211 protein-coding genes, 3 tRNA genes, 3 rRNA genes, 1 other RNA gene, 1 pseudogene and 1 riboswitch (2 of these 220 only partly in view) are annotated in these 228,413 nt (G+C 60.1%); of the genes and pseudogenes, 107 read left to right on the top strand and 112 right to left on the bottom strand.

Features of this window, described 5'->3' with window-relative positions; genetic code table 11:
- On the bottom strand, positions 1–737 hold the 5' portion of the coding sequence (locus DXT88_RS02905) for an FAD-binding oxidoreductase (RefSeq protein WP_016832773.1). The gene continues 673 nt to the left of window position 1, outside the view; the window shows 737 of its 1,410 coding nt (coding positions 1–737); it begins with the start codon at positions 735–737; the stop codon falls past the left edge of the window.
- Positions 738–963: 226 nt separating this feature from the next.
- Here DXT88_RS02905 and DXT88_RS02900 point away from each other — a divergent pair, with 226 nt between their 5' ends.
- Complete coding sequence (locus tag DXT88_RS02900; protein WP_265211490.1) at positions 964–1,527, top strand: cob(I)yrinic acid a,c-diamide adenosyltransferase; 564 nt, start codon at positions 964–966, stop codon at positions 1,525–1,527.
- Between the two features lie 52 nt (positions 1,528–1,579).
- On the opposite strand, the gene dxs is transcribed toward DXT88_RS02900, so the two are convergent.
- From dxs to DXT88_RS02885, 3 genes are read right to left on the bottom strand one after another with little or no spacing between them, the layout of a single operon-like run.
- Complete coding sequence (gene dxs, locus DXT88_RS02895) at positions 1,580–3,442, bottom strand: 1-deoxy-D-xylulose-5-phosphate synthase (protein ID WP_265211489.1); 1,863 nt, start codon at positions 3,440–3,442, stop codon at positions 1,580–1,582.
- A gap of 60 nt (positions 3,443–3,502) precedes the next feature.
- Complete coding sequence (locus tag DXT88_RS02890) at positions 3,503–4,414, bottom strand: polyprenyl synthetase family protein (RefSeq protein ID WP_265211488.1); 912 nt, start codon at positions 4,412–4,414, stop codon at positions 3,503–3,505.
- Positions 4,411–4,674 carry an exodeoxyribonuclease VII small subunit gene (locus tag DXT88_RS02885; protein WP_016832779.1) on the bottom strand — a complete coding sequence of 88 codons (264 nt, stop codon included), beginning with the start codon at positions 4,672–4,674 and terminating at the stop codon, positions 4,411–4,413. Before DXT88_RS02885 ends, DXT88_RS02890 begins: the two co-directional genes overlap by 4 nt.
- Before the next feature lie 224 nt (positions 4,675–4,898).
- On the opposite strand from DXT88_RS02885, the gene DXT88_RS02880 reads away from it, so the two are divergent.
- The 3 genes from DXT88_RS02880 (at position 4,899) to DXT88_RS02870 (ending at position 8,019) form a co-directional block, all read left to right on the top strand.
- Positions 4,899–6,017 (top strand): aromatic ring-hydroxylating oxygenase subunit alpha, encoded by a 1,119-nt coding sequence (locus DXT88_RS02880; RefSeq protein ID WP_016832780.1) that lies wholly within the window; start codon positions 4,899–4,901, stop codon positions 6,015–6,017.
- A 203-nt stretch (positions 6,018–6,220) separates the two neighbouring features.
- Positions 6,221–7,144: a DMT family transporter gene (locus tag DXT88_RS02875; RefSeq protein ID WP_029363115.1), complete on the top strand. Its 924-nt coding sequence runs from the start codon at positions 6,221–6,223 to the stop codon at positions 7,142–7,144.
- Between the two features lie 14 nt (positions 7,145–7,158).
- A complete protein-coding gene (locus tag DXT88_RS02870) occupies positions 7,159–8,019 on the top strand; it encodes a sulfurtransferase (RefSeq protein WP_265211487.1) in 861 nt (286 codons plus the stop codon).
- Between the two features lie 28 nt (positions 8,020–8,047).
- On the opposite strand, the gene DXT88_RS02865 is transcribed toward DXT88_RS02870, so the two are convergent.
- Positions 8,048–8,950, bottom strand: a complete 903-nt coding sequence (locus tag DXT88_RS02865; protein ID WP_265211486.1) for a LysR family transcriptional regulator — start codon at positions 8,948–8,950, stop codon at positions 8,048–8,050.
- A 9-nt stretch (positions 8,951–8,959) separates the two neighbouring features.
- Between DXT88_RS02865 and DXT88_RS02860 the strand changes: the two genes are divergently transcribed.
- Positions 8,960–9,193 carry a hypothetical protein gene (locus DXT88_RS02860; protein WP_016832784.1) on the top strand — a complete coding sequence of 78 codons (234 nt, stop codon included), beginning with the start codon at positions 8,960–8,962 and terminating at the stop codon, positions 9,191–9,193.
- 10 nt (positions 9,194–9,203) lie between these two features.
- Here DXT88_RS02860 and DXT88_RS02855 read toward each other — a convergent pair whose 3' ends face one another.
- The 7 genes from DXT88_RS02855 to DXT88_RS02825 all read right to left on the bottom strand — a co-directional run bounded on the left by DXT88_RS02855 (position 9,204) and on the right by DXT88_RS02825 (position 18,339).
- Positions 9,204–9,998 (bottom strand): ZIP family metal transporter, encoded by a 795-nt coding sequence (locus DXT88_RS02855; RefSeq protein WP_016832785.1) that lies wholly within the window; start codon positions 9,996–9,998, stop codon positions 9,204–9,206.
- 66 nt (positions 9,999–10,064) lie between these two features.
- The gene (locus DXT88_RS02850; protein WP_265211485.1) at positions 10,065–14,195 is read right to left on the bottom strand and encodes a hybrid sensor histidine kinase/response regulator; all 4,131 of its coding nucleotides are present in this window, start codon (positions 14,193–14,195) and stop codon (positions 10,065–10,067) included.
- A 69-nt stretch (positions 14,196–14,264) separates the two neighbouring features.
- Positions 14,265–16,478: a methyl-accepting chemotaxis protein gene (locus DXT88_RS02845; RefSeq protein WP_265211484.1), complete on the bottom strand. Its 2,214-nt coding sequence runs from the start codon at positions 16,476–16,478 to the stop codon at positions 14,265–14,267.
- Between the two features lie 80 nt (positions 16,479–16,558).
- Positions 16,559–17,080 carry a chemotaxis protein CheW gene (locus tag DXT88_RS02840; RefSeq protein ID WP_265211483.1) on the bottom strand — a complete coding sequence of 174 codons (522 nt, stop codon included), beginning with the start codon at positions 17,078–17,080 and terminating at the stop codon, positions 16,559–16,561.
- A 53-nt stretch (positions 17,081–17,133) separates the two neighbouring features.
- Positions 17,134–17,499, bottom strand: coding sequence for a response regulator (locus tag DXT88_RS02835; protein ID WP_321161096.1), 366 nt, complete (start codon positions 17,497–17,499; stop codon positions 17,134–17,136).
- A gap of 35 nt (positions 17,500–17,534) precedes the next feature.
- Positions 17,535–17,945, bottom strand: a complete 411-nt coding sequence (locus tag DXT88_RS02830) for a response regulator (RefSeq protein ID WP_016832792.1) — start codon at positions 17,943–17,945, stop codon at positions 17,535–17,537.
- Between the two features lie 241 nt (positions 17,946–18,186).
- Positions 18,187–18,339: a rubredoxin gene (locus DXT88_RS02825; protein WP_040503154.1), complete on the bottom strand. Its 153-nt coding sequence runs from the start codon at positions 18,337–18,339 to the stop codon at positions 18,187–18,189.
- Between the two features lie 96 nt (positions 18,340–18,435).
- Here DXT88_RS02825 and thiD point away from each other — a divergent pair, with 96 nt between their 5' ends.
- Complete coding sequence (thiD, locus tag DXT88_RS02820; RefSeq protein ID WP_265211482.1) at positions 18,436–19,263, top strand: bifunctional hydroxymethylpyrimidine kinase/phosphomethylpyrimidine kinase; 828 nt, start codon at positions 18,436–18,438, stop codon at positions 19,261–19,263.
- A gap of 16 nt (positions 19,264–19,279) precedes the next feature.
- Positions 19,280–20,581 (top strand): glutamate-1-semialdehyde 2,1-aminomutase, encoded by a 1,302-nt coding sequence (hemL, locus tag DXT88_RS02815; protein ID WP_265211481.1) that lies wholly within the window; start codon positions 19,280–19,282, stop codon positions 20,579–20,581.
- Positions 20,582–20,726: 145 nt separating this feature from the next.
- On the opposite strand, the gene erpA is transcribed toward hemL, so the two are convergent.
- The 6 genes from erpA to rplM form a co-directional block, all read right to left on the bottom strand.
- Positions 20,727–21,092, bottom strand: coding sequence for an iron-sulfur cluster insertion protein ErpA (gene erpA / locus DXT88_RS02810; RefSeq protein ID WP_016832796.1), 366 nt, complete (start codon positions 21,090–21,092; stop codon positions 20,727–20,729).
- A 53-nt stretch (positions 21,093–21,145) separates the two neighbouring features.
- Entirely contained in the window at positions 21,146–21,547 is a 402-nt protein-coding gene (locus DXT88_RS02805; RefSeq protein ID WP_016832797.1) for a bactofilin family protein, read from the bottom strand.
- Positions 21,548–21,555: 8 nt separating this feature from the next.
- Positions 21,556–22,260, bottom strand: a complete 705-nt coding sequence (locus DXT88_RS02800; protein WP_016832798.1) for a DUF6776 family protein — start codon at positions 22,258–22,260, stop codon at positions 21,556–21,558.
- A 23-nt stretch (positions 22,261–22,283) separates the two neighbouring features.
- Complete coding sequence (argC, locus tag DXT88_RS02795; protein ID WP_265211480.1) at positions 22,284–23,321, bottom strand: N-acetyl-gamma-glutamyl-phosphate reductase; 1,038 nt, start codon at positions 23,319–23,321, stop codon at positions 22,284–22,286.
- A gap of 186 nt (positions 23,322–23,507) precedes the next feature.
- The gene (rpsI, locus tag DXT88_RS02790; RefSeq protein ID WP_016832800.1) at positions 23,508–23,900 is read right to left on the bottom strand and encodes a 30S ribosomal protein S9; all 393 of its coding nucleotides are present in this window, start codon (positions 23,898–23,900) and stop codon (positions 23,508–23,510) included.
- Between the two features lie 9 nt (positions 23,901–23,909).
- Entirely contained in the window at positions 23,910–24,338 is a 429-nt protein-coding gene (rplM, locus tag DXT88_RS02785) for a 50S ribosomal protein L13 (protein ID WP_016832801.1), read from the bottom strand.
- 549 nt (positions 24,339–24,887) lie between these two features.
- Between rplM and DXT88_RS02780 the strand changes: the two genes are divergently transcribed.
- Entirely contained in the window at positions 24,888–25,346 is a 459-nt protein-coding gene (locus DXT88_RS02780; protein WP_029363117.1) for an OsmC family protein, read from the top strand.
- Positions 25,347–25,413: 67 nt separating this feature from the next.
- On the opposite strand, the gene coq7 is transcribed toward DXT88_RS02780, so the two are convergent.
- From coq7 to DXT88_RS02745, 7 genes are all read right to left on the bottom strand, one after another.
- Positions 25,414–26,040, bottom strand: coding sequence for a 2-polyprenyl-3-methyl-6-methoxy-1,4-benzoquinone monooxygenase (gene coq7, locus DXT88_RS02775; protein WP_016832803.1), 627 nt, complete (start codon positions 26,038–26,040; stop codon positions 25,414–25,416).
- A gap of 51 nt (positions 26,041–26,091) precedes the next feature.
- Positions 26,092–27,126, bottom strand: a complete 1,035-nt coding sequence (pyrC, locus tag DXT88_RS02770) for a dihydroorotase (protein ID WP_265211479.1) — start codon at positions 27,124–27,126, stop codon at positions 26,092–26,094.
- A 244-nt stretch (positions 27,127–27,370) separates the two neighbouring features.
- Positions 27,371–28,099: an amino acid ABC transporter ATP-binding protein gene (locus tag DXT88_RS02765; RefSeq protein ID WP_116434709.1), complete on the bottom strand. Its 729-nt coding sequence runs from the start codon at positions 28,097–28,099 to the stop codon at positions 27,371–27,373.
- A 79-nt stretch (positions 28,100–28,178) separates the two neighbouring features.
- Entirely contained in the window at positions 28,179–28,874 is a 696-nt protein-coding gene (locus tag DXT88_RS02760) for an amino acid ABC transporter permease (RefSeq protein ID WP_016832807.1), read from the bottom strand.
- 3 nt (positions 28,875–28,877) lie between these two features.
- Positions 28,878–29,627 carry an amino acid ABC transporter permease gene (locus DXT88_RS02755; protein ID WP_016832808.1) on the bottom strand — a complete coding sequence of 250 codons (750 nt, stop codon included), beginning with the start codon at positions 29,625–29,627 and terminating at the stop codon, positions 28,878–28,880.
- A 226-nt stretch (positions 29,628–29,853) separates the two neighbouring features.
- Entirely contained in the window at positions 29,854–30,801 is a 948-nt protein-coding gene (locus tag DXT88_RS02750; RefSeq protein ID WP_029363119.1) for an amino acid ABC transporter substrate-binding protein, read from the bottom strand.
- Positions 30,802–30,970: 169 nt separating this feature from the next.
- Positions 30,971–31,891, bottom strand: a complete 921-nt coding sequence (locus DXT88_RS02745; RefSeq protein WP_265211478.1) for an amino acid ABC transporter substrate-binding protein — start codon at positions 31,889–31,891, stop codon at positions 30,971–30,973.
- Between the two features lie 53 nt (positions 31,892–31,944).
- Here DXT88_RS02745 and DXT88_RS02740 point away from each other — a divergent pair, with 53 nt between their 5' ends.
- Positions 31,945–32,166 (top strand): hypothetical protein, encoded by a 222-nt coding sequence (locus tag DXT88_RS02740; RefSeq protein WP_265211477.1) that lies wholly within the window; start codon positions 31,945–31,947, stop codon positions 32,164–32,166.
- Between the two features lie 270 nt (positions 32,167–32,436).
- Here DXT88_RS02740 and DXT88_RS02735 read toward each other — a convergent pair whose 3' ends face one another.
- From DXT88_RS02735 to DXT88_RS02725, 3 genes are all read right to left on the bottom strand, one after another.
- Entirely contained in the window at positions 32,437–33,735 is a 1,299-nt protein-coding gene (locus DXT88_RS02735; RefSeq protein WP_016832811.1) for a Glu/Leu/Phe/Val family dehydrogenase, read from the bottom strand.
- A 336-nt stretch (positions 33,736–34,071) separates the two neighbouring features.
- Positions 34,072–35,061: a LysR family transcriptional regulator gene (locus DXT88_RS02730; RefSeq protein ID WP_016832812.1), complete on the bottom strand. Its 990-nt coding sequence runs from the start codon at positions 35,059–35,061 to the stop codon at positions 34,072–34,074.
- Positions 35,062–35,148: 87 nt separating this feature from the next.
- Positions 35,149–37,017, bottom strand: a complete 1,869-nt coding sequence (locus DXT88_RS02725) for an ABCB family ABC transporter ATP-binding protein/permease (protein ID WP_265211476.1) — start codon at positions 37,015–37,017, stop codon at positions 35,149–35,151.
- Between the two features lie 142 nt (positions 37,018–37,159).
- Between DXT88_RS02725 and DXT88_RS02720 the strand changes: the two genes are divergently transcribed.
- The 4 genes from DXT88_RS02720 to DXT88_RS02705 all read left to right on the top strand — a co-directional run bounded on the left by DXT88_RS02720 (position 37,160) and on the right by DXT88_RS02705 (position 40,310).
- A complete protein-coding gene (locus tag DXT88_RS02720; protein WP_016832814.1) occupies positions 37,160–37,627 on the top strand; it encodes an acyl-CoA thioesterase in 468 nt (155 codons plus the stop codon).
- Positions 37,628–37,734: 107 nt separating this feature from the next.
- Entirely contained in the window at positions 37,735–38,685 is a 951-nt protein-coding gene (locus DXT88_RS02715) for a 2-hydroxyacid dehydrogenase (RefSeq protein ID WP_265211475.1), read from the top strand.
- A gap of 12 nt (positions 38,686–38,697) precedes the next feature.
- The gene (locus DXT88_RS02710; RefSeq protein WP_265211474.1) at positions 38,698–39,666 is read left to right on the top strand and encodes a 2-dehydro-3-deoxygalactonokinase; all 969 of its coding nucleotides are present in this window, start codon (positions 38,698–38,700) and stop codon (positions 39,664–39,666) included.
- Between the two features lie 26 nt (positions 39,667–39,692).
- Positions 39,693–40,310: a 2-dehydro-3-deoxy-6-phosphogalactonate aldolase gene (locus DXT88_RS02705; RefSeq protein ID WP_016832930.1), complete on the top strand. Its 618-nt coding sequence runs from the start codon at positions 39,693–39,695 to the stop codon at positions 40,308–40,310.
- A gap of 81 nt (positions 40,311–40,391) precedes the next feature.
- Here DXT88_RS02705 and DXT88_RS02700 read toward each other — a convergent pair whose 3' ends face one another.
- From DXT88_RS02700 to DXT88_RS02690, 3 genes are all read right to left on the bottom strand, one after another.
- On the bottom strand, positions 40,392–42,098 hold the full coding sequence (locus DXT88_RS02700; protein WP_265211473.1) for a long-chain fatty acid--CoA ligase: 1,707 nt from the start codon (positions 42,096–42,098) through the stop codon (positions 40,392–40,394).
- A 260-nt stretch (positions 42,099–42,358) separates the two neighbouring features.
- Positions 42,359–43,459, bottom strand: a complete 1,101-nt coding sequence (locus tag DXT88_RS02695; protein ID WP_265211472.1) for an aminopeptidase — start codon at positions 43,457–43,459, stop codon at positions 42,359–42,361.
- Positions 43,441–45,552, bottom strand: a complete 2,112-nt coding sequence (locus DXT88_RS02690) for a molybdopterin-containing oxidoreductase family protein (RefSeq protein ID WP_265211471.1) — start codon at positions 45,550–45,552, stop codon at positions 43,441–43,443. The genes DXT88_RS02695 and DXT88_RS02690 overlap by 19 nt, the downstream gene beginning before the upstream one ends.
- Positions 45,553–45,639: 87 nt before the next feature.
- On the opposite strand from DXT88_RS02690, the gene DXT88_RS02685 reads away from it, so the two are divergent.
- Entirely contained in the window at positions 45,640–46,470 is an 831-nt protein-coding gene (locus DXT88_RS02685; protein ID WP_265211470.1) for an AraC family transcriptional regulator, read from the top strand.
- Here the strand turns inward: DXT88_RS02685 and DXT88_RS02680 are convergent.
- The 5 genes from DXT88_RS02680 to DXT88_RS02660 form a co-directional block, all read right to left on the bottom strand.
- Complete coding sequence (locus tag DXT88_RS02680; RefSeq protein ID WP_265211469.1) at positions 46,467–47,108, bottom strand: LysE family translocator; 642 nt, start codon at positions 47,106–47,108, stop codon at positions 46,467–46,469. The two genes, DXT88_RS02685 and DXT88_RS02680, sit on opposite strands and share 4 nt — an antisense overlap.
- Before the next feature lie 226 nt (positions 47,109–47,334).
- Positions 47,335–48,363: an ABC transporter ATP-binding protein gene (locus DXT88_RS02675; RefSeq protein WP_265211468.1), complete on the bottom strand. Its 1,029-nt coding sequence runs from the start codon at positions 48,361–48,363 to the stop codon at positions 47,335–47,337.
- Positions 48,360–49,343: an ABC transporter ATP-binding protein gene (locus DXT88_RS02670; RefSeq protein ID WP_265211467.1), complete on the bottom strand. Its 984-nt coding sequence runs from the start codon at positions 49,341–49,343 to the stop codon at positions 48,360–48,362. The genes DXT88_RS02675 and DXT88_RS02670 overlap by 4 nt, the downstream gene beginning before the upstream one ends.
- A 12-nt stretch (positions 49,344–49,355) precedes the next feature.
- Positions 49,356–50,267, bottom strand: coding sequence for an ABC transporter permease (locus DXT88_RS02665; RefSeq protein ID WP_265211466.1), 912 nt, complete (start codon positions 50,265–50,267; stop codon positions 49,356–49,358).
- A 1-nt stretch (position 50,268) separates the two neighbouring features.
- Positions 50,269–51,255 (bottom strand): ABC transporter permease, encoded by a 987-nt coding sequence (locus DXT88_RS02660; protein WP_265211465.1) that lies wholly within the window; start codon positions 51,253–51,255, stop codon positions 50,269–50,271.
- Positions 51,256–51,444: 189 nt separating this feature from the next.
- Here DXT88_RS02660 and DXT88_RS02655 point away from each other — a divergent pair, with 189 nt between their 5' ends.
- Positions 51,445–52,638, top strand: coding sequence for a M20 aminoacylase family protein (locus tag DXT88_RS02655; protein ID WP_265211464.1), 1,194 nt, complete (start codon positions 51,445–51,447; stop codon positions 52,636–52,638).
- Between the two features lie 73 nt (positions 52,639–52,711).
- Here the strand turns inward: DXT88_RS02655 and DXT88_RS02650 are convergent, their stop codons facing one another.
- Positions 52,712–53,176 carry a hypothetical protein gene (locus tag DXT88_RS02650; RefSeq protein WP_265211463.1) on the bottom strand — a complete coding sequence of 155 codons (465 nt, stop codon included), beginning with the start codon at positions 53,174–53,176 and terminating at the stop codon, positions 52,712–52,714.
- Positions 53,177–53,423: 247 nt separating this feature from the next.
- On the opposite strand from DXT88_RS02650, the gene DXT88_RS02645 reads away from it, so the two are divergent.
- The gene (locus tag DXT88_RS02645) at positions 53,424–53,777 is read left to right on the top strand and encodes a DUF1304 domain-containing protein (RefSeq protein ID WP_016832909.1); all 354 of its coding nucleotides are present in this window, start codon (positions 53,424–53,426) and stop codon (positions 53,775–53,777) included.
- Positions 53,778–53,785: 8 nt separating this feature from the next.
- Here the strand turns inward: DXT88_RS02645 and DXT88_RS02640 are convergent, their stop codons facing one another.
- Together DXT88_RS02640 and DXT88_RS02635 are read right to left on the bottom strand one after the other, a co-directional pair.
- Complete coding sequence (locus tag DXT88_RS02640) at positions 53,786–54,610, bottom strand: DUF3047 domain-containing protein (RefSeq protein ID WP_265211462.1); 825 nt, start codon at positions 54,608–54,610, stop codon at positions 53,786–53,788.
- A gap of 61 nt (positions 54,611–54,671) precedes the next feature.
- On the bottom strand, positions 54,672–55,655 hold the full coding sequence (locus tag DXT88_RS02635; protein WP_265211461.1) for a LysR family transcriptional regulator: 984 nt from the start codon (positions 55,653–55,655) through the stop codon (positions 54,672–54,674).
- A 227-nt stretch (positions 55,656–55,882) separates the two neighbouring features.
- On the opposite strand from DXT88_RS02635, the gene araD1 reads away from it, so the two are divergent.
- Positions 55,883–56,878 carry an AraD1 family protein gene (araD1, locus tag DXT88_RS02630; RefSeq protein WP_265211460.1) on the top strand — a complete coding sequence of 332 codons (996 nt, stop codon included), beginning with the start codon at positions 55,883–55,885 and terminating at the stop codon, positions 56,876–56,878.
- Here the strand turns inward: araD1 and DXT88_RS02625 are convergent.
- Both DXT88_RS02625 and DXT88_RS02620 read right to left on the bottom strand, forming a co-directional pair.
- Positions 56,865–57,059, bottom strand: a complete 195-nt coding sequence (locus DXT88_RS02625) for a hypothetical protein (protein ID WP_016832906.1) — start codon at positions 57,057–57,059, stop codon at positions 56,865–56,867. The genes araD1 and DXT88_RS02625 overlap by 14 nt on opposite strands.
- Positions 57,060–57,092: 33 nt before the next feature.
- On the bottom strand, positions 57,093–57,233 hold the full coding sequence (locus DXT88_RS02620; RefSeq protein ID WP_016832905.1) for a hypothetical protein: 141 nt from the start codon (positions 57,231–57,233) through the stop codon (positions 57,093–57,095).
- Between DXT88_RS02620 and DXT88_RS02615 the strand changes: the two genes are divergently transcribed.
- From DXT88_RS02615 to DXT88_RS02575, 9 genes are all read left to right on the top strand, one after another.
- Positions 57,232–57,915, top strand: a complete 684-nt coding sequence (locus DXT88_RS02615) for an amino acid ABC transporter permease (RefSeq protein ID WP_016832904.1) — start codon at positions 57,232–57,234, stop codon at positions 57,913–57,915. The two genes, DXT88_RS02620 and DXT88_RS02615, sit on opposite strands and share 2 nt — an antisense overlap.
- Positions 57,916–57,924: 9 nt before the next feature.
- Positions 57,925–58,575 carry an amino acid ABC transporter permease gene (locus DXT88_RS02610; RefSeq protein WP_016832903.1) on the top strand — a complete coding sequence of 217 codons (651 nt, stop codon included), beginning with the start codon at positions 57,925–57,927 and terminating at the stop codon, positions 58,573–58,575.
- A complete protein-coding gene (locus tag DXT88_RS02605) occupies positions 58,559–59,293 on the top strand; it encodes an amino acid ABC transporter ATP-binding protein (RefSeq protein WP_016832902.1) in 735 nt (244 codons plus the stop codon). The genes DXT88_RS02610 and DXT88_RS02605 overlap by 17 nt, the downstream gene beginning before the upstream one ends.
- Positions 59,294–59,357: 64 nt before the next feature.
- Positions 59,358–60,164, top strand: a complete 807-nt coding sequence (locus DXT88_RS02600; RefSeq protein WP_016832901.1) for a transporter substrate-binding domain-containing protein — start codon at positions 59,358–59,360, stop codon at positions 60,162–60,164.
- Positions 60,165–60,299: 135 nt separating this feature from the next.
- Positions 60,300–61,835, top strand: coding sequence for a UxaA family hydrolase (locus DXT88_RS02595; protein WP_265211459.1), 1,536 nt, complete (start codon positions 60,300–60,302; stop codon positions 61,833–61,835).
- Between the two features lie 181 nt (positions 61,836–62,016).
- A complete protein-coding gene (locus tag DXT88_RS02590; protein ID WP_265211458.1) occupies positions 62,017–63,189 on the top strand; it encodes a fumarylacetoacetate hydrolase family protein in 1,173 nt (390 codons plus the stop codon).
- Between the two features lie 10 nt (positions 63,190–63,199).
- Positions 63,200–63,964, top strand: coding sequence for an SDR family oxidoreductase (locus DXT88_RS02585; RefSeq protein ID WP_016832898.1), 765 nt, complete (start codon positions 63,200–63,202; stop codon positions 63,962–63,964).
- A 238-nt stretch (positions 63,965–64,202) separates the two neighbouring features.
- Positions 64,203–65,096, top strand: a complete 894-nt coding sequence (locus tag DXT88_RS02580) for an SMP-30/gluconolactonase/LRE family protein (protein WP_456152236.1) — start codon at positions 64,203–64,205, stop codon at positions 65,094–65,096.
- A 233-nt stretch (positions 65,097–65,329) separates the two neighbouring features.
- Positions 65,330–65,878, top strand: a complete 549-nt coding sequence (locus tag DXT88_RS02575) for an acyloxyacyl hydrolase (RefSeq protein ID WP_016832896.1) — start codon at positions 65,330–65,332, stop codon at positions 65,876–65,878.
- 509 nt (positions 65,879–66,387) lie between these two features.
- On the opposite strand, the gene rrf is transcribed toward DXT88_RS02575, so the two are convergent.
- The 6 genes from rrf to DXT88_RS02545 all read right to left on the bottom strand — a co-directional run bounded on the left by rrf (position 66,388) and on the right by DXT88_RS02545 (position 73,000).
- Positions 66,388–66,500, bottom strand: a 5S ribosomal RNA gene (rrf, locus tag DXT88_RS02570).
- Between the two features lie 144 nt (positions 66,501–66,644).
- Positions 66,645–69,519, bottom strand: a 23S ribosomal RNA gene (locus tag DXT88_RS02565).
- 284 nt (positions 69,520–69,803) lie between these two features.
- Positions 69,804–69,879 (bottom strand) — tRNA-Ala (locus DXT88_RS02560).
- A 9-nt stretch (positions 69,880–69,888) separates the two neighbouring features.
- A tRNA-Ile gene (locus DXT88_RS02555) sits at positions 69,889–69,965 on the bottom strand.
- Between the two features lie 116 nt (positions 69,966–70,081).
- Positions 70,082–71,614: ribosomal RNA gene (locus tag DXT88_RS02550) — 16S ribosomal RNA — on the bottom strand.
- The 16S, 23S and 5S rRNA genes sit together here with 2 tRNA genes alongside, the layout of an rRNA operon.
- 609 nt (positions 71,615–72,223) lie before the next feature.
- The gene (locus tag DXT88_RS02545; protein ID WP_265211457.1) at positions 72,224–73,000 is read right to left on the bottom strand and encodes an enoyl-CoA hydratase; all 777 of its coding nucleotides are present in this window, start codon (positions 72,998–73,000) and stop codon (positions 72,224–72,226) included.
- Positions 73,001–73,165: 165 nt separating this feature from the next.
- Here DXT88_RS02545 and DXT88_RS02540 point away from each other — a divergent pair, with 165 nt between their 5' ends.
- Complete coding sequence (locus tag DXT88_RS02540) at positions 73,166–73,603, top strand: universal stress protein (RefSeq protein WP_265211456.1); 438 nt, start codon at positions 73,166–73,168, stop codon at positions 73,601–73,603.
- Between the two features lie 84 nt (positions 73,604–73,687).
- On the opposite strand, the gene mltA is transcribed toward DXT88_RS02540, so the two are convergent.
- Positions 73,688–74,878, bottom strand: a complete 1,191-nt coding sequence (gene mltA / locus DXT88_RS02535; protein WP_265211455.1) for a murein transglycosylase A — start codon at positions 74,876–74,878, stop codon at positions 73,688–73,690.
- 14 nt (positions 74,879–74,892) lie between these two features.
- On the opposite strand from mltA, the gene DXT88_RS02530 reads away from it, so the two are divergent.
- Positions 74,893–75,036, top strand: a complete 144-nt coding sequence (locus DXT88_RS02530; protein WP_016832888.1) for a hypothetical protein — start codon at positions 74,893–74,895, stop codon at positions 75,034–75,036.
- Positions 75,037–75,053: 17 nt separating this feature from the next.
- On the opposite strand, the gene apaG is transcribed toward DXT88_RS02530, so the two are convergent.
- Positions 75,054–75,428 (bottom strand): Co2+/Mg2+ efflux protein ApaG, encoded by a 375-nt coding sequence (apaG, locus tag DXT88_RS02525; protein ID WP_029363138.1) that lies wholly within the window; start codon positions 75,426–75,428, stop codon positions 75,054–75,056.
- Between the two features lie 146 nt (positions 75,429–75,574).
- Here apaG and rpe point away from each other — a divergent pair, with 146 nt between their 5' ends.
- From rpe to trpC, 7 genes are all read left to right on the top strand, one after another.
- Positions 75,575–76,237 carry a ribulose-phosphate 3-epimerase gene (gene rpe, locus DXT88_RS02520; RefSeq protein WP_265211454.1) on the top strand — a complete coding sequence of 221 codons (663 nt, stop codon included), beginning with the start codon at positions 75,575–75,577 and terminating at the stop codon, positions 76,235–76,237.
- 18 nt (positions 76,238–76,255) lie between these two features.
- Positions 76,256–76,945, top strand: a complete 690-nt coding sequence (locus DXT88_RS02515; protein WP_265211453.1) for a phosphoglycolate phosphatase — start codon at positions 76,256–76,258, stop codon at positions 76,943–76,945.
- A 272-nt stretch (positions 76,946–77,217) separates the two neighbouring features.
- Positions 77,218–78,729 carry an anthranilate synthase component I gene (trpE, locus tag DXT88_RS02510; protein WP_265211452.1) on the top strand — a complete coding sequence of 504 codons (1,512 nt, stop codon included), beginning with the start codon at positions 77,218–77,220 and terminating at the stop codon, positions 78,727–78,729.
- Entirely contained in the window at positions 78,730–79,305 is a 576-nt protein-coding gene (locus tag DXT88_RS02505) for an anthranilate synthase component II (protein WP_016832884.1), read from the top strand.
- A gap of 35 nt (positions 79,306–79,340) precedes the next feature.
- On the top strand, positions 79,341–80,378 hold the full coding sequence (trpD, locus tag DXT88_RS02500) for an anthranilate phosphoribosyltransferase (protein WP_265211568.1): 1,038 nt from the start codon (positions 79,341–79,343) through the stop codon (positions 80,376–80,378).
- A 59-nt stretch (positions 80,379–80,437) separates the two neighbouring features.
- The gene (locus tag DXT88_RS02495; RefSeq protein ID WP_016832882.1) at positions 80,438–81,070 is read left to right on the top strand and encodes a LysE family translocator; all 633 of its coding nucleotides are present in this window, start codon (positions 80,438–80,440) and stop codon (positions 81,068–81,070) included.
- Positions 81,071–81,095: 25 nt separating this feature from the next.
- On the top strand, positions 81,096–81,896 hold the full coding sequence (gene trpC / locus DXT88_RS02490) for an indole-3-glycerol phosphate synthase TrpC (RefSeq protein ID WP_265211451.1): 801 nt from the start codon (positions 81,096–81,098) through the stop codon (positions 81,894–81,896).
- A 78-nt stretch (positions 81,897–81,974) separates the two neighbouring features.
- Here the strand turns inward: trpC and DXT88_RS02485 are convergent, their stop codons facing one another.
- Positions 81,975–82,736, bottom strand: a complete 762-nt coding sequence (locus DXT88_RS02485; protein WP_265211450.1) for a 3-oxoacyl-ACP reductase family protein — start codon at positions 82,734–82,736, stop codon at positions 81,975–81,977.
- 173 nt (positions 82,737–82,909) lie between these two features.
- On the opposite strand from DXT88_RS02485, the gene DXT88_RS02480 reads away from it, so the two are divergent.
- Positions 82,910–83,851 (top strand): LysR family transcriptional regulator, encoded by a 942-nt coding sequence (locus DXT88_RS02480; protein WP_265211449.1) that lies wholly within the window; start codon positions 82,910–82,912, stop codon positions 83,849–83,851.
- A gap of 4 nt (positions 83,852–83,855) precedes the next feature.
- On the opposite strand, the gene DXT88_RS02475 is transcribed toward DXT88_RS02480, so the two are convergent.
- The 8 genes from DXT88_RS02475 to DXT88_RS02440 form a co-directional block, all read right to left on the bottom strand.
- Positions 83,856–85,313, bottom strand: coding sequence for a DHA2 family efflux MFS transporter permease subunit (locus tag DXT88_RS02475; protein WP_265211448.1), 1,458 nt, complete (start codon positions 85,311–85,313; stop codon positions 83,856–83,858).
- Between the two features lie 34 nt (positions 85,314–85,347).
- Positions 85,348–86,919 carry a ubiquinone biosynthesis regulatory protein kinase UbiB gene (gene ubiB, locus DXT88_RS02470; protein WP_265211447.1) on the bottom strand — a complete coding sequence of 524 codons (1,572 nt, stop codon included), beginning with the start codon at positions 86,917–86,919 and terminating at the stop codon, positions 85,348–85,350.
- Positions 86,919–87,500, bottom strand: coding sequence for a ubiquinone biosynthesis accessory factor UbiJ (locus DXT88_RS02465; RefSeq protein ID WP_238533918.1), 582 nt, complete (start codon positions 87,498–87,500; stop codon positions 86,919–86,921). Before DXT88_RS02465 ends, ubiB begins: the two co-directional genes overlap by 1 nt.
- A 108-nt stretch (positions 87,501–87,608) precedes the next feature.
- Complete coding sequence (locus DXT88_RS02460; RefSeq protein ID WP_265211446.1) at positions 87,609–88,577, bottom strand: Tim44 domain-containing protein; 969 nt, start codon at positions 88,575–88,577, stop codon at positions 87,609–87,611.
- Positions 88,578–88,612: 35 nt separating this feature from the next.
- On the bottom strand, positions 88,613–89,347 hold the full coding sequence (gene ubiE, locus DXT88_RS02455) for a bifunctional demethylmenaquinone methyltransferase/2-methoxy-6-polyprenyl-1,4-benzoquinol methylase UbiE (RefSeq protein WP_016832863.1): 735 nt from the start codon (positions 89,345–89,347) through the stop codon (positions 88,613–88,615).
- Between the two features lie 60 nt (positions 89,348–89,407).
- On the bottom strand, positions 89,408–89,824 hold the full coding sequence (locus DXT88_RS02450) for a DUF971 domain-containing protein (protein ID WP_265211445.1): 417 nt from the start codon (positions 89,822–89,824) through the stop codon (positions 89,408–89,410).
- Between the two features lie 62 nt (positions 89,825–89,886).
- Positions 89,887–90,324, bottom strand: coding sequence for an HIT family protein (locus DXT88_RS02445; protein WP_265211444.1), 438 nt, complete (start codon positions 90,322–90,324; stop codon positions 89,887–89,889).
- Between the two features lie 2 nt (positions 90,325–90,326).
- On the bottom strand, positions 90,327–94,337 hold the full coding sequence (locus DXT88_RS02440) for an FAD/FMN-binding oxidoreductase (RefSeq protein WP_265211443.1): 4,011 nt from the start codon (positions 94,335–94,337) through the stop codon (positions 90,327–90,329).
- A 381-nt stretch (positions 94,338–94,718) separates the two neighbouring features.
- Between DXT88_RS02440 and DXT88_RS02435 the strand changes: the two genes are divergently transcribed.
- A complete protein-coding gene (locus DXT88_RS02435; protein ID WP_265211442.1) occupies positions 94,719–95,672 on the top strand; it encodes a ZIP family metal transporter in 954 nt (317 codons plus the stop codon).
- Here the strand turns inward: DXT88_RS02435 and DXT88_RS02430 are convergent.
- Complete coding sequence (locus tag DXT88_RS02430) at positions 95,664–96,155, bottom strand: YqaA family protein (RefSeq protein WP_016832856.1); 492 nt, start codon at positions 96,153–96,155, stop codon at positions 95,664–95,666. The genes DXT88_RS02435 and DXT88_RS02430 overlap by 9 nt on opposite strands.
- 258 nt (positions 96,156–96,413) lie before the next feature.
- Here DXT88_RS02430 and ilvA point away from each other — a divergent pair, with 258 nt between their 5' ends.
- The 6 genes from ilvA to rapZ all read left to right on the top strand — a co-directional run bounded on the left by ilvA (position 96,414) and on the right by rapZ (position 102,461).
- Positions 96,414–97,940 (top strand): threonine ammonia-lyase, biosynthetic, encoded by a 1,527-nt coding sequence (ilvA, locus tag DXT88_RS02425; RefSeq protein ID WP_265211441.1) that lies wholly within the window; start codon positions 96,414–96,416, stop codon positions 97,938–97,940.
- 49 nt (positions 97,941–97,989) lie between these two features.
- Positions 97,990–98,838: an NADPH-dependent 7-cyano-7-deazaguanine reductase QueF gene (gene queF / locus DXT88_RS02420; protein WP_265211440.1), complete on the top strand. Its 849-nt coding sequence runs from the start codon at positions 97,990–97,992 to the stop codon at positions 98,836–98,838.
- 439 nt (positions 98,839–99,277) lie between these two features.
- The gene (locus DXT88_RS02415; RefSeq protein ID WP_085943989.1) at positions 99,278–99,784 is read left to right on the top strand and encodes a hypothetical protein; all 507 of its coding nucleotides are present in this window, start codon (positions 99,278–99,280) and stop codon (positions 99,782–99,784) included.
- 176 nt (positions 99,785–99,960) lie between these two features.
- A complete protein-coding gene (locus DXT88_RS02410) occupies positions 99,961–100,434 on the top strand; it encodes a PTS sugar transporter subunit IIA (protein ID WP_016832849.1) in 474 nt (157 codons plus the stop codon).
- A gap of 91 nt (positions 100,435–100,525) precedes the next feature.
- Positions 100,526–101,464 carry an HPr(Ser) kinase/phosphatase gene (gene hprK / locus DXT88_RS02405; protein WP_053195082.1) on the top strand — a complete coding sequence of 313 codons (939 nt, stop codon included), beginning with the start codon at positions 100,526–100,528 and terminating at the stop codon, positions 101,462–101,464.
- Positions 101,465–101,597: 133 nt separating this feature from the next.
- Complete coding sequence (gene rapZ / locus DXT88_RS02400; protein WP_016832848.1) at positions 101,598–102,461, top strand: RNase adapter RapZ; 864 nt, start codon at positions 101,598–101,600, stop codon at positions 102,459–102,461.
- A gap of 34 nt (positions 102,462–102,495) precedes the next feature.
- Here the strand turns inward: rapZ and mutY are convergent, their stop codons facing one another.
- The gene (mutY, locus tag DXT88_RS02395) at positions 102,496–103,611 is read right to left on the bottom strand and encodes an A/G-specific adenine glycosylase (RefSeq protein WP_265211438.1); all 1,116 of its coding nucleotides are present in this window, start codon (positions 103,609–103,611) and stop codon (positions 102,496–102,498) included.
- The gene (gene mutM, locus DXT88_RS02390; RefSeq protein WP_265211437.1) at positions 103,608–104,438 is read right to left on the bottom strand and encodes a bifunctional DNA-formamidopyrimidine glycosylase/DNA-(apurinic or apyrimidinic site) lyase; all 831 of its coding nucleotides are present in this window, start codon (positions 104,436–104,438) and stop codon (positions 103,608–103,610) included. Before mutM ends, mutY begins: the two co-directional genes overlap by 4 nt.
- Before the next feature lie 306 nt (positions 104,439–104,744).
- Here mutM and DXT88_RS02385 point away from each other — a divergent pair, with 306 nt between their 5' ends.
- The 6 genes from DXT88_RS02385 to DXT88_RS02360 all read left to right on the top strand — a co-directional run bounded on the left by DXT88_RS02385 (position 104,745) and on the right by DXT88_RS02360 (position 110,115).
- On the top strand, positions 104,745–106,511 hold the full coding sequence (locus tag DXT88_RS02385) for a tetratricopeptide repeat protein (protein WP_265211436.1): 1,767 nt from the start codon (positions 104,745–104,747) through the stop codon (positions 106,509–106,511).
- Positions 106,512–106,556: 45 nt separating this feature from the next.
- Entirely contained in the window at positions 106,557–107,192 is a 636-nt protein-coding gene (locus tag DXT88_RS02380; protein ID WP_265211435.1) for an outer membrane lipoprotein LolB, read from the top strand.
- Between the two features lie 66 nt (positions 107,193–107,258).
- Positions 107,259–108,128 (top strand): 4-(cytidine 5'-diphospho)-2-C-methyl-D-erythritol kinase, encoded by an 870-nt coding sequence (gene ispE / locus DXT88_RS02375; RefSeq protein WP_265211567.1) that lies wholly within the window; start codon positions 107,259–107,261, stop codon positions 108,126–108,128.
- A gap of 82 nt (positions 108,129–108,210) precedes the next feature.
- Positions 108,211–108,287: transfer RNA gene (locus DXT88_RS02370), tRNA-Gln, on the top strand.
- Positions 108,288–108,419: 132 nt separating this feature from the next.
- Positions 108,420–109,370 (top strand): ribose-phosphate pyrophosphokinase, encoded by a 951-nt coding sequence (locus DXT88_RS02365; RefSeq protein WP_016832843.1) that lies wholly within the window; start codon positions 108,420–108,422, stop codon positions 109,368–109,370.
- Positions 109,371–109,506: 136 nt separating this feature from the next.
- Positions 109,507–110,115: a 50S ribosomal protein L25/general stress protein Ctc gene (locus tag DXT88_RS02360; protein WP_016832842.1), complete on the top strand. Its 609-nt coding sequence runs from the start codon at positions 109,507–109,509 to the stop codon at positions 110,113–110,115.
- 99 nt (positions 110,116–110,214) lie between these two features.
- On the opposite strand, the gene DXT88_RS02355 is transcribed toward DXT88_RS02360, so the two are convergent.
- The 6 genes from DXT88_RS02355 to DXT88_RS02330 all read right to left on the bottom strand — a co-directional run bounded on the left by DXT88_RS02355 (position 110,215) and on the right by DXT88_RS02330 (position 120,849).
- Positions 110,215–112,002 carry a M61 family metallopeptidase gene (locus DXT88_RS02355; protein WP_265211434.1) on the bottom strand — a complete coding sequence of 596 codons (1,788 nt, stop codon included), beginning with the start codon at positions 112,000–112,002 and terminating at the stop codon, positions 110,215–110,217.
- Positions 112,003–112,234: 232 nt separating this feature from the next.
- On the bottom strand, positions 112,235–113,698 hold the full coding sequence (locus DXT88_RS02350; protein ID WP_265211433.1) for a glutamate synthase subunit beta: 1,464 nt from the start codon (positions 113,696–113,698) through the stop codon (positions 112,235–112,237).
- Positions 113,699–113,811: 113 nt separating this feature from the next.
- The gene (locus DXT88_RS02345; RefSeq protein WP_265211432.1) at positions 113,812–118,488 is read right to left on the bottom strand and encodes a glutamate synthase-related protein; all 4,677 of its coding nucleotides are present in this window, start codon (positions 118,486–118,488) and stop codon (positions 113,812–113,814) included.
- A gap of 158 nt (positions 118,489–118,646) precedes the next feature.
- A complete protein-coding gene (locus tag DXT88_RS02340) occupies positions 118,647–119,408 on the bottom strand; it encodes a transposase (RefSeq protein WP_265211431.1) in 762 nt (253 codons plus the stop codon).
- A 110-nt stretch (positions 119,409–119,518) separates the two neighbouring features.
- Entirely contained in the window at positions 119,519–120,484 is a 966-nt protein-coding gene (locus DXT88_RS02335; RefSeq protein ID WP_029363127.1) for a TerC family protein, read from the bottom strand.
- A 44-nt stretch (positions 120,485–120,528) separates the two neighbouring features.
- Positions 120,529–120,849: a TFIIB-type zinc ribbon-containing protein gene (locus tag DXT88_RS02330; protein ID WP_265211430.1), complete on the bottom strand. Its 321-nt coding sequence runs from the start codon at positions 120,847–120,849 to the stop codon at positions 120,529–120,531.
- A 115-nt stretch (positions 120,850–120,964) separates the two neighbouring features.
- Between DXT88_RS02330 and nhaR the strand changes: the two genes are divergently transcribed.
- On the top strand, positions 120,965–121,936 hold the full coding sequence (nhaR, locus tag DXT88_RS02325; protein WP_265211429.1) for a transcriptional activator NhaR: 972 nt from the start codon (positions 120,965–120,967) through the stop codon (positions 121,934–121,936).
- A gap of 125 nt (positions 121,937–122,061) precedes the next feature.
- Here the strand turns inward: nhaR and DXT88_RS02320 are convergent, their stop codons facing one another.
- Positions 122,062–122,925, bottom strand: coding sequence for a LysR family transcriptional regulator (locus tag DXT88_RS02320; RefSeq protein ID WP_016832834.1), 864 nt, complete (start codon positions 122,923–122,925; stop codon positions 122,062–122,064).
- A 229-nt stretch (positions 122,926–123,154) separates the two neighbouring features.
- Here DXT88_RS02320 and DXT88_RS02315 point away from each other — a divergent pair, with 229 nt between their 5' ends.
- Positions 123,155–124,381 (top strand): YbfB/YjiJ family MFS transporter, encoded by a 1,227-nt coding sequence (locus DXT88_RS02315; protein WP_265211428.1) that lies wholly within the window; start codon positions 123,155–123,157, stop codon positions 124,379–124,381.
- Between the two features lie 75 nt (positions 124,382–124,456).
- Here the strand turns inward: DXT88_RS02315 and DXT88_RS02310 are convergent, their stop codons facing one another.
- Positions 124,457–125,956: an AMP nucleosidase gene (locus DXT88_RS02310; protein ID WP_265211427.1), complete on the bottom strand. Its 1,500-nt coding sequence runs from the start codon at positions 125,954–125,956 to the stop codon at positions 124,457–124,459.
- Positions 125,957–126,564: 608 nt separating this feature from the next.
- Between DXT88_RS02310 and DXT88_RS02305 the strand changes: the two genes are divergently transcribed.
- Positions 126,565–127,632, top strand: a complete 1,068-nt coding sequence (locus tag DXT88_RS02305) for a type II asparaginase (protein WP_265211426.1) — start codon at positions 126,565–126,567, stop codon at positions 127,630–127,632.
- A gap of 77 nt (positions 127,633–127,709) precedes the next feature.
- Here DXT88_RS02305 and DXT88_RS02300 read toward each other — a convergent pair whose 3' ends face one another.
- Positions 127,710–128,285 (bottom strand): TMEM165/GDT1 family protein, encoded by a 576-nt coding sequence (locus DXT88_RS02300; RefSeq protein WP_016832830.1) that lies wholly within the window; start codon positions 128,283–128,285, stop codon positions 127,710–127,712.
- A 4-nt stretch (positions 128,286–128,289) separates the two neighbouring features.
- Positions 128,290–128,469: riboswitch (yybP-ykoY riboswitch) on the bottom strand.
- 278 nt (positions 128,470–128,747) lie between these two features.
- Between DXT88_RS02300 and DXT88_RS02295 the strand changes: the two genes are divergently transcribed.
- The gene (locus DXT88_RS02295; protein ID WP_265211425.1) at positions 128,748–130,373 is read left to right on the top strand and encodes a glucan biosynthesis protein; all 1,626 of its coding nucleotides are present in this window, start codon (positions 128,748–128,750) and stop codon (positions 130,371–130,373) included.
- A gap of 70 nt (positions 130,374–130,443) precedes the next feature.
- Here the strand turns inward: DXT88_RS02295 and DXT88_RS02290 are convergent, their stop codons facing one another.
- From DXT88_RS02290 to DXT88_RS02255, 8 genes are read right to left on the bottom strand one after another with little or no spacing between them, the layout of a single operon-like run.
- A complete protein-coding gene (locus DXT88_RS02290) occupies positions 130,444–130,902 on the bottom strand; it encodes a nuclear transport factor 2 family protein (RefSeq protein ID WP_016832828.1) in 459 nt (152 codons plus the stop codon).
- A complete protein-coding gene (locus DXT88_RS02285; RefSeq protein ID WP_265211424.1) occupies positions 130,899–131,681 on the bottom strand; it encodes an SDR family NAD(P)-dependent oxidoreductase in 783 nt (260 codons plus the stop codon). Before DXT88_RS02285 ends, DXT88_RS02290 begins: the two co-directional genes overlap by 4 nt.
- Before the next feature lie 11 nt (positions 131,682–131,692).
- Positions 131,693–132,238 (bottom strand): DUF3833 domain-containing protein, encoded by a 546-nt coding sequence (locus DXT88_RS02280; RefSeq protein ID WP_265211423.1) that lies wholly within the window; start codon positions 132,236–132,238, stop codon positions 131,693–131,695.
- Positions 132,235–133,515: an MFS transporter gene (locus DXT88_RS02275; protein ID WP_265211422.1), complete on the bottom strand. Its 1,281-nt coding sequence runs from the start codon at positions 133,513–133,515 to the stop codon at positions 132,235–132,237. The genes DXT88_RS02280 and DXT88_RS02275 overlap by 4 nt, the downstream gene beginning before the upstream one ends.
- Positions 133,512–134,072: a chalcone isomerase family protein gene (locus DXT88_RS02270; protein ID WP_265211421.1), complete on the bottom strand. Its 561-nt coding sequence runs from the start codon at positions 134,070–134,072 to the stop codon at positions 133,512–133,514. The genes DXT88_RS02275 and DXT88_RS02270 overlap by 4 nt, the downstream gene beginning before the upstream one ends.
- Positions 134,073–134,097: 25 nt before the next feature.
- On the bottom strand, positions 134,098–135,360 hold the full coding sequence (locus DXT88_RS02265; RefSeq protein WP_265211420.1) for an SAM-dependent methyltransferase: 1,263 nt from the start codon (positions 135,358–135,360) through the stop codon (positions 134,098–134,100).
- Positions 135,357–136,175 carry a DUF1365 domain-containing protein gene (locus DXT88_RS02260; RefSeq protein WP_265211419.1) on the bottom strand — a complete coding sequence of 273 codons (819 nt, stop codon included), beginning with the start codon at positions 136,173–136,175 and terminating at the stop codon, positions 135,357–135,359. Before DXT88_RS02260 ends, DXT88_RS02265 begins: the two co-directional genes overlap by 4 nt.
- A 2-nt stretch (positions 136,176–136,177) precedes the next feature.
- Positions 136,178–137,461: an NAD(P)/FAD-dependent oxidoreductase gene (locus tag DXT88_RS02255; RefSeq protein WP_265211418.1), complete on the bottom strand. Its 1,284-nt coding sequence runs from the start codon at positions 137,459–137,461 to the stop codon at positions 136,178–136,180.
- A 144-nt stretch (positions 137,462–137,605) separates the two neighbouring features.
- On the opposite strand from DXT88_RS02255, the gene DXT88_RS02250 reads away from it, so the two are divergent.
- A complete protein-coding gene (locus DXT88_RS02250) occupies positions 137,606–138,220 on the top strand; it encodes a TetR/AcrR family transcriptional regulator (protein WP_016832820.1) in 615 nt (204 codons plus the stop codon).
- A 71-nt stretch (positions 138,221–138,291) separates the two neighbouring features.
- Here DXT88_RS02250 and ssb read toward each other — a convergent pair whose 3' ends face one another.
- The gene (gene ssb, locus DXT88_RS02245) at positions 138,292–138,810 is read right to left on the bottom strand and encodes a single-stranded DNA-binding protein (protein WP_265211417.1); all 519 of its coding nucleotides are present in this window, start codon (positions 138,808–138,810) and stop codon (positions 138,292–138,294) included.
- A 43-nt stretch (positions 138,811–138,853) separates the two neighbouring features.
- Positions 138,854–140,050 (bottom strand): MFS transporter, encoded by a 1,197-nt coding sequence (locus DXT88_RS02240; RefSeq protein ID WP_407649263.1) that lies wholly within the window; start codon positions 140,048–140,050, stop codon positions 138,854–138,856.
- Positions 140,051–140,443: 393 nt separating this feature from the next.
- Here DXT88_RS02240 and DXT88_RS02235 point away from each other — a divergent pair, with 393 nt between their 5' ends.
- The 3 genes from DXT88_RS02235 (at position 140,444) to DXT88_RS02225 (ending at position 145,865) form a co-directional block, all read left to right on the top strand.
- On the top strand, positions 140,444–142,099 hold the full coding sequence (locus DXT88_RS02235; RefSeq protein WP_321161094.1) for an ArnT family glycosyltransferase: 1,656 nt from the start codon (positions 140,444–140,446) through the stop codon (positions 142,097–142,099).
- A 123-nt stretch (positions 142,100–142,222) separates the two neighbouring features.
- Positions 142,223–145,078 (top strand): excinuclease ABC subunit UvrA, encoded by a 2,856-nt coding sequence (uvrA, locus tag DXT88_RS02230; protein ID WP_265211414.1) that lies wholly within the window; start codon positions 142,223–142,225, stop codon positions 145,076–145,078.
- A gap of 22 nt (positions 145,079–145,100) precedes the next feature.
- Positions 145,101–145,865 (top strand): phytanoyl-CoA dioxygenase family protein, encoded by a 765-nt coding sequence (locus DXT88_RS02225; protein WP_265211413.1) that lies wholly within the window; start codon positions 145,101–145,103, stop codon positions 145,863–145,865.
- A gap of 89 nt (positions 145,866–145,954) precedes the next feature.
- Here DXT88_RS02225 and DXT88_RS02220 read toward each other — a convergent pair whose 3' ends face one another.
- From DXT88_RS02220 to DXT88_RS02210, 3 genes are all read right to left on the bottom strand, one after another.
- The gene (locus DXT88_RS02220) at positions 145,955–147,691 is read right to left on the bottom strand and encodes a methyl-accepting chemotaxis protein (RefSeq protein WP_265211412.1); all 1,737 of its coding nucleotides are present in this window, start codon (positions 147,689–147,691) and stop codon (positions 145,955–145,957) included.
- A gap of 99 nt (positions 147,692–147,790) precedes the next feature.
- Positions 147,791–148,717, bottom strand: coding sequence for an AEC family transporter (locus tag DXT88_RS02215; protein ID WP_265211411.1), 927 nt, complete (start codon positions 148,715–148,717; stop codon positions 147,791–147,793).
- Between the two features lie 13 nt (positions 148,718–148,730).
- Positions 148,731–150,719, bottom strand: coding sequence for a cation:proton antiporter domain-containing protein (locus tag DXT88_RS02210; RefSeq protein WP_029363487.1), 1,989 nt, complete (start codon positions 150,717–150,719; stop codon positions 148,731–148,733).
- A 249-nt stretch (positions 150,720–150,968) separates the two neighbouring features.
- Between DXT88_RS02210 and DXT88_RS02205 the strand changes: the two genes are divergently transcribed.
- The 9 genes from DXT88_RS02205 to DXT88_RS02165 all read left to right on the top strand — a co-directional run bounded on the left by DXT88_RS02205 (position 150,969) and on the right by DXT88_RS02165 (position 157,754).
- Positions 150,969–151,997 carry a KpsF/GutQ family sugar-phosphate isomerase gene (locus DXT88_RS02205; RefSeq protein ID WP_265211410.1) on the top strand — a complete coding sequence of 343 codons (1,029 nt, stop codon included), beginning with the start codon at positions 150,969–150,971 and terminating at the stop codon, positions 151,995–151,997.
- Positions 151,997–152,548, top strand: coding sequence for a KdsC family phosphatase (locus DXT88_RS02200; RefSeq protein WP_265211409.1), 552 nt, complete (start codon positions 151,997–151,999; stop codon positions 152,546–152,548). The genes DXT88_RS02205 and DXT88_RS02200 overlap by 1 nt, the downstream gene beginning before the upstream one ends.
- Positions 152,545–153,156, top strand: a complete 612-nt coding sequence (gene lptC / locus DXT88_RS02195) for an LPS export ABC transporter periplasmic protein LptC (protein ID WP_016834451.1) — start codon at positions 152,545–152,547, stop codon at positions 153,154–153,156. Before DXT88_RS02200 ends, lptC begins: the two co-directional genes overlap by 4 nt.
- A 63-nt stretch (positions 153,157–153,219) precedes the next feature.
- Entirely contained in the window at positions 153,220–153,777 is a 558-nt protein-coding gene (lptA, locus tag DXT88_RS02190; RefSeq protein WP_016834450.1) for a lipopolysaccharide transport periplasmic protein LptA, read from the top strand.
- Position 153,778: 1 nt separating this feature from the next.
- A complete protein-coding gene (gene lptB, locus DXT88_RS02185; protein ID WP_265211408.1) occupies positions 153,779–154,522 on the top strand; it encodes an LPS export ABC transporter ATP-binding protein in 744 nt (247 codons plus the stop codon).
- Positions 154,523–154,557: 35 nt separating this feature from the next.
- The gene (locus DXT88_RS02180) at positions 154,558–156,039 is read left to right on the top strand and encodes an RNA polymerase factor sigma-54 (RefSeq protein WP_016834449.1); all 1,482 of its coding nucleotides are present in this window, start codon (positions 154,558–154,560) and stop codon (positions 156,037–156,039) included.
- A gap of 123 nt (positions 156,040–156,162) precedes the next feature.
- Positions 156,163–156,516 carry a ribosome hibernation-promoting factor, HPF/YfiA family gene (gene hpf, locus DXT88_RS02175; protein WP_265211407.1) on the top strand — a complete coding sequence of 118 codons (354 nt, stop codon included), beginning with the start codon at positions 156,163–156,165 and terminating at the stop codon, positions 156,514–156,516.
- Positions 156,517–156,832: 316 nt separating this feature from the next.
- Positions 156,833–157,144: a Grx4 family monothiol glutaredoxin gene (grxD, locus tag DXT88_RS02170; RefSeq protein WP_016834447.1), complete on the top strand. Its 312-nt coding sequence runs from the start codon at positions 156,833–156,835 to the stop codon at positions 157,142–157,144.
- A gap of 10 nt (positions 157,145–157,154) precedes the next feature.
- Positions 157,155–157,754, top strand: coding sequence for a UbiX family flavin prenyltransferase (locus tag DXT88_RS02165; protein ID WP_265211566.1), 600 nt, complete (start codon positions 157,155–157,157; stop codon positions 157,752–157,754).
- A 44-nt stretch (positions 157,755–157,798) separates the two neighbouring features.
- On the opposite strand, the gene DXT88_RS02160 is transcribed toward DXT88_RS02165, so the two are convergent.
- From DXT88_RS02160 to DXT88_RS02135, 6 genes are all read right to left on the bottom strand, one after another.
- A complete protein-coding gene (locus DXT88_RS02160; protein ID WP_265211406.1) occupies positions 157,799–158,557 on the bottom strand; it encodes an SDR family oxidoreductase in 759 nt (252 codons plus the stop codon).
- 167 nt (positions 158,558–158,724) lie between these two features.
- Complete coding sequence (locus tag DXT88_RS02155; RefSeq protein WP_265211404.1) at positions 158,725–159,561, bottom strand: ABC transporter permease; 837 nt, start codon at positions 159,559–159,561, stop codon at positions 158,725–158,727.
- Complete coding sequence (locus DXT88_RS02150; protein WP_265211402.1) at positions 159,561–160,391, bottom strand: ABC transporter ATP-binding protein; 831 nt, start codon at positions 160,389–160,391, stop codon at positions 159,561–159,563. The genes DXT88_RS02155 and DXT88_RS02150 overlap by 1 nt, the downstream gene beginning before the upstream one ends.
- A 79-nt stretch (positions 160,392–160,470) precedes the next feature.
- Positions 160,471–160,980: a LeuD/DmdB family oxidoreductase small subunit gene (locus tag DXT88_RS02145; protein WP_265211400.1), complete on the bottom strand. Its 510-nt coding sequence runs from the start codon at positions 160,978–160,980 to the stop codon at positions 160,471–160,473.
- Positions 160,977–162,257 (bottom strand): 3-isopropylmalate dehydratase large subunit, encoded by a 1,281-nt coding sequence (locus tag DXT88_RS02140; RefSeq protein WP_265211398.1) that lies wholly within the window; start codon positions 162,255–162,257, stop codon positions 160,977–160,979. The genes DXT88_RS02145 and DXT88_RS02140 overlap by 4 nt, the downstream gene beginning before the upstream one ends.
- A gap of 17 nt (positions 162,258–162,274) precedes the next feature.
- Entirely contained in the window at positions 162,275–163,153 is an 879-nt protein-coding gene (locus DXT88_RS02135) for an isocitrate lyase/PEP mutase family protein (RefSeq protein WP_265211397.1), read from the bottom strand.
- 333 nt (positions 163,154–163,486) lie between these two features.
- Here DXT88_RS02135 and DXT88_RS02130 point away from each other — a divergent pair, with 333 nt between their 5' ends.
- Together DXT88_RS02130 and DXT88_RS02125 are read left to right on the top strand one after the other, a co-directional pair.
- Entirely contained in the window at positions 163,487–164,425 is a 939-nt protein-coding gene (locus tag DXT88_RS02130) for a MaoC/PaaZ C-terminal domain-containing protein (protein WP_265211396.1), read from the top strand.
- Complete coding sequence (locus DXT88_RS02125; RefSeq protein ID WP_265211394.1) at positions 164,415–165,572, top strand: acyl-CoA dehydrogenase family protein; 1,158 nt, start codon at positions 164,415–164,417, stop codon at positions 165,570–165,572. Before DXT88_RS02130 ends, DXT88_RS02125 begins: the two co-directional genes overlap by 11 nt.
- Here the strand turns inward: DXT88_RS02125 and DXT88_RS02120 are convergent.
- Both DXT88_RS02120 and DXT88_RS02115 read right to left on the bottom strand, forming a co-directional pair.
- Entirely contained in the window at positions 165,569–166,396 is an 828-nt protein-coding gene (locus DXT88_RS02120) for an SDR family NAD(P)-dependent oxidoreductase (RefSeq protein ID WP_016834435.1), read from the bottom strand. The genes DXT88_RS02125 and DXT88_RS02120 overlap by 4 nt on opposite strands.
- 72 nt (positions 166,397–166,468) lie before the next feature.
- Complete coding sequence (locus DXT88_RS02115) at positions 166,469–167,656, bottom strand: lipid-transfer protein (protein ID WP_265211391.1); 1,188 nt, start codon at positions 167,654–167,656, stop codon at positions 166,469–166,471.
- A gap of 205 nt (positions 167,657–167,861) precedes the next feature.
- Here DXT88_RS02115 and DXT88_RS02110 point away from each other — a divergent pair, with 205 nt between their 5' ends.
- The 5 genes from DXT88_RS02110 to DXT88_RS02090 all read left to right on the top strand — a co-directional run bounded on the left by DXT88_RS02110 (position 167,862) and on the right by DXT88_RS02090 (position 173,050).
- Positions 167,862–169,031, top strand: coding sequence for an acyl-CoA dehydrogenase family protein (locus DXT88_RS02110; protein ID WP_265211389.1), 1,170 nt, complete (start codon positions 167,862–167,864; stop codon positions 169,029–169,031).
- Positions 169,031–169,693, top strand: coding sequence for a TetR/AcrR family transcriptional regulator (locus DXT88_RS02105; RefSeq protein ID WP_265211387.1), 663 nt, complete (start codon positions 169,031–169,033; stop codon positions 169,691–169,693). Before DXT88_RS02110 ends, DXT88_RS02105 begins: the two co-directional genes overlap by 1 nt.
- A gap of 2 nt (positions 169,694–169,695) precedes the next feature.
- Positions 169,696–171,042, top strand: coding sequence for a phenylacetate--CoA ligase family protein (locus tag DXT88_RS02100; protein ID WP_265211385.1), 1,347 nt, complete (start codon positions 169,696–169,698; stop codon positions 171,040–171,042).
- A 73-nt stretch (positions 171,043–171,115) separates the two neighbouring features.
- Complete coding sequence (locus DXT88_RS02095; RefSeq protein WP_265211383.1) at positions 171,116–171,889, top strand: enoyl-CoA hydratase/isomerase family protein; 774 nt, start codon at positions 171,116–171,118, stop codon at positions 171,887–171,889.
- Between the two features lie 84 nt (positions 171,890–171,973).
- Positions 171,974–173,050, top strand: a complete 1,077-nt coding sequence (locus tag DXT88_RS02090; RefSeq protein WP_016834429.1) for an ABC transporter substrate-binding protein — start codon at positions 171,974–171,976, stop codon at positions 173,048–173,050.
- Positions 173,051–173,069: 19 nt separating this feature from the next.
- On the opposite strand, the gene DXT88_RS02085 is transcribed toward DXT88_RS02090, so the two are convergent.
- The gene (locus DXT88_RS02085; RefSeq protein WP_265211565.1) at positions 173,070–173,345 is read right to left on the bottom strand and encodes a YkgJ family cysteine cluster protein; all 276 of its coding nucleotides are present in this window, start codon (positions 173,343–173,345) and stop codon (positions 173,070–173,072) included.
- 131 nt (positions 173,346–173,476) lie between these two features.
- Between DXT88_RS02085 and DXT88_RS02080 the strand changes: the two genes are divergently transcribed.
- Positions 173,477–174,385, top strand: coding sequence for a LysR family transcriptional regulator (locus tag DXT88_RS02080; RefSeq protein ID WP_265211381.1), 909 nt, complete (start codon positions 173,477–173,479; stop codon positions 174,383–174,385).
- On the opposite strand, the gene DXT88_RS02075 is transcribed toward DXT88_RS02080, so the two are convergent.
- From DXT88_RS02075 to DXT88_RS02065, 3 genes are all read right to left on the bottom strand, one after another.
- Entirely contained in the window at positions 174,379–175,158 is a 780-nt protein-coding gene (locus DXT88_RS02075; RefSeq protein WP_265211379.1) for a pirin family protein, read from the bottom strand. The genes DXT88_RS02080 and DXT88_RS02075 overlap by 7 nt on opposite strands.
- A gap of 118 nt (positions 175,159–175,276) precedes the next feature.
- The gene (locus tag DXT88_RS02070) at positions 175,277–175,558 is read right to left on the bottom strand and encodes a DUF4148 domain-containing protein (RefSeq protein WP_016834424.1); all 282 of its coding nucleotides are present in this window, start codon (positions 175,556–175,558) and stop codon (positions 175,277–175,279) included.
- Between the two features lie 90 nt (positions 175,559–175,648).
- Complete coding sequence (locus tag DXT88_RS02065) at positions 175,649–175,909, bottom strand: hypothetical protein (RefSeq protein ID WP_016834423.1); 261 nt, start codon at positions 175,907–175,909, stop codon at positions 175,649–175,651.
- Between the two features lie 426 nt (positions 175,910–176,335).
- On the opposite strand from DXT88_RS02065, the gene DXT88_RS02060 reads away from it, so the two are divergent.
- From DXT88_RS02060 to DXT88_RS02040, 5 genes are all read left to right on the top strand, one after another.
- Positions 176,336–177,553: an acyl-CoA dehydrogenase family protein gene (locus DXT88_RS02060; protein ID WP_265211375.1), complete on the top strand. Its 1,218-nt coding sequence runs from the start codon at positions 176,336–176,338 to the stop codon at positions 177,551–177,553.
- Positions 177,546–178,376, top strand: coding sequence for a MetQ/NlpA family ABC transporter substrate-binding protein (locus DXT88_RS02055; RefSeq protein ID WP_265211373.1), 831 nt, complete (start codon positions 177,546–177,548; stop codon positions 178,374–178,376). The genes DXT88_RS02060 and DXT88_RS02055 overlap by 8 nt, the downstream gene beginning before the upstream one ends.
- Before the next feature lie 117 nt (positions 178,377–178,493).
- Complete coding sequence (locus DXT88_RS02050) at positions 178,494–179,252, top strand: MetQ/NlpA family ABC transporter substrate-binding protein (RefSeq protein ID WP_050977710.1); 759 nt, start codon at positions 178,494–178,496, stop codon at positions 179,250–179,252.
- Positions 179,253–179,302: 50 nt separating this feature from the next.
- On the top strand, positions 179,303–180,427 hold the full coding sequence (locus tag DXT88_RS02045) for a methionine ABC transporter ATP-binding protein (RefSeq protein WP_407649262.1): 1,125 nt from the start codon (positions 179,303–179,305) through the stop codon (positions 180,425–180,427).
- Entirely contained in the window at positions 180,408–181,064 is a 657-nt protein-coding gene (locus DXT88_RS02040; protein WP_116436482.1) for a methionine ABC transporter permease, read from the top strand. Before DXT88_RS02045 ends, DXT88_RS02040 begins: the two co-directional genes overlap by 20 nt.
- 8 nt (positions 181,065–181,072) lie before the next feature.
- On the opposite strand, the gene DXT88_RS02035 is transcribed toward DXT88_RS02040, so the two are convergent.
- Both DXT88_RS02035 and DXT88_RS02030 read right to left on the bottom strand, forming a co-directional pair.
- Positions 181,073–182,422 carry an LLM class flavin-dependent oxidoreductase gene (locus DXT88_RS02035; RefSeq protein ID WP_265211369.1) on the bottom strand — a complete coding sequence of 450 codons (1,350 nt, stop codon included), beginning with the start codon at positions 182,420–182,422 and terminating at the stop codon, positions 181,073–181,075.
- Positions 182,423–182,497: 75 nt separating this feature from the next.
- Positions 182,498–182,851 carry a DUF3088 domain-containing protein gene (locus DXT88_RS02030; RefSeq protein ID WP_265211367.1) on the bottom strand — a complete coding sequence of 118 codons (354 nt, stop codon included), beginning with the start codon at positions 182,849–182,851 and terminating at the stop codon, positions 182,498–182,500.
- Positions 182,852–183,096: 245 nt separating this feature from the next.
- Between DXT88_RS02030 and DXT88_RS02025 the strand changes: the two genes are divergently transcribed.
- Positions 183,097–183,444 carry a hypothetical protein gene (locus DXT88_RS02025; RefSeq protein ID WP_265211365.1) on the top strand — a complete coding sequence of 116 codons (348 nt, stop codon included), beginning with the start codon at positions 183,097–183,099 and terminating at the stop codon, positions 183,442–183,444.
- A gap of 16 nt (positions 183,445–183,460) precedes the next feature.
- Here DXT88_RS02025 and DXT88_RS02020 read toward each other — a convergent pair whose 3' ends face one another.
- The 8 genes from DXT88_RS02020 to DXT88_RS01985 all read right to left on the bottom strand — a co-directional run bounded on the left by DXT88_RS02020 (position 183,461) and on the right by DXT88_RS01985 (position 190,752).
- Positions 183,461–184,348 carry an L-fucono-1,5-lactonase gene (locus tag DXT88_RS02020; protein ID WP_265211363.1) on the bottom strand — a complete coding sequence of 296 codons (888 nt, stop codon included), beginning with the start codon at positions 184,346–184,348 and terminating at the stop codon, positions 183,461–183,463.
- A 103-nt stretch (positions 184,349–184,451) separates the two neighbouring features.
- On the bottom strand, positions 184,452–185,393 hold the full coding sequence (locus DXT88_RS02015) for an ABC transporter substrate-binding protein (RefSeq protein WP_265211361.1): 942 nt from the start codon (positions 185,391–185,393) through the stop codon (positions 184,452–184,454).
- A gap of 55 nt (positions 185,394–185,448) precedes the next feature.
- A non-coding RNA gene (locus tag DXT88_RS02010) (sX9 sRNA) lies at positions 185,449–185,523 on the bottom strand.
- A 70-nt stretch (positions 185,524–185,593) separates the two neighbouring features.
- A complete protein-coding gene (locus DXT88_RS02005; protein WP_265211359.1) occupies positions 185,594–186,646 on the bottom strand; it encodes an ABC transporter permease in 1,053 nt (350 codons plus the stop codon).
- Between the two features lie 11 nt (positions 186,647–186,657).
- A complete protein-coding gene (locus tag DXT88_RS02000; RefSeq protein WP_265211357.1) occupies positions 186,658–188,220 on the bottom strand; it encodes a sugar ABC transporter ATP-binding protein in 1,563 nt (520 codons plus the stop codon).
- Between the two features lie 74 nt (positions 188,221–188,294).
- Positions 188,295–188,633, bottom strand: a complete 339-nt coding sequence (locus tag DXT88_RS01995) for an L-rhamnose mutarotase (protein WP_265211355.1) — start codon at positions 188,631–188,633, stop codon at positions 188,295–188,297.
- Positions 188,634–188,643: 10 nt separating this feature from the next.
- Positions 188,644–189,420, bottom strand: coding sequence for an SDR family oxidoreductase (locus DXT88_RS01990; protein ID WP_265211353.1), 777 nt, complete (start codon positions 189,418–189,420; stop codon positions 188,644–188,646).
- Positions 189,421–189,474: 54 nt separating this feature from the next.
- The gene (locus DXT88_RS01985) at positions 189,475–190,752 is read right to left on the bottom strand and encodes an L-fuconate dehydratase (RefSeq protein WP_016834408.1); all 1,278 of its coding nucleotides are present in this window, start codon (positions 190,750–190,752) and stop codon (positions 189,475–189,477) included.
- A gap of 550 nt (positions 190,753–191,302) precedes the next feature.
- Here DXT88_RS01985 and DXT88_RS01980 point away from each other — a divergent pair.
- Complete coding sequence (locus tag DXT88_RS01980; protein ID WP_265211351.1) at positions 191,303–192,451, top strand: porin; 1,149 nt, start codon at positions 191,303–191,305, stop codon at positions 192,449–192,451.
- A 145-nt stretch (positions 192,452–192,596) separates the two neighbouring features.
- Entirely contained in the window at positions 192,597–193,451 is an 855-nt protein-coding gene (locus tag DXT88_RS01975) for an IclR family transcriptional regulator (RefSeq protein ID WP_265211349.1), read from the top strand.
- Between the two features lie 180 nt (positions 193,452–193,631).
- On the opposite strand, the gene DXT88_RS01970 is transcribed toward DXT88_RS01975, so the two are convergent.
- The gene (locus DXT88_RS01970) at positions 193,632–194,303 is read right to left on the bottom strand and encodes a hypothetical protein (protein ID WP_265211347.1); all 672 of its coding nucleotides are present in this window, start codon (positions 194,301–194,303) and stop codon (positions 193,632–193,634) included.
- 327 nt (positions 194,304–194,630) lie between these two features.
- Between DXT88_RS01970 and DXT88_RS01965 the strand changes: the two genes are divergently transcribed.
- The 7 genes from DXT88_RS01965 to DXT88_RS01935 all read left to right on the top strand — a co-directional run bounded on the left by DXT88_RS01965 (position 194,631) and on the right by DXT88_RS01935 (position 202,219).
- Entirely contained in the window at positions 194,631–195,317 is a 687-nt protein-coding gene (locus DXT88_RS01965; RefSeq protein WP_265211345.1) for a TetR/AcrR family transcriptional regulator, read from the top strand.
- Complete coding sequence (locus tag DXT88_RS01960) at positions 195,317–196,453, top strand: efflux RND transporter periplasmic adaptor subunit (protein ID WP_265211343.1); 1,137 nt, start codon at positions 195,317–195,319, stop codon at positions 196,451–196,453. The genes DXT88_RS01965 and DXT88_RS01960 overlap by 1 nt, the downstream gene beginning before the upstream one ends.
- A 3-nt stretch (positions 196,454–196,456) precedes the next feature.
- Positions 196,457–199,660: an efflux RND transporter permease subunit gene (locus DXT88_RS01955; protein ID WP_265211341.1), complete on the top strand. Its 3,204-nt coding sequence runs from the start codon at positions 196,457–196,459 to the stop codon at positions 199,658–199,660.
- The gene (locus DXT88_RS01950) at positions 199,650–199,802 is read left to right on the top strand and encodes a hypothetical protein (protein WP_265211339.1); all 153 of its coding nucleotides are present in this window, start codon (positions 199,650–199,652) and stop codon (positions 199,800–199,802) included. The genes DXT88_RS01955 and DXT88_RS01950 overlap by 11 nt, the downstream gene beginning before the upstream one ends.
- Before the next feature lie 10 nt (positions 199,803–199,812).
- Complete coding sequence (locus DXT88_RS01945) at positions 199,813–200,460, top strand: protein-L-isoaspartate O-methyltransferase family protein (RefSeq protein ID WP_016834400.1); 648 nt, start codon at positions 199,813–199,815, stop codon at positions 200,458–200,460.
- 9 nt (positions 200,461–200,469) lie between these two features.
- Positions 200,470–200,793, top strand: a complete 324-nt coding sequence (locus tag DXT88_RS01940) for a rhodanese-like domain-containing protein (protein ID WP_016834399.1) — start codon at positions 200,470–200,472, stop codon at positions 200,791–200,793.
- Positions 200,794–200,911: 118 nt separating this feature from the next.
- On the top strand, positions 200,912–202,219 hold the full coding sequence (locus DXT88_RS01935; RefSeq protein ID WP_265211337.1) for a TolC family outer membrane protein: 1,308 nt from the start codon (positions 200,912–200,914) through the stop codon (positions 202,217–202,219).
- 18 nt (positions 202,220–202,237) lie between these two features.
- Here DXT88_RS01935 and DXT88_RS01930 read toward each other — a convergent pair.
- Positions 202,238–202,872: pseudogene (locus DXT88_RS01930) on the bottom strand (TetR family transcriptional regulator).
- Positions 202,873–203,379: 507 nt separating this feature from the next.
- Here DXT88_RS01930 and DXT88_RS01925 point away from each other — a divergent pair.
- Genes DXT88_RS01925 through DXT88_RS01915 form a run of 3 tightly spaced genes read left to right on the top strand, consistent with a single transcriptional unit; the run spans position 203,380 to position 209,244 of the window.
- On the top strand, positions 203,380–204,633 hold the full coding sequence (locus DXT88_RS01925) for an efflux RND transporter periplasmic adaptor subunit (protein ID WP_265211335.1): 1,254 nt from the start codon (positions 203,380–203,382) through the stop codon (positions 204,631–204,633).
- Between the two features lie 11 nt (positions 204,634–204,644).
- Positions 204,645–207,797 (top strand): efflux RND transporter permease subunit, encoded by a 3,153-nt coding sequence (locus tag DXT88_RS01920; RefSeq protein ID WP_265211333.1) that lies wholly within the window; start codon positions 204,645–204,647, stop codon positions 207,795–207,797.
- Positions 207,790–209,244 carry an efflux transporter outer membrane subunit gene (locus DXT88_RS01915; protein WP_407649260.1) on the top strand — a complete coding sequence of 485 codons (1,455 nt, stop codon included), beginning with the start codon at positions 207,790–207,792 and terminating at the stop codon, positions 209,242–209,244. Before DXT88_RS01920 ends, DXT88_RS01915 begins: the two co-directional genes overlap by 8 nt.
- Before the next feature lie 78 nt (positions 209,245–209,322).
- On the opposite strand, the gene waaA is transcribed toward DXT88_RS01915, so the two are convergent.
- Genes waaA through DXT88_RS01890 form a run of 5 tightly spaced genes read right to left on the bottom strand, consistent with a single transcriptional unit; the run spans position 209,323 to position 215,081 of the window.
- Positions 209,323–210,624, bottom strand: a complete 1,302-nt coding sequence (gene waaA / locus DXT88_RS01910; RefSeq protein WP_265211331.1) for a lipid IV(A) 3-deoxy-D-manno-octulosonic acid transferase — start codon at positions 210,622–210,624, stop codon at positions 209,323–209,325.
- Complete coding sequence (locus DXT88_RS01905; RefSeq protein WP_265211330.1) at positions 210,624–211,493, bottom strand: Kdo hydroxylase family protein; 870 nt, start codon at positions 211,491–211,493, stop codon at positions 210,624–210,626. The genes waaA and DXT88_RS01905 overlap by 1 nt, the downstream gene beginning before the upstream one ends.
- A gap of 37 nt (positions 211,494–211,530) precedes the next feature.
- Complete coding sequence (gene waaC / locus DXT88_RS01900; RefSeq protein ID WP_265211329.1) at positions 211,531–212,526, bottom strand: lipopolysaccharide heptosyltransferase I; 996 nt, start codon at positions 212,524–212,526, stop codon at positions 211,531–211,533.
- A gap of 45 nt (positions 212,527–212,571) precedes the next feature.
- Complete coding sequence (locus DXT88_RS01895) at positions 212,572–213,948, bottom strand: phosphomannomutase/phosphoglucomutase (protein WP_265211328.1); 1,377 nt, start codon at positions 213,946–213,948, stop codon at positions 212,572–212,574.
- A 38-nt stretch (positions 213,949–213,986) separates the two neighbouring features.
- Positions 213,987–215,081 (bottom strand): glycosyltransferase family 4 protein, encoded by a 1,095-nt coding sequence (locus DXT88_RS01890; RefSeq protein WP_265211327.1) that lies wholly within the window; start codon positions 215,079–215,081, stop codon positions 213,987–213,989.
- A gap of 296 nt (positions 215,082–215,377) precedes the next feature.
- On the opposite strand from DXT88_RS01890, the gene rfaH reads away from it, so the two are divergent.
- The 15 genes from rfaH to DXT88_RS01815 all read left to right on the top strand — a co-directional run.
- Entirely contained in the window at positions 215,378–215,872 is a 495-nt protein-coding gene (gene rfaH, locus DXT88_RS01885) for a transcription/translation regulatory transformer protein RfaH (protein WP_265211325.1), read from the top strand.
- Positions 215,873–216,099: 227 nt separating this feature from the next.
- Entirely contained in the window at positions 216,100–216,468 is a 369-nt protein-coding gene (locus tag DXT88_RS01880) for a MarR family EPS-associated transcriptional regulator (protein ID WP_265211323.1), read from the top strand.
- 45 nt (positions 216,469–216,513) lie between these two features.
- A complete protein-coding gene (gene fcl, locus DXT88_RS01875) occupies positions 216,514–217,491 on the top strand; it encodes a GDP-L-fucose synthase (RefSeq protein ID WP_265211321.1) in 978 nt (325 codons plus the stop codon).
- Positions 217,492–217,507: 16 nt separating this feature from the next.
- A complete protein-coding gene (gene gmd / locus DXT88_RS01870) occupies positions 217,508–218,602 on the top strand; it encodes a GDP-mannose 4,6-dehydratase (RefSeq protein ID WP_265211319.1) in 1,095 nt (364 codons plus the stop codon).
- A 4-nt stretch (positions 218,603–218,606) separates the two neighbouring features.
- Complete coding sequence (locus tag DXT88_RS01865; RefSeq protein WP_265211317.1) at positions 218,607–218,975, top strand: sugar 3,4-ketoisomerase; 369 nt, start codon at positions 218,607–218,609, stop codon at positions 218,973–218,975.
- The gene (locus DXT88_RS01860) at positions 218,968–220,077 is read left to right on the top strand and encodes a DegT/DnrJ/EryC1/StrS family aminotransferase (protein WP_265211316.1); all 1,110 of its coding nucleotides are present in this window, start codon (positions 218,968–218,970) and stop codon (positions 220,075–220,077) included. Before DXT88_RS01865 ends, DXT88_RS01860 begins: the two co-directional genes overlap by 8 nt.
- Positions 220,074–220,961, top strand: coding sequence for an ABC transporter permease (locus DXT88_RS01855; protein WP_265211314.1), 888 nt, complete (start codon positions 220,074–220,076; stop codon positions 220,959–220,961). Before DXT88_RS01860 ends, DXT88_RS01855 begins: the two co-directional genes overlap by 4 nt.
- A gap of 9 nt (positions 220,962–220,970) precedes the next feature.
- Positions 220,971–222,263, top strand: coding sequence for an ABC transporter ATP-binding protein (locus DXT88_RS01850; RefSeq protein ID WP_265211312.1), 1,293 nt, complete (start codon positions 220,971–220,973; stop codon positions 222,261–222,263).
- 18 nt (positions 222,264–222,281) lie between these two features.
- Positions 222,282–223,262, top strand: coding sequence for an NAD-dependent 4,6-dehydratase LegB (locus DXT88_RS01845; RefSeq protein ID WP_265211310.1), 981 nt, complete (start codon positions 222,282–222,284; stop codon positions 223,260–223,262).
- Positions 223,255–223,968, top strand: a complete 714-nt coding sequence (locus tag DXT88_RS01840) for a sugar phosphate nucleotidyltransferase (RefSeq protein WP_265211308.1) — start codon at positions 223,255–223,257, stop codon at positions 223,966–223,968. The genes DXT88_RS01845 and DXT88_RS01840 overlap by 8 nt, the downstream gene beginning before the upstream one ends.
- A complete protein-coding gene (locus tag DXT88_RS01835) occupies positions 223,961–224,815 on the top strand; it encodes an NAD-dependent epimerase/dehydratase family protein (protein WP_265211306.1) in 855 nt (284 codons plus the stop codon). Before DXT88_RS01840 ends, DXT88_RS01835 begins: the two co-directional genes overlap by 8 nt.
- Positions 224,808–225,878 carry a radical SAM/SPASM domain-containing protein gene (locus DXT88_RS01830; protein WP_265211304.1) on the top strand — a complete coding sequence of 357 codons (1,071 nt, stop codon included), beginning with the start codon at positions 224,808–224,810 and terminating at the stop codon, positions 225,876–225,878. The genes DXT88_RS01835 and DXT88_RS01830 overlap by 8 nt, the downstream gene beginning before the upstream one ends.
- Before the next feature lie 41 nt (positions 225,879–225,919).
- Entirely contained in the window at positions 225,920–227,077 is a 1,158-nt protein-coding gene (locus tag DXT88_RS01825) for an acyltransferase family protein (RefSeq protein ID WP_265211303.1), read from the top strand.
- 18 nt (positions 227,078–227,095) lie between these two features.
- Positions 227,096–228,112, top strand: a complete 1,017-nt coding sequence (locus DXT88_RS01820; RefSeq protein ID WP_265211301.1) for an N-acetylneuraminate synthase family protein — start codon at positions 227,096–227,098, stop codon at positions 228,110–228,112.
- Positions 228,109–228,413 carry the start of a cytidylyltransferase domain-containing protein gene (locus tag DXT88_RS01815; RefSeq protein WP_265211300.1) on the top strand. 361 nt of this gene lie beyond the right edge of the window, so the window shows 305 of its 666 coding nt (coding positions 1–305); the start codon lies at positions 228,109–228,111; its stop codon lies off the right edge, out of view. Before DXT88_RS01820 ends, DXT88_RS01815 begins: the two co-directional genes overlap by 4 nt.

The following is a 228,413-nucleotide window of genomic DNA, read 5'->3' as shown; positions in this document are numbered from 1 at the left end:
ACGGTGTTGACCGCGTCGGCCACGCTCGGGAACGAGCAGATCGCCGCCGACACGGCTTCCGGTTGCGGATACAGGCGTACGGTGATCTCGGTGATGATGCCCAGCGTGCCTTCGCTGCCGACATAGACGCGGGTCAAGTCGTAGCCGGCCGATGACTTCTTGGCGCGGGTGCCGGTCTTGATGATGTTGCCGTCGGCGGTGACCACGGTCAGCGCCAGGGTGTTTTCACGCATGGTGCCGTAACGCACGGCATTGGTGCCGGAAGCGCGGGTCGAGGCCATGCCGCCGATGGAAGCGTCGGCGCCCGGATCGATCGGGAAGAACAATCCGCTGTCCTTGATTTCCTGGTTGAGCTGCTTGCGCGTGACGCCGGCCTGCACGGTGGCGGTCAGGTCTTCACCGTTGACCGCCAGCACCTGGCTCATCTGCGACAGGTCGATCGTGATGCCGCCTTGCAGCGCCAGCACGTGGCCTTCCAGCGATGTGCCGGTGCCGTAGGGAATGACGGGGATGCGATGTTCGCTGCAGGCCTTGATGATGGCGGCGACTTCTTCGGTGGTGTGGGCGAAGGCCACGGCGTCGGGCAGCATCGGATCGTAGGACGACTCGTCGCGGCCGTGATGCTCGCGCATCGCCTGCGTGGTCGAGAAACGATTGCCAAGCAAGGATTGCAAGGACGCCAGCAACGCTTCGGGAACGGGCTTGCGCAGTTTCTGCGCATCAACGATATGGTTCATTGTCTGTCTCTCTGTCTGTTGGAATAGTGACGCAGGGGAATATTGCAACGCCCCGGAACGCAATCAAACATGGGCGCGGCGGCTTGCTCTGACGTCAAAACCTCTGTGGATTTTACTCTCTTGCCGCAGACATATTTTATATTTGTCTGACAACTTGAGCTCTGAAGGCCCATTTTTTAGCTATGCTTGGCTTTTCATTTGCAGAGAACAGAGGATAGATAACCACATGGGCAATCGCCTTTCAAAAATTGCAACGCGCACCGGCGACGACGGCAGTACCGGCCTCGGCGATGGCAGCCGCATCGCCAAGGACGCACCGCGCATCCATGCGCTGGGCGAAGTCGACGAACTCAATTCGCAACTCGGCCTGCTACTGTGCGAAGACTTGCCGGCCGGCGTGCGCGAGGAATTGCTGGCGATCCAGCACGATCTGTTCGACCTGGGCGGCGAGCTGTGCATTCCCGGTTACAGCGTGATCGCCGACGCGCAGGTGGCGCAGTTGGATGCGCTGCTGGAAAAGCACAACGCCGATTTGCCGCCGCTCAAGGAATTCATCCTGCCCGGCGGTTCGCGCGCGGCGGCGCAGATGCATGTCTGCCGCACCGTCTGTCGCCGCGCCGAACGCGCCGTGGTGGCGCTGGCGCAATCGGAAGCCGCGGCAGTCAATCCGCAGCCGCGCCAGTACCTGAACCGGCTGTCGGACCTGTGCTTCGTGCTGGCGCGCGTGCTCAATCGCCATGCCGGCGGCGGCGACGTGCTGTGGCATAAGGACCGTAACAAGGAAAAATGAAACAAAAAAAGCGGCCTGGGCCGCTTTTTTTATCTTCGAGCTTGCAACGCGTTCAGCCGTTGTTGACCACCAGACGCGGCTGGTCCTTGCCGAAACGTTGCACGATGGAGGCTGCAATGCCGTCGCTGTCGAGACCGCATTTGGCCAGCAACTGACCGGCGTCGCCATGGTCGATGAAACGGTCCGGCAAACCCAGGTGCAGGATCGGTTTGACGATGCCTGCTTCGGCCAGCGCTTCGGCCACCGCAGCGCCGGCGCCGCCCATGATGCAGCCTTCTTCCACGGTCACCAGCGCGTCATGGCCGGCGGCCAGTTGCTTCACCAGTTCAATGTCGAGCGGCTTGATGAAGCGCATGTTGGCGACCGTGGCGTTGATCTTGTCGCCCGCCGTCAGCGCTGGCGCGACCATGGTGCCGAACGCCAGGATCGCGATGCCCTTGCCTTCGCGACGCACTTCACCCTTGCCCAGCGGGATCGTGGTCAAGGTCTTTTCCACCGCCACGCCGCTGCCGGAACCGCGCGGATAACGCACCGAGGCCGGGCCTTTGTAGGCGAAGGCGGTCGACAGCATCTGGCGGCATTCGTTTTCATCCGAGGCGGCCATGACCACCATGTTCGGAATACAGCGCAGGAACGCCATATCGTAATTGCCCGCATGCGTGGCGCCGTCGGCGCCGACCAGCCCGGCGCGATCGAGCGCGAACGTGACGTCGAGGTTTTGCAATGCCACGTCGTGGATCAGCTGGTCATAGGCGCGTTGCAGGAAGGTCGAGTAAATCGCCACGACCGGCTTCATCCCTTCGCAAGCCATGCCGGCGGCAAACGTCACGGCATGCTGTTCGGCGATGCCGACGTCGTAGTAGCGAGCGGGGAATTTCTGCTCGAAGCTGACCATGCCAGAACCTTCGCGCATGGCGGGCGTGATGCCGACCAGCGTCTTGTCCTGCGCGGCCATGTCGCACAGCCATTCGCCGAAGACCTGCGTATAGGTCTGCTTGCTTGCCGCGGCCGGCTTGATGCCTTCGGCCGGGTTGAACTTGCCGGGACCGTGGTACAGCACAGGATCGGCTTCGGCCAGCTTGTAGCCCTGGCCTTTCCTGGTGACCACGTGCAGGAATTGCGGACCCTTGAGATTCTTCAGGTTTTGCAGCGTCGGGATCAGCGAATCGAGATCGTGACCGTCGATCGGGCCGATGTAGTTGAAACCGAATTCTTCAAACATGGTGGCCGGGACGATCATGCCCTTGGCATGTTCTTCAAAGCGCTTGGCCAGCTCCAGCATCGGTCCCGGCAGCATCGACTTGCCGACGTTCTTGGCCTTGGCGTAGAACTGCCCGGACATGAGGCGCGCCAGGTAGCGGTTGAGCGCGCCCACCGGCGGCGAAATCGACATGTCGTTGTCGTTGAGGATCACCAGCAGATTGACGTCTTCGCTGATGCCGGCGTTGTTCATCGCTTCGAATGCCATGCCGGCGGTCATTGCGCCGTCGCCGATGACGGCGATGGCGTGACGATCTTCACCCTTGGTCTTGGCCGCCAGCGCCATGCCGAGCGCAGCGGAAATCGATGTCGACGAATGCGCGGTGCCGAAGGTGTCGTGTTCGCTTTCAGCCCGGCGCGGGAAGCCCGAAATGCCGTCAAGCTGGCGCAGCGTCGACATCTGGTCGCGCCGGCCGGTGAGGATCTTGTGCGGATAGGTCTGGTGACCGACGTCCCAGACGATGCGGTCTTCCGGCGTGTTGAATACGTAATGCAGCGCGATGGTCAGTTCGACCGTGCCGAGATTGGACGAAAGATGCCCGCCGGTCTTCGATACCGAATCGAGGATGAAGGCGCGCAACTCGTCGGCCAGTGGCTTCAACTGAGTGCGCGGGAGTTGCCGCAGATCGGCGGGGCTGTTTATCGTATTGAGCATGCTGGGTCTTGTCACCGTTAATTGGTTTCTTGCGAGCGGAGGAATTACCGCTGCGCTCGCTTATGCCTTGCGTTGCACGATCAGGTCGGCAAGTTCATGCAGGCGCCGGGCCTTGTCGCCGAACTGTTCCAGCGCCTTGTGGGCGTCGTTGCGCAGCTTTTCGGCCAGGGCCTGCGATTCGCTCAGGCCGAGGATGGATACGTAAGTCGGTTTGTTGTCGGCCGCATCCTTGCCGGCGGTCTTGCCGAGCGTGGCGGAATCCGCCGTCGCGTCGAGAATGTCGTCGACCACCTGGAACGCCAGGCTGATCGGGCAGGAATACGCTTCCAGCGCGGCCTGTTCGGCCACCGTCAGATTTTTGCCGCTGCAGGCGCCGAGCAAAATGGCGGCGCGCAGCAGCGCTCCTGTTTTGAGCCTGTGCATCTGCTCCAGTTCCGCCAGCGACAAGGTCATGCCGACGCTGGCCAGATCGATGGCCTGGCCGCCGCACATGCCGGTCGAGCCGGCCGCCTGCGCCAGCAGGTTCAGCATCTTCAGCTGGCGCGGGGCATGTTGTTCTTCGATGTTCTCGGACAGCACCGCAAACGCCTGTGCCTGCAACGCGTCGCCTACCAGCAAGGCGGTTGGCTCGTCGTACCTGACGTGCACCGTCGGCTTGCCGCGGCGCAACGCATCGTCGTCCATGCACGGCATGTCGTCGTGCACCAGCGAATAGACATGGATCATTTCCACGGCGGCGGCGGCACGGCCGAGCAATTGCTCCGGTGCATCGAACAGCTCGCCGGCCGCATACACCAGCAAGGGCCGCACGCGCTTGCCGCCGTCCAGTGCGGTGTAGCGCATGGCCTGGTGCAGGCGCGCAGGGATTTCGGTGACCGCCGACAAATAGGCGTCGAGCGTGCCTTCCATGCCGGCCTGGACGTGTTGCATCCAATCAATGAAGGAGGCGCCGGCGCCGGTCCGTGCGTTCATTCCCCGTCCTCCGCCGGCTCGCCGACGCCGGTGCCGAGCAATGGCTTGAGCATGTCGCCTTCAAGCACCTTGACCTGGCTGTCGACCTTGTCGAGCTGCACCGAGCAGAACTTGACCAGTTCGGCGCCGCGCTTGTAGGCGGCGACGGAAGCTTCCAGCGGGAGTTCGCCGGCTTCCATCTGGATGACCAGTTGTTCGAGCTCTTCCATGGCCTCTTCGAAAGAGGCGGGCTGGCTGACTTTGACGGGATTCTTTGGCATAGTGGCTGATTTCAGATATAGGCCGTCATTTTAGTGCAATCCGCCACAGATGGGCGGCCGAGGGCGCATTTTTCAGGTGATTCAGACGCGCAATCGGCCCTGAATGAAGGGGTTTATGGCATAATCCGCAGTTCTGTCCAAAATTTCCTCTTCATATTATTTGAACTCAGGTTTTTGCGGATTCTTTCTCTCTTAGGTTGGTGCAAATTAATTTGGGGGCGGAGATGTCCGATCTTGCTACTTTTGCCAAACTGGCGCGTTCAAACGCGCAACTACCAGTTGACGTCTATTTTGACGATGCGCTTTTCAAGCGCGAAATTCACCAGTTATTTCAACAGGGGCCTCGTTACGCCGGCCATGAACTGATGGTGCCCAATGTCGGCGACTACGCGACGCTGCCATGGGAAAACGAAGGTCGCATGCTGGTGCGCAACGCGCACGGCATCGAACTGATGTCCAACGTCTGCCGTCATCGCCAGGCCAAGATGCTCGACGGTCGCGGCAACGCGCGCAATATCGTCTGCCCGCTGCATCGCTGGACCTACGATCTCAAGGGCGACCTGATCGGCGCGCCGCATTTCGGCGAGACGCCGTGCCTGAACCTGTCCAAGACGCCTTTGCAAAACTGGAACGGCCTGCTGTTCGAGAATAACGGCAAGGACGGCAACGACGTCGCTGCGCAATTGAAGCAGTTGGGCGTGACGCGCGACCTGGATTTTTCCGGCTACCTGTTCGATCACGTCGAAGTGCACGAGTGCGACTACAACTGGAAGACCTTCATCGAGGTCTACCTGGAGGACTACCACGTCGAGCCCTTCCATCCGGGCCTGGGCAGCTTCGTCAGCTGCGACGACCTGAAATGGGAATTCGGCAGGAATTACAGCGTGCAGACCGTGGGCGTCAATCACGGCCTGGCCAAGTCCGGTTCGCCGACCTACAAGAAGTGGCAGGAACAGGTGCTGCGCTTCGGCAACGGCCAGCCGCCGAAGTACGGTGCGATCTGGCTGACGCTGTATCCCAACATCATGGTCGAGTGGTATCCGCACGTGCTGGTGGTGTCGACGCTGTGGCCCAATGGTCCGCAAAAAACCACCAACGTGGTGGAGTTCTACTACCCCGAAGAAATCGCCCTGTTCGAACGCGAGATGGTCGAGGCCGAACGCGCTGCGTACATGGAGACCTGCGTCGAGGATGACGAGATCGCCCTGCGCATGGATGCCGGGCGGCGTATACTCATGGATCGCGGCACCAGCGAAGTCGGGCCGTACCAGTCGCCGATGGAAGACGGCATGCAGCACTTCCATGAATGGTACCGGTCGCAGATCGCGGTGCAGGAAAACTGAATTTCACTCTGAATCCACATCTGAATTTTTGAGGAAAGCATGCAGAAAGCGCCGATGATGCGATGGTCACGATGTAGTCCGACAGCATCTGCAGCGCCAGACCAATTCTGCAGCATCTCCGATTGACGTACGATCCGAAGGCAGCGCCGGCACCAGCTTGCGCTGCCTGTTTTTTTGTCCTCGCTTTCGAATAGAGTATCGCCATGCAATCCCTCTGGATGCTTGTTGCCTCCTTCCTGTTTTCCATCATGGGCGTCTGCGTCAAGCTGTCGTCCGACTACTACTCCACCGCTGAAGTGGTGTTGTGCCGAGGAATAGTTGGCGTCGCCTTCATCTACGGCCTGGTCAAGATCCGCGGCGGCACGCTCAGGACGCCCTACCCGCGCGACCATCTCATCCGCGGCGGCGTCGGCGTGATTTCGCTATGGCTGTGGTTCTATTCGTTCGGCTTGCTGCCGGTGGCGACCGCCACCACACTCAACTACATGTCGTCGATCTGGATCGCCGCGATGCTGTTCGGCGTTGCCTGGTGGCAGGGCAAGAAGCGTTTCGAATGGGGCCTGGCCGGCACGGTGCTGCTGAGCTTCGTCGGCGTGGCGATGCTGCTGCGGCCGTCGATCGATTCCGATCAGTTGCTTGGCGGGCTGATCGCGCTGTTTTCCGGCGTGCTGTCGGCGCTGGTCTACCTGCAGGTGCGCAAGCTCGGCCTGCTGGGCGAGCCGGAATACCGCGTGGTGTTCTACTTCTCCTTCACCGGTTTGCTGGCAGGCCTGGCCGGCAGCGTGGTGATCGGTCGCATTCCGTTCTGGCATGCGCATTCGGCCAAGGGCCTGGCGCTGCTCGTCACCATCGGCCTCACCGCGACGCTGGCGCAGATCGCCATGACGCGCGCCTACCGGCTCGGCAATACGCTGGTCACGGCCAACCTGCAATACACCGGCATCGTGTTCGCCAGCCTGTGGGGCTTGTTCATCTGGAACGACGCGCCGGGCTGGATGGGTTGGACCGGCATCGCCATCATCCTGATGAGCGGTGTAGTCTCGACGTTCTACAATCAGCGTTCCCAGCAACAATCCAGACAATCCCGCAACCTGCCGGCGATTGATCCGATCGCCACCGAAGTTTAGGAAGAGGAATCACCATGACCTACGCCACACTGATTTCAGCAGCCGACCTGGCTGCCCATCTCGACGACGCCAACTGGCTGGTGATCGACTGCCGCCACGACCTCGCCAATCCCGACGCCGGCGCGCAAGCCTACGCCGCCGGGCATGTTCCGCAGGCGCGCTTCGCCCATCTCGACAAGATCCTGTCGGGCGCCAAGAACGGCGCCGACGGCAAATTCAAAGGCCGCCATCCGCTGCCGGAGCGCCAGGCCTTCATCGACGCCATGCAGGAACTGGGCGTCGGCAAGGGCACGCAAGTCGTCGCCTATGACGCCCACGGCGGCATGTTCGCCGCGCGCCTGTGGTGGCTGTTGCGCTGGGTCGGCCATGTGCAGGTGGCGGTGCTCGACGGCGGCCTGCCGGCATGGCAGGCCCAGGGCGGCCAGTTGTCGACAGAGACGCCGGCGCCGGTGCGCGGCGATTTGCAGGAGCAGCCGCCGCTGGTGACCACTATCGATGTCGACGGCGTGGTCGCCAACCTCGACAGCAAGGCGCTGACCGTCGTCGACGCGCGCGCGGCCGACCGCTATCGCGGCGAGAATGAAACCCTGGACGCCGTCGGCGGCCATATTCCCGGCGCGAAGAACCGCTTCTTCAAGGACAACCTCGGCGCCGACGGCCGCTTCAAATCAGCCGACGCTTTGCGCGCCGAATGGAATGCGCTGATCGACAGTCCGCAGGCAGCCGTCATGCAGTGCGGCTCCGGCGTGACCGCTTGCCACAACCTGCTCGCGCTGGAAGTGGCCGGCTTGCCGGGCGCACGCCTGTATCCCGGTTCGTGGAGCGAATGGAGTTCGGATTCGTCGCGTCCGGTGGCGACCGGCGCGAAGCCCTGACCATAGATGACAACAGGTCCGGCGGCGCTCAGGCCGCCGGCATCTGCAAGCCTTGCATGAAGGCCTGTACGAACTGCCCCACCATCACCGGCGCATCGCGCCGCATCATCAGCACCACCGCCGACTGGAAGTCGGGCTCCCGTATATCGATGAAATGTACGCCCGCAACGGCGCTCGCACGCATGCTGTCGGGCACGATGGCGATGCCGAAATCGGCGTTGACCAGGCTCAGCAGCGATGCCTTGCGCGAGGTCGCCCGCGCCGGCCTGGGAAAGAAGCCGTGCGCGATGCAACGCTCGGCCACCAGATAACTGAGGCCGCCGCGCTCGCGGTGCGGCATGGATACGAACAACTCGTCGCGCAGCTCGGCGATACCGACCACCTCGCGCTGCGCCAACGGATGCTGCAGCGATACCGCGACCACCAGCTTCTCCTGATACAGCGTGATGGTTTCCAGATGCGGATGCTTGCGCAGGATAGGGGTACGCGCCAGACCGAGGTCGGCGCGGCCTTCCTCGACGTCCAATGCCTGGTGTTCGGAGGAGGCCTGGGAAATTTCCAGCGTCACACCGGGAAAAGCCTGCAGCACCGCGTTCAGGCAAGGTCCCAGCGGCGGCGACAGCGGCACCGAACTCGAATGCAGCAGGCGGATGGCGCCGCGTTCGCCTTTGTCGATGTGGCGCGCCTGCACGATGGCCTGGTCCATGTCGTCGAGAATCTTGCGCGCGCGGTCGTAGAAATCCTTGCCCGCCAGCGTCAGCTCGACCTGCTTGGCGTCGCGTCTTAGCAAAACGACATCAATATCGTTTTCCAGCTCCTTGATCTGGCGGCTCAACGCCGACTGCGCGATGTAAAGGCGTTCGGACGCGCGCGTGTAGCTGCCGGCGGCGACGATCTCGACAAAGTATTTGAGCTGTTTGATGGAAATCATGAGCGCCTATTGTGCCGCCATCGCGCTGCTGCCGTCATGCCGTTTTGCGATAATCGGACGGCGCATTTGATATTGGCGGCCGCACCGGCCAAAGCGCTACAGTCCATCCATCACCAGCAATGCGAAAGGGCTATCGTGTCGGAAACGTTCCTTGTCCTGCTCGGCTTCGGCGGGCTGCTGCTCAGCGTCGTGATCAAGCTGATGTGCCTGCCGATCAAATCCACCCGGCGTGACGGGCGCTGATTCTTAATGCTTAATGCGCGTGCGCGTGGCTGGTCAGCACCAGCACGATGACCACGCCGAGGCCGATCAGGATCACTTGCGGAATCGTCTCGCGCAGCGTGGCGCGGCGCTGCATCTGCGGCATCAGGTCGCTGACGGCGATATAAATGAATCCCGAGGAGGCGAACACCAGCACGTAGGGAATCCATTCCATGCCGCGCTCCAGCATGAAGTAGCCGAGCACGCCGCCCAGCACCGCCATCAGGCTGCAGATCAGGTTGTAGACGTAAGCGCGCGTGCGCGAGAAGCCGGCGTTGAGCAGCACAATGAAGTCGCCGATTTCCTGCGGGATTTCATGCGCGATGATGGCCAGGCCGGTGACCAGCCCCAGATGCGGATCGGCCAGGAAGGCGGCAGCAATCAGGATGCCGTCGGTGAAATTGTGCATGCCGTCGCCGACCAGGATCATCCAGCCGGCCTTGCCCGCCTCATGCTTGTCGTGGCCGTGGTGATGGCCGTGGCCGTCGTCTTCATGATGATGGGAATGGCGCAGGATGGACAGTTTTTCCAGCAGGAAGAACGCCAGCAGGCCGCCCAGCAAGACCGCAAACAGCTTGTGCGGCTCGGCCGATGATTCGAAGGCTTCCGGCAGCGCATGCAACAAGGAGGTCGAGAGCATGATGCCGACCGACAGGCTGACCAGGCGCTCGACCATCCTGGACAGCAGCGCGAACGAGAAAATCGCGGCCGCAGTGATGCTGAACACGCCGGCGATCGTCGTGGCCAGCAGGATGGAAAGCAGAGTGGAATTAATTTCGAGCCCCAATCGTCAGGAACAGCCTCAGGAAGTGGCAGATTAGACCATAGCTGATTTTTTTCGGCAAATGAGGGGCTAAGGAGAGGGGCCGCCCTGGGCGACGTCCGGACCGCTTTCATCTCCGTCCGCCGCCTCCGGTTCATGCCAGAACAACACTTCATCGATACGGAATTCAGGCCGCACGCCGTTGTTTTCGATCAGACCGTGGATCAGATTGAGCAGCACGTCGTCCTGGTAAGGCTTGCCGAGATAGGCATTGACGCCCAGTTCCATGGCACGCTCGCGGTGCTTGGCGGCGGTCCGCGAAGTGATCATGATGATCGGCAGGGTCGCGGTGGCGGCCATGTCGCGGATATTGCGCGTCAGGTCGAAGCCGTCCATGCGCGGCATTTCAATATCCAGCAGCACGATGTCGGGACGCACGGCCTGCATCTGATGCAGGGCATCGACGCCGTCGGTGGCCAACACCACCTGATAGCCCTCGCGCGTGAGCAGGCGATGCATGACGCGGCGCACGGTCAGAGAATCGTCGACGACCAGCACGATCTTGCGACTGACTCCGCCATCGGCGCCCTGCAACTGCTCGCGCCGCAGAATGCGCTGGTAACCCTGACGCTGCGCCAGCTGGATGGGATTGAGGATCAGCACAATGCTGCCGCTGCCAAGCACGGTGGCGCCGACCACGCCGGTCATGCCAGCCAGTTGCGGGCCGATGCTCTTGGTGACGACTTCGCGATTGCCGACGATGCGGTCCACCAGGATTGCCAGGAAGTCGTGGCCGCTCTTGATCACCAGTACCGGCAAGGCCTGCTGTTGCGGGATGTTGCGTTCGTCTCCCAGCAGCGCCGAAAGATAATGCAATGGCAAAGCGCGTCCCTGCCATTCCAGCAAGCCTTCGCGCAACACGCGATCCTGATCGGCGCGCTTGATTTGCAGCACCTGCTCCACCAGCAGCGAAGGAATCGCATAGCTTTGCTGGTCAAGCTCCAGCAGCACCACTTGCGCCACCGCCAGCGACAGCGGCAGATGGATGATGAATTGCGCGCCTTTGCCGGCGATCGTGGCAATGCTGATGCGCCCGCCCAGCGAGGCGACTTCCGAACGGACCACGTCCATGCCGACGCCGCGCCCGGCAATCGCCGTGACATTGCTGCTGGTCGAGAATCCCGGATGGAAGATGATGCTGGTCAACTCGGCGTCGGACAAGCGATGGTGCGGATCGATCAACCCCAGATGCAAAGCCTTTTCGTGAATGCGTGCAAGGTCCAGCCCCTGGCCGTCGTCGGATAGCCGGATCATCGCCTCGTTGCCCTCTTGCCGGACTTCCAGCAACAGCCGCCCCACTGCGTCCTTGCCTGCCGCGAGCCGCTGCTCGGCGCCTTCGATGCCGTGCGCGGCGGCATTGCGCAACAAGTGCTCGAACGGTCCCACCATCTTTTCCAGAATGCTGCGATCGAGTTCGACCGCGCCGCCGACGATGTCGAGCGCGAGCTCCTTGCCGGTTTCCTTCGCCATTTGCCGCACCAGCCGGTGCAGGCGTTCTTCGATGCCCCTGAACTGCACCATGCGCGCATGCATCAGCTCGCGCTGCATGTCGCGTGTCAGGCGTGCCTGATGCACCAGACCGTTTTGCGTGCGGTCTACCGAGTCGAGCAGGTTCTTTTGCAGCGAAGCGACGTCGTTGACGCTTTCGGCGAGCATGCGCGTGAGTTCATGCAGGTGGGTGAATCGATCGAATTCAAGTGGATCGAAATGCTGGTTCTGCGGCTGCTTCTGGTTCGACGCTGCGATCTGGATCTCGGCCTGGATCTCGACTTCGCGCAGTTGCGTGCTCAGTCGCGCCACATTGCTGCCGAGATCGGCCAGATGCTGACGCAGGATATTGACTTCGGACTCCAGCCCGGAGCGCGAGATCGAAATTTCACCGGCCTGGTTGAGCACGCTGTCGAGAATGCCGACGCGGATGCGTATCAGCGGCGCAGCGGTGCCGGGCTGGGCTGGCGCTGATGTTGACGCTGGCGCTGCTACTGCCGGCTCAACTGCAGCCTTGATGGGGTCGGTGCGCGCCACTGCCGTCATGGGCGCGGCAGGCGCAACTGTATGCAACGATCCCGACACCGGCGCCGGCGCGACAACTGCCGGCAACTGCAGGGCGTCGAACAGCTGCAGGCCCTGGTCGTACCGCGCCAGCAAATTATCGATCAGCGCCGCCGACGGTTCACCGTCGCGCATCATTTCTCCGATGCTGCTTTCAAGATCGTGCATGTGCTGGCCGAGGCGCATGGCGCCGGCCATGCGCGCGCTGCCCTTGATGGTGTGCAGCGGTCGCAGCAAGTACTGGATCAGTGCCGTATCGCCCGGCGTCTTCTGCAGTTTGTACAAACTCTCGCCGACCTGAGGCAGCAAATCGCGTCCCTCTTCCAGGAAAATATCCAGCAGCTCCGGGTCGATCAGGTCGCCGCTCGGCTCGGGCGACCTTGCCCCTGCCGCTTGCGTGCTTTCCGCCGGAGCCGTCTTACCGCCGTCGTGGCTATGACGCCGGCGCACTTCCAGCGTCGTCAACAAGGTCTGCAGTTGCACTTGCACGACAGGGCGCGGCGGCGGCATGACGCCCGCTGCGAATTGCTGCTGCATAGCCTGCAGCTCGCGCACCACCTGCATCAGCTCGGCGCAAATGGCGGCATCCAGCAAACCCGGATAGCTTTCCAGGAACTGCATGAGCTCATCGAGCGGCTGCGCCAACGCCAGCAGCGGAGCGAACCGGACCGACGCCGCGCTGCTTTTGAGCGAGTGGCTCGCGCGCAGAGCTTCCGCTGCGATCACCTCAGGCGTGGCGGTCTGCCACTGCGCGATTTGTGTCGCCAGGATATCGAGCAGATTGGCCGATTCCTCGCTGTAGATTTGGTGCAGCCTGACCGGCAAGACAAGGTCGCCGACCTGGCAGGTTTCGTTATGATCGGCGGCCAGCTTCTCTTTCGGCGGCAGTTCGCCGCGGGCATGCCCGGCGACTGCGGCCAGCAAGCGATCAGGACTCCGCGGCGAATTTCCGTTTGCGCTGATCTCATCTATCCACGCGCTTAACTCCGCTACGGCGTAGTCCAGCAAGGCGTAATCACCCGTCGTGCCCGACCTGCCTGCGGCGGACCATGCGGTAGCGAATTCCTCGAGCGCCATTGCGCCGCGGCCCAGAGCGTTGAGCCCGACCATCCGGCCGCTACCCTTGAGCGTGTGGAAACTGCGCCGCAACACGACCACCTGCGCCATGTCACCGGGCGTCGCACGAGACGCCGCCAGTGCGTGGCGTATGTTGTCCAGTACTTCGTTGGCTTCGAGCAGGAAGACTTCGCGCAGGTCGGCGTCAATTTCATCTGGCTGCTGGGGTGCAAGCTGTGCAGGCTGCACAGCAGGCTCTGTTTTTGGTGCATCGGGCGGCGCCATCGGCGCTGCCATGTCGGGAGCAGCGGCAATGTTTGCTTCGTCGAACTTGCCGGGATAAACCATCGACTGCGGCGCATCATGCAGCAACGGCATCGACAGGCTCAACGCCGCCATGTTATGGGCGAGGCGCGCCAGGCTTGCGGGCTCCGCCGCCGTAGCATTCGCCGCACCAGCCGGCGGCAGGCTACCGATGTCGACGGCGCACAGTTCCAGCACTTTCCAGGCGGCCGTCAATTCCAGTGCCTGCGCCACCGTCGCCAGTTGTTGCGCCAGTAACCTCGCCTCATGCAAGACGCCGGACACGGCGCGGCCTTGCAAGTAAGCGTCCAGCAAATTCTCAAGGCGGCCGAGGTCGGTCGTCAATTGTGCGACCGCGTTTTTCAGCGCGGGACGACGACGCACCGCCTCGTCGTGCGGAACGACCTGCCGGGGCGCAATGCCAGTCTCAATCGCGACGAGGCGGGCGCGCAAGCCCATGCAGGCATTCCGTATGGAGTCGGCGGCAACGCCGGCCATGCCCGGTTTTGCTTCGACGGACGCAAGCAAGCCGATCAATTCCGCCACGTCCGGCGCCAGCGATGCAACACCGATGAACGCCAGCGTATCTGCGCCCTGGCGCAACAACACCCGGGCCTGCCGCACCGCCGGAGGACTACCGTCGCCGAGCAACTGCATCGCCTGATCGACGGTCGCGATCAGCCCCGGCGCCAGCGACGCCAGGGCGGACGGATCCGCCAACTGTGGCTCAGAGGCGGGATCGGAAGCCATGCGCAATCTGCAAGTTGGACTGGCCCGGGAATATCAGGCGCATCAGGAATATCAGGCGCATCACGGACATCACGAAATGGTGACGCGGAAGCGCGACACGGAATTCTTGAGCAGCTCGGCCAGGTCATGCAACTCATTGAACAAGAACAATACCTGTTCGCGCCGCTGCTCGATGATTTCGTTCTCGCTGAGAATGTTCTGGATGTCGTGCGCCACGCTGTTGGCGGAGGTGGCCTGGTGGCCGGTTGAAGATGAAATGTCCTGGATCAGTTCGGCCAGCTGATTCGACACGCGGCGTATGTCCGACAACGATGCGCCGGCGGCGGCGGACAACTTGGCGCCGTCGACCACGCCGGCGGTCGATTTCTCCATTGCCGCCACGGCGTCATGCGTGTCGGCCTGAATCATGCGCACCAGCGCGCCGATCTGCCGCGTCGCCGCGCTGGAACGTTCCGCGAGGCGTTGCACCTCTTCCGCCACGACCGAAAAACCGCGCCCGGCTTCACCGGCAGAAGCCGCCTGAATGGCGGCGTTCAGCGCCAGCACGTTGGTTTGGTCGGTGATGTCGGAAATCAGTTCGGTGATCTCGCCAATCTCCTGCGACGACTCTCCGAGGCGCTTGATGCGCTTGGAAGTTTCCTGGATCTGCTCGCGGATTTCGTTCATGCCCTTGACGGCGTCTTCCACCGCCTTGGCGCCGCGCTCGGCCACGACCACGGAGTGACGCGCGACGTCGGCCGACTTATTGGCCGAGATGGAGACGTCGGTAATCTGAATCGACATCTCGAGCATCGACTGCCCGGTGTCATGAATACGACGCGCCTGGATCTGGCCGGCGCTGGTCATCTCCTGTGCATTGTCGCGCACCTGGTTGGAGGCGGCCGCCACTTGCGAGGCGGTGTGCGTGACCTGGCCGACCAATCCGCGCAATGCCTCGACCGTGTAGTTGACCGAATCGGCGATGGTGCCGGTGATGTCTTCGGACACGGTGGTGTGCACCGTCAAGTCGCCGTCGGCGACTTTTTGCAACTCATTCATGAGTCGCAGGATCGCTGCCTGGTTGATGGCGTTGGTGCGCATGGCGCGCTCTTCCTGTTGTTGCGCGTGCAGGCGCTGCGCCTCGGCTTCCTGGCGGCGCAGCTCGGCCTCTTCGGCATTGCGGCGGCTGCTTTGCAGCTGCACCCAGGATATGCCGACGCCGCAGACCAGCGCCAGCCCCATCGACAGCAGCATGATCCAGAACGTCCACGAGCGGGTTTCCTGCGCCTGCCGATAGTCGTTTTGCAGCACGGTCAGATGCTGCTTGAGGGTTTCGTTTTCAAGGAATACCAGTTGTTCGGATTGCTTGGCGGCGATGAAGTTCTGCAGGTTGCCGAGGATGTTGGCGACCAGCGGCTGGTATTCCCCGAAGACCTTTTCCAGTTCGTTGAGCTTGTCGCGCACGTCCTTGTCGCGCACCGCGTTGATGCCGAGGATTTCACTGCCATTGAGGAAGCCGTCGATGATGTCGCGGAAGGTGTTGACGTCCTTGCCGAGCAAGAAGGCGGTTTCCGGATTGACGCCTTCGGAGGTCAGAAACTCATTGGCGCTGCGGCCCAGGCGCAAAGTCAGCAGCACCAGTTGCGCTGCGGCCGCGGCTTCACGCGGCGAGTTGCCGCCCTGGGATTGCAGCATCGAAATCTGTTCGCTCAGGTCCAGCAGATTGGGCGACAGCAGGCGCAGGCGCGCCAGGGTGACGCCGAAGCCGGTCAGTTCCGGTTGCAGCTTGAGGATGGTGGAAGCGGCCTTGTCGGTGTGATCCCAGATCTTTTGCACGTCGACGAGCACGGCGCGCATTTCCGGTTCCGGCTTGCGGATGGCGTACCCTTGGTATTCTCCGCCCAGCATCAGGACATTGAGTCCCTGGTTGAACTCCTTGCGGCTTTCGGTGAGCTGGTTGAAGGCTTCCCGATTGCCCTGAATGGCGTTGGGCACGGCCTTGCCGATGCGCTGCGAATGCATGACCAGGTCGCTGGTGATGTGCGCCTGCAAGCTGGCGTGGATGTAGTGCTTGGAACCGAGCCACAGGAAGAAGAACATCGACAGCAATGCCAGGATCAGCAGCAACAGCAGAATGCGCGTCTGTGCGCGCAGCGACTGGCGGCCGATGAACGGCAGGCGGGTGTGCTGGTAGCGCTCCATGTACTTGTCCGCTTTGGCGCCGATGACCGATGGCTGGCTCGCCCGAGTTCCCGCTGGCCCGCCTGTTTTATTCTTCGAAATATGCGGCAGCTTGAATGCCATGGCTAAGGCTCCTTGTTACGATATCGTTGCGCGTTGGCGGTCAATTTGCTTTCCACGCGCGGCACTCAATGCGACAGCTTTTATAGTCCGACTTGCAAGAAACGCGGATCTTCCACAATCTCGGCGAGGCTGATTTCCACCCACTCGTTCAGGTCGCCGTCGAGATAACGTCTGCGCCCGCAGTCACCGCTCTGCTGCTCGGTCATTTCCTGGATGTGCCGCAATCCCAGAACGCGCGACAGCAGGAAACCCGTGTTGCCCGACAAGGCGAGGGAAACCACCAGCACGCGGCTTTCCTTGCCGATCGTCTGCGACGGTCCGCCCAGAAAACGATCGAGATCGACCACGCCGATCAGGTTGCCGCGCACATTGGCCAGTCCGAGGTACCAGTCCCGCGCCAGCGGCACTTTGGTCACCGCGATCAGATTGACGATTTCGCCTGCTTCGCGCAGATCGACCAGGCAGCGCCTGTCGCCGATCATGACGCCAAGGCGGCTGTCGCGCATGCCGGAGCCGTCGCGCGCAGCCTCCATCCGCTCCAGCAGACGCGCCTGGAATTCATGCAGCCGGCCGTATCGCCATTGATCAGGAACTGAGTCCACCCTCGCCTCTTCTGTCTGGGCCGAATGCTTGCCGGACATGGTCCGGCGCGCGTTCAGCCGATCGCCGCAATTTTTGCCAATAATTCCAGCGCATCCACTGGTTTGACGACATAGTCGCACGCCCCCTGGCTCAAGGCCCAGATGCGATCGGTTTCCTGGTCCTTGATGCTGCACATCATGATCGGGATGTCCTTCAGGCTGGGATCGCGGGTCATCTGGCGCGTCATCTGAAAACCATTCTTGCCGGGCATGACGACATCCATCAATACCAGTTCCGGCCGGTTGCACCGAATCTTTCCCAACGCCTCTTCGCCGTTGCCGGCGGTGTCGACGTCAAACCCATGCTTGCTCAGGATCTCGGTCAGGAGATAGCGGTCGGTCGGCGAATCATCGACGACGAGAATTTTCTTGATCCCCATTGCACTGTTGCTCCGTACCTGAGAAGTGCTTTTTGCTATAAATGCGCGGCTGCGGCCTGCCCCCCGGCGTATGTCCTGACGGCCTGCAACATGCCGTCTTCCGTAAATGGCTTGGTCATGAACGCTGCGGCGCCGACGATGGCGCCGCGCGCCCGGTCGAACAACCCGTCCTTGGACGACAGCATGACCACGGGAGTTGCATGAAATCTTGCATTTTTTTTAATTAATGCACAAGTCTGGTAACCGTCGAGCCGAGGCATCAAGACGTCGCAGAAAATCAGGTCGGGGGTGCAATCGCCAAGCTGGGAGAGTGCGTCGAAGCCGTCTTCGGCCAGCATGACCTGGTGACCGGCCTGCCCGAGGAACAGCGCAGCGGAGCGCCGGATGGTGGCGCTGTCGTCGACAACGAGGATCGTGAAGCTGTGGCGGGCTTGCACATCAGTCATCAGAACTCCGTGGAATGGTTGCAACAGACGCGAAGGGGTGCTGTTCAACTGTATCGTTTCAGTTGAACCGTTCCAGCCGCCGTCAGCCTGCGTTAGCCGACTATAGCAAAGCGGCCGCCGACGCATAAATGGAACAAGCCCGCTTTGCCCCCTCATTTGAGAGCAAAGACGAGCTTGCGGGCCGTTCCTGACGGAAACTTCGCGGGCGTGAGCCCTTCCGGGATCAAGCCGGGTCAGTGAATCAGAGCGCCACCATTTCAAAATCTTCCTTGCGGGCGCCGCATTCCGGACAGGTCCAGTTGATTGGAACGTCTTCCCAGCGTGTGCCGGGAGCGATGTCCTCGTCTGGCAGACCGGCTTCTTCATCGTAGACCCAACCACAGATCAGGCACATCCAGGTCTTGTATTCTGTTTTGCTATCGCTCACGGCTGACTTCCCTCAATTCAATCTAAAGTAAAATGGTAAACCAGATATCTTAATCTACTCGTCGTGCAAAACCAAACATCTCCACTGATATTAACCTTTGGCGCAGCCGACCCGGTCGGCGCAACCGGCATCCAGGCCGATCTGGCCACTTTTGCCGCCATGGGCTGCCACGGCCTGTCCATCATCACCTCCATCCTGGTGGGCGACACCGCGCGTATCGAGGACATCCAGGTCATTGACGTCGACTGGATGGCCGACCAGGCCCGCGTCATTCTGGAAGATATGCCGGTAGCGGCTTTCAAGGTCGGTGCGGTGGGCAGCATCGAGAATATTTCGGCGATTGCGGAAATCGTTTCCGACTATCCGGATATTCCCTTGATCCTCGATCCGTTCATCACCGCCATGCCCAGCCAGGAAGGCGACGACGATGACAACCTGATCGCGATCCGCGAATTGCTGATTCCGCAAACCACGCTGATGCTGGCTTCGGCCGTCGAACTGAACCGCCTCGCCGAAACCTGGCGCGAACCGGTGCCCAGCGATGCATTGCAGCTTGATGCCATGCGCATCGTCGAAATGGGTTGCGAATACCTGTTCGTCACCGGCATGCCGGGCGGCGATTCGCACGAAGTCGCCAATGCGCTGTTCGACGAATCCGGCGTGATTCGCCGCGATAGCTGGCAACGCCTGCCGGGCTCGTTTACCGGCGCCGGCTCGACCTTGTCGGCCGCCATCTGCGCCATGCTGGCCAACGGCCTGGAAATTCCCGAGGCCGTCTCCGAAGCGCAGGAATTCACCCTTGCCGCTTTAGCCCACGCACAACGTCTGGGCATGGGCAAACTGATCCCCGACCGCTATTTCTGGGCGCGCGAAAACGACGCACCCAATTAATCCTTTTCCATTCCGTATGAACGCACACAGCCCACGCAATACCAACGAATCCCTGTTCGCCCGCGCCCAGAAAACCACGCCCGGCGGCGTCAACTCGCCGGTGCGCGCCTTCCGCTCGGTCGGCGGCACGCCGCGCTTCATCACCAAGGCGCAAGGCCCGTATTTCTGGGACGCCGAAGAGCGCCGTTATATTGACTACATCGGCTCCTGGGGTCCGGCCATCGTCGGCCACGCCCACCCGAAGGTGGTGCAGGCGGTGCAGGAAGCGGCAGCGCGCGGCCTGAGCTTCGGCGCACCGACCGAAGGCGAGATCGACATGGCCGAAGAAATCTGCAAGCTGGTGCCTTCCATCGAGCAGGTACGCCTGGTCTCGAGCGGCACCGAAGCGACCATGAGCGCCCTGCGCCTGGCGCGCGGCGCCACCAAGCGCGACAAGATCGTCAAGTTCGAAGGCTGCTATCACGGCCATGCCGATTCCTTGCTGGTCAAGGCCGGCAGCGGCTTGCTGACGTTCGGCAACCCGACCTCGTCGGGCGTGCCGGAAGATTTCGTCAAGCACACGCTGGTGCTCGACTACAACAACACGCAACAGCTGGAAGAAGCCTTCAAGGCCGCCGGCAACGACATCGCCTGCGTGATCGTCGAGCCGGTGGCGGGCAACATGAACCTGGTGCCGGCAACGGCGGAGTTCCTGCAGACCATGCGCCGGCTATGCACCGAGTACGGCGCGATCCTGATTTTCGATGAAGTGATGTCCGGTTTCCGCGTGGCATTGGGCGGCGCCCAGTCGCTGTACGGCATCACGCCCGACCTGACCGCGTTGGGCAAGGTCATCGGCGGCGGTCTGCCGGTCGCTGCGTTCGGCGGCCGCGCCGATATCATGAAGCATCTGGCGCCGCTGGGCGGCGTGTACCAGGCCGGCACGCTGTCGGGCAATCCGGTCGCGGTCGCAGCGGGCCTGAGCACGCTGAAGATCATCCAGGAAGCCGGTTTCTATGAACAACTGTCGGCGCAGACACGCAAGCTGACCGACGGCCTCAGCGAAGCTGCCCGGGACGCGGGCGTAACGTTCTCCGCCGATACGCTGGGCGGTATGTTCGGCCTGTACTTTTCGGCTGCGGTGCCGACCAGCTATGCCGAAGTCATGCAAGGCGACAAGGAACGCTTCAACATGTTCTTCCATGCCATGCTCGACCAGGGCGTGTATCTGGCGCCGTCGGCGTTCGAAGCGGGCTTTGTATCGGCACAGCATGACGACGCCGTCATTGCGGAAACTCTGGTGGCGGCGCGCACGGCTTTCGCGGAGATCGCCAGCTGAATTGAGGATGATCGGAAGCTGAGTCGCTGATACTTTCAATCCCCCATCGATTTGCCGGTATCGGCAAATCGGCGGCACAAAACAAAAAAGGACGCTTGCGCGTCCTTTTTTACGTCTTGGAAGACGGATCCGGCGGCTTGTTGAGTTAAGCCGAGAAAGACGAACCGCAACCGCAAGTGGTGGTGGCATTCGGATTCTTGATCACGAATTGCGCGCCTTCCAGGTCGTCCTTGTAGTCGATCTCTGCGCCGACCAGGTATTGGTAGCTCATCGAGTCGATCAACAGCTGGACGCCGTTCTTGGTCATGGTGGTGTCGTCTTCGTTGACGATTTCATCAAACGTGAAACCGTACTGGAAGCCGGAGCAACCGCCACCCTGCACGAACACGCGCAACTTCAGGTCTGGGTTGCCTTCTTCTTCGATCAGTTGTGCAACCTTGGCGGCGGCGCTGTCGGAAAAGACCATCGGGGCTGGCATCGATGTTTCGGGGATTTCGGCTACGGCATTCATATCAGGCTCCTGCGTCTGCGGACAATGAAGACATTATAAGTCGTCTGGAAAAATCATGCATCGCCGCCGGCCGAAGCGGCCAGCTTGAGCACCGGCGCCTCTTCGGTCTGGCCATGGCTGAGCTTGCCGGACACCAGCGCGCCGCCGTGCATTTCCAGAGCTTTGTAATATACATCTCCGGTTATGCGGGCTTTCGGCTGTAATTCAAGTAGCTCGACCGAATGAACATCGCCGATGATTTCGCCATTGACGATCAGGTGCACCGCGCGGATTTCTCCGACGATCTTGGCATGCTCGGAGATCACCAGCACGCTCGGCTGGCCGGCTTCGGCGTTGATATTGCCCTTGATGTGGCCGTCAATGCGCAATCCGCCCTTGAAATGGACGTCGCCATGGATACTGGTGGAAATGCCGATCAAGCTGTCGATCGTGCTTTTGGATTTACGTCCCAACATGATTCACCTCACAAATTCACGGATTGCTGGGCGCGCATCTGGCCTCTTTCGAGTACGCGAGCCTGAATCGCCTTGATGGTTGCACCCTCGGGCAGAGTCAATACGCCCTCCACCCGCTGATAGTACTTGAATGCGAGCTTGTAGCGCGCCGGATCTGTCGCGTTTTGTTCGGGGAAGTTGATAATAACACTTTTGCCGCCCTGCAACACTGTCACCGCAAGTTGCAGGTTGCCCACAAACTGACGCCCCTTTTCGCCTTGAATCGCGAGCAATTGATAACGCACCTGGTTCGGCACGACCACTTCCGCTTTCAGGCGCTGGATGGTGATGCCGTCGACACCGACGTTGGTTGGCAGCAAGCTTTCAAAAAACGACAGGTCTTCCTTGAGCTTGTTGTTTTCCGTCACCAGCGTCTTGATCTGCCCGGCCAGCTGCGCCTGCGCCGAGCGCTCGATGTTGAGCTGGCTTTCGGCGGCATTGGCGCTGGTCGACAATTGCTCGCGCTCGGCGCTGAGCTTCTTGACCTGCTCTTTCAGTTCGACCACCTGGTCGCGCATGCCGTCCGGATTCAGGCCGGCAAAGTTGTTGCGTCCAAGGTCGTAAGCCAGCATCGCCAGCGCGCCGCCGAGACCGACCACCACCGCCAGGAACACTGCACGCAGCGGCCAGGGCATGTGACGCTTGATGGTCATCTTCGGCGCCGAAATCGACATGCGCCGGACCCATAACTTGTACTTCACGGCAGAACCGGCACGTGCAGCAGGCCGGTGGTTTCCTCCAGGCCAAACATCAGGTTCATGCATTGCACGGCCTGGCCGGACGCGCCCTTGACCAGATTGTCCTGGACCACCAGCACCACCACGGTGTCGCCGTTGTCCGGACGGTGCAGAGCGATGCGCAACATGTTGGAAGCGCGCGTGGTGCGGGTTTCCGGATGCGCGCCGAACGGCATCACGTCAATGAACGGTTCGTCCTTGTAGGCGTCTTCAAACAACGCCTGCAATGCGGCATTGTCGATGTCCTTGGTCAGGCGCGCGTACAGCGTCGAATGCATGCCGCGGATCATCGGCACCAGATGCGGCGTAAACAGCAGACCGACCTTGTCGCCGGTCAAGGTGCTGAGGCGCTCGACGGTTTCCGGCGAGTGGCGGTGGCCGGACACGCCGTAGGCCTTGAAATTGTCGGAAGCTTCCGAAAACAGCGTGGCGATCTCGGCCTTGCGGCCGGCGCCGGAAACGCCCGATTTGCAGTCGGCGATGAGGTGCGACGCATCGATCACACCAGCCTTGAGCAAAGGCGCAAAACCCAGTTGCATGGTGGTCGGGTAGCAACCCGGATTGCCGACCAGACGCGCCTTGCGGATGGCGTCGCGATTCAGTTCGACCAGGCCGTAGGCGGCTTCCTTGAGCAGCTCAGGGCAGCTGTGCGGCATCTTGTACCACTTCTCGAACGCGGCGATGTCTTGCAGGCGGAAATCCGCCGCCAGATCGATCACCTTGACGCCGGCGGCCAGCAACTCCGGCGCCTGGGCCATGGCGACGCCATGCGGCGTGGCGAAAAAGACAACGTCGCAGTCGGTCAGTTTGGCTTTGTCGGGCGAGGAGAAGGCAATATCCACGCGGCCGCGCAGCGACGGATACATTTCCGCTACCGGCATGCCATCTTCCTTGCGCGATGTCACTGCCTGCAACTGCACTTCCGGATGCGCGGCGAACAGGCGCAGCAACTCCACGCCCGTGTAACCTGTGCCGCCGACGATACCAACCTTGATCATGTTTTTTCCTTGCTGAACGGGCTTTCCCGGGAGCCTTTGATTTTAACAGGAGAATATTTCTGTCACATTACCCTAAGGCCCGCCGATTCAAAGCGCAAATAAGGGCGAAAAATCCGCCCCGGAATGCAAAAAGCCGCCAGGCTTGCGCCGGCGGCTTTTCGTTGTGCTGAAAAGCACGCGTCGATATTAACGCTTCGAGAATTGTTTTGCGCGACGAGCTTTGCGCAGACCAACCTTCTTACGTTCGACTTCACGTGCATCACGTGTAACAAAACCTGCCTTGGACAGTTCCGGTTTCAGTGTTGCATCGTAGTCGATCAGAGCGCGGGTGATGCCGTGACGAACAGCACCAGCCTGGCCGGATTCACCGCCGCCGTGGACGTTGACCATGATGTCGAAACGCTCGACGTTGCTGGTCAGTTCCAGTGGTTGACGAATCACCATCAGACCGGTTTCGCGCGAAAAGTATTCATTCGCTGGCTTGCCGTTGACGACGATCTTGCCCGAGCCGGACTTGATGAAAACACGCGCCACTGCACTCTTGCGACGGCCGGTTCCGTAATTGTAGTTACCGATCATGTCTATTCCTTAGAGTTCGAGTGCTTTAGGTTGCTGAGCAGCGTGCGGATGGTTGCCATCTGCATAAACCTTCAGCTTCTTGATCATCGCGTAGCCGAGCGGGCCCTTGGGCAACATGCCCTTGACCGCTTTTTCCAGCGCGCGACCTGGAAAACGCTGTTGCATTTTCAGGAAATTGGTTTCGTAGATGCCGCCTGGGTAGCCGCTGTGACGGTAGTACGTCTTTTCAGTTGCTTTGGTGCCAGTGACACGCAGTTTGCCTGCATTGATCACAACGATGAAATCGCCGGTGTCAACGTGCGGAGTAAATTCTGGCTTGTGCTTGCCGCGCAGTCGGAGTGCCACTTCGCTGGCAACACGTCCGAGGACTTTGTCCGTCGCGTCAATCACCAACCACTCGCGCTTTACCTCATGGGCTTTAGCGGAAAAGGTTTTCATGATGACTTCCTAATATTAAAAATAAACGCTCAATTTGGCGGTTCTGCGACTATCGAAGCGGCGTGCTGCACATGCTGCCTCGTGATGCCAAACGCAGACTCTTCCTTGTTATCTTTCCCAGAGCGAACGGAAAGCCGAGAATTATAGCCTTTTCAAGGACTTAGCGTCAAATCCTTTATTCCCGGAGCCGCGCGCAGTGGCCTTTTCGGCACATTTGTCTATGAAGCTGCACCGGGCGGCAAGACAAAAAAAACCCGGAACGAGGGTTCCGGGCTTAAATCCACACCAAAGGAGGAGGGTGGAGGAGACAGGGTTGATTGCGTCGAGAACGTCAATCAGTGAATTCAATATAGCAAACGAAATTGTGCACTGCAAGATTTAATTTGTACTATGTAGCGCAATTTAAAATAGAGGAAAAGCAATAGTTTTTGCTGCTTCGCAATATGCATTTTTTTGCCTATTCGCGAATCCTCGGCGCGATCATGGCAAACCCGGTTTGCCGGAAAAGTTACAATAGCCGCCTCCCCTATCAATCGAATGAGAACGCATATGGAATGCACAGTACGTTGGACCGGCCTCTCCTCAGGCATGACCTTCCTCGCTGAAACCGGCTCCGGCCACGTCGTCGCCATGGACGGCGCGCCCGACGGCGGCGGCCGCAACCTGGCGCCGCGCCCGATGGAAGTGGTGCTGCTCGGCACGGGCGGTTGCACGGCCTACGATGTGGTGGTGATTTTGCGCAAAAGCGGCCAGGACATTCGCGGTTGCGAAGTGACGCTCAAGTCGGAACGCGCCGAACAGGATCCGAAAGTGTTTACCAAGATCCACTTCCATTTCACCGTACGCGGCCGCAATCTCAAGCCGAACGTGGTGGAGCGCGCGATCAAGCTGTCGCACGACAAGTATTGCTCGGCCTCGATCATGCTGGAAAAAACAGCGGAAATAACGCATTCGTTTGAAATCGTCGACGACCTCGCCGACCCGCCGCAGCAGCTGCAGCAGCAATAAGCCAAGGGCAACTTGACGATCATTGAGGCGATCCCGGCCGCGACGGCCGGGCCCCTCAACCTTGCGCTCAGACCCGGTAAGCCACCGTGGTCATGACCTTCGACATGATCTTCATTGCGCCGCGGATGGCCGCCGGCATCTCTGCCGCGCCGAGGGCCTTGGCGGCCTCGCCGTGCTCGACTTCATCCTTGCGCATCTGATCGACGATGGCGCGCGATTTGGCGTCTTGCGCCGGTAACTTTTCCAGATGGCTGATCAGGTGCAACTCGACCTGGCGTTCGGTTTCAGCAACAAAACCAAGATTGCGCGCATCGCCCACGCGCGCGGCGATTGAGCCGAGCAGGTAAGAGCCGACGTACCATAATGGATTGAGCAAGCTGGTGTGCGAGCCGAGTTCACGCAGGCGCTCGGCGGTCCACGCCAAATGATCTTCTTCCTCTATTCCCGCATGCGCGAATTGCTGCTTGAGCGCCTGCGCCTGGGTGAAACGCCCCTGCGCGTCGTACAGCGCCTGTGCGCACACTTCACCGACATGGTTGACGCGCATCAGGCCGGCGCTATGCCGCTTTTCAGCATCGCTCATGGCGGCGTCGCCGATCTGCGCGGCCGGATTCGGACGTGATGACGCCACCACGCCGCTGACCACGCGCAAGGCCTTGTCCAAGTCATGAATCAGTTTATCGGCGAATAACATAGGCGCAGTCTCACTCAGGAAAAAACGGTTTCAACGATGCTCAACGATGCTTCAGGCCATCTTCCAGGCGATGGTTTCACCGCCGTTGAGCGGCACCACGCTGGTGTCGCCCATCGGCAATTCGGCCGGGATGGTCCAGTTCTCACGACGCAGCGTGACGCTGCCCTGATTGCGCGGCAAATCGTAGAAGTCCGGGCCGTTGAAGCTGGCGAACGCCTCCAGTTTGTCCAGCGCGCCGGCTTGGTCAAACGCCTGGGCGTACAACTCCAGCGCGTGCAACGCGGTATAGCAGCCGGCGCAACCGCAGGCGTGCTCCTTCAAGCCCTTGGCATGTGGCGCCGAGTCGGTGCCGAGGAAGAACTTGTCGCTGCCGGAAATCGCCGCGGCGACCAGCGCCTGGCGATGGGTTTCGCGCTTGAGCACCGGCAGGCAGTAGTAATGCGGACGGATGCCGCCCTTGAAAATCTCGTTGCGGTTGTACAGCAGGTGATGCGCGGTGATGGTCGCGGCGGTCGGGCCCTCGGACGACATCACATAGTCGGCGGCGTCCTTGGTGGTGATGTGTTCGAACACCACCTTGAGCTCCGGCATGTCGCGGCGCAGCGGCGTCATCACGCGATCGATGAAGACCGCCTCGCGGTCGAAAATGTCGATGGCCGGATCGGTCACTTCACCGTGGACCAGGAAAGGCATGCCAGTTTCCTGCAGCACTTCCAGCGTCTTGTAGCAGTTGCGCAGATCGGTCACGCCGGCGTCGGAGTTGGTCGTCGCACCGGCCGGATACAGCTTGACCGCGTGCACGAAACCGCTGTCCTTGGCCTTGCGAATTTCTTCCGGCGGCGTGTTGTCGGTCAGGTACAGCACCATCAGCGGTTCGAAATCGGAATCGGCCGGCAGCGCCGCCAAGATGCGGTCGCGATAAGCCGAAGCCAGCGCCACGGTGGTGACCGGCGGCTTCAGGTTGGGCATGACGATCGCGCGGGCGAACTGATGAACGGTGTGCGGCAACACGCTTGCCATGGTCGCGCCGTCGCGCAAATGCAAATGCCAGTCATCCGGACGGGTAATGGTCACTACGTCGCTCATCGCTGTTCTCTTTCCTGATCTTGTTGCTCATGTTTAACCGCCGTGCCAGGCATCGGCAGGCTTGTCTGCCCGAGCACGAAATCCCGCTATTTTACCGCAAGGGATGGCGCGCGCCGGCTGCGCCACATCAAGCCGCGCCTTGCCCGGAAATGCAAAAAACCGCTGCGGCCGGAGCCGGAGCGGTTTTGCCTGTGCTTGCATCGGCGGACACGTCAGCATCCGCAAATACAGCAAACTGATGCGATCAGTGCGTGATGATCTTGGCCAGGAAGTCGCGGGCGCGATCCGAGCGCGGCGAACCGAAGAAGTCTTCCTTCTTGCAGTCTTCCACGATCAAGCCCTTGTCCATGAAGATCACACGGTTGGCGACCTTGCGCGCGAAGCCCATTTCGTGGGTCACGACCATCATGGTCATGCCTTCTTGCGCCAGGCCGACCATCACGTCCAGCACTTCGTTGATCATTTCCGGATCGAGCGCCGAAGTCGGCTCATCAAACAGCATCGCGATCGGGTCCATCGACAGCGCACGGGCAATCGCCACACGTTGCTGCTGGCCGCCCGACAACTGGCCCGGGAACTTGTCTTTTTGTGCGATCAGGCCAACGCGGTCGAGGTACTTCAGACCTTTTTCGGTGGCTTCAGTGACGCTGCGACCCAGCACCTTGACCTGGCCGATGGTCAGGTTTTCGCGGATCGACAGATGCGGGAACAGTTCGAAGTTCTGGAACACCATGCCGATGCGCGCGCGCAGTTTCGACAGATTGGTCTTCGGATCGCCGACGGACACGCCGTCAACGGTAATCGTGCCCTTCTGGAACGGCTCCAGGCCGTTGACGGTCTTGATCAGCGTCGACTTGCCCGAGCCCGACGGACCGCAGACCACGACCACGTCGCCCTTGGCCACGCTGGTGGTGCAATCGGTCAGAACCTGGAAGCTGCCGTACCACTTGCTGACGTTATTGAGTTCAATCATTTATTTCTCCTAATTCCTGAATACGGTATGTCCGCCGGCATCAGGCGCATGCCGCGCCGGCGAGGGTCGTTAGCATTGGTTAGCGAATGATGGCGATCTTGTGCTGGAAGCGCTTGACGGTTTGCGACAGCACGAAGCTGAGCACAAAGTAGACCACGGCGACAAACAGGTACATTTCCACCAGACGGCCGTCACGCTGAGCGATCTTCGATGCGCTGGTGACGAAGTCCGGCACCGAGCCCAGCACGTAGACCAGCGACACGTCCTGGAACAGCACGATGGTCTGGGTCAACAGGATCGGCGTGACGTTGCGGAATGCCTGCGGCAGCACCACGTTGCCCATCATCTGCCAGTAGTTCATGCCGATCGCGTAGCCCGCAAACACCTGGCCGCGTGGAATCGACTGAATGCCCGAACGCATGATCTCGCAATAGTACGCAGCTTCAAACAGGATGAAGGTAATCAGCGCCGACTGGAACGCACCGACCTGGATCGGTTCGTTGGCGCCGATGACCCAGGCGCCGATGAACGGCACCAGGAAGTAGAACCAGAAAATCACCAGCACCAGCGGCACGGAGCGAATCAGGTTGACGTAAGTGGTGGCGATGAAGGATAGCGGCTTGTTGCTGGACAGGCGCATCATCGCCAAAAAAGTGCCCAGGATGACGCCGCCCACCATGGCCGACACCGTCAGCACCAGGGTGAACTTGAGGCCGGTCGTGATCAGGTAGAACCACGAACGCTGGATAATATCGAAGTCGAAATTAGAAAACATAGTTTAATGTCCTCCCGAGCTGGAGCTGCCGGTCGTGATGTAACCGGGCACGGCGGTGACGCGCTCGAGGAAGCGTGCCAGCATCAGCGCGATGACGGAAATGATGATGTAGATAACGGTGGCGCCGGTGAGCGATTCGAAGGTCTGGAACGTGAATTCGCGCATTGAGTAAGTCGCTGCGGTCAGTTCCACCAGGCCGATGGTCAGCGCCACCGAGCTGTTCTTGATGATCGCCGCAAACTCGTTGGTCAGCGCCGGGATGATGATGCGAAACGCCATCGGCAGCAGCACGTAGCGGTAGGTCTGCACGGGCGTCAGACCCAGGGCGGCGCCGGCCATGCGTTGACCGCGCGGCAAGGCGTTGATGCCGGTGCTGACCTGCACGGCGACGCGCGAGGACGTGAAGAAACCGAGTGCCAGGAAGGCGGTGACGAACGACGCTTCGGGCAGGCTCTTGAGCCAGTCTCCCATTGCGGCGGGCACCAGTTCCGGCATCACGAAGTACCAGAGGAACATCTGGACCAGCAATGGAATATTGCGGAACAGTTCAACGTAGCCGTTGGCGATCTTGACGGCCCAGGGCTTCTGGGTCGTGCGGATGGTGCCGATGACCGTGCCGAGAATGAGCGCCATGATCCAGGCCAGTACGGCCGTGGCGATGGTCCATTTCAGGCCGATCAGTAATGTATCGATGTAGGGGATGCCGTCGGGAGATTGCTCCCAGAATATGCCCCAGTTCCAGTTGTAATGCATAAATGCCCTCGTCTTCTCGTCTCGACTCGTTTGCGATCAAGAACTCCATTTGCATGGCGCTCTTCGGCTGCCTGCGCCGGCTTTCACTGAGGTGAAAGACGACTTCTGAGCAGGTCTTGCTTTTCTTCGCCAACTTAAACAAAACGGGGGACAACTCCCCCGTTTCGTTTTTCATGCTGCGCGGCAATCAGATGCCAGATGCCGCGCTTTCAAGCTTCTCTCCGACTTACTTCTTCTTCGAAGATTGCTTTTGCGCTTCAGGCACGGCTGCGTAAGCAGACGGTTCGCCGGAATCGGTTGGCTTGGCGAAGACGGCTTGCAGTTGCGGGCTCATCGGCACGTTCAGGTTGACACCCTTCGGTGGGATCGGCGATTGGAACCACTTGGCGTAGATCTTCTTGATATCGTCGCCCTTGTAGACGTTGACCAGTGCGTCATCCACGACCTTCTTGAAGGCGGCATCGCCCAGCGGCAGGATCAGGCCATACGGCTCGACCGACAGCGCTTCGCTGGAAACAACGTAGTCGCCAGGCGCCTTGGAGTTGGCAGCCAGCGACGACAGCAGGATGTCGTCCATGACGAACGCCACTGCACGGCCGGTTTCCACCATCAGGAACGCTTCGGCGTGATCCTTGGCAGCCAGGATGTTCATGCCCAGGTTGCGTTCGGTGTTCAGCGTGGTGATCTGCTTCAGGTTCGATGTACCGGAAGTCGACACGATGGTCTTGCCCTTCAGGTCATCCAGCGTCTTCAGGTTGGCAGCCTTCTTGGTCAGGAAACGGTTCGCGGTAACGAACTCGGTGACGGCAAAAGCGACTTGCTTCTGACGTTCCATGTTGTTGGTCGCGGAATCGCACGAGATATCAGTGGTGCCATTGGCGATCAGCGGAATACGGGTTGCCGAAGTCACGGGAACCATCTTCACGTTCAGCGAAGTCAGACCCAGTTTCTTCTGGATCGCAGTTGCCGCTTTCAGGCACAGATCGATCGAGTAGCCTTGATACGATTGCTTGTCGTCCAGGTAGGAGAAAGGAATCGATGCATCACGAACGCCCAGCGTCAGCGTGCCGGTTTCCTTGATTTTTTTCAGACGACCGGTGAACTCTTCAGCGTGGACCGAGCCCATCAAAACACTTGCCCCAACCAACACCCCTGCGAACTTTAATAACTTCATGTGACCTCCTGGAAAAATTTTTACGTAGTGTACCAAAAGCCATTCTTCAAAAATAGTCTTCATTCTTGAAAAGAGGCTATTTTGCGCTCAATTCAGCTTAGCTTCCAAAAACCATCCCGCTCGTCGCCGACCGCCGAAATGCGCGATCGCAGCAAAAACGGCGCAATGTTCAGTCGTCGCCGACCTTGTCCGTGGGATACCGCAAAGTATCGCGCAAAATGAAGCCCATCGGCATGTCCATCGATGGGACTTTCGCGCTGATGGGTTGCACGAACCAGCGATCGTAAATCCGGTAAATCTCGCCTGACCGCACGATCCGCACCATCTGCAGATCCACGAATTTCTTGAACTCCGGATCGCCCTTGCGCATCATGATGCCGTAAGGCTCCAGCGATAGCGCCTCGCCCACGACCTGATAATTCTTCGGCTGCGGCACCGACAACAGGTAGCGCCGCAACAGCACATCTTCCATCACGAAGGCATCCGCCTTGCCCTTCTCGACGCTGTCGAACGCGTCTTCGTTATAGGCGACTTCCACAATCCGGACATTGAGCGAGCGGATCTTGCTGCGCTGTTCCAGCAACTTCACCATTGGCGTGTTGCGCGGCACAACGACCGTCTTCCCGCGCAAGTCTTCCCAGTTGCGAATGCCGGAATCCTTCTTCACCAGCATGCGCACCGCCGCAAAAAAATGCGGCACCGTGAACGCAGCAATCTTGCGCCGCTCGGCATTGTTCGTGGAAGTGCTGCACTCCAGATCGGCCTTGCCCTGATCCAACGCGATGAAGCGCGTCACCGTATCGACTTCCATGAACTGCACCTGCATGTGCGGCAACTTCAATTCCTTGCGCAGGCCTTCCGCGATATTCCTGCACAGTTCGATCGTGTAACCGGTCACCAGCTTGTCATCGCCGAGAAACGCAAACGGCGTCGTGCCGTTCAGGTAAGCGATCACTACCGCATTGGTGCGCCGGATTTTTTCCAGCGTTCCTTCCGCCCGTGCCTGCATCGGCAAAGCGATGCATAAACCAAGAACGACCGTCTTGATGATCCACCGTGTCGTCGCCAGGCTGGCATATCGAGTCATCATCGCGCGCCCTCTTGCCGACGTACTGCATCGGAGATTTATAATGAGCAAGTATCATGCCAGAAAATCAAGTCTCCAATCGCCAGATCAGCGCGGCAATTCAAGCCCTTATTCCATCATTTGCTCCCCTGGCAGCGCCTTTCAGGGTGCAAGCGAAAGCCGCGCCCGCAGGCGCATACAGGAAAATCATGAACAAGGAGAAGCAGCCTGCCCGCGCATCACGCTGTGCTTCGGCCGTGCGCGACGATACGCACGAAAGGTGCGCATCGACGGCATGACGCGTGTCAGCGTGGACGGCTTGTGTTTGGCGTGGACGTCTCCTCCTTCGCGCGCGGCATTGCTTGTTTGCAGGAACGGGAAAAAATGCGATCAAACGCACCTGCGTTTCTCGCCATTCCCGACTGCAAAAACGTGCCGCCGATTTATCTTTTTTACTGCACACGACAAGCGGAGATATTGATCTTGTTGTTCTTCCGCTTGCCGTGCCGCTGCATTACTGCGTTATTGCATACTGCCTGATTACATTGATGCGTTGATGCGGTTCTGCATCAAGGATACAGGCCGCGCATCTCGCGCGCCTGCAGCACGCGGGTGCAGGCAACGATGAAGGCCGCCGTGCGCAACGATATTTTCTTGTCGTCCGCCAGTTGCCACACCGCGGCGAACGCTTCGCGCATGATGCGGGTCAGGCGCAGGTTGATCTCGTCTTCGGTCCAGAAGAAGCTCGAGAAATCCTGCACCCATTCAAAGTAGCTCACTGTCACGCCGCCGGCGTTGGCAATCACGTCAGGCACGATCAACACACCCTTGTCGTGCAGGATGTCATCGGCCGCCGGCGTGGTCGGACCGTTCGCACCTTCGAGAATGATCTTGGCGCGAATCACCGACGCATTGGCTTCAGTGATTTGCTGCTCGAGAGCAGCAGGCACCAGAATGTCGCAATCGGTTGCCCAAAACAGGGCGCGATCCTTCACTTCATCGGCGCCCGGGAAGCCCTGGACGCTGCCGTGTTCGGCCACATACGCCTGCAACGCGGGCACATCCAGACCGCTGTCGCGCACGACCGTCGTGATGTGATCCTGCACCGCCACCACCTTGGCGCCGGCTTCCGCGAACAGACGTGCGGCGATGCCGCCGACGTTGCCGAAACCCTGCACCGCAACGCGTGCATCCTTGATGTCAAGACCGCGTTTTGCAGCGGCTTCACAGCCGACGACAAATACGCCGCGGCCGGTCGCTTCATGGCGACCGAGGCTGCCGCCGAGCGAAATCGGCTTGCCGGTGACAACGCCCGATGCAGTGCTGCCCTGGTTCATGGAATAGGTATCCATCATCCACGCCATGATCTGCGAATCGGTGTTGACGTCAGGTGCAGGAATGTCTTTGTTCGGTCCGATGATGATGCCGATTTCGCTGGTGTAGCGACGCGTCATGCGCTGCAACTCACCGCGCGACAATGTTTTCGGATCAACGCGGATGCCGCCCTTGGCGCCGCCGTACGGCACGTTCACTGCGGCATTCTTGACGGTCATCCAGGCCGACAGCGCCATTACTTCAGACAGTGTCACGTCCTGGTGAAAACGCACCCCGCCCTTGCCCGGACCGCGCGAGGTATTGTGCTGCACACGGTAACCTTCGAAGTGGGCGATGGTACCGTCGTCGCGCTCGATGGGCACGTCGACGATCAGGATGCGCTTGGGGCGCTTCAGTGTTTCCACCCAGCGCGCCAGCGAGCCGAGGTGAGGGGTAACGCGGTCGATTTGTTCCAGATAGACGCCCCATGGACCGATGCCATGCGGGGTTACGTATGAGGGGATTTCGTGCTGCTTGAGTGGTTCGTTCGACATGATGCAATCGCTCCTTGATGTTGCCGCGCTTAAGCCATGCTGGCCGAGGCTGCTGCAAAATTAATCAAACTCGCGGAACTCAGTGGAATTTATCGAATTCAGCGGAATTCAAGCTACGCCATCGTACTCCGGTAGCATCCGGATTGGCGCGCCGTGTTGTTTAATTTTTCAGCCGCCGCCGGGTGAAAATCCGGCCGGGAGTGCGGATGCGCCTGCACAAAACCATCGCGCAAACTTGACATCCAGACACGCCATCGACAGCGACGCCATCGTAGGTCAATGCAATGCAGCAAAGCTAATGCTTTGTGCGCATGCAACTATGCGCTTCATGCATAGTTATTCTTCAAGCCCTGTTTTACGCGGCTTTCGAGGCGTTTTTGTCCGCGCGACAGCCGCCTTCCGGCCTTCTTCGAGTTCCTGCAGGTAATCCCACAGGCGCGCCACCACCACCTTGCCGCTGCGTTGCGGAGTCGGCCGTTCACGATACAAACGGATTTCCATCTCGACCTCCCACTCGCCCTGGGCGCCGTCGGTGCGTGCGAGCTGCTTGTTGCGCACCTCGCGCGTGACCGAGGATTCCGGCAGGAAGGCCACGCCGTGTCCTTCCAGGGCCATCATCTTGAGGCTTTCGGACATATCGGTTTCGTAATGTTTTTCAAGATGCAGCGGCTTCTTGGCGTCGGTCAGGATCAGCTCCACCATGCGGCCGAGGTAGGCGTTGGGCGTATAGGACAGGAACGGCAACGGCGCCTTGGAGCTGCCCGGGAACACGTAATCCGGCTTGCCGGTGCGATCGCAGCGCGAATACGGGCGCACGCTTTCCTTGCCCATGCTGAGCATGTCGTAGCGGCTGGAATCCAGTTGCACCGGCTGGCGCGGATGGTGGTAGCACAGCAGCAGGTCGCAGCCGCCTTCGACGATGGTCATCACGGCGTCATGCACGTTGAGCGCGATCAGGCGCGTATTGAGCGCGCCGAAGCCGGACTCCAGCGAACTGAGCCATTTCGGGAAGTAGGTCAGCGACAAGGTATGCGGCACCGCAAAATCGACGGTGGTCTGCGCCGCCGGACGCTTGCCGCGCAGCAGCGCACGCGTGTTGTTGATCTGGCCCAGCATTTCCACAGCCTGCTCGTAGAACACTTCGCCGGCCGCCGTCAGCCGTGTCGGATAGGACGTGCGATCGATCAGGTCGGAGCCGAGCCAGGCTTCGAGCGACTGGATGCGGCGCGAAAACGCCGGCTGCGTCACGTGGCGCAATTCGGCAGAGCGGCTGAAACTGCGCGTTTCAGCCAGGGAAATGAAATCTTCCAGCCACTTGGTTTCCATGCTTTCTATTCCCACCTCGGAGGGCTCGACGACGGAGCCGCTCGTGTTGTCGTTATTGTGATGTTCTGATGCCCGGCGCCATGTCGTTCACGCCAGTTGCAGCGATGGCGACAGCGGTTCGGCGCCCTCGCCGTCTTCATCTCCGTCCTCGCGCGCCTGCTGGCGCGCCCACATCTGGGCGTAGGCGCCGTCGGCCGCGAGCAGCTGGGTGTGCGTGCCGCGCTCAATGATACGCCCATGTTCCAGCACCAGAATCTGATCCGCATCGACGATGGTCGACAGGCGATGCGCAATGATGAGCGTGGTGCGGCTTTCGGCGATCTCGCTCAATTGCTCCTGGATCGCCTGCTCGGCCTTGGAGTCGAGCGCCGAAGTCGCTTCGTCGAAGATCAGCACGGCCGGGTTCTTCAGCAACGTGCGCGCGATCGCCACGCGTTGCTTTTCGCCGCCGGACAGCTTCAGGCCGCGCTCGCCGACGGTGGTCTCGTAACCGTCCGGCAGCGACTCGATGAAGTCATGCACATATGCTGCCTTGGCGGCGGCGACGATTTCTTCCTTGCTGCTGCCGGGCTTGCCGTAGCCGATGTTGTAGCCGATGGTGTCGTTGAACAGCACGGTGTCCTGCGGCACGATACCGATGGCTTTGCGCAGCGAGGCCTGGGTGACGTGGCGCAGGTCCTGGCCATCGATGGTGATGGCGCCGGCGTCGACATCGTAGAAGCGATACAGCAGGCGCGACAAGGTCGACTTGCCCGAGCCGCTGTGACCGACCACCGCCGTGGTGGTGCCGGCGGCGACTTCGAAATCGACATCAAACAGGATCTGGCGCTTGCTCTCGTAGCTGAAATCGATATGCGAAAAACGCAGCGCCGCGCCCTTCGTCGCCAGCGGCTTCGCATCCGGCGCATCGGCGATTTCCTTGTTCTGCTCCAGCAGCGAAAACAGGCGCTCCATGTCGGCCAGGCTCTGCTTGATCTCGCGATAGATCACGCCGAGGAAATTGAGCGGGATGTACAGCTGGATCATGAAGGCGTTGACCAGCACCAGGTCGCCCAGGCTCATCGTGCCGCTGATCACGCCTTGCGTGGCGCGCCACAGGATCAGCGTCACCGCGATGGCGATGATGGCCGACTGCCCCGAGTTGAGCAACGACAGCGAGGACTGCGACTTGACCGCCGCCGCTTCGTAGCGCTGCAGGCCTTCGTCGTAGCGGCGCGCTTCGAAATCCTCATTACTGAAATACTTCACGGTTTCATAGTTGAGCAGCGAATCGATGGCCTTGGAATTGGCGCGCGAATCGAGGTCGTTCATGGTGCGGCGGAAGTGCGTGCGCCATTCGGTCACGGTGATCGTGAACACGATGTACAGCGCCAGCGCGCCTGCCGTGATCAAGGTGAACCAGATCTCGTAATGCAGCACCAGGTAGACCAGCACCAGCGCGATTTCGATCAGCGTCGGCAAGATGCTGAACAGCGCATACGACACCAGCGACGATACCCCGCGTGTGCCGCGCTCGATGTCGCGCGTCATGCCGCCGGTCTGCCGGTTCAGGTGGAAACGCAGCGACAGCGCATGCAGATGGCGGAACACTTGCAGCGCAATGGTCCGCACTGCGCGCTGCGTCACCTTGGCGAAAATGAACTCGCGCAATTCGGTGAACACCGTGGTCGCCAGCCGCAACGCCCCATACGCCACCAGCAGCGACAGCGGCAGCACCAGCAAGGCCTGCGGATTGTCCGGACCGATGGTCATGCGATCGACCAGTTGCTTAAGCAACAAGGGTACGCCGATGTTGGTCAGCTTGGCCCCGACCAGGAAGGCCAGCGCCAGCAGCACGCGCCATTTGTAGGTCCACAGATAAGGCAGCAAGGTGCCCAGCGTTTGCCAGTCGCTGTGAGCGGGAACGGAAGGTGTGCGCGCAGCTTGCGGCGCGGCGGACGGCGGATATCGACGCATGAAAAAATTGCCCGGAAAAATTTGTGCTTTTGTTTTGCGGAGGAGCCACGCAGACGCCGCGACTCCTATAAACTAGGAGCTTATCCCTGATCTTCCGCATTATAAGAGTCCGCAGGACTTCACGCTTTCAAAAGGAAACGTAATGACAAGTCAGCACAATACTTCGCTGCCCGTCGGCAAAATGCCGCATCTGCGTGTGATGCCCATGCCATCCGACGCCAATGTGTACGGCGACGTCTTCGGCGGCTGGATCATGGCGCAGGTCGATATCGCCGGTTCGCTGCCCGCCACCAAGCGCGCCAACGGCCGCGTCGCCACCATCGCGGTCAACTCCTTCCTGTTCAAACACCCCGTCTTCGTCGGCGATCTGCTGTCGTTTTACGCCGATATCGTCAAAGTCGGCAAAACCTCGATCACCGTCAACGTTGAAGTCTACGCCGAGCGCAATCGCCTGCAGGCCGAAGTCGTCAAAGTCACCGAAGCCACCCTGACCTACGTCGCCACCGACGAAAACCGCAAACCGCGCGAACTCCCTCCACTGGCCCCCGGCGACAGCGTGCCGATCACCAGCGGCCTGCAGGACCTCGGCGGCGGCTGGTGCGCGGCCTGATTCGTTCATTTTCCGTCCGGGTTTTTAACCACCTTCCGGACCGGCGCGCTGTTTTTCCTTTCGCGCCGGCTCCCAACCGTCCTTCACCCACCGATCAAGACCATTCCATGACTTCCACTTCCGCACGTCCCGACATCCTCATCGCCGCCGCATTGCCGCCGCACCTGATGCAACGCCTGCAAGACCATTTTACCTGCCACGATGCCACCACGTTGAGCGACGCCGCCCTGGCCGCCGTCGCGCCGTCCATCCGCGGCATCGCCTCCAAGGGCGAAACCAAGGTCTCGCGCGAGTACATCGCCCGCTTCCCGGCGCTGGAAATCATCTCCGTCTTCGGCGTCGGCTATGACGGCGTCGACGCCGTTGCTGCACGCGAACGCGGCATCGAAGTGACCAACACGCCCGACGTACTGACCGACGATGTCGCTGACTTCGCCATGACCTTGCTGCTGTCGACTGCGCGCCGCGTGGTGGACGCCGACCGTTTCGCCCGCAGCGGCGAATGGAAAAAAGGCCCGTTCGCGTTGACCACCAAGGTCACCGGCTCGCGCCTGGGCATCGTCGGCCTGGGCCGCATCGGCAAGGCCATCGCCAGGCGCGCCGCCGCCTTCGACATGGAGATTTCGTATCACAACCGTTCGCCGCAAAGCGACGTGCCCTACCGCTACGTGGCCGACCTCAAGACGCTGGCCGGCGAAGTCGATTTCCTGGTGCTGTCGATGCCGGGCGGCGCCGGCACGCGCGCGCTGATCAATGCCGAGGTGCTCGACGCGCTCGGTCCCAAGGGTTTCCTGATCAACGTCGCGCGCGGTTCGGTGGTCGATGAAGCGACCCTGATCAAGGCCCTGCAGGAAGGCAGGATCGCCGGCGCCGGTCTCGACGTGTTCGAGAACGAACCCAACGTGCCGGAAGCGCTCGCCAAGCTGCCGAACCTCACGCTGACGCCGCATATGGCCAGCGGCACCGTGATCACCCGCACCGCCATGGCCGACCTGGCGTTCGACAACCTGCAGGCGCACTTCAGCGGCAAGCCGTTGCTGACGCCGGTGCCGCGCTAAGTCGGGAACGTCATGAGCGCCACTGCAACCCGCCTCATCGCGCTCGACTGGGGCACCACGTCGCTGCGCGCCTACCGTCTCGGTGAGGATGGCGCCGTGCTGGACAAGCGCGGGCTGCCGTGGGGCATCATGAATCTGCCGGTGGTCGAGGGCGACTTCAGCCGTGCGGCCGGCTTCGCCAAGGCCTTCGACGAAGCCTGCGGCGACTGGCTGCAAAGCGATCCTGCGACACCATTGATCGCCGCCGGCATGGTCGGCAGCGCACAAGGCTGGCGTGAAGCGAGCTACGTCGAGATCCCGCTGGCCGTGGCCGACATCGGCAAGCAACTGACCCACGTCGACCTCGGCGCCGGCCGCACGCTCCACATCGTGCCGGGCCTGCTGCAGCGTGCAGCGTTGCCGAACGTGATCCGCGGCGAAGAGACCCAGGTGGTCGGCGCGCTCGACACCTGGCAAGGCGGTGACGACGTGCTGATCGGATTGCCCGGCACGCACTCGAAATGGGTACGCGTGCAAAACAGGATCATCACCCATTTCGACACCTTCATGACCGGCGAAGTCTATGCAGCGCTGAGCCAGCACACCATTCTCGGCCGCACCATGGAACACCGTGAACAAGGAGATCCGGCCGCCTTCGAGCACGGCCTGCGTGTTGCGTCTTCGGAAGACGGCCGCGCCGGCGTACTGTCGAACATCTTCAGCAGCCGTACGCTGGGACTGGTCGGCCAGCTCGACGCAACGGGCCAGCCGAATTACCTGTCGGGCCTGCTGATCGGTCATGAAATCGCGGCGCTCAAAGCGACGCGCGCAGATGCCGGCTGCACCGCCGCGCCGCACATCATCCTGATCGGCGACGACAAGCTGTGTGCGCGCTACCGCACCGCCCTGAACCTGCATGAACTGACCCGCATCGATATCGCGGCGCAAGCCACCGAACGCGGCCTGTGGAAGATCGCGCGACAAGCCGGGCTGCTGAACTAAAGCATCCGGCTCACTGGAGAAACACCATGTTGAAAGAAGCACTGAAGCAATGCGGACTGATCGCGATCCTGCGCGGCATTCGTCCCGATGAAGTCGAAGCGGTCGGCCAGGCTTTGTACGATGCCGGCTTTCGCATCATCGAAGTCCCGCTCAACTCACCCGAACCGTTCGAAAGCATCCGCGTATTGCGCAACGTGCTGCCGGCCAACTGCATGGTCGGCGCCGGCACCGTGCTGTCGCCGGCGCAGGTGCTGCAGGTCAAGGACGCCGAGGGCCAGCTGATCGTCATGCCGCACAGCGACCCCGAAGTCATCCGCGCGGCCACCGCCGCCGGCCTGGCCAGCGCGCCCGGCGTGGCCACCGTGACCGAAGCCTTCGCGGCGCTCGCAGCGGGTGCGGATATTCTCAAGATGTTCCCGGCCGAACAGCTCGGACCGGTGGTGGTCAAGGCCTGGCGCGCCGTGATTCCCGCCAGCGTCATGCTGGTGCCGGTGGGCGGCATCACGCCGGACAGCCTGAAGGAATTCACTGCGGCCGGCGCCTCTGCGTTCGGCCTCGGCTCGGCGTTGTACAAACCCGGCATGACGGCAGAGCAGGTCAGGAAGAATGCCGATGCTTTCGTCAGCGCCTGGAAGCAGACCTGATCTCCATCTTGCAGCCATGAAAAACGCGACCTTGAAGGTCGCGTTTTTTATTTCTGCTGCGAAAAAATTACACGACAAAAATCATGCCGCTTTCTTCTCGGTCTTCTTCTCGGTCTTCTTCTCGTCGCGCAATTCGCGGCGCAGGATCTTGCCGACGTTGGTCTTCGGCAGCTCATCGCGGAACTCGATGTACTTCGGCTTCTTGTAGCCGGTGAACTGCTCCTTGCAATACGCCATCAGCTGCTCGGCAGTCAGCGACTTGTCCTTGCGCACCACGAACAGCTTGACCGCTTCGCCGGTGTGCTCGTCCGGGACGCCGACGCAGGCGCATTCGAGCACGCCCGGATGGGCCGCGACCACGCCTTCGATTTCGTTCGGATAGACGTTGAAGCCGGAGACCAGGATCATGTCCTTCTTGCGATCGACGATGCGGGTATAGCCGCGTTCGTCCATGATGCCGATGTCGCCTGATTTGAAGAAGCCGTCCGGCGTCATGACTTTTTCGGTTTCGTCAGGACGATTCCAGTAGCCGGCCATGACTTGCGGACCACGGATCGCGATTTCGCCGGGCTGGCCGAGCGGCACCGGTTTGCCGTCGTCGTCCAGTATCTGGAACTCGGTCGACGGCAGCGGCAGGCCGATGGTGCCGGTGTAGTCGCTGATCGTGCAGGGGTTGGCGCTGGCGATCGGCGAGGTTTCGGACAAGCCGTAGCCTTCGATGATCGGGCAGCCGGTGACCTTCTTCCATTTGTCCGCCACCGATTTCTGCACCGCCATGCCGCCGCCGACGCAGCAGCGATAGCCGGAGAAATCCAGCTTGGCGAAATCGGGATGGTTCAGCAGTGCGTTGTACAGCGTGTTGACCGCCGGGAAGGTGTTGACCTTGTACTTGCCGAGCTCCTTGATGAAGCCCGGAATGTCGCGCGGATTCGGGATCAGCACGTTGAGCGCGCCTTCGCGGGTACCCAGCATGTTGCACACCGTCAGCGCGAAGATGTGATACAGCGGCAGCGCGCAGATGAACACCAGCTGGTCCAGCTTGGCGCCCTGCTTGAGCGCCGGCATCAGCCATTCTTCCGCCTGCAGCACGTTGGCGACCAGGTTGCGATGCGTCAGCACCGCGCCCTTGGCGACGCCGGTGGTGCCGCCGGTGTATTGCAGGAAGGCGACGTCGTCATGACCGACTTCGATCGGCGCCGGCGTCCTGCCGTGGCCGCGCGACAGTGCCTGTTTGAAGGTGATCGATTGCGGCAGCGAGAACGGCGGCACCAGCTTCTTGATGTGGCGCACCACCAGATTGACGATGGCGCCCTTGAGCCCGCCCAGCATCTCGCCCATGCTCGCCACCACGACGTGCCTGACGTCGGTGTTGGCGATGACCTTGGCAAGCGTACAGGCGAAGTTCTCCAGCACGAAGATGGCTTCGGCGCCGGAGTCCTTCAACTGGTGTTCGAGTTCGCGCGGCGTGTACAGCGGATTGACGTTCACCGCGGTGTAGCCGGCGCGCAGGATGGCGGCGATGGCGATCGGATATTGCAGCACGTTGGGCATCATGATCGCCACGCGCGCGCCCTTTTTCAGGCCGGTGCTTTGCAGCCAGACGGCCAGCGCGGTCGACAGCTGATCCAGCTCGCCATAGGTCATGTGCTTGCCCATGCAGACATAGGCGTTGCGGTCCGCGTATTTGGCGAAAGCTTCGTCGATCAGCTGCACCAGGGACTGGTAGCGGTTCGGGTCGATGTCGGCAGGGACGCCTGCGGGATAAGATGCAAGCCAGAATTTGTCCATATTGTTCCTTTTGTCTCCGGTTCAGGGCGGCTGCCGGTTGTTTCCCGCGGCTTGGGTGCGCACTGCAGAAAAAAGCACGGTTGTGTTTTTATTTAATGCAGATGCTATCGGCCAATCTCGTTCAGGGCAAGTATTTTGAGGAAATTTAAGAAAAATTTCTGTTTCTTCCTCGTCTTCTTGCGGCAAGGCGATGGCAACGCAGTGGCAAGACCCTACCATGCCCCATCTTTTCCAAATTGGCAACTTTTACGCCCGGATGTTCATTTCGCCGCTGAATGCATCGGTTGAACATTGTCCTGCAAGCGATCCAGCTGTTCATTGCGCGCAGTCTTGTCGAGCTTCGCCAGCGCTTTCACGCGTTCGAAAAAATCGGCAAAGCCGCTGCTGCGCCGGAACAGTTCGCGAAACGCCGGTACCCGGTCGTGATACGTGCCGACCAGCGCCAGATGGGCGTTCGACAACGGCATGGCGAACCAGCGGTCGTATCCCGTGAAACCGCCCCAGCGCACCTTGATCCGCTGGTATTCGGCGCGTAGCGCATCGAAAATTTCTGCCTTGCGATGCAGCTTGTCGGCCTCGCTGCCGTCTCCCTCGTAATTGGCCTCCAACTGAGACCGGTATTTCAGCAAGAGTTCAAGAAAGTCCTGCTTGCGCCCGGCGAACACCTTGTACGCCTCGCGCAGCCTGTCGTCATGATGCGCCTGCAGCCATTGCTCCAGGCCGATCTCTTCGACCGTGGTCGCATACGATTCGTTGAACTGCGAATCGCCCTTGGCGTACACCACCTGGTGCGCCAGTTCGTGGAAGATCAGGCGCGCCAGTTCGGCATCGGGATAATTGATGAAAGTCGACATGACCGGATCGTTGAACCATCCCAGCGTCGAGTAGGCCGGCACGCCCAGCACCTGGACGTCGTCGCCCTCCTTGACCAGGCCGTCGGCATATTGCTGGGCATCCTGCTGGCTGTAATAGCCGCGATAGTCAACGCAGCCGGCGACCGGAAAACACCATTGCCGCGCCTTCAGCGACAAGGCCGGCGCCGCCACCACGTTCCACACCACGAAGGGCCGCTCCAGCTGCGCGTAGCTCTTGTAGCTGCCGTTGTCGGGCAGCGCCAGTTGCGTCACCGCGAAGCGGCGGATCTCGCGCACGGTCTGCAACTTGTCGCGCAGACGCCCGGAGGTATGCGGATCGTCCAGCCAGTCGTCGATCGGCCGCGCTTGCGCCAGCAGCGAAAACTGTCCATGCGCCGCCTGCGCGTAATAACCCAGCGAACTGCAACCCGACGCCAGCAACAAGGCCGCGCCCAGGCTTGCCGCGAGGACGATCCTGGAGAGCCTGTTCAGACGCCGGACGGACATGCCTCGACCTGCACCAGCACGTCATAGAACGTCGGTGCATTGCCCATGTCGGTGAGACGCTGGCTGGTGACTTCGTTGGCGTTCTTGCCGTCGCCGGAAAACTTTTTCCACCAGATCGACAAACCCACCACCAGCCCGACGCGCGCTTTCGGCGTCACGCGCGCGGTGGCCAGCATGCTGCCGCGGTCGTTGAAAATCCTGACCTCGGCGCCGTTCACAATGCCGCGCGCGGCGGCGTCGTCGGGATGGATGTCGAGATGCGGTTCGCCTTCGGTGTCGCGCAGGCTCTGCACGTTGACGAAGGAAGAGTTGAGGAAGTTGCGCGCCGGCGGTGAAATCATGGCCAGCGGATATTTCTGCGCCAGTTCCGCATTGCTGGCCACCGATTCATACGGCGCAATATAAGTGGGTAATGGGTCGAGGCCGTCGGCCAGCATGCGCGCGGAATAGAACTCGCACTTGCCAGACGGCGTGCCGAAGCCGCCCTCGGCAAACGGCGCGACCGGCATGTTGAGGCGCTGCCATCCTGTCTCCTTGAGACGCTCCCAGTCGTAATCGGCTGCGCGCGGATTGCGGCGATCGAAGGCCTGCGCGGCAATCGCGTCGTCGCTGTCCTTGAAACAATCTTCGGTGAAACCCATGCGCGCCGCCAGCAGGCGGAAAATTTCCGAGTTGGCCTTGGCCTCACCCAACGGCGCGATGGCGGCGTTGTTGGCCATCATGTAGACGTGGCCGTACGTCGCGTGCACGTCGATGTGCTCGAGCTGCGTGGTGGCCGGCAACAGGATGTCGGCGTAGTCCGCGGTGTCGGTCTGGAAATGCTCCAGCACCACCGTGAACAGATCTTCGCGCGCAAAGCCCTGCATCACCTTGCCCGACTCCGGCGCAACCGCCACCGGATTGGAGTTGTAGACGATCATCGCTTCCACGCGCGGGCCGAAATCGGCCGACGCCTCGCGCAGCAGATCGTCGCCGATGGTGCTCATGTTGATGGTGCGCGTCGGCACGCCGTTGTTATGTTGCAGCAGCAAGTCAGGCCGTTGCAGGAACGCGCCGTTCTTCGGGAAAGAATCGGACGTCGACAACTGCAAGCCGCCGCCGGCGTGACGCCAGGCGCCGACCAGCGCCGGCAGGCAGGCGATATTGCGCACCGCCATGCCGCCGCCGCGCACGCGCTGCAAACCGTAGTTGGCGCGGATCAGCGTGATCTCGCCGCGTTGCGCGGCGGCGCCGTATTCGTGCGCCAGTTGCACCACTTCATCGGCGCTGATGCCGCACACTTCTGCGGTATGTTGCGGCGACCATTCCTGCACGCGCTGCTTCAATTGCGCGAAGCCCAGCGTATGCTGCGCGATGTAATCGGCGTCGAGCAGATTCTCGTTGATCAGCACGTGCATCATGCCCAGCGCCAGCGCCGCATCGGTGCCCGGCAACAAGGCGATGTGCTGGTGACATTTGTCGGCGCTCAGCGAACGATAGGGATCGATAGCGATCAGCTTGGCGCCGCGTCGTTTCGCTTCCTGCACGCGCATCCAGAAATGCAGGTTGGAGGCGATAGGATTGCCGCCCCAGATGATGATCAGCCTGGCGTCCTGCACGTGTTCGGTGTCGGCGCCCAGGCGCGTGCCCACCGTGTACTTGTAGCCGGCCGCGCCGGCCGAGGCGCAGATGGTGCGATCCAGTTGCGAGGCGCCGATGCGGTTGAAGAAACGCATCGCCATCGACTCGCCCTGTACCAGGCCCATGGTGCCGGCGTAGCTGTACGGCAGGATGGCTTGCGGATTGCGCGCGGCGACTTCCTTCAGCCGCGCAGAGATCGTGTCGAGCGCTTCATCCCAGCTGATGCGCTCGAATTTTCCTTCGCCTTTTTTGCCGACGCGCTTCATCGGATGCAACAGGCGGTCCTTGTGATAAGTGCGCTCGGTATAGCGCGACACCTTCGTGCACAGCACGCCGGCGGTGGTCGGATGATCGGGGTCGCCCTTGACTTCGGTGGCGATGCCGTCCTTGACGGTCACCAGCAAGGCGCACGTGTCGGGGCAATCGTGCGGGCAGGCGGCGCGGACGATGATGGGTTCGGAAACGGAATTCATGGCAATCAACTAAGCGAATGCGCGACGGAATGGCGCGGCAAGCTGCTACTTTATCTTAAAATGCAGCATCTTTGCGAAGGCTTCACGATGCCATCCAGACAATCTTCCCTTCCCTCCGCTTGCGCGCCCGCCGTCGCATTCTGGCGCGACGACGACTTGCCGTTCTGCGAAGGCCGGCGCGCGGTCGGCAGCGTCAGCTGTTATGCGCCGCACACGCACCCGACCTTCTCGATCGGCGTGGTCGACGCCGGCGCCAGCACGTTCTCTCTGCAGCAGAGGAAAACGCAGATCCGGCCCGGCGACGTCGTGCTGATCGGCGCCGACGAAGTGCATTCATGCAACCCCGGCGACCGCGAGAGCTGGGGCTATCGCATGTTCCATCTCGACCGCCAATGGCTGCTGCAATTGCTGCAGGAAAGCGGCATCGACGCCCTGCCTGCATCGCAGGTGCTGCGCTCGCCGCGTGCGGCCGCGCTGATGGATGACATCACCGCGGCCATGAGCGGCAAGGACGAAGCCTTGCAAAAGGAAACCGTGCTGATCGCCGCCTTGTGCGAACTGTTCGGGATATGCAAGGAAGCCGGCGTCGACCTGCATCAGGCGCGCCCCGCCGACCTGCAAAGCGTGCGCGATTATCTGCAAGGGCATTGCTGCGACAGGATCGCCCTCGACACATTGGCGCAGTTGGCCGGCGTCGGACGCTATCAGTTAATCCGCCAGTTCCGTGCGCAGTTCGGCATGACGCCGCACGCGCTGCAGCTCGACATGCGCATTAACCTGGCACGCGATTTCCTCCGGCGCGGCGCATCGCTGGCCGACGTCGCCTACCGCACCGGCTTCGCCGACCAGAGCCACTTCCATCGCATCTTCAAATCGCGCGTGGCGGCGACGCCGGCGCAATATCAGTTGATCGCCTAGACAGCAGCAACGACCGCAGCAATCGCAGTAATCGCCAGCGCCGTCCCGCCCAGCAGCAGGACGACCCCGGCCAGCCACTCGGCGCGCGCGAAATAGCGGGCGATCCACTGCGCCACGCGCACATTCGACACCGCCAGCACCAGTCCGGCATCCCAGATGAACACCGCCGCGAACATCCACAAGCCGTACAGCAGCTTGATGTGCATGCCGGTGCCGGCGCCGACCATCAGGGTGAACAGGCCGAGATAGAACAAGCCGTTTTTGGGATTCAGGCCGCCCGACAAAAAGCCGGCGGCGAAACCGCGCAGGAAACCGTCGCGTTTGATGCCACCCGCTTCTCCCGCCATCACCGGCGGTCCCGCACGACTGGCCTGCATGAAGGCCCAGCCGATATACGCCAGATACGCCGCTGCCAGTAGTTTCATCACCGTCAGCGCGCCCGGACTCCGCTGCAACAGGCTGAAACCGGCCAGCGCCAGCACGATGTAGACGCCGTTGGCGCAGGCGATGCCGAGGCTGGCGCCGACGCCGTTGCGACGGCCATGGCGCAAGGCGCTGCGCAACAGCAAAAGAAAATCCGGACCCGGGCTGACCAGCGCCAGCCAGTGCGCCGCCGCCAGCATGATGAATTCCTGCATGACCATATTGCATCGCTCCTCGAAGATGAGGTCCCGATGCTAGGCGGCATGGCGCCGGCCGTATTGAACAAAATTGCAGGCGAAGGCAACTTGCGGCAATTGACCACCGCCACTCCGAGCTACGCCATGTCCAATGTCGCAAGCGCTCGCGCGTCTCGGCGCCTATCGTTTTCCAGATGATGCCGGCCGACGTCGCCTGGACCTGTTTCACGCCACCCGGCGTTTTTTATTGCGCGTCGTTCAGATGGCAAGCCGACATATGTCCCGGCGCGATTTCCCGCAACAACGGCTTCTCCACCGAGCAGCGCGGCATCGCATGCGGGCAGCGCGGATGGAAGTGGCATCCCGAAGGTGGATTCAGCGGCGACGGGATCTCACCCTTGACGGCGAAGTAAGTGGCCTTGCCGACTTCCAGCTTCGGCGCCGAGGCCAGCAGCGCCTGCGTGTAGGGATGGTTGGCGCGCGCGAAGACGGCGTCGGTCGGTGCCGATTCGACGATGCGCCCCAGATACATGATCAGCACGCGGTCGGAAATGTGCCGTACCACGCCGAGGTCGTGGCTGATGAACAGATAGGTCAGGTCGAGCTCGTCGCGCAGCTTGATGAACAGGTTGAGCACCTGCGCCTGGATCGACACGTCGAGCGCCGCTACTGCTTCGTCGCAGACCAGGAATTTCGGCTTGACTGCGAGCGCGCGTGCAATGCCGACGCGGGCGCGCTGGCCGCCGGAAAACTGATGCGGAAAACGGCGCAGCATGTCGCCGCTCAGGCCCACGCGTTGCAGCAGGTCGGCAACATAGTCCTGCTGCTCGCGCTTGCCGGTGATGCCGTGCACGACCGGCGCTTCGCCGACGATGTCGACTACACGCAAGCGCGGATTGAGCGAGGCGTAGGGATCCTGGAAAATCATCTGGATCGCCAATTGGCGCTCGCGCCGTTGCTGTGGCGACAGCGCGTCGAGGTCTTCGCCGCGCCACAGGCGCCGGCCTTCGGTCAGGCCGTGCAGGCCGACCACCATGCGGCCCAGCGTCGATTTTCCGCACCCTGATTCACCGACCAGGCCGACCACTTCGCCGGCGTTGATGTGCAGACTGACGTCGTCGACCGCATGCACGACTTCTTCGTGCAGGACTTTGCCGAACGGCCGCGTGATCAGGTTGGAAGTCCTGGCGGCGCTGTCGAGCGGCTTGACGAAGCGTTTGGAGACGTGGCGCAGTTCCAGCAATGGCGGCATGGTGTCGTGTCCCTGGTTCATGCGGCGCTCCCGGCAAACTCATCGGCCATCGGATGAAAACAGCGCAAGGCGCGGCCGTCGACGATGCGCGTCTCCGGCGTCTGCGTGCATTCGATGGCGGCGTGCGCGCAGCGGTCGCGAAAGGCGCATCCGGACGGCAATTTCAGCAGCGACGGCGTGCTGCCGGGAATCTGGCGCAGGGCCTGGCCGCGCGGATTGCGCGACGGCGCCGAGGCGATCAGGCCGTGCGTGTACGGATGGCGTGGGCGAGTCAGCACCTGGGCGACCTCGCCGCTTTCAACGATGCGGCCGGCGTACATCACGCTGACGGTGTCGGCCAGCCCGACGACTACCGAAAGATCGTGGGTGATCCAGATCAGCGCCGTGCCGGATTCGCGGCACAGCTTCTGCATCTCGAACAGGATCTGGCCCTGGATGGTGACGTCGAGCGCGGTGGTCGGCTCGTCGCAAATGATCAGGTCCGGCTTGTTGAGCAGCGCAATCGCGATGGCGACGCGCTGGCGCATGCCGCCCGAGAACTGATGCGGATAGGCATTGAGGCGCTCGTCCGGCGCGGCGATGCCGACCCGCACCAGCGCATCGCGCGCCATCGCCAGCGCGGCGTCCTTGCTGACGTCCTGATGCGCGCGCACGGCCTCGATCATCTGGGTGTCGATGCGCAGCACCGGATTCAGCGTCATCATCGGATCCTGAAAGATCATCGCGATGCGGTTGCCGCGAATGCGGCGCATGTCTTCGGCGGGCAGGCTGCGCAGGTCGCGGCCATTGAGCAGGATGCGGCCGCCGGCCACTTTTCCCGGCTCGTCGATCAGGCCCATGATGGAATACCCGGTCATCGATTTTCCGGAACCGGATTCGCCGACCAGTCCCATGACCTGGCCCGGCCCGACGGTGAAGGACACGTCATCCACCGCGCGCGCGATGCCGCCGCGCGAGAGGAAATGCGTCTGCAGGTTTTCTACTTGCAAGGTGGCGGTCATCGCATTGTCTCCCTACTGTCCTTGCAGGCGCGGATTGAGCACGTCGCGCAACTGGTCGGCGACCAGGTTGATCGCCACCACGGTGGCCAGCAGCGCCACCCCGGGGAAGAAGCTGATCCAGTATTTTCCCGACATCAGGTATTGGAACCCATTGGAGATCAGCAGTCCCAGCGACGGCTCCGTTACCGGCAGGCCGAGCCCGAGGAAGGACAGCGTCGCCTCCAGCGAAATCGCCGACGCCACTTGCAGCGCCGCGATCACGATCAGCGGCGGCAAGCAGTTAGGCAACAGATGGCGGAACATGATGCGCAGCGGCGACAGGCCGAGCAGGCGCGCGGCTTCGATGTATTCCTTCTTGCGTTCCACCAGCGCCGTACTGCGCGTGGTGCGCGCGTAATACGCCCATTGCACGGTGACCAGCGCGATGATGATCTTGTCGACGCCGCGCCCGGTCAGCGCCAGCAGGATCAACGCCACCAGGATCGGCGGAAACGCCAGCTGGATGTCGGCCACGCGCATGATCAGCGCCTCGATGCGGCCGCCGGCATAGCCGGCCAGCAAACCCAGCGACAGGCCGATGGCCAGCGCAATCACGGTGCTGGTGACGCCGACCATGACGGAAATGCGCAAGCCGTACAGGATCGCCGACAGCATGTCGCGCCCCTGGTCGTCGGTGCCGAGCACATAGGTGAGATTGCCTTCCATGGCGGTCTTGCCGGGCTCCAGGCGCGAGTCCATGACGTCGAGATGCTCCAGGTCGTAGGGATTCTGCGGCGAGACCAGCGGTGCGAACAAGGCCGCCAGCAGGATCAACAGCAATAATGCGAACCCGAAAGTGGCGATGCGGCTGGCGAAATAGCCTTGCAGGAATCGCGTAAACGGTGTGTCGGCCTGGGTGATTTTTCGGGTTAATTTCGAAACCATGTCAGCCCTTCGCTTCCGATGTTTCAGACAAGCGCACACGTGGATCGAGCAGCGAATACAGCAGGTCGACACACAGGTTGATGAGGATGAAGATGACCACGATCAGCGACAGGAAGGCGACGATCACCGGCCGGTCGAGCACGCGGATCGAGTCGATCAGGAGCTTGCCGACGCCGGGCCAGGCGAAGATGGATTCGGTCACGATCGAGAAGGCGATAATGGAGCCGAACTGCAGCGCCACCACGGTGACGATCGGGATCAGGATGTTCTTGAGCACGTGCACGCCGATGATGCGGCTGTTGCGCAGGCCCTTGGCGCGCGCGAACTTGATGTAATCCTGCAGCAGCGCTTCCTGCGTGCCGGCGCGCGTGAGACGGATGATCAGCGCGATGTTGAACAGCGACAGGTTGAGCGCCGGCATCAGCAAATGCCTGAGTCCGTCCCAGGTCAGGAAGCCGAACGGGATGCCGAACAGCAGCGCCGTCTGGCCGCGTCCGCCGGTCGGCAGCCAGCCCAGCTCGACGGCGAACACCATGATCAGCATCAGCCCGACCCAGAAAGTCGGCAGCGAAAAACCGAAGATCGACACCGTCATGATGGTCTTGCCGGCGAAACTCTTGGGCCGCAAACCTGCCCACAACCCAAGCGGCAGTCCGATGACAATGGCGATCAGGATGGCGGCCACGGCCAGTTCCAGCGTGGCAGGCAGGCGCTCCAGGATCAGGCCCAATGCCGGCGTGGCGTAGACGAAAGAACGTCCCATGTCGCCGGCCAATGCATTCTTGATGAAGTAAAAGTATTGCACCCACAGCGGCTGGTCCAGGCCAAAGGCGGCGATCACGCGCGCGCGCTCGATCTGGTCGGCGTCGGCGCTGATCAGGATGTCGATGGGATTGCCGATGGCGTAGACGCTGGCGAACACCAGCAGCGACATCAGCAGCAACACGGCAAGGCTCTGGACGCAGCGGCGGATTATGAAAACAAGCATTGGCGGTTGGCTGGTGAATGAAAAAACTGCGAAAAGCGAATGGTGCAGAAAACATGCAAGAGAAGCAACTACATTTGTGGAAGCCGTTCAAGCCTGGGAGTAATATAGACGAGACCGCGACAAAAGACTCGTCGTCGCCATCATCAACACCCAGTATCGAAATGACAACACAGCAGCAAGGTACGCATCATGAAACTCATCGATCCCATCACCAGATTCCATGCCGAATTGCAAAAGATCCGGCGCGACATCCACGCTCATCCCGAACTGAGCTATGAAGAACAGCGCACCTCCGACGTCGTCGCGCAAAAGCTGACCGAATGGGGCATTCCGGTGGTGCGCGGACTAGGCGTCACCGGCGTGGTCGGCATCATCAAGAGCGGCGACGGTCCGCGTGCGATCGGCCTGCGCGCCGACATGGACGCCTTGCCGATGCCGGAGCTGAACACCTTCCCGCACGCTTCCAAAAACGCCGGCAAGATGCACGCCTGCGGCCACGACGGCCACACCGCCATGCTGCTGGGCGCGGCGCATCACTTGTCGCAGCATCGCGATTTCAACGGTACCGTGTATGTGATTTTCCAGCCGGCCGAAGAAGGCGGCCGCGGCGCCGAGCGCATGATCCAGGATGGCCTGTTTGAACAATATCCGATGGATGCGGTGTTCGGCATGCACAACTGGCCGGGCATGAAAGCCGGCACCTTCGGCGTCACGCCGGGACCGATGATGGCGTCGAGCAATGAGTTCGAAGTGATCGTCAAAGGAAAGGGTTCGCACGCGGCGCAGCCGCATAAATCCATCGACCCGGTGATGACGGCGGTGCAAATCGCGCAGAGCTGGCAGACCATCGTTTCGCGCAATGCCAACCCCAACGATCCGGCCGTCTTGTCGATCACGCAGATCCACGCCGGCAGCGCCACCAATGTCATTCCCGACAATGCCAGCCTGATCGGCACCGTGCGCACCTTCAGCACGCCGGTGCTGGACCTGATTGAGCGCCGCATGCGCGAGATCGCGCAACATACGGCCGCAGCCTTCGATGCCGAAGTCGATTTCAACTTCCAGCGCAACTATCCGCCGCTGATCAATCATGCGAAAGAAACCGCATTCGCCGTCGAAGTCCTGCAAGGCATCGTCGGCGCCGACAATGTCGATGCCGCGGTCGAACCGACCATGGGCGCGGAAGATTTCGCCTTCATGCTGCAGCACAAACCCGGCTGCTATGTCTTCATCGGCAACGGCGAAGGCGGCCATCGCGACAGCGGTCATGGCCTCGGTCCGTGCAACCTGCACAATCCGAGTTACGACTTCAACGATGATTTGCTGCCGCTCGGCGCGACCTATTGGGTGCGTCTGGCGGAGGCCTTTCTGAAGCCGCAATAGACTTTTTGATCGCGTTGAAAAAACGGCGGGCCATCATGGCGCCGCCGTTTTTATTGCGTGCTTACTGCATGACCTACCTGGCAAGAATCGCTACAGCCTGCTTGCCGTAGTTCACGATGTAACCGCCGTTCGCCTGCTGCCAGGCGCGCGCGGTCGGTTCGTCGGGAAACCAGTTCTGCTCGAAGTCGCCGAACTGGCCCTGCTCGAAACGATAGCGATCCAACACCGCGGTTTCACGAAGATCAATCTCCTGCTTGCAGATGTCCCAATTGGGAAAGCCGAGTTCGCGCGCCAGCATGTGCAGGATATGTTTCAGCTGCAGCGTCTCGCGTACGCCGTACAGATCGGTGACGGCGAGCTCCGGCATGAGACCGGCGTCGATCACCCGGCGCAGCACCGGCAAGGCTTTGCTGGGCTGGTCGGCGCGACCGTCGCGCACCAACCGGCGTGCATGTCGGCGCAGGAATTCGCTGTTGCAGCAGGGTTCGCCGGCAACAGTACTCAATTGCTTGAACAGGGGATGGGAGGTAGACCACATAACGTTCCTTTCATATCGACCGTTCTCGCTACGGTCATATCAAGGTTTCAACGTCAGGGCATATCCGAAAGGGAAGGTGCGCGTAACAATGAACAGGTGCGTCAGCTTTCGCGAGACCGGGCCTCCTGTCAGGCCCGGCGCCATTGTAGCGGCTTTCGCGCGGGGTCTGCAACCGCAGGCCGCGAACTATGTTCACGGACCGTTGTTTCGGGCATCATCGCAAGACAAGTCATAACAAGGAGAAACAATGAAACTGCTCGCCGACATCCTGGTGGCGCTGATCGCCGTGCTGCATGTCTGGATCCTGGTGCTGGAGATGTTCCTGTGGACCAAGCCGCTGGGGCTGAAGACCTTCCGCCAGTCGCGGGAAGCGGCCGAGGCGTCCAGGGTGCTGGCCGCCAATCAGGGCCTTTACAACGGTTTTCTCGCAGCGGGACTGGCGTGGGGGCTGATCTCCGGCGATGGCGCGATCAAGCTGTTCTTCGTCGCCTGCGTGCTGGTCGCGGGGATCTACGGCGGCCTCACCGCCAAACGCTCCATCCTGTATGTGCAGGGATTGCCGGCCTTGCTGGCGTTGCTCGCGCTGCTGGCGGCGCGCTAGGGCCTGATTTACTGCTGCGGCGACGCTGCCTGCCTGGCCACCGTGGCCTGGCGCAACAGGCGGATGTCGCCGTACCAGGCTTCCACTTTCCCTTCGGTGTTGTCGGTGTCGGTGAGCACGCCGACACCGATCAGCCGTCCCGGCTGTTCGCCGTATACCTTCACGTAATCGTCGACGATGTTGCGCTGGTAGCTGACCCACTGGCCGACATTGGCCGCGCCGCTTTCGGCCACCAGCATCTGGATGCGGCCGGTGCGCGTGTTGGCGATGACGCTCTCCTTGGGCGCCTTGTTTTCCCAGATGTACATCAGCGTGGCGTAGGGAAATTCATGTCCCGACAACAGCTTGGCGGTGTCGAACAGGATCGTGTCCATGAAGGACAGCTTGTTCTTGTCGCCGTCGAAGGCCAGCACGATGCGCACCGGCGAGTCTTCGGTGTCGCGGAAACGATTGTCGGCGGTCTTGATCAAGGCCGAGGTCTTCCAGCTCCAGCTCAGCCAAGGTTGTTTGACCGGGTCGATATTGACCTCGTGGCGCAGGCCCGATGACGCCTTGTCGGCGAAGGCGCGCAATACCGTGCGGTCGCCGTCCCTGACCAGGCCGTATTCGGTCGCCTTCTTCTTGCGCATGAAGCTCAGCGGCTCCCATTCCTTGGGCAAGCCTTGCGCCGGGTTGCTCGAGAACAGCGCGAGCGCCTGGTCCAGCTTGACCTGCTTGGCGACCGGATCATGTACTTTTTGCGTGTTGGCGCAGGCGGCGAGGATGGCGACCATGCCGGCCAGCATGGCCAGGCGCAGGGAAGACGGCAGCGAAGAGGTGACGACAGACTTCATGGATTCCCGGCGAAATTGCGAAGATGGAAAGTGGGCGCAGCTGCGGTTGGATTTTTCTGTTTCAATTTTGCTGGCGCAGGATATTGATGAACATCTTCCCTATCGATGACAGGGTGGCGTTTTTGCGGGTCACGATACCATAGTGCTCGATGCGGGTCTTCAGATGCACGGGCAGGATGCACAGCATTTGCTTGGCCGCGAAGAAGTGCGCGATATCCAGCGGCATCACGGCGACCATGTTCGATTGCGCCAGCAAGGTGACCGTGACGAACGGCGATGCCGTTTCGATAACATTGGCCGGCACCTTCATTCCCTCCAGCTTGAATTCGTGCTCGATCCAGATGCGCATCGGCATATTGCTGGAATACAGGATCCATGACGAGGTCGACAATTCCTGCAGGCGCACCTTCTGCGCGGTTGCCAGGTGATGATCCAGCCCGGTGACGATGCACATCGGTTCGCCACGCAGCATTTCATAGTTGTACAGCTGCGGCTGTGAACTCACCGAGGAACGTCCCACCATCAGGTCGATGCGCCCCTGATCCAGCAGCAGCAGCTGGCGCGCGCTGGTGTCTTCGGTGATTTCGATCGAGACCTCCGGCTGGACCTCGCGCAGGCGCGTCAGCGCGCGCGTCACCAGCGGCGCCGCGCCCATGATGGTGCCGATCGACAACCTGCCGCCCTGCCCGGTCAGCATGCCCTGCAACTCGTCGCGCAGATTACTGATGTCGCTCTGGATCAGGCGCGCATAACGGATCACGCAACGACCCAGCTCGGTGGCTTCGATACCACGCGTCGACCGGTCGAACAATGTCACCCCCAGCGCCGACTCCATTTCATGCAGCGCCTTGGTGGCGGCCGGCTGCGTCATGTGCATGACTTCTGCGGCCTTGTGCAGCGAACCTTGCTCGTCGAGCGCCGTCAGCAAGGCCACCTGCTTGAAACGCAGGCGACTGACGATCGCGCTCACCGAGGGCAAAACCGCTGGCGTTTCCTGAGTTGCCTGCGGTTGGTTATCACCCGATGAATTAAGGTCATTAGACATCGTTGTGGAAGCCTCTTATATTTTGTCCAGCAAAAACATAATGCTAACGCATCCATACTCGAGAGGATGTGAATAATTTCATGGAGACATTGGCGAAATTGATCTGAGCGCCGTTGCACACAGCAAAGCGCACGATTGATTCGACCTGCCGGCGCCTATGCTGCGCCACAGCATGCGATGCGCGCTGCGCCATCGCCGGATGTCTCCATATCAACATCGGAGACAACGTGAGACTGATTCAATTCGAAGACCGCCAGGGCAGCCGCAAAGTCGGCATCGTGTGCGGCAAGGCCATCAACGTGGTTTCCCAGGTCAGCACCATGCACGAGCTGGCCCTGCTGGCGATTGCCGAAGGCAATTCGCTGGAACGCCAGGCGCAACTGCTCAACAGCAACACCTCGGAAGATTACGCCGCCATCCTGAAGGAAAACCGCATCCTGGCGCCGCTGGACCATGCGGACCCGGCGCATTGCCTGGTGTCCGGCACCGGCCTGACGCACTTGGGCAGCGCCTCCACGCGCGACAAGATGCACCAGAAGCTGGACGATGATGAAAGCGCCATGACCGACACCATGCGCATGTTCAAGTGGGGCCTGGAAGGTGGACGTCCGGGTCGCGGCAAGGTCGGGGCACAACCGGAATGGTTCTACAAGGGCGACGGCGACATCGTGGTCAATCCGGGCGCCGCCTTCCCGATGCCGGAGTTTGCCGAAGACGCCGGCGAAGAGCCAGAGCTGACCGGCCTGTACATCATCGGCGACGACGGCCAGCCGCATCGCCTCGGTTTCGCCATCGGCAATGAGTTTTCCGATCACGTGGTCGAGCGCAAGAATTACCTGTACCTGGCGCACTCGAAGCTGCGCTACTGCTCGTTCGGCCCGGAACTGCTGGTCGGCGAACTGCCGGCCAACCTGGTCGGCATGAGCCGCATCCGTCGCGACGGCCGCGTCATCTGGGAGAAGGAATTCCTCTCCGGCCAGGACAACATGTGCCATGCCATCGAGAACCTGGAGTACCACCACTTCAAGTACAACCAGTTCCTGCGGCCGGGCGACATCCACGTGCATTTCTTCGGCACCGCGACGCTGTCGTTTGCCGACGGCGTGCGCACGCAGTTGGGCGACACCTTCGAAATCAGCCTGCCGGATTTCGGCGAACCATTGGTCAACGGTATTGCACGCGAACAATCGCGCATCGCCATCGACGGCATCAAAGTACTTTGATCGACAGGTAGCAAGTTTCAGGAATGTCGTCATTACCGAAAATAAAAGCGCCCATCAAGAGGCGATTGCCGATACGCTCACCGGACCGGACAACGATCCGCAGCGCATCAATAATGAATTGTCCTGAGTAGCGGACCTTCCGGTCCGGCCAGGCCTCAGCAAGGAGACCCAGCAATGCCAACACACTTCCAGCCGACGTGCGTCATGAGAATGTTCATGAGGACGTCTGCCTGCCCAGTTCCATCTGTCCTTCATCCATGCCTTGGATAGCTGCCTGATTTGCAGCCTGTTCAGCAGCCTGATTACCCGGCTTCCCGGAATCAGCCGCCGTCCCGAAGACTTCTGGAGACTTCATGCATTACACCTTTGATTTCATGAGCGTGTTCGTCAACTGGCCCCGTTTGCTCGAAGGCGCCTGGCTGACGATACAGTTATCCGCGCTTTCCATCGTATTGGGCTTTGTGGTCGGCACCCTGTGCGCCATCGCCTTCAAGAGCAAGAGCTGGCTGCTGCAGGCGCTGGTCAAGACCTATGTCGAGATCATCCGCAACACGCCGCTGCTGGTGCAGGTGTTCCTGGTCTATTTCGGCCTGGCCAGCATCGGCTTGCGGCTGACTGCGGAAACCGCCGCCGTGATCGCGCTGACCGTCAACGTCGGCGCCTACACCGCGGAGATCATGCGCGCCGGCATCAACTCCATTCACCCCGGCCAGATCGAAGCGGCCGAATGCCTGGGCATGTCGAAGTTCCATGTCTACTGGCATGTGGTGTTGCTGCCTGCGGTGGAACGCGTTTATCCATCGCTGACCAGCCAGTTCATCCTGCTGATGCTGGCATCGAGCATCACGTCGCAGATCTCTGCCGAAGAACTGACCGCCACCGCCAACCTGGTGCAGTCGGAAACCTTCCGCAGCTTTGAAGTGTATGTGGTGATCGCCGTTGCCTACCTGGCCTTGTCGTTCCTGTTCCGCGCCGCGTTCTGGCTGGTCGGGAAGACCGCGTTTGTGCGCAAGCGCAAGCTCGGCACCAATCTGTAAGGAGACAACGTGACCTCATTTACCTTTTTACATGTCGAATACCTGTTGCAGGCGGCGGTCTGGACCATCGTGCTGTCGCTGGTGGCGTTCGCCTTTGGCGGCGCGGCCGGCTTCGTGATCGCGCTGTGGCGCGTGTCCCCCAACAAGACGCTGCGCGCCATCGCCAGCTGGTACATCCAGATCGTCCAGGGCATCCCGCTGCTGGTGATCCTGTTCGTGGCCTACTTCGGCCTGGCGATAGCAGGCTTCAAGCTGTCGCCGCTGGTGGCGGCCGGGATTTCGTTCGCGGTGTATTGCGCCGCCTTCCTCGGCGAGATCTGGCGCGGCTGCATCCAAGCGGTGCCAAAGACCCAGTGGGAAGCGTCGGAATGCCTGGGCTTCAACCGCTTCGAGCAATTGCAGAAAGTGATCCTGCCGCAAGCGTTCAAGATCGCCATTCCGCCGACTGTCGGCTTCATGGTGCAAATCGTCAAGAACACGTCGCTGGCGTCGGTGATCGGCTTCGTCGATCTGTCGCGCGCCGGCCAGATCATCAACAACTCGACTTTCCAGCCGTTCACCGTGTTCGGCTGCGTGGCCCTGATTTATTTTTGTCTCTGCTATCCGCTGTCGGCGCTGAGCAAGCACTTTGAAAGGAAATTGAATGTCAGCAATCGTTAGCATCAACAATCTGCACAAGAGCTTCGGCACGAACAAGGTGTTGAACGGCGTCTCGCTGGATGTGCAGAAGGGCCAGATGGTTGCGATCATCGGTCGCAGCGGATCGGGCAAGAGCACCTTGCTGCGTTGCCTCAACGGACTGGAGCGCATCGACTCGGGCGACATCAACGTCTGCGGCCATGACATCCATCATCCGGACAAACTCAACCTGCGTGAACTGCGCAAGCAGGTCGGCATCGTGTTCCAGAGCTACAACCTGTTCCCGCACGTGACCGTGGAGCGCAACATCACGCTGGCGCTGACCACCATCAAGAAGATGGCGACAGCAGAGGCGAAAAAAATCGCGCACAATGTGCTGACGCTGGTCGGTCTGGAAGCCAAGAAGGAAGCCTATCCGGAGCAACTCTCCGGCGGCCAGGCGCAGCGCGTGGCAATTGCCCGCTCGCTGGCGATGGCGCCGGAACTGATGCTGTTCGACGAAGTGACGTCGGCGCTCGATCCGGAACTGACCGGCGAAGTATTGAAGGTCATGGAAGACTTGTCCAAGCAGGGCATGACCATGGTGCTGGTCACGCATGAAATGGCGTTCGCGCGCAAACTGGCCGATGTGCTGGTGTTCATGCACCAGGGAAAAGTCTGGGAAATGGGGCCTCCGGACGAGTTGTTCACCAATCCCAAGACCGCTGAACTGGCGAAGTTCGTCAGCAGCGAGTTGTAATTTTCGAATCAGCAGAAAATAGCTTCACCACGTTGCAGTAAAAATCGATACCTCAGGAGACAACATGAAAACTTTATCCAATTTCACCAAAAAAGCTGCAGCCGTCATGCTCGGCCTGGCCTGCTTCGCCCAGGTGGTCCATGCCGACACGCTGGCCGACATCAAGGCGCGCAAGAAAGTGCTGATCGCCGTCGACCTCGGCGCGCCGCCGTTCGGCATGACCAACGCCAAGCTGGAACCGCAGGGCTCGGACGTGGAAACCGCACGCGCGCTGGCCAAGGATCTGGGCGTGGAACTGGAAATCGTGCAAGTCACCGGCCCGAACCGCGTGCCTTTCCTGATGACCGGCAAGGCCGACATGGTCATCGCCACGTTCAGTATCACGCCTGAACGCGCCAAGGTCATCAGCTTCACGCATCCGTACGGCGCGTCGCAATTCGTCGTCGCCGCACCGAAGGGCACCGCGATCAAGAGCCTGGCCGACCTGAACGGCAAGCGTATCGCCGTCGTGCGCGGCAACATGCAGGATTCCCTGCTGACGCCGCTGGCGCCGAAGGGCGCCACCATCGTGCGCTTTGACGATGATGCCACCGTGACCGCTGCCGTCGTGTCGGGCCAGGTTGACGGCCTGTGCACACCGAATGCGCTGGCTGCCGCGATCGCTCGCCAGAATCCATCCAAAGGCCTGGAAACCAAGTTCGCGATCAAGGACATCCCTTACGCCATCGGCATCCGTCAAAACGAACCTGAACTGCAAAAATGGCTGAACGCCTGGGTCGACACCAACACCAAGAACGGTCGCCTCGGTCAGATCTACCAGCAATGGGTCGGTACGCCGATGCCTGACCTGGCGCAATTTGCGACGAAGTAATTTGCAGTGAAGTAAGTGAGCATCATGTAAGCAGCAACACGCACACGGCCGGCGCCATTGCTTAGCAGTGCGTCGGCCGACATGCCATTCACTGTTGCCGATAGCCGATATTTGCCGATTTTTACCGAGATCATCATGAAACCTATTTCTCCCGTCATTCGATTGAATCCTGTCGATGATGTTGTCATTGCGCGCCGCCAGCTGATCACCGGCACCATTCTCGAAGAAGAGAACGGCCTGCGGGTCGCGGCGCTGATCCCCGCCGGCCACAAGATGGCGACACGCGCCATCGCCGTCGGCCAGCCGATCAAGCGTTATGGACAAATCATCGGCACCGCCAGCCAAGCCATCGAGCCAGGTCAGCACGTGCACACGCACAATCTGGCCATGGCGGAGTTTTCGCGCGAGCATTCCTTCGGCGCCGATTTCAAGCCCGTCGATTATGTCGACACGCCTGCCACCTTCCTCGGCATCAGGCGCCAGGACGGTCGCGTCGCCACGCGCAATTACATCGGTGTGCTGACCTCGGTGAATTGCTCGGCCACCGCCGCACGCGCGATTGCAGATTACTTCCGCCGCGACATCCACCCGGAAGCGCTGGCTGATTTCCCCAACGTCGACGGTATCGTTGCGCTGACCCACGGCCTCGGCTGCGCGGTTGACTCGGAAGGCGAACCGCTGGCAATGCTGCGCCGTACCCTGGCTGGTTACGCCAAGCATCCGAACTTCGCTGCCGTGCTGATCGTCGGCCTCGGCTGCGAGACCAATCAGATCTCCGGCCTGCTGGAAGCGCACAATCTGAAAGAGAACGAGTACTTCCACACCTTCACGATCCAGAGCACCGGCGGCACTGCCAAGACGGTCGCGCTGGGTATCGAGAAGATCAAGAAGATGCTGCCCAAGGCCAATGACGTCAAACGTGAACCGGTTCCGGCCAGCCACCTGACGCTGGGCCTGCAATGCGGCGGCTCGGACGGCTATTCGGGCATCACCGCCAATCCGGCATTGGGCGCCGCAGTCGACTTGCTGGTCAGGCACGGCGGCACCGCGATCCTGTCGGAAACGCCGGAAATCTACGGCGCGGAGCACTTGCTGACGCGTCGCGCAGTGTCGTCGGAAGTCGGCGAAAAGCTGCTGGCGCGCATTGCGTGGTGGGAAGAATACTGCGCCAAGAACGGCGCCGAAATGAACAACAATCCTTCCGCCGGCAACAAGGCAGGCGGCTTGACGACCATCCTGGAAAAATCGCTGGGCGCCGTCGCCAAGGGCGGCACGTCCAACCTGATGGACGTCTACAAATATGCGGAGACGGTGACGGCCAAGGGCTTTGTCTTCATGGATACGCCAGGCTACGATCCTATCTCTGCAACCGGGCAAGTCGCCGGCGGCGCCAACATGATCTGCTTCACCACCGGCCGTGGTTCGGCCTATGGCTGCGCACCGTCGCCGTCGCTGAAACTGGCGACCAACACGGCATTGTGGCAACGCCAGGAAGAAGACATGGACATCAACTGCGGTGAAATTGCCGACGGTCTGGCCACGCCGCAGGAAATCGGCGCCAAGTTCTTCCAGATGATCCTCGACACCGCCTCGGGCAAGAAGACCAAGAGCGAGTTGCATGGCTACGGCCAAGACGAGTTCGTGCCCTGGCATATCGGCGTTTATACCTGATCGCCTGCAATTTCCTCTGCTTGCTGTCGCCGGCGTCTGTCTTGCCGGCGGCAGTTTTTACATCGAGGGTTGCGACCTCAGGAAATCAGGAAATCAGGAAATTTTGCCGGCACGCCTTGAAGCATCTCGCCGTATCTCGCCCTCATTCAGCATCGTCCCCTGACACTCATTTGGAGCACGCATGACACACGCATTCACGATTCAGGCACACCTGCCCGAAGATCACCAGCAAGCGACCCTGATTGGCCGTATCTGGCAACCGAACGTCGGGCCGGTGCTGGTCAAGGTGCAAGCCGACGGGGTGTATGACCTGACTGCCGTCGCAGCGACCTCGAGCCAGCTGCTCGAACTCGACAATCCCGCTGCCGCAGTCGCGCAGACCAAAGCGCCGCGCCTGGCTTCGCTGGAAGACCTGCTGGCCAATGCCGACGTCGCTACGCGCGATACGTCGCGTCCGTGGCTGCTGGCGCCGATCGACCTGCAGGCGGTCAAGGCCAGCGGCGTGACCTTCGTCGCCAGCATGCTCGAGCGCGTAATCGAAGAACAGGCGCGCGGCGATGCCGGCAGAGCGGAATCGGTGCGCAAGGCGATCACGGCCGTGATCGGCGACAACCTGTCGAGCGTGGTGCCGGGTTCCGACGGCGCCGCCAAACTCAAGGAAGTGCTTCTGGAACAAGGCGTCTGGTCGCAATACCTGGAAGTCGGCATCGGCCCCGACGCCGAGATCTTCACCAAGGCGCAGCCGCTGTCTTCCGTCGGCCTGGGTGATGAAGTCGGGATCCATCCGAAGTCGGTCTGGAACAATCCCGAACCGGAAATCGTGCTGGTGGTAAACAGCCGCGGTGTGACGTTAGGCGCGACACTCGGCAACGACGTCAACCTGCGCGACTTCGAAGGCCGCTCCGCCCTGCTGCTGGGCAAAGCCAAGGACAACAACGCATCGTGCGCAGTCGGGCCTTTCATTCGTCTGTTCGATGCAAACTTTTCAATTGACGACGTGCGCCGTGCCGAACTTACAATGCGGGTTGACGGTACGGAAGGCTTTACGCTCAAGGGCAGCAGTTCGATGTCGATGATCAGCCGCGATCCGCTGAATCTGGTGGAACACGCCATCGGCCCGAATCACCAGTATCCCGACGGCCTGGTGCTGTTCCTCGGCACCATGTTCGCGCCGACGCAGGACCGCTTCGGACCGGGACAGGGTTTCACCCACCAGGTCGCCGACGTGGTCACGATCGCGACGCCGAAGCTGGGCGCGCTGGTGAACAAGGTCAACTTTACCGACAAGGTAGCGCCATGGACATTTGGTCTGACGGCGCTGCTCAAGAATCTCGCACAACGCAAACTCATTTAAAGGAAACACCATGTCGCAATCCTCTGGACGCCTGGCCGGCAAGACCGTACTGATCACTGCCGCCGCGCAAGGCATCGGCCGCGCTTCGGTCGAACTGTTTGCACGCGAAGGCGCACGTGTCATCGCGACCGACATCAGCAAGCAGCATCTGGATGAACTGGCCGGCATCGCCAACGTGGAAACGCACCTGCTGGACGTAACCGACGACGCCGCGATCAAGGCCCTGGTGGCCAAGGTCGGCGCGGTCGACGTTCTGTTCAACTGCGCGGGCTACGTTGCCGCCGGCAACATCCTGGATTGCGACGACAAGGCCTGGGATTTCTCCTTCAACCTGAATGCCAAGGCCATGTTCCACACTATCCGTGCGGTGTTGCCGGGCATGCTGGCGAAAAAGTCCGGTTCGATCGTCAACATCGCGTCCGCGGCATCGAGCGTCAAGGGCGTGGCGAATCGCTTCGCCTACGGCGCCAGCAAGGCGGCCGTGGTCGGCCTGACCAAATCGGTTGCGGCCGACTTCGTCGCACAAGGCGTGCGTTGCAATGCGATCTGCCCGGGCACCATCGAGTCGCCCTCGCTGAACCAGCGCATCACGACCCAGGCCAAGGAAACCGGCAAGAGCGAAGCGGAAGTGCGCCAGGCTTTCGTCGGCCGTCAACCGATGGGCCGCATCGGCAAGGCGGAAGAAGTCGCAGCGCTGGCGCTGTATCTGGCGTCGGAAGAGTCGGCATTCACTACCGGCGCAATCCACATGATCGACGGTGGCTGGTCGAACTGATCGCCGATTAGATTGATGCCGCGATGTAGTTTGCTACATCGCCACGCTGATGCTCCCGCAGCCCCTGCCGATCCTGGATCGCAGGGGCTGCGGTGTTTTGGGCGGTACGTACGCGGTGTCCGGCACGAGGGTATTGATGGTTTTTTATTTTCTTTTTAAACTCCGGCAGCATTGTTCAGCTCACCGGAATAGGCATAATGCAGTTCTTGTTTATCCGAAACTGCTGAGTCCAATGCCCATGCCTTCACATCCAATCCAGATCGCTTTCGACACGCCCATGCAACTTGGTGAATGCCCTTTATGGCACGCCGGTGAAGGTGCACTGTACTGGATCGACATTCCCGGCCGGGCGGTGCATCGCCTGCATGAAAGCAGCAAGACGCACCGCAGCTGGCCCATGCCCGGCGAACCCGGTTGCATTGCCATTCATGCCGATGGCGGCTTGCTGGTGGCGTTGCGTGATGGACTATTCCGCCTCGACACGGACAGCGGCGACTTGACTCGTCTGCTCGACGCGCCTTACGACGTCAGCAAACTCCGTTTCAACGACGGCCGCTGCGACGCAATGGGACGCTTCTGGGCCGGGACGATTTATGAGCCGCGCGATCAGGAATTGGGCAGCTTGTTCTGTTTCGACCATGGACAATTGCGCGATGCGGCGCATCCGGTCACCACTTCGAATGGCGTGGCATTCAGCACCGACAAGCGCAGGATGTTCCATGCGAACACACCGGCCCACCGCATCGACGTCTACGATTTCGATCTCGCCAGCGGTAGCACCAGCAACAAGCGACTGTTCAAGCAATTCGATACGGACAAGACAGCACCGGATTACGGCGGCCGTCCCGATGGCGCTGCAGTCGACAGCGAGAACGCGTATTGGTGCGCGATGTTTGAAGGCGGACGCGTGCTGCGGCTTTCTGCGACCGGCGACATTTTGCAGGAGATCAATATACCAGCGCGCTGCCCGACAATGATTGCCTTTGGCGGCGAGGATTTGCGCACGCTCTACATCACTACTGCCAGGAATGGCCGCAGCGAAGCTGAGTTGGCACAGTATCCTCATTCCGGCTGCGTGTTGTCGTTGCGGGTGGACGTCGCCGGTTTGCCGGAATTTGCATATCGGGGATAAGCGGTTTCGGGGCGAATTGCATTAGCTTTTTGCCAATGAAATAACCTCATTCCAAGCCAGCTCCAGCAAAGCTGTTCAATTTCAGCGACAATCACGGTCACGCTTGTTCCGAGACTTGCTTTCTTTTCTAGTTGTTATGAGAAAATAGCCTCAGGTGTTTGCGGATGATATTCGCTCTCAGCACAACCGATTCCATTTCGATATTCAACAATATTTACTCTAGCGAAAACTCCATGTCGATGAAAAAATTTGCCCTCAAACTTACTGTCGCCGCCGTTGCTCTGATCGGCCTGCAAACTTCCAGCTACGCCGTTGATTCCGTGTCCGTTGAAGCCGGCGCGGGATCCAAGGTTCAGATGCTGCGCCTGGGTGCGCAATGGGATTGGAAGAACACAGCCTGGTGGCAATCGAACGGTACCCACATCGGCGGCTACTGGGATCTGACAGTCGCTGAATGGCATCAAAAGCGTTACAACAACACCGATTCCAGCAAGAACTTCACCGATATCGGCTTCACACCGGTCTTCCGTTTCCAACGCGACGACAAAAAGGGTTTCTACGGCGAAGCAGGCATCGGCGTTCACCTGTTCTCCTCGCTGTACAACAACGACACCAAGAAGCTGTCGACTGCCTTCCAGTTTGGCGACCACCTCGGCACCGGCTATGTTTTCGCAAATGGCTTGGACGTCGGTCTGAAGCTGCAGCATTTTTCGAACGGCGGCATCAAGCAACCGAACGGCGGCGTGAACTTTGCGGTGCTCAAGGCTGCTTACCGCTTCTGATGGTTTGAACGGCTGTCGATGCTGACGGCAAGAATAAAGAAACCGGTCGCTGACCGGTTTTTTTACGCCCGTAGAATTGTCCCGCTGTTCGATATGGCCTTCTGATAGTTTGCGCCTGATTTTCTAAAGGATGGGCTGAGTGCGAGAGAGGACTGCCGCTGTTCCTCGTTTATTTCTGCGGGGCGCTGGTGTGCTTGATACAAACCACGGCCGTGGACGCTTGATCTTCCTGGCCGATCAGAGCGGTGTTGGGAGCGTAGTTGGAATGAAGCGGCGGTGAGTCCGCGAGGCGCCGATTGCCCCCGCAAAGGGAGGATATTGCCGGTGGCGAACGCAATGCAGGTAAAACAGTGCGGCAGGAGAGGTAAGACGGAGCCGGCAGTTGGTCTGCGCCCGGGTAATACGCCGCAAATACGGCGTGGAGGGATTGAAGAGGGGAAGATATGACAAAGGAAACGGACAGCAAAAAGCCCCACACCTGATGGCATGGGGCTTGAGCTTAATTAATAGCCTGACGATGACCTACTTTCACACTGGTTGCAGCACTATCATCGGCGCGAAGTCGTTTCACGGTCCTGTTCGGGATGGGAAGGGGTGGTACCAACTTGCTATAGTCATCAGGCATAACTTGTAGTGTTGCTTGGGTCCAATTGGAGCTAGGATGGCCAAACAACGCAATCTGGGAAGAAGTAAATTTTATCTTTGGGTGTGATGTGCCGATCAGGGCAAACACATAAATCTCTAAAGCTATAACAGCTAATGTTATAGGGACAAGCCGCACGGGCAATTAGTATCAGTTAGCTTAACGCATTACTGCGCTTCCACACCTGACCTATCAACGTCCTGGTCTCGAACGACCCTTTAGGGGGGTTAAACCCCCGGGAAGTCTCATCTCAAGGCGAGTTTCCCGCTTAGATGCTTTCAGCGGTTATCTCTTCCGAACTTAGCTACTCGGCAATGCCACTGGCGTGACAACCGATACACCAGAGGTTCGTCCACTCCGGTCCTCTCGTACTAGGAGCAGCCCCCTTCAAACTTCCAACGCCCACGGCAGATAGGGACCAAACTGTCTCACGACGTTTTAAACCCAGCTCACGTACCACTTTAAATGGCGAACAGCCATACCCTTGGGACCGGCTACAGCCCCAGGATGTGATGAGCCGACATCGAGGTGCCAAACTCCCCCGTCGATATGAACTCTTGGGAGGAATCAGCCTGTTATCCCCAGAGTACCTTTTATCCGTTGAGCGATGGCCCTTCCATACAGAACCACCGGATCACTATGTCCTACTTTCGTACCTGCTCGACTTGTCAGTCTCGCAGTTAAGCACGCTTATGCCATTGCACTATCAACACGATGTCCGACCGTATCTAGCGTACCTTCGAACTCCTCCGTTACACTTTGGGAGGAGACCGCCCCAGTCAAACTGCCTACCATGCACTGTCCCCGATCCGGATAACGGACCAAGGTTAGAACCTCAAACAAACCAGGGTGGTATTTCAAGGATGGCTCCATAGAGACTGGCGTCCCTACTTCAAAGCCTCCCACCTATCCTACACAGATTGGTTCAAAGTCCAATGCAAAGCTACAGTAAAGGTTCATGGGGTCTTTCCGTCTAGCCGCGGGTAGATTGCATCATCACAAACATTTCAACTTCGCTGAGTCTCGGGAGGAGACAGTGTGGCCATCGTTACGCCATTCGTGCAGGTCGGAACTTACCCGACAAGGAATTTCGCTACCTTAGGACCGTTATAGTTACGGCCGCCGTTTACTGGGACTTCAATCAAGAGCTTGCACCCCATCATTTAATCTTCCAGCACCGGGCAGGCGTCACACCCTATACGTCCACTTTCGTGTTTGCAGAGTGCTGTGTTTTTATTAAACAGTCGCAGCCACCTTTTTATTGCAACCCTTTTGTCCTTCTGGCGCAGGCCAGTCAAACTACTAGGGCGTACCTTATCCCGAAGTTACGGTACAAATTTGCCGAGTTCCTTCTCCCGAGTTCTCTCAAGCGCCTTAGAATACTCATCTCGCCCACCTGTGTCGGTTTGCGGTACGGTCTCGTTAGACTGAAGCTTAGAGGCTTTTCTTGGAACCACTTCCGATTGCTTCGCGAACAAGTTCGCTCGTCCCATACCCTTGAATTACGCTGCCGGATTTGCCTAACAGCCTTCTCTGATACAGAAACCGGGACATCCAACACCCGGACAACCTTCCGCGATCCGTCCCCCCATCGCATCTAACGACGGTGCAGGAATATTAACCTGCTTCCCATCAGCTACGCATCTCTGCCTCGCCTTAGGGGCCGACTCACCCTGCTCCGATGAACGTTGAACAGGAAACCTTGGGCTTACGGCGTGGGGGCTTTTCACCCCCATTATCGCTACTCATGTCAGCATTCGCACTTCTGATACCTCCAGCATCCTTTACAAGACACCTTCGCAGGCTTACAGAACGCTCTCCTACCATATCAATAAATTGATATCCGCAGCTTCGGTGACTGGCTTAGCCCCGTTACATCTTCCGCGCAGGACGACTCGATCAGTGAGCTATTACGCTTTCTTTAAAGGGTGGCTGCTTCTAAGCCAACCTCCTGACTGTTTTAGCCTTCCCACTTCGTTTTCCACTTAGCCAATCTTTGGGACCTTAGCTGGCGGTCTGGGTTGTTTCCCTCTTGACGCCGGACGTTAGCACCCGACGTCTGTCTCCCAAGCTCGCACTCATCGGTATTCGGAGTTTGCAATGGGTTGGTAAGTCGCGATGACCCCCTAGCCATAACAGTGCTCTACCCCCGATGGTGATACTTGAGGCACTACCTAAATAGTTTTCGGAGAGAACCAGCTATTTCCAAGTTTGTTTAGCCTTTCACCCCTACCCACAGCTCATCCCCTAATTTTTCAACATTAGTGGGTTCGGTCCTCCAGTGCGTGTTACCGCACCTTCAACCTGGCCATGAGTAGATCACTTGGTTTCGGGTCTACACCCAGCGACTGAACGCCCTATTCGGACTCGATTTCTCTACGGCTTCCCTATTCGGTTAACCTTGCCACTGAATGTAAGTCGCTGACCCATTATACAAAAGGTACGCAGTCACGGAACAAGTCCGCTCCTACTGTTTGTATGCACACGGTTTCAGGATCTATTTCACTCCCCTTCCGGGGTTCTTTTCGCCTTTCCCTCACGGTACTGGTTCACTATCGGTCGATTACGAGTATTTAGCCTTGGAGGATGGTCCCCCCATGTTCAGACAGGATTTCACGTGTCCCGCCCTACTTGTCGCAAGCCTAGTTCCACACTACTGATTTCGTATAAGGGGCTATCACCCTCTATGGCCGGACTTTCCATTCCGTTCTACTATCAATGGTGCTAAATCTTGCAGGCTGGTCCCATTTCGCTCGCCACTACTTTGGGAATCTCGGTTGATTTCTTTTCCTGCAGCTACTTAGATGTTTCAGTTCGCCGCGTTCGCTTCACAGACCTATGTATTCAGTCAGTGATACCCTTGCGGGTGGGTTTCCCCATTCGGAAATCTGCGGATCAAAGCTTGTTTGCTAGCTCCCCGCAGCTTATCGCAAGCTACTACGTCCTTCATCGCCTGTAATCGCCAAGGCATCCACCATGTGCACTTATTCACTTGTCCCTATAACGTTAGCCTCTCTTCCGAGAGATCGTTATAGAGTTTTTTGAGTTTAGCGTTTGCCGTATTGCCAAAGTAAGTCTTCTAATTGCTAAGATCACTTCGTAATACTTTGATTGATACAATCACACCCATCAACTTCTTGCACAAGGATCGAAATCCTGGCGCTCGTCGTTGACGAATTCTTTACTTCTTCCAGATTGTTAAAGAACAAAAACAGCTATTGATCACTAAAAGACCAAACCTAAATCCACACGCTCATGCATGCGACTTAGGTTTGATGTTTCTGGTGGAGGTTGACGGGATCGAACCGACGACCCCCTGCTTGCAAAGCAGGTGCTCTCCCAGCTGAGCTAAACCCCCGAAACTCTTTGGTGGGTCTGGTTGGGCTCGAACCAACGACCCCCGCGTTATCAACACGGTGCTCTAACCAGCTGAGCTACAGACCCGCTTGGATCAGTAATCAGCAGTCAGCCAGCAGACTATGCCGCCGCCGCAACCGATATAACTGTTCTTCTTTACTAACAGACGATAAGTGTGAGCGCTTAAATCATGCGCACTCTAGAAAGGAGGTGATCCAGCCGCACCTTCCGATACGGCTACCTTGTTACGACTTCACCCCAGTCACGAACCCTGCCGTGGTAATCGCCCTCCTTACGGTTAGGCTAACTACTTCTGGCAGAACCCGCTCCCATGGTGTGACGGGCGGTGTGTACAAGACCCGGGAACGTATTCACCGCGACATGCTGATCCGCGATTACTAGCGATTCCAACTTCATGGAGTCGAGTTGCAGACTCCAATCCGGACTACGATACACTTTCTGGGATTAGCTCCCCCTCGCGGGTTGGCGGCCCTCTGTATGTACCATTGTATGACGTGTGAAGCCCTACCCATAAGGGCCATGAGGACTTGACGTCATCCCCACCTTCCTCCGGTTTGTCACCGGCAGTCTCATTAGAGTGCCCTTTCGTAGCAACTAATGACAAGGGTTGCGCTCGTTGCGGGACTTAACCCAACATCTCACGACACGAGCTGACGACAGCCATGCAGCACCTGTGTTACGGTTCTCTTTCGAGCACTCCTAAATCTCTTCAGGATTCCGTACATGTCAAGGGTAGGTAAGGTTTTTCGCGTTGCATCGAATTAATCCACATCATCCACCGCTTGTGCGGGTCCCCGTCAATTCCTTTGAGTTTTAATCTTGCGACCGTACTCCCCAGGCGGTCTACTTCACGCGTTAGCTGCGTTACCAAGTCAATTAAGACCCGACAACTAGTAGACATCGTTTAGGGCGTGGACTACCAGGGTATCTAATCCTGTTTGCTCCCCACGCTTTCGTGCATGAGCGTCAGTGTTATCCCAGGGGGCTGCCTTCGCCATCGGTATTCCTCCACATATCTACGCATTTCACTGCTACACGTGGAATTCTACCCCCCTCTGACACACTCTAGCCATACAGTCACAAATGCAATTCCCAGGTTGAGCCCGGGGATTTCACATCTGTCTTGCATAACCGCCTGCGCACGCTTTACGCCCAGTAATTCCGATTAACGCTTGCACCCTACGTATTACCGCGGCTGCTGGCACGTAGTTAGCCGGTGCTTATTCTTCAGGTACCGTCATTAGCCCCAGGTATTAACCAAGACCGTTTCTTCCCTGACAAAAGAGCTTTACAACCCGAAGGCCTTCTTCACTCACGCGGCATTGCTGGATCAGGCTTGCGCCCATTGTCCAAAATTCCCCACTGCTGCCTCCCGTAGGAGTCTGGACCGTGTCTCAGTTCCAGTGTGGCTGGTCGTCCTCTCAGACCAGCTACTGATCGTCGCCTTGGTGAGCTTTTACCCCACCAACTAGCTAATCAGATATCGGCCGCTCCATGAGCATGAGGTCTTGCGATCCCCCACTTTCATCCGTAGATCGTATGCGGTATTAGCTAATCTTTCGACTAGTTATCCCCCACTCTAGGGCACGTTCCGATATATTACTCACCCGTTCGCCACTCGCCACCAGAAGCAAGCTCCCGTGCTGCCGTTCGACTTGCATGTGTAAGGCATGCCGCCAGCGTTCAATCTGAGCCAGGATCAAACTCTTCAGTTCAATCTCTGTTTTGCCATTGCTGGCTGATTCTTTCGAATCGGTCACTCACTCAAAATACTGACAGATAATTTCTTACCTATATTTCTTCGTGAGCGTTTAAAAATATTTAAAGTTTCCAGACCCGAAGGTCTGTCGCACTTCATTAAACGCCCACACTTATCGACTGTTAATTTTTAAAGAACCTTGCCTGCTTCGCTCCGCACCGAAGTGCCGTTTGCGTCGCTGTCAAATCGTTTTGTTTGTCAGCAGCAGAGAAACGAGATTATGTAGTGTTTTTTAATTTGCGTCAACTACTTTTTTAACGCTTCACTAAAAATTTTTACTTCCAACTTCTCGCTTCAAAAACCTTTTTTACTTCCTTTTCCCCACCTCCGGCGCGCTGCGTCTTGCTGTTTGCTGCGTCGCTCTGTCAGCGGGGAGGCGAACTATAGCAAAGCTTTTCCATTCCGTGCAACCCTTTTTGAAAAATTATTTAAACTTTTTATCCACCCTCCCGGCAAACCCACGCCAGCCCTGCATTTGCAGCCGTAAATAATTTTAAAAACAAAAAGCATGAAGCCCGTCCCTGACGGGACGGGCTTCATTTTCAATACAAATACCGGCAGCAGATTATTGATTCTTGAAGCTCGGCGTCCGCTTTTCCAGGAACGCCGCCATGCCTTCCGTCTGATCTTCGGTAGCGAAGCAGCTGTAGAACAAGGCGCGTTCATATTTGATGCCCTCGGCCAGCGTCGTTTCGTACGCCCGGTTCACCGAATCCTTGACCATCGCCGCTACCGGTTGCGACATCTCGGTAATGACAATGGCCGCAGCCAATGCCTCGTCCATCAACTTATCGGCGGCAACCACCCGCGACACCAATCCGGCGCGCTCGGCTTCCTGCGCATCCATCATGCGTCCGGTCAGGCACAGGTCCATGGCCTTGGCCTTGGATACCGCGCGCGGCAGGCGCTGGGTGCCGCCGGCGCCGGGCACGATGCCGAGCTTGATTTCCGGCTGGCCGAATTTGGCGTTGTCGGCGGCGATGATGAAGTCGCACATCATTGCCAGCTCGCAGCCGCCGCCCAGCGCATAGCCGGCCACTGCAGCGATCACCGGCTTGCGCACGCGGCGGATGGTTTCCCAGTTGCGCGTGATGAATTCGCCTTTGAGCACATCCATGTAGTTATAGCGCGCCATCACCGAGATGTCGGCGCCGGCTGCAAACGCCTTTTCGCTGCCGGTGACGATGATGCAGCCAATGTCCTCGTCGGCGTCGAAAGCCAGCAAGGCATTGCCGAGGTCGATCATCAGCGCATCGTTCAGCGCGTTCAGGGCTTTGGGCCGGTTCAGGCGGATCACCGCGACCTTGCCAATGGTCTCGGTCAGAATGTTTTCGTAGCTCATCTGGTCTCCTCTATATAGGGGTAGCGCGATAGTTGAATGTACCTGCCGCGTCGATTGTAACGCCAATGAATTTGCTCCATGTCAAAGCCCTTCAGGAATTTGTCCCTGCCACAAAGGTCAGAGCCTATACTGGGATATCCCTTCACAACAACAGAGGAGGATCGTATGTTCAAGACTATTCTTGTCCCGACGGACGGATCGGAACGCTCCGACAAGGCCATCGCCAACGCCATCGACTACGCCCAGCACTGCAAATCCAGGATCATCGGCATATCTGTGGCCGAGCCCTACCCGTTCTCGCCGCTGGCGGAAAGCTCCATGGCGATCGACCCTGGGATCTATGAAGAAAACGTCCGCACTCTCGCGGAACAGCATGTGAAGAAAATCGCCGACGCCGCTCGGGCCGCCGGCGTGGAATGTGAAACCACGACGATACTGTCGTTCGCACCGGACGAAGAGATCGTCAATGCCGCCAAGAAATATGCCTGCGACGTCATCTTCATGGCCTCCCACGGACGTAGCGGACTCAGCAGGCTATTTCTGGGAAGCAAGACGCAGAAGGTGCTGGCGCATTCCACCATTCCCGTTCTCGTATTGCGCTAACCGCCACACACAACAAAAAACCCGGCTTGCTCTATATAGGCAAGCCGGGTTTTTATTGAAACGCCCCAATACAGGCGATCAAGCTCAGGAATTCGGCAACAGCACCCACATCATGCCGCGCTGCTTCATGCCGCCCGCCTTTTCACCGGCTTCATTGCCGAAACCCCAGAAATAATCGGCCCGCACCGCGCCGCGAATGGCGCCGCCGGTGTCCTGCGCCAGCACCAGACGCTGCAGAACCGCGTCGCTATTGGGCTGCGTTGTCGCCAGAAACACCGGCGCGCCGAGAGGAATGTGCTGCGGATCAACCGCAATCGAGCGCTGCGCGGTCAGCGGCAAACCCATCGCGCCTTTCGGCCCCTTGGACGGATCCGTGATTTTCTCTTCCTTGAAGAAGATATAGCTCGGATTGACGTTCAACAACTCGTTCTGGCGCGACGGATTGGCGATTACCCAGGCCTTGATGCCTTGCGCGGAGGCCTGCGACAAGGTCATTTCCCCCTTGTCGACCAGATAACGGCCGATCGACTTGTACGGATAACCGTTCTGGTCGGCATAGGCCAGGCGCACGGTTTCCTGGCTATCGGTAAGCTGGACACGGCCCGAACCCTGCACCTGCAGGAAGAAAGCTTCCACCGGATCATCCACCCAGACCAGCTCCTTGCCCGCCAGCGCGCCAGACTGCAGCAACTCGGCACGCGAAAAATACGGCACCACCTTGTTGCCGACCACGCGCCCGCGCAGGCGCATGTTTTTCAGTTCCGGATACAGGCTGGCCAGGTCGATGGTCAGCAAATCGTCGGGCGCTCTATATAGAGGGGTCTGGTACGGCCCGCCGCGCTTGCGCGAACCGCGCAGCAAAGGTTCGTAGTAGCCGGTCACCAGCCCGGTGTCGCTACCGTCCGGATTGAATACCTTGTAAGGCGTAAAACCGGATTCGAAGAACGCGCGGATCGCGCCCTCGTCATCGGCATTGACCTGGCGCGCCGTGGTGCAGGCATTTTTCCATTCATTGCGACGGATCAGCGTCTGGCACGAGGTCAGGAAAGCCGGCCAAGCGTCACGCAAGGCATCCCGGTCCCAGCCCGGCATGGCGGCGAAGCTGCTCTTTTGCATCCCCTGAGCCTGACCTTCCGGCTGAACCGGCGTGGTCGGCTTGGACGGCGTCGGCCTGGCGGGCGGCAACGGCGTGGTCGTACAGGCGGCAAGGGATACGGCGACGATGACGGCTAATGCGGGTAAACTGCGGCGGATGCTCGTTTGAATAAGTGACATTGAGGAAACATGAAATGTGGTGGTTAATACTCGAAGCCGGCGCAGCCTTCTTTATTTTCGTATTCATTGTCTGGTGGACCATGTTTTCCGGACGCAAGCCGGATCAATCCGTTCAGACAAAAAATCCCGCAGATAAAAAAGACGACAGCCAGGCTTGAACCCTGGTGCAAGACGCTTAATGCAGCGTGCGCGGCAGCGACAGGATGAACTCCGGGATTTTCACGTCGAACTGCTCGCCGTCTTCAGCGACGCAAAAATACTCTCCGTGCATCGAACCCTGCGGCGTCTGCAATGACGTGCCGCTGGTGTATTCGAATTGCTCCCCCGGTTGCAGGAACGGCTGGTGGCCGACGACGCCCAGACCGCGTACCTCTTCGGTGTGGTTGTTGGCGTCGGTGATGACCCAGTGGCGCGAAATCAGCTGGGCCGGCACCTGTCCCGAGTTGACGATGGTGATCGCATAAGCGAATACATAATGCGAACGCGCCGGATCGGACTGCTCTTCCAGATATTGCGTCTTGACCGTCACCGTTAACTCATACGTCGCCATGCGGATTTCCTCGATTTTGTAAAAAGCCTGGCCCATTCCACACGAAATCAACCTCAAGTGCAAGGCTTGCAACAAAACCGCAGGCGGCGAACGGGTAAAATAGCGCATCTTCAATCGCTCTACAGCCCTCCATAAGCCATATCGCCATGCCCAACTACCGTATCGCCCCCAGCATCCTGTCCGCCGACTTCGCCCGCCTGGGCGAGGAAGTCCGCAATGTCGTCGCTGCCGGCGCCGACATCATCCACTTCGACGTGATGGACAACCATTACGTTCCCAACCTGACCATCGGACCTTTGGTTTGCGAAGCCATCCGTCCGCATGTGCAGGTGCCGATCGACGTCCATCTGATGGTCAAGCCGGTCGATCGCATCATTCCCGACTTCGCCAAGGCCGGCGCCAACATCATCACCTTCCACCCGGAAGGCTCCGAGCACATCGATCGATCGCTGCAACTGATCCGCGACAACGGCTGCAAAGCCGGTCTGGTGTTCAACCCGGGCACGCCGCTGCATTTCCTCGATCACGTCATGGACAAGATCGACATCATCCTGATCATGTCCGTCAATCCGGGCTTCGGCGGCCAATCCTTCATTCCTGAAGCGCTCAAGAAAATCGCCGCCGTGCGCCGTCGCATCGACGAATCCGGCCGCGACATCATGCTGGAAGTCGACGGCGGCATCAAAATCGACAATATCGCAGCAGCCGCCAAGGCCGGCGCCGACACCTTCGTGGCCGGCTCCGCCATCTTCGGCAAGCCGGACTACAAGGCCGTCATCGACGCCATGCGCGGCGAACTGGCCAAGTAAAAATCCCGGAAAGATCCCATGCTCGACAACATCAAAGCCGCCATCATCGACCTCGACGGCACCATGCTCGACACCGCGCCGGATTTCCACGTCGCGGTCAACCGCATGCGCGCCGACCTGGGCCTGGGGCCGCTGGCGATGCAAACCATCGTCAATTTTGTCGGCAAGGGATCGGAAAACCTGATGCGCCGCGTGCTGGCCGTCGATTACGACGAAGACGGCGTGGCACAGCGCTTCGAGGAAGCACTGGCGTCCTATCAGGAGCATTATCTCGCCATCAACGGCGACCACGCCACGCTCTACCCGAACGTGATCGAAGGTCTGCAGGCGCTCAAGGCCAAGGGCCTGCGCCTGGCCTGCGTGACCAACAAGCCGATTGCCTTCACTCTGCCGCTGATGGATAAAAAGGGGTTGTATCCCTATTTCGACGTCATCTACGGCGGCGATTCCCTGCCGAAAAAGAAGCCCGATCCCCTGCCCTTGCTGCAGGTTTGTGCGGATTTCGCACTGCAGCCGGCGCAAGTGGTCGCCATCGGCGACTCCTCCAACGACGCGCAAGCCGCGCGGGCCGCGGGTTGCCGCGTATTGAACGTACCCTACGGCTACAATCACGGCGAACCTATACACAACGTCGATTCCGATGGTATAGTTCCAACGCTGCTGGATGCAGCGCACCAAATTTCGTATTGCAAAAGCTTTCTTAACTGAACACATACGACAAATGTTTCTCAACAAAAAACTCAACGCCAACCAATCAGCCGCCCCTGAGGCCTGGCTGTGGCGACGCTGGCAATCCTGGGCTAACTAAGCCTCGTCAGCTGCTGGCCGCATCCGCTTTTCTTCCCCCTGCGCAACCAGCAAGTTTTTTGCAACACCACCCTGTTTAAACATATCGCTATCGTCGGCACGCGCTTGCCGGGACGCTTCAAGTCGTCCTGCACCCTGCAACCCGTCTACAATAGCGGTCCTGGAGAGAAACGATGACCGAACTCGAATTCAAATCGCTGGCCGCGCAAGGCTACAACCGCATTCCGCTGATCGCTGAAGCCTTCGCCGACCTGGAAACCCCGCTGACCCTGTACCTCAAACTGGCGCAAACCCAGAATGCCGGCAAGAACACCTTCCTGCTGGAATCCGTGGTCGGCGGCGAACGCTTCGGCCGCTATTCCTTCATCGGCCTGCCGGCCACCACCAAGCTGCGCAGCTTCGGCAACAAGATCGAAGTCCTGAAGAACGACAAGGTCATCGAATCGCTGGAAGGCAACGCGCTCGAGTTCATCGCCGAATTCCAGTCGCGCTACAAGGTCGCGATCCGCCCCGGCATGCCGCGCTTCTGCGGGGGCCTGGCCGGCTACTTCGGCTATGACGCCGTGCGTTACATCGAAAAACGCCTGGCCGACAGCGCACCGAAAGACGACCTCGGCCTGCCCGACATCCAGTTACTCGTTACCGAAGAACTGGCCGTCATCGACAACCTCTCCGGCAAGCTCTACCTGATCGTCTACACCGACCCGTCGCAACCGGAAGCCTTCAGCAAAGGCCGCCAACGCCTCAAGGACTTGCGCGCCTCGCTGCGCCGCGCCGCCGATGCGCCCGTCACCAGCGGCTCGGTGCGTACCGAAACCATCCGCGAATTCCCCAAGGATGACTATCTGAAGGCCGTCGCCAAGGCCAAGGAATACGTCATGGCCGGCGACCTGATGCAAGTGCAGATCGGCCAGCGCCTGAAGAAATCCTACGTCGACTCGCCGCTGATGCTGTATCGCGCGCTGCGTTCGCTGAACCCGTCGCCGTACATGTACTTCTACAATTTCGGCGACATGCAGATCGTCGGCGCCTCGCCGGAAATTTTGGTGCGCAACGAAACCATCGGCCAGACCTCGGACGGCGAAGCGCAAAAGAAGATCACCATCCGTCCGCTGGCAGGCACCCGCCCACGCGGATCGACGCCGGAACGCGACGCGCAACTGGCCACCGAACTGCTGGCCGACCCGAAAGAAATCGCCGAGCACGTCATGCTGATCGACCTGGCCCGCAACGACATCGGCCGCATCGCCGTCACCGGCAGCGTCAAGGTTACCGACCAGATGGTCATCGAAAAATATTCCCACGTGCAGCACATCGTCTCCAACGTCGAAGGCCTGCTCAAACCCGGCCTGTCGAATCTGGACGTCTTGAAAGCCACCTTCCCCGCCGGCACCCTGTCGGGCGCGCCGAAAGTGCGCGCCATGGAAATCATCGACGAACTCGAGCCGACCAAGCGCGGCATCTACGGCGGCGCCTGCGGCTACCTGTCGTTCGGTGGCGAAATGGATGTCGCGATCGCGATCCGCACCGGCGTCATCAAGGACGGTACGCTCTACGTGCAAGCCGCCGCCGGCATCGTCGCCGACTCCGTGCCGGAAATGGAATGGGAAGAAACCGAAAACAAGGCGCGGGCTGTGCTGCGCGCTGCCGAACAAGTGCAAGACGGACTGGATGGAGAAATCTAAATGCTGCTGATGATCGACAACTACGATTCCTTCACCTACAACATCGTCCAGTATTTCGGCGAACTCGGTGAAGAAGTGCTGACCGTCCGCAACGATGAGATCACGCTGGCCGAAATCGAAAAACTCAATCCCGAACGCATCTGCCTGTCGCCCGGCCCGTGCAGCCCGAAGGAAGCCGGCATCTGCATCGACCTGCTCAAGCATTTCTCCGGCAAGCTGCCGATTCTCGGCGTCTGCCTCGGCCACCAGGCCATCGGTGAAGCCTTCGGCGGCAACGTCGTGCGCGCCAAGCAAGTCATGCACGGCAAGACCTCGAAGATCGCTCACACCGGCGTCGGCGTGTTCAAGGATATCCCCAGCCCTTACACCGTGATCCGCTATCACTCGCTGGCCATCGAGCGCGCCTCGCTGCCCGATTGCCTCGAAGTCACCGCATGGACCGACGACGGTGAAATCATGGGCGTGCGCCACAAGGAATTCGATTTGCAGGGCGTGCAGTTCCACCCCGAATCGATTCTGTCCGAGCACGGCCACGCCTTGCTGAAGAATTTCCTGACCGGCACGGCGCGCTCTTGAACGCCGCCGTCCCGCTGACATCATCCGAGAACATCATGTCCATCACGCCACAAGAAGCCTTACTGCGCTGCATTGAGCATCGCGAAATTTTCCACGACGAAATGCTGACGCTGTTCCGCCAGATCATGAGCGGGGAAATGTCGCCCGTCATGATCGCTGCGCTCACCATGGGCCTGCGCGTCAAAAAGGAAAGCATCGGCGAAATCGCCGCCGCCGCGCAAGTCATGCGCGAGTTCGCCACCAAGGTGCCGATGGCCGACACCACCAACCTGCTCGACATCGTCGGCACCGGCGGCGACGGCGCACACACGTTCAACATCTCCACCGCATCGATGTTCGTCGCAGCAGCAGCCGGCGCACGCGTCGCCAAGCACGGCGGTCGCAGCGTGTCGTCGTCGTCGGGCAGCGCCGACGTGCTCGAAGCCCTCGGCGCCGACATCAACCTGCAACCGGAGCAAGTCGCGCAATCGATCGCGCAGACCGGCATCGGCTTCATGTTCGCGCCCAACCACCACGCCGCCATGAAGCACGCCGCGCCGGTGCGCAAGGAACTCGGTGTACGCACCATCTTCAACATCCTCGGCCCGCTGACCAACCCGGCCGGAGCGCCGAACATCCTGATGGGCGTGTTCCATGCGGATCTGGTCGGCATCCAGGTGCGCGTACTGCAACGCCTGGGCGCGCAGCATGCGATCGTGGTGTGGGGCCGCGACAATCTCGATGAAGTCACGCTGGGCGGCGCCACCATGATCGGCGAGCTGGTCAACGGCGAAATCCGCGAATATGAAATCCATCCGGAAGACTTCGGCATGAGCATGTTCGCCAGCCGCAACCTGCAAGTCGCCAATGCCAACGAATCGAAGGAAAAAATCTTCGAAGCGCTCAAGGGCGTGCCGGGTCCGGTGCACGACATCGTCGCCATCAACGCAGGAACGGCGCTGTATGCAGCCGGCGTTGCGGCATCGATTGAAGAGGGCCTGAACAAGGCGCGCGCAACCATTGCCTCGGGTGCGGCGCTGGCCAAGCTCGAACAGTTCGTGAAGGCGACCAAGCAACTGGGCGGCAAGAATTAATTGTTGCCGTTGACGAAGTTGACATTCGGAACTGATCTTTTCACTGACGGAAGGCGCACATGATTCCCCTGAACGACTTGCTGATCTTCGCATTGGCCGCATTGGTGCTGGTGCTGACTCCCGGCCCCAACATGATGTATTGCGTGTCGCGCTCGATCTGCCAGGGGCGTGCGGCGGGGATGATTTCGCTGCTCGGCGTGGCGGCCGGTTTCGTGGTCCACATGCTGGCGGCGACCTTCGGCCTGACGGCCTTGTTCCTCGCGGTGCCGCTGGCCTATGACCTGATCAAGTATCTGGGTGCGGCCTATCTGTTGTGGATGGCATGGAATGCAATCAAACCGGGCGGCGCATCGCCGTTCCAGACCCGGGACTTGCCGCATGACAGCAACGCGACCCTGTTCCGCATGGGTTTCCTGACCAATCTGCTTAACCCCAAGGCGGCGATGTTCTACATGTCGTTCCTGCCGCAATTCATCCATGCCGAACATGGCCACGTGATGCTGCAGAGCCTGACACTGGGCGTGACGCAGATCGCCGTCAGCTTCACCGTCAACGGCCTGCTGATCCTGACGGCCAGCGCGATTGCCGGTTTCTTCTCCAGCAATCCGGGCTGGATGCGGGCGCAGCGATATCTTATGGGGCTGACGCTGGGCGCATTGGCGTTCCGACTGGCACTGGATCAGCGCAAGTAACATCAATAGTCATCAAGGAATTTTCATGTCTGACATCCTCAACAAGATCCTCGACGTCAAAGCCGATGAAGTCAAAGCGGCGAAGCAGCATCGCGATCTCGCCAGCCTGCGTCGCGACGTCGAATCCGATACCGAAGCGCGCGCGCAATTGCGTGGCTTCGAAGCCGGCCTGCGCAGCAAGATCGCTGCCGGCAACGCCGGCATCATCGCCGAAGTCAAAAAGGCCTCGCCATCCAAAGGCGTGATCCGTCCCGATTTCAAGCCGGCCGAAATTGCCGTCAGCTACGCCGCCCACGGCGCGGCCTGCCTGTCGGTGCTGACCGACGTGCAATTCTTCCAGGGTGCGCCGGAATACCTCAAACAGGCGCGCGCCGCCTGTGCGCTGCCCGTGCTGCGCAAGGATTTCATGATGGATATGTACCAGGTCTACGAAGCGCGCTCATGGGGCGCCGACGCCATCCTGCTGATTGTCGCCGCACTCGACCATGGCCTGATGGCGGAGCTTGAAGCCTGCGCCCATGAACTCGGCATGAGCGTGCTGGTGGAAGTGCACGACGGCGTTGAACTCGACGCCGCACTGAAACTGAAGACTGCGCTGCTGGGCATCAACAACCGCAATCTGCGCACCTTCGAAACCACGCTGGACACGACGCTCAATCTGTTGCCGCGCATTCCGTCCGACAAACTGGTCATCACCGAATCGGCCATCGCCACGCCGGACGACGTCAAGCGCATGCGCGACGCCAAGGTCAACGCCTTCCTGGTCGGCGAAGCCTTCATGCGCGCGCCGGAACCCGGCGTCGAGCTGGCGCGCTTGTTTGCCTGATGGCCTGATCATTTTCAAGCAATAAAAAAGCGGAGCACGAAGCTCCGCTTTTTTTACGTCTGTTGCTTGCCGATCGCATCAGGCCGAGAAGCCGCCGTCGATCGTCAGGCTGGCGCCGGTGATGTAGCCAGCCTCGGGACCTGCCAGATACCCCACGAAGCTGGCGATTTCTTCGGCCTTGCCGTAGCGTGGCAACGCCATCAGGCCTTTGAGCGCGTCTGCGAAATCGCTGTCAGCCGGATTCATGTCGGTATCGACCGGACCTGGCTGCACATTGTTGACGGTGATGCCGCGTGGACCAAGGTCGCGCGCCAGGCCCTTGGTCAGGCCGACGATGGCCGACTTGCTCATGGCATACACGGCGCCGCCGGCGAACGGCATGCGATCGGCGTTGGTGCTGCCGATGGTGATGACGCGGCCGCCTTCACGCATGAAGCGCACGGCTTCCTGGGTGGCGACGAATACGCTGCGCACGTTCACGTCCAGCGTGCGGTCCAGATCTTCCAGCTTGAATTCTTCCACCGAACCCATCGCCAGCACGCCGGCATTGTTGACCAGGATGTCGAGACGGCCGAAGGTTTCCGCGGCGATGCGGATGGCTTGTTGCAACGCTGCGGTGTCCGAGCTGTCGGCCTGGATTGCCAGTGCGCGGCCGCCCTTGGCTTCGAGTTCGCTGACCAGCGCTTGCGCCTTGTCCGGCGAGCTGACGTAGGTGAAGGCGACGATCGCGCCTTCCTGCACCAGACGCTTGACGATGGCGGCGCCGATGCCGCGCGAACCGCCTTGCACGAAGGCAACTTTATTGGACAGGGTCAGATTGGTGTTGGTGTTTGCAGTCATGATATTGCTCCTTGATTGAAGAAAATAAGTAAGGGAATGAAAAGATGGCCTGCGGTTTTCCTTGCGTTGGTTTGAATTCCGTTTGGCTTGGAATGAAGTATGGGACAAGCATTATGTTTAAACTAGATATCAATCACTATCTACTTCTTAAACATTATGTTTAAAATAGACGTATGGAATCCTTAACCAGCATTGAGTGTTTTGTCGCCTCCGCCGAGGCCGGCAGCTTCTCCGCAGCCGCGCGCCGACTAGGCCTGACGTCGGCCGCAGTCGGCAAGAACGTCGCCCGGCTCGAGTCCAACCTGGGGGTGCGGCTGTTCCAGCGCAGCACGCGCAGCCTGAGCCTGACCGAGGCCGGAGAGCGGTTTCTGCGGGAAGTCAGCGGCGGCCTGTCCAGCATCCAGAGCGCGGTCGCCAATCTGGCCAGCGCAGACGGCCAGCCGGCCGGCGTGTTGAAGGTCAGCATGGGAACGGGATTCGGGCGGGAATACATCGTGCCGCTGTTGGGAGGATTTCTGGAACGCTATCCGGCCATCTCGCCCGACTGGTATTTCGACAATCGCCCGGTGGATCTGATTACGGAAGGTTTTGATGCGGCCATCGGCGGCGGCATCGAACTGCCGCCCGGTATCGTCGCGCGTGAATTGGCGCCGGCGCATCGTGTCTTGTTGGCGTCGCCAGCCTACCTGGCGTCGCACCCGGCTATCCGTACGCCGGAAGACCTCGCCCACCACGACGGCATCCTGATCCGCTCGCCGCAGACCGGTCGCGTGCGTTCATGGACGCTGCGCAACGGTAAAGCACGAGGCAAAAATGACGGCATGCAGGCGGTGATCGACCTGAAGGTGAAAATGACCATGAGCGATCCCAATGCCGCCTGCGAAATCGCCGAGATGGGCTTGGGCATCACCTTGACTGCGATGCCGCACGCAGTGGTCTATCTGGACAAGGGATCGTTGGTGAGGGTATTGCCGGACTGGTATGTCGACGGCGGCATGCTGGCGCTCTACTTCGCCGCCGCGCGGCTGCTGCCGGCCAAGACGCGCGTGTTCGTCGATTATGTGGTGGAGCATTTCCGCAGCGAGCAACTGGCGCAGCGCTTTTCGGCGTTCTGAAAGATCAGCGGCTTCCGGCCCTCGGCGCCCCACTCACACCGCCGCCGAGATTGTTGCCGGCATCTTTCGCCAGGCTGCGATAGCCGAGTGCAGAGCACAGCGTCAACACACCGGCCATGGCAAACGCCCAATGGAAATCGATGACCGAAAAGTGCGCTTCACCGCCGGGCGCGCCCGCAACGTCGGCGCTGCCATTGAAATACGACGCCACCCGCAAAGCCAGCGCGCCAAATGCAATCCCCATGCCGATGGTCATCTGTTGCGCCACGCTCCACAAGGTGGAAGCCGCGCTCTTTTGCGCTTCGCTGACATCGGCATACGCCAGGGTCGCCAGCGTGGTGAACTGCATCGAGCGCGACAGGCCGTAGATGAAGATCGTCATCAGCACCACCGGCACCGGCGTGGTTGCGGTGAGCAGTCCGCACGCCAACACGAATACGCCGGCAATCACCGCGTTATTCAGCGCCACGCGACGGAAGCCGAAACGCTGCAACACGCGCGTGGTGAACATCTTCATGCCGAGGTTACCCAATGCGCTGGCCAGCAACAGCAAGCCGGAATGGAAAGCCGACAAACCGAAGCCGATCTGGAACAACAGCGGCAACAGATACGGCACTGCCTCGATGCCGATGCGCGTGAACGAACCGGCGACGACGGTCACGTTGAATGTCGACACCTTGAGCGTCGAATAGTCGAGCAGCGGATGTTCACGACGCATGCCGTGGCGATACGAGAACACCCCAAGCACGATGCCGCCGACGATGAACAGCAGCGCGACCAGCAAATTGGTTTCGGTGTGGCTGGCCAGTTCGGTGCCATACAGGAGTGAAGTCAAGGCGGCGCCGCTGAGGAAGAAGCCGACCATGTCCAGCGGCTTGCGCTGGCTGCCGCGCTCGTTGGGCACGATGCCGAGCACCGCGATCAGTGCCGCGATGCCGAACGGCACGTTGATCAGGAAAATCCAGTGCCAGGAAAAATAGGTGGTGATGAAGCCGCCCAGCGACGGCCCCACGACCGGCGCCACGATCGCCGGCCAGGTGATCGTCGAGATCGCCTTCATCAGCTTGTCCTTGCTGGTGTTGCGCACCACGATCAGGCGACCGACCGGCACCATCAGCGCGCCGCCCATGCCTTGCAAAATACGCGCTGCGGTGAATTCAAGGACGTTGCCGGAAATCCCGCACAGCACCGACGCCAGCGTGAAGATCACGATCGCCGAAGCAAACACCGTTCGCGAACCAAGGCGATCGGCGATCCAGCCGCTGATCGGGATGAACACCGCCAGCGTCAGCATGTAGGCGGTCATGCCCAGGCTCAGTTCATTCGGTCCGACCTTGAAGGCCTGCGCCATCTGCGGCAAGGCCGTCGCGATGATGGTGGTGTCGAGGTATTCCATGAAGAACGTCGCCGCCACGATGAACGGCAACCAATGTGCGCGCGATGGGGTCTGTGCGGCTGTCATTCCTGTTCCGTCCCTGTTTTTATTTTTGCATGCCTCAGTACCGCAAGAAATGCAGCAACACCTGCACCACGATGATTCCGCCGATCAGGCCGCCGCCGAAATACACGATCACGCCCAGCAGCAGATTGGTGCGGCGCTGTTCGGCCACCAGTTTCCTGAGCAAGTCGGCGTTCTGCTCATGCCCGCCGCCTTCGGTCGCCATGGTCAGCGCCTGATGCGCCAGGCGCGGCAACTGCGGCAACAAACGACTGTAGCGCGGTACTTCGACTTTGAGCTGCTGGATGAAACCGCGCCAGCCGATCTGTTCGTTCATCCAGCGTTCCAGATACGGTTTCGCGGTTTTCCACAAATCGAGTTCGGGATCGAGCTGGCGGCCGAGGCCTTCAACGTTAAGCAGCGTCTTTTGCAGGAGCACCAGTTGCGGTTGCACTTCGACGTTGAAACGACGCGAAGTCTGGAACAGGCGCAACAGCACCTGGCCAAACGAGATGTCTTTCAGCGGTCGGTCGAAGATCGGCTCGCAGCAGGCGCGCACGGCGGCTTCAAGTTCGTCGACGCGCGTGTCTTTCGGCGCCCAGCCGGATTCGATGTGCGCTTCGGCGACGCGCTTGTAATCGCGCTGGAAGAACGCCAGGAAATTCTGCGACAGGTAATCCTTGTCGAAGTCGGTCAATGTCCCGACGATGCCGAAATCGAGCGCGATGTAACGGCCGAAGGTGGCCGGCGCAGTCGACACCAGGATATTCCCCGGATGCATGTCGGCATGGAAGAAGCCGTCGCGGAACACCTGCGTGAAAAAGATCTCGACGCCGTCGCGCGAGAGCTTGCTCAGGTCCACGCCCTCCGCCTGCAGACGCTCGGTCTGCCCGATCGGAATGCCGTGCATGCGTTCCATCACGATCACCGACGAGGAACAATAGTCCCAGTACATCTCGGGCACCATCAGCAGATCGGAGTTGGCGAAGTTGCGGCGCAGCTGGCTGGCGTTCGCGGCCTCGCGCATCAGGTCGAGCTCGTCGTGCAGGTATTTGTCGAACTCGCCCACCACTTCCTTGGCCTTGAGCCGGCGGCCGTCGGCCCACAGACGCTCGACCCAGTCGGCGGCAATATGCATCAGGCCGATATCGTGGTCGATCGTGCTGCGCATGCCGGGACGCAAGACCTTCACGGCAACTTCGGTGCCGTCTTTCAAGGTGGCGAAGTGGACTTGCGCGATGGAAGCCGACGCAATCGGGGTGCGGTCGAAGCTGGCGAACAACACATCGGGATGCGCGCCCAGCGACTTCTCGATCTGTGCAATCGCGAGGTCGGAATCGAACGGCGGCACGCGGTCCTGCAGGCGTGTCAGTTCATCGGCGATATCCAGCGGCAGCAAGTCGCGCCGCGTCGACAACACCTGGCCGAACTTGACGAAGATCGGACCGAGGTCTTCCAGCGCGCGGCGCAGGCGTTCGCCGCGCGGCGTGGAGATATCGCGCCAGAAAAAAACACCATTGAGCAGACGCGTAATGCGCGGCGTGTCGAAGCCGGAGATCGCGATTTCATCGAGGCCGTAGCGTATCGCCACGCGTACGATCTTGAACAGACGCAGGGAACGCAAGAACATCAGCGGCGCTCCAGTTTCTCTATCCGTTTGGACAAGCGCTCCAGGTCGTCGCGCAGCTTGACGACCTCGCTGGAAAATTCATTCATGACGTGCGGGCGGATCAGCATCGGTTGTTCTTCCAGGAAGTATTCGGCGACATTTTCGGCGAGTTGTTTTTGCGTGGTCTGCGCCGCAGCGGCCATCGACCTGGCGCCGGACACGATGCGCGTGGCGGCGATGTCGCCGACTACCTTGCCGAGGTCTTCTTCCGCATCCCAGCGCAGCGACTGGCTCAGCTGGGAAATGGCATTGGCGAAGTCGGCGTCGCCTTCGATCCGGACGTAGGAAACGGCGCGCTCGCGGTTGGCCAGGATCAGTGGCAAATCAGACAACTTCAAGTGGATGGTCACAGCGGGCACGGCGTTGTCGTCGGCATTCTTGAGAAAGCCGTCGCCGGTGACGGTCAGCATCAATTGCGCCACGCCGGCGTCGATGCAGGCGGTCTTGTCGCGATGGGCAATGAGCCTCGCCTGCGCCCACGGTTCTTGCGCGAGCAAATGGTTGATGACGGCGGCAGCTGGACGCAAGAGGGAAGAGAGCATGGGAGTTCGCGGCATCAAAAAAGAAAACCGCCCGAGGGATGTCGGGCGGTTTCAAGTTTAACAGTTCTTGGCGCTGCTCAGTAAGTCGCAGGCCCGGCAACAGGATGCTTACACCTGCTGGATACCTGCCAGCACCCAGCCGCCCGCGCCGTTGACCGGCTTGGACAGATTCCAGATTTCCGCAAACGGTTCCGCCGAGGCGTCCGGCGCTTCCTTGATCAGGCCGGTGAACTTGATGGTCGCCAGGTAATCGTGCTCAAGCGTTTCAATGCCGAGCAGTTCGCCGTCGATCTGCACGACGTCGGTATTGTTGGCGACGCTGCCGCGCTCCTGCAGTTGCAGGCGCAGCTCGCCGAACATTTCCGGCGTGGTGAATTCGCGGATGTCATTGATGTCGCCCCTGTCCCACGCTGCTTGCAAGCGGATGAAATAGGTCTTGCCGCTGCGCACGAAGCCGGCCACGTCGAAGTCCGCCGGGATGCCCCATGGAATGATCGGCGCATTGGCTGCGGCAGCCGCAGACGAACCGAATTCGTTATTGCCTTGCAGCGAGGCAGGCGCTTGCACGCCGACCGGCTCGATGCGCGAACCGATTTCAGGCGTATATACCGCTGGTTCGGGCGCGCTGGCGTAGGCCGGCTGCGGCGTGAAGCCGTTATTGCCGGCGCTGCCCGTATTACCACCGCTCTTGCGCGTGAACATGCGGAACAGGAACATTGCCACGAACGCCAGCAGCGCCACCATCAGGATGGTGCTCAACATGCTTGCCATGGCGCCGCCCATGCCGAAGTGCGACAGCAGTGCGCCCAGGCCGAGGCCGAGCAAGGCGCCGCCGAGGATGCCCTTCCATGGGCTGGCCGGCTTTGGCGGCACCGATTGCGGAGTTGCCGCCGGCGCGGCCGGTTTGGCGGGTGCGATATTTGGCGACTGCGCCGGCGCCGTCGGCGCCTGGCGCGTATAGTTCGACGACTGTTTGCCGAACGAGCCGCCGCCGCCGAGACGCCTGGCTTCAGCGCCCGACATCGCGACGGTCATGGCCGTCACTGCCAGCATAAGAATGACGAAGAATTTTTTCACACAAGCTCCTACACAGATTATCTCAAGCCCAAGGCTTAGAGTTTGATACCCGTATGCAAGGCGGCGACGCCCGCAGTCAGGTTGTAATACTGCACACGCTCAAGACCAACGTCTTCCATCATCTTCTTCAGCGTTTCCTGATCCGGATGCATGCGGATCGATTCAGCCAGATAACGGTAGCTTTCGGCGTCATTGGCGACTTTCTGTCCCAGCCATGGCAGCACTGAGAAGGAATAGACGTCGTACGGCTTCTTCAGCGGTTCCCACACTTTGGAAAACTCCAGCACCAACAGCTTGCCGCCCGGTTTCAGCACGCGGCGCATTTCCGACAGGGCAATGTCCTTGTGGGTCATGTTGCGCAGGCCGAAGGCCACCGACACGCGATCGAAATAGTTGTCCGGAAAAGGCAGCTTCTCCGCGTCGCACAACAAGGTGGGGGTCGGAATGCCCTTATTCAATAGGCGGTCGCGGCCCACGCGCAGCATCGATTCGTTGATGTCGGTCAGCCAGACTTCGCCGTTCGGACCGGCCTGTTTGGCGAAGGCCTTGGACAGGTCGCCCGTGCCGCCCGCGATGTCGAGTACCTTGAAGCCGGGACGCACACCCGCCTGGGCGATCGTGAACGCCTTCCAGATCCGGTGCAGGCCGGCCGACATGAAGTCGTTCATGACGTCGTACTTGGCGGCGACGGAATGGAAGACTTCGGCGACTTTATGCACCTTGTCGTCTTCCGAAACAGTCTGATAACCGAAGTGGGTAGTGTTGGTCATGTGGCAACCTGAAATAAGGAATACAAAGAAGGCGACATTATAAAGCGAGGCTCGCGGAGCTCAATGATGGTGACCGCAGGCGCTGCCGCCGGCCGAACTCATGTCCTGATCGCGGCCGCTTTCGCGCGTGAAACCCGCCGCTTCCAGTTTTTGCAGATAGGCTTCCCACATCGCATCCTGGTCGCGTCCCAGTTGATAGAGATACTCCCAGGTGAAAATGCCGCTGGAATGTTCATCCGAGAATATCGGTTTGATGCCGTAATTGCCGACAGGTTCGACGCCCACGATGCCCACTTCACGCTTGCCGGTCTGCAGGGTTTCCTGCCCGTGACCGTGGCCGCGCACTTCGGCCGAGGGCGAATACACGCGCAGCAATTCGAACGGGATCGAGAACTGGGCGCCGTCGTCGAAAGCGACTTCCATCACGCGCGACTGCGTGCGGACCTTGAAGGATACGGGCGTGGGACCGGAGCTCATTGCGTGCGCTTCCTATTCTGTGTGAGGTATTGCGGGATGAGGGTTGCGTCGATGGCGCGCAGTCAGATTGCGGCCGCCAGTTCGCGCGCAATCGCCGCGCGCAGCTTTGGCAGCAAAGCGGTACGTTCGGCGAGGGATGCAGCAGCGCTGTCGCGACGCGCCTCGGCCCAGACCGGGCTGGGGAAATGCGCGTCGTCGAGGTAGCGGGGAATGACATGCCAGTGCACGTGCGGGGTCATGTTGCCGAGGCTGGCGACGTTCATTTTTTCCGGCTGCATGACTTCGCGCACGGCCGTTTCAACCGCCCACACCGCGGACATCACGGCGCTGCGATCCGCCGGCGCGAGGTCGGTCATTTCCTTGACGTGGCCGTTCCAGATGACGCGGCAGAAACCGGGATACGCCGGCTCGTCGACCAGCACGACGCGCAAGCTGCCGTTATTGAACAGCAGCTCGCCGCCGTCGCCGTCGCACAAATCGCAAGCGTTCGCCATGCTCATGCTTACACCAGCACGCGTTCAATGCCGCCGTTGTTGGCGCGGGCCACGTAGTCAGGCAACCAGTTTTCGCCGAGCAGGTGCTTGGCCATTTCGACCACGATGTAATCGGCGGTAGTGCCCGAATCTTCGTTGTAGCGCGACAAACCCTGGAAGCACGACGGGCACGAGGTCAGGATCTTGACGTCGCCGTCGAAGCCGTCGGCGCGCACCTTGTCGGCGCCCTTGCGCATCTCTTCTTCCTTGCGGAAGCGCACCTGGGTCGACACATCCGGACGGCTCACGCCGAAGGTGCCCGACTCGCCGCAGCAGCGATCGTTCTTCTCGATCTTTTGCGCGTCGATGGTGGTGATCAGCGAGTTGACGGTCTTCAGCGGATCCTGCAACTTCATCGGGCTGTGGCAGGGATCGTGGTACATGTAACGGGTACCGGTGACGCCTTCCAGGCGCACGCCCTTTTCCAGCAGATATTCGTGGATGTCGATGATGCGGCAGCCCGGGAATATCTTTTCGAATTCATACCCCTGCAACTGGTCATAGCAGGTGCCGCAAGACACCACGACGGTCTTGATGTCGAGATAATTCAGCGTGTTGGCCATGCGATGGAACAGCACGCGGTTGTCGGTGATGATCTTCTCGGCCTTGTCGAAATCGCCGCTGCCGCGTTGCGGATAACCGCAGCACAGGTAACCCGGCGGCAATACGGTCTGCACGCCGACGTTCCACAGCATCGCCTGCGTGGCGAGGCCGACTTGCGAGAACAGGCGCTCCGAACCGCAACCCGGGAAGTAGAACACCGCTTCGGTTTCCGCCGTGGTGGTCTTCGGATCGCGGATGATCGGCACGATCTTGTCGTCTTCGATGTCGAGCAGTGCGCGCGCGGTCTTCTTCGGCAGGTTGCCCGGCATCTTCTTGTTGATGAAGTGAATCACCTGCTCCTTGATCGGCGCCTTGCCGACCGTGGCCGCAGGTTTTTGCGTCTGCTTCCGGGCGAACTTCTTGAAGATGTCGTTGCCCAGACGTTGCGCCTTGAAGCCCCAGTCGGTCATCACCTTGCGCGTGGCATTGATGGTGGCCGGATCGGTGGCGTTGAGGAAGAACATCGCCGTCGCCGTGCCCGGATTGAACGACTTCTTGCCCATCTTGCGCAGCAGATTGCGCATGTTCATCGAGACGTCGCCGAAGTCGATGTCGACCGGGCATGGCGTCACGCATTTGTGGCAGACGGTGCAATGGTCGGCGACGTCTTCGAATTCTTCCCAATGCTTGATCGACACGCCGCGGCGGGTCTGCTCTTCGTACAGGAAGGCTTCGACCAGCAACGAGGTGGCCAGGATCTTATTGCGCGGCGAGTACAGCAGGTTCGCGCGCGGCACGTGCGTCGCGCACACCGGTTTGCACTTGCCGCAACGCAGGCAATCCTTGACGCTGTTGGCGATGGCGCCGATATCGCTTTGCTGCATGATCAGCGATTCGTGCCCCATCAGGCCGAAGGACGGCGTATAGGCGTTGCTCAGGTCGGCCTCAAAACCTGGCAGGTTCAGCAGCTTGCCCTTGTTGAAACGGCCTTCCGGATCGACGCGCAATTTGTAGTCGCGGAATTCGCTGATTTCATCTTCGGTCAGAAACTCCAGCTTGGTGATGCCGATGCCGTGCTCGCCGGAAATCACGCCGTCCAGCGAACGCGCCAGCGTCATGATGCGCGCCACGGCTTCGTGGGCGTCCTGCAGCATCTGGTAGTGATCGGAGTTGACGGGCAAGTTGGTGTGCACGTTGCCGTCGCCGGCATGCATGTGCAGCGCCACGAACACACGGCCGCGCAATACGCGCTTGTGAACCGCATTGCATTCTTCGAGAATCAGCTTGAACGCGCCGCCGCTGAAAATCTGGCGTAATTGCGCGCGCACTTCCTGCTTCCACGATACACGCACGGTGCGGTCCTGCACGACGTGAAACACGTTGGCGTCAGGCTGGTCGAGCAGGCGCTGGTCGAACACCGGCAACAGCTTGTCGAGACCCAGCGCGGCCATTTCTCCCTTCGCCACGGTCAGCGGCTTGTCGAGATTGGCCAGCAGGTAGCTCCAGCGCGCCTGGGTCCTGGCGATCAGTTCTTCGGCCTGGTGTACACGATCTTCCAGCATTTCCGCAGCGGGAATGTCTTCGCCTTCGGCATCGTCGCTCTTGCCCAGCGGCAGGTTGCCCTTGACGAAGAAAGCATTGAGCTCGTCCAGGAATTGCAGCTTGTTCTTGATCGACAGTTCGATATTGATGCGCTCGATGCCGTCGGTGTACTCACCCATGCGCGGCAGCGGAATCACGACGTCTTCATTGATCTTGAAGGCGTTGGTGTGCTTGGCGATGGCGGCGGTGCGCGAACGGTCGAGCCAGAACTTCTTGCGCGCTTCCGGGCTGATCGCGACGAAGCCTTCGCCGACGCGATTGTTGGCCATGCGGATCACTTCCGAGGCGGCTTGCGCCACGGCGTTTTCGTCGTCACCGACGATGTCGCCGATCAGCACCATCTTCGGCAGCACGCCGCGTTTGGATTTGGTGGCGTAGCCGACCGCGCGCAGGTAGCGTTCGTCCAGATGCTCCAGGCCGGCCAGGATGGCGCCGCCCTTTTTGGTTTCGGCGTCGAGGTAGTTCTTGATTTCGACGATCGACGGAATCGCATCGCGCGCCTGGCCGAAGAATTCGAGGCAGACGGTACGCGTCTGCTTAGGCATCTTGTGCAGGATCCAGCGCGCCGAGGTGATCAGGCCGTCGCAACCTTCTTTCTGAATACCGGGCAAACCCGACAGGAATTTGTCGGTGACGTCCTTGCCCAGGCCTTCCTTGCGGAACTTGCGGCCGGCGATCTCGAGGATCTCGGTTTTGAAGACTTCGGTCTTCTGGCCTTTTTCGCCGGGGTGCGACCACTCGAGCTTGAAGCTCGCCAGTTCGACGTCGTGGATCTTGCCGAGGTTGTGATCCAGGCGTGTGACTTCGAGCCAGTCGCCCTGCGGATCGACCATGCGCCAGCTGGCCAGGTTGTCGAGCGCGGTGCCCCACAACACGGCCTTCTTGCCGCCGGCGTTCATGGCGACGTTGCCGCCGATGCATGAAGCTTCGGCCGAAGTCGGATCCACCGCGAACACGAAGCCGGCTTTTTCAGCGGCATCGGAGACGCGCTTGGTGACCACGCCAGCGCCCGAATAAATCGTCGCGTACGGCTTGTCCAGTCCAGGCAAGACTTCCATCTCGACGGCGCCGAGCTGTTCCAGCTTTTCGGTATTGATGACGGCCGACATCGGCGTCAGCGGAATCGCGCCGCCGGTATAACCGGTGCCGCCGCCGCGCGGGATGATGGTCAGGCCGAGTTCGATACAGGCCTTGACCAGGCCGGCCATCTCGTCTTCGCTGTCGGGCGTGAGCACGACGAACGGATATTCGACGCGCCAGTCGGTGGCGTCGGTTACGTGCGAGACGCGCGACAGGCCGTCGAACTTGATGTTGTCCTTGGCGGTATAGCGACCCAGAACCTTGGTGGCGCGCTTGCGCAGGTCGTAGGTGTGCTTGAATTCTTCACCGAAATCAGCGATGGCTTTGCGCGCCGCCTTGATCAGCAGCTCGACATTGGCGCTGCGGCGCGCACTATCGGCAGCGGCGGCATCGCCCGATTCAGACTGGTTGACGTCGATGCGGCGCTTGTCCACTTCGGCCAGGCGATGGTGCAAGGCTTCGATCAATGCAGCGCGACGCTTGGGATTGTCCAGCATGTCGTCCTGCAGATACGGGTTGCGGCGCACCACCCAGATGTCGCCCAGCACCTCATACAGCATGCGTGCGGATCGACCGGTCTGGCGCTTGCTGCGCAACTCGTCGAGCACGCGCCACGCGTCTTCGCCCAACAGGCGGATCACGATTTCGCGGTCGGAGAACGAGGTGTAGTTGTACGGAATTTCGCGCAAGCGCGTGGGGCTGGCACCCTGCGGTGCGTCAGTGAGCAAAGCCTGGATTTTTGCGGGGGCGTTCATTAATTTTGGGAAAAAATCTGCTGCCGGATATGCATTTTATCTTATTGCCGTCCCTCGCGAGGGAATGCCCTTACTTTTGGAAGAACAATGAGAAATGGTTCTTATTTGCGAAAAATCGCTACAATTGACGTGATTTCCGCATTGCAACATGGCGCCTCCCTATTGAATCAATAAATACAATCAATTTTTATATATTGATTGAATAAATTTATCATTAGGTATCGAGATGCTTATCGCGTCCTTTCCTTGGTCCATGGAGAATGCTATGTTGCAATTATTGATTACCGAAATTCTGGAAAATCTAGCCATCACCCTCGCCGAATATGCCGAGTGCAAGGCTTAGGACAGCCATCCGCCAATCCGATCCCGAGGATGACTGCCATGATACAAGCCCAATTGCGCGAACAATTCCCTGTCGAACCGACACCCGCAGCCGCTCCCGCTCCTTCCCACCCGGGATTCTGGGCCGGCCTGCGCCTGCGCCAGATCGCCATGCTGGCGGTCGCGCTGGTGTTCGTCCTGGTCAAATCCTACGAAAGCCTGCAGGCCTTTTTCCTGACCCATCCCGAAGTCAAGATGGCGCTGCTCGGCTCGTCCGCAGCAGCCGGACTGACTGCCTTGGGCGCCCTCGGCGTGCTGTTCACGCGGCGCATTTCCGAACGTACGCAAGACGTCCTGCTCGGTTACGGCGGCGGCATCATGCTGGCCGCGAGCGTGTTTTCGCTGATCATTCCCGCCATGAACCAGGCGCAAGCGCTGGGTTATGAAAAAACCGGTGCGGTGTTGCTGACCGCCACCGGCATCATGCTCGGCGGCCTGTTCGTGCTGGCGATCAATCATCTGATCCCGCACCAGCATTTCATCGCACCCAATCCGGCGATCCAGACCATGCGCACCAGCCGCATCTGGATGTTCGTGATGGCGGTGACGATCCACAATTTTCCCGAAGGCCTGGCGATCGGCGTGGGTTTCGGCGGCGACGACATGGGCAAGGCGATTGCGCTGGCCACCGGCATCGGCATCCAGGACATTCCGGAAGGACTGGTGGTGGCGCTGGCCTTGCGCACGCTCGGCTATTCGCCGTGGAAGTCGGCCGGCGCCGGCATCCTGTCCGGGCTGGTGGAACCGATCGGCGGCGTGCTCGGCGCGCTGGCCACAGGCGTGTCGGCCACCGCCTTGCCGTGGGCTCTGGCCGGTGCGGGCGGCGCGATGCTGTTCGTAATCAGCCACGAAGTGATTCCGGAATCGCACCGGCAAGGCCATGAAACCCAAGCCACGCTCGGCCTGCTGGCCGGCTTCGTAACGATGATGCTGCTCGATACGCTATTAGGCTAACCAGTGCGCGATGCTGCGCCAGAAACCATCCGGCACGTTGAGCAGCAGCCAGGTCATGAACAGGTAGCGCAGGAACTTCCCTACCATCATGTAAAACACCGACGGCCAGAACGGCAGCCTCAACCAGCCGGCCAGCGTGCAGATCGGATCGCCGACGCCCGGCAGCCAGGCCAGCAGCATGGTCTTGGGACCGAAGCGTTCGAGCCAGTGAAACCAGCGGCTGCTGCGTTCACGCGCAAAGGTCTGCTTGGCGCCGTATCCCATCCAGTAGTCCACCATTCCCCCCAGCGTATTGCCGACCGTGGCCACCAGGATGACCGGCCAGAACATGTCGCCATTGGCCTTGATGACGGCAAACACGGCCGGCTCCGAGCCGAGCGGCAGCAATGTCGCCGAGATGAAGCTGATGAAAAATACCGACGTCAGCCCGACGGTCGGTACGGCAAGGAAGTTCAGCAACCACAAAATGGCGGATTCAATCATGCAGACCGGATAAGAAGGAGTGGTGGGAGAAAATTGACGCGCATTCGCGCTGTTTGACTGCAGATGACAACAAAAGCGAATTCTTCAAGCCGGCAAAAACCGGTGCTTCCTATGCTGCATCCGCATGCGGATATAAGCCTGTCAGTCGCCTCCATTATAATGATCAGTTCGCCGCGCCCCTGCGTTTCCCGATCTGCCATCGGAAAACAGCGTGAGAATCGCAGTCCCGAACTGCGCCAACCGTGCCTCTAGCTGACTATGACCACCGACTATCTGCAAAAAATCCTTACCGCCCGTGTCTACGACGTTGCCATGGAAACGCCGCTGGAAATTGCGAACACCCTGTCGCAACGGATGGAAAACCGGATTTACTTCAAACGTGAAGACATGCAGAGCGTATTCAGTTTCAAGCTGCGCGGCGCCTATAACAAGATGGCGCATCTGCCGCCGGCGCAACTCAAGCGCGGCGTGATCTGCGCATCCGCCGGCAACCATGCGCAAGGCGTCGCGCTGTCGGCAGCCAAGCTAGGCTGCCGCGCCGTGATCGTGATGCCGACCACCACGCCATCCGTCAAGATCGAAGCCGTCAAGGGCCGCGGCGGTGAAGTCGTATTGTTCGGCGACTCGTTCACCGACGCCTACAATCATGCGCTGACGCTGGAAAAGAAACTCAAGCTGACCTTCGTTCATCCCTTCGACGACCCTTATGTCATCGCCGGCCAGGGCACCGTCGGCATGGAAATCCTGCGCCAGCATGCCGATCCGATCCACGCCATTTTTGTCGCCATCGGCGGCGGCGGCCTGATCTCCGGCATCGCCGCGTACGTCAAGGCGGTGCGCCCCGACATCAAGATCATCGGCGTGCAGACCACCGACTCCGACGCCATGGCGCGCAGCATCAAGGCCGGCCGCCGCATCACCCTGCCCGACGTCGGCCTGTTCTCGGACGGCACCGCCGTCAAGCTGGTCGGCGAAGAAACCTTCCGCATCACACGCCAACTGGTGGACGACATCATCCTGGTCGACACCGACGCCGTGTGCACCGCGATCAAGGATATCTTCCAGGACACGCGCAGCATCGTCGAGCCGGCCGGCGCGCTGGCCGTGGCCGGCGCCAAGGCCTACATCGAACGCGCCAAGAACAGCAAGAAGCCGATCAGGAATCAATCCCTGATCACCATTGCCTGCGGCGCCAACATGAACTTCGACCGCCTGCGCTTCGTCGCTGAAATGGCCGACGTCGGCGAGGCGCGCGAAGCGGTGTTCGCCGTGACGATTCCCGAAGAACACGGCAGCTTCAAGCGCTTCTGCGAAGTGGTCGGCCCGCGCAACGTGACCGAATTCAACTACCGCATCAGCGATGCCAAATCGGCCCACATCTTCGTCGGCATCCAGACCAGCAGCGCCGACGAACCGGCCAGGATCGCCAAGACGTTCGAGAAGAACGGCTTCGGCACGCTCGACCTGACCCACGACGAGCTGGCCAAGGTGCACATCCGCCATCTGGTCGGCGGCAAGAGTTCGCTGGCGCAGGACGAACTGCTGTATCGCTTTGAATTCCCCGAGCGTCCGGGTGCGCTGATGCGCTTTCTCAGCACCATGAATCCGAACTGGAACATCAGCCTGTTCCACTACCGCAACCAGGGCGGCGACGTGGGACGCATCCTGGTCGGCCTGCAGGTGCCGAAGAAGGAAATGAAGACCTTCCGCGCCTTCCTCGACAACCTCGGCTATCGCCATTGGGATGAAAGCAAGAACCCGCTGTACAAACTGTTCCTGGGCTGACGCTGCCGAGGACGCAATACGATTTCAGAAGCACGAAGGATGCAAGACCATGAACCACGCTAACACCAACAATTCCCCCGACACCTCGCCGCTGGGCAAGTCGTCCGCCTATCCGGACGTCTACGATCCGGCATTGCTGTTCCCGATCCCGCGCCAGCCCAAGCGCGACGAACTGGGCGTGACCGGTACGCTGCCGTTCTTCGGCGTCGACATCTGGAATGCCTACGAAGTGTCGTGGCTGAACCAGCGCGGCAAGCCGCAAATCGCGATCGCCACCTTCATGATCCAGGCCGACTCGCCCAACATCATCGAGTCGAAATCATTCAAGCTGTATCTGAATTCCTTCAACCAGGCCCGCCTTGACGATCAGCAGGCGTTGGTCGCTTTGCTGCAGAAAGATCTGTCGGCGGCGGCAGGCGCCGGCGTACAGGTAACATTGACCGAACCGGGGGCGTTTTCGGCATTGCAGATGGGCGAGCTCAGCGGCATGTTGCTCGATCGCCTCGATATCGAAGTCGTCGATCGCCATCCGGATCCGGCGCTGCTGTCGGCCAATCACGATGAAGCAACCGTCGAAGAGACGCTACTCTCGCATTTGCTCAAATCCAACTGCCCGGTCACCGGCCAGCCGGATTGGGGCAGCGTGCAGATCCATTACGTCGGCGCACCGATCAATCAGGAGGCGCTGCTGAAATACCTGATCGGTTTCCGCGAGCACAACGAATTCCACGAGCAATGCGTGGAGCGTATTTTCGTCGACGTGCTGCGTCAGTGCCGTCCGCAAAAACTCGCGGTCTATGCGCGCTACACGCGTCGCGGCGGCCTCGACATCAATCCGTGGCGCAGCAACTTCTCGGCTGCACGCGCGCCGTCCAATCTGCGCAACGCGCGTCAGTAGGGGGGAACGGCGGCGATCTTTCAGGCGGCGCCGTTTTTTGTTACAAAACCATTACATCGCGGAGCCTGCCGCGTAACGCCCTGCCCTCGCGGCAGGCGGCGTTTTCGCTCATTTCGGCCGCAACATTTTGAAACGATTTATCGGTATTGCATAAAACTTCTTGTGCAATGATCCGGTCTCACTCTCGACTCCATCGCCAGGCAATGCTCAATGCTCGTCCAGGGGATCGCCACGTCGATTTTTACGGCGCAGAAATCTGGTCAGTTTCCTACCGGCATTCCGTTATGCAGCGCCGGTTGCAATCGCCTGTCGACACCATCAACAAATAGTAGAAATAGCCAATAAAAATATGCGCCAATTACTTTCCTCCCTTCGCTCCTCCCGCACCTTGCTTGCCGGCGCCTTTGCGCTCGGCTGCGCCGCGACTTCGCTTCCCGCCATGGCGCAACAGAGCGACGAATTCAGCTGGTGGCAATCCATCAAGGATCACGCCTCGGAAATCGTCGACAAGGGAGACGATGCGATTTACGTATCGGGATTGGCGCATCACGGCCGCAGTACCTATACCAAGGAAAAGCTCGACCAACTGAACGAGCACGCCTGGGGCCTCGGCTATGGCAAGACCATGCGCAACGAACGCGGCAACGACGAGTCGTTGTACGGTTTCGTGCTCAAGGATTCACATCGCCACCCGCAAATCATGGCCGGCTATGCCTATGAATGGGTTTATCCGATTGGTCATACGCCGCTGGAATTGGGCATCGGCGGCACCGCGATGCTGATGAGCCGGCAGGATTATTTCGGCGGCGTGCCGTTCCCGGTGCCGTTGCCGCTGGCTTCGATCGGCACCAAGAAAGCCAAGGTGATGTTTGCCTACGTGCCGCGCCTGTCGTCGAACAAGAACAGCGGCGACGTATTGCTGGTTTTCGGTCGCATCGAGATGTAATTTTTGCCGGAGCGTTTCGCCCGTAAAGCAAGCCTGTCGTACCGCTGCGGCAGCTTGCGGGGCTTCTTCCCGGCAATAGTGTTGTTTGCAATGAGGCAACACCGGAATTCATTGCGTAACTCCCAAAGAAGCCTATAATCCTGCACAAAAGCCTATCTAGCGCCTTCTTTTGTGTCATGACAAATCTTGCAAAAATCCTGTCCCCAGAGAACGTCATTCTGGATCTAGAAGTCTCCAGCAAAAAACGAGCATTCGAACAAGCCGGACTTACCTTTGAAAACAACAGCGGCATCGCCCGCTCGACCGTTTCCGAAAACCTGTTTGCACGCGAACGACTCGGCTCGACAGGACTGGGCCATGGAGTCGCCGTTCCGCACGGCCGCATCAAGGGCTTGAAAGCACCGCTGGCGCTGTTCATGCGTCTGGCCGAACCGATTCCTTTCGAGTCTCCTGACGGCGAACCGGTCAAGCTGCTGATCTTCCTGCTCATTCCCGACAATGTCACCCAGCAGCATCTGGAAATCCTGTCCGAAATTGCAGAGATGTTTTCGGACAATGCCTTCCGCAATGAATTGATCTCCGACCCGGACCAGGCGTCGGTCTATTCGCGCCTGGTAACCTGGCAGCCGTCGCTGGAAAAAACCAATTAAACGAAGCGCCGCGAACGATGCGATGTCATTCGCACCGGTTGCTCATACAGCTCAACCACGCCATTGACCGCCCTATCGGAATCGGAGAACCATGCCTTCATTTACCGCGTTATCGATACAGCAACTGTATGAAGAAAATCGCGAATCGTTGCAACTGGGCTGGTTTGCCGGCTTCCCTGGCGGTGAACGCCTGATCTCCGGCGACGCCGCCTCCGCCGCCGACCAGGTCGGTCACTTGAACCTGATCCACCCCGGCCGCATCCAGGTCTTCGGCCACCAGGAAACCGAGTACTACCAACGTCTTTCGAACACCTCGCGCGCCTACCAGACCGCAGAACTGGTCGCCGGCGAACCGCCCGCCTTCATCATCGCGCAAGGCCTGGCGACCCCGCCCGACATCCTGGCCATCTGCGACGAAAAAAACATTCCGCTGTTCTCCACGCCGCTGCCGGCCGCGCAAGTCATCGATTACCTGCGCGTTTACCTTTCCAAGAAACTGGCGCAGCAGATCACCATGCACGGCGTCTTCATGGACGTGCTTGGCGTGGGCGTGTTGATCACCGGTGAATCCGGCTTGGGCAAAAGTGAACTGGGCCTGGAACTGATTTCGCGCAGCCACGGCCTGGTGGCCGATGACGCGGTCGAATTTGCGCGCATTGCACCCAACATGATCGAGGGCCGTTGCCCGCCGCTGCTGCAAAACTTGCTGGAAGTGCGCGGCCTTGGCTTGCTCGACATCAAGGCCATCTTCGGCGAAACAGCGGTGCGCCGTAAAATGCGCCTGAAACTCATCGTGCATCTGGTCCGCCGCAGCACGCTGGAAGAAAATTACGAGCGCTTGCCGCTCGATGCGCAATTCGAAGACGTGCTCGGTTTGCCGATCCGCAAAGTGGTGATCCCGGTGGCGGCCGGCCGCAATATCGCGGTGCTGCTGGAAGCGGCGGTGCGCAACACCATCCTGCAATTGCGCGGCATCGACACGCTCAAGGAATTCATCGATCGCCAGCGCAAGGCGATGAACGGCGAATAAGCCGCGAACGGATAAAAGCAAAGTCAGGTAAAGATTTTCCACGCGCCGTGCACATAGACCGCGCAGGCGTTAAGCTGACAAAATACTGACCCAGACTCAGATTTAGACTCAGGCTTGGGGTATCATCCTACTCATGCGTATCGTCCTCATTACCGGCATATCCGGCTCCGGCAAATCGGTGGCTCTCCATGTACTGGAAGACGCCGGCTATTTCTGCGTCGACAACCTGCCGCCGGCCCTGCTGCGCAGCCTGGTGGAAACGCGTTTGAAAGAGGGCGACGACACCATGGCCGTGGCCACCGACGCGCGCAGCGCGGACTCCTTGGCCGGCCTGGGTCCCGATATCCAATGGCTGAAAGACCAGGGCCACGACGTCAAGGTGTTCTTCCTGACCGCCACCACCGAATCGCTGGTCACGCGTTTTTCCGAAACGCGCCGCAGCCATCCGTTGTCGCATCGCTTGCTGCCCAACCAGAATCCGAGCGATCGCATGACGCTGACCGAGTGCATTCACAAGGAGCGCGAAATGCTGAGCGCGGTCGAAGGGCTCGGTCACGTGATCGACACCTCCAACCTGAGCGCCAACAAGTTGCGCGCCTGGATCCGCGATCTGATCGACACCAGCCGCGCCAGCCTGACGGTGCTGTTCGAATCCTTCGCATTCAAGTTCGGGGTGCCGCTCGATGCCGACCTGGTGTTCGACGTGCGCATGCTGCCCAATCCGCATTACGACCTGCGGCTCCGGCCATTGACCGGGCGCGATGCACCGGTGATTGAATTCCTCGAGGATTTGCCGGCGGTACAGGATCTGCTCGGCGACATCCGCAACTTCGTGGAGAAGTGGCTACCGTCGTTCAAGCGCGACAACCGCAGTTATCTCACGGTCGCCATCGGTTGCACCGGCGGTCAGCATCGCTCGGTGTACATCGTCGAGCAGTTGGCGAAACATTTTGCCGCGCAGGAAAATGTCGTGGTGCGGCATCGCCAGCTCGGCTGAGACAGGATCGACGATGCCGACACCACCGACGACGTCAGTTCAGCAAGTCGTCCGTCTGCAATACCCCCAGCAATAATTTTTTGACCGGCGCCGGCAACGGCGCATCGGCCAGTTGCGCGATCGGATACCAGACATGGACCGATTCCGCGACGTGCAGATGACGCTTTTCCAGCACTACCTGGTACGGTGAAATATGCAGCTTGAAATGCGTGAAGACATGCGAGAACGGTTGAAGTTTGCGGCATGCCGCGATGACGCCGAACGCTTGCATCGCGCCCTCCACCGCTACGCCGAAGGCATCGGCATCTGAACTCGGCGGCAATTCCGGCAAGGACAGCAAGCCGCCCCAGATGCCGCTGTCGGGACGCTGCTCCAGCAACACGTCCTTGCCTTCGCTGACCACCAGCATCATGGTTTCCTTTTCCGGCACGGCCTTCTTCGGCTTGCGCACCGGCAGTTCCGCCGTGCGGCCGGTCGCCAGCGCCACGCAGCGCGGCGCCAGCGGACAGCGGTCGCAGGCAGGCTTGCCCCGCACGCACAAGGTTGCGCCGAGATCCATCAATCCTTGCGTATACGATTCCATGTCGGCCCGCGGCAGCAGCGCCACCGCACGGCGCCACAGCTGGTCTTCGACCGCTTTGGCGCCGGGAAAACCTTCCACGCCGAACACGCGCGCAAACACCCGCTTGACGTTGCCATCCAGAATCGCCGCGCGCTTGCCGTAGGAAAACGCAGCGATCGCCGCCGCCGTCGAACGGCCGATGCCGGGAAGATCCGCCAGCAACTCAGGATCATCCGGGAAGCGGCCGCCGTATTCCGCCGTCACGCGCTGTGCGCAACGATGCAGGTTACGCGCACGGGTGTAATAGCCGAGTCCGCTCCAATGCGCCATCACCGCTTCGGACGGCGCCGCCGCGAGGCTCTCGACGGTAGGAAAACTCTGCAGGAATTTCTGATAGTAGGGAATCACCGCCGTGACCTGCGTCTGCTGCAACATGATCTCCGACAGCCAGATGCGATAGGCATCGCGTGTGTTTTGCCACGGCAAGGCATGGCGACCGTGCTGTTTTTGCCAGCCGATCACCGCGGCTGAAAATGTCGGATCGGCGAAATCCTGCGCCGCCTCGGTGTTGTTGAGGACGCGCTTCATCGCTGGCAGACCACGCAATAAAAGGTGGAGCGCTGGCCCTGCTTGATCTGCCGGATCGGCGTGGTGCAGATACGGCAAGCCTGGCCGGTGCGGCTGTAGACGAAATAACTTTGCTGGAAATAGCCCGACTGGCCGTTGACGGCGATGAAGTCGCGCAAGCTGCTGCCGCCCTGCTCGATGGCGGCGGCCAGCGTCTCACGAATTGCCGTCACCAATTTTTCATAGCGCGGCAGGCTGATCTTGCCGGCCGCCGTCTTGGGATTGATGCCGGCCTTGAACAGGCTTTCCGACGCATAGATGTTGCCGACGCCGACCACGATGTCGCCGGCCAGCAGCACCTGCTTGATCGGCGCGCTGCGGTTGCGCGTCTGGCGATGCAGCTCGCGCGCGGAGAATTTGTCTTCCAGCGGTTCCAGGCCAAGCCCGCGCAGCAGCGTGTGCTCTTCGATGTCGCCGTCGGCATTGTCATGCCACAGCACGGCGCCGAAACGACGCGGATCGGTCATGCGCATGACGTTCTTGATCGGCTTGCCGACCACCAGATCGAAATGATCGTGCTTTTGCGGCACGATCCCCGGCGGCAAAATGCGCAGATGTCCCGACATGCCGAGATGCACGATCAGCGTGCCATGGTCGAAATTGATCAGCAGGTATTTGCCGCGCCGCCCGGTCGAACGGATGATGCGTCCGGTCAGCAGTTCATTCAGATTGACGGGAAACGGCCAGCGCAATCCGCTGTGGCGCGTCACCACTCCCGCGACCGTCTGCCCCTCGAGATGGGGAGCGACGCCGCGCCGGGTGACTTCTACTTCGGGTAATTCGGGCATGGAACGATGACTTTTGGCTGGACTGAGCTGGCTGAAGGCGGCAAACAGGATGACAAATAACGCGACAAATATAACGCGACAAATAACGAATGAAAGCGGATGCAAGCGAACAAGCGCAAGACGGCTATGATAGTGCAGATGCCCGGCAGATGCAGGCAGATGGTTTACACTCGCTTACACCAAGGAACACGCGGTTGAGCGTAAAATTAATATTTGCCTGTCCGCTGGTTCATTCTTGCCGGACTATTTCCAGATTACTCAGGATTACACTTGAAAAAACCTCTCGCCATTGTAACGCTCTCCCTCATGCTTTCCGCATGTGCAAGCCTGCAGCAACCCAGCGAGACCGATGCGGCTGCCGTTGCGGGCGGCAAGAAACAAACTCTGGTCAAGGCCTCATCCGCACGCAAGGGACAAGCGAAGGCCAAGGCCCAGCAGCCTGAAGACGTGGTGCCGCCGGTCGAGCTCAGCGAAGAAATCCTGTTCAAGATCCTCAGTTCCGAAATCGCCTTTCAGCGCGGGCAATGGCAAGCCGCCTACGTGACCTTGCTGGGCACCGCGCAGCAAACCCGCGATCCGCGCCTGGCCAAACGTGCCGCCGAAATCGCCCTGGCGGCGCGGCGCCCGAACGAAGCGCTGGCGGCGGTACGTCTGTGGACCGAACTGGCGCCGCATTCGGATGAAGCACTGCAAAATTACCTCGGCCTGATCATGTTGGGCGACAACATCGGCGAAATGCAGCCGCTGCTGACGCAACGCCTGGCCGAAGCTGCGCCGCAAGCGCGCGGCCCGATGATCCTGCAAATCCAGCGCCTGTTGAGCCGTGCACGCGACAAGACCGCTGCATTCAACATCCTGGAAGCGGTGACCGCGCCGTATCCGACGCTGGTCGAAACTCACCTGGCGCTGTCGCAAGGCGCATTCGCCAATCGCGATGCCGTGCGCGCACGCGACGAAGCCAACCAGGCGCTCAAGCTCAAGCCGGATTCTGAACTGGCGATCCTGACGCTGGCGCAAGTCACCCAGGATCCGCCGGAAGCCATGAAGCTGGTGGCCGATTTCCTGAAGAAATATCCTGACGCACGCGAAGTCCGAATCGCCTATGCGCGCGGCCTGGTTGAGCAGAAACAGTTCGAACAGGCGCGCAGCCAGTTCCAGGTTTTGTTGAAAGACGACCAGGAAGATCTGACCACGCTGTTCGCGCTGGGCATCCTGAACGTGCAAACCAATCATCTGCCTGAAGCCGAGACCTATCTCAAGCGCTACCTGCAGGTGCTGGCAACCCAGCCGGAAGATGAACGCGACCCGACCCAAGCGCTGCTGCTGCTGTCGCAGATCGCAGAAGAACGCAACGACATCCCGGGCGCACTGAAATGGCTGGAACAGGTCGAACCGGGTGAAGCCTACATCAATGTGCAGATCCGTCGCGCCCAGTTGCTGGCCAAGCGCGGCGACATCAACGGCGCGCGCGCCGTCTTGCAACAGGCGCAAGCCGAAGCCGGCAACGACCGCGAACAAATGCAGCTGATCCAGGGCGAAGCCCAGGTCCTGCGCGACGGCGAGCGTTACCAGGACGCCGCCGACGTGCTGTCGGCCGGACTCAAGCGCTTCCCGGAAAGCACCGACCTGCTGTACGACTACGCAATGGTCACCGACAAGACCGGCAACTACAAGGACATGGAAACCGCGCTGCGCAAGATCATCGAACTGGCGCCCAACAACCAGCACGCCTATAACGCGCTCGGCTATTCGTTCGCCGATCGCAATATCCGCCTGCCGGAAGCAGTTACCCTGATCAAGAAGGCCGTGCAACTGGCGCCGGAAGACGCCTTCATCGCCGACAGTCTGGGCTGGGCAGAATTCCGCTTGGGCAACCTCGACGAAGCGGAAAAGGAATTGCGCCGCGCCTACGCCCTGCGTCCCGATCCGGAAATCGGCATCCACCTCGGCGAAATCCTGTGGACGCGCGGCAAGCAGGACGAAGCCAAACGCCTGTGGCGCGAAGCCCAGTCGAAAGACCCGAAGAACGACGTCCTCAAGAGCACGCTGGATCGCCTCAAAGTGCAGTTGTAATGCCGGCGACGATTCAATGCTGATGCAAGGACACGGTTACCATCCATGATGCGATTTTTCAAACACGCGGCCGCGACCGGCCTGGTGCTGCTGGCCGCCGGCTGCGCCAGCCTTTCTCCGCAAGAGGCAAAGGACAACGGTCCGGCCCTGGAACGCCGCTACAGCGACACCATCGATCTCGGCGGCCGGCTGTCGGTACGCTATGAACAGAATCAACGCGAAGAAGCCGTGCACGGCAGTTTTACCTGGAACCAGAGCGCCCGCCACGTCGTCGTGACCTTGTTGTCGCCGCTTGGACAAACCCTGGCCACGATCGACATCAAGCCCGGCATTGCCGTCTTGACACAGTCGGGCAAGCCACCGATGACGGCGACCGACGTCGATATCCTCACCGAACAGGCATTGGGTTGGCCCTTGCCGATTTCAGGCCTGCGCGACTGGCTGCAGGGCTTCGGCCGCGGCGCCGACGGCAAACTGTTTGTAGCTCAGCCTGCGGCAGACACCGTACGCCTGACAACGCGCGACGGCTGGAACCTGAGCTACGGCGAGTGGCAGGACGGCGCCGCCAACACGGCCTCGAACCATCCGAAACGCATCGACCTGGCGCGCGAAACAAGACAAGCCGGCCCGGTCGCCATCCGTATCGTGATAGACAGCTGGAAAGCCGCCGGCGCTCCATAGTGAGTGCACCGAGGGCGCTTTGATGTTCTCTTTGACGTTCTTCCACCCGTTTTCCAGAGTCACTCCATGCCAGCAAGCCTTTTCGACTGCCCCGCTCCGGCCAAACTGAACCTGTTCCTGCACGTGACCGGTCGGCGCGCGGATGGCTATCACCTGCTGCAAACGGTGTTTCAGCTGATCGACCGTAGCGACGCGCTGGATTTCACGGTGCGCGACGACGGCGTCATCCATCGTGTCAACGACATCCCGGGCGTGCCTGCCGACACCGACCTGGTGGTGCGTGCCGCCCGCCTGTTGCAGGCAGCCGGCGGCAAACCGGAGCTGGGCGCCGACATCACCGTGCGCAAGCAATTGCCGATGGGCGGCGGCCTGGGAGGCGGTTCATCGGACGCCGCGACCACGCTGATCGTGCTTAATCATCTGTGGCAAACCGGGCTGACGCGCGCGCAACTGATGGCGCTGGGCCTGCAACTGGGCGCCGATGTGCCGTTTTTCGTGTTCGGCGGCAATGCCTTCGCCGAAGGCGTGGGCGAGGACCTTCTCCCTGTAAAAACCGCCGATTGCTGGTTCGTGGTGATCGAACCGGGCGTGTCCGTTCCTACCGCGATAATTTTTTCGTCGCAGGAATTGACAAGGGATACGAAAGTGGTCAAAATAACGGACTTTCCTGAAGCGCATAATCTTCTTCACAGCGGCTTCGGAAAAAACGACTTAGAAGTGGTGGCTGCCAGGCAGTTTCCTCCTGTCGCTGAAGCCATCAAGTGGCTCAGGACATTTGGGAATGCAAGGATGACCGGATCCGGCGCTTGTGTGTTCTGTGCTTTTGAGCATGAACGCCAAGCCGACGAAGTGCTGAAACAAATGCCTTCACAGTGGACCGCGTGGAAAGCCAAAGCGATGCAGGAACATCCTCTCGCCCATTTGGCAAAGTCGTAGTCAAGAATTGGTTTGACGGCGAATGACAGACGATGCAGGCAAGAAGCGCACGGATCGTTCGACGGAAGACAGCAGATTGCGTAGGGGAATCGCCAAGTTGGTTAAGGCACTGGATTTTGATTCCAGCATTCCAAGGTTCGAATCCTTGTTCCCCTGCCATTAAATTGGGCAATAGTGAAGCGCCCATAAAGAAATAGAAAAGCCAAAGAGATAAGCCGCCAACGCAAGACTGTACCAGTCAAGCATTGCCGGCTTTTCGACTTTTAAACGATTGCATTCAGGGATACCCACATGGCAAACGAAAACCTGATGGTTTTTACCGGCAGCGCCAATCCAGAACTGGCGCAAGGCGTCGTTGAAAAACTCGGTATCCCTCTGGGCAAGGCCAATGTGTCGAAGTTCTCCGACGGCGAAGTGATGGTCGAGATCAACGAAAACGTCCGCGGTAAAGACGTCTTCGTGCTGCAGTCCACTTGCGCACCGACCAATGACAACCTGATGGAAATCATGATCATGGTCGATGCGTTGAAGCGTGCTTCCGCCGGCCGTATCACTGCTGCCATCCCCTACTACGGTTATGCCCGCCAGGATCGCCGTCCGCGTTCCGCCCGTGTTGCGATTTCGGCCAAGGTCGTCGCCAACATGCTGCAGGAAGCCGGCGTTGAACGCGTCCTGATCATGGACCTGCACGCTGACCAGATTCAGGGTTTCTTTGACATTCCGGTCGACAACATCTATGCATCGCCGATTTTGCTGGGCGATCTGGTGAGCAAGAACTACGACGACCTGCTGGTCGTATCGCCTGACGTCGGCGGCGTGGTGCGCGCCCGTGCGTTGGCGAAGCGCCTCGGCTGCGACCTGGCGATCATCGACAAGCGCCGCCCGAAGGCGAACGTGTCGGAAGTCATGAACATCATCGGTGAAGTCGAAGGCCGCAACTGCGTAATCATGGATGACATGGTCGACACCGCCGGCACGCTGACCAAGGCTGCCGAAGTATTGAAAGAGCGCGGCGCCAAGAAAGTCGTCGCCTACTGTACGCACCCTGTTTTGTCCGGCCCGGCGCTGGACCGCATCGCCAATTCGCCGCTGGACGAACTGGTCGTCACCGACACGATTCCATTGTCGGACGCCGCCAAGGCCTGCGGCAAGATTCGCCAACTGACATGCGCCAGCCTGCTGGCCGAGACATTCAAGCGCATCAGCAAGGGCGACTCGGTGATGTCGCTGTTTGCAGAATAAGTTTTAGAGATTCAGCTTTAGATTCAATTCAGATTTCAGTTTCAATCCCGTCATGCAAATGACGGGATCCTTGAATCCCCTGGTCGCGGGGGATTTTTAACGCGAGACGAAAGTCCCGCAACCTTTGGAGTTTCACATGAAAGTTATCGCATTTCCACGCAAAGAGCAGGGGACCGGAGCGAGCCGCCGCCTGCGTATTGCTGGTCAAACACCAGCCATCGTCTACGGTGGCACAGCTGCACCGCTGAACATCGCTCTGGACCACAACGCGCTGTACCACGCGTTGAAGAAAGAAGCCTTCCACTCGTCGATCCTCGACCTGGAAATCGAAGGCAAGGTCGAACAAGTTCTGCTGCGCGACTTCCAAGTCCACGCCTACAAGCAACTGGTCCTGCACGTTGACTTCCAACGCGTCGATGCATCGCAAAAGATCCACGTCAAGGTGCCTCTGCACTTCGTGAACGCTGAAGTCTCGCCGGCCGTCAAGCTGTCGTCGGGCATCATCAGCCACGTCATGACCGAACTGGACATCTCCTGCCTGCCCAAGGATCTGCCGGAATTCGTTTCCGTCGATCTGGCGAAGCTGGAAGTCGGTCACTCGATCCACTTGGCTGACCTGAAATTGCCAAACGGCGTGGCCGCTGTTTCGCAAGAAAACCTGACAGTTGCTACCGCTTCGGTACCGGCAGGCAAGGTTGAAGCTGAAGGCGAAGCACCCGCAGCAGGCGACGCAGAAGCGAAGTAATCTTCGATTCTGCAAAGCATCGGCAGCAAATAAAAAACCCGCTTCGGCGGGTTTTTTATTGTCCGCCCGGCGCAGGAAGCCGGGCACAGCCAATCGGAATCAGCCCAGCCAGGACTTGCGCTTGCGCACCGCGGCCGCCGGCTTGGCCTCTGACGTCAATGCCATCTGCGGCGCATCGTCGTTCTTGAGCTTCACCGAGAAGCTCATCAGCTCATCGCGCCGGAACACATGCAGGGCCACCACGTCGTTTTCACGATAGCGCGCCAGCAAGCCGTCCGCCCCGGTCGGCGGCACGCGCAAACCATCCAGCGCCACCAGCTTGTCGCCGGCCGACACACCGGCGCGATGCCCTGCCCCGCCTTCGTAGACATTCGCCACCTTGGCGTCGGCGCCGTCGCGCACCACGCGCAGGCCGAGCGACGGCTTGCGATCCTTGCCGGCGTCGTCGAATTTGATCGCCATATCAGGCAGCAACTGCGCGAACGGCAAGTCTTCCGTGCCGCGGATGTAGCGATCGAAGAAGCGCTTGAGCTTGACGCCGCTGACGGCTTCGAACAAGGCTTCGGCCTCCTCTTCACCCAGGCCGTGGCCGCCGTTGCGGCTATAGAACTGGCGACCGTATTGCTGCCACAGCGCCAGCATGACGTCGTCGAGCGACTTGCGCCCATTGGTTTCGCTGCGGATCGTCAGGTCCAGCGCCAGCGCCACCAGCGAACCCTTGGTGTAATAGCTGACGATGGCGTTGGGGGCGTTTTCATCCTGGCGGTAATACTTGACCCAGGCGTCGAAGCTGGACTCCGCCACGCTCTGTTTGCGGCGGCCGCTGCCGCGCAGCACGCCATTGATAGTCTTGGCCAGCATGCCCAGGTAAGCGGCCTCGTCGATCAGGCCGGTGCGCACCAGGAACAGGTCGTCGTAGTAACTGGTGAAACCTTCAAACAGCCACAGCAGCGAGGTATAGCCTTCTTCGCGCAGGTCGTAAGGCGCGAACACCGCCGGCTTGATGCGCTTGACGTTCCAGGTATGGAAATACTCGTGGCTGCACAAACCCAGGTAAGTACGGTAACCGTCGCTCTGCTCGCTCTTGCCCTTGACCGGCAAATCGCTGCGTGCGCAGACCAGCGCCGTCGAAGCGCGATGCTCAAGGCCGCCGTAACCGTCGCCGACCACCATGGTCATGAACACATAGCGCGACATCGGCGCGCGCTTGCTCTTCGGCTCGAAGAAAGCGATCTGCGCTTCGCAGATTTTCTTCAGATCGGCCGACAGGCGCGGCAGATCGAGGTTCGGCACCTGGCCGGTGATCACGACGTCATGCGGCACGCCGTGCGCGGTGAACGTCGCCAGTGCGAAGGTCCCGAGCTCGACCGGATGATCGATCAACTCGTCGTAATCGGCGGCGACATACGTGCCGAAACCATAGCGTTTTGCTTTCAGCTCGGACAAGGACGTCGCCACACGCCAGCGCTTGTAGGCGTCGCCGGCCGGACGGCGGATGTCGACGACGTGCTGCGACTGCTCCTGCCCTTCCACGCGCAGGAATACGCTGGTGCCGTTGAAGAAGGCGTGGGTCTGGTCCAGATGCGCGGTGCGCACCGACAAGTCCCAGGCATAGACCTGATAGCTCAGCGTCAGCGGGCCGGTGCACGGCGATGCTTTCCACGTGTGTTTGTCCAGTTTGCGCAGCGCGACTTTCTTGCCGCCGGCTTCTGCGCGCAGCTGGACGATGTTGCGCGCGAATTCGCGAATCATGTAGCTGCCGGGAATCCACGCCGGCAAGGAAAATACCTGGCCGTCGGCAGCCGGCGCATCGACCCTCAGGGTGATGTCGAACACGTGGGCGGCGCAGTCGTTGGAGGTGATGCTGTAGTGAATCGGGGTCGTCATGTTGTTCTTCGGTTATCGTCGGCAGGAGCGACGGCAGGCCGTGTCTGAAAAGTGAAATTCCATTGTACTTGAGCAAGCCGGATCCGGGCTGACACCCGGCTGATTTGAGTCGCTCCGCAATCTTCCTGCGCCTGATCCGGAAAGTAAAAAAGCCGGAAAGACTTTCGTCGATCCGGCTTCTGCTTCTTTTACTGTATTGCTTTATACGCTGTCGTATCAGTATCAGTCAGTATCAGCGCGGCAGCACCGACGAGCCCATCAGGAACTCATCGACTGCGCGCGCGCATTGACGGCCTTCGCGAATCGCCCAGACCACCAGCGACTGGCCGCGGCGCATGTCGCCGGCAGCGAAGACCTTGTCGACCGAAGTCTTGTAGCAGCCTTCGCCATCGGTGGTGGCCTTGGCGTTGCCACGCTGGTCCTTGTCGACGCCGAACGATTCCAGCACTTGCTGCACCGGCGAGACGAAGCCCATGGCCAACAGCACCAGGTCGGCCTTCATTTCGAATTCCGAGTTCGGCACTTCCTGCATCTTGCCGTCCTTCCATTCGACGCGCGCGGCGATCAGCTTTTCAACCTTGCCGTTCTTGCCTTCCAGGCGCTTGGTCGCCACTGCCCAATCGCGATCGCAGCCTTCTTCATGCGACGACGAGGTGCGCAGCTTGGTTGGCCAGTACGGCCAGACCATCGGCTTGTTTTCCGTTTCCGGCGGTTGCGGCATCAGTTCGAACTGGGCCACGGAAGCGGCGCCGTGACGGTTCGAGGTACCGACGCAATCGGAACCGGTATCGCCGCCGCCGATCACGACCACGTGCTTGTCGGTCGCCATGATCTGGCCCTTGAGCTTGTCGCCGGCGTTGACCTTGTTTTGCAGCGGCAGGAATTCCATGGCGAAATGCACGCCCTTCAATTCGCGGCCGGGCACCGGCAAGTCGCGCGGCAGTTCTGCACCGCCGGCGATGACGACGGCGTCGAAGTCTTTCTTCAGGTCGTCGGGGGAAACCGTTTCCTTGGACCAGTTGGTGATGTTGGCCGGGAAATCCTTGCCCACCAATGTGCTGGTGCGGAACACGACGCCTTCGGCCTGCATCTGCTCGACGCGCAAATCGATGTGCGACTTTTCCATCTTGAAGTCGGGGATGCCGTAACGCAGCAGGCCGCCGACGCGATCGTTCTTTTCGAACACGGTCACGTCATGGCCGGCGCGCGCCAGCTGTTGTGCCGCGGCCATGCCGGCAGGACCGGAGCCGACTACGGCGACTTTCTTGCCAGTCTTCACGGCAGCCGGTTGCGGCGTGACCCAGCCGTTTTCCCAGCCCTTGTCGATGATGAAGTGCTCGATCGACTTGATGCCGACCGCGTCGCTGTTGATACCGAGTGTGCAGGCGGATTCGCACGGCGCCGGGCAGATGCGGCCGGTGAATTCCGGGAAGTTGTTGGTCGAGTGCAGCGTGTCCAGCGCTTCCTTGTAGTCGCCGCGATAGACCAGGTCATTCCAGTCGGGAATGATGTTGTTGACCGGGCAGCCGTTGTTGCAGAACGGGATGCCGCAATCCATGCAGCGTGCGCCTTGCACTTTGGCTTCCGCGTCGCCCAGGTGCAGGACGAATTCCTTGTAGTGCTTCATGCGCGACTGCGGCGCTTCGCTCGCCTCTTTCAGGCGCTCATATTCCATAAAGCCGGTTACTTTACCCATTTTCCACTCACATTCTTCGCTAAGGATAGGCGGCGGGCGATTCTGTCGTTGTCGTTATCAGAATCGCCGGCCTTGCGTTATTTCAGATCTGGCCGAGGGCCGAGGGTTGCGGCTTACGCCGGAACCTTGTCCTTCGGGGCCGCTTTGGCTGCATGGAGTTCGCCCAGCGCACGTTTGTACTCGGTCGGGAAGACCTTGACGAACTTGCCGCGCGACGCCGCCCAGTTGTCCAGCAGGTAGCGCGCGCGCGTGCTGCCGGTGTACTTGAAGTGACGCTCGATCAGGCCGCGCAGGATGACTTCATCGGTCTGGCCGTCGCCGCCGCGTTGCAGGCTGTGCCAGATGGCGCGATCGGTCGAGGCTTCCTGTTCGGTGTCGGACAGGACCTTGTCGAGCGCGACCATGGCCAGGTTGCACTTGCCGGCGAAGTCACCGGCTTCGTCGTAGACGTAAGCAATGCCGCCGGACATGCCCGCTGCAAAGTTGCGGCCGGTTGCGCCCAGGACGACGACGGAGCCGCCGGTCATGTATTCGCAACCGTGATCGCCGGTGCCTTCAACCACGGCGATGGCGCCGGAGTTACGCACGGCGAAACGCTCGCCGACCACGCCGTTGATGAACGCCTCGCCGGACGTTGCACCGTACAACACGGTATTGCCGGAGATCATGTTGTCGACCGCACGGCCGCGGAACTCGGTGTTCGGACGCACGATGATGCGACCGCCCGACAAGCCCTTGCCGACGTAGTCGTTGCCTTCGCCGACCAGGTCCAATGTCACGCCGTGCGCCAGGAACGCGCCGGCCGATTGGCCCGCGGTGCCTTGCAGCTGGATGTGGATGGTGTCGTCCGGCAGGCCTTCATTGCCGTAACGCTTGGCCACCTCACCCGACAACATGGCGCCAACGGTGCGGTTCAGGTTGCGGATCGGCGAAATGAAGGAGACCTTCTCGCCTTTTTCCAACGCGATCCTGGCTTGTGCAATCAGCTTGTGATCCAGCGCCTTGTCCAGACCGTGATCTTGATTCTCGGTGTGGAAGTACGGCGTCGCGCTGACCGGTTGATAGAAGATCTTGCTGAAGTCCAGACCTTGCGCCTTCCAGTGCTGGATAGCCTTGGTGCGGTCCAGCAGATCGGAACGGCCGATCAGTTCGTTGAAGGTACGGATGCCCAGTTGCGCCATGATCTGACGTACTTCTTCGGCGATGAAGAAGAAGAAGTTGACCACGTGCTCAGGCTTGCCGGAGAACTTGGCGCGCAGGACGGGATCCTGTGTCGCCACGCCGACCGGGCAAGTGTTCAGATGGCACTTGCGCATCATGATGCAGCCTTCGACCACCAGCGGCGCGGTGGCGAAACCGAATTCGTCCGCGCCCAGCAGCGCGCCGATGACGACGTCGCGGCCGGTCTTCATCTGGCCGTCGGCCTGCACGCGGATGCGGTTGCGCAAACCGTTCAGCACCAGCGTCTGCTGGGTTTCGGCCAGGCCGAGTTCCCATGGCGAACCGGCATGCTTGATCGAGGACAGCGGCGATGCGCCGGTGCCGCCGTCATGGCCGGCGATCACGACGTGATCCGACTTGGCCTTGGCAACGCCTGCGGCAACCGTGCCGACGCCGACTTCCGACACCAGCTTGACCGAGATCGAGGCGCGCGGATTGACGTTCTTCAGATCGTGGATCAGCTGTGCCAGGTCTTCGATCGAATAGATGTCATGGTGCGGCGGCGGCGAAATCAAACCAACGCCCGGCACCGACACGCGCAATGTCGCGATGTAATCGGTGACCTTGTGGCCCGGAAGTTGACCGCCTTCGCCCGGCTTCGCGCCTTGCGCCATCTTGATCTGGATCTGGTCGGCGGAGATCAGGTATTCAGCCGACACGCCGAAACGACCGGAAGCCACCTGCTTGATGCGCGAACGCAGCGAGTCGCCGGCTTGCAGCGGGATGTCGACTTCGATGACGTCCTTGCCGATTTCCGACGCCAGGGTTGCGCCCTGCTTGATCGGGATGCCTTTGAGTTCGTTGCGATAGCGATTGACGTCTTCGCCGCCTTCGCCGGTGTTGGACTTGCCGCCGATGCGGTTCATCGCGATCGCCAGCGTGGCGTGTGCTTCGGTCGAGATCGAACCGAGCGACATGGCGCCGGTGGCGAAACGCTTGACGATTTCCTTGGCTGGTTCGACTTCATCGATCGAGATCGCCTTCGACGGATCGATCTTGAATTCGAACAGGCCGCGCAAGGTCATGTGGCGCTTGGACTGATCATTGATGATCTGCGCGTATTCCTTGTACGAATTGAAGTTGTTCGCGCGGGTCGAGTGCTGCAGCTTGGCGATCGCGTCCGGCGTCCACATGTGTTCTTCGCCGCGGATGCGGAAGGCATACTCGCCGCCGGCGTCGAGCGCATTGGCCAGAACCGGATCGGCGCTGAAGGCAGCGCGGTGCAGGCGCAGCGCTTCTTCGGCGACTTCGAACACGCCGATGCCTTCGACGTTCGACGCGGTGCCCTTGAAGTACTTGTCGACCAGCGCCTTGTTCAGGCCGATGGCTTCGAAGATCTGCGCGCCGCAGTAGGACATGTAAGTCGAAATACCCATCTTCGACATGACCTTCAGCAAGCCCTTGCCGATCGCCTTCTGGAAGTTGTAGATCGCCTTCTCGCCCGACAGCTCGCCCGGCAGGCCCTTGGCCATTTCGCTCAACGTGTCCATCGCCAGGTACGGGTGGATCGCTTCCGCGCCGTAACCTGCCAGCAATGCGAAGTGATGGGTTTCGCGTGCGGAACCGGTGTCGACCACCAGACCGGTCGACGTACGCAAGCCCTTGCTCACCAGGTGCAAGTGGATCGCCGAAGTCGCCAGCAATGCAGGGATCGCAACTTGTTCGGAATCGACCTTGCGGTCCGAAATGATCAGGATGTTGTGACCCGACTTGACCGCGTCGACGGCCTTGGCGCACAGCGAGGCCAGGCGTGCTTCGATGCCTTCCTTGCCCCACGCGACCGGGTAGCAGATGTTCAGCTCGTGCGACTTGAACTTGCCGCCGGTGTGCGCGCTGATGTTGCGCAGCTTGGCGATGTCGGCGTAGTCCAGAATTGGCTGCGACACTTCCAGGCGCATCGGCGGGTTGATGTTGTTGGTGTCGAGCAGGTTCGGACGCGGGCCGATGAAGGACACCAGCGACATGACCATGGCTTCGCGGATCGGGTCGATCGGCGGGTTGGTCACTTGCGCGAATAATTGCTTGAAGTAGTTGTAGAGCGTCTTGTTCTTGTTGGACATGACTGCCAGCGGCGAGTCGTTGCCCATCGAACCGATCGCTTCTTCACCGGCCGACGCCATCGGCGCCATCAGGAACTTGACGTCTTCCTGGGTGTAGCCGAACACTTGCTGGCGATCCAGCAGCGGAATGGTCGAACCGGATTCGACCGGCTCGGCCTTGAGTTCGTCGAGCTTGACGCGCACCGACGAAATCCATTGCTTGTACGGCTTGGCATTGGCGTAGGTGTCCTTCAGCTCCTTGTCGTCGATGATGCGGCCGGCGTCGAGGTCGATCAGGAACATCTTGCCCGGTTGCAGGCGCCATTTCTGGATGATCTTCGATTCAGGAATCGGCAGCACGCCGGATTCCGACGCCATCACGACCAGGTCGTCGTCGGTGACGATGTAGCGCGCAGGACGCAGACCGTTGCGGTCGAGCGTGCCGCCGATGTGACGGCCGTCGGTGAACGCCAGGGCGGCCGGGCCGTCCCATGGTTCCATCATCGCAGCGTGGTATTCGTAGAAGGCGCGACGGTTGTCGTCCATCAAAGTGTGATTTTCCCAGGCTTCCGGCACCATCATCATCATGGCTTGCGCCAGCGGATAGCCTGCCATCAGCAACAGTTCGAGCGCGTTATCGAAGCACGCGGTGTCGGACTGGCCTTCATAGATCAGTGGGAACAATTTCTTCAGGTCGTCGCCCAGCACGGCCGATTGCATCACGCCTTCGCGTGCGCGCATCCAGTTGAAGTTGCCCTTGACGGTGTTGATTTCGCCGTTGTGGGCGATCAGGCGATAGGGGTGAGCCAGCGGCCATTCCGGGAAGGTATTGGTCGAGAAACGCTGGTGCACCAGCGCCAGCGCGGAAACACAGCGCGGATCCTGCAGGTCCTTGTAGTACACGCCGACCTGGTCGGCCAGCAGCAGGCCCTTGTAGACCACCGTGCGCGCCGACATCGACGGCACGAAGAATTCCTTGCCGTGGATCAGGTTCAGCGCCTGGATGGCGTGGCCGGACGACTTGCGGATCACATACAGTTTGCGTTCCAGCGCGTCGGTGACCATGATGTCCGGACCGCGACCGATGAAGATCTGGCGAATGACCGGCTCTTTTTCACGCACGGTCGGCGACATCGGCATGTCCATGTCGACCGGCACGTTGCGCCAGCCCAGCACGACCTGGCCTTCAGCCAGCACCGAACGCTCGATTTCCTGTTCGCAGGCGATGCGCGAGGCGTTTTCCTTCGGCAGGAAGACCATGCCGACGCCGTATTCGCCTGGCGGCGGCAGTTCGACGCCCTGCCTGGACATTTCTTCGCGATAGTACTGATCCGGAATCTGAATCAGGATACCGGCGCCGTCGCCCATCAGCGGATCTGCACCGACCGCACCCCGGTGGTCCAGATTCTTCAGGATGAGCAAGCCTTGCTCAACGATGGAATGGTTTTTCTTGCCCTTGATATGGGCGATAAAACCGACACCACAGGCGTCGTGTTCATTAGCTGGGTCGTATAGGCCTTGCGCGTGCATAACGGTGCTCCACCACTTTGAGAGTAAGGGTTTAAGGATAGTGCACTGCACCCAAATCTTCAATAAGAACAAAAGGGGTCAGAGTAAAATTTAAATCCCTGGAATTTTCAATAATTTTTAATTAGGGACAGAGTAATGCATGCTCTTGATTCAATTCCCTAACTCTTTGTATTTACGAGAGTTATCCCAGGGGTGTTGCCCGCCGCATTTTCTTCTGAGGATGCCGCTTCATCAATTTTCTTCACCGGCCGGCCCCGCTTTGCAGGACTGACACGGCGGCTGACCTGCTTTTCCAAGCCGCTTTTGTACTCCTCCGCACCCAGCGCCCAACCTTTTAGCGTCGCCTGGGTGATTGCATCAATCTCGGCCTCCCCCAGCGATTGCTCCGCTTGCAGCTTGTAGGCGATTTCCCGGTCAAACGGCGTATTGCCCAGCGCCCAATACACGCTGTGGTCGGTAATCAGCGGGTCCGGCTTTGCGCCAATGTGATGCATGTAGCTTGACCAGGGATAATCCAGGGCGCTGCCGACCAGGCCGTTGCGCACCGGATTGAGCTCGATGTAGCGACTGCACAGCAGCAGGTAGCGCTCCGCGTCCAGCACCGTGGCCTTGTAGCGTCCTTGCCACAGGGTGCCGCTGCGCTGATATTTCTGGTTGATATGGGGCACGTAATACCGGCCTACCCACTGCATCATTCGTGCCAGCCCCTCAGCGTCCACCGGGGTAGCCAGCAAATGCACGTGGTCCGGCATCAGGACATAGGCGTGGATGGCGACCTTGAAGCGCTTCGCGCCCTCCTTGAGCCAGTCGAGGAAAACGGCATGGTCGGCGGCGTCGCGGAATACGACCTGGCCGTCATGGCCGCGCTGGATGATGTGGTGTGGCTGATGCGGAACAACCAGGCGGGGCAAGCGAGCCATAGGAAAAGGAATGGAGAATCAGGAATGAAAATCAAAAAAGAGCCGGAGCGATTCACGATTGTAAATCACTCCGACCCTAATTTATTCAGCCTTCACGGATCCAACCACCATCAGGCCGACATTTTCTTTTTTGACAACACCAGACTGATCAGCACCGATGCCACCAGGATGGCGGCAACCACCAGCAGCGACACCATCACGGGAATGTGGAACCAGTACGCCAGCAGCATCTTGCCGCCCACGAACACCAGCACCAGCGCCAGACCGTACTTGAGATAGTGGAAACGATCCGCCACGTCTGCCAGCAGGAAGTACAGCGCCCGCAAACCCATGATCGCAAACATGTTCGACGTGAACACGATGAACGGATCGGTGGTGATCGCAAAAATCGCCGGGATGCTGTCGACCGCGAAGACCAGGTCCGTCACTTCGATCAGGATCAGCACCAGCATCAGCGGCGTGAAATAGCGCACGCCGTTGCGCATGGTGAAGAACTTCTCGCCGTCGTACTCATTGCTGATGCGCATGTGCTTGCGCAAGAACTTCAGCAGCGGGTTGTCGTTGAGGTCGCTTTCCTTGTCCGCAAAGATCAGCATCTTGATGCCGGTCACGACCAGGAATGCGCCGAACAGGTACATGATCCAGCTGAACTGCGCGATCAGCCAGGCGCCCAGCAAGATCATCACGGCGCGCATGATGATCGCGCCGACCACGCCGTACAACAATACGCGCCGCTGCATTTCCGCCGGCACCGCGAAGTAGCCGAAGATCACCAGGAACACGAAGATGTTGTCCACCGACAGCGACTTCTCGATCAGGTAGCCGGACAGGAACTCCAGGCTCTTCTGGTTCGCGAATTCACGGCCGATGCTGTGATCCAGGTACCACCACAGCAAGCCGCTGAACAGCAGCGCCAGCATTACCCACGCCACCGACCAGCCCAGCGCTTCCTTGACGGTCACCTTGTGCGCATGGCGGCCGCCCAGCACCAGCATGTCGAACGCCAGCATGCCCAGCACAAACACAATGAATCCGCCCCACATCAGCGGACTTGCAAAACTTTCTACACCGTTCACGGTATTTCCCCTTTGTTATTCAAGTGCATCGATGCATTGATACGTCAGTCGAAATCGAAGATCTCGCCCAGAAAACCCTTCTTCTTGCGCGAGCGGCAATCCGAATGATCCTTGTACTCGCGGCCGTGGCCGAAGCGGTCATCGTAACCGCGCTGCTGCTGTTGCGGCGGCATCGGCGACGCATATTGAGGCGGCGCCGGTGCGCGGGCAGCTGCTTGCGGCGCCACGGCCTGCGCGCGTTCAATCAACTTGTCGAGCTCGCCGCGATCGAGCCAGACGCCGCGGCATTGCGGGCAGTAATCGATTTCCACGCCCTGACGATCGCTCATGCTCAGATTGACGGTAGTGCAAACGGGACATTTCATGATGGGCCTCCATGGCTGTGCAATAGACAGGTGCCACTTTAGCCAAATCCGATACTCTTGAAAATTCGAATATACTTTTCATTATCTTCGTAAAAACCGATGTATTGAAAACACCATGGCCGCGCTCAACTACAAACACCTGCACTATTTCTGGACCGTCGCCAAGACCGGCGGCATCGCGCGCGCCGGCGAGCGCCTGCATCTCACCGCGCAGACCATCAGCGGACAGATCACGCTATTCGAGGAGACGCTCGGCTACCGCCTATTCAACCGCGTCGGCCGCAAGCTGGAACTCAACGACGCCGGCAGTACCGTGTTTGCCTATGCCGACCAGATTTTCACCCTCGGGGAAGAGCTCGAAGAAGTGATGCGCTTTCGCCCCGGCGGCAGGCCATTGCAATTCCGTGTCGGCGTCGCCGACGCCGTCCCCAAGACCATCGCCTACCTGCTGCTGGAAACCGCATTGAAACTGGAGGATCCGGTACGCATCGTCTGCCGCGAAGGCAAGCTCAACAACCTGCTCGGCGATCTCGCCATTCACCGGCTCGACATCGTCATCGCCGACAGCCCGATGCCCGGCAATATCGACGTGCGCGGCTACAGCCACTTGCTCGGCGAATGCAGCACCAGCTTTTTCGCCACGCCGGCGCTGGCCAAAGCACACAAGAAGAATTTTCCGCAAAGCCTGGATGGCGCGCCCTTCCTGATGCCAGGAGAGGACGCAGCAGTGCGTCCAAAATTGCTGCGCTGGTTCGAGAAGGAAAAGATACGTCCGCAGATTGCCGGCGAGTTCGATGACGGCGCCTTGCTCAACGCATTCGGCGAAGCCGGCACCGGCATCTTTGCCGCTCCCTCTACGGTTGCGGCGCAACTGAAGCAGCAACTCGGTGTGGTGCAGATCGGCCAGACCGAGCAGATCACGGAACAGTTCTATGCGATCTCGGTGGAACGCCGCCTGACGCATCCGGCGGTGCTGGCGATCCAGTCTGCTGCACGCGAAAGCCTGATCATTCCGAAAGGGGAAATGACCGTGCAAAAAGCGAAGCACAAAGAAAAAACCCCACGCGCCTTGCGGCTCGCGGGGTAAATCCCATTCTCGGGGGAGAGAATGGAGGGGGAAACCAGACTATAAAAAAAGCATTGCCGGACCGCAGTGTTTTTTACAAATTGTTACGCCGCCCGGAGCGGCCGCGCCTGATTGCACCGTTGGTGTCAGGACTCAGTCAGCAACAGCGTGCGCAACGCATCGTAAACTGTTGTCTGCTGATCATGCCGGCAAATCAGATACGTGGTGATGCGGCCTTCTTTTCCTAAAGAATAGGTCGAAAAATTCTGTTGTCCATGCATATTTAATATCGTTCGCGGAACAAATGCGATCCCGGCGCCTGCCGCCACGCATGCCAGCATTGCATGATACGACCCCAGCTCGAGCAGACGCGCCGGCCGACGGCCCTTGATCGTTCCTGAAGCGAACCAGTGTTCGGCGCGCTTGCGATAGGCGCAACCTTGTTCGAACACAATCAGCGTCTCGACTGTGAGGTCGTCCGGGCTCTTCACCCGTGCATGCCCGCGCGGCACCACGATCACCAGTTCTTCCTGGTACAGCGGCGTTGCCACAAAGACATCGTCATCGATGGGGCCGGCCACCAACGCGGCATCCAGCTTGAAAGCACGCACCTGGTCGATCAGCATCTGCGACGCGGACGTGGTCAGTTCCAGCTGCACCTCGGGCCAGCGCTGGTGGAACGCCGCCAGCGGCGCCGGCAAACGGCTGGCGGCGGTGCTTTCCATCGCGCCCACGCGCAACCGGCCGCGCGGTCCTTGCGGCAGCACCGCCTGACGCGCCTCCTGCACCAGACCGAGGATGCGCTCGGAATAATCCAGCAAGATCTCCCCGGCGGGCGTCAGCAACAGACGCTTGCGATCGCGGATGAACAGCGGCACGCCGACCGACTCCTCCAACTGGCGGATGCGGGTGGTGACATTCGACTGCACGCGATGCAGGCGCTCCGCGGCGCGCGTGATGCCGCCCTCGCTGACCACGGCGCGAAAAATTTCAAGTGCGGCAATTTCCATGTCGTTCTCCTGCGGATTGCGGGGGTACATCGCCAACTCCACCAATCCTCGCTTCAATAAATTTCATCAACCATCCCCAAAACAGATGAATCCATTCTTATTATTCATTTTTTAGGATGATAAAGACAAGCTACCATTAGGTCATCAGCAATATTCGCGCAATAACAGAAATGCCGCGGCAAGACGGAGCAAGAACACGCAAAGATGACCGGCATCACCACGGGAAGACATGACTACTCAGCATACGCAGGACACACAAGCCAACCGCAAGACTGCCTTGCGCATCGCCCTTTCCGGGCTGATTGCGCTGTCGGTGGCCATGGGCATTGGCCGCTTCGCCTTCACCCCGCTGCTGCCGATGATGCTGCACGACCAGACCATCGACCTCAATAGCGGCGGCTGGCTGGCGACGTCGAATTACCTCGGCTACTTTATCGGCGCCCTGCTGTGCGCGTTCTGGCGCGGCTTGCCGCCGACGCGCACGATCCGCGCCGGATTGCTCGCGACGGTGCTGCTGACGGCGGGGATGGGCGCCTTCCATTCCCAAGGCCTGTGGCTGCTGCTGCGCCTGTTGTCGGGCATCGCCAGTGCGCTGGTGTTCGTCTACAGCTCGGGCTGGTGCCTGCAGCGACTGGCGCAATTGCAGTTGCCGGCGCTGGGAGGAATCATCTATTCCGGTCCCGGCCTGGGCATCATGCTGACCGGGCTCTCGAGCAGCGCGATGGTAGCCGGCGGCTGGCACGCCGCGGCGGGATGGCTGGCATTCGGCCTGATGGCGGCCCTGCTGACGCTGCTGGTGTGGAAAACCTTCCGCGGTGAAGTCGACCTGCGCGCGGGCGCCGCAGCAACGGGCAGCGCCGGCCAGGGTTACACCGAGCCTGCGGCCGTGACGCGCGAGGTGCGCTGGCAGGTGCTGGCTTACGGCCTGGCCGGCTTCGGCTACATCATCACCGCCACCTTCCTGCCGGTGATTGCGCGCCAGGCTTTGCCCGGTTCATCGTGGCCCGATTTCTTCTGGCCGCTGTTCGGCCTGTGCGTGGCGCTGGGCGCGCTGGGTGCGACGCGCATCCCGGTGCATGCCGACCAGCGCCGGTTGCTGGCGATCAGCTACGTCATGCAGGCGATCGGCGTCATCATCAGCGCGATCCTGCCCAATGAGTTCGGCTTCGCGCTGGGGAGCATCCTGCTGGGCTTGCCGTTCACCGCCATCACGCTGTTCGCCATGCGCGAGGCGCGCCGCCTGCGCAGCCATCACGCGCCCGGGTTGATGGGCCTGATGACCGCTTCCTATGGCATCGGCCAGATCGCCGGGCCGCCGCTGGCGACAAAACTGGTGCATGTCAGCGGCTCGTTCACGCCGTCGCTGTCGATCGCGGCCGCCACGCTGCTGGCCGGCGCCGGGGTGTATGGCTGGCTCGCCACACGTGATCGGACCGGCAAAGTCGCTGCGGCGTAAACACCGGAAGCATGAAAAAAGCGCCGATGCGGTTTCCCGTGCCGGCGCTTTTTTTGCGTGCAAATCAAACGAACATCAGCGGAATGCCGGCTCTCCGAAGCTGCGCAGCTTGCGACTGTGCAATTGCTCGACGCCATGATTGCGCAGCAACTCCAGCGCGCGAATGCCGATCTTCAGATGCTGCGCTACGCGCTGCTCGTAGAAACGATTCGCCATGCCGGGCAGCTTGATTTCGCCGTGTAGAGGCTTGTCCGACACGCACAGCAATGTGCCATAAGGCACGCGGAAGCGGAAACCGTTGGCCGCCACCGTTGCGCTTTCCATGTCAAGCGCGATAGCCCGGCTCTGGCTGAAGCGCAGCAAAGGCGTGCGATGGTCGCGCAGCTCCCAGTTGCGGTCGTCGACCGAAGCCACGGTGCCGGTGCGCATGATGCGCTTGAGCTCGTAGCCCTCCAGTTGCGTGATGCCGGCCACCGCGTCCTGCAAGGCCAGCTGCACTTCCGCCAATGCCGGGATCGGCACCCACAACGGCAGGTCGTCATCCAGCACGTGATCGTCGCGCACGTAAGCGTGCGCCAGTACGTAGTCGCCCATGCGTTGCGACGACGACAGGCCGGCGCAATGACCGAGCATGATCCAGCCGTGCGGACGCAGCACGGCGATATGGTCCGTGATGGTCTTGGCATTGGAAGGTCCGACGCCGATGTTGACCAGCGTGATGCCGGAACCGTCGGAACGCTGCAGATGGTAGGCCGGCATTTGCGGCTGGCGCGCCGGCGCCGTGCCGGAACCGGCCACGCCCTTCATGCCTTCCACATTGGCGTTGGGCGTGGTGACGTTGCCGGGCTCGACGAAGGCGGTGTATTGCTGGCGGTAGGAGCGCAGTTCCGGATCGTCGGTGGCCTGCATCAGTTCGCGTCCCATGCGCACGAATTCATCGACGTAAAACGCATAGTTGGTGAACAGCACATAACGTTGGAAATGCTGAGGCGCGGTCGCCGTGTAATGGCGCAGGCGATGCAGAGAATAGTCGATGCGCGGTCCGGTGAACAACGCCAGCGGATGCACGCCGTCGCGCCAGCCGCCGTTGTCGGCTTCATAGGTGCCGTTGACGATGCGGTCGTCCATCTCGGCCAGGTCGGGCAAGTCGAACACGTCGGGCAGCAAGCGCAGATGTTCGGGATCGAGATCGCCTTCGACGTGGATGCCTTCGGCAAAGGCGAAGTGCACAGGAATCGGCAACTCGCTGACGCCGACCTCGAGCGGCTCCTGGTGATTCTGCAGCAGCAACGTGAATTGGCTCAGCAGGTAATTCTTGAACAGCGTAGGACGCGTCAGCGTGGTCTGGTAAGTTCCAGGCCCGGCGACAAAACCGAACGACTGGCGCGTATCGGTGTGGGTGACTTTCTCGGTGGTGATGCGTACAAAGGGATAGCACGCTCGCACACGGTCCTGCAGCACTTCGCCTTTGGCGAACAGCTTGAAGGCGTCACGGAGGATGGCGGTGTTGCTCTCATAGATTTCGATCACGCGATCGACCGCCGCTTGCGGATCGGTAAATTTTTCGGTCAACAACTTGGCTCCAATCAATTCCGGTTCACGGGTTCACAGATTCACAGGTTCACGGGTCCACGATTAGTCGCCCCGGTTCGGTATGAATCCGACAAGGATTCATCACGGCAACGTCCGATTTCATTGTACCTATATAAACAAAAAGGCCAACTGAATTCCAGAAACTGAGGTCTCGCGCAACGGCCTCGCGTTCATTTCGCCGCTCGTTGCCATTCTTGAATAGAATCAAATATTCCGCATGCTGATTTTTTTCATTCACAAAAATGGGAGGCTGAAAAATTCAAAGTATCGAAACAGCGCGCTGCGTGGTTTCCCACATTCCTTTCAGTATGCAAATGCCGCTCCGAAGACGGTCGATTAGAGTGCAGAAATGGATTTCTCCCGCCCTCAAAGGGCGCATCCCACGCACTCCTTGCGAGCACAAAATCGTCGCCTCACTCCACGCATAAAAATACTTTCAGAAATCCCTCCGCATATCTTCTAAGTAGCTCCAATGAGTGCTATCTTGGCTGCTCTCCGCGCCTCACAAGGGCAAGCTCCGGCGTGCATCTGCTCGCGTCGGAATACATGGAGAAGAGACTAAAAAACATACTTTCATCAAGAGGAACGACATGCATTCCAAAAAAATATTCGGCCAGTTTCTGATCCTGGCCTGTGCCGCCCTGGTCTCCATCGCGCACGCGCAAAAACTTCCCAACGTCATGATCCTGGCAACCGGCGGCACCATCGCCGGCACCGGTGCATCGAGCACCACCACCGTCGGCTACACCGCTGCAAAAATCGGCGTTGAAGCGCTGATCGATGCCGTTCCGGAACTCAAGAAAGTCGCCAACGTCAAGGGCGAGCAGGTGTTCCAGATCGCCAGCGAAAACATGAACAACGACTACTGGCTGAAGCTGTCCAAGCGCGTGAACACGCTGCTGGCGCAAAGCGACGTTGACGGCATCGTGATCACGCACGGCACCGACACCATCGAAGAGACCGCTTACTTCCTCGACCTGACCGTGCACAGCAAGAAGCCGGTGGTGATCGTCGGCTCGATGCGTCCATCGACAGCAATCAGCGCCGACGGCCCGATCAACCTGTACAACGCCGTCCTGCTGGCAGGCAGCCAGGAAGCCATCGGCAAGGGCGTGCTCGTTACGCTGAACGATCAGATCAATGCTGCGCGTGAAGTCACCAAGACCAACACCTCCACGCTGGATACTTTCAAGACGCCTGAACTGGGTTTCCTGGGCTATATCCAGGGCAGCAAGCCATTCTTCTATCGTCAGTCGACCCGCAAGCACACTGTTGATTCCGAATTCGACATTTCGAAGCTGGATGTGCTGCCGCAAGTCGATATCGTCTACGGCTACGCCAACATGAACCCGATCGCGCTGAACGCCTTCGTCGCCGCCGGCGCCAAGGGCATCATCCACGCCGGCGTGGGTGACGGCAGCCTGAACAACATGGTGGCGCCATCGCTGAGCGAAGCACGCAAGAAAGGCGTTGTGATCGTTCGCGCCAGCCGCGTCGGCCAAGGCATCGTGGCGCGCAATGGCGAAGCGGATGACGACAAGCTGGACTTCGTCGTCTCCGACACGCTGAACGCCCAAAAAGCCCGCATCCTGCTGATGCTGGCGCTGACCAAGACCAGCGACACAAAAGAAATCCAGAAGATCTTCTATTCGTATTGATCACTATCTGGTGCAGCAAGAAAAACGGCCCGCAATGCGGGCCGTTTTTCATTGTGCGAAAGGATCGCCGCCAGGCATCAGAATCCCAGCGATTTACCCGCTCCCAGCAGCGTCATCACACCGATGATCGCGAAGATCAGCGCGGCGATGGCATGCACGACGCGCACCGGGATCTTGCCGGCGATACGGTCGCCCAGCAATACGGCCGGCACGTTGGCGATCATCATGCCCAGCGTCGTCCCTGCCACCACCGGCACGAAGGCGTGGTACTGCGCCGCCAATGCGACGGTCGCCACCTGCGTCTTGTCGCCCATCTCCGCCAGGAAAAAGGCAATCACGGTGGTGCCGAACACGCCGAAGCGTGCAAACCTGGCTTCGCTCTCGTCGAACTTGTCGGGAATCAGCGTCCAGATCGCCATGCCGATGAAGGACACGCCGAGAATCCAGCGCATGGTTTCGGGCGAGACCAGCGACGTGATCCATGCTCCGAGCGCGCCGGCAAAGGCATGGTTGGCGATGGTCGACACCAGAACGCCCAGGATGATGGGAATCGGTTTGCGAAATTTTGCAGCGAGGATAAAGGCCAGCAGTTGCGTCTTGTCGCCGATTTCAGCCAAGGCGACTACGCCGGTGGAAATGAGAAATGCATCCAATTGGGGTCTCCATGGCCGGACAAAAATACGATTGACCACGCCTCTCCCCGGCCATTCCGGAGGCAACGTGGTCAAAGGTCTTGTCAAGCTTTTAGGACCGCTTATGCCATGGTCGTGTGGACCAAGTATGTTGACATAAGCCCCTCCTCAGGGCGGAAGGCGACTACTCCCCAATGACCGGCGAATTTTACTCAATTAATTTTTATGCGTCCATAGAAAATACTCAAAGAAGCAGGAACCAAGCGCGGGGATGAGACTCTTTATCAAGTAGCCCTCGGGCCAGCACGACTAACCCGGCGCGAAGCCCCACGCGAGCGCCCTCGTCATGCTAGGATTTCCGCCTTTGCAGCAGCGTCTTCGTTCACCGAATTCAATGATGCGGTCCATTCCCATCTTGTTTCGCGCTGCATCCCCGACCAATCCTTGCTGCATGCAGCATTACTCACTCGACATTTATTGCCCATGATCAATCGACGCACCTTCCTGAGCTCTGCCACCGCGACCGCCGCTCTCGCCGCCCTCGGCATTCCTCCCGAAGCGCTCGCCGCCAATCGCATCAAACTCGGCAACCCTGCGCCCTTCTCGTTCGACGCCCTGATCTCGCAAGTGCGCACGGCCGCGCAGTCGCCCTACAAGCCGCAGAACAAACCGCCGGCCGACATCCTCGACAAGATCGACTACGAGGCGCACGGCAAGATCAAATTCAATACCGACTCATCGCTGTTCGCCAACGGCCCGGGACAATTCCCGGTGACCTTCTTCCATCTCGGCCGCTTCTTCCAGGCGCCGGTGCACATGTACACGCTGGAAGGCTCGGGCAACAACGCCAAGGCGCGCGAAATCCTGTACGACGAAAGCTACTTCGACATGCCGGCCGACAGCCCCGCGCGCAAGCTGCCGCGCGGCAGCGGCTTTGCCGGTTTCCGTTTCCAGGAAAGCCGCAGCGGCGACCAGGCCAAACTCGACTGGCGCAAGAACGACTGGGTCGCCTTCCTCGGCGCCTCTTACTTCCGCGCCATCGGCGACCTGTATCAATACGGTTTGTCGGCACGCGGCATCGCCATCGACGTGGCCCAGGCCGGCAAGCCGGAAGAGTTTCCCAACTTCACGCACTTCTATTTCGAAACGCCGGCCGACAAGAGCGACACCGTCGTGGTGTACGCCGTGCTCGACGGTCCGAGCATCGTCGGCGCCTACAAGTTCATCATGCGCCGCGATGCAGGTGGTATTGCTGGCGTGGTCATGGACGTCGACTGCGCGCTGTTCCTGCGCCAGGACGTGGGACGTCTCGGCATCGCGCCGGCCACCTCGATGCTGTGGTATTCCGAAGCCGTCAAGGGCACTGGCGCCGATTGGCGTCCGGAGGTGCACGACTCCGACGGCCTGGCGATCTGGAACGGCAACGGCGAACACATCTGGCGTCCGCTCAACAACCCGGCGCGCATCACCGCCTCGGCGTTCGGCGACAACAATCCGCGCGGCTTCGGCCTGCTGCAGCGCGACCGCAACTTCGATCATTACCAGGATGGCGTGCATTACGAGCGCCGCCCGAGCCTGTGGGTGGAACCGCTGGGAAGCTGGGGCGAAGGTTCGGTGCAACTGATCGAAATCCCGACCGACGATGAGATCCACGACAACATCGTCGCGATGTGGGTGCCGAAGGCCAAAGCCGCCGCCGGCAGCAGCTATCGCCTGCGCTACCGGCTGCATTGGATGAAGGACGAGCCGTTCCCGTCGCCGCTGGCGCGCTGCGTCGCCACGCGCCTCGGCAACGGCGGCCAGCCGGGCCAGGCGCGGCCGCAAAACGTACGCAAGTTCATGGTCGAATTCAAGGGTGCGCCGCTGGAGAAACTGGCCTTCGGCGAATTGCCCGAAGCCGTACTGTCGTCCTCGCGCGGCAGCTTCTCCTACATCTTCACCGAAGCGGTGCCGAATGGCGTCGCCGGCCACTGGCGCGCGCAGTTCGACCTCACCGTCGACGGCGAGGATCCGGTCGACCTGCGCCTGTACCTGCGCCACAAGAACCAGACGCTCTCGGAAACCTGGCTGTATCAATACCAGCCGTTCAAGACGCGCGGCGTCTACTAACGGCGAGCGGGCGTCCGCCTGACCGCGCCGGAATTCTGCTTCGTTCCGGCGCCGGACAAGAGCGCCGACATCATCCGCGGCCTGCCGTAAGGTCGATCCTGGTCTCGAACAATCTGCGCAGCCAGCGTATCAATCCGCCGATCACCGGTAATTTCTGGAACAGTTCTTCCGCCGCATCCCAGTAGTCGCGATGCAGGACGACCAGGCCTTCCTGGTTGAACTTCAGATGCGTGCCGCCGGCGATGCTGTAGTGCTTTCCCTTGAGCCCGAAATGGAAGACCCAGGTGATGAAGGCCTGATCGCCGGCAACGATGCGCTCATGGATGATGAAATGCGGATGGTCGGTCGTGTCGAACATGTGTTCATATACGGCGATCATCGCGGCGATGCCGCGGATGTCGTTGAACGGATCCTTGAAGTGCACTTCGGGCGCATAGAACTGGCCGATATGGCGCACGCTCTGTCGCGTCAGCGTCACGTACCATTCGGCCAGCGCATCGAGTCGGTCATTTAATCTCATCTCGGTCATGTCATGTGCAGGAAGCGGTGGAACAAGGCAAAGCGCCAGCGATACGGCAACATCTGGATCAGCTTCAGGATACGCGTAAAGCGACGCGGGAAATGGATTTCAAAGCGCCCTTCGGCGATGCCTTTCCAGATTTCGACGGCGGCGGCGGCAGGCGTTTGCATGGCCGGCATGGCGAAGTCGTTTTTCTCCGTCAGGCCGGTCTTCACGAAACCGGGATTGATGAGATAGACATTGATGCCCTTGCTGCGCAGGTCGCTGTAGAGGATTTCCGCCAGATTGATCAGGGCCGCCTTGCCGGGACCGTAGACGCTGGCATTGGGCAGCCCCATGTACCCGGCCACGCTGGCCACCAATGCGATGCCGCCGCTGCCATGCGCCAGCATGCCGGGCAGCACGCTGGACAAAGCCGAGTAGACACTGACCAGATTGGTCTTGATGGTCTGCTCGGCGAGGTCGTCGCTGACTTCCCAACTGCGTTCGGGACGATAATCGGCGGCGCAGAACAACATCAGGTCGACACCGCCGAACGCCGCGCACACCTCGGCATGACGCACGCGCCACGCGGCGTGATCGAGCACGTCGAACGGCAGGATCAAGGCCTTGTCGCTCGTCCCGGCCACAGCATGCAAGGCCTCCCTGCGACGCGCCGAGATCGCCACCTGCGCGCCCATCGCCAGCGCCTGGCGCGCCAGGGCGGCGCCGATGCCGCTGGAGGCGCCGATCAGCCAGATGCGCTTGCCGGTCCAGTCGTGCACCGGCTTGTTCATGGGATTAAACATCGTGGTCTCCGTCAATCCTGCTTGCGAAAGAACAGCGTCACCTGTCCGACTTCCAGCCCGAACTTGCTCATGCTGGTGCGGTTGATCAAGGTGTGCCGGTCCATCTGGTACATCCAGTCATCCATGTGCATTTCGTAAGTCTCGCCGTCGACCGGCAGCAACAAGGTGTAACGCCAGTTCAGCGCATTGCCTGCGGCATGGCCGACCGCTTCGCCGACGACGTCGCCGGCGGTGCCGCGCCAGCTGCCGTCAGCTTGCCTGGTCAGGGTCCAGACGCGCTGTTGCGTAGTGCCGTCGTCATAGCGAAAACGCTCGTCCAGCGTCAGCTCGCCGTCTTGCTCGCTGCCGGTGATCTCGACGTGAAAGCGCTTGACGACCTCGCCGCCGCGTTTCTGGAACATGCCCCATGCCTCGGTCTTGCCGCTGAAGAATTGCACCGGGTCGAACACCGGTTGGTTCTTGGCATAGTGCGAGACGTCGGTGCCGGCGCAAGCGCCGAGCAATAGAAGCAATACGACGGACAGCGACAGCGCTGTAAAACGGCGGATGATTTTCATGAGGAGGTCTCCGGTAAAACAGCAAGGGAATCGGATGCCGGCGCCGTTCTCAGCAACAGCAAGGCCATCAGTTTGAACACGCAGGGAACGGCCGCATACGTCCAGCCCAGTGCAGCATTGCCGCTCATGCCGGGCTGATAGTCGAACAACGCCAGCAGCGGCAACGCAAGGCCCGAGAACGCCAGCGCCAGCTTCGCCAGCAATGTCCAGACGCCGTAATAGGCTGCAGTACTTTCGTTCCTGCCAATCACGTTTGCCAGCAATACCGGCGGCAGGGCCAGGTCGGCGCCCAGCGCCAGACCCGCTGCGACGCACACCGCTCCGTACAACAGAACGTCACCCGCCCCGAGCAACACCGTACCGCCGAAGGCAAGGATCGCCAGCAGCATGCCGATGCGCCAGGCCGGCAATACGCCGACGCGTTGGGCGGCCGCCACCCAGAGCGGCAAGCCGATCGCCGTGGAGATGAAATACGTCGCGAGAAAGCCGCCGGCATAATCCGGCGCCTGCAATCTGTCGTTGATGAAAAACAGCGCCAGCGTGGCCGGAATCGCTACCGACACCGCATTCAGGAAATACGGCAATAGCAACCGTCGAAATCCAGGATTGGATCGCATCGTCGCCACGGCGCTGCGCCAGCCGTCGGCGTGCGCAGCCACCTTGTTCCAGCGCGGCGCCAGCCACAGCAAGGCTGCCAGCGATACCGCCACTGCGACGGCGAAGGCGCCCGAATACAGCGCGAAACCAGCTTGACTGCGGGCGCCGCTCACCATGATGACACCCGGAATCACGCTGGCCAGCACGGCTCCCAGCAAACCCATCAACTCACGCAAGGCGGAAGCCCCGAGCAATCCGCCGGCATCTTCCGACAGGCGCGCACCCCACGCCAGGTAAGCAATATTGAGCATGCTGTGCGCAGTGTAGGCAACGACCAGCATGACGCCCAGCCACGCCAGAAGATAGGCGCCGGAAACACGCACGCTCGCCGGCGGCAACCAGATGCCGAAGAACGCCAGCGCCAGCAACGCGCCGGCGAGCATCATCCACAAGTGCAAACGAGCACCCTGCAATTTGTCGATGCACTGTCCAAGCCAAGGGTCTTGCACGGTATCGACGACTCGCGCCAGGAACAACACCCAGCCTGTGCCTGCCAGCGTCGCGCCAAGATAGGAGCTGTAGTACAGCGGCGCCTGGATATAGACGGGCAAAGCCGACATCGCCAGCGGCAGACCCAGCAGGCCGTAGGCGAAGTAGCGGAGCCGGCTCTCGTTTTTCATTTTTCGGCCCCCAGCAGACGATTGCGCAATTGCGTGTCCCTGGTGCGCGGATCGAGCCAGATGGCGAAGAAAGCACGGGCGAATTCCGCATCGCGCACCTCCGCCAACAAGCGCGTGCGGCTGTAGAAGCGACAACCAATGCCCGGCAGGTAGACGCCGGTAAGCTGATCGCCTTCATTGACGTCGGTGAAAGCACGCGCCATGTCGGCTTCCCAGCGCTGCAATTGTTGGTCGCTGTAACGGCCTTCGGACAGACGGCGGATCTCATCGATGCTGGTCTGCACGATGCGCGTGCGGCTGATGCTGCGTTGATAGGTCAGCTCCAGCGCAAACGGCTGCGCGGGATCGAACGGCGCCGCGGCGCTCCATAGCGCTGCGTCATAGACCTTCAATCCGAACCAGCGCAGTCCCGCACTACCCTGCAGGTGCGCCTGAGGCAGATCGTCGCGCCAGCTCGCGGCCTGTGCAGGCCCCGCCGACAGCGCAGCGACCAGCAAGCAGCGTGCGGCAAAGCCCGTGCAGAACATTGCGCGCAGGAGTCCTGCTCCGGCGAACACGGTCCGGGCCTCCGCTTTTTTGCGGTCAGTTTTTCTGCAACATGAACTGAATGACATCGGTGCGCTCCTCGTCAAAACCTACTTCGCAATAGGCATAGTAGAGTTGCCACAGCCGCATGAAGCGCTCGTCGAATCCCTGCTTCCGAATGGCATCGCGGGCGTGCAGGAAGGAGGCGTTCCAACGGCGCAGCGTCTCCGCATAATCGCGACCGAAACCGTATTGATCGAGCGTCTGCAGGCCGGCCTGGCGCGCCTTGGCGCAGAAGCGTTCCGGACTCGGCAGCATGCCGCCCGGGAAGATGTACTGGCGGATGAAGTCGGACGTGCTGCGGTAGCGTTCAAAGTATTGCTCGGCAATCGTGATCGACTGGATCATGGCGCGGCCGCCCTTCTTCAAGCGTGCCGACACGGTGTCGAAATACTGTTGCCAGAAGCGCTCGCCGACGGCCTCGAACATCTCGATCGACACCACCGCGTCGTACTCGCCTTTCAGGTCACGGTAGTCGCACAGCTCAAGCCGGGCCAACTGATCGAGACCGCGCGCGGCGATACGCTGCTGCGCGACCTGCAACTGCGCAGCCGAGATGGTGACGCCGTGCACGCGGATGCCGCGCGACGCGGCATGCTCGGCAAAACCGCCCCAGCCGCAACCGATTTCCAGCACGTGGTCGCCTGCCTGCAAACCGAGTTGATCGACGATGCGCTGATATTTGCGCGCTTGCGCCGCCTCCAGGCTTTGCCCGTGGTCGCCGTCGAAGATCGCGCTCGAATACGTCCAGCTGTCATCGAGCCACTGATGGTAGAAGGCATTGCCTATGTCGTAATGCGCGTGGATATTCTTGCGGCTGCCGGCGCGCGTATTGGCGCGCATCAGATGCCGCAGGCGATACCACAATCCGGCCAGCTTGCCGCCGAACAGCATGCGCTCCAGTTCCGCCTGGTTGCGCAGGCAAAGGCGCAGCAACGCGCTCAGGTCGGGCGTATCAATCCAGCCGGCGGCATAACTTTCGGCGAAACCGATGTCCCCCGATTGCAGCATGCGGGCGCAGGCGCGCCAGTCGCGAATGACCATGTGCGCGCTGGGCGGCTGATGCAAGTCGCCGAAGGTCAACGCATTGCCATGCGGCGTAGTCAGCTGCAAGTGGCCGTGCGAGAGGCAGTTGAGCAAGCGCAGGAACAGGCGCGTAGCCGGCGGGGCGGAAGTGAAGGCGTCGGCGGGACGCGATGATGTGGACGCCGCAGCTTCGGGCAGGGGTGCGCTGAAGTGCTTCATCTCGGTCGGGTTCACGGTGACATCTCCTTGTTGAAATTGGCGGTCGCAACCGCGCTGTCCGCCGGACGGACGGGTTTGCGAAAAAACGGCACGCGCTTGCACCAGAGTTTCCAGGCCTGCCAATGGATTTTTGCGACGATGCCGAAGGTCAGGAAGGGTTGCGTCAGCAGCGCGCGCAACGCCGCCGCTGAGGTCATTGCCTGCAAGCGGCCGCCGACGGTGGTGTGGATCAATACGCCGGCGCTGTCCGGGTTGTCGGCGCCGTCGTCATAATCGATACCGATCAACGTGGTGGTTGCCGTGTCGCGAAAGCGAAACCGGTAGCTGCCACGCACTTCGCAAAACGGCGACACATGCATGGCCTTGGCGCAGACCAGGCGCGTGTCGGGCGTAATCGCCTTGCGTTCGCTGTCGGCCAGCAAATAACGATGCGTTTCGCCGAAGGTGTTGTTCACTTCGGCCAGCACGGCGCGCAAGGCGCCGGCGCCGTCATGGCACAGCCAGAAACTGACCGGGTTGAACACGAAGCCGAACAGCCGCGGAAAGGTCTGCAGCCAGATTTCACCATCGCAAGGCAAACCTGCATCCGCCAGTTGCGCGCGCATCCAGCCGTCCAGGTCGCTGCCGTCGCGCGGACCGTAGTCGCGTGTCCTCAGCGACATCAGCCGCAGGCGATCGACGCCGAACCAGGCATTGTTCGCTTCGGACAGCCGCGCCAGATTCAGGCGCACATAAAACACCGGGTAGACGAAGCGGTGCTGCGCCGGGCGCAGCCGCTCGTGCATGACGTGGCCACGAACGATATAGGCCGGTGCGCGCGGGTTCGTCATGCTCAAACCTTCGCCCATGACGGTGCGGCACTGAAATCGGCTGCTACGCGCAGAGCCGATTTCAACCCGTCTTCATGGAAGCCATAACCGGTCCAGGCGCCTGCGAACCAGGTGCGCCGTTTTCCCTGGATCGAAGCCAAGGTGTGTTGCGCAGAAATAGCCGCCTGATCGAATATCGGATGATCGTAGTCGAACCTGGCAATCGTCTTGCCGGCGGCAGGCGGCGAGAACGGATTGAGGGTCACCATCACCGCGCTCTTGCACGGCAAGGCTTGCAATTGATTGAGCCAGTAGCTGACGCACACCGCGCGTGCGCCGTCCTGCGCCGCAGAAGCCGCGCCCAGGTAATTCCAGGAAGACCAGACCTTGCGCCGCTGCGGCATCAGCGACAGATCGGTATGCAAGTAGGCGGTGTTGGCCTGATACCGTACTGCCGACAACAGGGCGCGTTCCTCGGCATCGGCGTCGGTGAGCATGCGCAAGGTATCCGGGGCATGCGTGGCGAACACCACGCTGTCGAACCGTTCGGACCCGTCATGCGTGCGAACGGTTACCCCTGCGTCGTCGCGCAGCACGTCCACTACTTTCGTGTTGAGCCGCACCGCCGGCAACGTCGCCGTGATCTTCCTGACGTATTCGCGGGCGCCGCCTTTGACCGTTCGCCATTGCGGCCGATCATTGACCTGCAACAGCCCGTGATTGAGGCAGAAACGCAGGAAGGTGGCCGCAGGGAATTGCAAAATATCCGCCGGCGCGCTCGACCAGATTGCCGCTGCCATCGGCAGCAGATAAGCATCGCGGAACATGGCGCCGTAGCTGCCTGCCGCAAGCAGCTGTTCCAGCGATAGGGGTGAAACAAGGCTGGCGGCGAGATTGCTTTCCGCCGCGCGATTGAAGCGCAGGATATCCCGCAACATGCCCAGGAAAGCCGGCGACATCACTCTGCGGCGCTGAGCAAAGACGGTGTCGAGACTGGTACCGGCCCATTCGAATCGGCCGCCGTCCAGCGACACGCCAAACGACATGTCGGTGGCATAACTGTCGACGCCGAGTTCGTCGAGCAATGCGATCAGATTCGGATAAGTGGCTTCGTTGAAGACCAGGAATCCGGTATCGACCGGAAAGGTCCGGCCTTCCAGCGTCGCATCCACGGTATTGGCGTGGCCGCCGATATAGCCGCCGGCCTCGTACACCACGACGTCGTGCCGGCGGGCAAGGAAATACGCGCTTGCAAGGCCGGATATGCCGGCCCCGATTACTGCGATTTTTTGCCTGGCTTGCGTCATTGCCTGCCTTCCCTGTCGTTTTTGTAGTGTATGTGCCATGTTCGCGGCATTCGCGCGCTGCTGGTTTTGCTGGATTTGCCAGTTCGGTGCTAAGATTACTACCAATACAAAATAAAATCTACCAATTAGTAACTAAAGCTACCAATGAGTATTTTTGGAAAATTAAGTTTCAAGGATCAAGCCTTCAAGCTGCGTGAGAACGCCATCCTCGATGCGGCCACGTCGGTACTGGGCGCCAAGGGTTACGACCTGATGACCATGGACGACGTCGCCGGTGCGGTAGGGATTTCCAAACCCAGCCTGTACAAGCATTTCAAATCGAAGGAAGACCTGGTGGGCGAAGCGCTGATCCGCCTGATCGACGGCGCGGTGGATTATCTGGCGCAACTCGATGACGCGCTCAGCCCGAAGAGCAAGCTGGCGGCGTTGCTGGAATGGGCCCTGCGCGTGCGGCTGGACGGCGGCTTGCCGTTCCTGCCGTCGACCAGCGCGCATGTGCGCGACATGCTCATGCGCAATCTCAAGTATGTGACGCGCGTGCTCAAGCTCAACGGCCAGATCGAAAAGCTGGTGCTGGCGGCGCAGAAGAACGGCGAACTCGACGCGGCGCTGCCGAGCGACGTCATCCTGTTCAGTTATTACGCCCGCACCTGCGATCCGGCGGTGGAATACCTGCAGCGCTTCAGCAAGATGAGCAATGAAGATATCGTGCAGCACATGTTGCAGGTGGCGTTCGAGGGCTTCCATCCGGCGCGCTGACTATCCTTAGGCCCAATAAAAAAACCGGCGCTCTTGCGAGGGCCGGCTTTTTGTCGGGCGGAAAGAATCGCTCAGAACGGGATGTCGTCATCCATGTCCGAGAAATTCGGCGCCGGGCGAGCTGCCGCCGGCGCGCGCGCCGCGCCGCCACTTGCGCCACCGCCCGAACTCTGACGCGCCGGAGCACTACCACCGCCGCCACCGCCGCCGTAGCTGCCGCCGCCATCATCCATCGACGCGCCGCCGCCCATGCCCTGGCGGCTGCCCAGCATTTGCATGGTGTCGGCGATGATTTCGGTGGTGTATTTTTCCACGCCGTCCTTGTCGGTCCACTTGCGCGTTTGCAGGCGGCCTTCGACGTAGACTTGCGACCCCTTCTTCAGGTACTGGCCGGCGATTTCCGCCAGCTTGCGATAGAAGGTGATGCGGTGCCATTCAGTGAGTTCTTTCTTTTCACCGCTGTTCTTGTCTTTCCAGCTTTCGGTCGTGGCGACGGCGACGTTGGTGACGGCTTCGCCATTGGGCATGTAGCGCGTTTCCGGGTCGCGCCCGAGGTTGCCGACGATGATGACTTTATTGACCGATGCCATTGTTTCTCCTGGATTTCACTAAATTTGATAACTGATTTGATACCTAAGCCGTTGCGCTTGCGGGGTGGGCGCCGCGGCGCGGCAGATTTTTCATGTTAGACGCGATTATAAGCCAGGTCAGTGTTGCCACAGCACACATTACGAACACCGAGGGCGCGCCTGCATATTGTTTCAGCCATCCGCCCAAGGCGCCGCCGCAGAACAGGCCGAGCGCTTGCAGCGTATTGTAGACGCCCAGCGCCGTGCCTTTGGCGGCGGCCGGGGCGATGCGCGACACCAGCGACGGTTGGCAGGCTTCGAGGATGTTGAACGCGATGAAGAAAGCGAACAACAGGAACACCAGCACCCACCAATGCGCGGCGAAATGCGCCAAGGTCGCCCACATGCCGACCTGCACCAGCAGCAGCAAGGAAATCGCGGCGACAAACACCTGTTTCATCAAGCCGCGCTTTTCACCGATGAACACTGGCGGCAGCATGAAAATGAACGAGGCCAGCACCACCGGCAGATAAATCTTCCAATGTTCGGCCACCGGCAAACCGGCATATTGCACCAGCGCGGCGGGCAACACCACGAACATTGCCATCTGCGTCATGTGCAATGCGAACACGCCGAAGTTCAGGCGCATCAGTTCGCCATGGCGCAGCACTTCGCCCAGTGGCACACGACGCGCCTTGACCATCGGCGCATCGGGCACCACGAACAGCACCACGCCGATGGCGGCCAGCGCCAGTACGCCGGTGAGCCCGAAGATGCCGCCCATGCCGATCGCTTCATACAACAACGGCGACGCCACCAGCGATAGCGCGAAGGTCAGGCCGATGGAGCCGCCCACCATTGCCATGGCTTTGGTGCGATGTTCTTCACGCGTCGAATCGGCGATGAAAGCCGTCACCGCCGCCGAAATCGCGCCGGCGCCCTGGATCGCGCGGCCGGCGATGACCCAGCCGATATCCTGCGCACCGGCAGCGACGAAAGAGCCCAGCGCAAACAATACCAATCCCACAACGATGACGCGCTTGCGGCCATATTTGTCGGACGCCATGCCAAACGGAATCTGGCCAAACGATTGCGCCAGGCCGTAGATGCCCATGGCGAGTCCGACCATGGCCGCGCTTTCACCGCCCGACATGCCTTTGGCGTGGACCGCGAACACCGGCAGAATCAGGAACAGTCCGAGCATGCGCAAGGCGAAAATCGACGCCAGCGAGGCGCTGGCGCGGACTTCGGCGCCGGACATGCCGGCTTTCTGTGCAGATTCGGTGAGATTGGCGTTCATGATGGAAGTGACGTGGCTGCACATGCTGCCGGAATAAGGTCCGGATCGACAGCGTGCGTTGGCGGTTACCCAAACCCGGTATGTTAGCAGCAAACAAATCCAGCCCCGCTTTTTCTGCGTGTGTTCGCCCCACAAAGCACCATCTGGAATTTACCGAAAATTTCATGTTTCGTTTTGTAACGCAATGTTTCCGGCCTGACGATTATGTAACAATAGACGGTTACCCATCCCAGCCCGTTGCTCGTATTCAATTTTATGCTTTCGCCTGTCCGCTCGCCCTACCTGACGCCACTCCAGCAGCACCTTTCAGCGAGGTGGGCATGGTTGCTCCTGGCGGCCGTGGGGTGTTCCTACTTGCTTCCAGGCATCTTCGGGCACGGCCCCTGGAAACAGGACGAAGCCTACAGCTTCGGCATGATCCATCACATGCTCACCAGCGGCGACTATCTGGTACCGACCAACGCCGGCGCGCCCTTCATGGAAAAACCGCCGCTCTACTACTGGACCGCGGCGTTGTTCGCCGCGGCGCTGCATCCCTGGCTCAGCTATGCCGACGGCGCACGCGTGGCGTCGGTGTTCTTCATGCTGGTCACACTGCTGTTCGTGGCGCGGATTGCCCGTGCCGCATGGAACGAAGACGGCTTCCTGAGCGCGCGCGTGCTCGGCACGCTGGCACTGTTCGCCGGCACGGTCGGCATGATCAAGCATGCGCATGACATGTTCACCGATGTTGCACTGGTCTGCGGCGGCGCAATTGCCATGTACGGGCTGTTGCACATTGCGCTCAACGAACAGCGTAAAACGCCGCGACTATCGGCGGCGCTCTGGTTCGGCCTCGGCGTCGGCATTGCGGAAATGTCCAAGGGCCTGTTCGTCCCGGTCATCTACGCTGCCACCGCCTTGCTGGTCGGCTTGCTGGTGCGCGAATGCCGTTGCCGTTCCTACCTGCGCATGGTCGGCCTGGCCGTGCTGGTGTCGCTGCCGTTCTTCCTCATCTGGCCGGTGCTGCTGGCGCAGCATTCCATGCCGCTGTTCATGGAATGGTTCTGGGACAACAACGTCGGCCGTTTCCTGGGGTTCTCCGTCAAGAAGCTCGGCTCAGACAACGACCACACCGTGATCTTCCGCGCGCTGACCGGCTTTGCCCTGCCGGGCGCGCCGCTGGCGGCGCTGGCGATTGCCGGAGGCGAATGGCGCAAGATCCGTCAGCCGCGCGTGGCGATTCCCGTGGCGTTCACGGCGGTTTGCATCACCCTTTTGCTGATGTCGGCCACCGCACGCCAGTTGTATCTGCTCCCGTTGATCCTGCCGCTGTGCGTGCTGGGTTCGGCCGCCATCGATCGCCTTCCGGATTGGGCTCACCTCGGCTGGGACTGGTTTGCGCGCTTGTTTTTTGGTGCAATGACCGCACTTGTATGGACGATCTACGTGATTTCCATCGGTCCGGTCGAGCACCATCACTATTTGTCTTACCTCGGCAGATGGTTGCCGCTCGGCTTCATCACGCCGCTGCAACCGCTGGCGCTGGGTGCGGCGACCATGATGACGCTGGGCTGGCTGTGTTGCCTGCCGCGCCTGAAGCAATGCGGCAAGTGGCGCGGCGCACTAAGCTGGTTTGCCGGCCTGACGCTGATGTGGGGCGTGACTTATACGCTGCTGTTGCCGTGGGGCGATTTCGCCAAGAGTTTTGAATATGTCTATGCGCGCCTGTCGGAACGATTGAAACCGGAGTGGCGCGACGGCGATTGCATGGCCAGTATCGGCCTCGGTGAATCGGAAGCGCCGATGCTGTTCTATTACACCGGCATCCTCCACCAGCCCGTCGACAAGATCCTCAGGACCGACTGCCGCTGGACCATTGTCCAGACGCCGTTCGGCACCGGCCTGCCGGCGGGCGAGTGGACGCATTTCTGGCAAGGTTCGCGCGACGGCGACGACCAACAGACGTTCAACGTCTATCGGCGCAACACGCCAGCTGCAGCCGCGATGCATCACGAAATCACGAAGTAACGCCAGGATCTTTCCCAGCCCGCCGGCCCAGCCGTAAATGGTGAGTCCTGATATAGTAATAGGTTGATCCTCCATTCAATGTTCATATGAACAACGGATGGAAAACTTACGCTGAAGGCATCCATGGAAGAAATTCGCATTCGCGGCGCACGCACGCACAATCTGAAGAACATCAGCCTCGACTTACCCCGCAACAAACTGATCGTGATCACCGGCTTGTCCGGCTCGGGCAAGTCGTCGCTGGCGTTCGACACGCTGTATGCAGAAGGCCAGCGCCGCTATGTCGAGTCGCTGTCGTCCTATGCGCGCCAGTTCCTGCAACTGATGGAAAAGCCCGACGTCGACCTGATCGAAGGCCTGTCGCCGGCGATCTCGATCGAGCAGAAAGCGACCTCGCACAATCCGCGCTCGACCGTCGGCACCGTCACCGAAATCCACGACTATCTGCGCCTGCTGTACGCACGCGTGGGTACGCCTTATTGCCCCGACCATCCGGAAAACCCGCTGGCCGCGCAATCGGTGTCGCAGATGGTCGACGCCGTTCTGGCCATGCCGGAAGACACCAAGCTGATGATCCTGGCGCCGGTCGTGGCCAACCGCAAGGGCGAGCACGTCGACCTGTTCGAGCAGATGCAGGCGCACGGCTTCGTGCGCTTCCGCATCCAGAGCGGCACCGGCACGGCCAAGGTCTATGAAATCGATGACCTGCCCAAGCTGAAGAAAACCGAAAAGCACACCATCGACGTCGTCATCGACCGCGTCAAGGTCAAGGAAGACATCAAGCAGCGCCTGGCGGAAAGTTTTGAAACCGCGCTGCGCATCGCCGATGGCCGCGCCATTGCGCTGGAGATGGATACCGCCAAGGAACATCTCTACTCCAACAAATTCGCCTGTCCGACTTGCGGCTATTCGCTGCAGGAACTGGAGCCACGCCTGTTCTCGTTCAACAATCCGATGGGCGCCTGCCCGGAATGCGACGGCCTGGGCCATATCGAGTTCTTCGATCCGAAGCGCATCGTCGCCTTCCCGAACCTGTCGCTGGCCAGCGGCGCGATCAAGGGCTGGGATCGCCGCAACCAATTCTACTTCCAGATGCTGTCGAACCTGGCGGCGTTCTATGAATTCGACATCGACATTCCGTTCGAGCAATTGCCGGAAAAATCCCAGCAAGTGATCCTGTACGGTTCCGGCCGCCAGACTATTCCTTTCACCTATGTGAACGAACGCGGCCGCACCGTCATACGCGAGCACACCTTCGAAGGCGTGGTCACCAATTTGCAGCGCCGCTATCGCGAAACCGATTCGATGGCGGTCAAGGAAGAACTGGCCAAGTTCATCAACGAAAAAGAATGTCCATCCTGCGCTGGCGCGCGCCTGCGCGTGGAAGCGCGTTTCGTCAAGATCGGCGCCGGTCGCCAGCAGCGCGCGATTTATGAAGTCGCCGCGACGCCGCTGCGCGAGACCTTGTCGTTCTTCGAGAACCTGAAACTCACCGGCGCCAAGAAAGAAATCGCCGATCGCATCATCAAGGAAATCATCTCGCGCCTGAAATTCCTCAATAACGTCGGCCTCGATTATCTGTCGCTGGAGCGCAGCGCCGATACGCTGTCCGGCGGCGAAGCGCAGCGCATCCGCCTGGCCTCGCAGATCGGCTCCGGCCTGACCGGCGTCATGTACGTGCTGGACGAGCCGTCGATCGGCCTGCATCAGCGCGACAACGATCGCCTGATCGGCACGCTCAAGCACCTGCGCGACATCGGCAACAGCGTGCTGGTGGTGGAACACGACGAAGACGCCATCCGCACCGCCGATTACGTGGTCGACATGGGTCTGGGCGCCGGCGTGCATGGCGGCGACATCATCGCCCAGGGCACGTTGGAAGACATCCTCAAGAGCAAGAAATCGCTGACCGCAAAATACCTCAACGGCTCGCTGGAAATCAGCGTACCGAAGAAGCGCGTGCAGCCCGATCCGGAACGCCAGCTGACCATCACCGGCGCCACCGGCAACAACCTCAAGAACGTCAGCTTCGACCTGCCGGTCGGCCTGCTGACTTGCGTGACCGGGGTGTCCGGTTCGGGCAAATCGACGCTGGTCAACGACACGCTGTACCTGGCGGCGTCGCGCCACCTGTACGGTTCGCAGACCGAACCTGCAGAACATGAATCGATCAGCGGCCTGGAACATTTCGACAAGGTGATCTCGGTCGACCAGGCGCCGATCGGTCGCACCCCACGTTCGAATCCGGCGACTTACACCGGCCTGTTCACACCGATCCGCGACCTGTTCGCCACCGTGCCTGCCGCCAAGGAGCGCGGCTACAGCGCCGGGCGTTTCTCGTTCAACGTCAAGGGCGGCCGCTGCGAAGCCTGCCAGGGCGACGGCGTGATCAAGGTCGAGATGCACTTCCTGCCGGACGTCTACGTTCCCTGCGACGTCTGCCACGGCAAGCGCTACAACCGCGAAACCCTGGAAGTCCAATACAAGGGCAAGAACATCACCGAAATCCTCGAGATGACGGTGGAAGACGCGCATACCTTCTTCCTGCCGGTGCCGCTGATCGCGCGCAAGCTGCAAACCCTGCTCGACGTCGGCCTCGGCTACATCAAGCTGGGCCAGAGCGCGACCACGCTGTCGGGCGGTGAGGCGCAGCGCGTCAAACTGTCGCTGGAACTGTCCAAACGCGATACCGGGCGTACGCTGTACATCCTGGACGAGCCGACTACCGGCCTGCATTTCCACGATATCGACCTGTTGCTGAAAGTGATACATCGCCTGCGCGACCAGGGCAATACCTTGGCCATCATCGAACACAATCTCGACGTCATCAAGACCGCCGACTGGGTCATCGATCTCGGTCCCGAAGGTGGCGCCGGCGGCGGCAAGATCATCGCCGTCGGTTCCCCCGAAGACATCGCCAGGAACCCGGAAAGCATCACCGGTCATTACCTGGCGCCGCTGTTGAAAAAGAAGAAGTAGCAGGAAAGACCCAAGGCCAGCCATGGAAGCTCCACTCTCATCAGCCCAGATCGAGGCCTTCCGCAGCCAGGGTTACCTGCTGCTCAAGGGCTTCGTTCCGGCAGCCGCCTGCGACGACATGCTGGCGGTAGCCCGTGCCCATGTTCAACAGGCCGTGGCGCCGCTCGAATACGAAGCCGAAGTCGGCTACGCAGGCGCGCCTTCATCGCTCGACGCACCGGGCGGTCGCACGGCGCGACGCTTGCGCGCGGCTTGGCAGCGCGACGATCATTTCCGCGCGTGGGCGTCCAATCCGTCTCTGGTGGCGGCGCTGCATCAGCTGTTCGAGGAGCCGGTCAGCGTCACGCTGGCGCATCACAATTGCGTGATGACCAAGCATCCGACCTTCGGCACGGCAACCGGCTGGCATCGCGATATCCGTTACTGGTCGTTCCCGCGCAATGAGCTGATTTCGGTCTGGCTGGCGCTGGGTCCGGAACACGCCGACAACGGCGGCCTCAAGTTCATCCCGCGTTCGCACCTGTTGCAATTGCAACCGGACCAGATGGACGAACTCGACTTCCTGCGTCCGGAAGTACCGGCCAACCAGGCGCTGTTTGCGCAGGGGATTTCCGTGCCGCTCGAAAAAGGCGACGTGGTGCTGTTCCACAGCGGCCTGTTCCATGCCGCCGGTCGCAACAGTTCGGACCAGGTCAAGGCCTCGGTGGTGTTCGCCTATCACGGCCGCAGCAATGCGCCGATTGCGGGCACGCGCTCGGCGGCGGCGGAAGATATCGCGCTGGATTGACGACGAACTGACTGCTCACAAAAAAGGGGGTTGCCATTGCCGGCAACACCCTTTTTTACGTCCCGAAGAGACGCGTCAAAACTAACGCGTCAGAACTGTTCCCAGTCGTCGTCGTTCGGCTTGACCGCCGCACTCGCGGGCAAAGCCGGTGCAACGGCGGGCTTCGCCGTCCTAGCCACAGTGGCCGCAGGCTTCTTCTCCGCGGTGACCGCTACCGGACGCGGCGTGATGTCGACCGTGCGCACCGGGGTCGACGTCTTCGGCGTCGATGTCAACTGGCGATTGCCGTCCAGCTTGAACACGCTGACCGACTGCGTCAGGCGTTGCGCCTGGTCCTGCAACGATTGCGCCGCAGCGGCGGCTTGTTCGACCAGCGCGGCATTCTGCTGCGTGGTCTCGTCCATCTGGGTGATGGCGCGGTTGACTTCTTCGATGCCCGAACTTTGCTCCTGGCTGGCAGCGGTGATCTCGCCCATGACGTCGGTCACGCGTTTGACGCTGGCGACCACTTCATCCATCGTGACGCCGGCCTGCTCGACCAGCTTGCTGCCCTCGCCGACCTTCTGCACCGAGTCGTCGATCAGGGTCTTGATTTCTTTTGCGGCGGCAGCCGAGCGCTGCGCCAGGCTGCGCACTTCCGACGCCACCACGGCGAAGCCGCGGCCCTGTTCGCCGGCGCGGGCGGCTTCCACCGCCGCATTGAGCGCCAGGATGTTGGTCTGGAATGCGATGCCGTCGATCACACTGATGATGTCGACAATCTTTTTCGACGAATCGTTGATGTTGTTCATCGTCACCACCACCTGGCTGACGACGTTGCCGCCCTCTTGCGCGATCTGCGAGGCCGACGCGGCCAGTTGATTGGCCTGGCGCGCGTTGTCGGCGTTCTGCTTGACGGTCGAGGTCAGCTCTTCCATGGCCGAGGCGGTCTCTTCCAGCGAGCCGGCCTGGCTTTCGGTGCGTGCGGACAGGTCGAGGTTGCCGCTGGCAATTTCACTGGAGGCGGTGGAGATGGTGTCGGTGCTCACGCGCACTTCGCCGACGATCTGCTGCAAGCGGGCGTTCATGGTTTTCAAGGCCTCCATGAGCTGGCCGGCTTCGTCGCGCGAATGCACCATGATGTCTTGCGTCAGGTCGCCGTCGGCCACGCCGCGCGCCACCCGGACGGCTTCATTGAGCGGTCCGGAAATCGCCCGCACCAGCCAGATTCCCATGATCAGCGCGACCGACAATCCGACCACGATGGCGGCGATGGTCAGGGTCAGGAAGGTGTCGTAACGCGCCTGCGATTCGTTGTAGAGCTGCTTGCTGACGTCTTGCTGCAAGCGGGTCAGCTTGGCCATGGTGACGTTGATCTGCTTGAATATTTCCAGCAGCGGACCGTTGTACAGGTCGGTTGCGCCCTGGAAGTCGCGGTTGTGCAGCGCTTCCACAGCGGGTTTGACGCCTTCGGCGATGAACTTCTTCTTTTGCGCGGTGAATTGCTCGGTGAGCTGCTTTTCTTCCGCGGTCAGCGAGGTCGCCAGATAGGCTTGCCAAACCTTCTCGCCGTCTTGCAGCGTCTTCTCAAGCGCATCCATGTTCTTGTCGATTTCGCCGGAGTCGCCGACGATGGCCGTCGAAATGGCGTAGCGGCCGGATTCAACGGCGGTGGTCACCTGCGCCAGTTGCCCGAGTGCAACCACCCTGTCTTCGTATAACGATTTCAATGCGGAATTGGTTTGTTGCAGGCTGGTCAGGCCGACGGCGCCGAACAACGCCAGCAACAAGGACAGGAAACTGACGACAAAAACGAGCCGCGCCTTGATGGAAAAATTCTTGAACATGACAACTTCCTTACAGTCGATTAAGCACCCGGAGTGCCATATTTTGTAAGCATTTCCCGTACCAAGATACGCAAAACAAGGCCCGGCGCAGAGCTTATTTCAACGGATTGAAGGTTGCAATCCCAACCATAGACCAAGCGGCACGAAGATCAGCGCTGCAAGGTTCCCCATGAGCACGATCGACGCCACCTTGTCCGGTTCCTGGCGATATTGTTCCGCCACCATGAAACACAACACCGCCGGCGGCAAGGCGCCGAACAGATACATCTGGCCGCGCTGGCCTGCCGTCAACGGCAACACCTGATCGAGCGCGAAGGCAACGGCCAGTCCGACCAGCGGACACGTCACCGCGCCGACCAGGCCGATGTGCCAGCTCTTGAAACTGATGTCCATCATGCGCACGCCGAGTGCGAACAGCATGATCGGGATGCTGGCCTCGCCGAGCAGCTTCATCGCCGAAAATACCGGCGGCGGCAATGGCACGTGCAAGACCGCGAACAAGACGCCCAGCACCATGGCGACCATGATCGGGCTCTTGAACAGCTTGAGGAAGGATCCGGGACGGGTGGTGATCGCGCGTCCATGCTGCAGCATCCTGATGCCCAGCGAGAAATACACGAAGGTGGCCGCCGTGAACAAGGCCACCGCCGCCGACAGGCTCTCCGGGCCGAACGCCAGCAGCATTAGCGGCACGCCCATGTTGCCGCCGTTGTTGTACATCATCGGCGGCAGGAAGGTGCGCTTGTCGTAGCCCAGCATTGTTGCCACCGGCCAGGCCAGCAGCGCGGAGCCAAGCGAAATGATCACGCTGGCAAGGATCAGCCAGCCATTGTGGGCGAGGTCGAAATCCTTGGCCGACAAGGCGCTGAACACCATCAGCGGGGCCAGCACCTCCATCGATACGCGATTGACCGAGGCCATGTCGGAGCGCACTACTTCGCCGCGCCAGCGCGCATAACCGTAGCCGATGGCGATGATGGCGAAGACGGGAAGGATGATCCCGGTGATGCGTTCAAGGATTTCCATTCAGGTCCGCGATTTACTTTTTGAGGAGGCGTTTTTCGGCGCGCAGGATGTTTTCGCCGGTGCCGCGCAACACCACGATGTCGCCGGTCTGCAAGACGGTGTCCGGCGTGAATCCGACGCGCAGCTTGCCGCGCCTGAGCATGGTGACTTCGGTGTCGAATTGCTCCAGCGCGACCTGATACAGCGTCTTGCCGATGGCGCTGGCGCCTTCGTTGAGCGCGACCGATTGCAGCCGCACGTTGAGGTTGTCATTGTCTTCGGGCACGTCCGAGGCACCGTGGAAATAGCCGCGCAAAGAGGTGTAACGCTCGTCGCGCGCGCTTTGCACGCGATGCACCACGCGGCGCAGCGGCACACCCAGCATCACCAGCGCATGCGAGGCCAGCATCAGGCTGCCTTCCAGCGCTTCGGGGACGACTTCGGTGGCGCCGGCCTCGAGCAGTTTGTCGAGATCGGCATCGTCGTGGCTGCGCACGATGACCGGCAAGGTCGGCGCCAGTTCGTTGGCGTGGTGCAAAACCTTCAGCGCCGAGGGCGTGCTGGCGTAGGTCACCACCAGCGCAGCGGCGCGGTGAATGCCGGCGGCGACGAGACTTTCACGGCGGGCGGCGTCGCCGTAGGAGACATTGGCGCCGGCTTCGCGGGTGTCGTGCACCAGGTCCGGGTCCATTTCCAGCGCGTGGTAGGGAATGCCTTCTTCTTCGAGCAGCTTGGCCAGGCTCTGGCCGCTACGGCCGAAGCCGGCAATGATGACGTGCTTCTGGCTCGACATGGTGCGCGTGGCCAGTTGCGTCAGCGCCAGCGATTGCAGCATCCATTCGTTGGCCGACAGCTTCATCACGATGGCGTCGGACTTGGCCAGCAGGAACGGCGCCGCCAGCATCGACAGCACCATCGACGCCAGGATGACCTGGATCAGCAGCGGATCCATCAGTTGCAGGCCGCCCGCCTGGTTCAGCAGCACAAAACCGAATTCTCCGGCCTGCGCCAGCGCCAGGCCGGTGCGCAGCGCCACGCCGGTGGTGGAGCCGAACAGTTTGGCCAGACCGGCGATCAGCACGAATTTGAGCAGCACCGGGCCGACCAGCAGCAGCAGCACCAGCCACCAGTGTTCCAGCACCAGGTGCACATTCAGAAGCATGCCGATGGTGATGAAGAACAGCCCGAGCAGCACGTCGCGGAAGGACTTGATGTCTTCTTCCACCTGGTGCTTGTATTCGGTTTCGGAAATCAGCATGCCGGCGATGAACGCGCCCAGCGCCAGCGACAGCCCGGCCTTTTCGGTAATCCAGGCGGCGCCGAGGGTGATCATCAGCAGATTCAGCATGAACAGTTCCTGCGAGCGCCGCTTGACGACGATCTGGAACCAGCTGCGCATGAGCTTCTGGCCGAAGAACAGCAGCAGCGCCAGCACCACCAGCGCCTTGATCGAGGCCCAGGCCAGCGTGACGACGAGATTGCCGGAATTCTTGGCCAGCGCCGGCACGATGATCAGCAGCGGCACCAGCGCCAGATCCTGGAACAGCAGGATGCCGAGGATGCGGCGGCCGTGTTCGGTTTCCAGCTCGAGCCGCTCGGTCAGCAGTTTGGAGACGATCGCGGTGGACGACATCGCCAGCGCGCCGCCCAGCGCAAACGCCGCCGGCCAACTGATTTCATTGAGTTGCGGGAGGATGTAGGCAGCGCTCCAGCCGAACACCATGGCCACCGCGATAGTCGCCAGCACCTGCGCCACGCCCAGGCCGAAGACGATGTGCCGCATGGCCGACAATTTGGGCAGCGAGAATTCCAGCCCGATCGAGAACATCAGGAACACCACGCCAAACTCCGCCAGCGCGTGCGTGGTTTCATTGTCGTCGGCAAAACCGAGTCCGTGTGGGCCGATCACGATGCCGACGACGAGATAACCCAGCATCGGCGGCAGATGCATCATCCGAAAAGCGACAACCCCAAGCACTGCGGCGCCGAGTAGAAAAAGAGTGAGCTCTAGTCCTGAAAACATGTAGTGGAAAACGAAGCAATTTTTAATGTGGAGGCCACAAGGCCTTTAAGCCAGAATCATGCCTGCCGCCCATGGATTCCGATCGGTATCGCATTGCAGCATCTCTGCTGCGACCAGCCTGGTCCCCAGGTTTTTCATGCGTTTGCGCCACAGATTGCCGCGCCGGATTCAGCGGCATGGCATCCCTGACGCTACACGAGGTTACATCTGGCAAGTTTTTTGCTTTCGTAATTCGTTTATACTTCGGTTATGAGTGTAACCGAAGCCAAAATCTTGCCAAAATCTTTTTCTGCAGAACGCGCCCAGCGCGCGCTTGAGCTCGCCCGTCAAACCCTCCAGATCGAAGCCGACGCCATCCTGGCGCTGAAATCCCGCATGTCGGACGCCGATGCCGAACCGCTGGCCCGCGCCGTCGGCGTTTTGCTCGAATGCAAGGGCCGCGTGGTGGTCTCCGGCATTGGCAAATCCGGCCATATCGGCCGCAAGATCGCCGCCACCTTCGCGTCCACCGGCACGCCGGCGCTGTTCATGCATCCGGCCGAAGCCGCGCACGGCGATCTCGGCATGGTCACCCCTGGCGATGTTTTCATCGCCATCTCGAATTCCGGCGAGACCGCCGAGCTCATGGCCATCGTACCCATCATCAAGCGCATGGGCGCCTACCTGATCGCCATGACCGGCAACGACGACTCCAGCCTGGCGCGCCTGTCGGCGATCCACCTGAACGTCGGCGTCGCCAAGGAAGCCTGTACGCTCAACCTGGCCCCTACCGCCAGCACCACCGCCACGCTGGCGATGGGCGACGCGCTCGCAGTATCGCTGCTGGACGCACGCGGCTTCCTCGAAGAAGACTTTGCCCGCTCGCATCCCGGCGGTGCGCTGGGCCGCCGCCTGCTGACCCACGTGCGCGACGTGATGCGCACCGGCGACGCCATTCCGGCGGTCAAGCCGGATGTGTCGCTGTCGGCGGCGCTGATGGAAATCACCCGCAAGGGCATGGCGATGACCGCCGTCGTCGACGACGACTACCATCCGATCGGCGTATTCACCGATGGCGACCTGCGCCGCTTGCTGGAGCGCGGTGAAGATTTCACCAAGTCGTCGATTGCCGACATCATGCACCGCGGGCCGCGCACCATCAATCCCGATCAGCTGGCGGTCGACGCCGTCCAGTTGATGGAAGAATTTCGCATCAACCAGGTGCTGGTGGCCGACGCCCAGGGCAAGCTGGTGGGCGCGCTGCATATCCACGACCTGACCCGCGCCAAGGTAATCTGATGACGGATCGATTCAGCAAGGCCAGCGCGGCCGCAATCGCCAACGCCCGGCAAGTCCGGCTGATGATTTTCGACGTCGACGGCGTGCTGACCGACGGCGGCCTGTATTACGGCCCGGAAGGCGAACCGGTCAAGCGCTTCAACGCGCTCGACGGCCACGGCATCAAGATGCTGCAGCAATTCGCAGGCATCGCCACGGCCATCATCACCGCGCGCCAATCGCCGATCGTCCTGCGCCGCGCCAAGGACCTGGGCATCGCCCATGTGTTCCAGGGCGTGCACGACAAGCGCGTCGCGTTTGCGCAGTTGCTGGAACAAACCGGTATCGCGATGTCTGCCTGCGGCTACCTGGGCGATGACGTGATCGATTTACCGGTGCTGACCAAGGTTGGCTTCACGGCCTGCGTCGTCAACGGCCATCACGACGTCAAACAACGCGCCGACTACATCACCGAGAGCGCCGGCGGCAACGGCGCAGCGCGCGAAGTCTGCGACTTCATCCTGACCGCGCAAGGCTATTACGAGGCGGCCCTGGCCGCTTACCTGGCATGAGCAACCGCAGCGGCGAACGCTCAGCGCAGCGCATCCGGCTGATCGTCATCCTGGTGGTGCTGACGGCGCTGGCGCTGGGCAGCTTCTGGGTGCTGCAAGTCATGCGGCGCAATACCGACGACACGCTGGCCGCGCGTCCGCGCAGCAAGCCGGATTATTACGTTGAAGATTTCAGTTACGTGAAGATGTCCGAGACCGGTCAGCCGCGCTACGACATCACCGGCAAGAAGATGGTGCATTTCCCGACCGACGATTCGTTCGAAGTGACCTTGCCCGTCATCACCAGCCTGACCAAGGAAAAGCCGCCGATGACCCTGCGTTCGCAGCGCGCCAGAATTGAAGACGACAACAGCAAGATCCACATGTATGACAACGTCAACGCCGATCGCTCTGCGTTCGGCACTGCCGAAGACATGCACCTGAAAACCGAATACCTTCTGTTGCTGCCCGATGAAGACATCGCCCGCACCGACAAGCCGGTGGAAATCACGATGGGGCAATCCATCATGACCGGCACCGGCATGATCGCCAACAACGCGACGCAGGAATTTCAATTGCTCCACAATGTGCGCGGCACGTACCAGCCGCGCTCACGTCCGTCCCGTTAGCCGTTAGCCCTCAGCCCCTATCGCCAATTGGCACAATCAAACGAGATACTTGCGCAGGATCCTATGAAAACGACATCCCTACTGCCGCTGTTTACCGTGCTTCTGATGAGCGTCGCCGGCATCGCCCGCGCCGAACGCGCCGACACGGAAAAGCCGACCCGCATCGAAGCCGAGCAAATGGTGTACGACGACGTCAAGCAGGTGAAGACCTTCACCGGCAACGTCGTGCTCACGCGCGGCACGCTGCTGATCAAGGCCGGCAAGGTGGTGCTGACCACCGACCCGGCCGGCTATGAATTCGCCATCCTGTACGCAGCGCCGGGCCAACTGGCGAGTTTCCGCCAGAAGCGCGACGGCGGTCCGAACCTCTGGATCGAAGGCCAGGCCGAACGCATCGAATACAGCGAGAAGACTGAAATCTCGAAACTGTTTACGCGTGCCCATATGCAGCGCATGGACGGCCCGCGCGTGACCGACGAGGTCAACGGCGAGTTCATCTCCTACGACAGCCGCGCCGAGTTTTATTCGGTCAACAACACCAACACCGGCGAAAGCAAACCCGGCGGCGGTCGCATCACCGCGATCATCCAGCCGCGCGTCGATTCTTCGAAGGGCCAATAACATGGCGATCAGTTCTCTGGTTGTACGCGGATTGCAAAAAAGCTACGGCGCGCGCCAGGTCGTGCGCGATGTCTCGCTCGAGGTCGCCAGCGGCGAAGTGGTCGGACTGCTCGGCCCCAACGGCGCCGGCAAGACCACCTCGTTCTACATGATTGTCGGCCTGGTGCCGTCCGACGGCGGCGAGATCGACCTCGACGGTTCGGCGATTTCGCGCTTGCCGATCCACGAGCGTGCGCAACTCGGCCTGTCCTATCTGCCGCAGGAAGCCTCGGTGTTCCGCAAGCTCAACGTGGAAGACAACATCCGCGCCGTGCTGGAACTGCGCAAGGAAGACGGCAAGTCGCTCAGCCGCGATGAAATCGAAGGCCGCCTCAACAGCCTGCTGCACGAATTGCAGATCGAGAAGCTGCGCGAAAGCCCGGCGTTGTCGCTGTCCGGCGGCGAACGCCGGCGCGTCGAGATCGCGCGCGCGCTGGCGACCGATCCACGCTTCGTGCTGCTCGACGAACCGTTCGCCGGTATCGATCCGATCGCCGTGATCGAGATCCAGCGCATCGTGCGCTTCCTCAAGGAACGCGGCATCGGCGTGCTGATCACCGACCACAACGTGCGCGAAACACTGGGCATCTGCGACCGCGCCTACATCATCAATCAGGGCACCGTGCTGGCCAGCGGCAGCCCCGACGACATCATCGCCGATGAATCCGTGCGCCGCGTGTATCTCGGCGAACACTTCCGCATGTAATCTGCACGCAATTTTTGCGGCCAACTGAAAACTGAATGAAACAATCCCTCCAGCTTCGCACCTCCCAGCATCTCGCATTGACGCCGCAGTTGCAGCAGTCGATCCGTTTGCTGCAGCTGTCGACACTGGAGCTGCATCAGGAACTGGAACAGATCCTGTCGGACAATCCACTGCTGGAACGCCTCGACGACGCGCTCGACAATTCCGTGCGGCTGCTGGCCGACGGCGCCCTCAGCAGCTCGCCTTCGGCGCAGGCCGAGCCGGTCGAGAACAGCGCGCCCAGCGCCGCGCCCGCTGAAGGCGAAGCCGGCGATCCGCAGGACAGCCCGGCCGGCGACGAGCATGCCGGCAGCGACGCCGACTGGAGCTTCGACGACGTCGCCCGCACCGGCAAGACGCCCGACGACGAAGACTCGCGCCCGCAACTCGAAGCGCACGACGTCACCTTGCGCGAACACTTGCAGGAGCAGACCCGCCTCACCGTACGCAGCCTGCGCGATCGCGCATTGATCGAGCTGATCGTCGATGCGATTGATGACCACGGTTATCTCGAAGAGCCGCTGGAAGAAATCCACGCACGCCTGCCCGAAGAACTGGAAATCGAACTTGACGAACTGACCATTGCGCTGAAGCTGCTGCAGAGTTTCGATCCGGCCGGCGTCGGCGCGCGCAGTGCTTCGGAATGCCTGGCGCTGCAGATCCGGCGCCTGCCGAAAGTTGCCTTTGTCACACGCCGGCTCGCGCTCACCATCGTCGAGGATTATCTGGCGCTGTTCGCCCAGCGCGATTTCAACAAGATCAAGAAGGCGCTCGGTTGCGACGATGAAGACCTGCGCGAGGCGCAAGCCGTGATCCGCCAGTGCCATCCGCATCCCGGCGCGGTGTTTGCCTCGGGCCGGTCCGACTACGTCGTGCCCGACGTGATTGTCAAAGCATCCAAGGACGGCTGGCAGGTTTTGCTCAACCATGACGTGATGCCGCGACTGCGCGTCAACGCCATGTACGCCAATGCGCTCAAGCAAACCAAGGGCGACGGATCGCTCGGTTCGCAGCTGCAGGAAGCCAAGTGGCTGATTAAAAATATGCGTCAGCGCTTCGACACGATTTTGCGTGTCGCCCAGGCAATTGTTGAGAGGCAACGCAACTTTTTTTCACATGGCGCAGTTGCCATGCGCCCCCTTGTGTTGCGCGAAATAGCTGATACACTAGGTCTACACGAGAGCACTATTTCTCGTGTAACGACTCAGAAGTACATGCTGACCCCGCATGGCATGTTTGAGTTGAAATACTTCTTCGGCAGCCACGTCGCAACAGAAACCGGAGGTGAAGCTTCCTCCACTGCGATACGGGCTCTCATCAAACAACTGATAGGAGCAGAAGACCCTAAGAACCCACTCTCTGATAGCAAGATTGCAGATATGTTGGCGGAACAGGGCATGGTGGTGGCGCGACGGACCGTCGCGAAATACCGCGAAGTGCTCAAAATCCCGCCGGTGAATCTCCGCAAATCTCTGTAAGTTTTTCTGAAGCAAAGCATCGTTGCTGTGTTCTGTTGAGTTCGGGTGTTTTGTTCTGGTGCTGCCTGCAAGCAACCGGACAATGCGTAAGAACCTCCAGCAATCTCACGATAGGAGTGCTGTATGAATCTGACCATTAGTGGCCATCACCTCGATTTGACCCCCGCCATCCGCGAGTACGTGCAAAACAAGCTGACGCGCATCAAGCGCCACTTTGACCATGTGATCGACATCAGTGTCATTCTCAGCGTAGACAAGCTGACCGAAAAAGAAAAACGCCAGAAAGCAGAAATAAACGTTCATATCAAGGGGAAAGACCTGCATGCCGAGAGCATTGCACACGACCTGTACGCCGCCATTGACATGCTGATCGACAAGCTGGATCGCCAGGTCATCAAGCACAAGGACCGCGTACAAAACCATCACTCGATGGCAAAACGCCTGCCGGAAGAACCGGTTTCCGCAACTGCCTCGTGATAGCCAACTAGCCGGCGGACTGGACCGGCAACAGAAAAAGGGCGCGCAAGCGCCCTTTCTTGTTTTCGCGGCATGACTTTATTGGTTTTTTTCAAACCCTTTCAAATATTCCAAGATCTTTTACGGAATATTTTCCGCCTGCCTCCCAAGCCTGTCTTGCAATCCCGCAAATCATTTACATGTTGGTCACAGCAGGCCAGAACATAAACCGCGCCGTGTTGCCTGAAAGACATTCCCTGCACAACGGCACTCTCCCAACGCACGCGCCCGCTTTTTCATATAATGGCGGCATTGCGAACTTTTTGAAGGTGTAGTCATGAGCGAAGTCCAATCCTGGATCAAGGAAACCGTTACCCAAAACCCCGTCGTGCTGTTCATGAAGGGCACGGCGCAATTCCCGCAATGCGGCTTCTCGGGCAAGGCGATCCAATTGCTCAAGGCCAGCGGCGCGGAAAACATCGTGACCGTCAACGTGCTGGAAAGCGCCGACGTGCGCCAGGGCATCAAGGAATACTCGAACTGGCCGACCATTCCCCAGCTGTACGTCAAGGGTGAATTCATCGGCGGCTCCGATATCCTGAGCGAAATGTACGAATCGGGCGAATTGCAAACCCTGTTCAAGGACTGATCTCCTGTCCATCGCTACAAATTCCACGCCGCCCCGCCAACGCCTGATCGTCGCCATCACCGGCGCGACCGGCGTGGCGTACGGCGTGCGGCTATTGGACGTGCTGCGCGAGGCGAATGTGGAAACCCATTTGCTGGTGTCCGAAGCCGGTGTGCTGAACCTGCACCAGGAACTCGACATGAGCCGCAAGGACGTCGAAGCGCTGGCCGATGTGGTCCATCCGGTGCGCGACGTCGGCGCCTCGATCGCCAGCGGTTCGTTCGCCTCGTCGGGGATGATCGTTGCGCCCTGTTCGATGAAGACGCTTGCCGCCATCGCCAACGGCCTGTCCGACAATCTCATCTCGCGCGCCGCCGACGTGGTCCTGAAAGAACGCCGCCGCCTGGTGCTGATGGTGCGTGAAACGCCGTTCAATCTGGCCCACCTGCGCAATATGACCAGCGTTACCGAAATGGGCGGCATCATCTTCCCGCCGCTGCCCGGCTTCTACCACCGCCCGCAATCGATCGCCGAAATGATCGATCACACGCTGGGCCGCGTGCTAGACCTCTACGACATTCCGCATGCGCTGACGCCGCGCTGGGCCGGTCTGAAAAATCAGCCGACATAAAAAAACGCTGCCTGAGGCAGCGTTTTTGTTTGCGGAAGAATATCTTAGCCGCGGCCGATGAAAGGCATCTTCGTCGCCATCACCGTCATGAACTGCACATTGGCATCCAGCGGCAGGCTGTCCATGTAGAGGATCGCCTTCGCCACATGGTCGGCATCCATGGTCGGCTCAACCTGGGTCGATCCATCGGCCTGCAAGGTGCCCTTCTTCATCAGCTCGGTCATGTCGGTCGAGGCATTGCCGATATCGATCTGGCCGCAGGCGATGTCGTAGCGGCGACCGTCCAGCGAAGTCGACTTGGTCAGGCCGGTGATCGCATGCTTGGTCGCGGTGTACGACACCGAGAACGGCCGCGGCGCGTGCGCCGAAATCGAACCGTTGTTGATGATGCGGCCGCCGCGCGGCGACTGTTCCTTCATGAGACGGAACGCCTCCTGGGTACACAGGAAAACGCCGGTCAGGTTGATGTCGACTGCCGACTTCCACTGCTCGTAGCTGAGTTCTTCCAGCGACATTGGCGGCGCGAAGATGCCGGCGTTGTTGAACAGCAGATCGAGGCGACCGAATTTCTCCCTGGTCTTGGCAAACAGGTTCTTCACCGAAGCCGGATCGCTGACGTCGGCCGGCACCACCAACGCATTGGCGCCGAACTCGCCAGCCGCCCTGACGGTTTCTTCCAGCGGCTGCTGGCGACGGCCGGCCAGCACGACGGCATAACCGTCACGCAGCAGGGCCAGCGAAATCTGTTTGCCGATGCCGGAACCGGCGCCGGTGACCAATGCGATTTTCTTCGGTGCTGCCATCTTCTGTGCTCCTCTGTTTTCCTGGAAATGGGATGTGCCGTGCGCGCCAGTAGGTGCGGCACGGTCTTGTCGAGCGTTTTACTATAGCAGCTGTCGCAGCGCGGGGAGATGAAGTATTTTCAGCTGAGCCGGAACCGGATCTTCCCTGATCGGCTATGCTTGCGCATTCAGACGGTTGGAATCCGCGAACTGTCAGCCCAGAACAAAGCCTTGCGTTGCAAGAAACTCATCAGCACATGCAGACACACGCCGATCGCCGACAGCACGAACAGCGTGGCGAACACGCCCGCGGTGTCGAGGTTGACGTTCATCTGCATGATGGCGTTGCCGAGTCCCTTGCGTGAGCCGAGGAACTCGCCGACGATGGCGCCGAGAATGCTGAAGATGATCGCGATGTTGAGTCCCGCGAAGATCATCGGCAGCGCGCCCGGCAGGCGGACCATCGTGAAAATCTGCCAGCGCGTCGCACGCAGCGAGCGCATCAGTTCCAGCCGCGCCGGATCGGTCGAGCGCAAGCCGCTGATGACGTTGACCAGGATCGGGAAGAACGCAATCGTCGCCGCGATGATGACCTTGGACGTCATGCCAAAACCGAACCACATGATGAACAGCGGCGCCACCGCAACCTTGGGCGTGGTCTGGATCGCGATCAGGTAGGGATACAAGGTCTTCTCGGCCAATGGAAATTGTGCGATCAGGCCGCCCAGCACGATGCCCAACAAGGCCGCCAGAAGGAAGCCGAGCATGGCTTCACCGAGCGTGTACAGCGCGTTGTCGAGATAGCTTGTATTGACCAGCGCCAGCGCGATATTGGACGGCGCCGGCATGATGTAGATGGGGATTTCAAAGCAGCGGATGATCGCCTCCCACACCACTACCACGGCGACAAATACCGCGGGGATCAGCAGCAGTTCGGGCCGCGCCTTGAGCGTGCGGCGCAGGCTGAAAGAAGCAGGCGCCGGTGTAACCTTGGCAGCGGCGGCGCTGATATGGATGCGTTCCATCAGATGAATCCCTGTGTATTGAACTGGCTGCGGATGCGCTTGCTGTACACGCCGAAGGCGTCGGTCGACATGATGTCGAGACCGCGTTCGGCGGGCAGGTCCACCGTGACCAGGTCGGCGATGCGGCCCGGACGATTGGACAGCACCATCACATGGGTGCCGAGGAAAATCGCTTCCGGAATCGAGTGCGTCACGAAGACCACCGTCTTGCCGGCCTTGCGCCAGATGCGCAGCAGCTCCAGGTTCATCACCTCGCGCGTCATGGCGTCGAGCGCGCCGAAGGGCTCGTCCATCATCAGGATGGAAGGATCGTGGATCAGCGAGCGGGCGATGGCGACGCGCTGCTGCATGCCGCCCGATAATTCGTTCGGATAACGATGGGCGAAATCGGCCAGGCCGACCATGTCCAGCAATTCCTGCGCACGCACGCGGCTGGACGCCATGTCAAGGCCGAGCACCCGCGCCGGCAGCAGGACGTTTTCAATGGCGGTTTTCCACGGCAGCAGCACCGGGCTCTGGAACACCATGCCGATGTCGCGATGCGGCTCGTGCACTTCTTCGCCGTTGACCTTGATCGAGCCGGCCGAGCGCGGGATCAATCCGGAAAGCAATTTGAGCAAGGTCGACTTGCCGCAGCCAGAGGGGCCGACGATGGTCATGAATCCGCCTAGCGGCACCGACACCGAAATCGGGCCGAGCGCCTGCACCTTGCCGCCGTCGTGGGTGGCGTAGGTTTTTTCCAGCGCCTCGACGACAATCGCCGCGCGACCGTTCACGGCGTTTGCTTCCTGGCTGAATGGCGTGTCTCGCACGATCGACATAACTGACATCCGGTTGACTCCTGAATGGCAAGCATCATAGAGCAAATCACTACCGAGCAAATGAATACTGCATCGGGCAAATCTGAACCTAAGTGGTCAACTGCGACTTCACGAATTCGAGACCGCCGCCGGCATTGACAATCTCCTGCAGGAACGGCGCCAGCGGCTCCACGTGCATCTGCTTGCCGCTGGTCGCGTTGAAGATCGCACCGCGGCTGAAATCGATGTCGAGCCGATCGCCGTCGTTGATGGCATCCAGTACATCGGCACCAGCCATCAGCACCGGCACGCCCATGAAGATCGCCAGCCGGAACGGCCCGCGCGACAGCGAACGCACCAGCAGGCCGACGCCGAGCGCCTTCATCGCCAGGAAGGGATGGCTGTGGTTGCTGCCGTGGGCGAAGTTGCGGCCGGCCACGATGACGTCGCCGGGTTGCGCCTGCTGCGCAAACTCCGGCCGCACTTCGGCCAACAGGTGATGGCGCAGCATGCGCGGATCGAACTCGAACACGTGGCGCGCCGAAATCAGCTGGTCGCTGGAGATGTCGCTGGAAAATTTCCAGGCGCGGCCGCTGCTGGTTTTGCCGGCGGCGCTCATGCTGCGCCTCCTTCTACATGAGTGGCATAGGCGCGCGGATCGGTGATGTGGCCGGTGATCGCGGACGCCGCCACCGTCATCGCGCTAGCCAGGAAAATCTCGGCCTCGTTGCTGCCCATGCGGCCCGGGTCGTTGCGCGTGCTGGTGCTGATGCGGCGTTCGCCTGCAGCGAGTTGCGCGATGCCGCCGAAACAGGGACCGCAGGTCGATGGCGAAATGGTCGCGCCGGCGGCGGTGAGTTCGGTCAGCAGGCCTTCCTGCAAAGCCTGCTGAAAAACTTGCTGCGTTGCCGGGATCACCAGCAGGTGCACACCGGCATGCACCTTGCGGCCGCGCAGAATGGCGGCGGCGGAACGGATGTCTTCAATCGAGCCGGATACGCAGGACCCGATATACGCATGCTGGATGACGATGCCGGACATCGCCTGCGCTTCGCGCACGTGGTTGGGCGACGGCGGGATCGACACGCGCGGCGTCAGCGTCGACAGGTCGATATCGATGGTCATCGCGTACTCGGCGTCGGCGTCGCTGTTGATTGACTCCGGCGCTGGCAGATCGGTCACGCCATGCGCGCGCAGGTAGCGCAGATAATCGATGCAGCGCTGGTCGACGGCGGCGATGCCCGACTTGGCGCCGGCGTCGACGCACAGGCCGCAGATCGTCATGCGCTCCGGCACCGACAGCGTAGCCAGGCCTTCGCCCTGGTATTCGATGACGCGATAGCTGGTGGCTTCGTCGTCGAGTTGCTGCATGGTCGCCAGCACGATGTCGCGCGCCGCCACGCCAGGGCGGCAGGCGCCATGCAGGCGCACGCGGATGGTCTCCGGGACCTTCATCCAGATCTGGCCGGTGGCCAGCACCATCGATACTTCAAAACCGAACGGCACCGACAAGGCGCCGACCGCGCCCAGGCCGGGCGCATGGCTGTCGGCGCCGGCGGCGAACATGCCCGGCGCCACCAGGCCCTGCTCCACCATCAATGGATGCGTAATCCCGACGCCATCGAAGAAATGACCGACCGACCACTCCTGCGCCAGTTGGCGCGTGAGCTTGTTGCGCTCGGCGCCGGCGACGCTGTGCACCGGCACTTCGTGGTCGATGATGACGGCGACACGTTCGGGATGCGCCAGTTTCGTGACGCCGATTTCGCGGATGCGTTTGATATAGGCGGAGAACGATACTTCCGGCGCCGTCACCAGGTCCGGACTGGCCCAGATGATTTCGCCGTGCTGCACGCTGTCCTTGCGGCTGGTGCGCGCAAGGATTTTCTGCGTCATGGTCGCGCCCATAGCGGTCAGCTCTCTTCGTTCACTTGTGTCGCCAGTTCTGCATCGAAGGCGGCGGCGCGTTCCACGCCGACCAGCCGTCCGACGTCGGCGAACTGCGCCATGCCGTCGACCAGTTGTACGGTGTCGCCGCTGGCGAACATGCTGCGCAACATATCCTGCTGCGCCTTGAATGTGGTCTGGATCAGCGACAGCGGATACAGCGACATGGCGAAACCGGCGGCGGCAAGTTGCTGGCGCGTGTAATTGGGACGAACGGTTTCGGCAGCGACATAGATCACCGGGATCTTCACGCTCGACGCCACCGCTTCCAGCTCGACCGGCGTGCTCAGCGAGGGCGCCATGACGGCGTCGGCGCCGGCGCGTTCCATTGCCTTTGCGCGCGCGATGACTTCGTCGAGGCCGTAGATGGTCATGGCGTCGGTGCGGCCGATGATGACGAACTCGCTGCTCTTGCGCCCGGCACGCGCGGCTTTCAGGCGCAGGGACATTTCTTCGATCGGCACCAGTTTCTTGCCGGCCATGGCGCCGCATTTCTTGGGCATGATCTGGTCTTCCAGATGCAGTCCGGCGATGCCGGCTTTTTCGAACGCGCGCACGGTTTCAACGATGTTGGCGGCGCCGCCGTAGCCGGTGTCGGCGTCGACCAGTACGGGAAGCGACACCGCTTCGGCGATGCGCGTCGCCTGCTGCACCATGTCGGTCATGGTGAGCAGGCCGATATCGGGCTTGCCGTAGCTTGAGGCGAGCGAAAATCCGGTCATGTAGGCGGCTTCAAAGCCGGCCTGTTCGATCAGCAGGGCGCCGAGCGCGTCGTAGCAGCCCGGCACCGGCACGGCGCCGCCGCGCGCCAGCATGGCGCGGATCAAAGTCCCTGGATGTTGCATCTGGTCTCCGTTGGTCGCGTGTAAATCAGGTAGCGAGTCAGAAATCGACTCAGCTCCGTACTTTACCTGCAACACGCCCGGCCCGCACATGTTGCCGTGCGGCGCCCGTCACTCATTTTTCACTTCTGGTTGACTTCAATTAAATATACTTAGTAGTATGTATATGTCAAGGACGATTCGTCAATTCCTTAGCCGCATTGCGGCACCTTCCGACGCGGCGCACGTTATCACCTTTGTCACCGTCATCAGCGCCGACAGCTTCCATCGCCCTGCCGCAGCAGTACCTGGTTCATGTCCGCAAGTGCTCACCCTGTCCATCCCAGACGAGGCCACATGACGATCGACTATCGCAAGCTGATGCACTGGAAGATTCCCATCGCGCGCCAGCACGTGCGCCCGCAGGATTGCATCCTGTACGCACTCGGCGTCGGCCTCGGCGCCGATCCGCTCGACCGGGATCAACTCCATTATGTGTATGAAGAAGGCCTGCGCGTGCTGCCCACCATGGCGACGGTGCTGGCCTATCCCGGCTTCTGGATGAAGATGCCCGACACCGGCATCGACTGGACGCGCGTGGTGCACGCCGAACAGCAGGTGATCGTGCACAAGCCGCTGCCGGTCTGCGCACGCCTGATCGGCGATACACGGATTGTCGATATCGTCGACAAGGGGCCGGACAAGGGCGCGCTGATTTACCAGGAACGCGTCGTCACCGAAGAAGACAGCGGCGAACCGGTCTGCACCCTGCGCATGACCACCATGTGCCGCGGCGACGGCGGCGTACAGAACATGCCTGCGGCCGCCTCCGGCCACCTTCATCCCCCGCCCGCGCCGTTGCCGGAACGGCCGGCGGACTTCTGCATCGACCTGCCCATCCTGTCGCAGGCTGCGTTGATCTACCGGCTGTCGGGCGATGGCAATCCGCTGCATGCCGATCCCGAAGTGGCTCTGCGCGCCGGCTTCCCGCGCCCGATCCTGCACGGCCTGTGCACCTTCGGCATGGCCGGCCATGCCTTGCTCAAGGCGCTGTGCTGGTCGCCGCAGCCCGAACTCCGCATGGACATCAGGTCGATCGGCGCGCGCTTCTCGGCGCCGGTCTATCCGGGTGAAATACTGCGTACTGAAATCTGGCGCGAGGGTGAAAATGGCAACCGCATCGCGTTCCGGTGCAGCGTTCCGCAACGCGGCGTGGTGGTTCTCAATCATGGTGCAGCCGTCATCGCGTCACACGCCGAAACAAAAGTCCGCAAGGAAATTCTCCATGACGCTTGACCAGCAAACCCGCAAACAATTCGTCGCTGCGGTGGAACGCTTCGTCGCCGAACGCCTGTTGCCGAACGAGGCGCTGGTGGAAGAACAACGGCGCGTGCCCGACGACATCCTCGGCGAAATGGCGGCGCTCGGCTTGTTCGGCCTGAGCATTCCGGAACGTTGGGGCGGCCTCGGACTCGGCATGGAAGATGAAGTCGCGGTGCTGATCGCATTGTGCCGCGCCAACCTGTCGTTTCGTTCCGCCATCGGCATCAACAACGGCGTCGGCTCGCACGGCCTGCTGACTTGCGGCAGCGACGCCCAGCGCGAGCGCTACCTGGCGCGCATGGCCGCGGGGGAGATGATCGCGGCGTTCTGCCTGACCGAGCCGGACTGCGGCTCCGATGCGGCCGCACTGCGCACCAGCGCGCGCCTGGACGGCGACGAGTGGGTGCTCAACGGCGTCAAGCGCTACATCACCAATGCGCCTTCGGCCGACGTCTTCACCGTGATCGCGCGCACCGATGCCGACAGTCGCGACCATCGCGGCCTGTCCGCCTTCATCGTGGAACGCGGCGCACCCGGCCTGAGCATCGGCAGCACCGACCGCAAGATGGGATTGCATGGCTCGCACACGGCCGACGTGATCTTCAGCGACTGCCGCATTCCCGCCGACGCCATCATCGGCGAGCCGGGACTCGGCTTTACGCTGGCGATGTCTTCGCTCAACCGCGGCCGCCTCGGCATCGCCGCCGCCGCCATCGGCACCGGCCGTCGCCTGATCGAAGAAGCGCTGGACTACGCCACCGAACGCCGCGCCTTCGGCGAGCCGATTGCACAGCATCAATTGATACAGGCGATGCTGGCCGATTCGGAAACCGAGTTGCTGGCCGCGCAGTGCATGGTCGAATATACGGCGCGCCGCTTCGACCAGGACCTGCCGGTGGTCAAGGAAGCCTCGTGCTGCAAATTGTTCGCCACCGAAACGGCGGGCAAGGTGGCCGACCGCGTGCTGCAGATCTTCGGCGGCGCCGGCTTCATGAGCGATTACCCAATCGAACGCATCTATCGCGATGTGCGCGTGATGCGCATCTACGAGGGCACCTCGCAGATCCAGCAACTGCTGATCGCGAAGCAGATGCTCAAGGAGCATGCACTGAGGGGTTAAGGTCTTCCTCCGCCGCAGATCACGATTTGCCCGCTGATGTAGTTCGACTCCGGAATGCAGAACAGATACACCGCGCCCGCCGCTTCAGCTGGCGTGCCCGCGCGGCCCATCGGGATCAGCGTTTCCAGGTTCTGCATCAGTTGCTGGTTGACGCCGACCTTGATCTCGTTACCCGAAATATTGATGGTGGCGTCGTCACCTGCGGTCGCTTCGGTCAGGCGCGTCTTGATCAGGCCGAAGGCGACGCTGTTGACGTTGACCTTGTAGCGTCCCCACTCCTTGGCCAGCGCCTTGGTGAGGCCGTTGATGGCTGACTTGGCGGCGGAATAATTGGCCTGGCCGGCGTTGCCCATCACGCCCGACACCGACGAGATGTTGACCACCTTGCGGAACACTTCGACGCCTTGTGCAGTTTCTTCCTTGGCGGCGCGGCGGAAATATTCCGACGCCGCGCGCAGGATGCGGAACGGCGCCGTCACGTGCACCGCCATGATGGCGTCCCATTGTTCGTCGGTCATTTTCTGGATGACGTTGTCCCACGTGTAGCCGGCATTGTTGACGATGATGTCGAGGCGGCCGAAGCTGTCCAGTGCGGTGTCGATGAACCGCGTGGCGAATTCGGGCGCCGTGACGTCGCCGCAGCAGGCCGTGGCGCGACCGCCGGCGTCGACGATTTCCTGGACGACGCCGGCGGCCATTTTTTCATCGAGATCATTGATGACCAGGGCCGCGCCGTCGGCGGCCAGCTTGAGAGCAATCTCGCGGCCGATGCCGCGGCCGGAACCGCTGACGATGGCGACCTTACCTTCCAGTTTCTTGTTCATGTGGTCTCCAGGATAGCTTTGAGGGCCCGGTCTGTGCCGTGCTTTATGGGTTAATAACGGACAAGCTTCGGTTCAGTTGGTTTTTTCGTAGACGGTGACGACGCAGGCGCCGCCCAGGCCGAGGTTGTGTTGCAGGCCCCAGCGTGCGCCATCGACCTGGCGCCGTTCGGCCTGGCCGCGCAACTGCCAGGTCAGTTCCGCGCATTGCGCGAGGCCGGTGGCGCCTAGCGGATGGCCCTTCGACAAGAGGCCGCCGGAAGGATTGGTGACGATCTTGCCGCCATAGGTGTTGTCGCCGTCGAGGATGAATTTCTCGGCGGTGCCGGGCGGCGTCAGTTGCAGCGCTTCGTAGCTGATCAGTTCGTTGGCGGTGAAGCAGTCGTGCAGTTCGACTACCTGAATGTCTTCGGGGCCGACGCCGGCTTCGGCATAGGCGCGTTCCGCGGCGATGGCCGCCATGCCGCAGCCGACCAGCTTGCGCATGTCGCCGCTGTCGAAGGAATCGGCCTGGTCGGTGGTCATCGCCTGTGCTGCGATGGCGACGCTGGTGTCGAGATTGAACCAGCGCGCGAAGCGTTTGGAGCACAGCACCGCGGCCGCCGCGCCGCAGGTCGGCGGACAGCATTGCAAACGCGTCAGCAGGCCGAATACGGTTGGCGAGGCCATGACTTCTTCCAGCGTCACCGGCGTGCGGAATACGGCGTAAGGATTGTTGGCCGCGTGGCGGCGCGCCTTCACCGAAATTTGTCCGAAGGTCTCCGGTGCGATGCCGTATTGATCAAGATAGTCCTGGCCCGCGCCGCCAAAAAATTGCGGCGCGCGCGGCAGCTCCGGGTCGTAGCCGCGATTGCTTGCCATGGTGTCGAGGAAGCGCTGCAACGGCGCCGGCCGGTCGGTGTAGATGGTGCGCAACGGGCCCGGCATCATCTGTTCCACACCGATCACCAGCGCGCAATCGATGGCCCCGCTGGCGATCGCCTGGCGGGCCAGAAACAGCGCGGTCGAACCGGTCGCACAATTATTGTTGACGTTGATGACGGGCAGGCCGGTGAGGCCGACTTCGTAGAGCATCGCCTGGCCGACGGTGGAATCGCCATAGACATATCCGGCGTAGGCCTGCTCGATCGCTTCGTAACGAATGCCGGCATCGGCGAGTGCGGCGCGCGCAGCGGCTGCGCCCATTTCCACATACGACGTACTTGTACTTGGCTTCGCAAACGGCACCATGCCGACACCGGTGACATAGACTTTCTCGCTCATTGCCGCCTCCCGGCCCGGTTCGGGCTTTTGAGTTGGGTCAAAACAGAATTTTTGTCTCGTATAGAGCAGGCGAACGCGTGTTCGAAAATAATGCGGAATGCTATTTGACTCCGATCATACTACTTAGTATATTAAGATGAAGTCAACATAAGAAAGCCGCTCTACAACACACTGACCGCCGAGCCTTCGGCGCAATGGAGAGACGATGGCGATTATTTGGGATCCTTCCCTCGACCCTGACGCAAGCAGGTGGCGCGACATTGCGCGCCGTCTCGCCCACGATCAGCTGGCGCCGCGTGCCGCCGGCATCGACCGCGATCAGCGCTATCCCCACGAAAATGTCGACGCCCTCCATGAGAGCGGTATCGCATCGATGTTCATCCCGAAAGACTACGGCGGCGGCGGCGCTTCACTGACCGCGTTCTGCGCCGTGATCGAAGAACTGGCGCAAGCCTGCGCCTCCACCAGCGGCATCGTCGCGACGCTGCAGCTGGGCGCCATGCCGCTGCTGTGCGCCGGCACCGATAAACAAAAAGACACTTATATCCGCGCCATGGTGGCCGGGCGCAAATCGATTTCGTTCGCGCTCAGCGAGCGTGAAGCCGGCTCCGATCCGTCCAACATGCAGACCCTGGCGACACCGGAGAACGGCGGCTGGCGGCTGCGCGGCGAGAAGCGCTGGATCGGCGGCGGCGGCGAGTGCGCGTACTACGTAGTATTTGCGCAAACGGAGCCTGGCGCAGGCCGGCGCGGCATCGCCGCCTTCATGGTGGCGGCCGACGCCGAGGGCGTGCGCGACGATGCGCGCGAAGACAAGATGGGCATGCGCGGCACCGTCAACAGCACCGTCGTGCTCGACACCTGGGTCGCGGCCGACTGCATGATCGCGACGCCGGGCAAAGCACTCAGGCTGGCGCTCGAAGCGCTTAACGTCGGACGCGTTGTTGTGGCGGCGCAATCGAACGGCATCGCACGCGCGGCATACGACGCTGCGGCACGCCGGGCGGCGGTTCGCACCACCTTCGGCCAGTGTCTTCTCGATCATCAGGGCATAGGTTTCAAACTTGCAGATGTCGCAACCCGGTTATCCGCAGGTAGAATGCTTGCATACGAAACCGCCCGCAGTTTTGATACTGGTCAGGATGTCGCGCTTATCGGCGCTCAAGCGAAGTTATTCTGTAGCGAGGCTGCCCACGATGCAGTCGATATCGGTGTACAGGTATTTGGCGGAGAAGGTTTCGTGAAGCCTTCGCTCGTCGAGCGTCTTTATCGTGATCAGCGCGCCACCGAAATTTATGAAGGTACTTCGGAGATCCAGAGACTGGTGCTCGCACGGGCGATTCATGCCGAGTTCAATAATGAGGAGCAAGCATAATGAAGGTCGACACAGCACGTCCCGCATCGACAAACAATGAATTCGCCGGAGACGATTCAGACCCGCGCAGCGAGATTCTCGACGCTGCCGCGCTGGCATTCATGACAAAAGGTTATGCCGCCACCAGCATCGACGATGTCGCCGATATCCTCAGCGCCACCAAGGGCAAGATCTACCATCACTACCGCAAGAAAGCCGACCTGTTTTTCGACGTGCACAAGCGCGGCATGGAAATGGACCTGGCCGCCGTGCAGGAAGCCGCCTCGAAATCCCACGCCCGGGCCATCGACAAGCTGCGCGCCATGACGCTGGCGCACATCACCGTGATCATGGACCACCTGCCCTACCAGCGCGTCGCCGTGCAGGGTCTGGAGATGCACCTGGCCGGCGAAACCACCGCCGCCCAGCGCGAAGTGCTGTCGGAAATCCTGGTGCTGCGCGATCAGTACGAGAACCTGTTCCGCGACACCATCCGCCAGGTCATGACCGAAGGCCACGCGCCCGACCAGGACCTGCAGATCGTCGTCAAGGCCTTCTTCGGCGCACTGAACTGGACCACCATCTGGTTCCGTCCGCGCGCCGACCAGACCGACGACGAAAAGCTGGCGGTCGCCAACTCCATCTCCACTTTTGCGATTCGCGGCCTCGGCGCGGAGCAATAACCATGCGCTCCGGTGCGCCGATCGCCGCCGCGCCCGCGCATCTCGATCCCGCTGAAAGCTGGGATCGCGCCACGCTGGAGGCATTCCAGCTGGAGCAACTGCGCGTGCAGCTGGCGCGGCTCGCCAGGGACAGCGCTTACTATGCGCCGCTGTTCCGGCAGCTGGACTGGAACGTCGGCGAGCTGCGCTCGCTGGCCGACCTGAGCAAACTTCCGTTTACCACCAAGCTTGATTACATCAACACGCTCGGCCCGCAGGCGCCGTTCGGCAAATTCATGACCGTGCCCCAGAGCGAGGTGCGGCGCATGCATTTTTCCTCCGGCACGACGTCGGCGCCCTCGCCGCAGTTCTGGAGCGGACACGACCTCGACCGCTGGGCCGGCCTGTACGCACGTCACGCGCGCGCCCAAGGCATCGGTCCCGGCGACATCGTGCAATGCATGTTCAGCTATACCTGGTTCGTCGGCGGCCTCGGCGCCACCGCCGGCTATCAGCGCGCCGGCGCCATGGTGATCCCGGCCGGCAGCCAGGACACCGGGCGCCAGATCGACACGCTGTTCACTTACGGCAGCACGGTGCTGTGCGGTACGCCATCGTTCATCACCCATCTCGCCGAAGAAGTGCGCAAGCGCGGCCGCGATCCCGCCGCCTCGACCGTGCGCAGCATCATGATGGGCGGAGAACCGGGCGCCAGCATTCCCGCCACGCGTCGCCGCATCGAAGCGCTGTGGGGCGCACGCGCCTACGACGCCTACGGTTGCCTTGAATTCCAGCCCATCGCCGGCGACTGCACCGCGCAAGCCGGACCGCACCTGGCGGAAGACTTCGCCTACGCCGAAATCGTCGATGCCGAAACCGGCGCCGCCGTTGCCGACGGCACGCCCGGCGTGCTGGTGCTGACCCATCTCGACAAACAAGCCGGCCCGCTGGTGCGCTGGTGGACCGGCGACATCGTGCTGCGCGACGCCACGCCGTGCAGCTGCGGTCGCACGCATGCGCGCCTGGTCGGCGGCGTGCGCGGCCGCGCCGACGACATGCTGGTGGTGCGCGGCGTCAACATCTTTCCTTCCGCGGTGGAAGAACTGGTGCGCGCCACACCCGGCCTCGGCGACGAATACCAGCTCGTCATCAACGCCTCGGTGCATGACGCCGCCGGCTTCATGAAATCCATCCACGTGCGCGTGGAACAGACCGATGCCTCCGCCGATGCGGCGCACTTGACGGCATTGGCGGCGCAACTGACACAGGAAATCAAACAGCGCCTGCACGTCGGCGCGCACGTCGAAGTGCTGCCGCAAGGCACGCTCGCACGCAGCACGCACAAGGCAAAACGCGTTGTCAGGGAATAACGAAAAGATCAGCTGATCCGGTAGCAAAAAACACCATCGGCGCAGGTCATCCTGACGCCAGGGAGGAGCGGACATGCAAAGCATCGTCATCGTGGAACGCAGCGACGCGGTCGCCTGCGTCACCATGAACCAGCCCGGGCGCCGCAACGCGCTGGCGCCGGAAATGCGCGAGGCCCTCACCGAAACGTTGGAGCGACTGGCCTGCGATGTCGATTGCCGCGCCATCATCCTGGCCGGCACCGATCGCAGCTTCTGCGCCGGCGGCGATCTGTCGAGCCTGCCTGCCGGCGACGCCTTGGCCAGCCGCAAACGCATGACGCTGGCGCACCGCCTGCTGCGCACCATCACCGACATGCCCAAACCGCTGATCGCCGCCGTCGACGGCACCGCCTTCGGCGCCGGCATGGGCTTGGCGCTGGCCTGCGACTACGTGCTGTGCAGCGAACGCGCGCGTTTTTGCACCGCGTACTCCAACGTCGGTTTAATGGCCGACATGGGCCTGCTATGGTCGCTGCCGCAACGCGTCAGCGCCGGCCAGGTGCGCCGGCTGCTCTACACCAGCGCCGTGGTCGATGGTGAAGAAGCCTTGCGCCTCGGCCTCGCCGATCAATTGGTGCACAGCGATGAACTGCAACAGGCCGCGCTCGACCTGGCGGCCCAGTTCGCCGCCGCACCGCCGCTCGCCGTCGGCCTTACCAAGGCTGCGCTGGCGCGCCTGCCGGGCTCGCTCGACACCGTCATGGGTCTGGAACTGGACGGCCAGTTGCAATTGTTTTCCAGTGCAGATTTCACGGAAGGGCGGCATGCCTTCCTGGAGAAAAGAAGGCCGTATTTTCAGGGCCGTTGAACGATTGCAGGAATGGATTGATACGTACCTGCGGGTATCCGCGGAGATGGATAGCATGCTGGACTTCACCTACGAGGAAACGTCATGAAACGAACAGTTGCCACCCTTGCCTGCACCGGCGCCATTGCCGGCGCCCTGATCAGCATTCCCCTCGCGGTCAATGCGCAGGCCCGTGAAAAAGTCACCATCGCCATCGGCACCGACGTGCTCGACGCCTCGCAGGTCAACAACACCTCGCTGCCGATCTACACCAAGTGCTGGGAAAATGCCGGCCTCGATGTCACGCTGCAGCCGACCAACTCCACCACCGCCATGCAGGCGGTGCTGACCGGCCAGGCCGACATGGTCAACATGGGTCCGGCCGCCGCCATCATCGCGCGCACCAAGGGCGCGCCGTTGAAGGCGGTGTACCTCAACATGCGCCACAACTTCCAGTTTCCGGTGGTGCTCGACTCGTCGCCGGTCAAGACCATCGCCGACTTCAAGGGAAAAACCATTGGCGTGCTGTCGTACGGTTCGCAGATGGTGCAGATCTTCAAGGGCATGCTGACCGAAGCCGGCGTCAATCCCGACAAGGACGTGACGTTTGTGGAGACCGGCTCCGGCGCCCAAGCCGTGACGGCGTTGTCGAAAGGCCGCGTCGACATCTGGGGCACCTGGGATTCGCAGATCGCCACGGCGGAAAACATGGGCCTGAAGCTGCGCCGCTTCTCCTCGCCGTTCGCCGAGAAGCTCAACTTCGGCGGCTCCTACTTCGTGCGCGACGACATGATCGCCAAGCGTCCGCAGACCATCGAAAAAGTCCTGCGCTGCGTCGCCATGGGTTCGGTGACGGCGCTGGCCAATCCGCAGGGCTCGCTGAAGGTTCACTGGAAAGTATTTCCGCTGACCAAGCCGTCCAGTCTCGACGACGCCACGGCCATCAAGCAGGGTCTGCACATCATCCAGACGCGTGGGGAATTCCTGAAACTGGAACCGGGCGTCAAGTGGGGTGAAATCCCGATCAGCGCGGTGGCCAACATGGTGGCGTTCATGAAAGCCAACAACATCATCCAGACCAGTCCGAAACTGGAAGACCTCTACACCAACCAGTTCATCCCGGCGATCAACAACTTCGACACCGCCAAGGTGGTCGCGGCGGCCAAGGCCTTGCCGCAGTAAGCATTGAAAGAGACGCGCATCAGGCCGGAACCGTGTTCCGGTCGGGCGCGGTCAGCCGTTCCAGCGTCCCCAGCCACTGCATCGCCATCTCGCGGCCATCGCCGCACATCTCCGCCGACGCCTGCAATCCCGAGCAACATGCCGGTCGTTCCGGTTGGCCGAAAATCGCGCAGCGCAAGTCATCCATCAATTGCACGCAAGGCACGCCCGCCGGCTTGCCGTTCGGCATGCCCGGAATCGGGCTGGAAATGGAAGGCGCGGTGCAGCACGCGCCGCAGTTGGAGCGACAGTTCATGGCGGTGGGAAAGGACAAGAAGGTGCATATTCTACCGCCCCGCGGCATCGTCAAGCGGGGCGCGGCTTTTCGGTCGATAATTGGCGGGCAGCCGACATCGGATGCGCACAAAAAACAAACAGGGAAGGCGCATGACGCAAGATCTGAACGACCTCTATTACTTCGCGCAGGTGGTGGACCATCGCGGTTTCGCCGCCGCCGGTCGCGCGCTGGGCATTCCCAAATCGAAACTGAGCCGGCGCATCGCGCAGCTGGAAGAGCGCCTCGGTGCGCGCCTGATCCAGCGCTCCACGCGCAGCCTGTCGGTGACTGAAATCGGGCAAAGCTATTACGAGCACTGCAAGGCCATGCTGGTGGAAGCCGAAGCCGCGCAGGAAGCCGTCGAACGAAATCGCGCCGAACCGCAAGGCACGGTGCGGCTGACCTGTCCGGTGGCGCTGCTGCATGGTCGGGTGGGAGTGATGCTGGCGGATTTCCTGATCGAACATCCGCGCGTGACCTTGCAGGTGGAGTCGACCAACCGGCGCGTCGATGTCGTCAACGAAGGCATCGACGTCGCGCTGCGCGTCTTGTTGCCGCCTTTGCAGGACAGCGACCTGGTGCTGAAGATTTTTGGCGTGCGCCACTGGTGCCTGGCGGCCAGTCCGGCGCTGCTGGAGAAATGCCGCGTCCCCGAAGTGCCGGCAGACCTGCACCGCTTCCCCAGCATGAGCCTGGCGATCCCGGTGGAGCAGCATGTCTGGCATCTGGAAAACGCCGACGGCGAAACGGCATCGATCCGTCACACGCCGCGACTGATGACCGATGACGCCACGGCGCTCAAGCGCGCCGCCGTGGCCGGCGCCGGCATCGTCTATCTGCCGACCATGGTGGTCATCGATGAGTTGCGCAGCGGCGCGCTGGTGAAAGTATTGCCTGAATGGTCGCCGAAGTCCGGCATCATCCACGCCGTGTATTCGTCGCGGCGTTTCCTGTTGCCGTCGGTGCGGCAACTGATCGACTTCCTCGCCAAACGTTTCGACGAACTGGAAGATTATTGAAACACCGCACTGCCGGCGTCGACAGGTTCGCCACTCAGCAGCAGGGCCGTGGTGTCCGCACGCGTTTCCAGCAACAAACCCGCGCCGGGGCGATCAAGCATCACGACCTCACCGCCAAGCGCTGCATGGTCGCCGTTGATCAGCACCGATCCGCTCAGGATCGCCAGCAACAACGTGCGTCCTTCGACCGTATTGAACTCGCTCAGGCAGCGCGACTTCAATTGCAATTGCCATACATCGAACGACGACATGGTCGGCATCGCGCCGCGCCGGTTCAGGCAATCTCCCGCGATCACGCGGATGCTGCCGGCGCCGTCAGGCAAGGCGATGGAGGGAATCTTGTCGGCCGTGACAATTTTCCCGGAGCAGGACAAGGATGCCGAGGTCGGCACGTCGATCCACAACTGCAGCACTTGCGGCGAGGCTTCACGCGCATTGCCGCCGGCGGCCGCGGCACGGAAACTTGCCGCGTCGTGCTCGTCGGTCACGCTGCGCCATTGCACATCGCCGGCATTGAGGACCTGCTTCCTGCCATCGGCGTCGACATATTCCAGGCGACCTTGCTGCACCATGGTCAACACGTTGCAGCCTCGATACAGCTGGCGCGCACAGGCATCCGGCGCAGTGCTGTCCGCCGATCCGACATGATCGAGCAGCAAGAAAGGACTGACGTGCCGTCCCAGCATGCGTTTTGAAAACAGCGTATGCGCGAGCAGGCCGTCGCCGATGCGATGCTGCCTGGAACTACTGTAAATACCGAGGATTTTTTTCATGATAGGCGCCGGTTCCAAACTGCGAACCGGCGTTTCCGATGAGGCGCCGACAAGACCGGAAGGCGGGGTTCGACCGGTCTTGTCGGCGTCGGAAAATTGCTCAACGATTGTTCAACGATCAGGCGCCGCCATTGACGTCCGCACCGCCATGCTGACGGGCCTGCTTCAGTTCTTCGATCACGGCCTGGCGTGTCGCGGTCGACTTGTGCTGCACTTCGACCGGATACAGATCGTTGTTGATGATCTCGCCGTTGGCGCGCGCTTGCTTCAATTCTTCGATCACTTCGGCACGGGTTTTGTGCGAGACGATTTGTGTTTCTGGCGGATAGGCTTCTTCAGCCATGGCGCTGCCGACGATGGAAAGGAAAAGCAGGCCGCCGGCGATTTTCTTGATGTTCATGATGGTTCCCTGGTGAGGTGGTTGCTTGCTGCGCGGTTTCTCATGAAAACCGGCAGCGGAAATATGCGTATTGGCTGATGGCGCCGTCGATTAACGCAGATACAGTGTTTCGATATAAGTCAGCGGCTCATGGCGGGCCAGCTTTTGCTGGATTTCCTGACGCTTGATCGAGGACTTCGACGGCGTCTTGACGGTTTGCCGGACGCTCACCGGCTGCGCTTGCGCAGTGTCGGACGGTTCGTTGGCGGCCAGGGCGCTGCCGGCGGCGAAAGTGCCTGCGACGGCGATCAGCAGGACGGCGGCGGTGAGTTGCAGGACGCTGCGGTCCAGACGTGCGGTAGTGGTGTTCATGGTGATGCTCCTTGTTTGCATTGTGTGCGTTATTGGCGTTGTGCTTGTGGCAACGAAGCGTTCGAAGCCTTCCGGTAAAGCGCAGCGGCGTTTGCTGTGTGATGCTGCAAGTGCGACTGCTTGGACTGAAGTGTAGGTTTTGCGTTGAAAGTGCACTAGGAGGCAAAATTCGGATTCATCGTTCCATCCATAGAACAATCAACGCCCTTGAATTCCCGCGCTCCGCCCTGGATAGGGGAACGCCCAAAGCCGGGCAGCAGCATGCGGCCCTCTGCAGGAGGGCATATGGATATCTGTTTATCTTCGTTATCAAGCGAGTTTCGCTGCCAGATAATCGGCGCTTGAAGATGCGGACTTGCTTCGCCGCAAGTCCGTGCGCATCCCGATCATCGCAAAGCAGATAACCGCAGATAACCGAGGCAACTCATGACCCAAGCATCACATCCACCGTCGTTCGACGCCTTGCTGGCGCGTTTTGAACCCATCTTCGCGCGCATCGCGGAAGGCAGCATCGATCGCGAAAACGACCGCGACCTGCCGTATGAAGCCGTGCAATGGCTCAAGGATGCCGGCTTCACATCGCTGCGCGTGCCGGTCGAACACGGCGGCAGCGGCGTCACGCTGCCGCAGTTCTTCAGTCTTCTGACTCGCCTGGCGGAGGCCGAATCGAACCTGCCGCAAATCCTGCGCGTGAACGCCGGCTTCACAGAATTGCTGCTGGAGCGCAAGGACGACGAAGACACGCGTCACTGGCTCGGCGTGATCGGCAAGGGCGAGACCTTCGGCGCGGCCGCCTCGGAGCGCACCGGCGCCACCGGCAACTCGGTTACCGTCACGCCGGATCCCGACAAGCGTCCCGATCACTTCCTGCTGAACGGCGAAAAATATTATTCGACCGGCACGCTGTACGCCGACTGGATTCTGGTGCGCGCGCACGACGACGAGTCCGATCTCAACGTCCTGATCAAGAGCGACACGCCGGGCGTGACGCGCGTGGACGACTGGGACGGCTTCGGCCAGCGCCTGACCGGCAGCGGCACCACGCGCTTCGACAAAGTCCTCGTGACACAACAGCAGATCCTCGATCGCTATCACGTCTCGCAACCGCGTCGCAACACCATCATCACCGCGTTCTACCAGACCGTGCACCTGGCCACGCTGGCCGGCATCGCGCGCGCGGTGCAACGCGATGCGGTGGCGTTCACGCAGGCGCGCACGCGCACTTTCGGCGTGCCGGGAGTATCCAGCCCGCGTGAAAATCCGCTGGTGCATCGCGTGGTCGGCCGCCTCGCCAGCCTGGCCTGGTCGGCGGAACAACTGGTCAACGCCGTCGCCAACGCCATCCACGCCGTGCACCAGGCGCGTCTGGCCGGCACCGCCAAACCCGAGGATTACATCGCCCTCGACGTGCAGACCTTCCAGGCCCAGCAGGTCGTCATCGGCCAGGTGCTGGAAGCCGCCACGCTGCTGTTCGAAGTCGGCGGCGCCTCGGCCACCAGCGACAAGCGCCGGCTCGATCGCCACTGGCGCAACGCGCGCACGCTGGCCTCGCACAATCCGGCGACGCAGCGCGAAGCCGCCATCGGCGACTACCACCTCAACGATAATCCGCCCAACGAACGTTTCGGGGTGTCGTATGCGTAATCGCGTCGTCCATCGTTTCTTCGCTGCGCTCGTGTTGAGCAGCATTGCGCTGTTCGCCGCACAAGCATCGGCAGCGCCGCAAAAGCCGGAACTGCGCGTGGGTTTCGTACCCGGTCCTTACATCGACGAATTCAAGGTCGGCGTGCAGCCCGAGCTGGAAAAGAAAGGCTACAAGATCAAATACTACGAATTCAGCACCGGGCTGGAAGCCAACAGCGCCGTCTTCAAGGGCGACATCGACGCCAACGTGATGCAGCATTCGGTGTTCCTGAAATCGTACAACGAACGCAACAAGACCGACCTGGTCGGCATCGTGCAGGTGCCGACGCCGCCGATGGGCCTGTATTCGAAGAAGCATCGCAGCCTCGACGGCCTCAAGAAGGGCTTCACCGTCGCCGTGCCGAACGATCCGGTCAATCTGCAACGCGCGCTGTGGATCCTGCAGCGCCTGGGCTGGATCAGGATCAGGGAGAACGCCAATCCGGTCGACGTCACCGAACTCGATGTGGTCGAGAACAAGGTCGGCCTCAAGCTGGTGCTTCTGGAAAATGCCCAGGGCCCGCGCGCGCTGGACGACGCCGACTTCGCCGCGATCCAGGGCAACTTTGCCATCTTCGCCAAGCTCAAGCTGTCGGAAGCCTTCATCCTGGAAGACATGACGCCGGCCTACATCAACGTGCTGGCGGTCAAGAAGACGAAGCAGACCGATCAATATGCGCGCGACATCGTCGAGGCCTACCGCTCCGACACGTTCCAGAACGCGATCCGCGCCGATCGCTTCTATGACGGCTTCCGCCTGCCGGATTATTTCAAGACCAAATAAGCCTGGTCACTATCTCCGCATCACCACCCTGTCCATAAAAACATCAGAGGAACCAGCATGAACCTGTCCTATCGATTCCGCGTGCATGCCATCGTCGCAGCCGCACTGATCTCCGTCATGGGCCTCACCCAAGCCCAGGCGGCCGACAAACCGCTGCGCGTCGGCGTGCGCGGCGGCACCGACGAACAGATCTGGGAAGTCGTCACCAAGGTCGCCAGGAAGAACGGCCTGAACGTCGAAGCGGTCGTCATCTCGGGCGCAGCGAGTCCGAATGAAGCGCTCAACAACGGCGACCTCGACGCCAACTCGTTCCAGCACATTCCCTTCCTGCGCGACCAGATCAAGCAGCGCGGCTACAAGCTGAGCGTGGTCGGCAATACCTACATCTCGCCGATCGCGTTCTATTCCAAAAAATACAAATCGATCAGGGACCTGCCTGACGGCGCCAAGGTCGCCATTCCCAACGATCCCAGCAACCAGACGCGCGCACTGGTGGTGTTGCGCGACGCCGGCCTGATCACGCTGCGCGACGGCTTCGATCCGTTCACCGGCACGGTGTCGCTGAACGACATTACGGCCTACAAGAAGAAGATCACGCTGACCGAAGCCGCCTCGGTGGTGCTGGCGCGCTCGCTGGAAGACGTCGACACGGCCGCCATCGTCAACACCTTCGCCTACCAGGCCGGCCTGATCGCCACGCGTGACGGCATCGCCGTCGAGAAGCGCGAAAACAACCCCTACGTCAACATCATCGTGGTGCGCGAGCAGGACAAGAACGCCGCATGGGTCGCGCCGCTGGTGAAGGCTTACCAATCGGAAGAAGTGCGCCAGTTCATCCAGAAGCAATACGGCGGCTCGGTGGTGCCGGTATTTTGAGTATCGCTGCTTTGATCGGCGCCGGTGCAGGAGGGTCGGCGCCGTCGTCGGTGGCGTCATTATCATCAGCGGCGCCGCTGCTGTCACCCGCTGCGGCAGTAGCGAGCGACGTGCATCTGAGCTTTTCCGAAGTCTCCAGACAATATCCGGCGCCGAGCGGCATCGTGCACGCGCTGCGCGATGTCTCGTTCACGGTCGCGCGCGGAGAAATCTTCGGCATCATCGGCCGCAGCGGCGCCGGCAAGTCGACCTTGCTGCGCACCATCAATGCACTGGAGCGGCCCGACGCGGGCGGCATCGCCATCGACGGCTTGCAAGTCGGCGGACTCGATGAAGACGGACTGGTGCAATTGCGCCGCCGCGTCGGCATGATCTTCCAGCATTTCAATCTGTTGTCGGCCAAGACCGTGCGCGACAATGTCGGCCTGCCGCTGCGCGTGGCCGGCGTCAAGCCGGACGCGGTCCGCAAGCGCGTCGACGCCCTGCTTGAACTGGTCGGCCTGAGCGACAAGGCCGAGGTGTATCCGGCCAAACTCTCGGGCGGCCAGAAACAACGCGTCGGCATTGCCCGCGCATTGGTGCACGATCCCGAAATCCTGCTTTGCGATGAAGCGACGTCGGCGCTCGATCCCGAATCGACGCAAGCCATCCTGGCCTTGCTGCGCGACGTCAGCAACAAGATGGATCTGACGGTGGTGCTGATCACGCACGACATGGCGGTGATACGCGAAATCTGCGATCGCGTGCTGGTGCTGGACCATGGCCGGGCGGTCGAACAGGGTGAAGTGTGGCGCGTGTTCGGCGATCCGCAGGCGCCCGCCACGCGCGCGCTGCTGCGCCCACTGCAGCATGGCTTGCCGGCCGACCTGGCGGCGCAGTTGGTCGATGATCTTGATGGGAAACCTGGCAATGCGCTGCTGAGCCTGCGCTTCAACGGCGCGGCGCAACCGCAGGGCGTCAGCCTGCAACAGCTGGCCTTGCTTGGTCCCGACGCGACACTGATCCACGGCGGCCTTGATCGCATCCGCGGACATGCTCAGGGAAATTTGCTGGTGTCCTTGCCGGCGGCGTCGTGGCAATCGATAAAAAACAACGGCGTATTTGGACAGACCTTTGGACGAAAACACGGCGCTGATTTCATTGAGGTTCTCGGTTATGTCCCTGCCCCCGCTTAACAAATATTTCCAGGCTTTCTTTGAAACCTTGCTGATGGTAAGCGCCTCGGCGCTGATCGCCATCGGCCTCGGCCTGCTGCTGGCGATCGTACTGACGGTGACCGCCAAAAGCAGCCTGTATCCGAAACCACGCCTGCATCGCGGGCTGTCGGTGACGGTCAACATCTTCCGCGCGGTGCCGTTCATCATCATGCTGGTGGCGCTGCTGCCGGTGACCCGCTTCCTGGTCGGCACCACGCTCGGCACCTGGGCGGCGGTGGTGCCGCTGACGGTGAATCTGATTCCGTTTTATGCGCGCATCGCGCAGGTCAGCCTCAACGACGTCGATCCCGGCCTGGTGGAAGCGGCGCGCGCGATGGGCTGCCGGCGTCGCCACATCATCCGCCACGTGCTATTGCCGGAAGCCTTGCCCGGCATCGTCGGCGGCATGACGGTCAGCGTAATCGCGATGATCAACGCCTCCGCCATGGCCGGCGCGGTCGGCGCCGGCGGGCTGGGCGACCTGGCGATTCGTTACGGTTACGAGCGCTATGAGACGCGCGTGATGTTTGAAGTCATCGTGATCCTGATTGCGCTGGTGTCCGTCATCCAGCTGGTAGGTGAGCGCGTATCGCGCCGCTTCGATCATCGTCACTAATTCATGCTTCAGGCGGCGTCGGCAATGCTCTTGCGTCCGCCCGGACGGGCCAGTCCCAGATGTTCACGCAGTGTCGTTCCCTCATAGTCGCGGCGGAAAATGCCGCGCTTCTGCAGGATCGGCACGACGCCGTCGGTGAAGTCCTGCAAGCCGCTCGGCAGCGCATCCGGCATCAGGTTGAAGCCATCGGCTGCACCGCCCTTGAACCAGTGCTCGATGTCGTCGGCGACCTGTTCGGGTGTGCCGACCACGACGCGGTGACCGCCGCCGCCCGCCAATGCATACACCAACTGCCGCGCGGTGTAGCCGTGCTGCCGCGCCTGCGCCAGCGTGGCGTTGAAGAAGGTGTGATTGCCATTGCCGTTGCTGGGCAGGGCGATATCGTCGGGCAGGCGTTCATCGAGCTTGATGCGTTCCGGCGCCACGCCCAGGATGCCGGCCAGGCGATTGATGTTGTAGCTCCAGGGGATCATGTCGATCAGCTCGTCGCGCCGGCGAATCGCGTCCGCTTCCGTGGCGCCGATGATGGTGGTCAGCCCGGCCAGGATCTTGACCGCATGCGGACCGCGTCCGTAGGCCGCTGCGCGCGCATTGAGTTCGCGGCCGTAAGCCTGCGATTCCTCGAACGACTGCGATGCCGAGAATACCGCCTCGGCATGGCGCGCAGCAAGGTCGCGGCCGTCGGCGGAACCGCCCGCCTGCACCAGCACCGGATGGCCTTGCGGCGTGCGCGGCAAGTTGAGCGGGCCGTGTACGGAAAAGTGCGTGCCGCGATGCGCGATCGGCTGCACCTTGGCGGTGTCGATGAAGCGGCCGCCGACCTTGTCGCCGATCACCGCGTCGTCTTCCCAACTGTCCCACAAGGCCTTGACCACGTCGGTGAACTCGGCCGCGCGCGCATAGCGTTCAGCGTGGTTCGGCACTGCGTCGCGGCCGAAGTTGCGCGCCGAGCCGAGATCGGCGGTGGTGACCACGTTCCATCCTGCGCGGCCCTTGCTGACATGGTCCAGCGTGGCGAAGCGGCGCGCGATGTTGTACGGCTCGTTGTAGCTGGTCGAGGCGGTGCCGATCACGCCGATGTGGGTGGTCGCCGCCGCCACGCTGGCCAGCAGCACGGTCGGTTCCAGCGCCGTGATGGGGCGGAAATCGATCTGCTCGATGATGGAGACGTTGTCGGCCAGGAAGACCGCATCGAACTTCGCGGCTTCGGCGATCTGCGCCACGCGGATGTAATGGCCGACGTCGATGAAGGCATGCGGATCGGCGTCGGGAAGGCGCCAGGCCGAAGGCACGAAACCGGAATGCAGGACGTTGATGTTGAGATGCAGCTGGCGCGGGCGCGTGCTGGATTCGCTCATGGGAATACTCCGGTCGGGGCGGGAAGGATCAGGTCGGAAGCGCCCGCGCCGACATCGGCGCGAACCGATGATGCATCAATGCACCTTGAAGAACCCGTGGCGTTCCGCCAGCAGGTCGAGGATGCGGCGCGTGTCGGTGATGAAGCGCTTGTCGCCGAGCTGCTGCACGTGCGCGCTGTCGGCCGGCAGCGGTTGTTCATCGCCAAGGATCAGCACCGGCAGGCTCTGGTGATCCGCATCGAGCGCGGCGATCACCTTCTGGCGCGGCTTGGCGAAGGGCAGGCGCTGGACGTCGAGGCGTCCGGCATGCTCCGGATCGCCGGCCAGCAGGCCTTCGATGGGCGCGCCGTCGGGGCAGATGAAACGTTCACCGGGATGGTTCGGGTCGGTAAATCCGGCTTCCAGCAACAACAGCAAATCGCGGCTCATGGCGCACTCCAGAAAGAAAAAATCAATCGTTGATTCTCTTGCGCGCGCCACGCCGCCGCCACGAATATATCCGCATATTCATATACCGCGTGCAGCCTTGGGTACTTTCGCAGCAGCACGCCCGAAGACGAATTTGACAGCAAGAACTCGTATTGCGCCGAGGGACAATTTTGGAATATACTGTATTTATGTACAGTATAATTCGACAATTAAGACATGACGGAATCCGCCGCACCGAGGCGGAAGTGGCTGCCGACGCCGGTTTCGCCGGCATCGTGACGATGAGCATGGCCGGCACCACGCGTCAGATGACGCTGAGCGCGCCCGAAGGTGCGAAAAATGCGGATGGGACGACGGTCTTGTTGCTGTCGCCGCTGTATGAACCGCAATTGCTGAGCATGCATGCCGACGGCATGATCGTGCGCGGCTGGCAGCGTGTGCTTGGTGTACCCAATGATCGCACCGGCAAGAACACGCCGGGTGCGACCTATCTTCAGGAATGGGTGCTGACGCTGGTGGCCCAGCGGCCGGCCAGCATGCGCGAACTGAACACCGTAATGGCGACGCCCTTGCAACTGGTGCAGGGCAATTGAAAAATAACCGTCCGGGCTATCGGACTTTGATGCCGTAACAACGCGCCGCTGTTCCACCCCACAAAGCGTCCTGCTCGTCTTTGTTCAGGTTGCTCGTCGCCCAGTCGGCAATCAGATCCGCTACCTTGTCGTAAGAGTCAGCCAGCAAACACACCGGCCAGTCCGAACCGAACATCAAGCGCTGCGGACCGAAGGCTTCCAGCGCGGTATCGAGGCAGATGCGGATGTGCTGGTAGTCGGCCGGCTGCAGGCCGTTCTGCCAGTCGGCTTCGGTTACCAGTCCCGACAGCTTGCATACCACGTGCGGCAATGCGCCCAGCGCCAGCAATTCCTTTTCCCAGCGCCACAAGGCGTCGTCGCTGTTGCCGCCGTTTTTGCCAAACTCGCGCAGCGCCGGCTTGCCGAGATGATCCAGCACCAGCCAGTGCTTGTCATGGCGTGCGCAGAATGCCTGCGTGTCGGCCAACTGGCTTTCGAACACCAGCACGTCGTAGACGTAGTGACGCTCCTGCAGCAACGCCACGCCGCGATTGAAATCGGCGTGTTCCAGGAAGGCGCCCGCATCGGCTTCATCTTGCACCTGATGGCGGAAACCCAGCAGCTTGTCGCCGCCATGCCATTCATCGAGGCGCTCGCCGAGGTCGGGCACGGCGAGGTTTTCCCAGCCGACCACGCCGGCGATGAAATCATGCTCCTGCGCCAGCCCGAGCAGAAAGCGCGTCTCGTCGCGGCCCGAACGCGCCTGCACGGCAATCGACGCATCCAGCTGATGTGCGCGCAACAGCGGCAGCAGATCGGCCGGCAGCTTGTCCTGCGCCAGCACGTCCATGCCGGCGCCTATCCATGGGTAATCTTCGGCGCGATAGCGCCAGAAATGTTGATGTGCATCGATGCGCATGGTCATGGCCTGATCAGAGAAAAATGGAAAATATCAAATGAGAATGCCGGCGTATCCGCAGTGTGCGAATGCCGCCGGCATCGGATCCTCAGGTCAAATGATCAGACGATCAGTCGTACAGCACTGCCGCGATCTTCGGATCGGCGATGTTGCTCTTGTCGTACCAGTAGAAACCGGTGTCGATGATCTTCGGCAGCTTCTCGCCCTTGAGCGCCTTGACTGCAGCTTCGACGGTCTTGTAACCGATGCCGACCGGGTTTTGCGTGATCGCGCCGGCCATCTGGCCGTCGCGGATGGCATCCTTCTGCTGCTTGCCGGAGTCGAAGCCGATAATGACGACCTTGCGCTTCATTTCCCTGGCGCCATTGAGCACGCCGATCGCCGAACCTTCATTGGTGCCGAAGGCGCCCTTGAGTTTCGGATAAGCCTGCAGGATGGACTTGGTGACTTCGGTCGACTTCAGCTGGTCGCCGGCGCCGTACTGGATGCTGACGATCTTGATCTTCGGATAGGCCGATTTCATGCGATCGACGAAGCCGTCGCGACGGTCGATGCCGGTGCGGCTGGTCTGGTCATGCGCGACCACGGCGACTTCGCCTTCCTTGCCGATCAGTTCGGCCATCTTGTCGGCGGCCAGTGCAGCGGCGGCCTTGTTGTCCGTAGTCGTGGTCGTGACCGGGATGTCGCTGTCGACGCCGGAGTCAAATGCGATCACCGGAATCTTCGCGGCTTGCGCCTTCTTCAGCAGCGGCAGCGCAGCCTTGCTGTCGAGCGCGGCAAAACCGATTGCCTGCGGCTTCTTGGCCAGTGCGGCGGACAGCATGTCGATCTGCTTGTCGACCATGGCTTCGGTTTCCGGCCCCTCGAAAGTCACCTTGACCTTGTAGTCGGTCGCGGCCTGGTTGGCGCCGGCCTTCACCGCTTGCCAGAATTGATGCTGGAAGCCTTTCGAGACCAGCGGAATATAGATTTCCTGCGCTTGCGCAATGCCGCTTGAGCCGAATGCAAAACTGAGGCCGAGGGCGATGTTGAGGGCTCTTCTCTTTATCATTTTTAAGTCTCCTTGATGAATGTAAAAACAGCGGGGTCCAGCTAAAACTCCAACCTGTTCACGATCTGTAGCGAGAGGCCGTCAGCCGGTGGCGGACGGAGCGGAGGAACCGGAATGTGCTGGAGCACATGAGGATTCCGAGCACCGCCCAAGGGTCTCCAATTCGCGGATCACGTCCTCGCAGTAAGATCGTGGGCAGGTTATTGGCGGCGGCGGCGCAGGATATCCATATAGACCGCCAGGATGATGATCACGCCGGTGACTACGGTTTGCCATTCCTGCGCCACCGACATGATGCGCAGGCCGTTGATCAGCACGCTCATGATGAAGGCGCCGATGATGGTGCCGAGGATGGTGCCGGTGCCGCCCGACAGCGAAGTGCCGCCGATCACCACGGCGGCGATGGCGTCGAGCTCGTAGCCCTGCCCCAGCGCCGGTTGCGCCGAATTCAGGCGGGAGGCGATCAGTAGGCCGGCGATGCCGCAGATGGCGCCGCTGACGGTGTAGACGGTGACCTTCCAGAAATCCACCTTGACGCCGGACAGGCGCAGCGCTTCTTCATTGCTGCCCAGCGCGAAGGTGTAGCGGCCGAACACGGTCTTGTTCAGGATGACGCCGGCGGCGATCGCCACCAGGAACAGGATCAGCACGGCGTTGGGAATCGGCAGCGCCGGGATCAGGTCGCCGATCAGCGATTCTTGCGAAATCTGCGGAAACGACGGCGTATCGTTGAAGTAGATCGGCTTGGTGCCGGAGATCACCAGCGACAGGCCCTTGAGCAACATCATCATGCCCAGCGTGGCGATGAACGGCGGCACCTTGAGCTTGGCGATCAGCATGCCCGACGTCCAGCCGCACAGCGCGCCGAAGAAGATCGCCGCAAAGATGCCGAAGTAGATCGGCAAACCCCAGTAGGTCAGGAACACGCCGGCCATCACGGAGCAGAACGTCATCATGGTGCCGACCGACAGATCGATGCCGGCGGTGATGATGACGAAGGTGCAGGCGATCGCCAGCACGCCGTTGACGGCGGTGGACTGCAGGATGCTGACCAGATTGTCGATCTGCAGGAAGTTGTCGTTGGCGATGCTGAAGAACACGATCAGCGCCAGCAGGCTGGCGAAGGCCAGCAGTTTTTGCCGTGTCGACGGGTGGAACAGGCGCGCGCGCAGGCTGCCGGCGCCGGCTTCTGAATCGGTTGCAGGTGTCATGGTCAGGTTTGCTTGCGACAGTGGGTTGGGAGTATTTGCCATGGTCGTCTTCTTCAATGTGTGGTGGTGGCAGCGGTGGCCACAGCGGAGGGACGCTGCGTGGCCAGTTGCATGATTTTTTCCTGCGAGGCTTCGGCCGCGCTGAGTTCGCCGGTGATGCGCCCTTCGCACATGACCAGCACGCGATGGCTCATGCGCAGAACTTCCGGCAGCTCGGACGAAATCATCACGATCGCCTTGCCTTGCTCCGCCAGCGTGTTGAGCAGCTTGTAGATTTCGCTCTTGGCGCCGATGTCGATGCCGCGCGTGGGCTCGTCGAAGAACAGGATGTCGCAGTCGCGCAGCAGCCACTTGGCGATCACGATCTTTTGCTGGTTGCCGCCGGACAGCAGGCGCGCCGGCTGGTCGATCGACGGCGTCTTGATGGAAAGCTGGCGCACGTAGCTTTGCGCGGTGCTGCGGATCGCGGCCTGGTCGAGGAACAAACCCTTCTTCAGGAAGCGATTCATGCTCGACATGACCACGTTGGCCTTGACGTCGAGGCCGGTGGCCAGGCCGAAGTGCTTGCGATCTTCCGAGAGATAGCCGATGCCGTGGGCGACGGCGTCGGACGGCGACTTGATCACGGCCTTGCCGCCGTGGATGAAGATCTCGCCGGCATCGAGCGGATCGGCGCCGAAGATGGCGCGTGCGACTTCGGTGCGGCCGGCGCCCATCAGGCCGGCGAAGCCGAGGATTTCACCCTTGCGCAACTGGAAGCTGACGTCGCGGATGGCATGACCGCGCGTCAATCCCTTGACCTCCAGGACGATCTTGTTGTCGCCGGCATTGGCGGTGACCGGTCGTGCGCCGTCGAGCTGGCGGCCGACCATCATGCTGATGATGGTGTCGATCGGGGTTTCTTCGGTCGGCACGGTGGCGATGTATTTGCCGTCGCGCATGACGGTGACGCGATTGGAAATGCGGCGCAACTCATCCATCTTGTGCGAGATGTAGACGATGCCGACGCCCTGCGTTTGCAGGTCGCGGATGATGCGGAACAGCTCGTCGATCTCGGCGTTGTTGAGCGCGGCGGTCGGCTCGTCCATGATCAGGACGCGCGAATTGAAGGACAGCGCCTTGGCGATTTCCACCATCTGCTGCTTGGCCACGGTCAGTTCGCCGACCTGGATGCGCGGATCGAGCTTCAGACGCATGCGCGCGAAGATCCCGGCGGTCTGGCGATTGAGGGTCTCTTCGTCGAGGAACATGCCGAAACGTCCGCGCGGCTCGCGGCCGATGAAGATATTTTGCGCGGCGCTGAGGTGATTCATCAGGTTGAGTTCCTGATGGATGATGCCGATGCCGAGTTCCTGCGCCGCCCGCGGACCGTCGATATCGACTTCCTTGCCGTCGACGAAGATGCTGCCTTCGTCCTTCTGATAGACGCCCGACAGGATCTTCATCAGCGTCGATTTTCCGGCGCCGTTTTCGCCCATGAGCGCATGCACTTCGCCCGGCAGCAGGTCGAGCTGACAATTGTCCAGCGCCAGCACGCCGGGGAAGCGTTTGGTAACGTTACGCAGCGAGATCAGGTAACCCGATTCGTTTGCGGTCTCTGTATTTTCTGATTGCATGCCTGCCTCGTTGATGCAAACCAGCCTTGTTGTATTGATCGGCCGTGTTGTTTGTTTCACTACTGCTGTTGCCCTCACTGCGCCTTCAGGTCGAAGATCTTCGCCATCGGCACCCATTTCTCTCCTTGCGGCGTCCACGGCGTCGGCGCCTGGAATTGCCACATCAGCGTTTCCCATTCCTGTACTTTGGGATCGCTTTCCATTGCCTGCGCCATTGCCGCCGCGTCATACACGGCGTCGTCAGTGTCCATGATCATCGTCATGCGCGTACCGAGCCGGTAGATTTCCATGCCGGTCACGCCGTGTGCGCGCAGATGCGCGGCGATCTCCGGCCAGATGCGGCGATGATGTTCTTCGTAGCGCGCGATCAGCGCCGCGTCGTCTTTCAGGTCGAGTGCGAGGCAGTAACGCATGGCTCGCCCCTCAGCTCAACGCGCGGTCGAGGTGGGTATAGCCGCCGTCGACGAACACCCATTGCCCGGTGGTGTGGGCGGCGCGATCCGACAGCAGGAAGACGGCAGTGTCGGCCATTTCTTCCGAGGTCGTGAAGCGCTTGCCGAACGGAATCTTGCTGGCAATCGAAGCGATCTTCTCTTGCGGATTGTCGAAACCGGAAATCCATTTCTCGTACAGCGGCGTCATGACTTCGGCCGGGATCAGCGCATTGACGCGCACGCCGTCATTGGCCAGTGCGGCCGCCCATTCGCGTGTCAGCGACAGTTGCGCGCCCTTCGATGCGCAATAGCCGCTGGTGTTGCCCTGGCCGGTGACGGCGGTCTTGGACGAGACGTTGACGACGGCGCCGCGCGTGGCCTTGAGGTGTGGTACGCAATAGTGCGCCATGACGTAATAATGAATGAGGTTTTTTTCCAGCGATTGCATGAAGGCGGCACGGCCGGCGTCGAGGCCGACGCTGTCGTTGACGCCGGCGTTGTTGACGAGGCCGTCGAGGCGGCCGAATGCCCGCACGGTCTCGGCAATCGCTTGCTCGCACTTCCCTTCATCGGTCAGGTCGAGCAGGAAGAAGCGCGCCTGCGGTTGCAGTTTCAGCAACTGCTCCCGGAAAGCGTCATGGGGCTGGCTCTTGCCGAACACCACGGGAATCGCGCCTTCAGCGGCCAGCTGCAGCGAGATGGCGCCGCCGATGCCCGACGCGCCGCCGGTGACGATCACGACTTTGTCTTTGAGATGTAAATCCACGTTTGTCTCCGTGTTGCGATTGTTTCAATCGCTATTGTTGTCTTGTTTTTTTGATCAGCCGCGGAAGCGATATTGCTCCAGCGATTCCGGCTTCATCGTAATCGAGAATCCCGGTGCGGTCGGCGGCATGTAGGCAGCCCCTTTGACCACGCAGGCGTCGATAAAGTGCTCGTGCAAATGATCGACGTATTCGGTCACGCGTCCTTCGAGGGTGCCGGAAATGCAGACATAGTCGATCATCGACAGATGTTGCACGTATTCGCACAGGCCGACGCCGCCGGCGTGCGGACAGACCGGCAACTTGTATTTGGCCGCCATCAGCAGCACCGCGAGGATTTCGTTGACGCCGCCGAGTCGGCAGGAGTCGATCTGCACCACGTCGATGGCGCCGCGCATGATGAACTGCTTGAACAGCACGCGGTTCTGGCACATCTCGCCGGTGGCGACCTTGACGGCGCCGATGCCTTCGCGGATCTTGCGGTGGCCTTCGACGTCGTCCGGGCTGGTCGGCTCTTCGATGAACCATGGCTTGGCGAAGGCCAGCTCATTCACCCATTCGATCGCCTGGTCGACTTCCCAGACCTGGTTGGCGTCGATCATCAGGTGACGATCCGGCCCGATGACTTCACGCGCAATGGTGACGCGGCGCTTGTCGTCGGCGAGATCGCGGCCAACCTTGAGTTTGATGTGGTTGAAACCGCCATCGATGGCTTCCTTGCACAGGCGGCGCAGCTTGGCGTCGTCGTAGCCCAGCCAGCCGGCCGAGGTGGTGTAGCAGGGATAACCGTTCTGCTCCAGCAGGCGGATGCGTTCGGCCTTGCCGGGCGCCTGTGCGCGCAGCAGCGCCAGCGCTTCGTCGGGCGTGATGCAGTCGGTGATGTAGCGGAAGTCGATGCTGCGCACCAGCTCTTCCGGCGACATGCCGGCCACCAGCTTCCACAGCGGCTTGCCTTCCGCCTTGGCCCACAGGTCCCAGACCGCATTGACGACGGCGCCGGTGGCGAGATGGATCGCGCCCTTGTCCGGGCCGATCCAGCGCAGCTGGCTGTCGGAGGTGATGGTGCGCCAGAACCGTCCCATGTCTTCACTGACCCAGGCCAGGTCGAGGCCGACCACCAGATGCTCCATCGCCTTGATGGCAGCGCAGCAAATCTCGTTGCCGCGACCGATGGTGAAGGTCAGGCCGTGGCCTTCGAGGCCGGACTGGTCGGTTTCCAGGATCACGTAGGCGGCGGAGTAGTCCGGATCCGGATTCATGGCGTCGGAGCCGTCGAGCGTCTTCGAAGTCGGGAAACGTACGTCCAGTACGCGCATGGAAGTGATGGTGGTCATCGTCTCAGTAGAAAAAGGGTGTTAAGAACAAATGTCAGTGAAGCCCATGAAGCCGGTCGATGCGCGCCGGCTTGGCACGCTCGCTCGTCACGCTGTCCTGCTCCTGTCTCCGCAACGCTTTTTTGCGTTGCCGTCGTTGTTGTGCATGGCGCCGCCTGAAACCCACAGGCGGCAGGAATGGCCATGAAGTGTGGCGATTATTGCACGCAGCCTTAAATTCATCAATAAAATTCTATTTTATATTTGAGTTTACTTTGCTACTATCGCTTCGCCGCAGCCCACAACGGAATCACGCCTGATCGAGTGATAACCAATAAGTAGTGGAGAGATATCAAAAAGAAGATGTCTTTGCGGCAATATTTCTTTGATATTTTATTAAAATTAAATTTTACAAATAAAAATAAAACAAGGAAAGGAGACCAGACAAACCCTGAGATTTCCCCTGCAGCAACGCCGGGGGCCGTGCCCGGCAAGCTGTACATGCGGCACGGACGAAACACGAACACGCAGTCACCAACAACCATAAATGAAGACACATACGGAGATCCTCATGCAGACAATCACATCCATCGCCGCCATTAGTGGCAACCGCGGCAACCGCGGCAACCGCTCGCAGCGCGGCGCATCCTCATTCAAACTGGCAGCCGTCGCTGGTGCACTGCTCAGCCTGGCCGGCGCGGTGCAGGCGCAATCGGCGGTCACGGTCTACGGCCGCGTCGATGCCGGCGTGGACTATCAATCCAACGTCGCGCTCACCGGCGGCAGCAGCGGCAGCCTGTGGCGCGCCTCCGGCAATCAGTGGGGCACCAGCATGATCGGCTTCAAGGGTACGGAAGACCTGGGGTCGGGACTGAATGCCTTCTTCCTGCTGGAGTCCGGCTTCGACGCCACCAAGGGCGCGACCAACGGCACGGCGCTGTTCAATCGCCGCTCCTACGTCGGCCTGTCCGGCAGCGCCGGCTCGCTGAAGTTCGGCAAGAACCTGTTCATCGACAACGACATCTGGTTCCTCGATCCGACCGGCCAGCAATTCATCGGCACCGCCACGCTGGTGCGCGGCCGCAACTGGCAAGGCGCGGACAACGTGATCGAATACCAGACGCCGACCTGGGGCGGCTTCAACGCCACGTTCCAGACCGCGCTCGGCGAGCAGGCCGGCTCGATCAAGAACAAACGCAAGGATGGCGTCTCGCTGGTTTATCAAAACCAGGGACTTGAGTTGCGCGCGATCTACGACCTGATCCGCGACAGCAACGGCAAATACGGCACCGGACTCAATTCGGACGGCACACGCAATACCGTTTTCGATACATCGAAGGAACTGATCCTGGGCGGCACCTACACCATCGACAAGCTCAAGCTGTTCCTTGGCTATGAAAACCTGCGCGCACCGGATGTTGCCCCGGGTTCGCCGGACAAGGTCAATCATTACTGGCTGGGGGCGAACTACCAGGTCACGCCTGCGTTGACGCTGATCGGTTCGGTGTTCCGCGTCAACGTCAACAACGGCGGCGGCAACGCCAACCTGTTCATGGCCGGCGCCAACTACTCGCTGTCCAAGCGCACCCTGCTGTACGTGGGTGCGGGCACGGTCCGCAACAGCAGCACCGCCAACTTCTCGGTCGAGGCCAGCAACAACAATCCGTTGCCGGGCCAGAACCAGAATGGCGCTTATGCAGGCATCAGCCACTCCTTTTAAGCGGAGAGCCTAGGACGGCAAACTCCTGAAACCGGCGAAGCCGCATGAATGCCGGTTTCAGGGATAAAATGCGCAACAAGACGGATTTGCGCAAAACGACAAACATCCGCAATCCCTGCAATCCCTTTCAGAACCCAGCCTGCCCATGCCAAGAACCAAGAAAATCGTCCCTGACGCAGACTTGGAAGCCGTCGCCGAGGTTTCCGCCATCGACAGCGCCGCCGATGCCGGCAAGGTGCGCTATGCCGCACCGGCCCTGGACAAGGGACTCGACATCCTGGAACTGCTCAGCAAATCCGAGCAGATGCTGACGCTGAACCAGATCTCCAGGCAACTGGGACGCAGCGTCAATGAAATTTTCCGCATGGTGGTGACGTTGGAACAACGCGGCTACCTGATCGCCGACAACGACCAGTACCGCCTGTCGCTGAAGCTGTTCGAGCTGGCGCACAACAACCAGCCGATCCGGTCGCTGGTGAGCACCGCGTTGCCGCATATGCGCGAACTGGCCAACCGCACCATGCAATCGACCCATCTGACCGTCTATGAAGCCGGCCGCGTGATCGTGGTGGCGCAGGTCGACAGTCCGGAACGCTGGGCCTTCGGTCTCAAGGTCGGCGCGCTGGTCAGCCTGACGGACACCGCGTCGGGCCACGTGCTGCTGTCGTTCCGCGACGAAGCCGAGCGCGGCCGCATGCTGGCGGCGCACGTGCGCATGGACGGCGAGCAGGAAATCGACCACGCCCAGCTGCTGCGCCAGATCGCCGAAACCCAGGAGCGCGGCTATTCGCGCATGGAAAGCCGGCAGATCCGCGGCGTGGTGAACCTCTCGTATCCGGTGCTGGGCGCCAACGACCGCATGTTGGCGGCGCTCAACGTGCCCTACATCGAGCGTATCGACAAGAAGGTCAATCCCAGCCTCGATGAAGTGCAAATCATCGTGCATGAAATCTCGGCGCGACTATCAAAGCTGATGGGCAGCAGCAGCTTCGGCACTTGAGATCCGCCAATAAAAACACCGCTGGCGGCGTTGCTTCTCCTGGCCGTACCTTCGTACTGTCTGCGTCGGCGCGCCTTGCCAGCGGCGTTTTTATTGGCGGATGTCAAACCACTGCTGAGAAACAAAAAAGCCAGGCGTCGCAGCCTGGCTTTCTTGTTTGATGCGTGCAGCGCGCAGCGTTCAACCGCCCTGTGAAACCTGCTCGCGGTTGAGCGTCGGCAGGCTCTTGCCCTTGTTGTATTCAACTGCCGCGTTGGTCAGGTTATAGCGCGTGTATGCCTTCATCAGATCATCCATGAAATCCGACTCGCCCTTGACCAGGCGCCAGGCGCCGCGCGCGTCCTGCTCCTCGACGTAGCTGCCGAGGCCGTCATAGACGACGCTGACGGCGCGCGGCTTTTCGTTTTCCTTGAATTCGGTCAGGAAGCCGTGCATGTCGTAGCCGCCCTTGCCGCGCATGAAGGTATCGATGGCCGACTCCATCGCCGCTTCGCGATCGGTCAGCGCCTTGGTGTGCGCCTGGGTCAGCAATTCGCTGACGCCGGGATTGTCGGTGATCAGCATGTCGAACTTGCCGCTGCGCTCGTCGCCTTCTTCCAGCACGTATTTCTTCTTGGTCGGCAGGATGCGCAGTTTCGGCGGCACGTTGATGCCGTAACGGCCGATCAGGCCGCCCAGCGCCATCGTCAGCGCCGGGCTGACGTCGGCCTTGGCGGCGCCGCTGAGTCCGTCGACGCTGCCGCGCGTGGCCATCATCTGGGCAAAGCCGATGTCGTCGTTTTTGGCGTACGCCTTCGCCGACGTCGGCGACGCAGTGTTGTTGATGAAAAACTGGTTGTTGATGCTGTCCATTGCCGCTCTCCTACGGATTGCCGGGACTGCTGCCGATGCTGCTGCCGGGCTGCCTGTAAGCTTCCAATACGTTGCCAGATTGACAAATTCGTCCGTTTTGATTTTCCCATTGTAAAAGCCTTTTGTCTGTTCCGTTTGCAAGGACACCGCCGCATTCACCGCTTTATTCCCCGAATCCGGCGCTTCGTCGCAAACCGCTGCCGCAAGGGCCGGCCCGGCTTTACCCTGCTTTACGCAATCTGCCCGGGCGGACTTCTTGACGACATGAGTGTAGCCACTTACATTGCTGACTCACCGGTAACTTACTGGCGGCGCCGCCGCTTCGCCATGGCTCAGCCTTCGAAATCCCCTTCCGCTCCGAAAGTCACCCAAGCCGCTTCAAAGGCCTCCGCACGCGGACCGCGCTGGGAGCGGCGCAAGGAAGCGCGCCCGCAGGAATTGCTGGCGGCAGCGCTGGATATCTTCGTCGAGCGCGGCTTCGCGGCTGCGCGGCTGGAAGATGTCGCCGCGCGCGCCGGCGTCTCCAAAGGCACGCTCTACCTCTACTTCGACAGCAAGGAAAACCTGTTCAAGTCGGTCGTGCGCACCAACATGCTGCCGCTGCTGGAAGAAGCCGAAGGCATGGTCGACCGTTACGAAGGCCACAGCGCCGATTTGCTGCGCGACCTCATCCTGGGCTGGTGGGCTTCGGTGGCGGATACAAAATTAAACGGTATTTCCAAACTGATGATGGCAGAATCCGGCAACTTCCCTGAACTCGCGCAGTTCTACCACGCCGAAGTCATCACGCGTTGCGACGCCACCATCGTGCGCATGCTCGAGCGCGGCATCCGGCGCGGTGAATTCCGCGCCATCGACGCCGAGCACATGAAGCGCGTCATCGTCGCACCGGTGCTGATGCTGATGCTGTGGAGCCAGTCGTTCGGCCCGTGCGCCATCGAGCCGGTAGAGCCCGGCGCTTATCTCGACAACTTCATCGACCTTTGCCTGAACGGCTTGCTGACCAAATCCTGATGACTCTTTCCTTTTTCAAACGCCGCTCGGTCCTGATCGTATTGCTGGTAGTAGTCGTATTGATCGCCTTCATGGCGCTGCGCAAGCGCCCTGCCGCGCCGGTTGCCATGGTCGAAAAACCGGCGCAGGTGCTGGAATTCCTGCCGGGCGACATCGTCGTTGCCCACGTCGAACCGCTGCGCCAGGTGCTGCCGCTGTCGGGCGCCTTGCGTGCGCTCAACCAGGTCGCGGTCAAGGCCAAGGTCGGCGGCGAGGTCAGGGAAGTATTGGTGCGCGCCGGTGAAGCAGTCTCCCTCGGCCAGGTCCTGATCCGCATGGACACCAGCGAATACCAGGCCAAGGTCGAGCAGGCCAGGGGCTCGCTGGTGGCTTCGCGCGGCCAGCTCGACATCGCCACCAAGACGCGCGACAACAACCTGGCGCTGCTGGACAAGGGCTTCATTTCGCGCAATGCCTTCGACAACGCCGCCAGCCAGTTCGACATCGCCAAGGCCAACGTCGACACCGCGCGCGGCGCGCTCGACGTGGCGCAAAAGGCGCTCAACGACACCGTCATCAGGGCGCCCATGGCCGGCCTGGTCAGCACCCGCACCATCGAGCCCGGCGAGAAGGTGTCGGTCGACAACAAACTGCTCGACGTGGTCGACCTGCGCCAGATGGAACTGGAAGCGCCGGTGCCCACCGCCGACATCCTCAAGGTGAAGCTCGGCCAGGAAGTGCTGGTGCGCGTGGAAGGCCTGCCTGACGCCGTCGCCGGCAAGGTGGTTCGCATCAATCCGGCCACGCAATCGGGCTCGCGCTCGATCATGGTCTATGTGCGCATCGACAACCCCGACAATCTCTTGCGCGCCGGCATGTTCGCCGACGCCAGCCTGACCCTGGACAAGCGCGACGCCGTGCTGACCTTGCCGGCCACCGCAATCCAGAACGAAGGCGGCAAGGCCTATGTGTACACCATCGAGAACGGCAAGCTGGCGCGGCGCGACGTTGTCACCGGCCTGCGCGGCGTCGACAGCAAAGGCAACGCGGTGGAAATCAGCAGCGGCCTGCAAGACGGTGCGCGCATCGTCAAGGCCAACCTGGGCAACCTGAACGCGGGCACGCCGGTCAAGATCCTGCCGGCGGCGAAGGAATAGCGCATGTGGTTCACCCGCATCAGCATCGGCAACCCCGTGCTCGCCACCATGATGATGATGGCGTTCGTGGTGCTCGGCCTGTTCTCTTATCAACGCCTGCGCGTCGACCAGTTTCCCGACATCACCTTCCCGGTGGTGGTGGTGCAGACCACCTATCCGGGCGCCTCGCCCGAGAACGTCGAATCCGACGTCACGCGCAAGATCGAAGAGACGGTCAACACCATCAACGGCATCAACAGCCTGACTTCGCATTCGTATGAAGGCCTGTCGGTGGTCATCGTCGAGTTCGACCTCACCGTCGATCCGGCCCAAGGCGCGCAGGACGTGCGCGAAAAAGTCGCGCTGGTGCAGGCGGCCTTCCGCAAGGAAGTCGACCAGCCGCGCATCACGCGCTTCGATCCGGCCGACCAGCCGATCTTCTCGATCTCGGTCACCAACGATCCGGCGGCGCCGAACACGCGTCCGCGCACCCTGCGCGAGCTGACCACGATTTCCGACCAGGTCATCAAGAAACGACTGGAAAACGTGCGCGGCGTCGGCTCGGTGACGCTGGTGGGCGGCGTCAAGCGCCAGATCAACATCTACGTCAAACCCAACGAGATGGAAGCGCTCGGCATCGGCGTCGACCAGGTCATCACCGCCGTCAAGAACGAGAACCAGGAATTGCCGACCGGCGCGATCCGCATGGCCGACGCCGAGAAGGTGGTGCAGGTGCAGGGCCGCGTCAAGAATCCGGAAGACTTCAAGCGCATCATCGTGGCGCGGCGCGGCAGCCAGCCGGTCACGCTGGAACAGATCGCCACCGTGGTCGACGGCCAGGAAGAACAGGAAACCCTGGCGCTCTACAATGGCCAGCGCACGCTCGCGCTGGACATCCTGAAGGCGCAGGGCCAGAACACCATCGATGTCGCCGACGGCCTCAAGCAGGCCATCAAGGACATGGAGCCGAACCTGCAGAAACTGTATCCCGGCGTGCGCCTGCAAGTCATCAAGGACAGTTCGCGCCAGATCCGCACCGGCGTCGAGAACGTGCGCCGCACGCTGCTCGAAGGGGCGGCGCTGACGGTGCTGATCGTGTTCCTGTTCCTCAATTCCTGGCGCTCGACGGTGATCACCGGACTGACCTTGCCGGTGGCGCTGATCGGCACTTTCCTGTTCATGTACATGTTCGGCTTCACCATCAACATGATCACGCTGATGGCGCTGTCGCTGTGCGTCGGCCTGCTGATCGACGATGCCATCGTGGTGCGCGAAAACATCGTGCGCCACGCCGGCATGAAGGTGCACGGCAAGTTCAAGACGCACAAGATGGCGGCGCTGGAGGGCACGGCGGAAATCGGCCTGGCGGTGCTGGCGACGACCTTCTCGATCGTCGCGGTGTTCCTGCCGGTGGGCTTCATGGGCGGCATCATCGGCCGCTTCTTCCACCAGTTCGGCATTACGGTGACGGCGGCGGTGCTGATCTCGATGTTCGTCTCGTTCACGCTGGATCCGATGCTGTCATCGATCTGGCCCGACCCCGATGTCCATGGCGAAAAGCGCAAGGACGGCTGGTACGCCAAGTCCATCGGCCGCGTGCTCGATCAGTTCGAACGCCTGGTGCAATGGCTCTCGGCGAGTTACCAGAAACTGCTCAAGTGGTCGCTGCGCCATCGCATCCTGACGCTGGTGCTGGCGCTGCTGAGTTTCATTGCGGGCCTGGCGTTGCCGGCGGCGGGACTGATCGGTTCCGAGTTCGTGCCGCAGGCCGATTATTCCGAAAGCGGCGTGACTTTCTATACGCCGGTCGGCTCGTCGCTGGAACTGACCGAGTCCAAGGTGCACCAGGTCGAAACCGTGCTGCGCCAGTTTCCTGAAGTGGTCGATACCTACAGCACCGTCAATACCGGCAATTCGCAGGGCAAGAATTACGCGACCGTGTTCATCCGCCTCAAGCCGCGCAAGGAACGCCAGCTGAGCACGGCGCAACTGGCGCCGCAATTGCGCGAACGCCTGACACGCGTGGCCGGCATCACGGTCACCCACATCGGCACGCTCGACGGCGTCGGCGGCGACAACAAGCAGGTGCGCTTCAGCTTGCTGGGACCGGACCTCGATCAACTCGGGCGCCTGTCGGAAGAAGTCCAGACCAGGTTGCGCGCGATCCCCGGCGTGGCCGATCTCGACTCCAGCCTGAAGCCGCAAAAGCCGACCATCTCGATCGAACCGAAGCGCGACATCGGCTCCGACCTCGGCGTCGGCGTGGCGCAGATCGGCAACGCGCTGCGCCCCTTGCTGGCCGGTGAGGCCGCCAGCAGCTGGCGCGCACCCGACGATGAGAACTACGACGTCAACGTGCGCCTGGCGCCAACCGATCGCAATACGGTCGACGACCTGTCGCGCATGATGCTGGCCAGCAGCTTCAACAATACCGACGGCACGCCGCGCATGGTGCCGCTGCGCCAGGTCGCCGACATCCGCAACACCGTCGGCGCCAACCAGATCAACCGGCGCGACCTCAACCGCGAGGTGGAACTGTCGGCCAACGCCGCCGGCCGCTCCGCCGGCCAGGTCAACGCCGACATCAAGGTCATGCTGGACAAGATCAACTGGCCGCCCGGCTATCGCTACCAGATCGGCGGCTCGACCAAGAGCATGAACGAATCCTTCGGTTACGCGCTGGGTGCATTGGCGTTGGCGATCGTGTTCATCTACATGATCCTGGCCTCGCAATTCGCCAGCTTCCTGCAACCGGTGGCGATCATGTCGTCGCTGCCGCTGACGCTGATCGGCGTGTTCCTGGCGCTGATGTTCTTCCGCTCGACGCTGAACATGTTTTCCATCATCGGGTTCATCATGCTGATGGGGCTGGTGACCAAGAACGCGATCCTGCTGGTGGACTTCGCCAACCAGGCGCGCAAGGAAGGCATGGAGCGCGGCGCGGCGCTGCTGGAAGCAGCCCACGTGCGTCTGCGCCCGATCCTGATGACCACGCTGGCGATGGTGTTCGGCATGGTGCCGCTGGCCTTCGGTATCGCCGAGGGCTCGGAACAGCGCGCACCGATGGGCCAGGCGGTGATCGGCGGCATCATCACCTCCTCGCTGCTGACGCTGGTGGTGGTGCCGGTGGCGTACACCTATCTCGACGATCTCGGCGCCTGGGTCAAGCGCAAATGGTTCGGCGCTGCAATAGTAGGAGACAAAGCGGAGGACGAGCATGCGTCCTGACTATTTCCGTTTTGCAAGCATGGCGGCGGAATCGGCAAGCGATAAATTCTCTGAATTCCCCACTCCGGCCCCGAAAGCAACAGCCTGGCGCTGTCTCGCAGCGTCGGGGTTTGATAAAATGCTGCTTTTACGTCGCTATTGAGCCCACTGCCATGAATATCGAACAAGCCCGCTTCAACATGATCGAACAGCAAATCCGCCCTTGGAATGTGCTGGCGCAAGATGTGCTGGACCTCCTGACCGTGGTCCGGCGCGAGGAATTCGTCCCGGCCGCGCATCGCAGCCTGGCGTTCTTCGATACCGAGATCCCGCTGCCGGGCGGCGAAAACATGCTGGCGCCGAAGGTCGAGGCGCGCATCCTGCAGGAAGCCAACGTCAAGAAGCATGAGCAAGTGCTGGAAATCGGCGCCGGCTCGGGCTACATGGCGGCGCTGCTGGCATCCAAGGCGCGTCACGTGACCACCGTCGAGATCGATCCCCAGCTCAAGGCCCTGGCTGAACAAAACCTGTCCGGCTACGGCGTGGTCAATGTCAGCGTCGAGCTCGGCAACGGCGCGCAAGGCTGGCAAGGCGAATACGACGTGATCGTCATTTCCGGCGCGCTGCCTTTCCTGCCGGACGCCTTCCTCAAGCAAATCAAGGTCGGCGGCCGTATTCTGGCGATCATCGGCGAAGCGCCGGTCATGTCGCTCCAGGTCATCACCCGCACGTCCGACCAGGTCTACGACACCGTCAACGTTTTTGAACTGATGGCCAAACCTCTGCATGCGGCCAGCGAGCATTCTCACTTCACTTTCTAGGAAATTTGCATGGAGCACATCACCGCACCGGAACTGGCCGCCTGGATCGCCGACCCGGACCGCCCGACACCCCTGTTGCTTGATGTGCGCGAGCCATGGGAATTCGATACCTGTCGCATCGAGGCTGCCCAGCTGATGCCGATGAACACGATTCCCGGCCGTTTTTCCGAACTGGACGAAGAACAGCCCGTGGTGTGCATCTGCCACCACGGCGCCCGCAGCATGCAGGTTGCCGCGTTCCTGGAGCGCCAGGGTTTCACCAAGGTGACCAACCTGACCGGAGGCATCCACGCCTGGGCCAAGCAGGTGGACACGGCAATGCCGACGTACTGATCCATCCCCGATTCAGCAATGCCAGGCCGCGACAAGACGGCCGTTTCGCTCGTCCCCGGACAGCCGCGCAAGCTAGCGTAATCAGGGAGTTTCATATCTTCTCCAGAGAATTCAACGTATGCGTCCAGTCTTACTCGTCCCGCTGCTGACAGCCGCCCTGCTGGGCGCTTCAGCCCATGCCGCCGCCGCCGATCTGGTGCAGGTCTATCAGCAGGCGCTGGGAAACGATCCCATCTACCAGAGCGCGCGCTACGCGCTGCGCGCCGGCGAAGAAAAGATCACGCAGGGCCGCGCCGCCATCCTGCCGACCGTTGGCGTGGGCGGCAGCTACACACGCTCCGGCGACACCATGCAGAATTCGTCCAACACCTACACGCTGCAGCTGACGCAACCACTGCTGCGCTGGGCCAATTGGGAAACCTACCAGCAAGGAAAATTGTCGGTGGCCGTGAGCGAAGCGCAATTCGCCCAGGCCCAGCAAGACCTGATCCTGCGCGTCGGACAAGCTTATTTCGACGTGCTGGCGGCGCAGGATGCGCTGGGCTTCCTGCGCGCGCAAAGAATCGCCATTTCGGAGCAGCTGGCCTCGGCCAAACGCAACTTCGAAGTCGGCACCGCCACCATCACCGACACCAATGAAGCGCAGGCGCGCTACGACCTGGCCGGCGCCCAGGAAATCGCCGCGCAGAACGACCTCGAAGTGGCGTTGAGCAAATTGCAGCAGATCATCGGCCAGCCGCCGACGCCGCTGTCGGCGCTGCGTCCGAACGTGCAATTGAGCTTGCCGCAACCGGCCATGATCGATCCCTGGATCGCCAGCGCCGAGCAGCAGAATTACAGCGTGGTGGCGCAGCAGGTCTCGCTGGAAATCGCCCAGAGCGAAATCAGGCGCAATCGCGCCGGCCACACGCCCACGGTCGACCTCGTGGCGGGCCGCAATTACACCAACCAGAACAGCCAGCTGACGCCCTATACCAACGGCCGCGGCTACGCCAACTCGATTGGCGTGCAATGGAATATCCCGCTGTTCTCGGGCTTCAGCGTCAGCAGCAAGGTGGATGAATCGATCGCGCTGGCCGACAAGGCCCGCTCGGATCTGGAAAATGCGCGCCGCACCGCCGTGCTCAATGCACGCCAGGCCTATCTCGGCGTGAGCAACGGTTTGTCGCAGGTGAAGGCGTATGAAGCGGCGGAAGTCTCGAGCCTGTCGGCGCTGGAATCGAATCGCCTCGGCTATCAAGTCGGCGTGCGCATCAACATCGACGTGCTGAACGCGCAACAACAACTGTTTTCAACCCGGCGCGATCTGGCCCGGGCGCGTTACGACACGCTGATGAACGGATTGAAACTGAAGTCGGCCGCCGGCAGCCTGAAGGAAGAGGACCTCGCGCAAATCAACCTGCTGCTGGGCGCTCCCTCTCCCTGACGGGTTGGTTGTGCTGGCTCAGCTGAGCAGGGTCGGCGCCGTCTTGATGGCGTGAATGCAGGGGCGGTAAGCACGCTTTCAGCCTCCAGCTCCAGATCGAAACTGTCTGGCGAAAAGAACCAGTCGGCCAGCAAGCCGCTGAACATGGCATGCGCCATCAGGCAGGCGCGACGGATATTCAGGTTGGGCGGCAACTGTCCGCGAGAGATTGCGTTGGCGAGTATTTGCTCCATGCGCAGCATGCCTTGCATCTTGCATTCGCGCTGGCGCATCAGGATAGGATCGTTGTGGTCGACGAATTCGCACTTGTTGAAAATGATGTCGAAGACTTTGCGGCAACGTGGATCGGTCGCGGCCTGCCTGAGTACGTACACGCCGCCCTTGATGAACTCGCCGAGCGGATCGGTGACGCGCTCGTCGGCGTTCGCTTCCATGATGGCTTCCATCGGCAGGCGCACCCGCTCGCACATGGCGTCGAACAGGTCGCTCTTGTTCTTGAAGTGCCAGTAGATTGCGCCGCGCGTGACGTCCGCGGCCTTGGCGACGTCGGCCAGCGAGGTGTGCGAGACGCCGCGCTCGTAAAAAACTTGTTCTGCGGCATCGAGAATGCGTGAACGCGTTTCGAGGGCTTCTTCCTTGGTGGAACGGGCCATCGTCAGCAGTCCGGGTAGGATGTTGTGGTCATAAATAGTGGATTCATTGCAATCTCCGAGCACTTTCGTTGTGCGGTAAAGACAGACTGCCGCAGTTCTCTTTGACAAAGAGACGTTTTCGCGAAAATCTGCATGTTTTGCATGTTTTTGAAAAAATCGCGAATATGTCTTCGACATATTGCGATACATCAATCAAATACATACATACAAGAATGTATGTATAATAGCACCGGATTTCAATGGCCGCTTGGGCGTTTTACGCTTGCTTTCTTTTGTTTCACCTGTCTGCTGTCTTTTCTGCACTGCAACAATTTTTGCGTTATCTTCTTGGTTCTGCCGCAGCACCATTATTTTTCAAGCCCGTTTCTGGATTCATTCCGTAATCACTCCGTAATTGTTCCAAAGCTATATTCAGCAATGTCAGTAATTTAAATAGCAATTTAATTACCGTATTCGAATCACCAGCTGCATGTGCAGCTTCAACTTTACCTACCGTGCGAGATATTTATGAGCTCAGTTAGTCGTTTCACGCGCCTTACCCTTACTGTCGTTGCCGCGGCCGCCCTTGCGGCATGCGGTCAAAAACCGAACGCCCAGGCCGGCGCAGGCATGCCGCCAGGCGAAGTGTCCGTCGTCACCATCGCGCCGGAGCGCGTCACCATCAGCAACGAACTGCCGGGCCGTCTGGAAGCCACGCGCGTGGCCGAAGTCCGCGCCCGCGTGGCCGGCATCATTCTCAAGCGCACTTTCCGCGAGGGTAGCGAAGTCAAGGCCGGCGAGGTGCTCTACCGCATCGATCCGGCCACGTTCAAAGCCAACTACGACAGTGCACTGGCCACGCTGGCAAAGAGCCAGGCCTCGCTGACGCAAGCCTCTCTGAAGGCGCAACGCTACAAGCCGCTGGTCGAAGTCAACGCCGTCAGCAAGCAGGAATATGACGACGCCGTCGCCGCGCAGAAGCAAGCGGAAGCCGATGTCGCCGCCGGCAAGGCAGCAGTGCAGACCGCCGGCCTGAGCCTGGGCTACGCCACCGTGACCTCGCCGATCTCCGGCCGCATCGGCCGTGCATTGGTGACCGAAGGCGCACTGGTCGGCCAGGGCGACGCAACGCAGCTGGCCGTGGTGCAGCAGCTCGACCCGATCTACGTCAACCTGACGCAATCGAGCACCGACCTGCTCAAACTGCAGCAAGCCATGGCCAGCGGCCAGTTGAAGACAGTCGGCCAAGGCAAGGCCAAGGTCACGCTGGTGACCGACGACGGCCGTCCTTACCCGCTGCCGGGCAAGCTGCTGTTCTCGGACGTCACGGTTGACGCGACCACCGGCGCAGTGACCATCCGCGCCGAGTTCCCGAATCCGAACCGCACGCTGTTGCCGGGCATGTACGTGCGCGCGCAGCTTGAACAGGCAGTCAACGAATCCGCCATCGTGGTGCCGCAACAAGCGGTCATGCGCGACCTGAACGGTTCGTCGGTGTTTGTGGTCGGCGACGACAACAAGGTGGCAGCGCGTCCGGTCAAGACCGGCTCCGCCCAAGGCAACAGCTGGATCGTCACGGACGGCCTGAAAGCCGGCGATCGCGTGATCGTCGAAGGTATTCAGAAGACCAAGCCGGGCGCACCGGTCAAGCCGGTGCCGTGGAAGGGTCCGGCCGCTGATGCCGGCGCTGCCCCTGCAGGTGCATCCGCTGCCCCGGCAGGTGCATCCGCTGCACCTGCAGCGGCGCCAGCCAAGCAGGACGCCGCAACCAAAGCTAACTAAGAGGCTGTCAGATGGGAAAGTTCTTTATTGATCGCCCCGTATTTGCGTGGGTGCTAGCAATCTTCATCATACTGGCGGGCGCGCTGGCCATTACCGGCCTGCCCGTCTCCCAGTATCCGAGCATTGCGCCGCCGACCATCGTGGTCACGGCGACATATCCGGGCGCGACCGCGCAAACCCTCGACGATTCGGTGACCAGCCTGATCGAACAGGAAATGAACGGCGCCGACGGCTTGCAATACATGGAGTCGCAAAGCCAGGCCAACGGCCAGGTGCAAATCACGGTGACCTTCTCGCCCGACACCAACGCCGACCTGGCCGCAGTGGACGTGCAGAACCGCTTGAAGCGCGTCGAAGCACGTCTGCCGGCAGCCGTGACGCAACAAGGCGTGCAGGTCACCAAGTCGCGCAGCAACTTCCTGCTGTTCATCGGCTTGTCGTCGACCGACGGCAAACTCGATCCGGTGGCGCTGGGCGACTATCTGTCGCGTAACGTCCTCAACGAAGTCAAACGCGTTCCCGGCGTCGGCCAGGCGCAGTTGTTCGGCACCGAACGCGCGATGCGCATCTGGATCGATCCGAACAAGCTGATCGGCCTGAACCTGACGCCAGCCGACGTGACTGCCGCCATCACCGCACAAAATGCGCTGGTTGCCGGCGGTACGCTGGGCGCCTTGCCAAGCCCGACCTCGCAGCAGATCTCTGCGACCGTGGTCGTGAACGGCCAGCTGACCAGCCCGGAACAGTTCGGCAATATCGTCTTGCGCGCCAACGCCGACGGTTCATCGGTGCGCATGCGCGACGTCGCACGTATCGAAGTCGGCGGCCAGTCGTACGACACCTCCGGCCGCCTCGACGGCAAGCCAAGCTCGTTCATCGGCGTGCAATTGTCGCCGACCGCGAATGCGCTGGGCACCGCTACCGCCGTGCACAAGAAGATGGAAGAGCTGGCCAGGTATTTCCCGGCCGGCGTGAAGTACACCATCCCTTACGACACCTCCAAGTTCGTCAAGATCTCGATCGAAGAAGTGGTCAAGACCCTGATCGAAGCGATCGTGCTGGTGTTCCTGGTGATGTTCCTGTTCCTGCAAAACATCCGTTACACCATCATCCCGACCATCGTCGTGCCGGTGGCGCTGATGGGCACCTTTGCAACCTTGTTCGTCTTCGGCTTCTCGATCAACGTGCTGACCATGTTCGGCATGGTGCTGGCGATCGGTATCCTGGTCGATGATGCGATCGTGGTGGTGGAGAACGTCGAACGCATCATGAGCGAAGAAGGTTTGTCGCCCAAGGAAGCAACCCGCAAGGCGATGGGCCAGATCACCGGCGCGCTGATCGGCATCACGCTGGTGCTGATCGCCGTATTCATCCCGATGGCGTTCTTCGGCGGCGCGGTTGGCGCGATCTATCGCCAGTTCTCTCTGGCGATGGTGGCCTCGATGGTGTTCTCGGTGCTGATGGCGTTCACGCTGACGCCGGCATTGTGCGCAACCATCCTGCTGCCGGTGGAAAAAGGTCATCATCACGAGAAGAGCGGCTTCTTCGGCTGGTTCAATCGCCGCTTCAACAAGACTGCTTCCGGTTATCAGGGTTTCATCGGCAAGATGCTGACCAAGACTGGCCGTTACATGATCGTGTATGCGCTGATTGTCGGCTGTGTAGGCTTGCTGTATGTGCGCCTGCCGGCTTCGTTCCTGCCGAACGAAGATCAGGGCTACATCATCACCAACGTGCAGTTGCCGCCGGGCGCAAGCACCGGTCGCACGCTGGAAGTGATCAAGACCATCGAAAACTATTACCTGAAACAGCCCGCCGTCGAGCACGTCGTTGCGATTGCCGGCTTCAGCTTCTCGGGTAACGGTCAGAATGCCGGTCTGGTGTTCACGCCGCTGAAGGACTGGAGCGAACGCGACAAGACGCAATCGGCTGACGCCGTCGCCGGTCGCGCTTTCGGCGCCTTCTCGCAGATCAAGGATGCGATCGTGTTCCCGTTGAACCCGCCGCCTATCCCTGAACTGGGTAATGCGACCGGCTTCACCTTCCGTCTGCAGGACCGCGCCGGACTGGGACACGCTGCGCTGGTGCAGGCACGTAATCAGATCCTCGGCATGGCTTCGCAAAGCAAGGTGCTGGCAGGTGTCCGTCCTGAAGGTCTGGAAGATGCGCCGCAGCTGCAACTGGACATCGACCGCGACAAGGCCAATGCATTGGGCGTGCCGTTCTCGACCATCAACAGCGTGCTGTCGACGGCACTGGGTTCGTCTTACGTCAACGACTTCCCGAATCAGGGTCGTCAACAGCGCGTGATCGTCCAGGCCGATGCCAAGCGTCGTCTGCAACCGGAAGATCTGGCCGGCCTGTATGCCCGCAACAGCGGCGGAACCATGGTGCCGTTCTCGGCCTTCACTACCTCGAAGTGGATCAATGGTCCCGTGCAGCTGATTCGCTACAACGGCTATCCGGCAATGAAGATCGCCGGCGGTGCAGCACCTGGCCGCAGTACCGGTGAAGCGATGGCGGAAATGGAAGGCTTCGTGGCCAAGTTGCCGACTGGTTTCGGCTTCGAGTGGACCGGCCAGTCGCTGGAAGAAAAGACCTCGGGCTCGCAAGCGCCGGCACTGTATGCGCTGTCGCTGATCGCCGTGTTCCTGGTGCTGGCTGCGCTGTACGAAAGCACCTCGATCCCGCTGGCGGTGATGCTGGTGGTGCCGCTGGGCATTCTCGGCGCACTGCTGGGCGTGACGCTGCGCGGCATGCCTAACGATGTGTACTTCAAGGTCGGCATGATTGCGGTGGTCGGTTTGTCGGCGAAGAACGCGATTCTGATCATCGAGTTCGCCAAGGATCTGCAAGCACAAGGCATGGGCCTGATCGAAGCGACGCTGGAAGCGGTGCACCTCCGCTTCCGTCCGATCATCATGACCTCGCTGGCGTTCATCCTCGGCGTGCTGCCGCTGGTCATCGCCAGCGGCGCCGGCTCCGCCAGCCAACGCGCCATCGGTACCGGCGTGATGGGCGGGATGATCACGGCAACCGTACTGGCCGTGTTCCTGGTCCCGATCTTCTTCGTCGTCGTGCGCAAGATCTTCAAAGGCAGCGAACGTCAGCGCCAGCTGGACGCGGCCCATCACAAAATCGATGTGGAGGATAAGAATGTTTAAGTTTCCCACCCTGCGCCTGAAGCAGTTGAGCGCAGCCATGCTGGTGGTCGGCGTATTGTCCGGCTGCACGCTGGCGCCGACCTACGAGCGCCCGCAAGCGCCGGTCGAAGGCACCTATCCGGCCGACGCCAAGGGCCAGGCGGCGTATGACGCCGCCACCCTGGGCTGGCGCCAGTTCTTCCCTGACCAGCGCCTGCAGGCGCTGATCGCGGCCGCGCTGGAAAACAACCGCGACCTGCGCACTGCCGCGCTGAACATCGAAGAAGCGCGCGCGCAGTACCAGATCGCCCGTGCCGATTTGCTGCCGACACTGAACGCCACCGGCAGCGAATCACGCACCCGTTTGTCGGCCAGCCAGTCGACCACCGGCGCACCGCTGATCACCAAGAGCTACCAGGTCGGCCTGGCGATTCCTGCATATGAACTGGACTTCTTCGGCCGCGTTCGCAGCCTGAAGGACGCCGCGCTGTCGACGTACCTGTCGACCGAAGAAGCCAGGCAATCGGTGCAAATCAGCCTGGTATCGCAGGTTGCGCAGGCCTATCTGACCGAGCGCTCCTATGCCGAGCAACTGAAGCTGGCGCAACAGACCCTGGAAAGCCGTCAGTCCAACCTCGGCCTGGCGCAGAAACGTTTCGACGTCGGCGCCTCGTCGGCGCTCGACCTGCGCCTGTCCGACACGCTGGTGCAATCGGCGCGCACGTCGGTAGCAACGCTGCTGCGCCAGCGCGCCCAGGCGGAAAACGCCCTGACGCTGCTGGTCGGCACCAACGTCAAGGACCTGCCTGCAGGCCAGGACCTGTCGCTGCAGAACATCGTCACCGACATTCCTGCCGGCGTGCCGTCGGATCTGCTGACGCGTCGTCCGGACATCCGTTCGGCGGAACAGAAGCTGCTGGCCGCCAACGCCAACATCGGCGCGGCGCGTGCGGCGTTCTTCCCGCGCATCAGCCTGACCGGCTCCTTCGGCAGCGCCAGCAACTCGCTGGGAGGTTTATTCGATTCCGGCTCGGGCGCCTGGTCCTACGGCCCGCAGTTGAGCTTGCCGATCTTCGACTTCGGCCGCAACAGCGCCAACCTGGATGTAGCGGAAGTGCGCAAGAACCAGGCAATCGTGACGTACGAAAAGACCATACAAACGGCCTTCCGCGAAGTTGCCGATGCGCTGGTGGCACGCGGCACGCTGGACGAACAGATCGAAGCCCAGGAAGCCTTCCTGAAAGCGCAACAGGAACGCCTGAACCTCACCGACCTGCGCTACAAGAACGGCATCGCCTCCTCGCTCGACCAGCTCGACGCGCAACGCGATCTGTTCTCGGCGCAGCAAGCATTGATCCAGGCGCGTCAACTGCGCCTGAACAATGCGATCGATTTGTATCGTGCGCTGGGTGGTGGGTTGAATGAGACGACGGTGGCTGCGGCGGCAGCGCCATCCAGATCGAAGTAAATACTCATTTTTGCTGTCTTGCAGCAATAAAAACGCCCCTTTTCAGGGGCGTTTTTTTATGACAGTTTGTATGGCTGATCAGTCGTTCAAAACGGCGTGAAACGTTTCCTGCTTCAGTACACCATTCAGCAATGTCATGGTGCGTGCCGTAGCGCCCTGATGCTGGCGCGCAAAGGCCCGGGCGTGCTGCGCCATGGCGGCCCGGCGCGCGCTGTCGGTGAACAGCGACTGCGCCTGCTGCAACATGTCGGCCGCACTGTTCACGCGCAGCGCGGCATCGGCAACGACGGCATCGGCGCTGATCGTCTGGAAATTGAAGGTGTATTCGCCGATCAGCACCGGGATTCCCAATGCACTGGCTTCGATCAGGTTTTGTCCACCCAGCGGCAGCAGGCTGCCGCCGATGAAGGCTGTTTCACAGGCAGCGTAGTAAGCAGCCATTTCTCCCATCGAGTCACCCAGCACCACGTCGGTATCAGCAGCAACTACGGCCACACCGAGCATCGAACGCCGTTGCATCGCAAAACCGCGCGCTGAAATCAGCGTTGCCACTTCATCAAATCGTTGCGGATGACGCGGCACGATGACGACGAGGAAATTTCGGTCAACAAGCTTGGCCAATGCGTCGAGGATCAACGCCTCTTCACCTTCGCGCGTGCTCGCGCAAAGCAGCACCGGGCGTTCGCCGAACTGCGCGCGCCATTGTCGTCCCAACGCAATCATGTCAGGCGGTGCTTCGACATCGAACTTGATGCTGCCGGTCACGTGGACCTGGCGTGCGCCGAACAGGCGCAATCGTTCGGCATCCTGCTCCGACTGCGCAGCGACGCAATCGATGCCCGCTGCAGCTTCCAGCAGGATGGCGCCGAAGCGCTGGCCGCGCCGCAGCGAACGCGCCGACAGGCGAGCGTTGGCGAGCATCACCGGTACGCCTGCGCGTACGCATTGGCGCACCATGTTAGGCCAGACTTCGGTTTCCATCAGGATGCAGATCCGCGGCTTGAAATGCCGCAGGAAGCGCGCGCACATCCAGCCGGTGTCGTAGGGAAAATAACTCTGGATCACGCGTTCGCCGTGCGCAGCGAACAACTTCTGCCCAGTCGCACGACCGGTGGCGGTCATGTGCGTGAGCAGGATCGTGTGTTGCGGATAGGTTTGCAGCAAGGCCTCGATCAGCGGTTGCGCCGCACGCGTCTCGCCGACGGAAACGGCATGCACCCAGATCAGCGGCGACAAAGCGCGCTGACGGAACTGATCATAAAAGCCGAGGCGCTCGCCGATGTGTTGCCGATAACCCGGCTCCTTGCGTCCGCGCCGCCACAAACGCAGCAACACGAACGGCAGGCCGATCCACCACAGCGCAGAATAAAGCAGGCGCATCAGACCAGCTGACGTCCGGTGAGCTTGCTCAGGATGGCGAGCGGACTGGCGGCGGGGTCATATTGCTTTTCAGCGGGCAGGTGCAGGGTCTGCTCCAGCATGTACTGACCGGACATCACGGCATGCGAAGCCTGATCCGAGAAGCACACCCAGACCGAGCCGGCCGCGAACGGCATGGTGACCTGGCCGGCGCTTTCCTGATAGGCCATGTCGCCCTTCATGCCGTCATGCAGCTGCAACATCAGGTGGTCGTATTCGCTGCGCAGTGATTTGGTCACGTGCAGCGCCTTGAGCACCTTGGCCTGCCACGGCACATACGGCTTGGCGCGCGGCACGAACTTGCGCGCCACGGTTTCAAACGGCTCGCCGACGCGCCAGACGCGCGGCACGCCGTCGGGATTGATGTTGCTGAACACACGCAGAATACGCTCGCCGTAGTTCGGCCGCGACGGAAAGGCGTCGACGTGCAGGCGGCGATCGTCGGCGCGCCAGGACTGCGCGCGCGTCTCGACCCGGGTTGGACGATAGCTGGTCGGCGCCAGGCGCAGCGCACCCTGATATTTCGGCAGCAGCGAATACACCAGCGATTGCGCCTGTTCGCGGAAGCGTCCGATCATCAGCGCCAGCGCCAGTTGCGCGGCGGTGTCGCCGACCGCGCCTTTCAGATGGCCGGAGGCGTCCAGGCTGATGTTGCGGACCTTGGGATCGCGAATTTCAGGCTTCAGCAAGACTTTCTCTTCCGGCAACAATTCAAACGGCAGTTGCGGGAAATACAGCACCTTGCCGGCCTCCAGGCCGGCGATCCATGCGGGATTCGGCTCCGCCACCTGCCAGTCGGTGACGCCGATTTCGATAATTTGCGATTCCATGTCGATATTATGCCTCGTTGTTCCGTGCGCCACCGCGCTACGCGGCAGCCTGCGCCGACAATACGCCATCAATGGCGAGCAGTACTTGCGCTACATCAGGAGCCTGGCCGGTATCGCCCAGATTGGCAATGAAAGGCGACCAGTTTCCTTCGGTTTTCCAGCGCGGGGAGTCGCAGTACAGTTCGACGGTAGGCCGACAGTAGGCGGCGGCAATGTGTGTGAGACCGGTATCGAGCCCGACCACCAGCGTGGCCCGTCGAACCAGCGTCACCGCCTCCATCAGCGACAGCGCAGGAAGGACCGTAGCCTGTGGCATCAACGCGGCAAGGCGCTCGGCAGCTTGTTTTTCTTTCGGATTGCCCCACGGCAGCAAGACCGGCAGATTGCGTGCATGCAGCGCCTGCGCCACGGCGACCCAGTTCTCGGGCGACCATTGCTTGGCGGCGCGTGCCGTGCCGTGGAAAAACACGGCATAGGGATGTTGCGGCAGCCAGTCAGGTAATTCGGCCGGCGGCGGCGCACCCAATCCAAAATCCGCCGTGTCATCCGATGAATAACCGAGCGCGACCGCGGCCACGGTGCGCGCACGCAGCACGGCATGCGTATGCAAACCGACCGGCACGCTCTGCGTATGGAAAATCCTGGAAAGCGGCTCGTAGCCCGAACCCTCGGTGGCGTTGGCCAACCCGACGCGCTTGCCGCCCGGCGCCAGACGCGCCAGACGCATCACGACGCTGGTCTTGAGCAAGCCCTGCGTATCGAAGACGATATCGTAAGCCTCGTTGCGCAGCTGGCGATAGAATCCGGCGATCTCGGCCCGCGTGGCGGCCGAGCCGAGGCTCTTGCGCCAGCGCCGCAGGGCGATGGGGATGATCCGGCGGACGTGCGGGTTGAGCCGCACCAGGCTGGTATAGGCCTCTTCCACCACCCAGTCGATGTTGGCATCCGGATAATGGCGCCGGATGTCGGCGACCATGGGCATGTTGTGCACCACGTCGCCTAGGGACGAAACGCGGACGATCAGGATGTTCAAGGCTAACCCACTATTATTTGTCTGTGGGCCAGCATCTTACCCCTTTCAAAAGGGCAAGGCTACATCCGGGCGGGCCGCCAGGATCACGCGCCTGAACTCATCCTGGATGCGCGCCAGCGCTTGTTCCGTCTCGGCCTCGAAGCGCAACACCACCACCGGCGTGGTGTTGGAGGAACGCATCAGGCCGAAGCCGTCGGCGTATTCGATGCGCAGGCCGTCAATGGTGATGATCTGTTCGGCGCCGGGGAATTTTGCATCGTTTTGCAATTTGCCGATCAGGGCGAAGTTCTCGCCCTCCTGCAGCTTCAACTGCAATTCGGGCGTGCTGATCGATTGCGGCAAGGCGTTCAGCATCGCCGACGGATCGGCTTCGCGGCTGAGCAGCTCCAGCAGGCGCGCGCCGGCATACAGGCCGTCGTCGAAACCGTACCAGCGGTCCTTGAAGAACACGTGCCCGCTCATCTCGCCACCCAGCGGCGCGCCGGTTTCGCGCAGCTTGGCCTTGACCAGCGAATGGCCGGTCTTCCACATCAGCGGCTGACCGCCGCGCGCGCTGATCCACGGCGCCAGATGGCGCGTGCACTTGACGTCGTAGAGGATTTCACGACCGGGATGGCGCGTCAGCACGTCGGCCGCGAACAGCATCAGCTGCCGGTCCGGATAAATGATCTGGCCGTCTTTGGTGACCACTCCCAGGCGGTCGCCGTCGCCGTCGAAGGCCAGGCCGATCTCGTTGTCGGTCTCCTGCAGGCAGCGGATCAGGTCCTGCAGGTTTTCCGGATGGGCCGGATCGGGATGATGGTTGGGGAAAGTACCGTCGACTTCGCAGAACAGTTCGGTGACTTCGCAGCCAAGCGCGCGATACAGCTCGCCGGCGAAGGCGCCGGCCACACCGTTACCGCAGTCGACGGCGATCTTCATCGGCCGCGCCAGCTTGGCGTCGCCGACGATGCGGTCGATGTATTGCTTGCGGATATCTTGGGTACGATAGGCGCCGGTGCCGCTGGCGAACTTGTTTTCCACGATGGCGTGATACAGAGCCTGGATGGTTTCGCCATGGATCGCCTCGCCGGCCAGCACCATCTTGAAACCGTTGTAGTCGGGCGGATTGTGGCTGCCGGTGACCATCACGCCCGACTGCGTACCGAGCACGTGCGTACCGAAATACACCATGGGGGTGGCCACCACGCCGAGGTCGATGACGTCGATGCCAACGGCCTGCAAGCCGGCGGCCAGCGCGGCGGAAAGCTCAGGCCCGGAAAGGCGGCCATCGCGGCCGATCACTACCGAGGTCTGGCCCTTGGCCAGGGCGGCGCTGCCGAAGGCCTGGCCGATTTGTTTCGCCACCTCGGCGTTGAGTGTCTGGCCGACGATGCCGCGGATGTCGTAGGCTTTGAAGATAGAAGGAGACAAGGTTTCCATGATTCTGTTCTTACATATAAAAAACGAGAAAACGCTGCTTATTTCTTTTTGGTAAGAATCATCCAGCGAGGTGACTTGAAGCGGACAATACGTGCATACAGCCAAAGATAAGTCGCAATAAAAACCAGCGAACATGCCATCAGCGCCCCCGTATGCCTCCAAAATAATGTTGCGGGAACCACTGCCATTAATGACAGTATCCAGAGATAGGGGGACGTCATTGAATTGCGTCGTGTCAATGCCCGCGCATCCTTACGACCGACTGCCCACAGGACAATGCGGCGGAAAATTAAACTGTGCAGATGGATGCCATCAGGCATGCCTGGTGACTTCCCACGCAAAAAAACACGGCGGTACGCGGAAAACAGTGTTTCAAAAACTGGATAAATCAACAATAGCAGGGCGTACCAAGAAGATACTTCCGGATTGCGCATGACGAGCAAAATCGAAAGCTCGCCCAAGATGAATCCCAGAAAATATGCTCCGCCGTCACCTAAAAAGATCATGCCTGCAGGAAAATTCCAGATGAAGAAACCAGCAGTAGCCCCCGCAACCATCAAAGCTACCACCAAGACAAAAACATCGTTGACCTGCAAAGCGACATATCCCAGTGACAACAGCATGCAAATCGTGACTACGCTGGCGAGCCCGTTAAAACCATCGATAATATTGACAGCATGGGCAACTCCCGCGACGGCAAATACCGTTAAAGGAAGCGTGATCCACATTGATTGAATGATCCATTCGCCGTAGCCCCAATGCAAATGCTGAATCCGGGCATCCAGCAGGAAATAACCCAATATTGCGGCGATCAGCGTCAGGCCGAGCCGACGTGTAGGACTAACTTTACGAGTGAAATCTTCAACAATGCCACCAACGAATGCAACCGAGGAGCATATAAGCAGAAGGCCTATCTCGCTGCCCAACTGGTTGGCTCTGAACACCGAAATAGCGCTGCTAATGATCACGGTGGCAAAAATACAAAGCCCTCCGATTCGCGGCACGGCATGCGCATGTACTTTTTGGACACCATCGAGATCCACGTCCAGTCCCGCTTCGTGAAAGTGGGCGTGACGAATCACTAATAACGTGAGAATTGCAGAAACGACGAAGCTAATAAGAAAAGATGACATAAGGAAGTTCATTGAGGCGCGCGACTAGATTGGCAAACGCCATGCCTTCGAAAATCGTCTGGCCAGGAAAGGAGCGATTATATCCTTCACCCCGCAAGACATGACCCGAATCGCTAGTTGCAGTAGTAGAATTGTTTCGCTTCAGATGGAGGGGTAGGACGAGTTTGAAGGGAAAAACCGTCACAACATCAGGGAAGCCCCTTTGTTTTGTATGGGATACATGTTTGCCATCCGTTGTTTTTGTACAACTAAGGCTATAAAATCTGGCTTACAAGAGCGTTAAACAAGGCCTCAGCATGCATTGGTATCTTATTCATACAAAGCCAAGGCAAGAAAAACTCGCATATGAAAACCTCGAGCGACAAGGTTATGTCTGTTATCTCCCCTTCCTTCCAAAAGAAAAATTGCATCGCGGAAAATTAATGGTGTCCTCGGAGCCGTTGTTTCCCCGCTATTTATTCATTCAGTTGGACAGCAGTAATACGACAAAAAGCTGGAGTCCGATCAGATCAACCAAGGGAGTAAGCCGGTTGGTCACTTTTGGCACAAAGCCAGCCATCGTCAGTGATGCTTTAATTGATGTACTAAAGTCACTAGAAGCTGCCAAGCAGCAACCGCAACCGCTGTTCTTGCCAGGGGAGCGCGTGCGCTTAACTGACGGTGCCTTCGCCGGAGTCGAAGGCATCTATCAGATGAGCGATGGCGAAAATCGCGCCATGGTGCTCATTGAGGTATTGAGCCGCCCAGTGCAAATGCAGGTTGCCCCCGGGAATTTATCCAAAATGAGCTGATCCGTCAAAATACGCAAGACTCTTTACATCAGAGACTACGGTTTTGTAAAGAAACGTCATTCGTCTTTCAGTGACTCCCCCGGCTTCAATCCGTTCACCCCATGAACGGCATCCATATTCCCGTATAATAGCTAGTTCGATTTTTAACCATCTAACATGCGCATGCTGATCGTGACACGGCATGGCGGTAGCGTGCCCAAACCGTCTCATTTTTCATTTTCTCAGGTATGACGAACCGCCGCGCCGAATTTCAAGAAGATGTTCAGTTTCAGGTATTGCAGCGTTTGCAGGAAAATCCTGGTTTGAGTCAGCGCAACCTGGCGAAGGAACTTAACATCAGCCTTGGCAGCGTTAATTTTTGCTTTCAGGCATTGATGGAAAAAGGGTGGGTCAAAGCGCAAAATTTCAGCCAAAACAGCAACAAGCTGGGTTATGCCTATTTGCTAACGCCTTCCGGTATCGCAGAAAAATCGAAACTGACAGCTCGCTTTCTAAAACGCAAACTCGAAGAATATGAAACGCTGCGACAAGAAATAGAACAGCTCAGGGAGCAACTTAAAGCCGAACCACCTGACGACTCCAGGCAAGCCAGCTAAGCATCTGAGTAAGCAAGCATCAACACCATATCGCCGCGGAGATTTATGCCTTCATCCCCCAAAATCTATGTTGCCGGACACCGAGGAATGGTCGGGTCCGCCATCATTCGCACTCTACAACAGCAAGGTCACAGCAATATCGTGACATGCACGCATGAGCAATTGGACCTGACCGAACAGGCTGCAGTACGTGCATTCTTTGAGTCCGAGAAGCCCGATCAGGTTTATCTTGCTGCCGCCAAGGTTGGCGGCATCCATGCAAACAACACATATCCTGCGGAATTCATTTATCAGAACCTGATGATGGAGGCCAACCTCATCGAGACGGCGTTTCGTAACAACGTTAAGAAACTGCTGTTTCTGGGTTCCAGCTGCATCTATCCCAAACTGGTGCCGCAGCCGATGAGAGAAGACGCCCTTCTCACCGGTACGCTGGAATCGACCAACGAACCCTACGCCATCGCGAAGATTGCAGGCATCAAATTATGCGAAAGCTATAACCGCCAATACGGTGCAAGCCATGGCATCGACTATCGCAGCGTCATGCCGACCAATCTGTACGGTCCCGGCGACAATTACCACCCGGAAAATTCCCATGTCATCCCGGCGCTGATCCGCCGTTTTCATGAAGCAAAAGTCAACCTCGCCCCAAGCGTGGCGATCTGGGGCACTGGCACGCCAAAACGTGAATTCCTGTATGTCGACGACATGGCGCTGGCCAGTGTTCATGTCATGAATCTCGACAAGGCGATTTACGATCAACATACCAGTCCAATGCTGAGCCACATCAATGTCGGCTACGGTGACGATATCACCATCCGCGAACTCGCGGAGCTCGTCGGCAAGACTATCGGCTATCAAGGGAAAATCGAGTTCGACTCGAGCAAACCAGACGGCACGCCACGTAAGCTGATGGATAGCTCGCGGCTCAATGCATTGGGTTGGAAAGCCAATGTAGCACTGGCCGACGGACTCGCCTCGGCATATCAGGATTTTTTAAAAATAGAGTCAGCCCGTAAATAAAGGAAATAGACCAATCATGACAACGAAACCAAAAGTCGCGCTCATTACGGGGATTACCGGCCAGGATGGCGCTTATCTTGCAGAACTGCTGCTCGACAAGGGCTATATCGTTCACGGCATCAAGCGCCGCACCAGCTTGTTCAACACCGATCGCATCGACCATCTCTATCAGGATCGTCACGAAAAAGGTGTGCGCTTTTTCCTGCACCACGGCGACATGACTGATTCGTCGTCTTTAGTCCGCATCATGCAGCAAACTCAGCCTGATGAGGTCTACAATCTGGCGGCGCAAAGCCATGTTGCGGTCAGCTTTGAAGAACCCGAATACACAGCGAATTCGGACGGCCTCGGTGTCTTGCGCCTGCTTGAAGCGATCCGCATTCTGGGCTTGGAAAAGAAAACCCGCTTTTATCAAGCGAGCACATCTGAGTTATACGGTCTGGTGCAAGAAATTCCGCAAAAGGAAACAACACCGTTCTATCCTCGCAGCCCCTACGCTGTCGCCAAAATGTATGGCTACTGGATCGTCGTCAACTATCGCGAAGCCTACGGCATCTACGCTTGCAACGGCATCTTGTTCAATCACGAATCGCCACTCCGCGGAGAAACATTCGTCACTCGCAAAATCACCCGTGCATTGGCACGCATCAAACTTGGTCTGCAAGAATGTCTGTACCTCGGCAACCTTGATGCGAAACGCGATTGGGGCCATGCCAAAGACTACGTTGAAATGCAATGGCTGATGCTGCAGCAGGAAAAACCAGAAGATTTCGTTATCGCCACCGGCGTGCAATACAGCGTGCGTGATTTCGTAAATATAGCCGCCCAGGAATTGGGCATCCAGTTCCGCTGGGAAGGCCAAGGCGTGGACGAAAAAGGTTACGACGCAAATGGTGTATGCCGTGTCGCAGTGGATCCTCGCTACTTCCGTCCGACCGAAGTCGAAACGCTGCTGGGCGATCCAACCAAAGCCAAGGAAAAACTTGGCTGGACACCGCGTACGTCGTTCAACGATCTGGTCTCGGAAATGGTGCGTGAAGACCTGAAGGCTGCTGAACGCGACGAACTGGTCAAAAAGCATGGCTACAAAACCATGGACTACAAAGAGTAAGCTTATGGCACGTTTTACCATTCTGAATCTACCGACGTTCACCGACCCCCGCGGCTCTTTGACCGTATTGGAAGACTCCTTGCCGTTCAAGGCAGTCCGGACATACTGGATTTATGGTGCAGACGGGCAAACGCGCGGCGGTCATCGCCACACGCATACGCGCCAGGCGCTAGTCGCTATCAGCGGCACTGTCTCCATCTTTATGAACGACGGCATCCGGTCGGACACCGTCGAACTCAATCATCCCAGCCAATGTCTCCTGATAGAACCAAAGGATTGGCACACGATGACGTTCGGCCCCGGCTCCGTGCTATTGGTCATGTCTTCACATACCTACGATCGCAGCGAATATATCGATACGCCTTATGAATAACATGCAGATGATTGAGTATGAAAGCCTTGTACTGTCCAACGCGGCTTTTATGGAAGACATGGAAGCAGCGGCGACACGGGTGATCCAATCCGGCTGGTACATCATGGGCAAGGAAGTCGGCAGCTTCGAAGCTGAATTCGCCGAATTCAATGGTGCGAAGCATTGCATCGGCGTCGCCAATGGATTGGATGCATTGATCTTGTCGATCGAAGCTCTGGACCTGCCCAAAGGTAGCGACATTCTGGTCGCCTCAAATACTTATATCGCCACGATTCTCGCCATTCTGCGCGCGGGCCATCAGCCGGTTCTGGTTGAACCCGAGCTGACAACTTTCAACATGGATCCGGCGCTCTTGTCCGGCGCCATGACCAGCAAGACCCGCGCAATTTGTGTCACCCATCTGTTCGGCAAAATCTGCCGCATGGATGCGATTACGGCATTCGCCAATGAGCATGACCTGAAACTCATTGAAGATTGCGCACAGTCGCACGGCGCCAAACTACAAGGGAAAATGAGCGGCACTTTCGGCAACGCGGGCTGCTTCAGTTTTTACCCCACAAAAAATCTCGGTGCACTCGGCGATGCCGGCGCCATCATCACGGATGACGACGAACTGGCAGACAAGCTGCGGCACCTGCGCAACTACGGTTCCAAACAAAAATACGTCAATCGCTACGTCGGCATCAATTCGCGACTGGATGAATTGCAGGCAGCCTTCTTACGCGTCAAATTGAAACATCTTGACGCCATGACCGAACATAAGCGCATGCTCGCGACAATCTATGACGAGCAATTGCCTGCATGGGTGAAAAAGCCGCTGCGACGTGATGATGAATTCGATGTCTTTCACATCTACGGGATCCGACATCCGTCACGCGACTCCCTGCGTCAGTATCTGCTGGATAACGGCGTCAAAACCGAAGTGCATTATCCCATTCCACCGCATCATCAGGACGCCATGAAAGGCATTCTGACAGGCGTCTATCCGATTGCGGAAGAGCAGCATGCAACCGAATTGAGCTTGCCAATCTCGAACGGCCATACGGCGGACGACATTCGACGTGTATGCGACGTGATCAGTGACTTTGAAAATATAAAATGACCGATCACAAGGAAATTCCCCCATTTCATTCCGAGGGTCAGATTGAGGAACAATGGGATGTCATTATTGAACCTCGCGGAAAAATCGCTCACATCGACTTCGCGTCGGTTTGGCGTTATCGCGATTTGATATGGATGTTTTTCAAACGTGACTTCATCACGTTTTACAAACAAACCGTACTTGGCCCTTTGTGGTATCTGATCCAGCCGATTGTTACTGCGACAACTTATTACGTCGTCTTTGGAAAGATAGCGAATTTATCGACGAATGGCCTTCCACCATTTCTTTTTTATATCTCTGGCATCGTTTTATGGTCTTATTTTTCGGCATGTCTGACCAATAACTCAGAAGTTTTCTCAAAAAACTCCTCACTATTTAGCAAGGTGTATTTCCCTCGCCTAGTAGTGCCGATTTCGGTCGCTATGAGTGGTCTGGTCGCATTGGCCATTCAGTTCTTATTATTAATTCTGGTCAGTACAATATTTGCCATCCAGGGAACAGCCCCTCTTAATCTTCTCGGGTTGCTATATATCCCATTGTTAGTGCTCTACATTGCGGTTCTCGGTATGGGGACCGGACTAATTGTCTCTGCAATGACTGTACGCTTCAGAGATCTTGTATTCGCGGTCGGTTTTGCAACGCAGCTGTGGATGTATGCAACGCCGGTTGTCTATCCATTTGGGCAAATTCCTGAGAGGTACCAATGGTTTTATTACCTCAATCCCATGACGTCGCCCATTGAAACGTTGCGCTCGACGTTATACGGAGCGCCTGCTGTCAAAACAGAAATATGGATTTCGAACTTGGCGATAACAGCGGCACTTCTGGTTGCAGGATTAGTTCTGTTTTCAAAGGCAGAGTCAAACGCTATGGATACGGTGTAACAAAGAGTCATGACCAACGACATTGTCATCAGTGCGCAGCACGTTAGTAAAGAATATCGCCTCGGCGTCATCAATCACGGCACCCTGTATCGCGACTTGCAAAGTTGGTGGGCTAAACGTAGAGGCAAAGAAGATCCAAATGCAGAAATAAAAGATTTCGCACGCGACAAACGTGAACGTAATCGGATTAATGGAGATCTGTTCCATGCGCTGGAGGATGTTTCGTTCAACATCCGTCAAGGAGACGTCGTCGGGCTGGTCGGGAAAAATGGAGCTGGAAAATCCACGCTGCTGAAGATCATTTCTCGGATCACGTCTCCGACGTCAGGAAATATCCGCATACGCGGGCGCATCGCCAGTCTGTTGGAAGTGGGTACCGGTTTTCATCCTGAATTGAGCGGCCGTGAAAATGTATACCTGAATGGTGCGATTCTTGGAATGAGCAGAAGAGAAGTCGCTTCAAAATTCGAGGAAATTGTCGAGTTCTCCGAGATTGGCGGCTTCATTGATACCCCCGTAAAACGTTACTCATCAGGCATGTACGTGAGACTTGCATTTTCTGTCGCGGCACATCTTGAACCAGAGATTCTATTGATTGACGAAGTTCTGGCTGTCGGCGATGCCAACTTTCAGAAAAAATGTTTGGGGCGAATGAGCGAAGTCAGCAAAGATGGCCGCACCATTCTCTTTGTCAGTCATAACATGACCGCTATCAGCAGTATCTGTCCTACTTCTATTTTCATGAATGATGGTCGTGTCGAAGGCATTGGTGACTCCAGCGACATCATTCAAAGCTACTTGTCATCCGGACAGATAGGCAACAACGGCGTCTATTCAGTTCCCCCTGAACAGTTGGATGGCAAAGCGGTGATATTTCATGTCGCGATTCTGGACCAAGACGGCTTGGAAACCGGCACAGTTGAATTGACGAAAGAATTTTCCATTGCCGTTTGTTATGAACTACGCGAATCACTATCTGGCCTTAGTGTGGGCTTGCAAATCATGGGCGAAGATGGATACACCAGTATCTACAGCCTCTCCGATCCAGAACTTGAACCCTCCAGACTCGACGCAAGAATGCCAGGAAGATACCGTTCCGTCGTGAAGTTTCCTATGTGTGCACTAAACACTGGCGCGTTTTATATCCGAGTAGGCATCTCCTCAAGATTTTCGATTTACTCCGTTGTCGAAGGGTTCCGCTTCGAAGTATCGGACAGTGTCGGCATTATCCAAATGCTAGGACAGTCCCGAAAGCCCTCGATATCTGCGCTGCAATTACCTTGGCAAATTGAACGTCAATAGCATTTGGAAATACATTTTATGAAAGCTGTACTTATCACAGGAGCCGATGGCTTCATTGGCTCACATCTCGCGGAGACATTGGTTACTGCGGGAGTTAAGGTCCGAGCTCTTTGCCAATACAATTCTTTTGGCAGTTGGGGATGGCTGGATCAATCGTCGCTCGCCAGCCAAATGGAAATCGTGCTTGGCGATGTGCGAGATCCAACTCAGATGCGAACCATCTGCAAAGGCGTTGATACGGTCTTTCACCTTGCCGCACTTATCGCCATTCCTTATTCGTATCAAGCAAGTGCCAGTTATGTCGACACCAATGTACAAGGGACGTTGAACATGATGCAAGCCGCGCTTGAAGCTGGTGTTGACAGAGTAATTCAAACCTCCACCAGTGAAGTCTACGGGACGGCAAGATATGTACCGATAGATGAAGCTCATCCACTGCAAGCGCAATCCCCCTATTCGGCGACAAAAATTGGCGCCGATGCAGTCGCCTACAGCTATTTCTCAAGCTTCAATTTACCAGTAACAATCGCGCGGCCATTCAATACTTATGGTCCACGGCAATCAGCTCGCGCCGTAATTCCGACTGTCATTACGCAATTGCTGACAGGACAACGCAAACTTAAACTCGGTAGCCTTTCACCGACACGCGATTTCAATTTCGTGCGAGATACCTGCGCCGGCTTCATTGCATTGGCCAACTGTTCTAACACTTCCGGCGAAACAATCAATATAGGATCAGGAACAGAAATTTCGATCGGCGATACGGTAAATATGATTGCCCGACTGATCGGAGCAGAAATTGAAATTGAATGCGATGAACAGAGACTGCGCCCGGCAAATAGCGAAGTCGAACGCCTCTGCTGCGATAACCGCAAAATTCAAACGCTGACTAATTTTTCACCGTCCGTTGCACTTGAGCAAGGATTACAAGAAACAATCGACTGGTTGTCCATCCCAGAAAACCTGAAACGTTATAAAGCGGATATCTTCAATGTCTAAACGTGCTGTCATTCTCGCCGGCGGAAAAGGAACGCGCCTGCGTCCTTACACAGTCGTACTGCCAAAGCCGCTGATGCCAATTGGCGAATTTCCGATTCTGGAAGTCATCATTCGTCAGTTGGTTAAGTCGGGATTCACTCATATCACGCTGGCAGTAAATCATCAGGCAGAAATCATCAAAGCTTTTTTTCAAGATGGGGAGCGCTGGGGAATTCGCATTGACTACTCGCTGGAAACCAGTCCACTGGGAACAATGGGGCCGCTGCGCCTGATTAAGGATTTGCCTGAGAACTTCCTGGTCATGAACGGGGACATCCTGACAGATCTGAATTTTTCCGACTTCTACGATTCGCACGTGCAATCGAAGCATGTCTTTACCATTTCTTCGATGCGCCGGCATCATCTTATTGATTATGGCGTATTGGATACGAATAGCTCAGGTGTTCTTACCAGCTTCAGAGAGAAACCCTCTGTTGATTATGAAGTCAGCATGGGGGTATATATGCTCAGCGCTGAGGCATTACAGCTCATCCCGATCAATGCTCCTTTCGGTTTCGATGGGCTAATGCTGAAGCTGCTCGAATTGAACCGCGAAGTAAACGTTCGCGCCTTTAGCGGATATTGGCTTGATATCGGACGTCCGGATGACTACGCCAAAGCCATAGACGAATTTGAAAATACGAGAGCCCGTTTCCTCAATGATTGATGTCATTGTCACCGGCGCGTCCGGCTTCATCGGGCAAGCACTCTGTGATCGTCTCGAACAAGATGGTCTTTCGGTAATGCGCCTGACGCATCAACAAGGCTGCGTAAGTGACGCAGCTACGTGGAATGCACTACCGAGGGCAGGAACTGTCATGCATTTGGCTGGTCGCAGCTATGTGCCGCAAAGCTGGCAAGAATCTGCCGATTTTATGCGCGTCAACGTAGTCGGCACCGAGCAAGCCTTGGCTTATTGCCGCACCAATGACGCATCGTTGGTGTTTGCCAGTGCATACGTCTACGGCATACCTGAAAAATTGCCGATACGAGAGTCGGATCGTACTGCACCGAATAATCCTTACGCGTTGTCAAAACGCCTGGCAGAACAACTTTGCGAGTTCGCAAGTAACATCCAAGGTGTTCCAACTACGGTTTTGCGCATCTTTAACGTCTTCGGCCCGAAGCAACGTGCAGAATTTTTAATTCCAAGCATCATTGATCAAGTTCTTCACAAGAAAGAGATCAATGTTTTAGATCTGTCTCCACGACGAGACTATGTCTTCGTAGAGGATGTTGCGGAGGCGTTTCTGAAGGCAATGAAAACACCAAATGGATTTCGCTGCGTCAACGTCGGTTCCGGCATTTCGTATTCGGTGCAAGAAGTGATCGATATCGTGCAGGCAGTCGGCGGGAAAAATCTGCCTGTGCATTCTGCCGCAGTAGAACGACGACAAGAAATACCCGATGTACGAGCCGATGTAACAATGGGTCAACAGTTGCTAGGCTGGCAGTCCATTGTGGACTTTCGTAGTGGAATAGAAAGAATTTTATTAGGAGCTGAATGTGAGTGATCGTTATGTGCCTATCAACAAGGGCAACTATTCCATGGACACGGCTGAACGAGAACAGTTGTTTGAAACATATCGTGGTGAAGGATGGGAAGTCGAATATGCCGACTATCGCAAGAAATGGAGCGATCTGGCAAAGCAGCAGGTCGTATCTGATTATCCGCTTCTCGTCGATATTGAATTGTCTTCCATCTGCAATTTGCATTGCCCGATGTGCTACACAATCACCGACAAATTCAAAGAACATGTCGACACCACGCGAATGGACTGGGATCTCTATCGAAAAATTATTGATGAGATCGGCGGGAAAGTTCCTGCAATTCGCTTGAGCCTCCGTGGCGAAGCGACACTGCACAAAAAATTTGTTGAGTGCATCAAATACGCAAAAGAGAGTGGCATCAAAGAAGTGTCGACTCTGACTCACGGTGGAAAACTGACACTCCCCTACTTCGAACAAATTGTCGACGCTGGAATCGACTGGATTACGATTTCTGCTGATGGAGTTGGTGAAACCTACGAGAAAATTCGCAAGCCCATCAAATTCAACGACATTCTGGATAAGATAAAAGCCATGCAGCAGTTCAAGAAAGAGCGTGGCTTACATCGCCCAGTGATCAAAGTACAGGGAATTTGGCCCGCAATCAGAGATCAAGCGGAAGAATACTACGATACCTTCGCGCCACATGTGGACTTGGTTGCCTTCAATCCACTGATTGACTATCTCGGCAACGATACACACATCGAGTATCTGGAAAATTTCACCTGCCCACAACAGTATCAACGTCTGGTTATTGGTGCGGATGGCTTGGTCATGAAGTGCTCAAACGATGAAGAAAATCGCGAGATCATTGGAGACATCAAATCTGAAACAATTCATCAGATCTGGCATGGCGAAAAGATGAATGCGGTACGCGCCCTGCACAAGCGAGACAGAGGCTTTATGGAGAGTTCTGTCTGCAAAAAGTGTTACTTGCCACGAAAAACTGAAGATGAAGCTGCGGAAGTCGGAGGACGCACATTTACTGTAAAAAACTACGTGTTCCGGATCCAGGTGGTGGGCAAGTAACATTGGCTAACAACGTGTCCATTCCTGCGGGAACAACCTCAGTGATCGAAAAGAAGCGTTACGATCATTTTCAAGTTGCACGAGGTATCGCGTGTTTAATGGTATTTGCTAATCATATTAGCGGTCTTTTAAGTGAGGGACTGACAAGTGAAACCACATCCTCTGTTTTTGCACCATTTCTCGTCCCGATGGGTTTCCCTTGGGTATGGTTATTTCTCGTACTGTCTGGGTTCTTGCTGACAAAAGGCTTTGTAACCGGGCGCTTCAGCCTGGATACTGCTGGAATTAAGCACTTTATCGTTGCTCGGCTCCATCGGCTATTACCGTTGCTTTGGTGTGTGAGCGCACTCTGGTTTGCGCTTTATATTACCGGGATATGGAGTCCGCACTTACCCGTCTTCGATTGGAAACGGGAAATAGGTGTGGCCTTGGCGTTTCCATGGCTCCCGTACTTCCAGAGCACAAATGCAATTAGCTCGATGAATAGCCCCGTGTGGAGCGCTATCATCGAAATCCATTATTCACTTTTGCTGCCTTTGCTTTTCGTGTGGATAGGATTGTCGGCAAAAAAAATGTGTTGGATAGTCGTTGGATGGGCAGTTGGAATTGGTGCGCTTGCTTGCACTATTTTCCTCTTCAAGGACTTGGATATATTTCCATTGCTATATGGAAATCACCTTTACAACTTGGGATTTTTCGTAGCAGGCGGAATATTGTCGCTACGGTCGCCTAGTGTTTATATCAAACGATTGCCATGGTCTATTGTGATCATTTTTACCGTTGCCTCATTACTGTTCGTCCAATACGAAGCGTTCTTCCACTTGAATGCAACTCTTGCTCTATCCCCATTGCTCATGCTGCCGGTTTGGTGCATTGTTGTTGCGAGATGTGACGATCGCTACCAAGCATCCGTTCCGATAAAGTTTTCTGAACTTTGGCGAGGAATGAATTTGTTAAGCATTTTGGAAACGCTGGGAATGATGAGCTACTCACTCTATCTGGCGCACAAGCCGATTAGCTATATTTTGATAGAGAAATTGCATCTGACTCGATGGACCTCGACCATCCCTGAGCTGATTGTTATGACATTTGTGTGCCTGCTGCTATCCCTGCCGCTCTTTGGGGTTCTGTTCATTTTTATAGAACGCCGCTTCAGGATGCATTCTGCACCGCCGTTGATAAACTCTCGAATGATATGACTGGAACACAGGAACACCATGTTTAAACGGTATATAAAAGATCGCTGTTACATCATCGCGGAAATTGGTGGAAACTTTACGACTTTCGAACAAGCCAAACGGCTGATCGACGAAGCAGCCGCTTGTGGCGTGGATGCCGTGAAATTGCAGACCTATCAAGCTGAAACACTATCGAGTCCTGAAGCAATTTTCGACATGGAAAACACAGGAGTCGTGTCACAGTATGAACTGTTCAAGAAGTATGAAATCAATGAGGCCTTGCATCGCGCAGTATTTGAATATGCGGATACCAAAGGATTGGATTGGTTCTCGTCCCCATCGCATCAGAATGATGTCGACATGCTGGAACGCTGCGATGTGGGCGCTCATAAAATCGGTTCCGATGACGCAGTCAACTTGCCATTTCTGCGCTATGTTGCAAGTAAAGGTAAACCAATCATCCTGTCTACCGGTATGTGCACACTTGACGAAGTTGTAGAGTCGGTCAATGCAATGTATGCAGAAGGCAATGAGAAAATCATTCTTCTACACGCCATTACCAGCTACCCAACGCATCCGGAAAACGTCAATCTGCGTGCAATGCAAACCTTGGCAAACACATTTCCGCAACTAGATATCGGCTACTCAGATCACACGCTCTCTCCCGTCGCATGCCTTTGTGCAGTCGCGATGGGTGCTCGCGTCATTGAGCGACATTTTACATATGACAAACAAGCAGATGGTCCTGATCATATGCTTTCCGCAGACCCCTCCGAAATGAAATGGCTAGTAGAGGCTATTCGATCCTATGAGATCATGCGAGGAAGCGGAATCAAGCGCCCTGCAAATAGTGAACAAAAAACCCGCAAAAACAACCGAAAGAGTATTGTCGCCGCTCGTGACATATGTGCAGGCGAGCGTATTTCTGAAGTTGATATTGCGATCAAGCGTCCAGGGTATGGTATTGCGCCTAAATACTTCTCTCAGATCATAGGACGCAGTGTTGCTCAAGATATGCCTGCGGGAAGCGTGCTCAACTGGGATAGTCTTACGTGAAACTGGGCGTTATCATCCAAGCGCGAATGGGATCATCCCGCCTTCCTGGGAAAGTATTGCGGCTCATAGCCGGAAAGCCGTTGCTTGCGCATGTCACAGGCCGACTCATTGGCTTGAAGCATCAGGTCATTGTCGTTGTCGCGACGTCAACGCAAACTCAGGATGATGCAATTGCTACATGGTGTGGGCAAACAGGCATCATTTGTTTCCGAGGATCTGAGTTGGATGTGTTGGATCGATATTTCCAATGCGCTCAGCAATTTGGTTTCAATCATATCGTCCGACTGACAGCTGACAACCC

Source organism: Herbaspirillum lusitanum (genome assembly GCF_026127345.1).
GTDB lineage: Bacteria > Pseudomonadota > Gammaproteobacteria > Burkholderiales > Burkholderiaceae_D > Herbaspirillum > Herbaspirillum lusitanum.
Note: the sequence above shows the minus strand (reverse complement) of the source record. Positions and strands in the feature narration are given on the sequence as shown.

Excerpts from the sequence above, each read along its gene's own strand:
- DXT88_RS02320 (WP_016832834.1), bottom strand. The coding sequence starts at position 122,925 with ATGGAAATTGCCGCACTTGAAATTTTTCGCGCCGTGGTCAGCGAGGGC.
- DXT88_RS02290 (WP_016832828.1), bottom strand. The coding sequence starts at position 130,902 with ATGACCGAGATGAGATTAAATGACCGACTCGATGCGCTGGCCGAATGG.
- DXT88_RS02380 (WP_265211435.1), top strand. The coding sequence starts at position 106,557 with ATGATGCGATTTTTCAAACACGCGGCCGCGACCGGCCTGGTGCTGCTG.
- DXT88_RS02620 (WP_016832905.1), bottom strand. The coding sequence starts at position 57,233 with ATGAAGTCTCCAGAAGTCTTCGGGACGGCGGCTGATTCCGGGAAGCCG.
- DXT88_RS02780 (WP_029363117.1), top strand. The coding sequence starts at position 24,888 with ATGGAATGCACAGTACGTTGGACCGGCCTCTCCTCAGGCATGACCTTC.
- hemL (WP_265211481.1), top strand. The coding sequence starts at position 19,280 with ATGAACGCACACAGCCCACGCAATACCAACGAATCCCTGTTCGCCCGC.
- DXT88_RS01840 (WP_265211308.1), top strand. The coding sequence starts at position 223,255 with ATGTCTAAACGTGCTGTCATTCTCGCCGGCGGAAAAGGAACGCGCCTG.
- DXT88_RS02685 (WP_265211470.1), top strand. The coding sequence starts at position 45,640 with ATGCCATCCAGACAATCTTCCCTTCCCTCCGCTTGCGCGCCCGCCGTC.
- DXT88_RS02160 (WP_265211406.1), bottom strand. The coding sequence starts at position 158,557 with ATGGCAGCACCGAAGAAAATCGCATTGGTCACCGGCGCCGGTTCCGGC.
- DXT88_RS02825 (WP_040503154.1), bottom strand. The coding sequence starts at position 18,339 with ATGTGCCTGATCTGTGGTTGGGTCTACGATGAAGAAGCCGGTCTGCCA.
- DXT88_RS02000 (WP_265211357.1), bottom strand. The coding sequence starts at position 188,220 with ATGCAATCAGAAAATACAGAGACCGCAAACGAATCGGGTTACCTGATC.
- DXT88_RS02675 (WP_265211468.1), bottom strand. The coding sequence starts at position 48,363 with ATGAACCAGGGACACGACACCATGCCGCCATTGCTGGAACTGCGCCAC.
- hprK (WP_053195082.1), top strand. The coding sequence starts at position 100,526 with ATGCCTTCATTTACCGCGTTATCGATACAGCAACTGTATGAAGAAAAT.
- DXT88_RS02890 (WP_265211488.1), bottom strand. The coding sequence starts at position 4,414 with ATGAACGCACGGACCGGCGCCGGCGCCTCCTTCATTGATTGGATGCAA.
- DXT88_RS02295 (WP_265211425.1), top strand. The coding sequence starts at position 128,748 with ATGATCAATCGACGCACCTTCCTGAGCTCTGCCACCGCGACCGCCGCT.
- DXT88_RS02715 (WP_265211475.1), top strand. The coding sequence starts at position 37,735 with ATGACTTCCACTTCCGCACGTCCCGACATCCTCATCGCCGCCGCATTG.
- DXT88_RS02145 (WP_265211400.1), bottom strand. The coding sequence starts at position 160,980 with ATGAGCGCCGCCGGCAAAACCAGCAGCGGCCGCGCCTGGAAATTTTCC.
- DXT88_RS01850 (WP_265211312.1), top strand. The coding sequence starts at position 220,971 with ATGACCAACGACATTGTCATCAGTGCGCAGCACGTTAGTAAAGAATAT.
- DXT88_RS02650 (WP_265211463.1), bottom strand. The coding sequence starts at position 53,176 with ATGTGGTCTACCTCCCATCCCCTGTTCAAGCAATTGAGTACTGTTGCC.
- dxs (WP_265211489.1), bottom strand. The coding sequence starts at position 3,442 with ATGCTCAATACGATAAACAGCCCCGCCGATCTGCGGCAACTCCCGCGC.
- rfaH (WP_265211325.1), top strand. The coding sequence starts at position 215,378 with ATGCATTGGTATCTTATTCATACAAAGCCAAGGCAAGAAAAACTCGCA.
- DXT88_RS02740 (WP_265211477.1), top strand. The coding sequence starts at position 31,945 with ATGCCAGAAAATCAAGTCTCCAATCGCCAGATCAGCGCGGCAATTCAA.
- mutY (WP_265211438.1), bottom strand. The coding sequence starts at position 103,611 with ATGAAGCGCGTCCTCAACAACACCGAGGCGGCGCAGGATTTCGCCGAT.
- lptB (WP_265211408.1), top strand. The coding sequence starts at position 153,779 with ATGGCGATCAGTTCTCTGGTTGTACGCGGATTGCAAAAAAGCTACGGC.
- erpA (WP_016832796.1), bottom strand. The coding sequence starts at position 21,092 with ATGAATGCCGTAGCCGAAATCCCCGAAACATCGATGCCAGCCCCGATG.
- ubiE (WP_016832863.1), bottom strand. The coding sequence starts at position 89,347 with ATGACCAACACTACCCACTTCGGTTATCAGACTGTTTCGGAAGACGAC.
- DXT88_RS02745 (WP_265211478.1), bottom strand. The coding sequence starts at position 31,891 with ATGATGACTCGATATGCCAGCCTGGCGACGACACGGTGGATCATCAAG.
- DXT88_RS02090 (WP_016834429.1), top strand. The coding sequence starts at position 171,974 with ATGAAACGAACAGTTGCCACCCTTGCCTGCACCGGCGCCATTGCCGGC.
- trpC (WP_265211451.1), top strand. The coding sequence starts at position 81,096 with ATGTCTGACATCCTCAACAAGATCCTCGACGTCAAAGCCGATGAAGTC.
- DXT88_RS01985 (WP_016834408.1), bottom strand. The coding sequence starts at position 190,752 with ATGACCACCATCACTTCCATGCGCGTACTGGACGTACGTTTCCCGACT.
- DXT88_RS02065 (WP_016834423.1), bottom strand. The coding sequence starts at position 175,909 with ATGAACACCACTACCGCACGTCTGGACCGCAGCGTCCTGCAACTCACC.
- DXT88_RS02130 (WP_265211396.1), top strand. The coding sequence starts at position 163,487 with ATGACGATCGACTATCGCAAGCTGATGCACTGGAAGATTCCCATCGCG.
- DXT88_RS01950 (WP_265211339.1), top strand. The coding sequence starts at position 199,650 with ATGCGTCCTGACTATTTCCGTTTTGCAAGCATGGCGGCGGAATCGGCA.
- DXT88_RS02865 (WP_265211486.1), bottom strand. The coding sequence starts at position 8,950 with ATGATTTCCATCAAACAGCTCAAATACTTTGTCGAGATCGTCGCCGCC.
- DXT88_RS02250 (WP_016832820.1), top strand. The coding sequence starts at position 137,606 with ATGAGTATTTTTGGAAAATTAAGTTTCAAGGATCAAGCCTTCAAGCTG.
- DXT88_RS01860 (WP_265211316.1), top strand. The coding sequence starts at position 218,968 with ATGAATAACATGCAGATGATTGAGTATGAAAGCCTTGTACTGTCCAAC.
- ispE (WP_265211567.1), top strand. The coding sequence starts at position 107,259 with ATGCCAGCAAGCCTTTTCGACTGCCCCGCTCCGGCCAAACTGAACCTG.
- DXT88_RS02885 (WP_016832779.1), bottom strand. The coding sequence starts at position 4,674 with ATGCCAAAGAATCCCGTCAAAGTCAGCCAGCCCGCCTCTTTCGAAGAG.
- mltA (WP_265211455.1), bottom strand. The coding sequence starts at position 74,878 with ATGTCACTTATTCAAACGAGCATCCGCCGCAGTTTACCCGCATTAGCC.
- DXT88_RS02070 (WP_016834424.1), bottom strand. The coding sequence starts at position 175,558 with ATGAACATCAAGAAAATCGCCGGCGGCCTGCTTTTCCTTTCCATCGTC.
- rplM (WP_016832801.1), bottom strand. The coding sequence starts at position 24,338 with ATGAAAACCTTTTCCGCTAAAGCCCATGAGGTAAAGCGCGAGTGGTTG.
- DXT88_RS02730 (WP_016832812.1), bottom strand. The coding sequence starts at position 35,061 with ATGGAAACCAAGTGGCTGGAAGATTTCATTTCCCTGGCTGAAACGCGC.
- DXT88_RS02225 (WP_265211413.1), top strand. The coding sequence starts at position 145,101 with ATGGAAGCTCCACTCTCATCAGCCCAGATCGAGGCCTTCCGCAGCCAG.
- waaA (WP_265211331.1), bottom strand. The coding sequence starts at position 210,624 with ATGCGCCTGCTTTATTCTGCGCTGTGGTGGATCGGCCTGCCGTTCGTG.
- DXT88_RS02215 (WP_265211411.1), bottom strand. The coding sequence starts at position 148,717 with ATGGAAATCCTTGAACGCATCACCGGGATCATCCTTCCCGTCTTCGCC.
- argC (WP_265211480.1), bottom strand. The coding sequence starts at position 23,321 with ATGATCAAGGTTGGTATCGTCGGCGGCACAGGTTACACGGGCGTGGAG.
- DXT88_RS02750 (WP_029363119.1), bottom strand. The coding sequence starts at position 30,801 with ATGAAGTTATTAAAGTTCGCAGGGGTGTTGGTTGGGGCAAGTGTTTTG.
- DXT88_RS02900 (WP_265211490.1), top strand. The coding sequence starts at position 964 with ATGGGCAATCGCCTTTCAAAAATTGCAACGCGCACCGGCGACGACGGC.
- DXT88_RS01865 (WP_265211317.1), top strand. The coding sequence starts at position 218,607 with ATGGCACGTTTTACCATTCTGAATCTACCGACGTTCACCGACCCCCGC.
- DXT88_RS02060 (WP_265211375.1), top strand. The coding sequence starts at position 176,336 with ATGACCCAAGCATCACATCCACCGTCGTTCGACGCCTTGCTGGCGCGT.
- DXT88_RS02690 (WP_265211471.1), bottom strand. The coding sequence starts at position 45,552 with ATGAATTCCGTTTCCGAACCCATCATCGTCCGCGCCGCCTGCCCGCAC.
- DXT88_RS02035 (WP_265211369.1), bottom strand. The coding sequence starts at position 182,422 with ATGAGCGAATCCAGCACGCGCCCGCGCCAGCTGCATCTCAACATCAAC.
- DXT88_RS02540 (WP_265211456.1), top strand. The coding sequence starts at position 73,166 with ATGTTCAAGACTATTCTTGTCCCGACGGACGGATCGGAACGCTCCGAC.
- DXT88_RS02315 (WP_265211428.1), top strand. The coding sequence starts at position 123,155 with ATGACTACTCAGCATACGCAGGACACACAAGCCAACCGCAAGACTGCC.
- DXT88_RS02085 (WP_265211565.1), bottom strand. The coding sequence starts at position 173,345 with ATGAACTGTCGCTCCAACTGCGGCGCGTGCTGCACCGCGCCTTCCATT.
- DXT88_RS02485 (WP_265211450.1), bottom strand. The coding sequence starts at position 82,736 with ATGACTGCAAACACCAACACCAATCTGACCCTGTCCAATAAAGTTGCC.
- DXT88_RS02695 (WP_265211472.1), bottom strand. The coding sequence starts at position 43,459 with ATGTCCGTCCGGCGTCTGAACAGGCTCTCCAGGATCGTCCTCGCGGCA.
- DXT88_RS02640 (WP_265211462.1), bottom strand. The coding sequence starts at position 54,610 with ATGAAGTCTGTCGTCACCTCTTCGCTGCCGTCTTCCCTGCGCCTGGCC.
- DXT88_RS02495 (WP_016832882.1), top strand. The coding sequence starts at position 80,438 with ATGATTCCCCTGAACGACTTGCTGATCTTCGCATTGGCCGCATTGGTG.
- DXT88_RS02220 (WP_265211412.1), bottom strand. The coding sequence starts at position 147,691 with ATGTTCAAGAATTTTTCCATCAAGGCGCGGCTCGTTTTTGTCGTCAGT.
- DXT88_RS02355 (WP_265211434.1), bottom strand. The coding sequence starts at position 112,002 with ATGACGACCCCGATTCACTACAGCATCACCTCCAACGACTGCGCCGCC.
- DXT88_RS02680 (WP_265211469.1), bottom strand. The coding sequence starts at position 47,108 with ATGCAGGAATTCATCATGCTGGCGGCGGCGCACTGGCTGGCGCTGGTC.
- DXT88_RS02800 (WP_016832798.1), bottom strand. The coding sequence starts at position 22,260 with ATGTCGATTTCGGCGCCGAAGATGACCATCAAGCGTCACATGCCCTGG.
- DXT88_RS02180 (WP_016834449.1), top strand. The coding sequence starts at position 154,558 with ATGAAACAATCCCTCCAGCTTCGCACCTCCCAGCATCTCGCATTGACG.
- DXT88_RS01975 (WP_265211349.1), top strand. The coding sequence starts at position 192,597 with ATGCCAAGAACCAAGAAAATCGTCCCTGACGCAGACTTGGAAGCCGTC.
- DXT88_RS02605 (WP_016832902.1), top strand. The coding sequence starts at position 58,559 with ATGTCAGCAATCGTTAGCATCAACAATCTGCACAAGAGCTTCGGCACG.
- DXT88_RS02410 (WP_016832849.1), top strand. The coding sequence starts at position 99,961 with ATGACAAATCTTGCAAAAATCCTGTCCCCAGAGAACGTCATTCTGGAT.
- DXT88_RS02020 (WP_265211363.1), bottom strand. The coding sequence starts at position 184,348 with ATGACCATGCGCATCGATGCACATCAACATTTCTGGCGCTATCGCGCC.
- DXT88_RS02475 (WP_265211448.1), bottom strand. The coding sequence starts at position 85,313 with ATGACAGCCGCACAGACCCCATCGCGCGCACATTGGTTGCCGTTCATC.
- DXT88_RS02385 (WP_265211436.1), top strand. The coding sequence starts at position 104,745 with ATGCTTTCCGCATGTGCAAGCCTGCAGCAACCCAGCGAGACCGATGCG.
- trpD (WP_265211568.1), top strand. The coding sequence starts at position 79,341 with ATGTCCATCACGCCACAAGAAGCCTTACTGCGCTGCATTGAGCATCGC.
- DXT88_RS02030 (WP_265211367.1), bottom strand. The coding sequence starts at position 182,851 with ATGAGCCGCGATTTGCTGTTGTTGCTGGAAGCCGGATTTACCGACCCG.
- DXT88_RS01820 (WP_265211301.1), top strand. The coding sequence starts at position 227,096 with ATGTTTAAACGGTATATAAAAGATCGCTGTTACATCATCGCGGAAATT.
- DXT88_RS02880 (WP_016832780.1), top strand. The coding sequence starts at position 4,899 with ATGTCCGATCTTGCTACTTTTGCCAAACTGGCGCGTTCAAACGCGCAA.
- DXT88_RS02735 (WP_016832811.1), bottom strand. The coding sequence starts at position 33,735 with ATGTCGAACGAACCACTCAAGCAGCACGAAATCCCCTCATACGTAACC.
- DXT88_RS01915 (WP_407649260.1), top strand. The coding sequence starts at position 207,790 with ATGTTTAAGTTTCCCACCCTGCGCCTGAAGCAGTTGAGCGCAGCCATG.
- ubiB (WP_265211447.1), bottom strand. The coding sequence starts at position 86,919 with ATGTTCTTGCGTTCCCTGCGTCTGTTCAAGATCGTACGCGTGGCGATA.
- DXT88_RS01960 (WP_265211343.1), top strand. The coding sequence starts at position 195,317 with ATGACTCTTTCCTTTTTCAAACGCCGCTCGGTCCTGATCGTATTGCTG.
- DXT88_RS02765 (WP_116434709.1), bottom strand. The coding sequence starts at position 28,099 with ATGATTGAACTCAATAACGTCAGCAAGTGGTACGGCAGCTTCCAGGTT.
- DXT88_RS02435 (WP_265211442.1), top strand. The coding sequence starts at position 94,719 with ATGATACAAGCCCAATTGCGCGAACAATTCCCTGTCGAACCGACACCC.
- ssb (WP_265211417.1), bottom strand. The coding sequence starts at position 138,810 with ATGGCATCGGTCAATAAAGTCATCATCGTCGGCAACCTCGGGCGCGAC.
- fcl (WP_265211321.1), top strand. The coding sequence starts at position 216,514 with ATGCCTTCATCCCCCAAAATCTATGTTGCCGGACACCGAGGAATGGTC.
- DXT88_RS01835 (WP_265211306.1), top strand. The coding sequence starts at position 223,961 with ATGATTGATGTCATTGTCACCGGCGCGTCCGGCTTCATCGGGCAAGCA.
- DXT88_RS02440 (WP_265211443.1), bottom strand. The coding sequence starts at position 94,337 with ATGAACGCCCCCGCAAAAATCCAGGCTTTGCTCACTGACGCACCGCAG.
- DXT88_RS02575 (WP_016832896.1), top strand. The coding sequence starts at position 65,330 with ATGTCGATGAAAAAATTTGCCCTCAAACTTACTGTCGCCGCCGTTGCT.
- DXT88_RS01995 (WP_265211355.1), bottom strand. The coding sequence starts at position 188,633 with ATGCGTTACTGCCTCGCACTCGACCTGAAAGACGACGCGGCGCTGATC.
- DXT88_RS02015 (WP_265211361.1), bottom strand. The coding sequence starts at position 185,393 with ATGATAAAGAGAAGAGCCCTCAACATCGCCCTCGGCCTCAGTTTTGCA.
- uvrA (WP_265211414.1), top strand. The coding sequence starts at position 142,223 with ATGGAAGAAATTCGCATTCGCGGCGCACGCACGCACAATCTGAAGAAC.
- DXT88_RS02240 (WP_407649263.1), bottom strand. The coding sequence starts at position 140,050 with ATGTCCGGCGCCGAAGTCCGCGCCAGCGCCTCGCTGGCGTCGATTTTC.
- DXT88_RS02465 (WP_238533918.1), bottom strand. The coding sequence starts at position 87,500 with ATGCTCTCTTCCCTCTTGCGTCCAGCTGCCGCCGTCATCAACCATTTG.
- DXT88_RS01880 (WP_265211323.1), top strand. The coding sequence starts at position 216,100 with ATGACGAACCGCCGCGCCGAATTTCAAGAAGATGTTCAGTTTCAGGTA.
- DXT88_RS01935 (WP_265211337.1), top strand. The coding sequence starts at position 200,912 with ATGCGTCCAGTCTTACTCGTCCCGCTGCTGACAGCCGCCCTGCTGGGC.
- DXT88_RS02590 (WP_265211458.1), top strand. The coding sequence starts at position 62,017 with ATGACACACGCATTCACGATTCAGGCACACCTGCCCGAAGATCACCAG.
- DXT88_RS02530 (WP_016832888.1), top strand. The coding sequence starts at position 74,893 with ATGTGGTGGTTAATACTCGAAGCCGGCGCAGCCTTCTTTATTTTCGTA.
- pyrC (WP_265211479.1), bottom strand. The coding sequence starts at position 27,126 with ATGAGCGACGTAGTGACCATTACCCGTCCGGATGACTGGCATTTGCAT.
- DXT88_RS02050 (WP_050977710.1), top strand. The coding sequence starts at position 178,494 with ATGGGCCTCACCCAAGCCCAGGCGGCCGACAAACCGCTGCGCGTCGGC.
- DXT88_RS02210 (WP_029363487.1), bottom strand. The coding sequence starts at position 150,719 with ATGTTTTCAGGACTAGAGCTCACTCTTTTTCTACTCGGCGCCGCAGTG.
- trpE (WP_265211452.1), top strand. The coding sequence starts at position 77,218 with ATGACCGAACTCGAATTCAAATCGCTGGCCGCGCAAGGCTACAACCGC.
- DXT88_RS01890 (WP_265211327.1), bottom strand. The coding sequence starts at position 215,081 with ATGTCATCTTTTCTTATTAGCTTCGTCGTTTCTGCAATTCTCACGTTA.
- DXT88_RS02700 (WP_265211473.1), bottom strand. The coding sequence starts at position 42,098 with ATGGACAAATTCTGGCTTGCATCTTATCCCGCAGGCGTCCCTGCCGAC.
- DXT88_RS02100 (WP_265211385.1), top strand. The coding sequence starts at position 169,696 with ATGCGCTCCGGTGCGCCGATCGCCGCCGCGCCCGCGCATCTCGATCCC.
- DXT88_RS02360 (WP_016832842.1), top strand. The coding sequence starts at position 109,507 with ATGAAAGTTATCGCATTTCCACGCAAAGAGCAGGGGACCGGAGCGAGC.
- DXT88_RS02545 (WP_265211457.1), bottom strand. The coding sequence starts at position 73,000 with ATGAGCTACGAAAACATTCTGACCGAGACCATTGGCAAGGTCGCGGTG.
- DXT88_RS01845 (WP_265211310.1), top strand. The coding sequence starts at position 222,282 with ATGAAAGCTGTACTTATCACAGGAGCCGATGGCTTCATTGGCTCACAT.
- DXT88_RS02665 (WP_265211466.1), bottom strand. The coding sequence starts at position 50,267 with ATGGTTTCGAAATTAACCCGAAAAATCACCCAGGCCGACACACCGTTT.
- DXT88_RS02430 (WP_016832856.1), bottom strand. The coding sequence starts at position 96,155 with ATGATTGAATCCGCCATTTTGTGGTTGCTGAACTTCCTTGCCGTACCG.
- DXT88_RS01980 (WP_265211351.1), top strand. The coding sequence starts at position 191,303 with ATGCAGACAATCACATCCATCGCCGCCATTAGTGGCAACCGCGGCAAC.
- ilvA (WP_265211441.1), top strand. The coding sequence starts at position 96,414 with ATGACCACCGACTATCTGCAAAAAATCCTTACCGCCCGTGTCTACGAC.
- DXT88_RS01945 (WP_016834400.1), top strand. The coding sequence starts at position 199,813 with ATGAATATCGAACAAGCCCGCTTCAACATGATCGAACAGCAAATCCGC.
- grxD (WP_016834447.1), top strand. The coding sequence starts at position 156,833 with ATGAGCGAAGTCCAATCCTGGATCAAGGAAACCGTTACCCAAAACCCC.
- DXT88_RS01855 (WP_265211314.1), top strand. The coding sequence starts at position 220,074 with ATGACCGATCACAAGGAAATTCCCCCATTTCATTCCGAGGGTCAGATT.
- DXT88_RS02075 (WP_265211379.1), bottom strand. The coding sequence starts at position 175,158 with ATGAAAAAAATCCTCGGTATTTACAGTAGTTCCAGGCAGCATCGCATC.
- DXT88_RS01920 (WP_265211333.1), top strand. The coding sequence starts at position 204,645 with ATGGGAAAGTTCTTTATTGATCGCCCCGTATTTGCGTGGGTGCTAGCA.
- DXT88_RS02850 (WP_265211485.1), bottom strand. The coding sequence starts at position 14,195 with ATGGCTTCCGATCCCGCCTCTGAGCCACAGTTGGCGGATCCGTCCGCC.
- DXT88_RS02285 (WP_265211424.1), bottom strand. The coding sequence starts at position 131,681 with ATGTTTAATCCCATGAACAAGCCGGTGCACGACTGGACCGGCAAGCGC.
- hpf (WP_265211407.1), top strand. The coding sequence starts at position 156,163 with ATGAATCTGACCATTAGTGGCCATCACCTCGATTTGACCCCCGCCATC.
- mutM (WP_265211437.1), bottom strand. The coding sequence starts at position 104,438 with ATGCCCGAATTACCCGAAGTAGAAGTCACCCGGCGCGGCGTCGCTCCC.
- DXT88_RS02505 (WP_016832884.1), top strand. The coding sequence starts at position 78,730 with ATGCTGCTGATGATCGACAACTACGATTCCTTCACCTACAACATCGTC.
- DXT88_RS02330 (WP_265211430.1), bottom strand. The coding sequence starts at position 120,849 with ATGAAATGTCCCGTTTGCACTACCGTCAATCTGAGCATGAGCGATCGT.
- DXT88_RS02080 (WP_265211381.1), top strand. The coding sequence starts at position 173,477 with ATGACGCAAGATCTGAACGACCTCTATTACTTCGCGCAGGTGGTGGAC.
- DXT88_RS02585 (WP_016832898.1), top strand. The coding sequence starts at position 63,200 with ATGTCGCAATCCTCTGGACGCCTGGCCGGCAAGACCGTACTGATCACT.
- lptC (WP_016834451.1), top strand. The coding sequence starts at position 152,545 with ATGAGCAACCGCAGCGGCGAACGCTCAGCGCAGCGCATCCGGCTGATC.
- DXT88_RS02635 (WP_265211461.1), bottom strand. The coding sequence starts at position 55,655 with ATGTCTAATGACCTTAATTCATCGGGTGATAACCAACCGCAGGCAACT.
- DXT88_RS02140 (WP_265211398.1), bottom strand. The coding sequence starts at position 162,257 with ATGACGCAGAAAATCCTTGCGCGCACCAGCCGCAAGGACAGCGTGCAG.
- DXT88_RS02870 (WP_265211487.1), top strand. The coding sequence starts at position 7,159 with ATGACCTACGCCACACTGATTTCAGCAGCCGACCTGGCTGCCCATCTC.
- DXT88_RS02655 (WP_265211464.1), top strand. The coding sequence starts at position 51,445 with ATGAAACTCATCGATCCCATCACCAGATTCCATGCCGAATTGCAAAAG.
- DXT88_RS02260 (WP_265211419.1), bottom strand. The coding sequence starts at position 136,175 with ATGACGAACCCGCGCGCACCGGCCTATATCGTTCGTGGCCACGTCATG.
- DXT88_RS02345 (WP_265211432.1), bottom strand. The coding sequence starts at position 118,488 with ATGCACGCGCAAGGCCTATACGACCCAGCTAATGAACACGACGCCTGT.
- DXT88_RS02480 (WP_265211449.1), top strand. The coding sequence starts at position 82,910 with ATGGAATCCTTAACCAGCATTGAGTGTTTTGTCGCCTCCGCCGAGGCC.
- rpsI (WP_016832800.1), bottom strand. The coding sequence starts at position 23,900 with ATGATCGGTAACTACAATTACGGAACCGGCCGTCGCAAGAGTGCAGTG.
- DXT88_RS02845 (WP_265211484.1), bottom strand. The coding sequence starts at position 16,478 with ATGGCATTCAAGCTGCCGCATATTTCGAAGAATAAAACAGGCGGGCCA.
- rapZ (WP_016832848.1), top strand. The coding sequence starts at position 101,598 with ATGCGTATCGTCCTCATTACCGGCATATCCGGCTCCGGCAAATCGGTG.
- DXT88_RS01925 (WP_265211335.1), top strand. The coding sequence starts at position 203,380 with ATGAGCTCAGTTAGTCGTTTCACGCGCCTTACCCTTACTGTCGTTGCC.
- DXT88_RS02835 (WP_321161096.1), bottom strand. The coding sequence starts at position 17,499 with ATGGGGATCAAGAAAATTCTCGTCGTCGATGATTCGCCGACCGACCGC.
- DXT88_RS02515 (WP_265211453.1), top strand. The coding sequence starts at position 76,256 with ATGCTCGACAACATCAAAGCCGCCATCATCGACCTCGACGGCACCATG.
- DXT88_RS02055 (WP_265211373.1), top strand. The coding sequence starts at position 177,546 with ATGCGTAATCGCGTCGTCCATCGTTTCTTCGCTGCGCTCGTGTTGAGC.
- DXT88_RS02150 (WP_265211402.1), bottom strand. The coding sequence starts at position 160,391 with ATGTCAGTTATGTCGATCGTGCGAGACACGCCATTCAGCCAGGAAGCA.
- DXT88_RS02115 (WP_265211391.1), bottom strand. The coding sequence starts at position 167,656 with ATGAGCGAGAAAGTCTATGTCACCGGTGTCGGCATGGTGCCGTTTGCG.
- DXT88_RS02365 (WP_016832843.1), top strand. The coding sequence starts at position 108,420 with ATGGCAAACGAAAACCTGATGGTTTTTACCGGCAGCGCCAATCCAGAA.
- DXT88_RS02110 (WP_265211389.1), top strand. The coding sequence starts at position 167,862 with ATGGCGATTATTTGGGATCCTTCCCTCGACCCTGACGCAAGCAGGTGG.
- queF (WP_265211440.1), top strand. The coding sequence starts at position 97,990 with ATGAACCACGCTAACACCAACAATTCCCCCGACACCTCGCCGCTGGGC.
- DXT88_RS02040 (WP_116436482.1), top strand. The coding sequence starts at position 180,408 with ATGTCCCTGCCCCCGCTTAACAAATATTTCCAGGCTTTCTTTGAAACC.
- DXT88_RS02875 (WP_029363115.1), top strand. The coding sequence starts at position 6,221 with ATGCAATCCCTCTGGATGCTTGTTGCCTCCTTCCTGTTTTCCATCATG.
- DXT88_RS01905 (WP_265211330.1), bottom strand. The coding sequence starts at position 211,493 with ATGGAATCGCAAATTATCGAAATCGGCGTCACCGACTGGCAGGTGGCG.
- DXT88_RS02760 (WP_016832807.1), bottom strand. The coding sequence starts at position 28,874 with ATGTTTTCTAATTTCGACTTCGATATTATCCAGCGTTCGTGGTTCTAC.
- nhaR (WP_265211429.1), top strand. The coding sequence starts at position 120,965 with ATGGCCGCGCTCAACTACAAACACCTGCACTATTTCTGGACCGTCGCC.
- DXT88_RS02415 (WP_085943989.1), top strand. The coding sequence starts at position 99,278 with ATGGCGCAACAGAGCGACGAATTCAGCTGGTGGCAATCCATCAAGGAT.
- DXT88_RS02580 (WP_456152236.1), top strand. The coding sequence starts at position 64,203 with ATGCCTTCACATCCAATCCAGATCGCTTTCGACACGCCCATGCAACTT.
- DXT88_RS02155 (WP_265211404.1), bottom strand. The coding sequence starts at position 159,561 with ATGGAACGCATCCATATCAGCGCCGCCGCTGCCAAGGTTACACCGGCG.
- DXT88_RS02305 (WP_265211426.1), top strand. The coding sequence starts at position 126,565 with ATGCATTCCAAAAAAATATTCGGCCAGTTTCTGATCCTGGCCTGTGCC.
- DXT88_RS02120 (WP_016834435.1), bottom strand. The coding sequence starts at position 166,396 with ATGAACAAGAAACTGGAAGGTAAGGTCGCCATCGTCAGCGGTTCCGGC.
- DXT88_RS02280 (WP_265211423.1), bottom strand. The coding sequence starts at position 132,238 with ATGAAAATCATCCGCCGTTTTACAGCGCTGTCGCTGTCCGTCGTATTG.
- apaG (WP_029363138.1), bottom strand. The coding sequence starts at position 75,428 with ATGGCGACGTATGAGTTAACGGTGACGGTCAAGACGCAATATCTGGAA.
- lptA (WP_016834450.1), top strand. The coding sequence starts at position 153,220 with ATGAAAACGACATCCCTACTGCCGCTGTTTACCGTGCTTCTGATGAGC.
- DXT88_RS02615 (WP_016832904.1), top strand. The coding sequence starts at position 57,232 with ATGCATTACACCTTTGATTTCATGAGCGTGTTCGTCAACTGGCCCCGT.
- DXT88_RS02350 (WP_265211433.1), bottom strand. The coding sequence starts at position 113,698 with ATGGGTAAAGTAACCGGCTTTATGGAATATGAGCGCCTGAAAGAGGCG.
- DXT88_RS02595 (WP_265211459.1), top strand. The coding sequence starts at position 60,300 with ATGAAACCTATTTCTCCCGTCATTCGATTGAATCCTGTCGATGATGTT.
- DXT88_RS02670 (WP_265211467.1), bottom strand. The coding sequence starts at position 49,343 with ATGACCGCCACCTTGCAAGTAGAAAACCTGCAGACGCATTTCCTCTCG.
- DXT88_RS02705 (WP_016832930.1), top strand. The coding sequence starts at position 39,693 with ATGTTGAAAGAAGCACTGAAGCAATGCGGACTGATCGCGATCCTGCGC.
- DXT88_RS02645 (WP_016832909.1), top strand. The coding sequence starts at position 53,424 with ATGAAACTGCTCGCCGACATCCTGGTGGCGCTGATCGCCGTGCTGCAT.
- rpe (WP_265211454.1), top strand. The coding sequence starts at position 75,575 with ATGCCCAACTACCGTATCGCCCCCAGCATCCTGTCCGCCGACTTCGCC.
- DXT88_RS01965 (WP_265211345.1), top strand. The coding sequence starts at position 194,631 with ATGGCTCAGCCTTCGAAATCCCCTTCCGCTCCGAAAGTCACCCAAGCC.
- DXT88_RS02200 (WP_265211409.1), top strand. The coding sequence starts at position 151,997 with ATGACGGATCGATTCAGCAAGGCCAGCGCGGCCGCAATCGCCAACGCC.
- DXT88_RS02340 (WP_265211431.1), bottom strand. The coding sequence starts at position 119,408 with ATGGCTCGCTTGCCCCGCCTGGTTGTTCCGCATCAGCCACACCACATC.
- coq7 (WP_016832803.1), bottom strand. The coding sequence starts at position 26,040 with ATGTTATTCGCCGATAAACTGATTCATGACTTGGACAAGGCCTTGCGC.
- DXT88_RS01895 (WP_265211328.1), bottom strand. The coding sequence starts at position 213,948 with ATGGAAACCTTGTCTCCTTCTATCTTCAAAGCCTACGACATCCGCGGC.
- DXT88_RS01940 (WP_016834399.1), top strand. The coding sequence starts at position 200,470 with ATGGAGCACATCACCGCACCGGAACTGGCCGCCTGGATCGCCGACCCG.
- DXT88_RS02755 (WP_016832808.1), bottom strand. The coding sequence starts at position 29,627 with ATGCATTACAACTGGAACTGGGGCATATTCTGGGAGCAATCTCCCGAC.
- DXT88_RS01970 (WP_265211347.1), bottom strand. The coding sequence starts at position 194,303 with ATGGACAGCATCAACAACCAGTTTTTCATCAACAACACTGCGTCGCCG.
- DXT88_RS02205 (WP_265211410.1), top strand. The coding sequence starts at position 150,969 with ATGAGTGTAACCGAAGCCAAAATCTTGCCAAAATCTTTTTCTGCAGAA.
- DXT88_RS02095 (WP_265211383.1), top strand. The coding sequence starts at position 171,116 with ATGCAAAGCATCGTCATCGTGGAACGCAGCGACGCGGTCGCCTGCGTC.
- DXT88_RS02720 (WP_016832814.1), top strand. The coding sequence starts at position 37,160 with ATGACAAGTCAGCACAATACTTCGCTGCCCGTCGGCAAAATGCCGCAT.
- DXT88_RS02660 (WP_265211465.1), bottom strand. The coding sequence starts at position 51,255 with ATGCTTGTTTTCATAATCCGCCGCTGCGTCCAGAGCCTTGCCGTGTTG.
- DXT88_RS02600 (WP_016832901.1), top strand. The coding sequence starts at position 59,358 with ATGAAAACTTTATCCAATTTCACCAAAAAAGCTGCAGCCGTCATGCTC.
- DXT88_RS02005 (WP_265211359.1), bottom strand. The coding sequence starts at position 186,646 with ATGGCAAATACTCCCAACCCACTGTCGCAAGCAAACCTGACCATGACA.
- DXT88_RS02135 (WP_265211397.1), bottom strand. The coding sequence starts at position 163,153 with ATGCAACATCCAGGGACTTTGATCCGCGCCATGCTGGCGCGCGGCGGC.
- DXT88_RS01955 (WP_265211341.1), top strand. The coding sequence starts at position 196,457 with ATGTGGTTCACCCGCATCAGCATCGGCAACCCCGTGCTCGCCACCATG.
- DXT88_RS02125 (WP_265211394.1), top strand. The coding sequence starts at position 164,415 with ATGACGCTTGACCAGCAAACCCGCAAACAATTCGTCGCTGCGGTGGAA.
- DXT88_RS02710 (WP_265211474.1), top strand. The coding sequence starts at position 38,698 with ATGAGCGCCACTGCAACCCGCCTCATCGCGCTCGACTGGGGCACCACG.
- DXT88_RS02805 (WP_016832797.1), bottom strand. The coding sequence starts at position 21,547 with ATGTTGGGACGTAAATCCAAAAGCACGATCGACAGCTTGATCGGCATT.
- DXT88_RS02725 (WP_265211476.1), bottom strand. The coding sequence starts at position 37,017 with ATGCGTCGATATCCGCCGTCCGCCGCGCCGCAAGCTGCGCGCACACCT.
- DXT88_RS02830 (WP_016832792.1), bottom strand. The coding sequence starts at position 17,945 with ATGACTGATGTGCAAGCCCGCCACAGCTTCACGATCCTCGTTGTCGAC.
- gmd (WP_265211319.1), top strand. The coding sequence starts at position 217,508 with ATGACAACGAAACCAAAAGTCGCGCTCATTACGGGGATTACCGGCCAG.
- DXT88_RS02275 (WP_265211422.1), bottom strand. The coding sequence starts at position 133,515 with ATGAAAAACGAGAGCCGGCTCCGCTACTTCGCCTACGGCCTGCTGGGT.
- DXT88_RS02450 (WP_265211445.1), bottom strand. The coding sequence starts at position 89,824 with ATGAGCTCCGGTCCCACGCCCGTATCCTTCAAGGTCCGCACGCAGTCG.
- DXT88_RS02255 (WP_265211418.1), bottom strand. The coding sequence starts at position 137,461 with ATGACGCAAGCCAGGCAAAAAATCGCAGTAATCGGGGCCGGCATATCC.
- DXT88_RS02105 (WP_265211387.1), top strand. The coding sequence starts at position 169,031 with ATGAAGGTCGACACAGCACGTCCCGCATCGACAAACAATGAATTCGCC.
- DXT88_RS02445 (WP_265211444.1), bottom strand. The coding sequence starts at position 90,324 with ATGAGCATGGCGAACGCTTGCGATTTGTGCGACGGCGACGGCGGCGAG.